Source organism: Streptomyces spororaveus (assembly GCF_016755875.1).
In the GTDB taxonomy this organism is placed as follows: domain Bacteria; phylum Actinomycetota; class Actinomycetes; order Streptomycetales; family Streptomycetaceae; genus Streptomyces; species Streptomyces spororaveus.
Genome location: NZ_BNED01000005.1, coordinates 5,274,573 through 5,499,907 on the forward strand (window position 1 = coordinate 5,274,573; position 225,335 = coordinate 5,499,907).

The window sequence follows — 225,335 nt, forward strand, 5'->3', positions numbered from 1 at the left end:
AGCGAGGCGGTGGACGGCGCGCACGGGCTCCTCGTACCGATGGCCAAGGCCCCGTACCAGGAGTACGACGAGTCCGCCGCGGCCGGACCCGGCGCCCTCTGGGCCCTGCTGACGCCGCTGCTGCTGCTCCTCGACAAGGTCGGCCTGATCACCGCCGCCCCGGACACCCTGCAACTCGTCGCCGACCGGCTCGACCGGACGGCCGAACGCTGCGGGCCCGCCATCGCCACCTACTCCAACCCGGCCAAGACCCTCGCCGCCGAGCTGGCCGACACGCTCCCCCTGATCTGGAGCGAGGGCACCGGCGCCGCCCCCGCGGGCCGCCGCTTCGCCGCGACCCTCGCCGAGCTCGCCGGCCGCCCCGCCCTGGCCGCCGTGCTTCCCGAGGCGCTGCCCGCCCACGGCGTCCTGCTCGCGGGATCCTTCGCCGCGGGTGCCGACCCCGACGACTTCTTCCGTGACCGGGTCGAAGAGCCCCAGGCCCTTCGCGCCCGCATCGTCCTGCTGCGTGACCGGCCGGCCGGTGGCCTCACCGCCGCCCCCGCCGCACGCGAGCTCGCGCACAGCCACGACACGGCGATCAGCGAGCTCGAACCGGAGGAGGGCGTCGAACTGGAGCAGCTCGCCGAACTCCTCGCCGTCACGGATTTCGCCACCGCCTACCTGGCGTTGGCTTCCGGGGGACACAGCTGAGGCACGGAAGTACCCAGCTCTATCCAGGAAGACGACGATGGACCGCCTGACGAACACGATCCGCCCCTACGCCTGGGGATCCACCACGGCCCTCCCCACGCTCCTCGGTGTCGAACCCACCGGTGAGCCCCAGGCCGAGATGTGGATGGGAGCCCACCCGGCCGCCCCCTCCCGCATCGACCGGGGAGCGGGCGAGCGGGCGCTCTCGGACGTCATCGCCGCCGATCCCGAAGGCGAGCTGGGCGCTGCCACCGTCGCCAAGTTCGGCCCCCGGCTGCCCTTCCTGTTCAAGATCCTCGCCGCCGGCGCCCCGCTCTCCCTCCAGGTCCACCCCGACCTGGACCAGGCCCGGGCGGGTTTCGCGGACGAGGAGCGCCGTGGGGTCCCGATCGACGCGGACCACCGCAACTACAAGGACCCCAACCACAAGCCCGAAATGATCTGCGCGCTCACCGCGTTCGACGGGCTGTGCGGCTTCCGGCCGCCGCTGGAGGCCGCCGACCTCCTCGCGGGCCTGGACGTGGACAGCCTCAAGCCGTACGTCGACCTGCTGCGCGCGCACCCCGAAGAGGCCGCCCTGCGCGAGATGCTGACGGCCGTACTGACCGCGGACCGCGCCGAGATGGCCCACACCGTGCACGACGTCGCCACCGCCGTCACGCGCCTCGGCGGCCGGTACGCCCCGTACGCCACGCTGGTCCACCACTTCCCGGGCGACCCGGGCGTCATCGCCGCGATGCTGCTGAACCACGTACGACTCCAGCCCGGCGAGGCGATGTTCCTCGGCGCCGGCGTCCCGCACGCCTACATCGACGGCCTCGGCGTCGAGTTGCTGGCCAACTCGGACAACGTGCTGCGCGCCGGGCTCACCCCCAAGCACGTGGACGTGCCCGAGCTGCTGAAGGTCGCGAAGTTCGAGCCGGGCGACCCCAGCCTGCTGCGGCCCGAGGGCGACGGCGAGGAGGTCTACGAGACCCCCATCGACGAGTTCCGGCTCTCCCGCTTCCTCCTCGCGCCCGGCGGCGCCTCCCGCCTGCTCCCGCACGACACCCCGCAGATCCTGCTCTGCACGGCGGGCTCTCCGCAGGCCGGCGAACTGGCCCTGAACCCGGGGGATTCGGTCTTCGTACCGGCGGGCGAAAAGGTCGAACTGTCCGGAAGCGGTACGGTCTTCCGCGCCACCGTGGTGGTCTGACGTAGCGTCCCTCCCACCGGCTGCAACAATGTGCGGCCGGTAGTCAGTGGCTAGGAAGGACACCCTGCACCCATGAGCGCGTCGGGCGGTACCAAGGCGATCGTGGCGGCACTCGCCGCCAACCTCGCCATCGCTGTAGCCAAATTCGTGGCATACCTCTTCAGCGGCTCCTCGTCGATGCTCGCGGAAAGCGTCCACTCGCTGGCCGACTCCGGGAACCAGGGGCTGCTGCTGCTCGGCGGCAAGAAGGCGCAGCGCGAGGCCACACCGCAACACCCCTTCGGGTACGGGCGCGAGCGCTACATCTACGCCTTCCTGGTCTCCATCGTGCTCTTCACCGTCGGTGGCATGTTCGCCATCTACGAGGGCTACGAGAAGATCCACGAGCCGCACCCCATCGAGGCCTGGTACTGGCCCGTGGGCGTCCTGGTCTTCGCGATCGTCGCCGAGAGCTTCTCCTTCCGGACCGCCATCAAGGAATCGAACGAGATCCGCGGCAAGCTCACGTGGACCCAGTTCATCCGGCGGGCCAAGGCCCCCGAGCTGCCCGTCGTCCTCCTGGAGGACTTCGGCGCCCTCGTCGGCCTGGTCCTGGCCCTCGGCGGTGTCGGCCTCGCCCTGCTGACGGGCGACGGGATCTGGGACGGCATCGGCACCCTGTGCATCGGTGTGCTGCTCATCCTCATCGCGATCGTCCTGGCCGCGGAGACCAAGTCGCTCCTGCTCGGTGAGGCCGCGGGCGTCGAGGACGTCGAGAAGATCAAGGCCGCGGTCGTCGACGGGGACGTCGTCACCCGCGTGATCCACATGCGCACCCTGCACCTGGGCCCGGAGGAGCTGCTGGTCGCCGCCAAGATCGCGGTCGAGGGCAACGACACCGCGACCCAGGTGGCCGACGCGATCAACGCCGCCGAAGCCCGCATCCGCGAGGCCGTCCCGATCGCCCGGGTCATCTACCTGGAGCCGGACATCTACCGCCCCGAAGCCGCCCAGTAGGCACGCGGCCGTGAACGCCCGAAGGCCCCCGCGAGCAGCTGCCCGCGGGGGCCTTCGGGCGTTCACGGGGCCCTCAGCCCCCCGGCGGCGGCACCAGCCCCGCGTACGCCGGGTGCACCGCGGCCGCCGCCGCCCGGCGGCGCAGCCGCAGCGCGACGGCGCCGAACAGCGCACCGGCGCACAGCACCGCGAGGCCGGCGAGTGCCGCGGACCGCAGGCCGACGAGCAGCGGATCGCCCTGGTCGACCAGCGCGCCGTTCACGTCCGACAGGGGCACGGTTCCGCTCTCCGAATCCTGGAACCGGAAGCGGGAGTCGGCGGAGTTGCCGCGGTTGTCGCCCAGCACGAACAGCCGGCCCTTGGGCACCGTCACACTGAACGGGCCGGGCGACCCCGCCACCGGATCGCCGTTCAGTACGTACGGCTCGTCCAGCGGCTTCCCGTTCAAGGTCAGCGTCCGGTCCCCGGGGGTGTAGGCGATGTGGTCGCCGCCCACCGCGACCACCCGTTCCACGGACTGGTGCTGCTCACCCCAGGCCGAGGCGTCGAAGAGCACCACGTCGCCGCGGTTCACCTTGACGGTCAGCAGGTTGAAGACCACCGACGAGCCCGTGGTGAGGGTCGGCCTCATGTGGTCCGACGGTATGACCTTCGTCGGCATGAAGAAGTACCCGCCCAGACCCCCGACGCAGCCCAGAAGCGCCCCCAGCACCAGCATCGCCACCGACGCCACCCCGAGTCGCCGTCCCGGTACCCGGTCCTGCTTTCCCATTCCCCGCCCCTGCTTCCGTTCGATCCGACGTGCGGCCGAACTGTACGGGCCGATCACGCCGGCCCCGCCGACGGGGTGTCACACCACGCGAGGAGCCCCGGGGCGCCCCAGGGAAAGACGCGGCCAGTTCTCCGGCTGACTGGGGCAGACTCCGCCGGTCGGTGTAGATTCGTGCCCAGTGTCAGGCGTCGCTGCTGATGGCGGGTCGGGCGGTCCCTGCGACCGGCCGAGGGGAGAGAGGACCCCCGACGGACTGTGCTCGGTGCCCCGTCCCCAGGACGGCGCACGGCCCAGCCGTACCCACCCTCTCGAACCATGAGGAGCAGCACCCATGGACTTCAAGGTCGCAGACCTCTCCCTTGCCGCGTTCGGCCGCAAGGAGATCACCCTGGCCGAGCACGAGATGCCGGGTCTGATGTCGATCCGCGCCGAGTACGCGGAGGCGCAGCCCCTCGCCGGCGCCCGCATCACCGGTTCGCTGCACATGACCGTGCAGACCGCCGTACTCATCGAGACCCTCGTCGCCCTCGGCGCCGACGTCCGCTGGGCCTCCTGCAACATCTTCTCCACCCAGGACCACGCGGCCGCCGCCATCGCGGTGGGCCCGAACGGCACCCCGGAGAACCCGCAGGGCGTTCCCGTCTTCGCCTGGAAGGGCGAGACGCTGGAGGAGTACTGGTGGTGCACGGAGCAGGCGCTGACCTGGCCGAACACCCCCACCGGCGGCCCGAACATGATCCTCGACGACGGCGGTGACGCCACCCTCCTCGTCCACAAGGGCGTCGAGTTCGAGAAGGCCGGCTCGGCCCCGGACCCGTCGACGGCCGACTCCGAGGAGTACGCCCACATCCTCACCCTGCTCAACCGCACCCTCGGCGAGTCCCCCCAGAAGTGGACCCAGCTCGCCTCCGAGATCCGCGGCGTGACGGAGGAGACCACCACCGGTGTCCACCGCCTCTACGAGATGATGTCCGAGGGCACCCTGCTGTTCCCGGCGATCAACGTGAACGACGCCGTCACCAAGTCGAAGTTCGACAACAAGTACGGCTGCCGCCACTCCCTGATCGACGGCATCAACCGCGCCACCGACGTCCTCATCGGCGGCAAGGTCGCGGTCGTCTTCGGCTACGGCGACGTCGGCAAGGGCTGCGCCGAGTCGCTGCGCGGCCAGGGCGCCCGCGTCATCGTCACCGAGATCGACCCGATCTGCGCCCTGCAGGCGGCGATGGACGGATACCAGGTCGCCACCCTCGACGACGTCGTCGAGACGGCCGACATCTTCATCACGACCACGGGCAACAAGGACATCATCATGGCCGCCGACATGGCCAAGATGAAGCACCAGGCCATCGTGGGCAACATCGGCCACTTCGACAACGAGATCGACATGGCCGGCCTGGCCAAGGTCGAGGGCATCGTCAAGGACGAGGTCAAGCCCCAGGTCCACACCTGGAAGTTCCCCGACGGCAAGGTCCTGATCGTCCTCTCCGAGGGCCGCCTGCTGAACCTCGGCAACGCGACGGGCCACCCCTCCTTCGTGATGTCGAACTCGTTCGCGGACCAGACCCTGGCCCAGATCGAGCTCTTCACCAAGCCGCAGGAGTACCCGACCGAGGTCTACGTGCTCCCGAAGCACCTCGACGAGAAGGTCGCCCGCCTCCACCTCGACGCCCTCGGCGTCAAGCTCACCACGCTCCGCCCGGAGCAGGCCGCCTACATCGGCGTCCAGGTGGAAGGCCCGTACAAGCCGGACCACTACCGCTACTGATCACTCCCTGATCACCACCTGATCAGCGGAAATCAGCAGAACGTGCAGCAGGCCCCCGGCACCCGTGCCGGGGGCCTGCCCCGTGTCCCCCTCGATCCGAAGAAGAGTGCGCACCATGCCCCGCGGCCGCTACTCGCTCCACGACCCGCACGACCACACCCCGCTCGGCGAAGAGCACTTCCACTGCGCCCCCGGGCCCTCCGGCTGGCGCTACGTCTCCCAGCTCACCGGCCCGGACGGGGACCACCGCGGTTCCGTCGACCTGGCGATCGACGAGCTCGGCCGCCCCATCCGCATGGAGATCAACGCCGCGAGCTGGCAGGTGCGCGGCGCCGCCATCGACGGCGTCACCTGGGTCCGTACCGACCCCACCGGCACCGAGGCCACCGAGGGCAACATCGCCGCCCCCGGCTTCACCGGCACCTCCCCGGCCTTCCTCGTCGCCACGGCCCGCCTGCTGCGCCCGGCCCCCGGCGCCCCCGCCACCCGCGTCCGGCTCCTGGCCCTGACGGACCCGGTCCTGGCACCCCGTACGGTCGACCAGGCGTGGGCCCTCGTCGCCCGCACGGAACACCCCACGGACAGCGGCCCGCTGCTGGTGGACGAGTACCAGGTCAGCGCCCTGGACACGGGCGAGGTCCACACGATCCACATCGCCGGGGACGTGGTGCTCTCGGCCCCCGGCATCGAACTCGAACACCTGGAGACGCCGCCCTCGGCCTTCGAGGAGCAGTGATCCCTCAGGCGGGCGGCGCGAACCCGCCGGCCCGCGGAGCCTCCACGGGTGCCACGGGTGCCACAGGTGCTACGGGTGCCACCGGCGCGGGAGCCGCGTAGGGCACCGGCGCGACGACGGGCACCGGCCCCGGTACCGGGGCGGGCGAGAACCCGTGGCCAGGGCCCACGGCGGACGGCCGGAACGCCCGGGCGGCGTCCCGCGACTGCCGCTCGTGCACCACGGCCATCAGGAACGCGGCGGCCGGCACCCCGGCCGGCGGCGGAGCCCCCGTACGCGCCACCAGATCGTCCGCGAGCCGCACCGCCATCGCGGCACCCACCTGCGGATCCAACTGGTTCATCCGCGTCAGGTACTGGCGTATCGCCAGCCACAGCCCGTCCGGCACCGCCGAAAGATCCAGCCCGGTGAACCGCCCCGCCAGCCACGGCGGCGGCGGAGGCACCGGCATCACCCGGGTCCCCGGTACCCGCTCCCGGACCACCAGCGTCCCGGCGAACACGTCACCGAGCCGCCGCCCCCGCACCGACACCAGCGAGGCGATGCACGCGATCGACCCGAAGGTCAGCATCAGCTCCACGATCCCCATGGCCCCGCGCACCAGAGCGTGCCGGAACCGGATCGGCCCGCCGTCGTCCCGTACGACCCGCAGCCCGCAGGCGAGCTTGCCGAGCGAACGCCCGTGGGACAGCGTCTCCACCGCGATCGGCACACCCACCAGGACCAGCAGGAAGCTCGCCACCGACACCGCCGCCCGGGCCGCCTCGTCCAGCGAGGCGGTGGCCATGGTCAGCCCGACGGAGATGAGCACGTATCCGGTGACGTACACGGCCAGGTCCAGGAGGATCGCCAGCCCGCGGCTCGGCAGCCGCGCGGGCCTGAGCCCCAGGACGACCGCGTCCCCCGTCACCAGATCGCTCACCACAGCACCTCTCATGTGACCTGCCCCCCGCCCCTACGTCATCCAGTCTGCCAAGCTGACCACACTAGGAATAGGCAGTGGCCAGGGGACCTGGGACAGGGGAGCGGCAACCGGATGGATCTCGACGTCTTCGTGACAGCGCACCGTGCGGAGTGGGACCGCCTGGAGCAGCTCCTGGGCCGCGGCCGAAAGCTGACCGGCGAGGAGGCCGACGAACTCGTCGCCCTCTACCAGCGCACCTCCACCCACCTCTCCCGGATCCAGTCCAGCGCCCCGGACCCGATGCTGACCGGCCGGCTGACCCAGCTGGTCGCCCGCGCCCGTGCCACGGTGACGGGCACCCGCCGGGCCGGCTGGCGCGACGCCGCCCTCTTCTTCACGGCGGGCTTCCCGGCCGCCGTCTACCGCAGCCGCCGCTGGTGGATACCCACGGCCCTGCTCTCCACGGCGCTCGGCGTGCTCATCGGCTGGTGGATCGCCACGCACCCGGAAGTCCAGGGCGCGATCGCGGCGCCCGAGGAACTGAAGGCGCTCACCCAGCCCGGCGGCGAGTACGAGACGTACTACTCCAGCCACCCCGCGGGCTCCTTCGCCGCCCAGGTGTGGACGAACAACGCCCAGGCGGCGGCGATCTGCCTGGTCCTGGGCGCGTTCCTGGGAATCCCCGTGCTCTGGATCCTCTTCCTGAACATGGCCAACCTCGGCGTCGGCCTCGGCCTGATGGCTTCCGCGGGCCGCCTCGACGTCTTCCTGGGCCTGATCCTCCCGCACGGCCTGCTCGAACTGACGGCGGTGTTCGTGGCCGCGGGCATGGGCCTGCGCCTGGGCTGGACGGTCATCGACCCCGGCCCCCGCACCCGCCGCACGGCCCTCGCGGAACAGGGCCGCACCGCGCTCGGCATGGCCATCGGCCTCGCGGTGGTCCTCTTCATCTCCGGCCTGATCGAGGGCTTCGTGACCCCGTCGGGCCTCCCCACCTGGGCCCGCATCACGATCGGCGTCGCAGCCGAGGTCGCCTTCCTCCTCTACGTCTTCATCCTGGGCGGCAGGGCCGCGCGCGCCGGCGACGTGGGCGACGTGGAGGCCGCCGACCAGACGGCGACGCTCCCGACCGCGGCCTGATGTGCGTACAAGCCTGTTGAGCTGCTAGTCTCCTCGTCGTCCCGCGAAGACCGTTGACACGGAGCGCGCGGGGAGGTAGATTCGAACGGTTGCCTCGAACTGGACAAGTTCGGCAGCGATGGTTTAAACTCTCTCTCGCCCCGATAAGGAATTGAATTCCAGCGGGGTACAGCCGACTCCTCATTCAGGAATCCGAAGCCGGGAAATCCGGTGGAGAACTTCTGATAGAGTCGGAACCGCCGGAAAGGGAAAGCGCGAAAGCGCAAATACCTGGAAAGCACCGAGGAAGTCGGACACGAAAGAGTCTGATAGAGTCGGAAACGCAAGAACAGAACGAAAGCCCGGAGGAAAGCCCGAGAGGGTGAGTACAAAGGAAGCGTCCGTTCCTTGAGAACTCAACAGCGTGCCAAAAATCAACGCCAGAAGTTGATACCCCGTCCACTTCGGTGGATGAGGTTCCTTTGAAAAAGACCTGTAAGGCTCCGGTTCGCCGGTGCACTTGCAGGCAACAACACAGCGAGGACGTTGTGGCGCGTCGGTCATATTCCGACATGATGCGCCCGCTCTAAGTGATGTGTGCACCCGATTACGGGTAAACATTCATGGAGAGTTTGATCCTGGCTCAGGACGAACGCTGGCGGCGTGCTTAACACATGCAAGTCGAACGATGAAGCCCTTCGGGGTGGATTAGTGGCGAACGGGTGAGTAACACGTGGGCAATCTGCCCTTCACTCTGGGACAAGCCCTGGAAACGGGGTCTAATACCGGATACCACTCCTGCCTGCATGGGCGGGGGTTGAAAGCTCCGGCGGTGAAGGATGAGCCCGCGGCCTATCAGCTTGTTGGTGGGGTAATGGCCCACCAAGGCGACGACGGGTAGCCGGCCTGAGAGGGCGACCGGCCACACTGGGACTGAGACACGGCCCAGACTCCTACGGGAGGCAGCAGTGGGGAATATTGCACAATGGGCGAAAGCCTGATGCAGCGACGCCGCGTGAGGGATGACGGCCTTCGGGTTGTAAACCTCTTTCAGCAGGGAAGAAGCGAAAGTGACGGTACCTGCAGAAGAAGCGCCGGCTAACTACGTGCCAGCAGCCGCGGTAATACGTAGGGCGCAAGCGTTGTCCGGAATTATTGGGCGTAAAGAGCTCGTAGGCGGCTTGTCACGTCGGATGTGAAAGCCCGAGGCTTAACCTCGGGTCTGCATTCGATACGGGCTAGCTAGAGTGTGGTAGGGGAGATCGGAATTCCTGGTGTAGCGGTGAAATGCGCAGATATCAGGAGGAACACCGGTGGCGAAGGCGGATCTCTGGGCCATTACTGACGCTGAGGAGCGAAAGCGTGGGGAGCGAACAGGATTAGATACCCTGGTAGTCCACGCCGTAAACGTTGGGAACTAGGTGTTGGCGACATTCCACGTCGTCGGTGCCGCAGCTAACGCATTAAGTTCCCCGCCTGGGGAGTACGGCCGCAAGGCTAAAACTCAAAGGAATTGACGGGGGCCCGCACAAGCGGCGGAGCATGTGGCTTAATTCGACGCAACGCGAAGAACCTTACCAAGGCTTGACATATACCGGAAAGCATTAGAGATAGTGCCCCCCTTGTGGTCGGTATACAGGTGGTGCATGGCTGTCGTCAGCTCGTGTCGTGAGATGTTGGGTTAAGTCCCGCAACGAGCGCAACCCTTGTCCTGTGTTGCCAGCATGCCCTTCGGGGTGATGGGGACTCACAGGAGACCGCCGGGGTCAACTCGGAGGAAGGTGGGGACGACGTCAAGTCATCATGCCCCTTATGTCTTGGGCTGCACACGTGCTACAATGGCCGGTACAATGAGCTGCGATACCGTGAGGTGGAGCGAATCTCAAAAAGCCGGTCTCAGTTCGGATTGGGGTCTGCAACTCGACCCCATGAAGTCGGAGTCGCTAGTAATCGCAGATCAGCATTGCTGCGGTGAATACGTTCCCGGGCCTTGTACACACCGCCCGTCACGTCACGAAAGTCGGTAACACCCGAAGCCGGTGGCCCAACCCGTAAGGGAGGGAGCTGTCGAAGGTGGGACTGGCGATTGGGACGAAGTCGTAACAAGGTAGCCGTACCGGAAGGTGCGGCTGGATCACCTCCTTTCTAAGGAGCACAGTACCGATTGCAGACAAACGTTCTGCACGGTCAGCTCATGGGTGGAACGTTGATTAGTTGGCACGGTTTCTGAAACTCTCTGTAAGTACTGCTTCGGCGTGGAACACAGTGAAGTGGACGGGATCGTGCCTGGCACGTTGTTGGGTCCTGAAGGTACGGCCGTAAGGTCATGTCTTCAGTGCCGGCCCCAGTGAACTCGCCAGCTTGTCTGGTGGGGTGATGGGTGGCTGGTCGTTGTTTGAGAACTACACAGTGGACGCGAGCATCTGTGGCCAAGTTTTTAAGGGCGCACGGTGGATGCCTTGGCACCAGGAACCGATGAAGGACGTGAGAGGCCGCGATAGGCCCCGGGGAGCTGCCAACTGAGCTTTGATCCGGGGGTGTCCGAATGGGGAAACCCGGCAGTCGTCATGGGCTGTCACCCACTGCTGAACACATAGGCAGTGTGGAGGGAACGAGGGGAAGTGAAACATCTCAGTACCCTCAGGAAGAGAAAACAACCGTGATTCCGGGAGTAGTGGCGAGCGAAACCGGATGAGGCCAAACCGTATGCGTGTGATACCCGGCAGGGGTTGCGCATGCGGGGTTGTGGGAATTCTTTTGATCGGTCTGCCGGCCGGTCGGCGAGTCAGAAACCGTTGATGTAGTCGAAGGACATGCGAAAGGTCCGGCGTAGAGGGTAAGACCCCCGTAGACGAAACATCAGCGGCTTGCTTAAGAATCTCCCAAGTAGCACGGGGCCCGAGAAATCCCGTGTGAATCTGGCGGGACCACCCGCTAAGCCTAAATATTCCCTGGTGACCGATAGCGGATAGTACCGTGAGGGAATGGTGAAAAGTACCGCGGGAGCGGAGTGAAATAGTACCTGAAACCGTGTGCCTACAAGCCGTGGGAGCGTCGCCGTTGTTCTTCGGAACAACGGTCGTGACTGCGTGCCTTTTGAAGAATGAGCCTGCGAGTTAGCGGTGTGTAGCGAGGTTAACCCGTGTGGGGAAGCCGTAGCGAAAGCGAGTCCGAATAGGGCGATTGAGTTGCACGCTCTAGACCCGAAGCGGAGTGATCTAGCCATGGGCAGGTTGAAGCGGAGGTAAGACTTCGTGGAGGACCGAACCCACCAGGGTTGAAAACCTGGGGGATGACCTGTGGTTAGGGGTGAAAGGCCAATCAAACTCCGTGATAGCTGGTTCTCCCCGAAATGCATTTAGGTGCAGCGTCGTGTGTTTCTTGCCGGAGGTAGAGCACTGGATAGGCGATGGGCCCTACCGGGTTACTGACCTTAGCCAAACTCCGAATGCCGGTAAGTGAGAGCACGGCAGTGAGACTGTGGGGGATAAGCTCCATGGTCGAGAGGGAAACAGCCCAGAGCATCGACTAAGGCCCCTAAGCGTACGCTAAGTGGGAAAGGATGTGGAGTCGCAGAGACAACCAGGAGGTTGGCTTAGAAGCAGCCACCCTTGAAAGAGTGCGTAATAGCTCACTGGTCAAGTGATTCCGCGCCGACAATGTAGCGGGGCTCAAGCGTACCGCCGAAGTCGTGTCATTGCAGCAATAGGGCCAACGCCCGCTGTGATGGGTAGGGGAGCGTCGTGTGCCGGGTGAAGCAGCAGCGGAAGCTAGTTGTGGACGGTTCACGAGTGAGAATGCAGGCATGAGTAGCGATACACACGTGAGAAACGTGTGCGCCGATTGACTAAGGGTTCCTGGGTCAAGCTGATCTGCCCAGGGTAAGTCGGGACCTAAGGCGAGGCCGACAGGCGTAGTCGATGGACAACCGGTTGATATTCCGGTACCCGCTTTGAAACGCCCAATATCGAATCAGGCGATGCTAAGTCCGTGAAGCCGTTCCGGACCCTTCGGGGAAAGGAAAGTGGTGGAGCCGACGAACCAGACTTGTAGTAGGTAAGCGATGGGGTGACGCAGGAAGGTAGTCCAGCCCGGGCGGTGGTAGTCCCGGGGTAAGGGTGTAGGCCGAGGGGTAGGCAAATCCGTCCCTCATTAAGGCTGAGACCTGATGCCGAGCCGATTGTGGTGAAGTGGATGATCCTATGCTGTCGAGAAAAGCCTCTAGCGAGTTTCATGGCGGCCCGTACCCTAAACCGACTCAGGTGGTCAGGTAGAGAATACCGAGGCGTTCGGGTGAACTATGGTTAAGGAACTCGGCAAAATGCCCCCGTAACTTCGGGAGAAGGGGGGCCATCACTGGTGATCGGACTTGCTCCGTGAGCTGGGGGTGGCCGCAGAGACCAGCGAGAAGCGACTGTTTACTAAAAACACAGGTCCGTGCGAAGCCGTAAGGCGATGTATACGGACTGACGCCTGCCCGGTGCTGGAACGTTAAGGGGACCGGTTAGTGACCTTTCGGGGTTGCGAAGCTGAGAACTTAAGCGCCAGTAAACGGCGGTGGTAACTATAACCATCCTAAGGTAGCGAAATTCCTTGTCGGGTAAGTTCCGACCTGCACGAATGGCGTAACGACTTCTCGACTGTCTCAACCATAGGCCCGGTGAAATTGCACTACGAGTAAAGATGCTCGTTTCGCGCAGCAGGACGGAAAGACCCCGGGACCTTTACTACAGTTTGATATTGGTGTTCGGTTCGGCTTGTGTAGGATAGGTGGGAGACTTTGAAGCAGCCACGCCAGTGGTTGTGGAGTCGCCGTTGAAATACCACTCTGGTCGTGCTGGATGTCTAACCTCGGTCCGTGATCCGGATCAGGGACAGTGTCTGATGGGTAGTTTAACTGGGGCGGTTGCCTCCCAAAGGGTAACGGAGGCGCCCAAAGGTTCCCTCAGCCTGGTTGGCAATCAGGTGTTGAGTGTAAGTGCACAAGGGAGCTTGACTGTGAGACCGACGGGTCGAGCAGGGACGAAAGTCGGGACTAGTGATCCGGCGGTGGCTTGTGGAAGCGCCGTCGCTCAACGGATAAAAGGTACCCCGGGGATAACAGGCTGATCTTCCCCAAGAGTCCATATCGACGGGATGGTTTGGCACCTCGATGTCGGCTCGTCGCATCCTGGGGCTGGAGTCGGTCCCAAGGGTTGGGCTGTTCGCCCATTAAAGCGGTACGCGAGCTGGGTTTAGAACGTCGTGAGACAGTTCGGTCCCTATCCGCTGTGCGCGTAGGAATATTGAGAAGGGCTGTCCCTAGTACGAGAGGACCGGGACGGACGAACCTCTGGTGTGCCAGTTGTCCTGCCAAGGGCATGGCTGGTTGGCTACGTTCGGGAGGGATAACCGCTGAAAGCATCTAAGCGGGAAGCCTGCTTCAAGATGAGTATTCCCACCTCCTTGAGAGGGTAAGGCTCCCAGTAGACGACTGGGTTGATAGGCCAGATGTGGAAGCCCGGTAACGGGTGAAGCTGACTGGTACTAATAGGCCGAGGGCTTGTCCTCAGTTGCTCGCGTCCACTGTGTTAGTTCTGAAATAACGAACAGCTGTGTCCATGCCAGCGTGTTCAAATTTCATAGTGTTTCGGTGGTCATAGCGTTAGGGAAACGCCCGGTTACATTCCGAACCCGGAAGCTAAGCCTTTCAGCGCCGATGGTACTGCAGGGGGGACCCTGTGGGAGAGTAGGACGCCGCCGAACAATCATTGTGGGAAAGCCCCGCACCTTATGGTGCGGGGCTTTTCTGCGTTTACGGCCGTGGCCGGTTCGGACGCGGCTGCGGCCGTGACCTACCAGTCGGCCGGGTAGCCCTTGAGACTGCTCGTCGCGAGCGTCCAGCGGCCGGCGGTGACGCTGTCCCCGAAAGCGTAGGGAACCGTCTTTCGGTAGCGCGTGCCGTCGGGCCCCTCAGAGGGGTCACTGTGCACGGTGACGGACTTCTTGTCCTTACGGGGATCCACGACGACGTACAGAGGGACCCCCATCCTCGGGTAGTCGTGCAACTCGTCGCGGATGTCGGTGAGGGAATTCGTGCGGGAGACGACTTCCAGCACCATCTGCACGTCACGCGAGTTGACGGCCTTCGCCGTGTCATCGGCGTCTTCCTCGACCATGATCAACAGATCGGGGATCTTGGTCAGGCCGGTCACCGGATCGCTCATGTTGGTGTCGCTGAGAGCGACGACGTCGAGTGTCTGGGCCTCGATCTGACGACGCAGCCGCATCACGTTGAGCCCGTGAGCGGCGGTGGGGCTCATCATCGTGAGGAAGATCTGACCATCGGTGGTCTGCACCTTCCACTGGTCTTCGTGGTGCTCGGCCAGCTCCGCGAGCTTTTCCGCGAAGTCGTGCATGCGCGCACCTGCTCGGGGGTGAAGTCGGCCATGTGTCCTCCTGGTGGGTGCCCGGCCAGGGTATGGAGCCGGGCACCCCTCGATGAGTCAGGCGATCAGGGACCGTGTGATTGGCTGTCCGGTCTTGTGGTTGTGCCAGATTGCTGCGGCCAGCGCGAGGACGCGTTGGGCGACGCGGACGGTGACGCCCTCAAAGGTCCGGCCGCCGTGTTGTTCCAGGTCGAGCTGGCCTTTGAGGGTGTCGTTCACCGACTCGATCAGTTGCCGCACCGATTTCACCCCGTGCCGTGTTCATGCCATCGATGTCATAATCGGACGTTGTGTGGACAACGCTTGCGCCGCTCATCGGCGTCCTGCTCGGCGGGCTCATGTCGATGCTGGCCCAACGCTCGGCAGGACGCGCCTTGGAACGCGGCGAGGCGCGCCGCAGTGTCCGTGAACGTGCCGAGGCGCGCCGCAACGAACGGCTCACGCACCTCATCGCATTTCTGTCTGCGGTGCAGGAAGCAGAACGAGTCGCGGTGGATCGGTATCACCACAACCTGGCTGACGAGCAGTGGCAGGCCCGGGCAAGTCAGGTCCTCGACAGGGTGTGGGTGACGCAGAAGACGATCCACGTACTGTGCGCGTCCGAGGTCAGCGAAGCGGCACGCAGCCTCGCGTGGGCAGTGCAGGAGGTGATCAGGAAGGGTCCCGAAGACCCGGGAGAGCCACAGGATGAGAAGGTCTGGGCGCACATCCATCCGAGCCGACAGGCATTCCTTGATCTCGTGCGCGACCAGCTGAGTTGAAGCCCCGGGGAGGGATTCGGCAGCGGCCGTGAGCGGCCCGGGACGAGCAGCACCAGCTCCGGCCTCCATGGTGCGGCGAGCGTCATCTACTTCGCCGGCTTCTCGGGGGACGCACAGCCCGCCTTGGCGCAGGCGGCATGCGTGTCCACGGGCCAGCGGCACGCCATCGAATGGCCCCTTGGCCCATCGGCAAGCTGAGCGCGATCACTCCAGCAAGCCCCACGCGACTCCGCACCGCACACCGGCCACCGTTGAGGCCCAGGTCTGCCGTCTGCGGACCGGCCGGAAGCTCGGTCCGGCCCGCATCGGCCCGATCCTGGGCCTGCCCGCCTCGACGGTGCACCGAATCCTGGTCCGCCACGGTCTGAACCGTCTGGCCTGGCTCGACCGCCCCACCGGGCAGGCCATCCGGCGCTACGAACGCGCCCGGCCGGGCGAGCTGGTCCACGTCGACATCAAGAAGCTCGGCAACATCCCCGACGGCGGCGGCTGGCGCACGGTGGGCCGCACAGCAGGCGACCGAAACCGCCAGGCCACCACCACCGAGCGCAAGAACTCCACCCCGGTGATCGGCTACAGCTTCATCCACTCCGCCGTCGACGACCACTCCCGCCTGGCCTACAGCGAGGTCCTGCCCGACGAGCGCCAGCACACCGCGATCGCCTTCTGGCAGCGGGCAAACGCGTTCTTCACCGACCACGGCATCACCGTCGAACGTCCTGACCGACAACGGCTCCTGCTACAAAGCCAAACAGTTCACCAGGGCCCTGACCGCGGCCGGCATCACCCACAAGAAGATCCGCCCCTACCGGCCGCAGACCAACGGCAAGGTCGAACGCTTCAACCGCACCCTCCTCGACGAATGGGCCTACCTGCGGCCCTACCGATCGAACGACGAGCGGACAGCAGCCCTGGCAGACTTCCTCCACACCTACAACCACCACCGCTGCCACACCGCACTCAACGGCAAGCCGCCCATCAGCCGTGTGAACAACGCTACGGGTCAATACACCTAGAGGCGGCCCGCGGCCTTCAGGGCGAGGTAGGCGTCCGCCAGGGCCGGGGCCAGGGTGTCCGGGGTGGCGTCGACCACGTGGACGCCGTGGCGGCTGAGCTGATCGGCGGTGCGGCGGCGCTGGGACTGGGTCTGGGTGCCGGCGGCGGCCTCGTAGACCGCGTCCACCGAACCCCGTGCGCTTGTCATGGCCGCGACATGCGGGTCGGCGACCGAAGCCAGCAGGACCGTGTGGCGCTGCGTGAGCCGGGGGAGTACCGGGAGCAGGCCCTCTTCGATCGGGGCCGCGTCCAGGCTCGTCAGCAGGACCACGAGGGACCGGCGCGGGGCGCTGCGGAGGACCGTGGAGACCAGGGTCCTGGCGTCCGTCTCGACCAGCTCCGGTTCCAGGGTGGCCATCGCGTTGACGAACGACGGGAGGGTGTCGGCCGCGGAGCGGCCCTGGACCTGGGCGCGGGGGCGGCGGTCGTGGGCCAGCAGGTCCACACGGTCGCCGGCGCGGGTGGCCAGCGCCGCCAGCAGCAGGGCGGCGTCCATGGCGGAGTCCAGGCGGGGGGCGTCGCCGACGCGGCCCGCCGAGGTGCGGCCGGTGTCGAGGCAGATCAGGATGTGCCGGTCGCGTTCGGGACGCCAGGTGCGGACGGCCACCTTGTTCTGGCGGGCCGTGGCGCGCCAGTCGATGGAACGCGTGTCGTCACCGGGGACGTAGTCGCGGAGGCTGTCGAACTCGGTGCCCTCACCGCGCGTCAGGAGGCTGGTGCGGCCGTCGAGTTCGCGCAGGCGGGCGAGCCGGGACGGGAGATGCTTGCGGCTTGTGAAGGGCGGCAGGACCCGGACGGTCCAGGGGGACGCCTGGGAGCGCTGGCGGGCCCACAGGCCCAGCGGACCGTAGGAGCGGATCGTGACGCGGTCGGCCTGGCGGTCGCCGCGGCGGGTGGGCAGGAGACGGGTGGTCAGCCGGCGGCGTTCGCCCGCGGGGACGACCACCTCGTGGCGGGACGCGGCGGTCTCGGTGCCCGGGAGCCAGCTGCTCGGGGGCCAGGCGTCGCGGACGCGGGCCCGCAGCTTGCGGCCGCTCGGGTTGGTGAGGGTGAGGTGGACGTCCGCCGGTTCGCCGAGGCGGACCGAGGTGTCTCCGGAGCGGGCCAGCACGAGGCCGCGTACGGGGGCCGCCAGGGCGCAGTCGAGTGCGCAGGCCAGTGCGATCGGGCCGTTGACCGCGAGCATGCCGGTCCAGCTCGGTTCGAGGAGGCCGACCGGGATGCTGCCGAGGGCCGCCAGCAGGGCGGCGCGTCCGGTGAGGGCCATCAGCGCGGGACGGGGACGTGGGAGAGGATCGCCGTGATGACGGCGTCGGCCGTGACTCCCTCCATCTCCGCTTCCGGGCGCAGTTGGACGCGGTGGCGCAGGGTGGGCAGGGCGAGGGCCTTGACGTCGTCGGGGGTGACGTAGTCGCGGCCGGTGAGCCAGGCCCAGGCGCGGGCGGTGGCCAGCAGGGCGGTCGCGCCGCGGGGGGAGACGCCGAGGGTGAGGGACGGCGATTCGCGGGTGGCCCGGCAGACGTCGACGACGTAGCCGGCGATCTCGGGGGATACGGAGACCTGGGCGACGGCCTGGCGGGCGGCTTCGAGCTGGGCCGGGCCGGCGACGGGGCGGATGCCCGCGGCGTGCAGGTCGCGGGGGTTGAAGCCGGCGGCGTGGCGGGTCAGTACCCCGATCTCGTCCTCGCGGGAGGGGAGGGGGACGGTGAGCTTGAGGAGGAAGCGGTCGAGCTGGGCTTCCGGGAGGGGGTACGTGCCCTCGTACTCGACCGGGTTCATGGTGGCGGCGACGAGGAAGGGGTCGGGCAGCTTGCGCGGAGTGCCGTCGACCGTGACCTGGCGCTCCTCCATGGCCTCCAGGAGCGAGGACTGGGTCTTGGGAGGGGTGCGGTTGATCTCGTCGGCGAGGAGGAGATTGGTGAACACCGGGCCGTCCTGGAAGGAGAACTCGGCGGTGCGGGCGTCGTAGACGAGCGAGCCGGTGACATCGCTCGGCATCAGGTCCGGGGTGAACTGGACGCGCTTGGTGTCGAGTTCGAGGGAGGCGGCCAGGGCCCGGACGAGGAGGGTCTTCGCGACGCCGGGGACGCCTTCGAGGAGGACGTGGCCGCGGCACAGGAGCGCGACGACCAGACCGGTGACGGCGGAGTCCTGACCGACCACGGCCTTGCCGATCTCGGTGCGGAGCGCTTCGAGGGAAGCGCGGGCGCTGTCCGCGGTCACTGCCGTGGACTCGGTGGCCGGGTACGTCATGACGTACGGACCTCTCTTTCGAGGGCGTCGAGGTGGTCGGCGAGCGCGACGAGTGCCGCGTCGTCGGAGGGGGTGGTGCCGAAGAGGAGGGCGGTCACGTCCCGGGGTCCGCCGGAGAGGCGGGCGGAGACGGCCGGGGCCAGTGCCGCGGGGTCGTGGGCCTGGGTGTGCGGTACGCCGACCAGGGCGGCCAGGCGTTCGCGGGTGGCGGCGCGCAGCACGGTGGCGGCGCGGTCGCGGGCGTCGGCCTTGCGGTAGAGGCGGGCGCGGCCTTCGGTGGCCTCGGAGGCGCGGATGGCGACGGGGAGCTTCTCGGTGACGAGGGGGCCCAGTCGGCGGGCGCGCCAGAGGGCGGCGAGGACGGCGGCGACGAAGAGCTGGAGCAGGGCCCAGGACCAGCCGGCCGGGACGAGGTCGAGGAGGCCCTTGTCCTCGGAGGGCGCGGTGGCGGGGTCGGAGTCCGCGAGGGACGGCAGGTACCAGACGAGGTCCGGGCGGGAGCCGAGGAGTTGGAGGGCGAGGGAGGCGTTGCCCTCGTCGGCGAGGGACTCGTTGAGGAGGATCGTCTCGGAGCCGAGGAGGACGGTGTCGCCGCCGGTCGGGCCGGTGGGCAGGACGAGGAGGGTGGGGTCGCCGCCGCTCGGGTAGCAGGCGGTGGTCCCGGTGAGGGTGGTGGTGTAGCGGAGGCCGCCGCCGGTGTCCGCGCGGCCGGCCGAGGTGGCGGCGGGCAGGGTGCAGCCCGGGTCGGGGTGGTTCGTGTCGGCGGCGCCGGCGGTGCGCACGCCGGGGGAGAGGCCGGTGAGGCTGTGGCTGCTGGGCGCGAGGAGGACGGTGCGGCCGCCGGAGAGGTCGATGGCCGAGCGGATGATGTCGCGCTGGGTGGTGCCGAGCCGGTCGGGGTCGGTGACCAGGAGGGTGGTGCGGGGGCCGGCGGCGTCGGCCGCCTCGCGGGCGGTGGTGACGACGCGGGTGGTGACGCCGCGTTCCTTCAGGAGCTCGGCGACCGCGCGGCTGCCGGAGGGGTCGGCGGAGCGGGGGTCGAGGTAGCCGTGGCGGGTACCGGAGTTGAGGGCGGCCGTGGCGATGACGCCGGCGGCGAGGACGGCCACGGCGGTGAGGGCGCGGCGGATCTGGCGGCGTCGGCGGGTGCGCGGGTCGCCGTCGGCGCGGGCGGCCCGGTCGGCGGGGCCGCCGCCGTCGCCGGGGGCGCCGGGCGCGGGCTCGGGCGCCGGCGGGGCCGAAAGGGGCGCCGGCGCGGCCGGGTCGGTCGGGCCGGTCATGCGGTGGGTCCCGTCAGCAGCGGCTTCGCGCGGTCCAGGGTGAGGTCGAGGGCGCGCAGGCGGGCGTAGGTGTCGGCGTCGGCGGTGCGGCCGCCGTAGGTGACGTCGTCGAAGGTGCGGGCGGCGGCGCGGAGGTCCGCAGCGTGGTCGGGGAGGGAGACCGCGGCTTCGGCGGCGGCCTCGTCGGCGGTGCGGCCCGGGCGCGGGTCGAGCAGGGTGCGCTCCTCCAGGGAGCGGACGACGGCGCGCATGCGCTCCTGGACGGCTTCGGTCCAGCGGCCGGCGGTGGCGTGGGCTTCGGCGGCGGTGCGGTGCTCGGCGGCGCTGCGGGGGCCGTCGGCGAAGAGGTCGCCGGCGCCGGTGGTGATCCGGCCGGGGGTGCCCAGTCGCCACCAGAGGGCGCCGACGGCGAGGACCACGAGGACGAGGATCACGAGGAGGCCGAGGCCGCCCCCGGGGGTCGCCCCGGAGGCGGCGCCGAGCAGGTCGTCGAGCCAGTCGAAGAACTTGCGCAGGGCGCGGTCGAACAGGCCCGGGTCGTTCTCGTGGTACATCGGCTTGGACAGTTCGTGCTCGGCCGCCTCCCTGGCGGGTTCGCGCGGTGTCGTCACCGGTGGTGTCCCGTCGCCGGACAGGAGCGCCGTGGCGCGGGTGATGAGGCCCCCCGTACTCATCATCTGTGCGTCAGCCTCCGGTCGTGCCGTAGTTCTCCAGGCCGGCGGCCCGGGCGAGTTCCAGGTCGAGTCCCTCGCGGCGGATGCGCTGGTCGACGTAGAGGAGGACGGTGACGCCGGACTGGAACGGCATGACGATGGTCTGCGCGATGATCAGGCCGATCGCGGGGGCGATCAGTGCGCCCCAGTTGGTCATGCCGGTGGAGTCGCCGTCCGCGAGCGCGTCGAGGCCGCCGCCGAAGGCGAAGACACCGAGGATCTGGAACGGTACGACGATCATCGCCGAGATGAAGCCGGCGATGATCGTGGTCAGGACCGTGATGCCGAAGATGCGCCACCAGGTGTCCTTGACGAGCTTCGAGGAGCGCGCGAAGGCCTTGAAGACGGTGCTCTTCTCCAGCATCAGGGCGGGCGAGGCCAGGCTGAACTTGACGCCCAGCCAGACCAGGAGCGGCAGCCAGAGGACGAAGCCGAGGACGGCGAGGCCGACGGTGTCGGTGAGGATGCCCGGCAGGACCAGTACAGCCCCGAGCAGGACGGCGCCGAGGGCCATCAGCAGGGTGAGCCCTATCAGGCGCAGCAGCTGGGGGCGGGCCTCGCGCCAGGCGTCGGAGACCGAGGAGTGCTGTCCGAGCACGGCGCGGCTGAAGACCATGGTGAGCAGCGCGGTGACCACGATGGTTCCGAGGGCCTGGATGAACTGGATCACCGCCGACGCGCCGAGGGAGCTGCCGATGGAGTCGATCAGTTCCTCGGGGCCGGCGTCCGGGTCCGCGCTGATGGCGAAGTCGTCCAGCATGATCTTCTGCACGATCACGCTGATCACCTGGACGACGGTGGCCACGACGAGGGTGATCGGCAGGACCGCGCGCCAGTGGGTGCGCATGGTGGCGATGGCGCCGTCGAGGATCTCGCCGAGGCCCAGGGGCCGCAGGGGGATCACTCCGGGCTTCGCGGCGGGGGGCTGGCCCCACTGGCCGGGGCCGCCCTGGTAGCCGTACTGGGAGCCGTACTGGCCCGCCTGCGGGGTGCCTGGCTGCTGTCCCCAGCCCGTGGTGGGCTGCGGCGGGGTCTGTGCTGTCTGCGGGGCCTCGGGCGTGGTGCCCGGGCTCGACCACTGACCGGGCGGCGGCTGCTCGGCGGACCACTTGGGGTCGCCGACGGGCTGCGCGGGCTGCGCGGGCGGTGTGGGCTGTTGCGCGCCGCCGTCGGTGCCCGGCCGCTCGTCGTCGGACGGAGAGGATCCGGGCGTAGCCCAGCCCGGAGAGTCGTTCATCGTCACTCCTTCACGTGCGCCTGCCGCGGCGGGGCGCTGGTCGCTGCCATCGTGCCACGTGGGGGGCCCGAACGGAGTAGGGGGTGGGCGGCGGATCGGGGGCGGTGGCGGGGCGGGGAGGGCCGGTTCGGGGGGATGCCGACCGGTCGGACGGTTCCGGGCGGTACTGCGGGGTCTTCGCAGCCCGTACCTTCAATAGTCGACCCGATCGGGGGCAGACTGGTGGGGCTGATCTCCACGCAGGTCCGAGGGTCGATTTCCAGCCCTTTTGGCTGTGGGACAGCTCACCGCCGGGTAACGATTAGCTAATGGGATGATGTCAACCATGAAGGGACGCGTCCTTGTCGTCGACGACGACACCGCGCTGGCCGAGATGCTCGGCATTGTGCTGCGTGGAGAAGGTTTTGAGCCGTCGTTCGTAGCGGACGGTGACAAGGCACTTGCTGCCTTCCGGGAGGCGAAGCCCGACCTGGTGCTGCTGGACCTCATGCTGCCCGGAAGGGACGGCATAGAGGTCTGCCGCCTGATCCGGGCGGAGTCCGGCGTGCCGATCGTCATGCTCACCGCGAAGAGCGACACGGTCGATGTCGTCGTGGGCCTGGAGTCCGGGGCCGACGACTACATCGTGAAGCCGTTCAAGCCGAAGGAGCTGGTGGCCCGCATCCGGGCCCGTCTGCGCCGGTCGGAGGAGCCCGCGCCCGAGCAGCTGGCCATCGGTGACCTGGTCATCGACGTGGCCGGGCACTCGGTCAAGCGGGACGGTGCCTCCATCGCGCTGACCCCGCTGGAGTTCGACCTGCTGGTCGCCCTCGCACGCAAGCCCTGGCAGGTCTTCACGCGTGAGGTGCTGCTGGAGCAGGTCTGGGGCTACCGGCACGCGGCGGACACCCGCCTGGTCAACGTGCACGTGCAGCGCCTGCGCTCCAAGGTCGAGAAGGATCCGGAGCGCCCCGAGATCGTCGTGACGGTGCGCGGTGTCGGCTACAAGGCCGGACCCAGCTGACGTGCAGTCCGGCGCTTCCGGCATGTCCGGCAGGGTCCCGGGCGGCTCCCGCCCGTGGAAGCTGCGCTTCGGCCGGCTGTTCCGGGACCGGGCGTCGAGCAGCCGGGTACTGCGGCTGTTCCTGCGCCTGGCGCGCCGGCCGCTGCTTCCGGCTGTCCGGCTGTGGCGGCGCAACATCCAGCTCCGGGTGGTCGCCGCCACCCTGCTGATCTCGCTCGCCGTGGTCCTCGCCCTGGGTTTCGTCGTCATCGCCCAGGTCAGCAAGGGTCTCCTCGAAGCCAAGGAGGAGGCGGCGCAGAGCCAGGCCGCGGGCGGGTTCGCGGTGGCGCAGGAGAAGGCCAACGCCCCGGCGACGGTGGACGGGCCCGACGCGACCGACAACAAGATCGGCCGGGACGCCAGTACCTGGATGAACTCCCTGGTCAAGCAGTTGGCCAGTGGCGGACAGACCGCGTTCGAGGTCGTCGCGCTGGGCGCCGGCACGGGCGATGAGGCGCTGCCCGGGACGCAGGGCGTCAAGGGCGCCAGGGCCTCCGGCAACGTCGATCCGACCGCCAGCGTCCCGCTGGGGCTGCGCCGGGCCGTCAACCACGCCACCGGCGCGTTCAAGACCTTCTCCGAGATCCGCTACACCAGCGGGGACGGGGCCAAGGAGCCCGAGCCGGCGCTGGTCATCGGCAAGCGGCTCTCGGACATCAACGGTGACCCGTACGACCTGTACTACCTCTTCCCGCTCACGCAGGAGGAGGAGTCCCTCAACCTGATCAAGGTCACGATCGTGACCGCGGGCCTGTTCGTCGTCGTTCTGCTCTGCGGCATCGCCTGGCTCGTCGTACGCCAGGTGGTGACGCCGGTCCGGATGGCCGCCGGGATCGCCGAGCGGCTCTCGGCCGGGCGGCTCCAGGAGCGGATGAAGGTCACCGGTGAGGACGACATCGCGCGTCTCGGCGAGGCCTTCAACAAGATGGCGCAGAACCTCCAGAACAAGATCCAGCAGCTGGAGGAGCTGTCCCGGATGCAGCGCCGCTTCGTCTCGGACGTGTCGCACGAGCTGCGCACCCCGCTGACGACGGTACGGATGGCCGCCGACGTCATCCACGACGCCCGGGTCGACTTCGACCCGATCACCGCGCGTTCCGCCGAACTGCTCGCCGGGCAGCTCGACCGGTTCGAGTCGCTCCTCGCCGACCTGCTGGAGATCAGCCGCTTCGACGCGGGGGCCGCGGCCCTGGAGGCCGAGCCCATCGACCTCCGCGACGTGGTCCGCCGGGTCATCGACGGCGCCGAGCCGCTCGCCGAGCACAAGGGCACCCGGATCCGGGTCCTGGGCGACACCCAGCCGGTCATCGCCGAGGCCGACGCCCGGCGGGTGGAGCGGGTCCTGCGCAATCTGGTCGTCAACGCCGTGGAGCACGGCGAGGGCCGCGACGTGGTGGTCCGGCTGGCGTCCGCGGGCGGGGCCGTCGCCGTCGCCGTACGGGACTACGGCGTCGGGCTCAAGCCCGGCGAGGCCACCCGTGTCTTCAACCGCTTCTGGCGGGCCGACCCGGCGCGGGCGCGCACGACCGGCGGGACCGGCCTCGGCCTGTCCATCGCCGTCGAGGACGCCCGGCTGCACGGGGGCTGGCTGCAGGCCTGGGGCGAGCCGGGCGGCGGCTCGCAGTTCCGCCTGACCCTGCCGCGCACGGCCGACGAGCCGCTGCGGGGCTCGCCCATCCCGCTGGAGCCCGAGGATTCCCGGGCCAACCGCGCCAACCGGGCCAGGGCCGCCGCCGAGGCCGCGGGCGGCGCGGCGGAGCGTACGCCCGCCGACGCCGGCGACCGTTCGCCGATACCGCCGCGCTCGCCCGTCGCCGGAGCGATGCCGGTGCCCGCCGACCCGACGGCCCTGCCGGGGAACGGGGCCCGGGTCGTGGCCCGCCCGGCCGAGCAGGCACAACAGGAGGACCGAGCCGATGGACGCTGAGCCCTTGGACGCGCGGGCGGGGCGTGCGCGGGTCCGGCTCCGGCGGCTGCGCACCGTACGGGCCTGGGCCTTCGGCACGGCCGGACTGCTGCTCGCCGGCTGCGCCTCCATGCCGGACAGCGGTGACATCCGCCCGGTGCAGGCCTCGCAGGGCGTGGACTCGCAGGTCCGGGTGTTCGGCGTACCGCCCGCGGACAAGGCCAGCCCGGCGGAGATCGTCGACGGCTTCCTGGAGGCGATGACCAGCGACGACCCGCAGCTGGAGACCGCCCGCAAGTACCTCACCGAGGCCGCCGCGAAGAGCTGGAAGCCCGGCTCCGCCGTCACGGTGCTGTCCTCCGGCCTCAACCGCGTCCCGAACAGGGGGGAGAAGGACCCCGAGGGGCCCCGCTGGAAGGTGACCGGGAAGAAGCTCGCGACCGTCGACGAGCACAGTGCGTACCAGCCGGAGACCGGGGCCGGTGACTACGAGGAGTTCCTCCAGCTGGTCCGGGACAAGGACGAGCAGTGGCGGATCTCGACCCCGCCGAGCGGGCTCGTGCTCAGCGAGTCGGACTTCCAGCGCATCTACATGCCGGTCAACAAGTACTACTTCGCGGGCGGCTCGCTCGTCGCCGACCCGGTCTACGTGCGTCAGCGCACCGATCCCGATTCGCGGATGGACCCCACCACGCAGACCGTGCAGTCGCTGCTGGCCGGGCCGTCCCGGTGGCTCGCCCCGGTCGTGGAGTCCAGCTTCCCCACCGGTACGGAACTCAGCCCGGGCACCAAGTCCCTTTCGTACGACGGGCAGAACACGCTGCGCGTGCCGCTCAACGAGAAGGCCGAGAACGTCGCGCAGCCGCAGTGCAAGAAGATGGCCACCCAACTCCTGTACACGGTCAAGGATCTGACGGGCTCCCGGCTCGACCAGGTCGAACTGGTGCGGGCGGGCGGCAAGTCGACGTCGCTGTGCTCGGTGAGCGAGGTGAACGCGGCCGCGATCGCGGGCCGCCCCAAGATCCCCGAGTTCCAGTACTTCGTCGACAACGAGCAGCGGCTGGTCCGGATGAAGCTGGACACGAGCAGCGAGGAGCAGCAGATCCGGCCCGAACCGGTGCCGGGGCCGCTGGCCACTCCTCCCGGGTTCAAGGTCAGGTCGGCGGCGGTCTCGCACGACGAGCGGCACGCGGCCGTGGTCTCGGAGGACGAGCACGCGCTGTACGTCGTACCGCTGGTCGGGGGCGGCCCGATGCCGCAGCCGCTGCCGATCGGCAGGGGCGGCAAGTCGGCGATGCTGACCGCGCCGAGCTGGGACGCTTCGGGCGACGTGTGGGTCGCCGACCGGGATCCGCAGTCGATGGGGCTGTGGCGGGTGCCGGGTGGCGCCGGGACCCCGGAGAAGGTGCAGGTGGCGGGGCTCGACGGCCGGAAGATCACCTCGCTGAAGGTGTCCGCCGACGGGGCGCGGATCGCGCTGCTGGTGGCGGAGGCCGACGGCAACAAGATCCTCTACGTGGGGCGGATCGAGCGGCCCGACGGCAAGGGTGACGTCTCGGCGGTGTCGGTGCGCGAGCTGCGCCCGGCGGCTCCGCAGATGATCGACGTGACGGCGATGAGCTGGGCACCGCGCGGCCGCCTGCTGGTGGTGGGCCGGGAGAAGGGCGGCGTGCAGCAGGCCCGCTACATGCTGGCCGACGGTTCGATGGTCGCGGCGAGCCTGCCCGGGGCCACCGGTCTGTCGGAGGTGGCGGTCGCGGCCATGGAGGACGAGGCGAAGCCGAAGCCGGTGGTCGCGTTCTCGGAGGACGGGATCGTGTGGCTGCCGCCGGGGGCGCAGTGGCGTACGGCCGCGCTGGGCGGCCGGGCCCCGGTGTACCCGGGCTGATCCGTCCCGCGGTCGCGGGTTGTCCACAGGGGTCGCGGGCCGTGGCCCGGCCCGTCAGTGTGGAGCCATGCGGGGGTGGTGGCAGGAGCTCGCCGGGCTGGTGCTGCCGGTCGACTGCGCCGGCTGCGGGGCGCTCCGGGTGCTGGTGTGCGCCGAGTGCCGGGAGGTGCTGAGCGGGGCCGGGGAGGGGCCGGTGCGGCCGTCTCCCAGCCCCGCGGGGCTGCCGGCGGTGCGGGCCGCCGCCGTCTACGAGGGGGCCGTACGGAGCCTCCTGCTGGCGCACAAGGAGCGCGGGGCGCTGCCGCTGGCCGGGGTGCTCGGCGGCGCCCTGGCGGCGGCCGTCCTGGCGGGCGCCCGTGGCGGCCCGGGCGGCGCCGGGGACGTGGTGCTGGTGCCCGTACCGTCGGCGCGGCGGCAGGTCCGGGCGCGCGGGCACGATCCGGCGCGCAGGATCGCGCTGGCGGCCGCGGGGCGGCTGCGGCGGGCCGGTGTTCCCGCGCGGGTGGCGCCCGTACTGGCGCTGCGGCGGGCGGTGGCGGACCAGGCGGGGCTGGGGGCGCGGCAGCGCCGGGAGAACCTCGCGGGGGCACTGGCGGTGCGCCGGGGCGGGTGGCGGCTCACGGCCGGGGCGGCCCGGATCGTGCTGGTGGACGACCTGATCACCACGGGGGCGACGCTGGCGGAGGCGGCGCGGGCGGTGCGCGCCGCGGGGCTGGTGACGGGCCCGGCGGCGGGCGCGGGGGCGAATCCGGGGGCGGCGCTGCGGGCGGCGGTGGTGGCCGCGCCGGCGGACTCCTTCAGGCGGATCGAACGGGCGCCACGTGTTTGAGCAACTCGGACAGAACGAAAAATCTTGTGAATAGATTTGGAACTGGCGGGGAAGGCCCATCGTTGCAGGTAGTAAGAGGGAACAGCCACCTGGATGGAAGTACATTCCGGTAGCGGGTGCCGACAACCGCCCGAGAGGGATATGTTCGGTTGTAAGGAACTCAGGAGGCTGTCTCCCGACTCCGAAGTCGGTGGGGTGTTGATCTTGCCGATGGGGGAGGAGGAGGTGAAAGTCGCCAAGTCCGAGGCTCCGGCCTTCACCGGAGTCTGGTGCGAAAGGGAGACGCTTCGCCCCGTCGGGCGGAGCTATCCGGGAACGGAGTTCTGCGTGGACATCGTCGTCAAGGGCCGCAAGACCGAGGTGCCCGAGCGGTTCCGCAAGCACGTGGCCGAGAAGCTGAATCCGGAGCGGATCCAGAAGCTCGACGCCAAGGTGATCAGCTTGGACGTCGAGGTGTCCAAGGAGCACAACCCGCGCCAGGCCGACCGTTCCGACCGCGTGGAGATCACCCTGCGTTCGCGGGGCCCGGTGATCCGGGCCGAGGCCGCCGCCGCCGACGCGTACGCGGCGCTCGACCTGGCTCAGGACAAGCTGGAGGCCCGGCTGCGCAAGCAGCACGACAAGCGTTACACCCGCCGTGGCAACGGCCGGCTCTCGGCGGCGGAGGTCGCCGACGTGGTGCCGGGCGTCGCCTCGCTGAACGGCAGCGGTCAGCCGGTGTCCGAGGAGAAGACGGACGGGGTACCGATCACCCGGATCGGATCCATCGAGGTGCAGGGCGAAGGCCCGCTCATCGTCCGCGAGAAGACCCACTCGGCCGCACCCATGTCACTCGACCAGGCCCTGTACGAGATGGAACTGGTCGGCCACGACTTCTATCTGTTCGTCGACTCCGAGACGAAGATGCCCAGTGTTGTCTACCGCCGCCATGCCTATGACTACGGCGTCATCCACGTGAACCCGGACGGTGCCTCCACCTCGGAGGAGCCGCGGGGCGGCGCCGGTGGCGCGCTCGGCGGCTGAGGCAGGGCACACCGTTTCGTCGCCCTCGCGCAGGCGCCACGGCGCCTGCGCGGGGGCACCTGCATGACGGGTGTGCGACGGGTATGCGCCAGGTGGCGCACTTGTGGCCCCCGCGCCGTGGTGCGGGCATGGAATCATGGCGTGCAGTCAACCGGCTGCGGTGTGTGTCCGGTTGGCCCAGCGACTGAGCACATGCAGGGGGAGGAACGATGGCGGACAGCTTCGGGCCGGTGCGCGGGGACGGCGACGTCGCGGGCTGCCGCGGGACGGACCCGACGCAGGAGCCCGCCCGGGAGCCCATCAGGGTGCTCGTGGTCGACGACCACGCGCTGTTCCGGCGGGGACTGGAGATCGTCCTCGCGCAGGAGGAGGACATCCAGGTCGTCGGCGAGGCCGGGGACGGGGCGGAGGCCGTGGACAAGGCGGCCGACCTGCTTCCGGACATCGTGCTGATGGACGTGCGGATGCCCCGGCGCGGCGGGATCGAGGCGTGCACCTCGATCAAGGAGGTGGCCCCCTCCGCGAAGATCATCATGCTGACGATCAGCGACGAGGAGGCGGACCTCTACGACGCGATCAAGGCGGGTGCGACCGGGTACCTGCTGAAGGAGATCTCGACGGACGAGGTGGCCACGGCGATCCGGGCGGTGGCGGACGGCCAGTCGCAGATCAGTCCGTCGATGGCGTCGAAGCTGCTCACCGAGTTCAAGTCGATGATCCAGCGGACGGACGAGCGGCGGCTGGTGCCCGCGCCGAGGCTGACGGACCGGGAACTCGAGGTCCTGAAACTGGTGGCCACCGGTATGAACAACCGTGATATCGCCAAGCAGTTGTTCATTTCCGAGAACACCGTGAAGAACCACGTCCGCAACATCCTGGAGAAGCTGCAGCTGCACTCCAGGATGGAGGCCGTGGTCTACGCGATGCGGGAAAAGATTCTCGAAATCCGCTGACCTGATCGTCCGGCGGCACCCGGCAGCACCCGGCGGCGCTCAGCGCGCGGCGAGTTCCGCCGTGACGGCCGCGGCTTCCGCGGGTGAACTCGCGCGCTCGACGCGCACCTCGTCACAGCCGACCCATTCCGCGGCCTCCCGCAGGGCCTGAGCCATCGGGCCCGCGGCCTTCGGGGAGGTCAGCGAGAGCTGCCGGGCGACCAGCGTGCGGCCCTCCCGGGCCGGGTCGACGCGGCCCTGGAGCCGGCCGCCCGCCAGCAGCGGCATCGCGAAGTACCCGTGTATCCGCTTGGGCTTGGGCACGTACGCCTCCAGGCGGTGCGTGAAGCCGAAGATCCGCTCGGTCCGGGGGCGGTCCCAGACCAGGGAGTCGAAGGGCGACAGCAGCGTCGTGCGGTGGCGGCCCCTGGGGGCCTCCGCGAGCGCCGCCGGGTCCGCCCACGCGGGCTTGGACCAGCCCTCCACCTCGACCGGGACCAGCCCGGATTCCGCGACCACCGCGTCGAACTCCTCGCCCTTGAGGCGGTGGTAGTCCGCGATGTCCGCGCGGGTGCCGACCCCGAGGGACCGGCCGGCCAGGGCGACCAGGCGGCGTACGCACTCGCGGTCGTCCAGGTCGTCGTGGAGCAGCGCGTCGGGAACGGCCCGCTCGGGGAGGTCGTAGACCCGCTTCCAGCCGCGGCGCTCGCTGCACACCACCTCGCCGGTGTCGAGCAGCCACTCCACCGCGATCTTGGTCTCGGACCACTCGAACCACTCGCCGCCGTTCTTGGCGCCGCCCAGCTCGGTGGAGGTCAGCGGGCCGTCGGCGCGGAGCCGGTCCAGCACCGCCCGCGTCGAGCGCTCCTTGTCCTGCAGGACGTGCCAGCGGTGGCCGCGCGCCCGGCGGGCCCGGCGGCGGAACGCGAAGTGCGGCCATTCCTCGATGGGCAGGATGCAGGCCGCGTGCGACCAGTACTCGAAGGCGTGCCGGTCCGACCAGTAGGCCTGCTCCACGGTGTCCCGGCCGACCGCGCCCAGGCGGGCGTAGGGGATCAGCTCGTGCGAGCGGGCCAGGACCGAGATGGTGTCCAGCTGCACGGCGCCCAGGTGGCGCAGGACCCCGCGGACCCCTCCGCGGCGGTCGGGTGCCCCGAGGAAGCCCTGCGCCCGCAGGGCGATGCGGCGGGCCTCGTCGGCGGAGAGGGACACGGTCGGCGGCGGCAGGCTGGTCATGCGCGGAAGCCTAGGCGGTGCCACTGACAGCGGACCGGTCAGGCGGCGGTCGGTGGGAGGTAGGGCATCGCCGGGGTCAGGCCCAGGTCGGAGGGGAGGAGGGCACCGATCCAGCAGTCGCGGTACGTGCCGCGCTGGATGATGCCGGCCCGCAGGAGGCCCTCGACCTGGAAGCCCGCCTTCTCGGCCACGGCGCGGGAGCCCGTGTTGCCCACCTCGGCCCGCCACTCCAGGCGCCCGATGCCGAGCTCGGTGAAGGCCCAGCGGGCGACGGCCAGGACCGCCTCGGTCATGTAGCCCCGGCCGCGGTGCTCCTTGACCGCCCAGTAGCCGACCTCGTAGCTCTCCGCGCTGTGGACGTGCAGGCCGACGGACGCGACCAGCGGGCCCGCGGCTCCCAGGCGTACGGCGAAGGGGAAGGCCGTGCCGGCGCGCCAGCCGCCGGGCGCGGTCTCGGTCACCCAGGTGTGCGCGTCCTCCTTCTTGTAGGGGGAGGGGACCAGCGTCCAGCGCTGGATGTCCGGGTCCTGTGCCGCGGCGTAGACCTCGGCCTCGTCCGCGAGGACGAAAGGCCGCAGTACCAATCGGTCCGTGCTCAGTGTCGTGGGCTCCATGAAGCGATTCTGCTGCCGGGCCGACGCCCGCGGCGAACAAATTTCGGTGATCCCTCCGGGTGGTGCGGCACCTTCGGTGTCCCCCGTACGTTCTCAATACGGGCACCCGTGCCCTCGCGGGAACGGCGGACCTCCCGACGCGGCCACGTCCTCGCTTACGATGGCCGTTGCGGTGGGGCCCACCTGCCGTGCCCGTGTACGTACAGTGCCCAGGCCCGACCGGCAAGGAGACAAACCTCGGTGTCCGTCTTCAACAAGCTCATGCGTGCAGGCGAAGGCAAGATCCTGCGCAAACTGCACCGCATCGCGGACCAGGTCAACTCCATCGAAGAGGACTTCGTCAACCTCTCCGACGCCGAGTTGCGAGCGCTCACGGACGAGTACAAGCAGCGTTTCCAGGACGGCGAGAGCCTGGACGACCTGCTGCCCGAGGCCTTCGCGACCGTACGCGAGGCGGCCAAGCGCGTCCTCGGCCAGCGGCATTACGACGTCCAGATCATGGGCGGTGCGGCGCTGCACCTCGGCTACGTGGCCGAGATGAAGACCGGTGAGGGCAAGACCCTCGTCGGCACGCTGCCCGCGTACCTGAACGCGCTGTCCGGCAAGGGCGTCCACCTGATCACGGTGAACGACTACCTCGCCGAGCGCGACTCCGAGCTGATGGGCCGGGTGCACAAGTTCCTCGGCCTGGAGGTCGGCTGCATCCTGGCGAACATGTCGCCGGCGCAGCGCCGCGAGCAGTACAGCTGCGACATCACCTACGGCACGAACAACGAGTTCGGCTTCGACTACCTGCGCGACAACATGGCGTGGTCCCAGGACGAGCTCGTCCAGCGCGGCCACAACTTCGCCGTGGTCGACGAGGTCGACTCGATCCTCGTCGACGAGGCCCGTACCCCGCTGATCATCTCCGGCCCCGCCGACCAGGCCACGAAGTGGTACGGCGACTTCGCGAAGCTGGTGACCCGCCTGACCAAGGGCGAGGCCGGCCAGCCGCTGAAGGGCATCGAGGAGACCGGCGACTACGAGGTCGACGAGAAGAAGCGCACCGTCGCCATCCACGAGTCCGGTGTCGCCAAGGTCGAGGACTGGCTCGGCATCGAGAACCTCTACGAGTCGGTGAACACCCCGCTCGTCGGTTACCTCAACAACGCGATCAAGGCCAAGGAACTCTTCAAGATCGACAAGGACTACGTCGTCATCGACGGCGAAGTCATGATCGTCGACGAGCACACCGGCCGTATCCTCGCCGGCCGCCGCTACAACGAGGGCATGCACCAGGCGATCGAGGCGAAGGAAGGGGTGGACATCAAGGACGAGAACCAGACCCTCGCCACGATCACCCTGCAGAACTTCTTCCGCCTCTACTCGAAGCTGTCGGGCATGACCGGTACGGCCATGACCGAGGCCGCCGAGTTCCACCAGATCTACAAGCTCGGTGTCGTCCCGATCCCGACGAACCGCGGCATGGTCCGCAAGGACCAGCCGGACCTGATCTACCGGACCGAGGTCGCGAAGTTCGCCGCCGTCGTCGACGACATCGCGGAGAAGCACGAGAAGGGCCAGCCGATCCTCGTCGGTACGACGTCGGTCGAGAAGTCCGAGTACCTCTCCCAGCAGCTCTCCAAGCGCGGCATCCCGCACGAGGTGCTCAACGCCAAGCAGCACGACCGTGAGGCGACGATCGTCGCCCAGGCCGGCCGCCGGGGCGCGGTCACGGTCGCCACGAACATGGCCGGCCGCGGTACCGACATCAAGCTCGGCGGCAACCCGGACGACCTCGCCGAGGCCGAGCTGCGCCAGCAGGGCCTGGACCCGGAGGAGCACATCGAGGAGTGGGCGCACGCGCTCCCCTCGGCGCTCACCCGGGCGGAGGCCGCTGTGAAGGCGGAGTTCGAGGAGGTCAAGGAGCTCGGCGGGCTGTACGTGCTGGGCACCGAGCGTCACGAGTCGCGCCGTATCGACAACCAGCTGCGCGGCCGTTCCGGCCGACAGGGCGACCCGGGCGAGTCCCGCTTCTACCTGTCGCTGGGCGACGACCTGATGCGTCTGTTCAAGGCGCAGATGGTCGAGCGCGTCATGGCGATGGCGAACGTCCCGGACGACGTTCCGATCGAGAACAAGATGGTGACGCGCGCGATCGCGTCGGCCCAGTCGCAGGTGGAGACCCAGAACTTCGAGACGCGCAAGAACGTCCTGAAGTACGACGAGGTCCTCAACAACCAGCGTGAGGTCATCTACGGCGAGCGCCGCCGCGTCCTGGAGGGCGAGGACCTGCAGGAGCAGGTGCGCCACATGATGGACGACACCATCGACGCGTACATCGCGGCCGAGACGGTCGAGGGCTTCGCCGAGGAGTGGGACCTGGAGCGCCTGTGGGGCGCCTTCCGGCAGCTCTACCCGGTGAAGGTCACCATCGACGAGCTGGAGGAGGCCGCGGGCGACCGCGCGGGCATCACCGCCGAGTTCATCGCGGAGTCCGTCAAGGACGACATCCACGAGCAGTACGAGACGCGTGAGAAGACGCTCGGCTCCGAGATCATGCGTGAGCTGGAGCGTCGCGTGGTCCTGTCGGTGCTCGACCGCAAGTGGCGTGAGCACCTGTACGAGATGGACTACCTGCAGGAGGGCATCGGCCTGCGGGCGATGGCCCAGAAGGACCCGCTGGTCGAGTACCAGCGCGAGGGCTTCGACATGTTCAACGCCATGCAGGAAGGCATCAAGGAGGAGTCCGTCGGCTACCTGTTCAACCTGGAGGTCCAGGTCGAGCAGCAGGTCGAGGAGCTTCCGGTGCAGGACGCGGCGCCGTCGCTGACGAAGGAGCCGGCGGGTGCCCGTCCGGAGATCCGGGCGAAGGGCCTGGACGCTCCGCAGCGGCCGGACCGGCTGCACTTCTCCGCCCCGACCGTGGACGGGGCGGGCGGTGTCATCGAGGGCGACTTCGAGAGTGACGCCGCCGGTGGCGAGGGCGACGGGATGACGCGGGCGGAGCGGCGCAAGGCGCAGAAGGCCGCGGGCGGGCGTCGCCGGAAGAAGTAACCCGCCGCCGTCGGCGAGCTGGAACTGTCGGCCGGGGCCGGACACCTGGGGTGTCCGGCCCCGGCCGCGTCGTGTGCGGGTGCGGCGCCGCCGCCGGGGCCCCGCCCCGGACCCCGCGCCTCGATCGCCTGCGAGGCGGAAGGACCGCCTCATGGGCGGGGGCCCCGGATTTCCACCGCTGCGCAGCGCCAGCGGAGGTCCGGGCCCTGTTCGAGGCGGAAGGCCATGGCCGTGAGGCGGTCGCCGGTGGCGATGCGGGCGAAGGCCTCGATGACTCCGGGGCCCGGGATGAAGCGGCCGCACTGGCGCACGACCGGGCGCAGGCGGTCGCGGAGGGGGTCCGAGGGGGCCAGGGTGATCAGCTGCTGGTAGGCGGGGCCGATGGTGTGGCCGAGGAGCGAGTGGACCGGGCGCAGGCCGCTGACCACCGCGAGGAGGTGTTCGGCGAACCAGTGGTGCGGGCCCAGCCGCAGGGTGGGCGGGGGTCCGGCCGCGGCCGGGCGCCGGGGGTCGCGCCGGCCCGCCGGCCGGGTCCGCGTCCGGCCGGCGGGCCGTCGGCGGCCGCCGTCGTTGCCGGTCATCGTGCCGCGCGTCGTCGTGTCCATCGCGAGCTGCCCCCCGAAAAGTCCGGGCCCGGAGCGGTACCGGGCGGTAACTTGATGGGGATCTTCTACGGCCGCCGCACACGCTCCGCAACCACGCCCGCGGCCCGCCCGGCCGCCGGCCCGCTTCACCTATCCGGGTGGGCGGCGGCCGGTCCCCGGCTCCCGGAGGCGCCACTTCGCGTACCCGGGTGGACGGGCGCGGCTCCCGGTCCGGGGCCCCGAAGGGGGACGGAGTCCCTCACCCGCCCGGCCCCGTCCGAGTCGTATCCTGAGGGCGTTTCCGACTACCGAAAGCAGCCGGCCATGCGCGTGTACGTCCCCCTGACCCTCCCCGGGCTCGCCGAGGTGCACAAGGCGGGTGAGCTGGGCCCCGCCCCGCTGCTGGCGTACGCCGTCACCCCCGGGCTCCGCGAGTGGTACGTGTCGGACGACATGGAGGAGCTGGAGTACGCGGCCCTGAACCGGGCCGCGCTCGCCTCCCTGCGGCTGGTCGCCGCGGACGCGGGTGCCCCGCGCCGCCGGGTCGTGGTCGCCCTCGACGTCGACGACAAGGCCGCCACCGCCACCTCCGGGGCCGACGAGGCCGCGCTCGGCCAGGTGACCCTCGCCGCCGCCGTACGGCTCGCCGTGGCCGCCGCCGTGCACGTGGACGCCGACGACGCCGACGAGGACGTGGCCGCCGCCACGCGGGCCCTGGAGGCCGCCGACGGCGGGGACGCGCGGGCGCAGCTCACCGTCGACGGGGCCGAGGACCACGAGCTGCTGTGGTTCGGCGTGCAGGAGATTCCGGGGCTGCTCAAGTGACCGACACGACCGCCGTGACCGCCGCGACCGCCACCACCGCCCCGAACCACATCGTCTGGGACTGGAACGGGACGCTCCTCCACGACATCGACGCCGTCATAGCCGCGACCAACGCCTCCTTCGCCGAGCTCGGCTTCGCGCCGATCACCCTGGAGACCTACCGCGACCTGTACGTCGTCCCGGTGCCGAAGTTCTACGAGCGCCTCATGGGCCGGCTGCCCACCGAGGAGGAGTGGCTCGTCATGGACGACACCTTCCACCGCCACTACTGGGCCGCCGCCCAGGACGCCGGGCTCGCCGAAGGCGCCCGCGAGCTGCTCCGTGACTGGCAGCAGGAGGGGCTCACCCAGTCCCTGCTGTCCCTCGCGCCCCATGACAAGCTCGTCCCCCTGGTCCGGTACCACGGCATCGACCAGCACTTCCTGCGTGTCGACGGCCGGATCGGCCCCTCCCACACCTCCAAGGCGGGACACCTCGTACGTCACCTGGCCGCCCTCGACGGGACGGGTGTGACGGCGGACCGTACGGTCCTCATCGGAGACGCCGTGGACGACGCCCTCGCCGCCGCCCACGTCGGAGCCCGGGCGGTTCTGTACACGGGCGGCTCGCACAGCCGCAGCAGTCTGGAATCAGCCGGAGTGCCGGTCGTGGACAGCCTGGCCGAGGCCGTCCGGACAGCTCGCGAGCTGGCCGGATAGCGACGGGACGGGCCGCTGCACGGACGGCCGGTCACGTCGCTGGCCAGAGTGTCAAAGTTCCACCCCAAGATTTGTACAGATGCAGCGAATGACGTCCTGGGGGTAGGTCGGGATAGCCTTGTACCCGTGATCAGCGCGATAGTCATCGGGGGCACTGGAGCCTCCGGCCTGCGCCCGGCGCACGACCGTGCCCGGGCCTTCGCTGATCCCCGCCCCCGGGACGTTCGGCCGATCATGGCTCATTCCCTCCCGGTCGGCTCTCTCGACGGCATAGCGTCGATCCCGAACGGACACCCCGCCTCGCGGCGCTATGTCATTCCTTCCTTCACCTACGTCACGCAATGGCGCGCGACAGGAGCCAGAGGACATGCAGACCAAGCTGGACGAAGCAAAGGCCGAGCTGCTCGCACGGGCGGCCCGGGTAGCTGAGCACAGCCCGGCCGGGGGGCTACTTCCGACTGGGGCCGAGCGGGGGGAGCGTCCGGACCAGGACACGGTTCTCTCCTACCTCCAGCGCTACTACCTGCACACGGCGCCAGAGGACCTCGCGGACCGGGACCCGGTCGATGTGTTCGGAGCCGCGCTCTCCCACTACCGGCTCGCCGAGAACCGGCCGCAGGGCACCGCGAACGTACGCGTGCACACGCCCACGGTGGAGGAGAACGGCTGGACCTCCAGCCACTCCGTCGTCGAGGTCGTCACCGACGACATGCCGTTCCTCGTGGACTCCGTGACGAACGAGCTGTCCCGCCAGGGCCGCGGCATCCACGTCGTGATCCACCCGCAGGTCGTCGTCCGCCGCGACATCACCGGCAAGCTGATCGAGATCCTCGGCCCCGACTGCGACGCCCACGGCCCCGCCACCGCGCGTCCCCACGACTCCCTCGTCGAGTCCTGGATCCACGTCGAGATGGACCGCGAGACCGACAAGGCCGATCTCAAGCAGATCACCGCCGATCTCCAGCGCGTCCTGTCCGACGTGCGCGAGTCCGTCGAGGACTGGGAGAAGATGCGCGAGGCCGCGCTGCGGATCGCGGAGGGCCTCCCGGACGAGCCCACCGCCCCCGACCTGCGCGAGTACGAGCTCGAAGAGGCCCGTGAGCTGCTGCGCTGGCTCGCCGACGACCACTTCACCTTCCTCGGCTACCGCGAGTACAACCTCGTCGACGGCGACTCCCTGTCCGCCGTGCCCGGTACCGGCCTCGGCATCCTGCGCTCCGACCCGCACCACAGCGGCAAGGAGGACGGCCACCCGGTCTCGCCGTCCTTCAACCGGCTGCCCGCCGACGCGCGCGCCAAGGCCCGCGAGCACCGCCTGCTGGTGCTGACCAAGGCCAACAGCCGCTCCACCGTGCACCGCCCCTCGTACCTCGACTACGTGGGCGTCAAGAAGTTCGACGCCGACGGCAACGTCGTCGGCGAGCGCCGCTTCCTCGGCCTGTTCTCCTCCGCCGCGTACACCGAGTCCGTACGCCGCGTCCCGGTCATCCGCCGCAAGGTCGCGGAGGTCCTCGCCGGCGCCGGCTTCGCGCCGAGCAGCCACGACGGCCGCGACCTGACGCAGATCCTGGAGACGTACCCGCGCGACGAGCTGTTCCAGACCCCGGTCGACCAGCTCCAGGCCATCGTCACCTCCGTCCTGTACCTCCAGGAACGCCGCCGGCTGCGGCTGTACCTGCGCCAGGACGAGTACGGCCGCTACTACTCGGCGCTCGTCTACCTGCCCCGCGACCGCTTCACCACCGGTGTGCGGCTGCGCCTGATGGACATCCTGCGCGAGGAGCTCGGCGGCATCAGCGTCGACTTCACCGCCTGGAACACCGAGTCGATCCTCTCCCGCATCCACTTCGTCGTCCGCGTCCCGCAGGGCACCGAGCTGCCCGCGCTGACCGACTCCGACGTCGAGCGCATCGAGGGCCGTCTCGTCGAGGCCGCCCGCTCCTGGGCCGACGGCTTCCAGGAAGCGCTGATCGCCGAGTGCGGCGAGGAGCGCGCGGCCGAGCTGCTGCGCCGCTACGGCACCTCCTTCGCCGAGGGCTACAAGGCCGACCACTCGCCGCGCGCGGCCGTCGCCGACCTGATCCACCTGGAGCGGCTCGCCGCCAGCGACCGCAAGTTCGCGCTCTCGCTCTACGAGCCCGTCGGCGCGGGCCCCGGCGAGCGCCGCTTCAAGATCTTCCGCACCGGGGACCAGGTCTCGCTCTCCGCGGTCCTGCCGGTGCTGCAGCGCCTGGGCGTCGAGGTCACCGACGAGCGCCCGTACGAGCTGCGCCGCTCCGACCGGGTCAGCGCGTGGATCTACGACTTCGGTCTGCGGATGCCCGTCACCGGCAACGGGGAGACCTACCTCGGCGACGACGCCCGCGAACGCTTCCAGGACGCCTTCGCCGCGGTCTGGCAGGGCGACGCGGAGAACGACAACTTCAACGCCCTGGTGCTCAGCGCCGGACTCACCTGGCGGCAGGCCGTCGTCCTGCGCGCGTACGCCAAGTACCTGCGCCAGGCCGGCTCCACCTTCAGCCAGGACTACATGGAGGACACCCTCCGCAACAACGTCCACACCACCCGGCTGCTGGTCTCGCTCTTCGAGGCCCGGATGGCGCCCGTGCGCCAGACCGCCGGCAGCGAGCTCGTGGACGCCATGCTGGAGGAGCTCGACGGGGCCCTGGACCAGGTCGCCTCGCTCGACGAGGACCGCATCCTGCGGGCCTTCCTCACCCTCATCAAGGCCACGCTGCGCACGAACTTCTTCCAGCTCAACGGCGTGGGCGAGCAGCACTCCTACGTGTCGATGAAGTTCGACCCGCAGGCCATCCCGGACCTGCCGGCCCCGCGTCCGGCCTTCGAGATCTGGGTGTACTCCCCGCGCGTCGAGGGCGTCCACCTGCGCTTCGGCAAGGTCGCCCGAGGCGGCCTGCGCTGGTCCGACCGCCGCGAGGACTTCCGTACGGAGATCCTCGGCCTGGTCAAGGCCCAGATGGTCAAGAACACCGTGATCGTGCCGGTCGGCGCCAAGGGCGGCTTCGTCGCGAAGAACCTCCCCGACCCGTCGGTGGACCGTGACGCCTGGCTCGCCGAGGGCATCGCCTCGTACAAGATCTTCATCTCGGCGCTGCTCGACATCACCGACAACATGGTCGCCGGCGAGGTCCTGCCCCCCAAGGGCGTGGTCCGCCACGACGAGGACGACACCTACCTCGTCGTCGCCGCCGACAAGGGCACCGCGACCTTCTCCGACATCGCCAACGGAGTGGCCGAGTCCTACGGCTTCTGGCTCGGCGACGCCTTCGCGTCGGGCGGCTCGGCCGGCTACGACCACAAGGGCATGGGCATCACCGCCCGCGGCGCGTGGGAGTCCGTCAAGCGGCACTTCCGCGAGCTGGGCCACGACACCCAGACCGAGGACTTCACCGTCGTCGGCGTCGGCGACATGTCCGGTGACGTGTTCGGCAACGGCATGCTGCTCTCCGAGCACATCCGCCTGGTGGCCGCCTTCGACCACCGGCACATCTTCATCGACCCGAACCCGGACGCGGCCACCTCCTACGCCGAGCGCCGCCGCCTGTTCGAGCTGCCGCGCTCCTCGTGGGCCGACTACGACACCTCGCTGATCTCGGCGGGCGGTGGCATCCACCCGCGTACCGCGAAGGCCGTCCCGATCACCGCGCAGGTCCGCGAGGCCCTCGGCATCGAGGCGGGCGTCACCAAGATGACCCCGGCCGACCTGATGAAGGCGATCCTGCAGTCCCCCGTGGACCTGCTGTGGAACGGCGGCATCGGTACGTACGTCAAGGCCACCGCCGAGACGCACGCGGACGTCGGCGACAAGGCCAACGACGCCATCCGCGTCAACGGCTCCGACGTGCGGGCCAAGGTCATCGGCGAGGGCGGCAACCTGGGTCTCACCCAGCTCGGCCGGATCGAGTTCGCCCGCACCGGCGCGGGCGGCGACGGCGGCAAGGTCAACACCGACGCCATCGACAACAGCGCGGGCGTGGACACCTCCGACCACGAGGTGAACATCAAGATCCTGCTCAACGCGGTCGTCACCGACGGCGACATGACCGTCAAGCAGCGCAACAAGCTGCTCGCCCAGATGACCGACGAGGTCGGCCGGCTGGTCCTGCGCAACAACTACGCGCAGAACGTCGCGCTCGCCAACGGCGCGGCCCAGGCCCCGAGCCTGCTCCACGCCCAGCAGCGCTACATGCGCCGGCTGGAGCGCGACGGCCGCCTCGACCGGGCGCTGGAGTTCCTGCCCACCGACCGGCAGATCCGCGAGCTGATGAACGGCGGCAAGGGGCTGACCCAGCCGGAGCTGGCGGTGCTGTTCGCGTACACCAAGATCACGGTGGCGGACGAGCTCATCACCACCGAGCTGCCGGACGACCCGTACCTGCGCCGTCTGCTCTTCGCGTACTTCCCGGACGCCCTGGCCGAGCGGCTCACCGAGCAGATCGACGCGCATGCGCTGCGCCGGGAGATCATCACCACCATCCTGGTCAACGACACCGTCAACACGGGTGGTTCGACCTTCCTGCACCGTCTGCGCGAGGAGAGCGGGGCCTCCACGGAGGAGATCGTCCGCGCGCAGCTCGCGGCCCGCGAGATCTTCGGCCTGGCCGATGTGTGGGACGCGGTGGAGGCGCTCGACAACAAGGTCGCCGCGGACGTCCAGACCCGGGTGCGGCTGCACTCGCGGCGCCTGGTCGAGCGCGGTACCCGCTGGCTGCTGAACAACCGGCCGCAGCCGCTCCAGATCACCGAGACCATCGGCCTCTTCCAGGAGCGCGTGGCCCAGGTCTGGGCCGAGCTGCCGAAGCTGGTGCGCGGCGCCGACCTGGAGTGGTACCAGTCGATCCTGGACGAGCTGACGGGTGAGGGCGTCCCGGAGGAACTGGCCGCCAAGGTGGCCGGCTTCTCGTCCGCCTTCCCGGCGCTGGACATCGTCGCGATCGCCGACCGCACGGGTGTGGACCCGCTGGAGGTCGCCGAGGTGTACTACGACCTCGGCGACCGCCTGGCGATCACCCAGCTGATGGACCGGATCATCGAGCTGCCGCGGTCCGACCGCTGGCAGTCGATGGCCCGTGCCTCCATCCGCGAGGACCTGTTCGCGGCCCACGCGGCGCTGACCGCGGACGTGCTGTCGGTGGGCAACGGCACGTCGACTCCCGAGGAGCGCTTCAAGGCGTGGGAGGAGAAGAACGCGGCGATCATCGGGCGGGCGCGGACGACCCTGGACGAGATCCAGGGGTCGGACGACTTCGACCTGGCGAACCTGTCGGTGGCGATGCGGACGATGCGGTCGCTGTTGCGCGTGCACAGCTGATCGGTCGGCTTCGCCGAACGGGCCGGGCCCGGGACCTTGGTGGTCCCGGGCCCGGCCCGTTCCGTTTCCGTCCTGTTCGCTGCCGGGGGCGCTGCCCCGGACCCCCGCGCCCCGAACGCCGGCGGGGCTGAATTCAGCGCCGGGTGAAGGCCTCGTAGGCGTCGCAGACCTCGGCCGAGGGGCCGTCCATGCGCAGGACACCGGCCTCCAGCCAGATCGCGCGGTCGCAGGTCTCGCGGACCGTGTTGATGCCGTGGCTGACGAGGAAGACGGTGCCCGCGTGCTCGCGGAGTTCCTCGATGCGGGCCTGGCTGCGGCGCTGGAAGGCGGCGTCGCCGGTGGCCAGGGCCTCGTCGATCATCAGGACGTCGTGGTCCTTGGCGGCGGCGATGGAGAAGCGCAGCCGGGCGCCCATGCCCGAGGAGTACGTCCGCATGGGCAGGGAGATGAAGTCGCCCTTCTCGTTGATGCCGGAGAAGTCGACGATGCCCTGGTAGCGCTCGCGGATCTGCTGCTTGGACATGCCCATCGCGAGGCCGCCGAGGACGACGTTGCGTTCGCCGGTCAGGTCGTTCATCAGGGCGGCGTTCACGCCCAGCAGGGACGGCTGGCCGTGCGAGTAGATCCGGCCGTGGGCCACCGGCTGGAGGCCGGCGATGGCGGCCAGCAGGGTGGACTTGCCCGAGCCGTTGGAGCCGATGAGGCCGATGGCCTCGCCCTTGTACGCGGTGAAGGTGACGCCCTTGACGGCGTGCACCTCCTTCATGCCCGGGGCCGGCCCGCGGGAGAAGACCCGGCTGAGCGCCGCGGTGGCGCCGCCCTTGCGGGCGCCGGATCCGTTGACCTTGTAGATGACGTGGACCCCGTCGGCGATGACGGTGGGTACCCGGGTGTCGCTCTTCGACGCGGTGTCAGCCACGGCCGTACTCCTCTTCTGCCTTCCAGAACCAGATGAAACCGCCGACGCCGGCGAGCAGGGCCCAGCCGATGGCCAGCGGCCACGCGTGGGGCGGGAGCGAGTGCGCCTGGAAGCTGTCGATCAGTGCGAAGCGCATCAGGTCGATGTAGACGGCGGCCGGGTTGAGCTTGAGCAGGGTCAGCACCCAGTGGTGCGGCAGGTGGTCCGACTGGAGCATCTGGTCGATGGACCACATGACGCCCGAGGAGTACATCCAGGTGCGCAGGACGAACGGCATCAGCTGGCTGACGTCCGGGCTCTTGCTGCCGATGCGCGCCATGACCATCGCGCAGCCGGCGGCGAACACGGCCGTCAGCAGGAGGGCCGGGACGGCCAGGAACCAGGACCAGGCGGGCCGCTGGCCGAAGGCCAGCAGCAGGATGACCAGGGCGCCCATGGTGACGAGCAGCTGCTGGAAGAGCTGGACGACGGTGGAGATGGGCAGGCTGGCGCGCGGGAAGTGCAAGGCGCGGACGAGGCCGCGGTTGCTGTGGACGGCGCGGGTGCCGGCGTTGATGGAGCTGCCGATGAAGTCCCAGACGAAGATGCCGGTGATCAGGAAGGGCACGTAGTCCGGCACGCCGTGGCTGGCCTTCATCACGATGCCGAAGATGAAGTAGTAGACGGCCGCGTTGAGCAGCGGGGTCACCAGGTGCCAGAGCTGGCCGAGCTTGGCCGTGCTGTACGTGGCCTGCATGCGGGCGGTCGCGTACGCGGTCACGAAGTGGCGCCGGTCCCAGAGCTCCGCGATGTAGCGGGGGAGCGTGGGGCGGGCGCCGCTGAGGGTGAGGCCGTGGGCGGCGGCGAGCCGCGCGAGTTCCGCGGAGGGCGCGGGTGCGGTCTTGGGTGCGGTCGCGGTGGTCACAGGGTTCGCTTTCGACGGGGCAGTACGTCACTGCCGAGGTCGGGACGGGTCCGTATCGTCGCTACGGCGAGATTAGGGCGTGGCACGTCGGAACGCAACCGTTTCGTCGTGACGGGGGCGCGGTTATGCTCTCTGCATGACCCCGGACCCCGCCGCCCCTTCCGCCCCCGCCCGCAGAGCCCCCGCCGGTGCCGCAGTCCTGCGCGCGGACGTGACCGAGGCGATCCGTGACGCGGTGGTGGAGGAACTGGCCGCGGTCGGCTTCTCGAAGATGTCCATCGAGGGCATCGCCCGGCGGGCGGGTGTTGGCAAGACCGCCGTCTACCGGCGGTGGAAGTCGAAGCTGCACCTGGTGCTGGACCTGGTGGGGGCCTTCGCGGTGGACGGCCTGCCGGTGCCCGCGACGGGCTCGCTGTACGGGGACGTACGGGCCCTGCTGGAGGTCATGTCACACGTGCTGCGGCACCCGGTGGCCTCCGCGGTGATTCCCGACCTGCTCGTGGAGGCGGCGCGCAACCCGGAGATCGCCGAGGCGGTACGCGGCGCCCTGCTCGACGGGCAGCGCCGCATGGCGGAGGGGATCGTCTCCGATGCGGTCGCCCGCGGCGAACTCACGGCGGGCATCGACCCCGCCCACGCACTCGACCTGCTGATCGGTCCGCTCTACTGGCGCCAGGTGGTCGTCCGGGACGCGGTGACGGGCAGCCACCTCGACGTCCTGGCCCACCAGGTGGTGGCGGGCCTCAAGGCCGGCTCCGGCCCGGACGCGTAGGGGGTGTCTTGCCGGTCAGGGCGGGCTCGCGCTGGCCCCCTAGGCCCCGCGCCCACCCGGCGGTGCGGCGCTACGGCCAGACGGGGGCCAGAGCCGGCGCGGGAGCCGCAGGAGCCGCGGGAGCCGGGCGGCGGTCCTCCAGGGGGACGACCGCCGGGATCGGGGCCGTCTGCCCGAGGAAGACCCGGCGCACCACCCGCTCCGCCGCGTGGCCGTCGTCGTGCGAGCAGAAACGCGCGCGGAACGCCGCCCGCAGCTGCGCGGAGCGCGAGCCCTGCCAGTGGCCCGTGCTGAAGATGTCCACCAGCTCGTCCTCGGTCCGGGCGATCGCGCCCGGCGGGCACGACCGCAGGTCGAAGTACGTGCCCCGGGCCGCCTCGTACGCCTCCCAGTCGTCCGCGTGGATCACGATCGGCCGGTCCAGCGCCGCGTAGTCGAACATCAGGGACGAGTAGTCCGTCACCAGCGCGTCCGAGGCCAGGCACAGCTCCTCCACCGAGGGGTGCGCGGAGACGTCGATCAGGCGCGGGTGCGTGTCCGGGGAGGGCGGGAGGTCCGCGTACGTGAGATGGGTGCGGGCCAGGATCGTGAAGCGCGGGCCCAGCTCCCGCAGCACCCGCTCGAAGTCCAGGTGCTCGGGCCGGCTGCGCCGGTAGTCGCGGTGCGTGGGCGCGTACAGGACGGCCGTCGAGCCCGCCGGGATGCCGAGGCGTTCGCGCAGCTCCAGCACCTCGGCCGGGCCAGCCCGGTGGAAGACGTCGTTGCGCGGGTAGCCGTACTCCAGCGTGGTGTAGGAGGACGGGACGGCCTTCTCCCACACCAGGGTGGAGTGCCGGTTCGAGGAGAGCAGGTAGTCCCACTGGTCGGCGCCGCGCAGCAGACCCGCGAAGTCCGTCGTCGGGGTGGCCGCCGGGCGGTCCTGGAGGTCGAGGCCGACGCGCTTGAGCGGGGTGCCGTGCTGGGTCTGGACGAGGATCTGGCCCGGCCGCTTGACCAGGGCGCGGTCGAAGTTGACGTTCGTGACCAGGTAGGTGGCCCTGGCCAGGGCGGTCCAGTACGCCGCCGAGCCCGGGCGCAGCGCCGTCGTCTCGCGGGGCAGGGTCGGGGCGTGCTCCGGATCGCAGATCCAGGCCGTGCGCATCCGCGGCGCGAGCTCCCGCAGCTTGGCCTCGATCGCCGCCGGGTTGCAGGCGTAGCCGCCGTGCCAGTACGCGGAGAAGACGGCGAGCTCCGGGCGGAGCGGCAGCAGCCGCTGGATCCGGTAGTGCAGCCGCAGCCGGCACTCCCGCAGGCCCCGCCACAGGGCCGAGGCGGCGCGGCCCAGCGCCAGTGCGGCCGTGCGCAGCGCGGACAGCAGCCGGTAGGTGCGCCGGGTGCCCAGCCGCATCAGGGTGTGCCGGACCCGGTCGGTCCGGGACAGGGACAGCGGCAGGGCGCCGCTGCCGCCGGGTACGGGGACGCGGTGGCGGCGCAGCAGGGCGCAGGCCCGGGCGAAGAACTCGGCCCGGGCGGCGCGCGGGAGGCGGCGCGGGTCGGCGTACAGGGTGCAGAAGTGCTCGGCCATCCGGCGGTGCAGGGCGGGGCGCCAGCGCTCCAGCTCGGGGCGGGTGGCGAGGTGGCCGAAGACCCGGTCGTACTGGTCGAAGATGTCGAGGTGGCGGCGGCTGGTGGTGGTCAGGATCGAGCCGGTGCGCCGCTGCCGGTAGTGGACGCAGACCCGGTCCAGGACGGCGACGGACTCCGCGGCCAGCAGGGCCGGGTAGGTCCAGGGGGTGTCCTCGTAGAAGCCGGGCGGGAATTCGAGGCCCTCGCGCTCCACGTACTCGCGGCGGTAGGCCTTGTTCCAGACCACCATCAGCATGCCGAGGAGAGCGGGGCGGTCGGCGAGCCGGAAGCTGGCCGGGCCCTCCTCGGAGAGCCGGTGGGAGAGGCGGTTGCGGACGAGTTCGCCCGACCAGAAGGTGCGCGCGTAGTCGTAGACCAGGACGTCGGGGGAGCCGGTGGCCTTCAGCCGGTCGGTGATGGCCTGCAGGGCGCCCGGGGCGAGGGTGTCGTCGCCGTCGAGGAAGATCAGGTAGTCGCCGCCCGCCCGCGCCAGGCCCGCGTTGCGGGCCGGGCCCAGGCCGAGGTTGTGCGCCAGGTGGACGGCCGTCACCCGGGGGTCACGTGCCGCGTACTCGTCGATGATCGACCCGCAGGCGTCCGGAGAGGCGTCGTCGACCGCGATCAGCTCCAGATCCGGGTACGACTGGGCCAGGACCGAGTCCAGACTCTCCTGGAGGTAGGCCTGGACCTTGTACGCGGGCACGATGACGCTGAACCGGGGCACGGCACATCCAGGGGTCGGCGCGGGCATTTGCCCAGGAACCCCCGGCGTGGCGATCGGGTTACGCGCTGTGTGGCATTCGGGTTACGCAGCGTCAGCGGGCCGCGCCGCACGGGGTGCGCGCCCGCGCAGGGCTACTTGATCGCCCCGGCCATCACCCCCGAGACGAACTGCCGCTGGAAGGCGAAGAACACCACGAGCGGGACCGCCATCGACAGGAACGCGCCGGGCGCGAGCACGTCGATGTTGTTCCCGAACTGCCGTACCTGCTGCTGGAGCGCGACCGTGATCGGCGGGTGGGCGGAGTCCGCGAACACCAGCGCCACCAGCATGTCGTTCCACACCCACAGGAACTGGAAGATGCCGAGCGAGGCGATCGCCGGGCCGCCGAGCGGCAGCACCACCCGTGTGAACAGACGCAGTTCACCCGCCCCGTCGAGCCGGGCCGCCTCCAGCAGCTCACGCGGGATCTCCGCGAAGAAGTTGCGCAGCAGGAACACGGCGAAGGGCAGTCCGAAGGCGGTGTGGAAGAGGACCACGCCCGCCGTGGTCTCGAACAGCCCGATGGAACCGAAGAGTTCGGAGACCGGGATCAGTGCCACCTGCACGGGCACGACGAGCAGTCCGACGACGACGAGGAACAGCCAGTCCCGGCCGGGGAACTCCAGCCAGGCGAAGGCGTATCCGGCGAGCGAGCCCAGGACCAGGACCAGCAGGGTGGCCGGCACGGCGATCGCGAACGTGTTGAGGAGCGAGCCGGTGATGGTGTCGTTCGCCAGCAGGCGCTGGTAGTTGTCGGCCGTCAGCCGTGAGGGCGCGGTCAGCACCTGCCACCAGCCGCCGCTGTTGAGGTCGGTGGGGGAGACGAAGGAGGAGAGCAGCAGCCCGAGCGTGGGCAGCAGCCAGAAGAGCGCCGCCACGACCAGGAAGACGCGCAGCGCGCCGCCGGCGAGCCGGGCGGACGCGCGCGCGGCGTACGAGGACCTGGGGTGCGCCGCAGGGGCCGGCGTCACGTCGGAACGGCTCATCGGGACCCCTCCTTGCGCAGTCGGCGGATGTTCACGAGCATCACCGGGATCACCAGCACCAGCAGCAGTACGGCGATGGCACTGCCCAGCCCCGGATCGGCGTCCGTGCCGAAGGAGGTCCGGTACAGCTGGAGCGCGAGCACGTTCGCGTCGTCCTGGACCGCGCCCGGCGCGATCACGAAGACCAGGTCGAAGATCTTCATGACGTTGATGACGAGGGTGACGAGCACGACCACCAGGACGGGCGCCAGCAGCGGGACGGTGATCCGCCGGAACACCTGCCACTCGCCGGCCCCGTCCACGCGCGCCGCCTCCAGCAGCTCCCGCGGTACGGCGGCCAGCCCCGCCCCGATCAGCACCATCGCGAAACCGGCCCACATCCATACGTACGCCCCGATGACCGCCGGGGTGACGAGCGCCGGGCCGAGCCACTGGACCCCGGAGTACGCCTCCCGGAAGTTGGCCGCGGGCAGCCGCAGCAGCGCCCCGTCCGCCTTCCCGGACAGCGTGAAGGTGCCGTCGGCTCCGGCCGTCGTCCGCTCGACGACCCGGCCGTCCTTGACCGCCTCGATCCGCATCCCGGCGAAGCCCTGCTCGGTCGGGTCGACCACGTTCACCGCCCCGCCCCCGCCCCGGGTGAAGTCCTGCCAGACCGTGCCCGTGACCTTCCCCGGCACGGCGCCGGAGCTGCCCGCGGTACGGGTTCCCTCCGGCAGCGCCTCCGGGGCCACGCCGACCAGCGGGAGCAGCACCGGAGTACCCGCGCGGACGGGGTCGCGGGTCACGAAGGCACCCCCGCCGGCGTCCGCGAGCGGCGATTCCCGGCCCGGGCGCGCCTTGGGGAAGGCCGAGGACTGCGCGAAGGTGTCGTGGACCCCGACCCAGACCGCGTTGGCGACCCCTCGGTCGGGATCGTGGTCGTAGACGAGCCGGAAGATGATGCCCGCGGCCAGCATCGAGATCGCCATCGGCATGAAGACCAGCAGCTTGAACGCCGTCCCCCAGCGCACCCGTTCGGTGAGGACCGCGAAGATCAGCCCGAGGGCGGTGGCCGTGGCCGGGGCGAGCACCACCCACAGCGCCGTGTTCTTCAGGGCGGTGCGGATCGTGTCGTCGCTCAGGATCTCCCGGTAGTTGTCACCGCCGACGAAGGTGTCGCCGGAACGGTCGAAGAGGCTGCGGTAGAGGGAGTAGCCGATCGGGTGCACGACGAGCGCACCGAGCAGCACCAGCGCCGGGAGGAGGAACGCCGCCGCGATCAGACGGCGGCGCCGGACCTCCGCCGGGACGCGTGCGGCGGCAGGGGCCGGCACGGGATCAGTTCCCGTAGGCCTTGGCCGCGTCCGCCTCCAGTTTCGCCTGGGTGCCCGCCACGTCCGACGGGTTCGCCAGGAAGTCCTGGAGCGCCTTCCACTCGCCCGCTCCCGGGGTCCCGCCGAAGGCCGCCGGGGCCTGGTCCGACATGTCGAAGCGGAAGTCGTCGCCCGCCGCGATCAGCGCCTTGGCGATGTTCCGCTGGATGTCGTTCGGATACACCGCCGGGTCGACCGCCTTGTTCGGGGAGAGGAACCCGCCCTGACGGGCGTGGATCTCCGCCGCGTCCGCCGAGGCCAGGAAGGTCAGCAGTGCCTGCGCCCCCTTCGACGGCTTCAGGGCGACCGCCACGTCGCCGCCCGAGACCACCGGAGCCTTCGCACCGACCGCCGGGAAGGGGAAGACCAGGGCGTCCTCGCCGACCTTCGCCTGCGTCTGCGCGATGTTCACCGCCACGAAGTCGCCCTCGAAGACCATCGCGGCGGCCGGCCGGTCGCCTCCGGTGAAGGTCTGCGTCACCGACTTCGGGAATTCCGTGGACAGCGCCCCGCTCGGCCCGCCCGCCAGGAAGTCCTTGCGGCCGAACAGCTCGCCGAGCGTGGTCAGCGCCTGCTTGACGCTGTCGTCCGTCCACTTGATCCGGTGCTTGGCCAGCTGGTCGTACTTCTCCGGGCCGGCCTGCGAGAGGTAGATGTTCTCGAACCAGTCGGTGAGGGTCCAGCCGTCCGCGCCCGCCACCGAGACGGCCGGGGTGCCCGAGGCGGACAGCGTGTCGGCCGCCGTGATCAGTTCCTTCCAGGTCTTCGGGGGCTTCACCCCCGCCGCCTCGAAGGCTTTCGCGTTGTACCAGATCAGCGACTTGTTGGCGGCCTTGTAGTACACGCCGTACCGGGTGTCCCCGACGGTGCCCAGCTTCTTCCAGCCGTCCGAGTAGTTCGCGTCGAGCTGGGCGGCGGCCTCCGGGCCCAGCGGCTGCGCCCACTTGTTCTCCACCGCCGCGGCCAGCGCCCCGACCTGCGGGAGCAGCGCCACGTCCGGCGGCGCACCGCCCGCGATCTTCGTGCCGAGGAAGGTGACGATCGGGTCCTGGGCCGGGACGAAGGTGACGGAGGCACCCGTCCGCTTCTCGAACTCCTTCAGGACCTTGATGAAGTTCTCCTGCTCCGGGCCCGTCCAGACCGCGGCGACCTCCAGCTTCTCGCCGGGCAGCTTCGGTAACTGCACCCGGGGTGCGGCCGTGCTGCCCTCGGGACCCTGCGGCTCCTCCGTTCCGCCGTCCCCGCACGCGCCGAGCGTGAGGGCCGCCGCGGCGGCGAGCGCCGTCCAGGTGAGTGTCGTACGGCTCGTTCCGTGCCTGCGCATGGCTCTGCCCCCGATGCCCGTGATGTGTCCCGGACCACAAGGTCTACGCCGAGCCGTGCGCCCCCGCAATACCGCGTCGCGGGGGCGCGCCGGACGTCAGGGGGCCGGGGGGAACAGCACGGGCGTCGCCGAGACCAGGCGTGAGGCCCGGTCCAGGGCGCTGGCCAGCAGTGCGAGGTCGGTGGGCCCGTTGCCCAGTTCACGGACCGGGCGGCGGGCCGGCGGATCACCCATCCGCTCCCACTCCACCGGGACCACGGTCGGCCGCTGGGTCGCCGTCCGGGGGATCCGGCCGGTGACCCGGCCCGCCTGGAACGGGACCGTCCGGCCGTCCCCGAAGCGGAGCATGCCCCGGCCCGGGCCCGGCTGGTCGGGGGCGTCGAGCTCCACGCGCAGGGTGGCCAGCCGGGCCGGCCCGGTCTCCGCCGTACGGTCCGGGTGGGCGCTGGCGGCCACCAGGTGCACGCCGAGCCGGGCGCCCTCGCGGGCCACCGCCTCCAGGGCCCGGACCACCGAGCCGGCGGCGGGGCGGCCCGTACTGCCCAGCCCCGGCGCGACCAGCGCGTCGAGGTCGTCCACGAGCACCACCAGGCGCGGCAGCGGGCTGGGCCCGGGAGGATCCGTACGGGTGGTCGCGGCCCGCAGCCGCAGCGTGCCGGTCCGCTGGGGGTCGAGGTCGCCGCGCTGCTCGCCAGGGGCGGGCCGGCGCGGCGAGACCATCCGGTCGGACACCTCGCGCTGCGCGTGCCACTCGGCGAAGGACAACTCCTCCAGCAGCTCGGAGCGGCGCTTGAGCTCCGCGCCGAGCGCCTGCGCGAACTCCCGCATGCGCAGCGGATCGGAGGCCACCAGATGGGCGCAGACGTGCGGGAGCTCGGTGCAGGGCCGCAGCCCGTCGCCGCGCTCGCCGCCGGCCCCGTCGAGGAGGAGCAGTCCGAGCCGGTCCGGCCGCGCGGCCGCGGACAGCGACGCCGCCACCGAGCGCAGCAGCTCGGTCCGCCCGCTCCCGGCGGGCCCCTCGATGAGCAGGTGCGGGCCGTCGTGGACGAGCTCGGTGCCGACGGGCCCGCGGCGTCCGCTGCCCAGCACGATCTCGGCGAGGCCGCCCACGCCCTGCCCCTGGTCGGTGGCGGCGGCCCAACGGGCCATCAGGGAGGCCGGGGTGGCCCGGGCCAGCCCCAGCTCGTCCAGCAGCCGTGCGGTGGCGGGCAGGGCGGCCGCGGTCGGCCGGTACGGCTCGGCGGAGCCGCCCTCGGCGGTGCGCAACGGTGCCAGGGCGCGGGCGAAGCGCTCGGCCCAGGCGACGGAGACGGCGTCGGCGCTGGTGGTGCCCCCGGCCGGGACCGGCCTGCCGCCGCTGATCGTGAAGGTGCGCACGGCCGTGGCCACATCCCCGCTGAGCAGCGCGACCGCGCCGCAGTCCCGGAAGGCGGGGGAGCTCGCGCAGGCGGCCTCGTACGTCTCGGCGACCGGCGAGGCGGGGGTGGCGGCCGGGGCCTCGGCGAGCACGAGCACGTGGATGCCGACGGCCGGGCCGTGCGAGGCGAGCCGGCCGGTGACGTCGCGCAGCGGGCCGGCCCCCGGATCGCCGTCGAGGACGAGGAGCGTGTACGGGCCTTCGTAGACGGCGGCGGCCCGGCGCACCTGGCTCGCATCGGCGGCGGCCCAGTGTGTGCCCAGCGGCCCCTCGTCGAGGCGCCGGGTCAGTTCACCCGTGCGGGCGACGGCCTGGTCGCGGTCGTACGCGAGGAGCAGCCGGCAGTCCTGGCCGTGCGCGGGCCGGACGTGGGGCAGCCAGCCGAGCCAGCCCCAGTCGCGCCGCCGGTCGGCGAGGCCGCGCGCCCGGTCGGCGGAGACGAGCACGATCTCCAGCCCGCCCGGCGCGTGCAGTGCCGCCAGCTGCGCGACCACCCAGCGGGCGGCCCCGGCCAGCCGGGTCCGCGGCCCGGCGAGCCCGAGGGCGCCGACGGCGGGCAGGGACACCCGGCTCCCGGCGCCGAGCCCCACGTCCAGTGCGGCGGGCTGTCCGGGCGTACGGGACCACAGGCGCTCGGTGGGGCCCATCGCGGCCAGCAGCAGCGCGGCGGGATCGTCGGGGTCGGGGGCGGCGAGCACCGGTTCCGGCGGGGCCTCGGCGGGTTCCTCGCCGCGCACCCACTTACGGGCCCAGGCGCCGAGGCCCTTCCGCCGGCCGGAGCCGGAGCCGGAGCCGGAGCCGGGGCTGGTGCCGGAGCCTGAGTCGGGGCCGGTGCCGGGGCTCGGCGCCTCGCCCTGCGGACCGGCCCCGGGGGCTGCACCGGGGGCACCGGGCGCGTCGGGGAGCCCGGGGAGCCCGGGTGCGTCCGGCACCGGCCCGGGCGCGGCCGGATCCGCCCCGGGGAGCGGGCCGGGAAGCGCGGCGGCGGCGGGCCGGGCGGAGACCGAGAGATGGCCCTGGAGGTCCGGGGTCACCGAAAGCGCGGGAGCGCCCGCGGCGGCCAGCCGCAGGGTGGACTCGCCGACCCGCAGCAGCGCCCCCGGCGGCAGGGGGACGGGCTGGGCCCCCACGGGGGAGCCGTCCAGGGTGGTGCCGTTCGTCGAGTTCAGGTCGGCCACCGCGACCCGCCCGTCGGGTATCACCGTCACCGCGCAGTGCAGCCGGGATACGTCGGGGTCGTCGAGGGGGACGTCGGCGTCGGCGGAGCGGCCCACCCGGATCTGCCCGCTGTGCAGCAGGTGCACCCCGCCCGCGTCGGGTCCGGCGACGACGTGCAGCTGGGCCGCGCCGAGGCCGTCCTCCGGCAGGACGTCCGGTACCGGCCCGTGCAGCGCCAGGACCGCGCCGTCCACGAGCGGCGGTTCGCCGAGCACCCGCCGCTGGAGGTCGAGGCGCTCGGAGCCCGCGTACAGCACGACCGTGCCCCCGGTGTCGGGCCCGCCGACGGTGGCCGCGAGCCCGGAGGCGACCGCGGCCAGCGCGGTGCCGACGGGTGCGGTGACGAGCACGTCACAGCTCGCGGGGGCGGTCGCGGTGTGGTGGCCGCTGCGCGACCCAAGGACGGTCAGCCGGATCTGCATCGCCGTCAGCGGTCCCTTCTGCGCGGTGCGCGGTGTGTGCGCCCGGCAGGGGGATCCCGTGACATGACCGCCCCGGTCGCCCCCCACCCGGCACGGACGCGTCGTCCGGTCAGGTCTGCCCGGAAGGCGGGGCTCCCGTCCCGTGCCGTCCGTACATGTGCATCCTCGCACCTGTCACGGACAACACGCCCGGCACCCGGCAACAAATGATCTTGATGTGCGGGGACCCGGGTCGGACCCCGGTCGGATCCGGACACCAAGGCCGGTAAAGACGGGGAAAATCGCCTCCGGCATACCCCGCAAACATCACCCTCCGCACATATGTGCGGCAACCAACCTCCGGGGACCGGCGTCTTCCCGGGGGACACCCCCTAGAGTGGGCCGGAAAACCAATCAGCAGATCGACCACAGCAGACGACAGCAGGGGAGCGCGAGACGTGCGGCCAGTCGGCAGCAAGTACCTGCTCGAGGAGCCGCTCGGGCGCGGCGCCACGGGCACTGTCTGGCGTGCCCGCCAGAGGGAGGCCGCCGGCGCGGAGGCGGCCGTCACGGGACAGCCCGGGGAGACCGTGGCCATCAAGGTCCTCAAGGAGGAGCTGGCCCAGGATCCCGACATCGTCATGCGCTTCCTGCGGGAGCGCTCGGTCCTGCTGCGCCTGACCCACCCCAACATCGTGCGCACCCGCGACCTCGTCGTCGAGGGCGATCTGCTGGCCCTGGTCATGGACCTGATCGACGGCCCGGACCTGCACCGGTACCTCCGCGAGAACGGCCCCTTCACGCCCGTCGCCGCGAGCCTGCTGACCGCCCAGATCGCCGACGCCCTCGCCGCCAGCCACGCCGACGGAGTGGTCCACCGCGACCTGAAGCCGGCCAACGTGCTGCTCGACGAGCGCGGCGGCCAGATGAAGCCGATGCTCACCGACTTCGGCATCGCCCGCCTCGCCGACTCCCCGGGCCTGACCCGCACCCACGAGTTCGTCGGTACCCCGGCCTACGTCGCCCCCGAGTCCGCCGAGGGCCGCCCGCAGACCTCCGCCGTCGACATCTACGGCGCCGGCATCCTCCTCTACGAGCTGCTCACCGGCCGCCCGCCGTTCGCCGGCGGCACCGCGCTCGAAGTGCTCCACCGCCACCTCAGCGAGGACCCGCAGCGGCCGCCCACCGTGCCCGAACCGCTGTGGACGGTCATCGAGCGCTGCCTGCGCAAGGAGCCGAACGAGCGGCCCAGCGCCGAGAGCCTGGCCCGCGGACTGCGCGTGGTGGCCTCCGGCATCGGCGTGCACTCCTCGGCCGAAGAGGTGGAGGCCGCGCTCGGCGTGGGCGCGCTGCTCGCGCCCGACCCCTCGCCGGCCCCGGTCCCCGAGACCCCCGGCGCCGCCGACCCCACGCAGATGCTGCCCTCGACGGGCGCGCAGGCCGGCGCGTACGACCCGAACGCCATGACCAGCGTCATGCCCCCGGTCGGTGCGGCCGACGCCACCTCGGTGCTGTCGAGCACCGCGGGCCCCGGCGCCGACCCGACCTCGGTGATGCCCCCGGTGCAGCGCCCCGACTCGCCGCACCCGTGGCAGTCGCAGATGCAGGCCGCGCGGGACCGCAACGAGCAGACGCAGATCCAGTACCTCGACCCGAACGAGGACCCGCTGCGCCGCCGTCCGCAGCGGCAGGCGCCTCCGCCGCCGCAGCACCGGCCGCAGCCGCAGCAGCAGCCGCCGCAGTACCGACAGGGCCCGCCGCCCCCGCAGCAGCAGTACCAGCAGCCTCAGCAGCCGCAGTACCGCCAGCCGCAGCAGCCGCCCCAGCAGCAGTACGCGCCTCCGCCGCCGCAGCACTACCAGCCGCAGCAGCACCAGCCTCAGCCGTACCAGCAGCAGCCTCAGCCGCAGCAGCCCCAGTACCGCCAGCCCCAGCAGCAGCCCCCGCAGGCCCCGCCGCAGCGGCCGGCCCCCCGGGAGCCGCGCGAGCCGCGCCGCCGCAGCGCCAACCCGGTGCGGATCCCCGGCCTCGGCTGCCTCAAGGGCTGCCTGGTGCTGATCCTGGTGTTCTTCGTCGCCGGCTGGCTGGTCTGGGAACTGACCCCGCTCCAGGAGTGGATCGGCACCGGCAAGGGCTGGTGGGACCAGGTCTGGACCTGGGGCAACGACGTCGTCGACTGGGTCGGCACGATCGGGGACTCCGCGGGCTCCTCGGGCTCCGGCAAGCCCTGAGGCGGACCCTCGTAGCGCCGACTCAGTGGATTTGTCGACTTCTGGGACACGATTTCGCTCGCAGAAGTGAAGGTCGCCGCGAATCCGGCCCCCTGCTGGCCTCCAATGCCCACCCGGCCGCGTAGCTTTGGTGCGTACGCCAGCCGCTGAGGGAGCAGTCGTGGCACGGAAGATCGGCAGCCGGTACACCGCGCACCAGATCCTGGGGCGCGGCAGCGCGGGCACGGTGTGGCTGGGCGAGGGGCCTGACGGGCCCGTCGCCGTCAAACTGCTGCGCGAGGACCTCGCGTCCGACCAGGAACTCGTCGGACGGTTCGTCCAGGAGCGCAGCGCGCTGCTCGGCCTGGAGCATCCGCACGTCGTCTCCGTCCGCGACCTCGTCGTGGACGGCAACGACCTCGCCCTCGTCATGGACCTCGTCCGCGGTACGGACCTGCGCACGCGCCTCGACCGCGAACGGCGGCTCGCCCCCGAGGCGGCCGTGGCGATCGTCGCGGACGTCGCCGACGCGCTGGCCGCGGCGCACGCGGCGGGGGTCGTCCACCGGGACGTCAAGCCGGAGAACGTCCTGCTCGACATGCAGGGACCGCTCGGCCCCGGCGGCTCGCACCCGGCGCTGCTGACCGACTTCGGCGTGGCCAAGCTGATCGACTCCCCCCGGCGGGCCGCCACGGGCCGGGCCTCGGCCCCGACGACCCGGATCATCGGCACCCCGGACTACCTGGCGCCCGAGATCGTCGAGGGCCTGCCCCCGCGGGCCGCGGTGGACATATATGCCCTGGCCACGGTCCTGTACGAGCTGCTGGCCGGATTCACCCCCTTCGGCGGGGGCCACCCGGGCGCGGTCCTGCGGCGGCACGTGACGGAGACCGTGGTCCCGCTGCCGGGGATCCCCGACGAGCTGTGGCAGCTCGTCGTGCAGTGTCTGGCCAAGGCCCCGGCCTCGCGGCTGCGGGCCTCGGAGCTGTCGGTCCGGCTGCGGGACCTGCTGCCGCTGCTGGCGGGGATGCCGCCGCTGGACGTGGACGAGCCGGACGACGCGGATCCGGACCCCGAGCCCTCGGAGGAACCGGTGGCCGACCCGGTCCGGCGGCGGGGCGTGGTCCCGCTGGTGCCGGGCTCGGCGACCGACTCCAACCGGGACACCCACACCTCGATGCGCGTGCCGGGGCCGGACGAGCTGGCGGGCGGGGCGCTGGGCACCGCCCGCGTACCGCGCCCCGCGGGCGGCCACCGCCCGGGCTCGGCGCGGCACCGTGCGGAGGCGGCCCGCAAGCGCCGCCTGGTTCTGTCGGTGTCGGCCCTGGCCCTGGCCGCGGCCGTCGGTCTGGGCACGTGGGTGGCCGTCTCGGGCGACGAGGCCCCGCCCCCGCAGGACAGCAAGCAGTCGGTCCCGGCGAAGCGCTAGCCGCCGGGTGCGGCGCCGCGGTCGGGGTGGCCGAATTCAGCCTCGCCGGCGTTTGAGGCGCGGGTCCGGGCGGAGCCCGGAAGGCTCCGCCCTGTGGCCCGGGACGGCTACACCGTGGCCAGTTCCGGGTGCCAGCGCCGCGCCACGGCCGGGTGGGCGCGGACCCAGCCCTTCAGTTCGTTGCGGCCGTACTCGGCGTGCAGAGGGTTCGAGTCGTCGTGCGCGACACCGGGCGCGGAGCGCAGGTACTCGCCCGGAACGGTCTCGATCACCGCGTCCAGCCGCGGGTTGTAGAAGAACGGCACCGAGTACCGCTCCACCGCGCCGGGCGGGCTGACCACCCGGTGGTCCGTCGCCGTCAGGTAGCCCTCGGTCGCGATCTCCAGCAGCTCGCCCAGGTTCACCACGAAGGCGCCCGGCATCGGCGGTACGTCCACGTAGCCGCCGTCCCGGACCACCTGGAGGCCGCCCACCGAGTCCTGCAGCAGGAGCGTCAGGAACCCGTAGTCCTTGTGGGCGCCGACCCCCTGGTCGGCGCCGGAGGGGGCCGATCCCGGGTAGCGGATCAGCTTGGTGTGCAGGTGCGGGCGGTCCGCGAAGGCCTCGTCGAAGAAGTCCGCCGGGGCGCCGATCGCCACGAGGAGCTCCTGGAGCAGGCGGTGGGCGACCGCGGCGAGCCGGGACTGCCAGTCCAGGACCACCGTACGGAGCTCCGGGAGGGCGGCGGGCCACTGGTTCGGGCCCTCCAGCCACAGGAACGCCGGGTCGTCCGGCCCCACGACCGGCGCCGGGCGCTCCGCGCCCACGTCCAGCTGGTCCCGCCAGTCGGAGGCGCCGCCGGTCAGCTCGTGGCCGATCCGGGTGTAGCCGCGGAAGTGCGGGGAGTTCAGATTGCTGACGGCGAGCCGGTCGGCTTCCGGGAGGGCGAAGAAGGCCTTGGTCAGGTCGAGGATGCGGGCGCTCTCGGCGGCGGTGACTCCGTGGCCGGTCAGGTGCAGGAAACCGGTGTCCCTGGCTGCTGCGTGCAGCTTCTTCAGGAAGTCGGCCCGCTGGGCCGGGTCGTCGGCCTGGGAGAGGTCCAGGACCGGGAGAGTGTGCGCGGACGGCATGACGGCTCCGTTTCGGATGTCACGGGGTCCTGTTCCCCAGAGGTGGTGGGGGCCGCGGGCGGGGGGATGGTCTCCGGCATGGATGGTGCCGGTGCCACGGGTGCCGCGTACAGGACCAAGTCGGATCGTGGTGGATCAGGCTTGGGTTCGGTCCGGCGGCGGACAGCTCGTCGTCGTGACACGCATGTGGTCGACATGGCGGCGCTTGACGAGGAGAACGGTCATACGGAGAGCGTACGCCCGTACGATCCCTCATCAGTACGGGTGATTCAGCCTGCCCGGACGGCGTTGTCCGGGGACCGGCTACGCTGGACCCGTGGCAGTCGTCGATGTTTCCGAAGAGCTGAAGTCCCTCTCCTCGACCATGGGGTCGATCGAGGCCGTCCTGGACCTCGACAAGCTGAGGGCAGATATCGCCGTGCTTGAGGAGCAGGCCGCCGCGCCGTCCCTGTGGGACGACCCGGAGGCCGCTCAGAAGATCACGAGCAAGCTTTCGCACCTCCAGGCGGAGGTCCGCAAGACAGAGACCCTGCGGGGGCGCATCGACGACCTCGCGGTCCTCTTCGACCTCGCCCAGGAGATGGACGACGCGGACACCCTGGCCGAGGCCGAGGCCGAGCTCGTCTCCGTCCGCAAGGCGCTGGACGAGATGGAGGTCCGGACCCTGCTCTCCGGCGAGTACGCCGAGCGCGAGGCCCTGGTCAACATCCGGGCCGAGGCCGGCGGCGTCGACGCCTCCGACTTCGCCGAGCGCCTCCAGCGCATGTACCTGCGCTGGGCGGAGCGCCACGGCTACTCGACCGAGATCTACGAGACCTCGTACGCGGAAGAGGCCGGCATCAAGTCGACCACCTTCGTCGTCAAGGCCCCGTACGCCTACGGCACCCTCTCCGTCGAGCAGGGCACCCACCGCCTCGTGCGCATCTCGCCCTTCGACAACCAGGGCCGCCGCCAGACCTCCTTCGCGGGCGTCGAGGTGCTCCCGGTCGTGGAGACCAGCGACCACGTCGAGATCGACGAGGCCGAGCTGCGCGTCGACGTCTACCGCGCCTCCGGCCCCGGCGGCCAGGGCGTCAACACCACCGACTCGGCGGTGCGCATCACGCACATCCCGACCGGCATCGTCGTCTCCTGCCAGAACGAGCGCTCGCAGATCCAGAACAAGGCCAGTGCGATGAACGTGCTCCAGGCCAAGCTGCTGGAGCGGCGCCGCCAGGAGGAGAAGGACAAGATGGACGCCCTCAAGGACGGCGGAAGCTCCTGGGGCAACCAGATGCGGTCCTACGTCCTGCACCCGTACCAGATGGTCAAGGACCTGCGGACGGAGTTCGAGGTCGGCAACCCGCAGGCGGTGCTCGACGGCGAGATCGACGGCTTCCTGGAGGCCGGAATCCGCTGGCGCAAGCAGCAGGAGCAGACCGCGTAACCGAGCGGGACGCCCACGGCACGTGGACACGCGGAAGGGCCCGGACACCTGGTGTCCGGGCCCTTCTCGCGTTGCCGCGTCGTGTGATCGGTACGTGGCGCGGGCCCACCGCTAGCCCCACGGCCGGGCGGTCAGGACACCCTCAAGGCCTCTAGGCGGTGTGCTGGGCCACCAGTGCCAGAGCTGTCACGAGGATCACCATGAGCACGATGAGCGTCACGGGATTCAGGCCGGAGAAGGGGCCCTCCTGCTGGAGGCGCTCCCGGTTCGCCCGGCACACCGGGCAGCGGCCCTGGCTGACGGGTGCGGCGCAGTTCGCGCACACGAGCCGGTCATATGTCATGCGCTCCTCCTCTCGTCCCCTCGGTCTTCTGCTGCCTATAACGGCACGGGGAACCAGACCGTTCCCCCTACCACTGTGCCAGCTTCGCCGACATTCGGCGCGGCCCGTCCGGGCAATCACGATCCCGGGCGCCCGGACCCCGGGATAAATCGGGCAAGTCCGGAGGCCGGGTCCACACCTCGCGCCCGTTCGCGTATGGTCACGCACACCTACTCCCGGCGACCGTGGTGCACCCGTGATCCGATTCGACAGTGTCTCCAAGTCCTACCCGAAGCAGAGCCGTCCCGCACTGAGGGAAGTCTCCCTCGACATCGCGAAGGGCGAGTTCGTCTTCCTGGTCGGCTCCTCCGGCTCCGGCAAGTCCACCTTCCTGCGGCTCATCCTGCGCGAGGAGCGGGCGAGCCACGGCCAGGTGCACGTCCTGGGCAAGGACCTCGCCAAGCTCTCCAACTGGAAGGTTCCGCAGATGCGGCGCCAGCTGGGGACCGTCTTCCAGGACTTCCGCCTGCTGCCCAACAAGACGGTGGCCGAGAACGTGGCCTTCGCGCAGGAGGTCATCGGCAAGCCGCGGGGCGAGATCCGCAAGGCCGTCCCGCAGGTCCTCGAACTCGTGGGTCTGGGCGGGAAGGAGGAGCGGATGCCGGGCGAGCTCTCCGGCGGTGAGCAGCAGCGCGTGGCCATCGCCCGCGCCTTCGTCAACCGCCCCGCCCTGCTGATCGCGGACGAGCCCACCGGCAACCTCGACCCGCAGACCTCGGTCGGGATCATGAAGCTGCTGGACCGGATCAACCGGACCGGCACCACGGTGATCATGGCCACCCACGACCAGCAGATCGTCGACCAGATGCGCAAGCGCGTCATCGAACTCGAACAGGGCCGACTCGTGCGCGACCAGTCGCGCGGCGTCTACGGCTACCAGCACTGAAAGGTCCCTGAGACGCAATGCGCGCCCAGTTCGTCATGTCGGAGATCGGCGTCGGTCTCCGGCGCAATCTCACCATGACCTTCGCGGTCATCATCTCCGTGGGTCTCTCCCTGGCCCTGTTCGGCGGCTCCATGCTCATGAGCGAGCAGGTGAGCAAGATGAAGGGCTTCTGGTACGACAAGGCCAACGTCTCGATCTACCTCTGCAACAAGCAGGACGCCGTGGAGGCGAGCGAGGCCGCCGCCAAGAAGGCCGACGGCTCGGCGGCGGTCTCCACGGGCGTCACCACCTGCGCCAAGGGTGCGGTGACCGAGGAGCAGAAGAAGCAGATCGAGTCCGAGCTCAAGCAGATGTCCCTGGTGAAGTCCGTCGCCTACGAGTCGGCGGACGAGGCGTACAAGCACTACCAGGAGCGGTTCGGCAACACGGCACTCGCCTCCTCCATCACCCCGGACCAGATGCAGGAGTCCTTCCGGGTCAAGCTGAAGGACCCGGAGAAGTACAAGGTCGTCACCTCCGCCTTCGTCGGCCGTGACGGCATCCACACCGTCGACGACCAGCGCCAGGCCATCGACGATCTCTTCCGGATCCTCAACTACCTCAACATGGCGGCGCTCGGCATCATGCTGATCATGCTGATCGTGGCGCTGCTGCTGATCGTCAACACCGTGCGCGTCTCCGCCTTCAGCCGGAGGCGTGAGACGGGGATCATGCGGCTGGTGGGCGCCTCCAGCTTCTACATCCAGGTCCCGTTCATCATGGAGGCGGCCGTCGCCGGCCTCATCGGTGCGCTCTTCGCCTGCGGCATGCTGGCCTCCGGCCAGTACTTCGTGATCGACCACGGCGTCGGCCTGCGGGACAAGATCCAGCTCATCGACTTCATGGGCTGGGGATCGGTGCTGGCCAAGCTCCCGTACGTGCTCTTCATCGGCCTCCTGATGCCCTCCCTGGCCGCCTTCATCGCCCTGCGCAAGTACCTGAAGGTGTGACAAGCGCCCCGTGAGCGGTACGGCCAACCACCCGTACCGCCGCGGGGCTTGTCCTAGACTCGGCGCCATGCTGGGCTTGCCGAGTATTCCCGCCTTGTGTCTCCGGCCCCGCGACCTGCGTCGCGGGCCCGTTCTGACGATGGCCTTCCTCACCGCCGTCGGCGTCGGTGCGTACACCGGCTGCTGGGACCGCGAGGAGGGCGCCGCGGCCGCCGCGGCGCTGTCGGGAGCCCCCGCGCCCGAGGCCCCGCACGAGTCGGGCACCGCCGACCGCGAGGCGGTCGCCCGCGCCGTCGCCGAGGCCGTCGCCGAGGGGAAGTCCGGGAAGAAGGCGGCCCAGGAGGTCGTCAGCCGCAGCGGCGACCGCTGGGGCACCGTCTACGACCAGGGTGAGTACGCCGCCTTCGCCGAGGGCCTCGACGGCCGCTGGACGGGCGTCGGAGTGTGGGCCGGGCGGGCCCCCGACGGCGTCATCAAGGTCGACCGGGTCCAGCCCGGCAGCCCCGCGGCCCGGGTCGGACTGCGCGCAGGGGACCGGCTGCTGAGCGTCGACGGGCACGCCGTGACCGGCCTCGCGGTGACCGACGTGGTCGCCCTGCTGCGCGGCGACGCCGGCACCCCCGTCGTACTGAACCTGAGCCGGGACGGCGCCGACCTCACCGAGACCGTCCGCCGCGAGCAGCTGCGTACCGAGCCGGTGACCGTACGGCAGCGCCCGGACGGGGTCACGGTCATCAAGGTCGCCTCCTTCACCCGTGGTTCCGGCGAGCGCGTCAAGGCCGCCGTCCGCGCGGCCCCGACCGGCGAGGGGGTCGTGCTCGACCTGCGCGGCAATCCGGGCGGCCTGGTCACCGAGGCGGTCACCGCCGCCTCCGCGTTCCTCGACGGCGGGCTCGTGGCCACCTACGACGTACGGGGCGACCAGCGGGTCCTGTACGCGGCCAAGGGCGGGGACACCACCCGGCCGCTGGTGGCACTGGTCGACGGCGGCACGATGAGCGCGGCCGAACTGGTGACGGGCGCCTTGCAGGACCGGGGCCGGGCGGTGGCGGTGGGCAGCCGGACCTTCGGCAAGGGCTCGGTGCAGATGCCGACCGAACTCCCGGACGGCTCGGTGGCCGAGCTGACGGTGGGCACGTACCGCACACCGGCGGGCCGGAGCCTGGACGGCGACGGCATCACCCCGGACGTGGCGGCGGGCGAGGCGGTCGAGGAGCGGGCCGTCACGGTATTGGGTGGCCTCGGGGTGGGTCCGTAGTGCGAAAATGACCGCACTATGGCTAAGGAAAAAGGGCGCAAGCTGATCGCCCAGAACAAGAAGGCGCGGCACGACTACGCGATCCTCGACACCTACGAGTGCGGTCTCGTGCTCACGGGCACCGAGGTCAAGTCCATGCGCCAGGGCCGGGCCTCGCTGGTGGACGGCTTCGTGTCGGTGGAGAGCGGGGAGGCCTGGCTCTACAACGTGCACGTGCCGGAGTACAGCCAGGGCACCTGGACCAACCACAGCGCCCGGCGCAAGCGCAAGCTCCTCATGCACCGCGAGGAGATCGACAAGCTGGAGCGCAAGGCGGACGAGGCGGGTCACACGATCGTGCCCCTCTCGCTGTACTTCAAGGACGGCCGCGCGAAGGTCGAGATCGCGCTGGCGAAGGGCAAGAAGGAGTACGACAAGCGGCAGACCATGCGGGAGAAGCAGGACACCCGCGAGACGAACCGGACGATCTCGGCCATCCGTCGCAAGCAGCGCGGCACGGTTTAATCACCTGGCACGCGGTGGTCCACTTCGCGTACCATGGCGTCAGCACCGCCCCCCGGGGTGGAGCACTTTGTTAAAAAAACATGGGGATGATCGGTTTCGACAGCGGATGTCGATGCAGGGGAAGCGAGCCGAGGAAGCGGCAATGATCTCGCTAACCACATGTCGCAAACAATAATCGCCAACTCCAAGAGCGATAACTCCCGCTTCACCCTCGCTGCCTAATAACAGTGAGCTGAAGCCTCTGTGAGGAGCGTCAGCCCGGAAGTGGTCCCGGTCCGGATCCTGGCGTCAATGAGGGATCTAAACCTCTAGCCCCGGTCACGGGGGTTGGAGGGAAATCAAACAGTGACTGAGCCCGTCGGAGACTTGTCCGTGTGATCTCCGGGGCCGAGAAAAGCGCAGCGGACTGCGCTCGGAGAAGCCCTGCTTCTGCACCGTTGGACGCGGGTTCGATTCCCGCCATCTCCACTCATCCCATGTGGGCACAGGCCCCGCGGCCTCAAGGCTGCGGGGCCTTTGTCATGCCGGCTGCCGTATCACCTGGTACGCGTGACGGTCGCGAGAGCCGCGAGGGCCGCTGCCGCCGGGAGGGCGTAGGACGCCGACGGGCCCAGGTGGTCGACCAGGGTGCCGGCCGTGGCCGCGCCCAGGGAGATGCCCGCGAAGATGGCGGTGACCGCGAGGGTCATGCCCTCGTTGAGGCGGCCCTCCGGGGTGAGCGCGTGGACGCGGGACATCGCCGTCACCATCGTCGGGGCCGTGGCCATGCCCGCCAGCAGCAGGGCGAAGGCCAGGGGGAGCAGGGAGCCCGTGGCCGCCGCGAGCCAGGGCAGCGTCATCGCGCCGGCCATGGCGGCCAGGCAGGTGCGCAGGCCGAGCGGGCGCATCGTGCCGTAGAGCAGGCCGGCCGCACAGGATCCCGCCGCCTGGAGGGCCAGCACCGGGCCGGAGGCGGCGCCCAGGCCCAGGGCGCCGAGGTGGGCGATCGAGGCGATCTCCATCGAGCCGAAGACCACTCCCGTGGCGAAGAAGAGGGGCAGCAGCGGGCTCAGCGCCCGCAGCGGCGAGCCGCGCCGGGGACCGGCCGTCACCGGGGGCTGGGTGGCGCGGCAGGAGGTGAACACCAGCATGCCGGTGAGCAGCAGGGCGGCCGCGGTGAGCGTGCCGGCCTCGGGGAGGACGATCGAGCACAGGAAGGCCGCCAGGACCGGGCCGAGCATGTAGCAGAGCTCGTCGGCGGCCTGCTCGAAGGACATCGCGGTGTGGTGCGCGGCCGGGGAGTCGCCCAGCAGGTGCGTCCAGCGGGCGCGGGACATCCCGCCGATGTTGGGGGTCGTCGCGGTCGCGGCGTACGAGGCGAAGAGGGTCCAGGCGGGGGCGCCGGTACGGACGCAGACGACCAGGGACAGCGAGCCGAGGACCGCGATCAGGGTGGCCGGGACGGCGACCCTGGCCTGGCCGTGCCGGTCGACCAGCCGGGCGGTCCACGGCGCCACCAGCGCGGTGGCGGCCAGACCGGTCGCCGTGACCGCGCCGGCGAGGGCGTACGAGCCGCGCTGCCCGGCGATCATCATGACCGCGCTGACCCCGAACATGCCCATGGGGAGACGGGCGATGAGGTTTCCGGCGGTGAAGCCGCGGGTGCCGGGCCGTGCGAACAGGCGCCGGTAGGGGGCCAGCGGGCCGCGAGGGGCCCGGGGAGCGCGGGCGGGGGCGGGCGGGGCGGCCAGGACGAGGGTGGTGCCGGTGACGGTCATGAGGGGCATGACCACCACCCTCGGCCCGGACCGGGCGAACCGTCCAACACCTGTTCGGAGGTCATTCACGCCGATCTGTTGTTAGTCTCCGGGGGTGATGCCCCGTGATGTGGATCCCCGGCTGCTGCGCGGGTTCGTCGCCGTGGCCGAGGAGCTGCACTTCACCCGGGCCGCCGCCCGGCTGTACGTCGCCCAGCAGGCGCTGAGCCGGGACGTACGGCGACTCGAAGAGGCCCTCGGCACCACGCTGTTCGTCCGTACCACCCGTGCCGTCGAGCCCACCCCCGACGGGGAGCGGCTGCTGCCGCTCGCCCGGCGGGTGCTGGCCGCGCACGAGGCGGTCGCCGCCGCCTTCGCCGCGCCCCGGCCGCTCCTCGTCGACCTGAACACCGACGGGCCGAGCACCGCGCGCACCGTGCTGGAGCGGGCCCGGGAGCTGGCCCCGGACTGCGAGCTGATGGCCCGCTGGGAGAGCGGGCTGACCCACGCCGCCGCCGAGGTCGTCGCCGGACGCCTCGACGTCTCCTTCGGGTACGCCGACGGGCTGGACCCGGTGTGGCGCTCGCGCATCGCGCACCGGCCCGTCCGGTACGAGCCGCTCGCCGTGCTGCTGCCCGAGGGGCACCCGCTGGCCGGGCTGTCGCCCGTACCGCTGGACGCGCTCGCCGGGGAGACCGTGTACGCGGGCGCCGGGAACCCGCGCACCCTGGAGTGGACCGGACTCGCCCGCGAACTCTTCGCCGGGCGGGGCATCCGGATGGCGCCGCCCGCACCGGTGGCCATCGGCAAGGACGAGTTCCGCCGGGTCATGGCCAAGACCGGCCATCCGGTGCTGGTGACCGTCGACTTCGTCGACATGCCCGGGTCCGTGAAACGGCCGCTGGCCGACCCCGTACCGCTGTCCCCGCTGTCCATGGTGTGGCGGAAGGGCTTCAGCCACCCCGGGCTCGAAGCCCTGCACCGGGCGGTGGCCGACCTCGGTGCCGCACGCGGCTGGCTCGACGTGCCCCCGGCGAGCTGGCGCCCGGCCGCGCTCACAGGCGCCCCCGGCGGCGGGTGAGAGCAAGGTTTCCCGGCGGTCATCCGGCGGGGACCAGGGCGGAAACGCGCCGTTCCTACGGTCGTTCCACGGACGCGAGAGAGCTGTGGAGGCGTGTGATGACCGGTACGACCGCACCGCGCAAGGGGGGCCGCTGGATCGAGCGGTGGGACCCCGAGGACGAGACCTTCTGGAAGGAGACCGGCGAGCGGACCGCCCGCCGCAACCTCGTCTACTCCGTGTTCTCCGAACACATCGGGTTCTCCATCTGGTCGCTCTGGTCCGTGATGGTCCTCTTCATGGGCCCCGCGTACGGGATCGACCCCGCCGGGAAGTTCTTCCTGATCGCGACCGCGACCTGCGTGGGCGGCCTCGTACGGGTGCCGTACACCTTCGCCGTCGCCCGCTTCGGCGGCCGGAACTGGACCGTCTTCAGCGCCGTGCTGCTGCTCGTGCCGACGGTCGCCGCGATCGTCGTGATGGAGCCCGGGACCTCCTACGGGACCTTCCTGGTCGTCGCCGCCCTCACCGGCGTCGGCGGAGGCAACTTCGCCTCCTCCATGACCAACATCAACGCCTTCTTCCCGCTCCGCAAGAAGGGCTGGGCGCTCGGCCTGAACGCCGGCGGCGGCAACATCGGCGTACCCGTGGTGCAGCTGGCCGGGCTCCTGGTCATCGCGACCGCCGGGGCCGCACACCCCCGGTACCTGCTGGCCGCCTACATCCCGCTGATCGTGACCGCGGCCGTCCTGGCGGCCGTACGGATGGACAACCTGGCGCCCGTGCGCAACGACACCGGCGCGGTCCGCGAGGCCCTCCGGGACGCGCACACCTGGATCATGGCCTTCCTCTACGTCGGCACGTTCGGGTCCTTCATCGGATACAGCTTCGCCTTCGGCCTCGTGCTCCAGACCCAGTTCGGCCGCACCCCGCTCCAGGCCGCCTCGCTGACCTTCATGGGACCGCTGCTCGGATCGCTGATCCGGCCGGTGGGCGGGGCCCTGGCCGACCGGTTCGGCGGGGCGCGCATCACGCTGGGGACGTTCGTGGCGATGGCGGCGGCCACTTCGGTGGTGGTGTTCGCCTCGCAGCGGTCCTCGCTGCCGGTCTTCCTCGTCGGGTTCGTGGCCCTGTTCGTGCTGAGCGGCCTCGGCAACGGATCGACGTACAAGATGATCCCGGGCATCTTCCAGGCGAAGGCACTGGCGCGCGGCATGAGCGGCGAGAGCGCGGCCGCGTACGGACGGCGGCTCTCCGGCGCCTCCATGGGACTCATCGGGGCGGTCGGCGCGCTCGGCGGACTCGGCATCAACCTCGTCTTCCGGGAGGCGTTCCGCACCTCCGGCTCCGGAACGACGGCCTTCGTCACCTTCCTCGGCTTCTACGCCCTGTGCTGCGCGGTCACCTGGGCGGTATACCTTCGCCGCCCGGTGGCCCCGGTGATCCACACAGTCGGCGTCGAGACGAAACCGCAGCTCACGTCGGTGTAACCGGGGCGAAATACGGGTGAACCGAGTCCGACACGACGTGTGGGCAGACTCGGTTCACCCGTACCGCCCCCCATGCGTCTCTAGGCAGGTCACGATGGACACGAACGCCGGCCCGCTCGCGGGCTTCACCGTCGGGGTCACGGCCGCCCGGCGCGCGGACGAACTGATCGCGCTGCTGCGCCGCCGCGGGGCGGCGGTCCTGCACGCGCCCGCCCTGCGGATCGTGCCGCTCGCCGACGACAGCGAGCTGCTGGCCGCGACGAAGGAACTGATCGGCTGCGCACCGGACGTGGTCGTGGCCACCACCGCCATCGGCTTCCGGGGCTGGATCGAGGCGGCCGACGGGTGGGGAGTCGGCGAGCAGCTGCTGGAACGGCTGCGGGCCGCCGAACTCCTGGCGCGCGGGCCGAAGGTGAAGGGCGCCATCCGGGCCGCCGGGCTCGTGGAGACCTGGTCCCCGGACTCCGAATCGCTCGCCGAGGTACTGCAGCGGCTGCTGGCGGACGGGGTCGACGGCCGGCGGATCGCGCTCCAGCTGCACGGGGAGCCCCTGCCCGGCTTCGTCGAGGCGCTGCGGGCCGGCGGGGCCGAGGTGGTGGTGGTCCCGGTGTACCGGTGGATGGCGCCGGAGGACATCGCGCCGCTGGACCGGCTGCTGGACGCGATCGTCGGCGGCGCGGTGGACGCCGTCAGCTTCACCTCGGCGCCGGCGGCGGCCTCGCTGCTGTCGCGGGCCGAGGAACGGGGGCTGCGGGAGGCCGTCCTGGACGCGCTGCGCGGCAGGCTGCTGGCCGCGTGCGTCGGGCCGGTGACCGCGCTGCCGCTGCAGGCGCACGGGGTGGACACGGTGCAGCCGGAACGGTTCCGGCTGGGACCGCTGGTGCAGTTGCTCTGCAAGGAGCTGCCGGCCCGGGCGCGGGTGCTGCCGGTGGCCGGGCACCGGGTGGAGATCCGGGGCCACGCGGTCCTGGTGGACGACGCGCTGCGGCCCGTACCGCCCGCCGGGATGGCCCTGCTGCGGGCGCTGGCGCGGCGGCCGGGCTGGGTGGTGCCCCGCGCGGAACTGCTGCGGGCGCTGCCGGGCGCGGGGCGGGACGAGCACGCCGTGGAGACGGCGATGGCCCGCCTCCGGGTGGCCCTCGGGGCCCCGAACCTGATCCAGACGGTGGTCAAGCGGGGATACCGGCTCTCGCTGGACGCGGGCGGCGAGGCCAAGTACGGGGAGGTCCCGGCGGACGCGGTGACGGCCAGGGGTGTCCTCGGCTAGCGTGCCGGGATGATCATTGACGGGGTGGAGATGAGAGGCGTCGAGCTCGGCGACGCCGCCGGGCTGGCCGAGGCGTTCGCCCGGAACCGGGCGTTCATGGCGCCCTTCGAGCCGGTCCGGCCGGACGCCTTCTACACGGAGGACGGCCAGCGGGAACGGATCGAGGGCGTCCTCGTGGAACGGGACGCGGGGCGGCTCGTGCCGTACGTGTTCGTCGAGACGGCCACCGGGGCGCCCGTCGGCGCGATCAATCTCGGCTCGATCGCGTACGGGCCGCTGTGCAGCGGCGGCATCGGGTACTGGGTCGACCGGGCCTGGCACGGCAAGGGCCTGGCCACGGCGGCCGTGGCGGAGGTCTGCCGGGTAGCCCGCGACGAGCTGGGCCTGCACCGGGTGGAGGCGAGCACGCTGGTCGACAACCTGGCGTCGCAGCGGGTGCTGGCCAAGGCGGGCTTCGAACCGTTCGGCCTCGCGCCGCGCTACCTCCACATCGACGGCGCCTGGCGCGACCACCGCCTCTTCCAGCGCCTCCTCCACGACCGGCCTCCGGCCGGCTAGCCGTTCCGCTGCCGCCGGGGCCGGATCGTGTAGCCGGATTCGCCGGCGAGGACTGGGTGGGGCTTCGCGCGAGCGGGACGGTGGACCCACCGGTTCGGGGGCTTCCGCTGTGACCCGCCGGGCGGCAATCTGGTACGGCACCCCCACGACGGGAGGCTGACGGCATGCGGTTCGATACCGGGCGGGTCTGTCTGGACCTGGTGGCCACCTTCACCCCCCACGAGGGCATCCCGGACGGTGACGAGCTGCGGCTGTGGCTCGCCGGCGCCGGCCTGGTACCCGACCGGACACCGCTCGCCCGGGTCGGGCCCGACTGGGCGGCGGCCTTCCGCTCCCTGCGCGCCGACGTGGAAACGCTCGTACGGGCGGAGCTCGTCGGCACCGACCCCGACGAGAACGCCCTCGCCCGGGTCAACGCGCTGGCCGCCGGACCACCCCCGGGGCTGTGCGCCGTACGGGACCAGGAAGGACACCTCGTACGGGAGTTGTGCGGCGGCGTGGAGTGCGGCGCACTGCTCGCGGCCGTCGCCCGGGACACCGTGGAGCTGCTGACCGACCCCGGCGACCGGGCCCTGCTGCGGGCCTGCGCGGGTGACGGCTGCACCCGCGTCTACCTGGACACCTCCCGCGGCCACCGGCGCCGCTGGTGCTCCAGCGAGCGCTGCGGGAACCGGGAGCGCGTGGCCCGGCACCGCCGCCGGGCCCTCGCGGCCGGGGCGGGGTAGGGGTGCCGGTGGGAGACGTACCACCCTGCGAGACCGGTTCCGGAACGGGCGTGCGGACAGGGGGCCGGTTCGCGTACGGTTGACGGTCGCCCATGCACGTCAGAAGGGGGCCTTGGTGGCCGCGCAGAATGCCGCTGTCGACAGCACGGCGGATTCCGTCCGCGATCGGGAGATCGCGGTCGAGCAGACGCATCTCGACCAGGTGTACCGACGCCTTGAGGAGAAGATCCACGAGGCCGAGTTCCTCATGAACGACGCCGCCAAGCGCGGCCAGGTGGGTACGCCCGGCGCGCTCGCCGAGCGCGACGCGCAGGTCTTCCGGGCCGGTATCCACCTGAACCGGCTGAACAACGAGTTCGAGGACTTCCTCTTCGGCCGCATCGACCTGGTGCTCGGCAAGGACGGGGAGCGCGGCGCCGACGGCGCGTACACCTCCGTCGAGCCCGCCGACGACGCGATCCGCGAGGACCTCACCGCCGACATCGCCGAGACACTGCACATCGGCCGCATCGGAGTCCTGGACTCCGACTACGCGCCGCTCGTCATCGACTGGCGCGCGCCGGCCGCCGCGCCGTTCTACCGCTCCACGCCCAAGGAGCCCGGCCGGGTCGTGCGCCGCCGCGTCATCCGCTCCAAGGGCCGCAAGGTGCTGGGCGTCGAGGACGACCTGATGCGCCCCGAGGTCACCGCCTTCCTCGACGGCCGGGAACTGCCCGCCATCGGCGACGGCGCGCTGATGGCCGCCCTCGGCCGGGCCCGCACGCACTCCATGCGCGACATCGTCTCCTCGATCCAGGCCGAGCAGGACCTGGTCATCCGGGCCCCCGCCGCCTCCGTCGCCGAGGTCGCGGGCGGCCCCGGTACCGGAAAGACCGCCGTCGCCCTGCACCGCGCCGCCTACCTGCTCTACCAGGACCGGCGCCGCTACTCCGGCGGCATCCTGATCGTCTCGCCGACCCCGCTGCTCGTCGCGTACACCGAGGGCGTGCTGCCCTCGCTCGGCGAGGAGGGCCAGGTGGCCATCCGGGCGCTGGGCTCGCTCGTCGACGGCGCCGAGGCCACCACCTACGACTCCCCGGCCGTGGCCCGCATCAAGGGCTCCTCCCGGATGCTCAAGGTGCTCCGCAAGGCCGTACGCGGCGCGCTGGAGCTCGGCGGCGCCCCCGACCGGCTGCGCGTGGTGGCCTTCGGCCGCCGCCAGGAGCTGGAGGCCGACGAGCTGAACCGGATCCGGCAGAACGTGCTCGGCGGCACCGCCCCGGTCAACCTGCTGCGCCCGCGCGCCCGCAAGCTGCTGCTCGACGCCCTCTACGCGAAGTCCGGCGGCGCCGGCCGGCACAGCGACCCGGAGCTGGCCGCCGAACTGCGCTCCGCCTTCGACGAGGACATCTCCACCGAGGACGCCTTCATCGGCTTCCTGAACGCCTGGTGGCCCGAGCTGACCCCGCGCACGGTGCTCGCCGCGCTCGCCGACGAGCGCCACCTCGGCCGCTGGTCGCGCCGGGACCTCAACCCGCGCGAGAGCCGCCAGCTGGCCCGCTCGCTGCGCCGGGTGGGCCCCGACGGCAAGGGTCCCCTGTCGGTGCACGACGTGGCGCTCCTCGACGAGCTCCAGCAGCTGCTCGGCGCCCCGGCGCGGCCGAAGCGCAGACGGGAGATGGACCCGCTCGACCAGCTCAGCGGGCTGGAGGAGCTGATGCCGACCCGCGAGGAGACCCAGTGGGAGCGGGCCGAGCGGCTCGCGGCGGAGCGCACCGAGTACGCGCACGTCATCGTCGACGAGGCCCAGGACCTGACCCCCATGCAGTGGCGGATGGTGGGCCGCCGGGGCCGGCACGGCACCTGGACGGTGGTCGGCGACCCGGCGCAGTCCTCCTGGACGGACCCGGAGGAGGCGGCCGCGGCCCGGGACGAGGCCCTGGGCTCCCGGCCGCGGCGGCGCTTCACGCTCACGGTGAACTACCGCAACCCGGCCGAGGTCGCCGAGGTGGCCTCCCGCGTGCTGCGTCTGGCGATGCCCGGCATGGAGCCGCCGTCGGCGGTGCGCTCCACGGGCCTGGAGCCCCGTTTCACGGCCGCCGGCGGCGATCTCGCCGCCGCGGTCCGGGAGGAGACCCGGCTGCTGCTGGAGCAGGTGGACGGCACGGTCGGCGTGGTCGTGGCGATGGACCGGCGCGCGGAGGCCGCGGGGTGGCTCGCGGACCTCGGCGAGCGGGCGGTGGCGCTGGGCAGCCTGGAGGCCAAGGGCCTGGAGTACGACGCCACGGTGGTCGTCTCCCCGGCGGAGATCGCGGACGAGTCCCCGGCGGGTCTGCGGGTGCTGTACGTGGCGCTGACGCGTGCGACGCAGCAGCTGACGGTCGTCTCGGCCGAGCGGGACAAGCCGGACGCGGACGGGGTGGCGGAGCTGCTCCTGCCGTAGGGGCTGCCGGTGGACCGGCCGCCCGGGGCCGGGTACGTCCGGATGGGCGGCGGCCGGGAGCGTGGTGCTCCGATACGTACGCGAGCAGGGGGATCACATTCGGCGATCCTTTGTTAGCCTGGGTACGGCACCGACTCGATCCAAGCCCCCGGGCCCAACCTTCGTCGCTCAGAGCGACCACTTGCCGCGAGGCGAGCATGGCGGGTCGGTGTCGTCAGCGTATGAATCACCAGGTCCGCGTCCCCCACCAGTGGGGGGCGCGGACCTGTTTCGTATGACCCCACCATTCCGAACGCTCCTGGTATCTCGTATGGTGGAAGAGTCTTTCCGAATTTTGTAGCTGGTTACCTTGTACTGGCTGGTAGGTGGGACGATCGGACAACAGGTCCTGCCGCACCTGCTGTGCAGCGGGGCTCTGTGTGTTACAGCGAACCAGGGACAGAAGAGGAACACGGCCATGGCAACGGCGCCCAGCGTCTCGTATTCGATGACGGTCCGTCTGGAAGTGCCCGCGAGCGGAACCGCGGTCTCCCAGCTCACCACCGCCGTGGAGTCCTCCGGCGGATCGGTCACCGGCCTCGACGTGACCGCATCCGGCCACGAGAAGCTCCGGATCGACGTGACCATCGCCGCGACCTCCACCGCGCACGCGGACGAGATCGTCGAGAAGCTGCGCGGCATCGAGGGCGTCAGCCTCGGCAAGGTCTCCGACCGCACCTTCCTGATGCACCTCGGCGGCAAGATCGAGATGGCGTCCAAGCACCCCATCCGCAACCGTGACGACCTCTCCATGATCTACACCCCGGGCGTGGCCCGCGTGTGCATGGCGATCGCCGAGAACCCCGAGGACGCGCGCCGCCTCACCATCAAGCGCAACACCGTCGCAGTCGTGACGGACGGCTCCGCCGTGCTGGGCCTGGGCAACATCGGCCCGATGGCCGCCATGCCGGTCATGGAGGGCAAGGCGGCCCTCTTCAAGCGCTTCGCCGACATCGACGCCTGGCCGATCTGCCTGGACACCCAGGACCCCGACGAGATCGTGGCCGCCGTGAAGGCCATCGCCCCCGGCTTCGCGGGCATCAACCTGGAGGACATCTCCGCGCCGCGCTGCTTCGAGATCGAGGCCCGGCTGCGCGAGGCCCTCGACATCCCCGTCTTCCACGACGACCAGCACGGCACCGCGATCGTCGTGCTCGCGGCGCTCACCAACGCACTGCGCGTGGTGGGCAAGGCAGTTGGCGACGTCAAGGTCGTCATGTCGGGTGCCGGCGCGGCCGGTACGGCCATCCTCAAGCTGCTCCTCGCCGCGGGCGTCAAGAACGCGGTGAGCGCCGACATCCACGGCGTCGTGCACGCGGACCGCCCCGACCTGGTCGACGCGGCCGCGGACTCCCCGCTGCGCTGGATCGCCGACAACACCAACCCCGAGGGCTACACGGGCACGCTGAAGGAAGCCGTGGTCGGCGCCGACGTGTTCATCGGCGTCTCGGCCCCGAACGTGCTCTCCGGCGAGGACGTCGCCGCGATGGCGGAAGGCGCGATCGTGTTCGCGCTCGCGAACCCGGACCCGGAGGTCGACCCGGCCGTCGCCCGCCAGACCGCCGCCGTCGTGGCCACCGGGCGCTCCGACTTCCCGAACCAGATCAACAACGTGCTGGTCTTCCCGGGTGTCTTCCGCGGTCTGCTGGACGCTCAGTCCCGCACCGTGAACACGGAGATGATGCTGGCCGCCGCGAGCGCGCTGGCGGACGTCGTGGGCGAGGACGAGCTGAACGCGAACTACATCATCCCGTCGGTGTTCAACGACAAGGTCGCGGGCGCGGTCGCGGGCGCCGTCCGCAAGGCCGCCGCGGGGGCCTGAGCCCCGCTGTGACGGCCCTCACGGCGCTCCGATCCCGGCGCGTCGCGGGATGCGGGCCCGACGGGCCGCCTCTAGGGTTGCGGGGATGCCCGCGAGGTCCGCGGTCCGCAGCGGCGTGTGAGCGACGGCGTGGACGGAGCGTCACCGCGGCGTGACTGTGGCGCTTTTCGTGTGACCCCGACGGGTGCCGGATTGGCTTTCCCGCCGCTGGTGGGGGCAGGATGCGTAACCGGGCGAGAGGGTCTGACGTTCAGACCCGGGTCCGGGGACTGTCCTAGGGCCCTGGCAGCATCGGCTTCGATCTCACGCCTCTAAGGCAAGTTGAACACGGGAGTACAACATGAACCGCAGTGAGCTGGTGGCCGCTCTGTCCGAGCGCGCCGAGGTGACCCGCAAGGACGCCGACGCCGTTCTGGCCGCGCTCGCCGAGACCGTCGGCGAGATTGTCGCCAAGGGCGACGAGAAGGTCACCATCCCCGGCTTCCTGACCTTCGAGCGCACCCACCGTGCCGCTCGCACCGCGCGCAACCCGCAGACCGGCGACCCCATCCAGATCCCGGCCGGCTACAGCGTGAAGGTCTCCGCGGGCTCCAAGCTCAAGGAAGCCGCCAAGGGCAAGTAAGTCCTGCCCCGGCGCCGAAGGCCGCGCAGGCCTTTGGAACGGCAGTAGTACGCAGAACGACGATGGGCGGTCACCCCCGGGCGGGGTGGCCGCCCTTCGGTCTGTCCGGGGCCGGACGGGCCGGGGCCGCACCCGAGCCGCCCCGCGGGCCTGGCAGGCCCTGTGAGGGCCCGTCAGGGGCCTGGCGGGGCCCACGTATGCCCGCGGCATGTCCCGCCGGACCGCCGGCGGCTCCGTACGGGCCTCACGGGATCCGTGCGGCCGCCGTACGGGCCTTCGGGCCCGGCCGCGGCGGGCCCGGGGTACGCGGAAGCCCCCCGGCCCTGTGGGGGACCGGGGGGCTTCCGCGTACGCGAGCCGCCGCGACGTGCGCGCGGCGGGGCTCAGACGAGCTCGCCGCCCGGCAGCTCGACCTTCGCGCCGAGTTCCACGAGCTTCTCCATGAAGTTCTCGTAGCCGCGGTTGATCAGGTCGATGCCGTGGACCCGCGAGGTGCCCTCGGCGGCCAGGGCCGCGATCAGGTACGAGAATCCGCCGCGCAGGTCGGGGATGACCAGGTCGGCGCCCTGCAGCTTGGTGGGGCCGGAGACGACCGCCGAGTGCAGGAAGTTGCGCTGGCCGAAGCGGCAGGCGCTGCCGCCCAGGCACTCGCGGTACAGCTGGATGTGAGCACCCATCTGGTTGAGCGCCGAGGTGAAGCCGAGCCGGGACTCGTAGACCGTCTCGTGGACGATCGACAGGCCGGAGGCCTGCGTCAGGGCCACGACGAGCGGCTGCTGCCAGTCGGTCTGGAAGCCGGGGTGCACGTCCGTCTCCAGCGCGATGGCCTTCAGCGGGCCGCCCGGGTGCCAGAAGCGGATGCCGTCGTCGTCGATCTCGAACGCCCCGCCGACGCGGCGGAAGGTGTTCAGGAAGGTCATCATCGAGCGCTGCTGGGCACCGCGCACGTAGATGTTGCCGCCGGTGGCGAGCGCCGCGGAAGCCCAGGAGGCGGCTTCCAGGCGGTCCGGGAGGGCCTTGTGGTTGTAACCGCCGAGGCGGTCGACGCCCGTGATCCGGATCGTCCGGTCGGTGTCGACGGAGATGATCGCGCCCATCTTCTGCAGGACGCAGATGAGGTCCTCGATCTCCGGCTCCACCGCGGCGTTGCTGAGCTCGGTGACGCCCTCGGCCAGGACGGCCGTCAGCAGCACCTGCTCGGTCGAGCCGACCGACGGGTAGGGGAGGCGGATCTTGCAGCCGCGCAGGCGCTGCGGGGCTTCCAGGTACTGGCCGCCCTCGCGCTTCTCGATGGTCGCGCCGAACTGGCGGAGCACGTCGAAGTGGAAGTCGATCGGCCGGCCGCCGATGTCGCAGCCGCCCAGGCCCGGGATGAAGGCGTGGCCGAGCCGGTGCAGCAGGGGGCCGCAGAACAGGATCGGGATGCGCGAGGAGCCCGCGTGGGCGTCGATGTCGGCGACGTTCGCGCTCTCGACGTGGGTGGGGTCGAGCACGAGCTCGCCCGGCTCCTCGCCGGGACGGACCGTCACCCCGTGCAGCTGGAGCAGCCCGCGGACGACGCGCACGTCACGGATGTCGGGAACGTTGCGCAGCCGGCTGGGTTCGCTGCCGAGCAGAGCGGCGACCATGGCCTTGGGCACGAGGTTCTTCGCACCACGGACACGGATCTCGCCCTCGAGCGGGGTACCGCCGTGGACAAGCAGTACATCGTCACTGATGCCGGTCATGAATCTCGCGTTCCGGAGAGGGGTGGGCAGGGGGCCAGGGAAAAGGGTAAGGGCCATCACCCCCTTGTTCGTAAGGCCGACGTGGCCGTAGGACTGTCATGAATTCGGCACAACACCCTCCGTATCCACCACATGGCGGAGTGTTGCGTTCCGCCTACTCCGTCCGTGCGCGCTCCTCGCTGCTGCCGTGCGCCCTGAGCTGCGATCGATCCGATCTTCCCGCCCGCTCCCCGGAATCGGCCGATGTGCGGGATCATGGCGGCATGACCGAGGTGTCCTCCCTCACAGGGCGGCTGCTCGTGGCCACCCCCGCCCTCGCGGACCCGAACTTCGACCGCGCGGTCGTGCTGCTGCTCGACCACGACGAGCAGGGCTCCCTCGGCGTGGTCCTGAACAGGCCGACCCCCGTGGGCGTCGGCGACGTCCTGCTGCCCTGGGCGCCCCTGGCCGGCTCCCCCGGGGTGGTCTTCCAGGGCGGGCCGGTGGCCATGGACTCGGCCCTGGGCCTGGCGGTGATCCCGGGCGAGGAGGGTCCGCTCGGCTGGCGCCGCGTGCACGGGGCGATCGGGCTGGTCGACCTGGAGATGCCGCCGGAGCTGCTGGCGGCGGCCCTGGGCGGCCTGCGGATCTTCGCGGGCTACTCCGGCTGGGGCCCGGGCCAGCTGGAGACGGAGCTCGGCGAGGGTGCCTGGTACGTGGTGGAGTCGGAGCCCGGGGACGTGTCCTTCCCGGACCCGGAGCGGCTGTGGCGGGCGGTGCTGCGCCGCCAGCGGAGCGAGCTCGCGATGGTCGCCACCTATCCGGACGACCCGTCGCTCAACTGACGGGCGCGGGGTTAAGTACCCTGGGTTCCATGAGCACTCTTGAGCCCGAGCGCGGGACTGGCACGGGGACCCTCGTAGAGCCGACGCCGCAGGTGTCGCACGGTGACGGCGACCACGAGCGCTTCGCCCACTACGTCCAGAAGGACAAGATCATGGCGAGCGCGCTCGACGGGACCCCCGTCGTCGCGCTCTGCGGCAAGGTCTGGGTACCGGGCCGGGACCCGAAGAAGTACCCGGTCTGCCCCATGTGCAAGGAGATCTACGAGTCCATGGGCCCCGGCGGGGACAAGGACAAGGGCGGCAAGGACCAGTAGTCCGGCCTCCGGCCCCTCCTTCTTCCGCGGGACCGAGACCCCCGGCGCGCCACCGCGCGTCCGGGGGTCTTTGCCGTGCCCGCACGGCGCGTTAGGGTCTGCGCGACGAGCGCCCTGCGGAACGAGCGTTGCGCAGGACGCAACAGGCGCACGCAGTCGTGAAGGGCTCACGCATGGACCTGATCCCCGCACCCCGGATCGCACTTCCCGACGAGGCCGGGCGCCGCTTCCCGTTCGGGCCGCAGCCGGTCCTGGACGCCGGTCCGGGAACCGGCACGGCAGCGCGCTGGCTGCGGCGCGAGCTGGGGGCCGCCACCGGCTGGGAGCTGCCCGCCGCCGCGGCCGGCGTCACCGCCGAGCTGCGGCTGCGCCTCGACCCGGACGGCGCGTGGGACCGCGGGCCGGAGTCGTACCGCATCGACATCGGCCCGGACGGGGCGGAGCTGACGGGCGCCTCGCCGGCCGGACTGTTCTGGGGCGCCCAGACGCTGCGTCAGCTGCTCGGACCCGACGCGTACCGCAGGGCGCCGCTGCCCGGCCGCACGTGGAGCCTGCCGTACGCCTCGGTCGTGGACGGCCCGCGGTTCGGCTGGCGCGGGATGATGCTGGACGTGGCCCGGCACTTCATGCCCAAGGACGGAGTGCTGCGCTACATCGACCTGCTCGCCGCGCACAAGCTCAACGTGCTGCACCTGCACCTGACCGACGACCAGGGCTGGCGGATCGAGATCAAGCGCCACCCGCGGCTGACCGAGGTCGGCGGGTGGCGCCCGCGAAGCCGGTGGGGCCACCGGGCCTCGCCGCTGTGGAACGAGACCCCGCACGGCGGCTTCTACACCCAGGACGACATCCGCGAGATCGTCGCGTACGCCGCCGAGCGGCACGTCCGGGTGGTCCCGGAGATCGACGTGCCGGGGCATTCGCAGGCCGCGATCGCCGCGTACCCGGAGCTGGGCAACACCGACGTCGTCGACACCGCGGCGCTCGGCGTGTGGGACGACTGGGGGATCACCGAGAACGTGCTCGCGCCCACCGAGGCGGTGCTGCGGTTCTACGAGGGGGTCTTCGAGGAGGTGCTGGAGCTGTTCCCGGCCGAGGTCTCACCCTTCGTGCACGTGGGCGGGGACGAATGCCCCAAGGCGCAGTGGAAGGCCTCCGCGGCCGCGCAGGAGCGCATCCGCGAGCTGGGCGTGGACGGGGAGGATGGGCTGCAGTCCTGGTTCGTCCGGCACTTCGACGGCTGGCTCACGGCGCGCGGGCGGCGGCTGATCGGCTGGGACGAGATCCTGGAGGGCGGCCTCGCGGAGGGCGCCGCCGTGTCCTCCTGGCGCGGCTGCGCGGGCGGGATCGCCGCCGCCGAGGCCGGGCACGACGTGGTCATGTGCCCCGAGCAGCAGGTGTACCTGGACCACCGGCAGGCGGGCGGCGCCGACGAGCCGATGCCCATCGGGTACGTGCGCACGCTGGAGGACGTCTACCGCTTCGAGCCGGTGCCGCCGAAGCTGTCGCCGGAGGCCGCCGCCCGGGTGCTGGGCGCGCAGGCCAACGTGTGGACCGAGGTGATGGAGAACCAGGACCGGGTCGACTACCAGGTCTTCCCGCGGCTGGTGGCCTTCGCCGAGGTGGTGTGGTCGTGGCAGCCCGAGCCCGGGGAGCGCGACTTCGCCGGGTTCGAGGGGCGGATGGCCGCGCACTACGCGCGGTTGGCCGCTCAGGGGGTCGATTACCGGCCGCCGGGCGGGCCGTTGCCGCGGCAGCGGCGGCCCGGTGTGCTCGGACGCCCGATCGAGGGCGCGCCCCCGAACGTGTGACACGTGGAGGACGGCGCCGACCCGAACCGAAAGGGAACGGGAGCGGAACTCTGCCTCAATTTCCCCCGATACGGGGAAAACCGGGCAATCGGGGAGGAGGGTCGCCGAAGGCGGTGCGACAGGGCCGTACGGCCCGTACGGGGCACCGCGCCCGGGGCCGGACGCAGGGGGCGGACCCTCGCGCCGGGCGGGCCGGAAGATGTGCCAGAGTTGCCACGTCCCGGCGGTGAGCACGTACCGTACGGCGGAACAGGCGTGAGCGCCGGAACCGGGACATCGGGAAGGGGCAGCTGGGTTGACCACGCACGCACCGCACGCACTGGATTCACCTCAGGGGCCGCACGGCCCGCAGGCGGCGCAGTCCGTGACGCTGCCGGCCTCGCTCGACGAGGCCGTGGCGGCGCTCACCGCCATGCCCGCCGCCGTGCCGGTCGCCGGCGGCACCGACCTCATGGCCGCCGTCAACGCCGGGCTGCTGCGGCCCGCCGCGCTGGTGGGCCTGGGCCGGATCAACGAGATCCGCGGCTGGCAGTACCAGGACGGCCACGCGCTGCTCGGTGCGGGCCTCACGCACGCCCGGATGGGACGGCCGGATTTCGCCGCTCTGATCCCCGCGCTGGCGGCCGCGGCCCGCGCCGCCGGGCCCCCGCAGATCCGCAACGCCGGCACCCTCGGCGGCAACATCGCCACCGCCGCGCCGACGGGTGACGCACTGCCCGTGCTGGCCGCGCTGGAGGCCGTACTCGTCATCGTCGGCCCGGTCGGGCAGCGGGAGATCCCGGTGTCGTACCTGCTGGCCGGGCGGGACATGCTGCGGCCCGGCGAGCTGATCGGCTTCGTACGGGTGCCGCTGCTGCACGCGCCGCAGGTGTTCCTCAAGGCCACCGGCCGTACCGGGCCGGGGCGCGCCGTGGCGTCGGTGGGGCTCGTCCTCGACCCGGCGCGCCGGGGCGTGCGCTGCGCGATCGGCGCGGTCGCCCCGATGCCGCTGCGGCCGCTGGAGGCCGAGCAGTGGGTGGCCTCGCTGATCGACTGGGACGGCGGGCGGACCCTGGCCCCCGAGGCGCTGGAGGCCTTCGGTGAGTACGTCGCGGCCGCGTGCGTGCCCGACCAGGGCGAGCCGGTGGCGCCCGGAGTACTGCATCTGCGGCGGACGGTGGCCGTGCTGGCGCGCAGGGCCCTGGGGAGGGCACTGACCTCATGAGCGAGAACGAGAACGAGAACGTGACCCAGGGGAACGGCACGGCGGGCTGGGGCTGGGAACCGGTCCCGCAGGGCGGCGAGTACGACTCGGACGCCACGGCCTTCGTGAAACTGCCGCAGGACATGCTGGACGCGCTCGGCACCGGGGAGCCGCTCGCGGCGCCCGGGCACGGCTACGTGCCGCCGCCGATGATCGTGCCGCTCGGCTCGGCCAGTACGGATCCGGCGGCCACGGGGACGTGGACGATGCCGGTGCAGTGGCCGGAGGCGGGCGCGGGCTCGGCGCAGGCCGATCCGGCGGGCGCGGGTGCCGAGGGTGCGGGTTCCGCCGGTGCGGGCCAGGGCCAGGGCTCCGGGTCCGTGGGCGGGCCGATCCCGGCGTCGATCCCGATCCCGGCGTCGGTCGCGGCGGCGTTCGCCGAGACGGAGCCGGAGCAGCCGGTGACCGACCCGAGTGAGACCGCCGAGTGGCGCTTCCCGGAGGCGGCGCACGAGCCCGAGCAGGCCGGCCCGGCGACCGGACAGTGGGCCGTGCCCGAGTTCGGGGAATTCCCCGAGCAGCCGAACGACTACCGGCCGGGCGCTCTGGACGCCGACTGGAGCCAGGCCCCGGCGACGCTGCCGGGCGGCGCCCCGGCGCCGTGGGCGTACCTGACGCAGCAGCCGGCCGCGGACCCGAACGCGGACGCGGGTGCGGGTGCGGGTGCCGGTGTGCTCCCCGGTACGGACGAGGCCGCCGCCGCTTCGGCCGCCGCCGCCGCGACCGCGCATGCCGCCGGGCGGCTGCTCGGCGGGCCCGGCGTGGGCGCCGCGGGGCGGGGGCCGCGGGTACTGGGCGGACCCGGGGTGGGCACCGCCCTGCCCGAGGGCGAGCCGGTGCACCAGGCCCCGCACGACATCGACGCCGCGCACGGCCCGGCGGGGGAGCAGGCCGAGGGTGCCAGGGCCGCCGACCACGCGGGCCGGGGCGAGTACGCCGGGCACGCGGGGCACGCGGTCCAGGGCGAGTACGCCGCGCAGGGCGAGTACGCCGGGCAGGGCGAGTACGCCGGGTATGCGGAGCAGGGCGGCACGGACGGCCGCGGCTTCACCGCCGCCTCCCTCGACGCCCGGGCCGCCGCCGAGCGGCAGCCGGCGGCTCCCGCCGGCCTGGACCTCTTCGGCGGGGTGCGCGCCCAGGCGCCGGCTGCCGGGCCCGCGCAGCCGGACGGTACCGACGGCCACGGCTTCACCGCGTTCGGCCACGCTCCGGAGCCCGGCCCCCAGGCCGCGCAGGACGCCGCGCACGAGGCCGCGCAGGAGGCCGCGCACGAGGCGGAGGCCGTCGCTCCGGCGCCCGGCCCCGCGAGCGGGGACGGGCCGGCCGAGCAGGAGCCCCCGGCCGACCGGACGCCGGACGCGGACACCGCCGACAGCGCCGGTGCTCTCCCGGACCAGGGCACCGCCGAAGGTCTCCCGGCCGAGGTGGCGGCGTACGAGGAAGAAGCGACCGCCGGGGCCGTCGCCCATCACGAGCACCCGTCGGCCTCCTACGTCCTGCGCGTCAACGGCGCCGACCGGCCGGTCACCGGCGCCTGGATCGGCGAGTCCCTCCTGTACGTGCTGCGCGAGCGCCTCGGCCTCGCCGGCGCCAAGGACGGCTGCTCGCAGGGCGAGTGCGGCGCCTGCGCCGTGCAGGTCGACGGCCGGCTCGTCGCCTCCTGCCTGGTACCGGCCGCGACGGCCGCCGGCAGCGAGGTCCGCACCGTCGAGGGTCTCGCGACCGGCGGGGAACTCTCGGACGTGCAGCAAGCGTTGTGCAGGTCGGGTGCGGTGCAGTGCGGGTTCTGCGTACCCGGCATGGCCATGACCATCCACGACCTGCTGGAGGGCAATCACGCCCCCAGCGAGCTGGAGACCCGTCAGGCCCTCTGCGGCAACCTCTGCCGCTGCTCCGGCTACTCCGGGGTCGTCGACGCCGTGCGCGAGGTCGTGGCCGAGCGCGAGGCGGCGGCCGCGGAGCCCGCGGCCCCGAACGCGGGCACGGGCGGTCCGGGCGGTCCCGGCGGTCCGGGCCAGGGACCGGAGCCGCGCATCCCGCACCAGGCAGCGCCCGGCGAGGGCGGCATCCACCACGGAGGCACGGCGTGAGCGGGCAGGACGCGGCGACGGCGACGACAACGGTCGGCACCACGGTGACGGCCATGGCCGCCACGGGTTCCGAGGCCTCCGAACAGCGGGCCCCGCACGGAATCGGGGCCTCCGTCCCGGCCGCGGACGCCCGGGCCAAGACCGAGGGCACCTTCCCCTACGCCGCCGACCTGTGGGCCGAGGGCCTCCTGTGGGCCGCCGTGCTGCGCTCGCCGCACGCCCACGCCCGGATCCTGTCCATCGACACGACGGCCGCCGCCGAGATGCCCGGCGTCCGCGCCGTCGTCACCCACGCCGACGTGCCCGGCGCCACCACGCACGGCCGCCGGATCGCCGACCGGCCGGTGTTCGCGCACGACGTCGTACGCCACCACGGCGAGCCCATCGCCGCCGTCGCCGCCGACCACCCCGACACCGCTCGGCTCGCCGCCGCCGCGATCGCGGTCGAGTACGAGCTCCTCGACCCGGTCACCGACCCCGAGCAGTCCTTCGGCGCCCCCGCCCTGCACCCCGACGGCAACCTGATCCGGCACATCCCGCTCCGCTACGGCGACCCGGAGGCCACGGGCGAGGTGGTGGTGGAGGGCCTGTACCGGATCGGCCGCCAGGACCCCGCCCCCATCGGCGCCGAGGCCGGACTGGCCGTACCGCGGCCCGACGGCGGCGTGGAGCTCTACACCGCGTCCACCGACCCGCACACCGACCGCGACCTGGCCGCCGCCTGCTTCGGGCTGGACCCGGACCGCGTACGCGTCGTCGTCACCGGGGTGCCGGGCGCGACGGCCGACCGCGAGGACGCCGCCTTCCAGCTCCCGCTCGGCCTGCTCGCCCTGCGGACGGGCTGCCCGGTCAAACTGGCCGCCACCCGCGAGGAGTCCTTCCTCGGCCACACCCACCGGCACCCGACCCTGCTGCGCTACCGCCACCACGCGGACGCGGAGGGCCGGCTGGTCAAGGTCGAGGCCCAGATCCTCATGGACGCCGGCGCCTACGCCGATTCCTCCTCCGAGTCCCTGGCGGCGGCGGTGGCCTTCGCCTGCGGCCCGTACGTCGTCCCGCACGCCTTCGTCGAGGGCTGGGCGGTACGCACCAACAACCCGCCGTCGGGCCACGTCCGCGGCGAGGGCGCCATGCAGGTGTGCGCCGCGTACGAGGGCCAGATGGACAAGCTGGCCGCGGCCCTCGGCATCGACGGCGCGGAACTGCGCATGCGCAACGTCCTGGCGACGGGCGACCTCCTCCCGACCGGCCAGACGGTCACCTGCCCGGCCCCGGTGGCCGAACTGCTGCGCGCGGTCCGCGACTTCGAGCTCCCCGCCCTCCCGAAGGACGCCCCCGAGGACGAGTGGCTGCTGCCGGGCGGCCCGGAGGGTGCGGGCGAGCCGGGCGCGGTACGGCGAGGCGTCGGCTACGGCGTCGGCATGGTCCACATGCTCGGCGCCGAGGGCGCCGACGAGGTCTCCACCGCCACGGTGAAGGTCGTAGGCGGCGCGGCCACGGTCATCTGCGCGGCCGTCGACACCGGCCAGGGCTTCGCCACGCTGGCCCGCCAGATCGTCCAGGAGGTACTGGGCGTCGACGAGGTCGCGATGGCCCCGGTCGACACCGACCAGCCGCCGGCCGGCCCATCGGCGCACGGCCGCCACACGTGGGTGTCGGGCGGCGCGGTGGAGCGGGCGGCCAAGATGGTCCGTACGCAGCTCCTCCAGCCGATGGCCCACAAGCTGGGCATGTCGACGGAGCTCCTGCAGATCCAGGACGGGCGCATCACGTCGTACGACGGCGCGTTCTCGATGTCGGTGGCGGAGGCGATGGCGGGCAAGGAGCTGTGGGCGACGGCCCAGTGCCGCCCCCACCCGACGGAACCCCTCGACGCGGACGGCCAGGGCGACGCCTTCGTGGGCCTCGCCTTCTGCGCGATCCGCGCGGTGGTGGACGTGGACATCGAACTGGGCTCGGTACGGGTCGTGGAACTCGCGGTCGCCCAGGACGTGGGCCGCATCCTGAACCCCCGTCAGCTGGAAGCCCGTATCGAGGCGGGCGTCACCCAGGGCGTGGGCGCGGCCCTGACGGAGAACCTCCGCTCGGTCGCCGGCCTGATCCGCCACCCGGACCTGACGGGCTACGCCCTGCCGACGGCACTGGACGCCCCGGCGGTCCGCATCGTCAAACTGGTCGAAGAGCGCGACGTGGTGGCCCCGTTCGGAGCGAAGGCGGCGAGCGCGGTCCCCGTGGTGACGACCCCGGCGGCGGTGGCCTCGGCGGTCCGCGCGGCCACGGGCCGCCCGGTGAACCGGCTCCCGATCAGGCCGTCCGCAGCGGTGGGTTCGCCCAACTCGTGACCGTGTGACCCGCATTGCACGTGCAACCCCGGACTTGGGCCTGTCGGTGCCGGTCGCTAGAGTGATCGGCACAAGTGTCCATGTACGCATGGACACGGGTGCGAACGGGGACGGGGCGCGGCGGAGACGCCGCGACCACGGGGAGACGGGGAGACGGGGAGGCCAACGTGGCAGAGGACAACGGGGCGGGCCAGGTGGCAGCAGCCCTCACGCTGGGGCTGGCGGGTCCGATGGGCGCGATCGCGGGCGCGGCCTACGGTGCGACCAGTGCGGCGCTGCGGGTCGAGTTCGACTCGATGAGCGAGTACAAGCGCATGGTGGACGGCCTGTTGGACGACCTCACCGGCTCCGACGCGGACCACAAGAAGTTGGCGGACGGCAAGCTGCCGGCCAGCAAGCTCGGTAAGGGCTTCGCGGAGGTCGACGCGCTGTTCAAGTCGTACGACACGGTCGTCACGCAGCTGCAGAACCTCTCGAAGGGGCTGGCGGGGCAGATCGAGGCCCTGGGCATCGCGGTCCTGTCGGCGGGCAAGGGCTACGACGGCGTGGACGAGGAGACCAAGCGGCGCATGGCGGCCATCGCCAGGGAGGCGAAGGCGCATTACGTGGCGGAGCGTGACCCGTGGCCGGAGGAGAAGCGCCGCCTAGAGGCAGCCAACCAGCCGCCGACGTCCACGACTCCGACTCCGTCGCCCAGCACGGCGGGAGGTAGCTACTCATGACCGATTTTGAAAGCTTCACGCACCAGCAGATGCGCGACATGATCGCTTCCCTGGACCCCACCTCGGTCCAGGCGCGGTCCGACCAGCTGAAGAAGGCCGCCGAGGACATCAAGAAGATCGGCGAGGCGCTCAAGAACCACGTTGTGACCGGCTGGGAGGGCCAAGGAGCCGACGCCTTCCAGGAGTGGGTGGGCCGCGCCGGCAACGCGACGCTGCGTCTGAGCGAGTACAGCGCCAAGGGCGGCGAGGCGATGGGCTGGGTCATCCAGACGATGACCGAGGCCACGAAGATGACCGCGGTCGACGCGACCGCGACGAAGAACCTCGCGTCGGCCCTTGAGCACCACAACGACCCGGACTCGGCGACGGTCCGCGCCGAGGCGCAGACAACGCTGGACGCGGACCGCCGCGAGGCCATCCGCCTGATGACCAACCTGGCGCAGTCGTACCAGCAGTCGTCGACGGAGATGGACAAGGCCCCGATCCCGACGTTCCCGGAGCCGCCGCCGGTGTTTGTGCCTCAGGGGTACAACCCGTACGAGGACGTTCAGCGGGACGGTGGCACTGCTGGCTCTACTGACCGCCGGAGTGGGGTTGACGCCTCCTCTCCGTCAACGAGCCGCAGCAGCTCTGGCGAACCGGGTTATGTGCCCGGGCACATGCCGCAGCCGGATGACACGCCGTCTGTGACACCGGGGTCCGTTCCGGTGCCGGTGACCCCTGACCGTGACGTAGACGTGGACCTCGACACGGTTGGCACGCTGCCTCCGAACCAGACACTGCCGCCAGTGACGACCACCCCCGGCCCGCTGCCCACGGGTCCCGTCACTCCCACTCCCGGGCCCGTACTTCCGCCCATGGGCTTCCCGCCGGTCGGCGGTGTGAAGCCGCCCGGCCTGACTGGTCCGGGTATCGGCCCGTACCCGGGTCTGAGCGGTCCCGGTATGCCTCCTCCCGGCGGCAAGGTCCTCGGCACGCCGGGATTGCCCCCGCGTGACAGCGGCATCATGGGCGGTCGGCCTGTGACGTCGACGGGCCCCAGCTCGGGTATCCCGCGTGGCACGGTCATTGGTGAAGGCGCCCAGGCGGGCCGCCCCATGGGCGGCGGAGGAATGGGCCACGGTGGCGGCGGCGCCCACGGCAGCCAGGGCGGCTTCGCGGCAGGTCGTCGACTGGCGTCGGAGCCGGGCGGTGTCGTCGGAGGCCGTCAGACCGGTGCGGTCGGTCGTACGGTTGCGGGTGGTCAGCCGTTCACCCAGGGCGGTTCGGGCCTCGTCCGCAACGGCGCGGGTGGCGCGGGTGCGGGCGCCATGGGGCATGCGGGTGCACGCCCGCAGACCCCGGGTAAGCGGCAGGACGAGCAGGGGGGCGAACGCCCCGACTACCTGGCCGAGGACGAAGAGACCTGGCAGGGCAGCCGTCGCGTTGTTCCGCCTGTGATCGACTGAGTAGAACGGACGTTGCACGGGATGCGCATGCGTAAGGCGACCTCGGCCCTGGTGGGCCTTCTGCTGGCCGGGGTCGCTGCGACCCCGGCCCACGCGGATACGGTTCGGTCCAAGCAGTGGCATCTCGATGTCATGAAGGCAGACGAGATCTGGAAGGTCAGCACGGGTAAGGGAGTTACCGTTGCGGTGATCGACAGCGGTGTCGACCGCATCCCGGAACTGGAAGGGCAAGTCCTGCCCGGAGCCGTGTTTCCCGTCGGTGATGCCGAGGGTGACAAGAACAACGACTACTTCGGTCATGGCACTGGAATGGCCGCCGTTATCGCAGGTACTGGTAAGCACCCCAGCGGTGATGGCGGTTACGGGCTTGCCCCCGGTGTCAAGATTCTTCCGATCCGGGTACCCGACAGTCTGGAAGAGGCCTCGACTCCATCCTGGGTCGCCGCTATTCGGTACGCGGCTGACTCGGATGCCAAGGTCATCAACATCTCCCAGGGCCGGCCTGGCAAGCCGGAAGACGATCGCGAGCGGGCCGCCGCAGTGAAGTACGCCCTCTCCAAGGGCAAGTTGGTATTCGCTGCCGCAGGCAACGACGGAAACACGATCAATGAGATCAACTATCCCGCCGCGACGCCGGGAGTGGTTGGGGTTGGCGCCGCGGACGTCAACGGCAAGCCGATCAGTGAGTCGCAGCACGGTCCGCAGATTGACCTTGCGGCACCAGGCGACAAGATCGTCACCGCGTGCAAGGGGAAGACTGGAATCTGTACTGGTACCGGAACGAGCTCGGCCAGTGCCCTCGCCTCGGCCTCCGCCGCGCTCCTCTGGTCCGCCCACCCCGACTGGACCAACAACCAGGTCCTGCGCGTGCTCCTGAACACCGCGGGCAAGCCCACCGACGGCGTCGAGCGTAACGATTACGTCGGCTACGGCATCGTCCGGCCCAGGGTCGCGTTGCAGACGCCCGGTGACCCCGGCCCGGCCGACGTGTACCCGCTGCCCGATCTCGCGGCGGCGGATGCGGCGGCCAAGAAGCCCTCCGCATCCGCCGACGGCAAGGCTCCCGACGCCGCCGCGTCCAAGCCCGCCGCACAGGCCGAGGACAAGAAGAGCGGCAGTGTGCTTCCCTGGATCGCCCTTGGTCTGGGAGCCTGCGTGCTGATCGGTGGAGCCGTGACCGTGGTCGTCGTACGACGTAACCGCTGACCCGGGCCGATCTGACCCTGCAACCAGCCTTCGGGAGTTCACGCGATGTCGTTCGACGAGGAATGGTCGGCGGCTCGCGCCACGGCCGCCGCCGGTGTCACCATGCGCCTCAACCAGGTGCCCGCCGATCCCGGCGGTGGTGGCGGTGGCGGTGACCTTGAGCTCAATCAGGACCACATCGGTGCGATCGGCTCCGAGGCGTACAAGCTGCACACGCGCCTGCAGACCGACGGCAAGCACGCCGACACCGCCACCGCCGAGGCCGCCGGGGCCCTCACCAAGGAGGGCTTCGCGAGCGGGGCGGCGCTGCTCAAGGTCAACAGCGCCTGGGAGAGCCAGGTGAAGACCCTCGTGGCCGCCTGCGCCAACATCTCCAACGGGCTGAACTACTCGCTCGCCTCCCACGCCAAGGACGAGCAGCAGCTCCAGGCGGACTTCACCGCATCCGCGATAGACAAACTCCTCAAGTAGGCGCCTTCATGCTGACGTACGAGAACGTGATGAACGCGCCCCTGGGCAAGCTCCAGACGGCCGTCACCGACTGGACGGCGATGGCCGGCAAGCTGGACGAGATGGCCGAGGCCGCTCGCAACGGCATGAAGGCGAAGTCCGACAAGGCCGAGTGGAGCGGGGTCACCGCAGGCGTGGCGCGCGGGTTCGTCGACAAGACGGCCAAGGAGTTCGAGGACGCGGCCAAGGCCGCCAAGGGCATGCACCAGGTCCTCGCCGACGCGCACGCGACCTTCAAGGCCGCCCAGGACGAGCTGAAGAAGCTCGCCGCGGAGGCCCCGGCGGCCGGCTTCCGGGTCGATGCCGACGGGCGGGTCACGGCCATTCCGCTGCCCACCGAGGGTGAGCGGAACGCGGCCCGGCACGACCCCGACTACCAGCAGACCGTGAACACGGCCCGCAACGCGTGGCAGACCCGGATCAACCGGGCCGTCGAGGACGCCCAGGACGCCGACGACTCCCTGGTCCGGGTCCTCCGGGCGAACGTCGCGGACGAACACGACTTCAGCGGACCGAAGTTCACCACCCTCGATGCCGAACAGGCGGCCCGCGCCGCCGACCTGATGAAGAAGGTCACCGGCGAGGGCGGCACGGCACGCAACGTCGAGGCGCTGCGCGAGCTGGAGGAACTGCTCGACGACAACCGCACGGACCCCGAGTTCTCCACGGGCTTCTACCGGACGATCGGCGCCGAAGGCACCTTGGAGATGTACTCCCGGATGTCCCTCGACGCGACGGGCCTGGGGCCGGCCGGCAAGGACCGGGCGCTGATGGTCGCGAACATCCAGAGCGACATGGGCGCGATGCTCGGCCTCGCGACGCACAAGGACGTTCCGAACCACCTCGACGCCGCCTGGACGACCCAGCTGATGAAGGCGGGCCGCAAGGAGATGGCCGTGTACGGCGGCGTGCAGCAGATCTACGGCTACCAGGCCCTGGGCGCGCTGCTGCGCGAGGGGAAGTACGACACGGAGTTCCTGACCTCGGTCGGCCGTGACATGGTCGCCATGGACCGCAAGGACCCGCGGGCCTGGGAGTTCCACACCCCGTACGGGCTGGACTCGGTCCTCAGCCAGGGCCAGGACGGCCGTGGCTTCTACCCGCTGACCGGCCTGATGGAGGCGCTGGGCAACAACCCGGACGCCGCGACGGCCTTCTTCGGCGAGCCGGTCCGCGAGGACAGCGACAAGGACGGCATCGTCACGAAGAACGACAAGCCGGTCTCGGGGCAGCATGGCAAGGACCAGGGCATGGTCGACTACATGCTCGACAAGAAGCCGTACATGGACAGCTTCGACATCAGCCGGACCGGGGCCCTCCATCCGGCGCAGGACGCGCTCGGCGGGGCGCTGGAGGCGGCGGTCTCGGGGCGCGCGGCCGGTGACGAGGACGCGAAGCCCGTGGCGCACACCGAGCAGATGACGGCAGTCATGGAGCGGGTGGTCGAGAAGATCGGTGAGGATCCGGACCTCGTCGTGACCAAGCCGGGCGAGGACGAGAAGGCCCCCCTGGCGGGCCTGTCGGGCCATCTCGGGAACATGTCGGCCGAGTACATGCCGGACCTGCAGGCCTCCGCGGAGAACGGCGGTGGGCAGATCAAGGTCAGCGGCGACATGGCCGAGTTCAACAAGTCGAACATGGCGCGTTTCCTGGGGGCGGTCGGCCAGGATCCGGAGGCGTACGGGGCGATCACCAACGCCAACCAGGCGTTCACCGCCGTCCTGGTGAACGACGTCATCGCGCACCGCGGCGACACGGGGCATCTCGACACGGCCATCGAGAACGCCGTCCACCCCGGAGGCCAGATCGCCGGGATGCTCACGGAGGCCCGCGCCGAGAACATGCACGCCGAGACCGCCCACAGCAACGAGGAGTACGTCAAGGGGGTGGAGGACGGCGCCAAGTGGATCAATCGGGGCATCACCGCGGCGGGCGGAAAGTACCTGGAGATGGTGCCGCTGGCGGGCGATGTGATCGAGTGGGTCCAGGAGGACGTGACCGAGCACTTCGTCGAGGGCGCCAAGAAGGAGGGCGAGGAGAAGACCGACAAGACGGAGCAGGACGTCTCGGAGATGTACTCTGCCGCGCAGACCCAGTCGAGCAAGGCGGCGGCGGACGCCGTCCGCAACGCCGCGGCGGGTTCGGGCATGTCGGCCACGGACATCGACGTCCTGGCCGGTGCGGCTTCGAAGGAGACCGCGAACGCCCACTCGGTGGGCCGGGACCAGGTGGCGTCCGCAGCAGGGAAGTCGTAGGCGGCAACGCCCTGCGGGCGGCGGTTCCGCGCAGGCCGGGCGGTGTGGCAGCAGAAGTACCGGAGACAGGGGCGGGGCATGGGACAGCCGGGCATACGGACGGCACGGACGGCACGGATCGGCGGGTTCGCGATGTGCCTCGCGCTGGCCGCCGCCGGGTGCTCCTCCCCGGATTCCGGGCCGAAGAAGACGGCCCCGGAGTCGGCCACGACGTCGGTCACCGTCGAAGTGGCGGACGCCTGTCCCGGGCTGCTGTCGGCGGCGGGTGCCGAGGCGCTCAAGCGGGTGCTCCAGTCCTCCGCCGTCATGCGGGACGAGGCGCAGGCCGTCGGCGTGGCGGCGACGGGCAAGGCCCTGGAGGCGGCGTACAAGGCGGGCCCGAAGGTGCGTGAGGCAGCCGTCCCTTCCTGCACCGTGACCGGGCAGGTCGGCGGAGGGGACCGGATGGGCGAGATCCGTCTGACCGCGGACAGCGGGAAGGCGGGTCCGCCGCGCCCCGATCAGGTCGGGGTGCGCGTACTGCCGGGCGAGAAGGAGGCCGGGGTGTCGTTCGACTGCGTGAGCACCCGGGTCGGCTCCACCGCCGACGTGCCCCTGCGGATCACGGGCGTCTTCGCGAACCGCTGGCAGAAACTCGAAAGCGATTCGGGCCTGGTGGACGAGTACTTGGTGGTCGCCCACTCCGCCGCACTGGCGGTGTCCCGTGAACTGGGATGCGCGAACAACGGTGGACTGCCGGCAGCAGCCGGCGAACTGGACCGGTAGGCCCTCGCGCGGGTCGGTCCGGCGTACGTCGCTTCGCAAGAGCCAAATGCGGGTTCGTTCACCCCAGTTCAGTCCCGCACGCCCGTCCGGCTTCGGACCCGCCGAAGCTGTGAGCGGGGACTCATGGCGGTAGTCGACCACCACCATGGCCGCGCGGCGTCAGCGCAGGGTGCACACCACCGGAATGCGCCCATTTGCGGAAATTGCTAGCTTGGAATAGAGAGCGCAGGCCCAGCCATCCAGAGCCTGCCCGACGGGTCGTGTCACCGACCCGGCACCCGAACGGCGCGCCATGACGCGCCGCCCACATGGGTGCGGATCAAGCTGACCAGCGCCCCGATCGAGGCAATCCGTGAAAGGGGAACCACATGCGCATTCGACGAATCCTCGCCGCCGTCATCGCCACGGCAGCCCTCGCCGGACTCGGCCTCACAGGCGCCGCCGCAGCCACCGCCGCCACCACGCAGACGCAGGGCGCCTCGTCCTACGTCACACCTTCCGAGTGCAAGCAGGGCGGCGGAACGCCCGCGATCAATGACGCGGGCAACTTCTGCAAGGGCGGTACGCACGACGGAGAGCAGGTCGACTGACCACTGCCCCTCTCCCGCGCAGGGACCGTACCTGTGCCGACCCGCTGAGCCGCCGGGCATCGGCCGAGGCGGCAACGGAGACGGACGGCCGGAAGGGCGGCACCCCTCGGGGGTGCCGCCCTTCCGGCCCGCCTGGGCGGGCGTTCAGAAGCCGTGACCGGAATCGAACCGGCGTAACTCGCTTTGCAGGCGAGTCCCTCAACCACTCGGGCACACGGCTGTGGGGTGGTGATGTGCATGACCGTACGGGGGTCTGTGGGGGTGGGGAAGGGGATCGCGGACCGTGCAACGCGACTGCCATGCCGCGTTCACAGACCGGGGGACCTAGGTCCGCGGGACCAGAACGGGATCCGTCGAATTGACAGGGTCACTCCGGGGCTACGCACCTTACTCTGGGGCGATGAGCGCCCTTGAACCCCGCGTGCCCCAGAGAACCGCACCGGCCCCGCCCCCGCCTCAGGGCGGGGTTCTCGGGCCCGCGTACCGGACGCTCAGCATCGGGATCATCTCCGTCGTCTTCCTCATCGCCTTCGAGGCCACCGCAGTCGGCACGGCCATGCCCGTCGCCGCCCGCGAGCTGGAGGGGATCGGGCTCTACGCCTTCGCCTTCTCCGCCTACTTCACCACCAGCCTCTTCGGCATGGTCCTGTCCGGCCAGTGGGCCGACCGGCAGGGGCCGCTGCGGCCGCTGGCCGTCGGCATCGCCTCCTTCGCCTCCGGGCTCGTGATCTCCGGGACCGCCGGGGCCATGTGGGTGTTCGTGCTCGGCCGCGCCGTGCAGGGCTTCGGCGGCGGGCTGGTCATCGTCGCCCTCTACGTCGTCGTCAGCCGGGCGTACGAGGAGCGGCTGCGGCCCGCGATCATGGCGGCCTTCGCCGCGAGCTGGGTGGTCCCCTCGATCGTCGGGCCGCTGGCTTCCGGGACGGTCACCGAGCACCTCGGCTGGCGGTGGGTCTTCCTCGGGATACCGGCTCTGGTCGTCGTCCCGCTGATGGTGGCCCTGCCCGCGATACGGCGGACCGCGTCCGGGCCCGTCGACCCCGACGCCCCGGCCGTGGCCTTCGACCGGCGGCGGATCCGGCTGGCCTTCGGCATCTCGGTGGGCGCGGGCCTGCTCCAGTACGCCGCCCAGGACCTGCGGTGGCTCTCGCTCGTGCCGGGCATCGCCGGCGCCGCCCTGCTCGTGCCCGCCGTGCTCGGGCTGCTGCCGCGCGGGACCTACCGGGCGCGCCGCGGGCTGCCGTCCGTGGTGCTGCTGCGCGGGGTCGCCGCCGGGTCGTTCATCGCGGCGGAGAGCTTCGTACCGCTGATGCTGGTCACCCAGCGCGGGCTGAGCCCGACGATGGCCGGGTTCTCGCTCGCGCTGGGCGGAGTGACCTGGGCGGGTGGTTCGTGGGTGCAGTCCAAGAGCCGGGTGGCCCCGTACCGGGAACGGCTGATGGTGTGCGGGATGGTGCTGGTGGCGCTGGCCATCGCCGCGGCGCCCGCCGTGCTGATCGAGTCCGTACCGGTGTGGACGCTGGCACTGGCCTGGGCGGTCGGCTGCCTGGGCATGGGCCTGGTGATCGGCTCCACGAGCGTGCTGCTGCTCCAGCTGTCGGCGCCGGAGGAGGCGGGGGCCAATTCCGCCGCCCTGCAGATCTCGGACGCGCTGGCGAACGTGGTGCTGCTGGCCTTCGGAGGCGCCGCGTTCGCCGCGCTCGGGGGCGGTGCGGTGGGGGCCGCGCACACCGTGACCGCGGGCGCGTCGGCCTCGCACCCGGCCGCGTTCGCCGCGGTGTTCCTGCCGATGTCCTGCGTGGCGCTGGTGGGGGCGTGGGTCACGACCCGGCTGGATCCCGCCAAGGCGTGACCGCCCGAGCCGTGGCCCGCCAAGGCGTGACCGCCCGAGCCGTGGCCCGCAAGGCGTGACCGCGCGGGCCTGCCGCCGGGCCCCGCGGAATTCCGCTGCGGCGCGGCCCGCGGCCGTTCTACCGTTGCGGCCATGAACGAGCTGATCATCAGACTGTCCGATGCCGAGCGCGAGGAATGCGCCGACCTCGCCGACGCGACGGGCCGGTCGCCCGAGGAGCTCGCGCTCGACGCCGTACGGGCACTGCTGAAGGCCGAGCGGGACCGGGTCGGGGCCCAGGCGCTGCGGCTCGCGCAGCGGCACGCCCCCCTGCTGAAGCGGCTCGGCGCATGAGCGCCGCCACCGCCCCGGTGCGCCACCTCACGCTCGCCGAGGTCCTCGACCTGGCCCGGCACGCCTGCATGGCCCAGGACCAGCCCGTCGAACTGCGCGCCCCCGGGCTGCTGGAGTCGGCCGTGCACCGGCCCCGGGCGAGGATGTTCGGGACCCCGGCGTACGAGGATCCGTACGAGCAGGCCGCCGCACTGCTCCACGGCATCGCGGCGAACCACCCGCTGGTCGACGGCAACAAGCGCACCGCCTGGCTCGCCGCGGCGACCTTCCTCGCCGTGAACGGGGCCGATCCGGGCGACGTCGACCAGGAGGCGGCCTACGGGCTGGTCGTCGACGTGGCCGCCGGTCACGAGAGCGACATCGCGCGAATCGCCGCGCGGCTTCGGGCGCTGCTCGCCCCGCCGATGTGACGCTCACCGCACCCGCCGAGGTCACGGGCCTGTCCCTCCGCGAGGGGCGGGTCCGGGCCGGTAGGGTGGCCCGGTTGTCCTACGTACGACTGCCTGCCACCCGTACCAGATACGCCGAGAGCACGAACCGGAGACCGTGACTACTACCGCCTCCCACCACCTCTCACCCGCCTTCCCCGGCCGTGCCCCCTGGGGTACCGCCAACAAGCTGCGTGCCTGGCAGCAGGGGGCGCTCGACCGCTACATCCAGAACCAGCCGCGGGACTTCCTCGCGGTCGCCACGCCCGGCGCCGGCAAGACGACCTTCGCGCTCACCCTCGCCTCCTGGCTGCTGCACCACCACGTCGTGCAGCAGGTGACCGTCGTCGCGCCGACCGAACACCTGAAGAAGCAGTGGGCGGAGGCGGCGGCCCGGATAGGCATCCGGCTCGACCCCGAGTACTCCGCCGGACCGCTCAGCAAGGACTACCACGGGGTCGCCGTCACCTACGCCGGTGTCGGCGTGCGCCCGATGCTGCACCGCAACCGCTGCGAGCAGCGCAAGACCCTCGTCATCCTCGACGAGATCCACCACGCCGGTGACTCGAAGTCCTGGGGCGAGGCCTGCCTGGAGGCCTTCGACCCGGCGACCCGGCGCCTGGCCCTGACCGGCACGCCCTTCCGGTCCGACACGAACCCGATCCCCTTCGTCACGTACGAGGAGGGGAACGACGGCATCCGGCGGTCCTCCGCCGACTACACCTACGGTTACGGCAACGCGCTCGGCGACGGCGTGGTCCGTCCGGTCATCTTCCTCTCCTACAGCGGCAACATGCGCTGGCGGACCAAGGCCGGTGACGAGATCGCCGCCCGGCTCGGCGAGCCGATGACCAAGGACGCCATCTCCCAGGCCTGGCGCACGGCGCTGGACCCGCGCGGAGACTGGATGCCGAACGTGCTGCGCGCCGCCGACCAGCGGCTGACGGAGGTCAGGAAGGGCATCCCGGACGCCGGCGGCCTCGTCATCGCCTCCGACCAGGACTCGGCGCGCGCCTACGCCAAGCTGCTGCGGGAGATCACCGGCAGCAAGGCGACCGTGGTGCTCTCCGACGACACCGGGGCGTCGAAGCGGATCGACGAGTTCAGCGAGGACGGCAGCCGCTGGATGGTCGCGGTCCGCATGGTGTCCGAGGGCGTCGACGTGCCGCGCCTCGCGGTGGGCGTCTACGCCACCACCATCTCGACGCCGCTGTTCTTCGCGCAGGCCGTCGGCCGGTTCGTGCGATCGCGCAGGCGCGGCGAGACCGCGTCCGTGTTCCTGCCGACCATCCCCTATCTCCTCGGCTTCGCCAACGAGATGGAGGTCGAGCGCGACCACGTCCTCGACAAGCCGAAGAAGCAGGGCGAGGAGGATCCGTACGCCGAGTCCGAGAAGGAGATGGACGAGGCGAACAAGCAGGAGGACGAGGACACCGGCGAGGACGAGCAGATGTCCTTCGAGGCGCTGGAGTCCGACGCGGTCTTCGACCGGGTCCTCTACGACGGCGCCGAGTTCGGTATGCAGGCGCACCCGGGCAGCGAGGAGGAGCAGGACTACCTCGGCATCCCCGGGCTGCTGGAGCCGGACCAGGTGCAGATGCTGCTGCAGAAGCGGCAGTCGCGGCAGATCGCGCACAGCCGGCGCAAGCCGGACGCGGAGGCGGACCTGCTGGAGCTGCCGGCCGACCGGCGGCCCGTGGTCTCGCACAAGGAGCTGCTGGAGCTGCGCAAGTCGCTGAACACGATGGTGGGCGCCTACGTCCACCAGAGCGGGAAGCCGCACGGGGTGATCCACACGGAGCTGCGCCGGGTGTGCGGCGGCCCGCCGAGTGCGGAGGCGACCGCGGGGCAGTTGCGCGAGCGGATCAAGAAGGTGCAGGAGTGGGCCACCCGGATGCGGTGAGTTCATCCGGAGCGGGGGACGGGGTCCGTGCGGAGGTTCGCACGGACCCCGTCCGGCGTGACGCGGCGGGGTGGGGAGCCGATCACCGTCGTTTTGAACATGCTCGGAGCAATGCGGCGGTAAAGGCCTCCTGTGGCAATCGGGGTCACGAATTGACACCGAGGCCGATCAGGAAACGGCATAAACAGGTAGCACGCGCCCGGATTCTGGACGAGCCCTTCCGCTGAGCGAACCTGCTCGCTACTGTCCCCGCATCAAACGCACCGTGGCAGCGCCGCCGCGGGAGCGCAGCCGGTGCAATGGCCGCTACCGGCGGCCTCTCCGTGCGTCGCCGCGGGACCGGCGACGTGCCGCCCCGAGAGTCACCGCCGCTCACCGAAAGAGGGCGAGGCGTCGTGACCGCGGAAACCTCCCAGACTCTCGACAGAGGGCTCAGAGTCCTCAAATTGCTCGCCGACACCGACCACGGTCTGACCGTCACCGAGCTCTCCAACCGCCTCGGTGTGAACCGCACCGTGGTCTACCGGCTCCTCGCCACCCTCGAACAGCACGCCCTGGTCCGCCGTGACCTCGGCGGCCGGGCCCGGGTCGGTCTCGGAGTGCTGCGGCTGGGCCGGCAGGTCCATCCGCTCGTACGCGAGGCCGCCCTGCCCGCGCTGCGGTCCCTCGCCGAGGACATAGGCGCCACCGCGCACCTGACCCTCGTCGACGGTACCGAGGCGCTCGCTGTCGCCGTCGTGGAGCCGACCTGGACGGACTACCACGTGGCCTACCGGGCCGGCTTCCGCCACCCGCTGGACCGCGGGGCCGCCGGGCGGGCCATCCTGGCGGCCCGCCAGGGCTCCTTGATCGAGCCGGGGTACACGCTGACCCACGGAGAGCTGGAAGCGGGCGCCAGCGGCGCCGCCGCGCCGCTCGTGGGCATCACCGGGCTGGAAGGCAGCGTCGGCGTCGTCATGCTGGCGGACGCCGTGCCGGAGCGGGTCGGGCCGCGGGTGGTCGACGCGGCGCGGGAAGTGGCCGACGCCCTTCGCTAGCCGCGGGCTCGGCGGATCGCGGATGCCGGGTGCGGCGCCGTTGCCGGGGGTGCTGCCCCCGGACCCCCGCGCCTCAAACGGCGGCGGGGCTGAACGAGCGCCTCGGACGCCGGTGGGGGTGAGGGGGCGGATAGATTGGGCGGGTGCTTTCACGCCTCACACGTCTGCCCCGTCCCGCCGCCCTGGCCGTCTGCGCCGTGCCCGTGCTCGGGCTGTTCGCCGCCGCGGCCTTCGCGCCGCTGCCCTTCGTGGTCGCCATTCCCGGGCTCACGGCCGACGTACTGGGCTCCGACCAGGGCAAGCCGGTCATCACCGTGACCGGCGCCCCGGTCCGGGACACCAAGGGCGAGCTGCGCATGACCACCATCCGGGCCACCGGTCCGTCCTCGACCATGAAGCTGCACGAGCTCATCGGTCACTGGTTCAAGACCGATCAGGCGGTCATGCCCAGAGAAGCCGTCTACTCCACGGGCGGAAGCGACGAGGAGATCGAGAAGCACAACCTGGAGGAAATGGCCAAGTCGCAGTCGGCCGCCACCGACGCGGCCCTCGGCTTTCTCCACAAGGACCCCAAGGACGTGAAGGTCGACCTCAACCTCGCCGACGTCGGCGGCCCGAGCGCCGGACTCCTCTTCTCCCTCGGCATCGTCGACAAGCTCGACGGTGACGGCAGCGGCGGCGATCTCACCGGCGGCCGCAGCGTCGCCGGTACGGGCACCATCACCGCCGACGGCACGGTCGGCGCGGTCGGCGGGGTGGCCCTGAAGACCCAGGCCGCGCGGCGCGACGGGGCGAGCGTGTTCCTCGTACCGAAGGCCGAGTGCGCGGACGCCCTGTCGGAACTCCCCGAGGGACTGCGGCTGGTCCCCGTCACCTCGCTGACGGATGCGGTGAACTCTCTTCGCGCGCTGAACCGGGGTGAGCAGGCTCCGTCCTGCTGACGCCGGCGGCCGGCGGCCCGTCCAGTCCGCGCCAGGCCGGGAAGACCATCGGGGAGAGGGTCGTGAGCAGGTACGTGCCTCCGAACAGCAGCAGCGCGGTGGTGACCCCGAACCCGTCGACCAGCAGGCCCGCCGCGAGCCCGCCCATCGGCATGGTCAGCTCGCAGCCAGCCGTGGCCACGCCCGAGACACGGCTGCGCAGCGCCTCCGGCACCTGCTCGTACATGACCGTCGTCAGGATCGGGTTGAGCATGCCCGCGCCCAGTCCGGCCAGGGCCATCGTCACCGCGAGCGGCAGGGTCGTGTCGGTGAGGGCGGCCACCACGTACCGGGTCGCCCCGGAGAGCAGGAAGGCGGCCGTGAACACCGCGCGGCGCGGGAAGCGCTCGCCCCACATGCCGTAGAGCAGGGCGCCCAGCAGGGCGAAGCCGCCGAACAGGGAGATCATCAGGCCGATCGCGGTGGCGCCGCCGAGGTCCTCCCGGCCGTGCACCGGCAGCAGGACCGAGGACCAGCCCTGGTCCAGCCCGTTGGTCATCATGACCATCACCGTGACGCCCAGCAGCAGCCGGGTGCGGGTCATGAAGGCCCAGCCTTCGGCGAGTTCGGCGCGGTAGGCCCCGAAGGACACCTTGCCGGCGGTGCGCTGGGGTTCGGCGGCCGGCACCCCGCGCAGGAACAGGGTGACCAGCAGCGCCGACGCCCCGAAGGTCGCCGCGTCCAGCAGCAGCACCGTTTCGGCACCGAACACCGCGATGAGCAGTCCGGCCCCCGCGGCCCCGATCATCCGGGCGCCGCGTGAGACCGCGTCGTAGAGGCCGGCGGCCCGGGTGATGGTGGTGCCGGCGTGCTCGGCGAGGTTCGGCAGGAGCACGGCGCGGGCGGTCAGGCCCGGGGTGTGCACGAGGCCGCCGACGGCCATCAGCGCACACAGCATCCAGAACTCCAGCACGCCGGCGTAGTGCAGCAGCGGGATCGCGCCGACCGACAGGCCGCTGATCAGGTCGGAGGCGACGGAGACCCTGCGGCGGCCGATCCGGTCGATGACCGGTCCGCCGACCAGGGCGGCCACGATGACGGGCAGGGTGGCGCAGAAGGCGACGACCCCGGCCCGGCCGGCGCTGCCCGTGGTCTGGAGCACGAACCACGGAACGCCGATGAGGGTGAGTGAACTCCCGGCTATGGAAATGGTGTTGGCGGCCAGTACGCCGACCAGCGGGCGCTTGTCCGTACGGCGCTCCGCACGCGGCGGTCCGTCGGGGATTAAGGCGTGCACGGCAGGACTCCTAGGACGAACGGGGGGGACAGGGGAGTGGGGCTACTCCGACGCCTCGCGCGGGAAGGCGTGCGTGTGGAAGCGGACCGCCTTCGTGCCCTCCGAGGCGGGCAGGTCCCGATAGCTGTTGATCAGGTCGTGCATCTTGTGGATCAGTTCGAGGCTCTGCTCGGCGGTCAGGTGCAGGGTGAAGTCGCTCATGTCCGCGCCGCGCCGCCATTCCCGGGGCCAGTTGTGGGCGTTGCCGAGCCAGGTGCTCAGCTCCTGCGTGTGGATCGTCGCGATCTCGTGCAGGAACAGGTCGGCCGCGCCGCGCACGGCCGGGTCCTCGTCGAGGGTCAGCTTCTCGTCGAAGGCCGTGCCGTCGTACACGGCCCGCCACCAGCGCTCGCGGCCCTTGCCGTGTCCGGGCGCGTCCTCGACGAACCCGTGCACCGCGAGCTGGCGCAGGTGGTAGCTGGTGGCCCCGCTCGACTCCCCGAGCCGGTCCGCGAGCCGGGAGGCGGTGGCGGGGCCGTCGTGGCGCAGGGCGGCCAGCAGGCGGATGCGCAGCGGGTGGGCGAGTCCGCGCAGCGAACGGGCGTCGAGCGTACGGACGTTGGGCTCTGCGGGCGTCTCGGGCATGACTCGACGATAGAGTTGCAAAGATCTCTGTGCAAGGGTTTCTTTGCAACGTCTTCTTTGGATGTCCCGCCGGGGCCTCGGGCCGGGAGCCCGGCCTCAGGGGCGGGTGTCGTCCTCCGCCGCCTGCTCCACCAGCGGGATGATCCGCAGCGGTACGGGGTTCTCCATCACGATCGCCGTCGAGGCCCGCACGATCCCCTCGAAGCCGACGACGCGGTCGATCACCCGCTGCAGGTCGGCGTTGGAGCGGGCCACCAGCCGGCACAGCATGTCCCCGTGCCCGGTGGTGGTGTGCAGCTCCAGTACCTCGGGCACCCCGTTCAGGTGCGCCCGTACGTCCGCCCCCTGCCCCTGCTTGATCTCCAGCGTCGCGAACGCGGTCACCGGATACCCGAGGGCCGTCGGGTCGACCTGCGGGCCGAACCCGCGGATGACCCCGTTCGACTGGAGCCGGTCCAGGCGCGCCTGGACGGTCCCGCGGGCCACGCCGAGCCGGCGCGAGGCCTCCAGGACCCCGATCCGCGGCTCGCGGGCGAGCAGGACGATGAGCCGGCCGTCGAGTTCGTCGATGCCCATGGATGCCTCCGGGTGCCCACGCGTGCCCGCGGGTGGTCATAGTGCACAGATGTTTCAAACAGCCTGCGGTCATCCTGGGCAGTTTGTACAGTCAAACTGGAAACTATTGCGCAGCTTGTGGAACGGCGGGACTCTGCGCTCATGACTGAGTCTCTGGCGAACCTCGAAACCACCCCGCACACGGCGCGTGAGGCAGACCCCTTCCCGGTGAAGGGTATGGACGCTGTCGTCTTCGCCGTCGGCAATGCCAAGCAGGCCGCGCACTACTACTCGACCGCCTTCGGCATGAAGCTCGTGGCCTACTCCGGACCGGAGACCGGCTCGCGCGAGACGGCCAGCTACGTCCTGACCAACGGCTCCGCGCGCTTCGTGCTGACCTCGGTCATCAAGGCGACGACCGACCACGGCCGCTTCCTCGCCGAGCACGTCACCGAGCACGGCGACGGCGTGATCGACCTCGCCATCGAGGTCCCGGACGTCCGCGCGGCGTACAAGTACGCCGTCGAGCAGGGCGCCCGCGGACTGGACGAGCCGTACGAGGTCAAGGACGAGAACGGCACGGTCGTGCTGGCCGCGATCGCCACCTACGGCCAGACCCGCCACACGCTGGTCGAGCGCGGCGACTACACCGGCCCGTACCTGCCCGGCTACGAGGCCGTCGACCCGATGGTCGAGCCCCCGGCCAAGCGCACCTTCCAGGCGATCGACCACTGCGTCGGCAACGTCGAGCTCGGCCGGATGAACGAGTGGGTCGCGTTCTACAACAAGGTCATGGGCTTCACGAACATGAAGGAGTTCGTGGGCGACGACATCGCGACCGAGTACTCGGCGCTGATGTCCAAGGTCGTCGCGGACGGCACCAAGAAGGTCAAGTTCCCGATCAACGAGCCGGCGATCGCGAAGAAGAAGTCGCAGATCGACGAGTACCTGGAGTTCTACAACGGCCCCGGTGTCCAGCACATCGCGCTGGCCTCGAACGACATCGTCTCGACGGTCCGCTCGATGCGCGCGGCGGGCGTCCAGTTCCTGTCCGTCCCGGACACCTACTACGACACCCTCGGCGAGTGGGTCGGCGACACCCGGGTGCCGATCGACGAGCTGCGCGAGCTGAAGATCCTGGCCGACCGCGACGAGGACGGCTACCTGCTGCAGATCTTCACGAAGCCGGTGCAGGACCGCCCGACCGTCTTCTTCGAGATCATCGAGCGCCACGGCTCGATGGGCTTCGGCAAGGGCAACTTCAAGGCCCTGTTCGAGGCGATCGAGCGCGAGCAGGACAAGCGCGGCAACCTCTAGCCTCCGGCTCGGCCCGCGGCTTTCGACGCGCTGCCCGCACCGCTTAAGGTGCACCGCGCAGCGGGTCTGCACGACACGGCCCGAGGGGGGCCCGGCGCCGCACCCGTTCCCGGGTGCGGCGCCTTCGTGTTCTCCGGGGTTCCGCCCCGTACCGCCGTCAGCGCCCCGTCGGCTTCGGGGACGGCGTCGGCGTCGGCTTCGCCGGCTTCGGGAACTCCGGTTCCACCCACGGCGCGGTCGGCCGGATGTTCTCCGGGCCTCCCGGCGCCGGCTGGGCGATCGACGCCAGGGCCTCCTTCGCCAGCGGCCCGCGCAGCGGCGAGAAGTGCGGGTTCGTCCGCATGGCCTCCTGGAGGTGCCGGCGGGCCGCCTCCTCGTCGCCGAGGCCCTGTTCGATCATCGCCCGGTGGTAGGCGAAGTCGGCGCTGCGCAGCCCCGGTTCCGTGGCCTTCTTCGCGTACTCCAACGCCGCCGCGTCCTCGCCCGCCTGGTGCAGCGCCCACCCCAAAGCGTCCGCGACCTGCACGCTCTTGTGCCGCGACCACTCCTGCGACAGGCGCCGTACCGCCGCCGCCGCGTCGCCGTGGTCCGCCTCGTACAGGCCGAGGACCACCGCGTCGTCGACCCCGTTCCTGCTGTCCCGGGCCGTCATCGTGGCCAGCGCGTCGTACTGGGCGCGCGCCTCCTGCCCCCGCCCCAGCGAGTCCAGCAGCTCGCCGAGCTCCCGCGCCAGCTGCGGCACCGCGGACCGGCCCAGCGCCATCCGGTAGTCCCGTACCGCCTCGCCGCCGCGACCCAGCGCGGCCAGCGCGCGGGCCCGCCCGCCGAGGGCCTCCGCCTGCGCCGGATCCGTGCGCAGCGCGCCCTCGTACTGCCGCAGCGCCTCGCCCGCGTCGCCCCGCTCCCAGGACAGCTCCCCGAGCCGGAACAGCGCGTACGCCTTCTCCGCCGGGGTCTTCGCCGCGCCCGCCGCGTGCTCCATCGCCACCACCGCGTCCTCGCGCCAGCCACGGTCCCGGTAGACCTGCGAGGCCCTGACGTACGCGGCCAGGCCCGGCCGCATGTCCAGCAGCAGCTCCATCGCCTTCTGCGCGCCCTTGTAGTCGCCGAGCCCGGTGTACGCGTCCACCAGCACCGGGTACGCCGTCCACCGCTTGGGCGCCTGCGCCCGGACGAGCTCACCCCACTTGCGGGCGGTCCCGAAGTCCCGCCGGGCGTTGGCCAGCGCGCCCATGCCCGTCATCGCGTCGAAGTTGCCCTTCTCGGCGGGGCGTACCTCCAGCGAGCGTTTCAGGGCCTTCTCCGCCTTCGGGAACCAGCCGGAATCGGCCGTCCGCCGTGCGTGTTCGAGGTACGCGGAGCCGAGCACGGCCCACGACGCGTCATCGTCCGGATGCGCCGCGAGCCACTTCTCCCGGTCCGCCACCAGCGCCGTCAGGTCCACCGCCGCCGCAGGCGCGCCCATGCCCACCGCCGACGCCGCACGCTCGCCCGGCTCCGGCGGCCGGGCGTCGTCAGCGGTCCTGGCGGGCCGGATCAGCAGGGCCCCGGCGATCAGGACCACGGCGACCGCGGCCGCCACGAGCGTCTTGCGGCCGGTGAAGGTCACGGGCGGCGCCGGCGTCTGCGATTCCTCGTCGATACGGTCCATGGGGTCACTGTGCGTCAATATGAAGAGCTCGCCGAGGTGTCCGAAGTGGAGCGCGGTCGTGTTCACACCGATGGCCCCGGCTGCCACGCTGGTCCCATGGATGACGATCTCTTCGCACGTCTGCGGGCCGGCCTGCTCGAAGGGCTCCCCGCCGAGGCCCTGCTCACCGATCCCCAGGTGACCACCTCCTACGCCACCGACATGGCCAGCTTCTGCGCCGCCGGCACCCCGGCCGCCGTCGTCCTGCCCCGGACCGTGGAACAGGTCCAGCACGTCCTGCGCACCGCCACCGCCCTACGGATCCCCGTGGTCCCGCAGGGGGCCCGCACGGGCCTGTCCGGCGGCGCCAACGCCTCCGACGGCTGCATCGTGCTCTCGCTCGTCAAGATGGACCGGATCCTGGAGATCAGCGCCGTCGACCGGATCGCCGTGGTCGAACCCGGCGTGGTCAACGCCGTCCTCTCACGGGCGGTCGCCGAACAGGGCCTGTACTACCCGCCCGATCCCTCCAGCTGGGAGCAGTGCACCATCGGCGGCAACATCGGCACCGCCTCGGGCGGCCTGTGCTGCGTCAAGTACGGGGTCACCGCCGAGTACGTGCTCGGCCTCGACGTCGTCCTGGCCGACGGACGGCTGCTGCGCACGGGCCGGCGTACCGCCAAGGGCGTGGCGGGCTATGACCTCACCCGGCTCTTCGTGGGCTCCGAGGGCAGCCTGGGCGTGGTCGTCCAGGCCGTCCTCGCCCTGCGGCCCGCGCCGCCCCGCCAGCTGGCGCTGGCCGCCGAGTTCCCCTCGGTCGCGGCCGCCTGCGAGGCCGTCTGCGCCGTCATGGAGGCGGGCCTGACCCCCTCGCTGCTGGAACTGATGGACCGCACGACCGTCCGGGCCGTCAACGCCCTCGGGAAGATGGGGCTGCCCGAGGCCACGGAGGCCCTCCTGCTGGCCGCCTTCGACACCCCGCACGCCCCCGAGGACCTCGCGGCCGTGGGCGGGCTGTGCACGGCCGCCGGGGCCACCGCCGTCGTGCCCGCCGAGGACGAGGCGGAGTCCGAACTGCTGCTCCAGGCGCGGCGGATGTCCTTCCCCGCGCTGGAGGCGCTGCGGCCCGCGACGATGATCGACGACGTGTGCGTACCGCGCTCGCGGCTCGGCGAGATGCTGGACGGCACGGCCGCCATCGCCCGCGCCCAGGACCTGCTCATCGGCGTCTGCGCGCACGCCGGGGACGGCAACACCCACCCGATCGTCTGCTTCGATCCCGCGGACGAGGACGAGACGCGGCGGGCCCGCGAGTCCTTCGGCGAGATCATGGCGCTCGGCCTCTCCCTGGGCGGGACCATCACCGGCGAACACGGGGTCGGTGTGCTGAAGAAGGAGTGGCTGGCCCGCGAACTCGGGCCGGTGGGCCTGGAGATGCAGCGGGCCGTCAAGCAGGCCTTCGACCCGCTCGGGCTGCTCAATCCGGGCAAGCTCTTCTGACGCCTCCCGGCGCGGCCCGCCCGGCGTGCGGTCGTGCCGAGTGCCGCTGCCCGGCGTGCGGTCGCCCGGCATCACAGGTCCCCGTCCGCCGACTCGTCCGACGGCCACGGGTCGCGCAGCCACAGGTCGTCGGCCGGGGTCGGGGTCAGCAGCTCGGCCAGCGCGTCGTCCAGGCCGAGGCGCTCGGTCTCGGTGCCGGGCGGAACCACGCGCAGGGTGCGCTCCAGCCAGGCCGACACGGAGCTCGCGGGGGCCTCCAGGAGGGCGTCGCCGTCGGGGGAGGTGAGCGCCATGCAGAGCACGGCCTTGTTGTCGACCTTCGTGGGCCAGACCCGGACGTCGCCGTGGCCGCAGGGGCGGAACACCCCCTCGACCAGCAGCTCACGGGCGAACGTCCAGTTCACGGGGGTGTTCGAGCCGGTGTGGAAGGTGATGTGGACGGCGTACGGGTCGTGCGTCAGGTAGAGGAGCCGTGCGGGGACGGGGATGCTGCGCTCGGGGGACAGGACCAGCTTCAGTTCCAGCTCGCGCTCGATGACGGGGTGGTGCATGACGGCCTCACTTCGGTTCGGTGCGCGGGGCCGGACGGGGCCCCACACCCGGAGAGAGCGGCAGTGTGCCCGGGTATGACGCGACTTCGGGCAGCGAACCGGAGATTGGCTTGTTTCTTTCGGCTGACCGAAAAGCATCGCGCAGGGTGACGTTCGCTCGTTTGCTTGGATTCTCCCGTTACCGGACCTGTCGGGGGGCGGTTCTTGGCTATGGTCCTCCCTTGCACAAGCCTCAAGCCACGATCGGAGTTGGGGACATGACGGCCTCCCCTGGTGACGGCGAGCACGCGGCCCGCGAGGGCTACTACCCGGATCCGTCCATCCCGGGGTACATCCGCTACTGGAACGGAGCGGCCTGGGTTCCGGGTACGAGCCGCCCTGCCCCGCAGTCGGCGCCCGCCGCGCAGGCCGCGCCCGCGCCCGCTCCCGTCGCCGCACCAGCCGCACCCGCCGCACCAGCCGCACCAGCCGCACCCGCCGTCCTCGGCGGGCACGCGCTGCGCGCGCAGGAGACGGGGCTGGTGTTCCTCGACGAGACCTCCATGACCGAGGCGCTGCCGGAGCCCGTTCCCGCCCCCGCCCCCGCCCCCGCCCCCGCACCCGCCCCGGCCCCCGCCCCGGCCGCCGTCGCCGAGGCGTTCGCCGAGCCCGTGGTGTGGCAGGCCGATCCCGTGCACCAGGCCGGCTTCGGCGGGCCCCGCGACCACCGGGTGTCCTGGGGCAGCACGCCAGATCCGGAACCCGCCGCGCATGCCGCTCCACAGTCCGTACGACGGCCTGAGCCCCAGCCCCAGCCCGAGCCCGAGCCCGTACCGGAACCGTCCCCGCGGTCGGCGGGCATCTCCCTGGCCCGTACCGCGGCCGCCGCGGCGGCGCCGGCCGCGGCCCCCTCGAGACTCCCCGGGCAGGCCTCCGCGGGGATCCTGTCAGTGCGGTCCCCGGCCGCCCAGACACCGGCTCCCGCCGCCGCTCCTGCCCCGGCCCCGGCGTGGCCCGACGCCCCCGGAGCCGGCCGCTCCGGGCTCACCTCCTCCTGGCCCGAGGCGGTCGCCGCCGCGCCGGCTCCCGCACCCGCGCCCGCGCGCCCCGCGCCGGCTCCCACCCCGGCGCACGAGCCCGCCCCCGCGCCGTCCCGGCCGCGTGCCGCCGCCCCCGCCGTGCCCGAGGCCCCGGCCGCCGACCGGCCCGAGGTGTGGGCGCCCCGCCCCGCCGGAGTGCGCCCGAGGATCACGCCGCTGCCCGAGGCGGCCGCCCCGGCGGAACCCCAGCCGCAGCCGCAGGGCCGGGAGCCCCGCGGGCCCGGGGAGGCCCGCCCGGGCGGCTCCGGCTCCCGCCCCGCGGGGGCCCGTACGCCCCGCGAGGTGTTCGAGCGCATGGCCGAGCGGGCCGTGCGCCCCGCCGGGCTGCCGCGCCGGGCCGTGGCCCGCGCCCTGGACTCCCTCGTCCACGCCGCCGTCGCGGTGGCCGTGGCCGTGCCCCTCCTCCCCGGCGCCACCGCCCACGTCGAGGCCAAGGTCGACGCCGCACGGGCGAGCGGGCGCACCACCACCGTCTGGCTCCTCGACGAGACCATCGCCGGCCGGCTGGGCCTGGTCCTCGGCGCCGTCCTCCTCTTCGGGATCCTCTACGAGGTGCTGCCCACCGCCCGCTGGGGCCGCACCCCCGGGAAGAAGCTGCTGGGCGTGCGGGTCCTGGCCACCGCCACCCTGTGTCCGCCCACCTTCGGCGCGGCCCTGAGCCGCTGGCTGGTGTACGCCTTCCTCGGCCTCCCGGGCAGCCTCTGGTGCCTTGTGGACCGCCCGCGCCGCCAGGCCTGGCACGACAAGGCGGCCCGCACGTACGTGGCCCGCTGAGCGCGTTCCGAGGGCCCCGACCCGGGCCCGGGCCCGCCCCTCCCCCCGAATGGACGCTGTCCCGTTGCGAGGGTGCCGGAGCCGGGTTCGACTCGGGCCATGAGCACCGACCAGCCGCCGGGCCAGCCGCCCGAGGACGACCCGTTCCTCAAGAAGCCCCAGGAACCGACGCCTCCGTCGGGCGGTTCGCCGTACGGCTCGCCGCCTCCCGGCAGCGGGGGTCCCCCGCCCCCGCCCGGAGGCCCGCCCGGAGGCGGGGGATACCCGCCTCCGCCGCCCCCGTACGGAGGCGGCGGCGGGGACCCGTACGGCGGGAGCGGCGGCTACGGCATGCCCGACCCGCTCGCCGGGATGCCCCCGCTCGCCGACTTCGGCAAGCGGCTCCTCGCGCGCATCATCGACATCGTGATCGTCGCCATCCCGCTGGCCCTCATCCAGCTGGCCTTCGGCACGGGCCGCTACCGGTTCGACACCAACCAGGGCGAGGACATCGGCGAGGTCTTCAGCAAGTCCTACAGCGGCAGCGGCCTGATCATGACCTTGATCTCGATCGTCGCGTACGTCGGTTACGACTGGTGGTTCACCAGGAAGAGCGGCCAGACCGTCGGCAAGAAGGCGATGAGCCTGCGCGTCGCGATGCTCAACGACGGCAGCGTGCCGAACTCCAACGCCTCGCTGACGCGCGCCGCCGTGCTCTGGCTGCCGACCCTGATCTGCTGCGCCTGCCTGTGGCCGCTCGCGCTGATCGTCTCCATCCTGGTCGACAAGCCCTACAAGCAGGGCCTGCACGACAAGGTCGGCAAGACCGTGGTGGTCCAAGCCATGCGCTGAGCCGTGCGGGCACGACCGAGACATGACGCATCGCCACGCGGGCGGCCGTCCCTCCGGGGAGGCCGCCCGCGTGGCGTGCGGCGTCAACGCTCAGTGGTGTACGGGGTGTTCGGCCGTCGCGGTCCGGGGCTCGGGCACCCGGGAGGCCTCTGTCGCGCCCTCCCGGGCCGCGGGGGACCCGGCGGACCGGGAGGCGCCCGTACGCGCCGCGTGGCGGCCACGGCGCCGCGGGATGGGTACGGTGAGCGCGACGAGCAGACCCAGGGCGAGCGCGGCGGCGGAGATGACCGCGACGCCGATCCCGGTGCTCGTCTGCGAGAGCAACAGCATGGCGATCGTCGACACGACGACCGTGGCGGACCCGTACGCGAGCTGTGCGGCAGTCGGACGCGGCATGGCGATATCCGTCCTCGGTGAGGGGAGGGGAGTCGGCTCAACCAGTTCGCGCGTCAAGTGACTCTATGACGGGAGATGCCCGAGTCCGACCGCCGGTAAGCGTGACCTAACACACGGTGCCGGAGCACGGGGGGCGCACGGGTTCATTTTCCGGGCGACAGCAGGGGGAGAAAGGGGGACGGGACGGACCACCGAGGGGGTCGGGAAGCGCCCTTCGCCCCGTATGGCTGCGGAACGTCCGGATACCGGAACTCCCTGACCGCATAGTGCAGTTGTAAGGGTCAAGTCAAGGTCTGTCTTTTCTTGCTTCCCTCCGGTCAAATGTCGTCACTTGAGACGCGCGCCGCGCGGAACCCCCCGCTCCTATGGAGAAGTTCCGACCAACGTTGCGGCCGCGGGAGGGGAACGACATCAAGTGACCAGCAATTCCGCCAGACGGCGTGCGATACGCGCTGCCGCTGTCACCGTGACCATGGCCGCTTGTGCGACAAGCGCCACCTTCTTCACCGTCACCGCGGCTCAGGCAGAGGGGAAGGCTCCGGCCGCCCCGGCGGCCGACCGGCAGGACCCGACCGCGCCCGCCAAGGTCGTCGAGCACGACCTCAAGGGCCCGTTCAGCGACCAGCAGGCCAAGCAGCGCGCTGCCGCCCTGGACCAGGTCCTGTCCGGTAAGAAGGGCGTCGAGCAGCGTGGCGCCTCCAAGGTCGTCAAGCTCGACGACAAGAAGTACGTCGAGCTCGGCCGGGAGAAGACCGACAAGATCTTCACGATCCTCGTCGAGTTCGGCGACCAGGTCGACAACACGACCATGTTCGACCCGGACGGCCCGGGCCCCAAGCCCGAGGTCCCCAAGTACGGCGGTACCCCCGGTCCGCTGCACAACACGATCGCCCAGCCGGACCGTGCCAAGGACAACAGCACCGCCTGGCGCAAGGACTTCAGCCGTCAGTACTTCCAGGACCTGTACTTCGCCACGGGTCAGGGCAAGGACTCCCTGAAGACCTACTACGAGAAGACCTCCTCGGGCCGTTACTCGGTCGAGGGTGAGGTCGCCGACTGGGTCAAGGTCCCGTACAACGAGGGCCGTTACGGCTCCAACTACTGCGGCCAGACCAACTGCTCCAACGTGTGGGACACCGTCAAGGACGGCGTCACCGCATGGTCGGAGGCCCAGAAGAAGGCCGGCAAGACCGACGCGCAGATCAAGGCGCAGCTGTCCCAGTACGACCAGTGGGACCGCTACGACTTCGACGGCGACGGCAACTTCAACGAGCCCGACGGCTACATCGACCACTTCCAGATCGTCCACGCGGGCGAGGACGAGTCGGCCGGTGGCGGCGTTCAGGGCACGACCGCGCTGTGGGCGCACCGCTGGTACGCCTACGGCACCGCGGCGGGCAAGACCGGCCCGGACAACAACAAGGCCGGCGGTACCCAGATCGGCAACACCGGCATCTGGGTCGGCGACTACACCATGCAGCCCGAGAACGGCGGCCTCGGTGTCTTCGCGCACGAGTACGGTCACGACCTCGGTCTGCCGGACCTCTACGACACCACCGGTGGCGGCGAGAACAGCGTCGGCTTCTGGTCCCTCATGTCGGCCGGTTCCTGGCTCGGCAAGGGCAAGGACTCCATCGGCGACCTCCCGGGCGACATGAACGCCTGGGACAAGCTCCAGCTGGGCTGGCTGAACTACGACACGGCCAAGGCCGCGACGAAGTCCACCCACAAGCTGGGTGTGGCGGAGTTCAACACCAAGGACAAGCAGGCGCTCGTCGTCGAGCTGCCGAAGAAGCAGGTCAAGACCGAGGTCGTCAAGCCGGCCGAGGGCTCCACCCAGTGGTGGAGCAACATGGGTGACGACCTCAAGAACACCCTGACCCGCTCGGTCGACCTGACCGGCAAGAAGTCCGCCGCCCTGTCCCTCAAGGGCTGGTGGGACATCGAGGCCGACTACGACTACCTCTACACCGAGGTGTCCACGGACGGCGGCGCCACCTGGACCGCGCTCGCCGGCACCGCCGACGGCACGGCCATCCCGGCCGACGCCTCCGGCAGCCCGTCGCTCACCGGTGTCTCGGGTGCCTGGAAGAACCTGAACTTCCCGCTCGACGCCTACGCGGGCAAGAAGGTCGACCTCCGCTTCCGCTACCAGACGGACGGCGGCGCGGGCGGCAAGGGCTTCACGGCCGATGCCATCTCCCTGACCGCGGACGGCTCCGCGCTGTTCACCGACGGCGCCGAGAACGGCGACAACGGCTGGACCGGCAAGGGCTTCTCGCGGATCGGCGGCGACTTCTCCAAGGAGTACGCGCAGCGCTACATCGCCGAGAACCGCCGCTACGTCTCGTACGACTCCACCCTCAAGGTGGGCCCGTACAACTTCGGCTTCGGCAACACCAAGCCGGACTGGGTCGAGCACTACCCGTACCAGGACGGTCTGCTCATCTGGCAGTGGGACACCAGCCAGAAGGACAACAACACCAGCGTCCACCCGGGCCAGGGTCTGATCCTGCCGATCGACGCCAACGCCAAGCCCATGAAGTGGGCGGACGGCACGCTGCTCCGCAACAAGATCCAGCCGTACGACGCCACCTTCAGCGCGTACTCGACGGATGCGTTCACGATTCACAAGAACGGTGAGTCGCTGTTCCTGAAGCCGAAGCCCGCGAACCTGGTCTTCGACGACCACAAGGGCAAGTACTACTACGACGAGAACCCGACCGGATCGGTGAAGGTCACTGACACCAACACCAAGATCAAGATCCTGAAGGAGACCTACGACGGTGAGGTCATGACCGTCGAGGTCGGCCCCTCCTCGAAGTAACTCGGTAAAACCGCAGGTCAAAGCATGATCGGCCGTCGCCCTCTAGCGGGCGGCGGCCGTTCGCGTTTAGATGCCCGGTACGAGTTTCTTATTGACGGGGGAGATGACAGCGATGCCAGGCGGCGGTTTCGTGAGATTGCCGGGCGGCAGTGTGGTGGTGGCGCTCACACTGCCGAGGCCGTCCGGAGAAGGTGGAAATGTCCGCGTGCTGGTGCACGCCGCGAACCGGGCCCGCGCCCTGACCAGGCTGCGGAACCTCGGAATGCGGGCGGTCTACCTGCGGGGCAACGCGCACCCGCCGACGCCGGACGAGGTGACGGCCGTCCTGCACCATCCGGACGGCCTGCTGTGGCGCGGCGCCCCGGACCGGGCGCAGGAGCTCTGGCACCCCATCCGGGCCCTCCTGGGCACCTAGGGGGCGCCTAGGCGGGAGTCTGGTCGGCCTGACCGCCGACGAGCTTCACACCGGCCGTGCGGAGCTCGTCCAGGGCCCGTGCGGTGGTGTGCGGGGCCACGGCGGCGGTCAGGTCCAGCAGGACGCGGGTGCCGAAGCCGGCCCGGGCGGCGTCGAGGGCGGTGGCCTTCACGCAGTGGTCGGTGGCGATCCCGACCACGTCCACCTCGGTGACCTGCCGGTCCCGCAGCCACTGGCCGAGGGTGGTCCCGTTCTCGTCCGCGCCCTCGAACCCGCTGTACGCGGCCTCGTACGCACCCTTGTCGAAGACGGCCGAGACCGCTCCCGAGGCCACGGCGGGGGCGAAGTTCGGGTGGAAGCCCACGCCCTCGGTCCCGGCGACGCAGTGGACGGGCCAGGAGGTCTCGTAGTCCGGCTCGGCCGGCGGGTGCGCGAAGTGCGACCCGGGGTCGACGTGGTGGTCGCGGGTGGCGACGACGTGCCGGTACCCGGCCGTGGCCTGCCCGATCAGCTCGGTGACGGCGGCGGCGACGTCGGCTCCGCCGGTGACCGCGAGGCTGCCGCCCTCGCAGAAGTCGTTCTGTACGTCGACGACGATCAGTGCGCGGTGCATTTCGCGTGCCCTTCGGCTTGATGGTGTGCTGCGGCGGGCCCTGCGGGGGGCTCTTCCCCCACCCCGCCCCTTCCCGAAACTGGGGCGGAGCCCCGGCAGCGGACCCGCGGGGTCAGACGTACTCCGTCGGGATCACGGCCTCGCCGCGCGAGAGCTGCGTCGCGGACAGCGGCAGGCTCGCGCGGGCGGCGCGGTGGCGGTCCCGCGCGGCCTCCAGCGGCTCGCGGGCGATCACCTCGCCGGCCTTGACCAGCTGGGTCAGGAGCTGGTGGTCGGCCAGGGCGGCGGGGACGGGTCCCACGCCGATCACCTCCGCCTCCGCGACCCCGTCCGCGTCGGGGCGGCGCGCCGCCCACTTGCGGCCGCCGATGGAGGTCTTGCCGCCCGAGGACTTCTTCGCCACCGGGGCCAGCGCCGCCTTGGGGTCGGCCGAGGTGGCCCTCGCGACCAGCTTGTAGACCATCGAGCACGTCGGGTGCCCGCTGCCGGTCACCAGCTGGGTGCCCACGCCGTACGCGTCCACCGGGGCCGCCGCCAGCGAGGCGATGGCGTACTCGTCGAGGTCCGAGGTGACCACGATCTTCGTCGAGGTCGCGCCCAGCTCGTCGAGCTGCTGCCGTACCCGGTGGGCCACCAGCAGCAGGTCACCGGAGTCGATCCGGACCGCTCCCAGCTCCGGTCCGGCGATCTCCACCGCCGTACGGACCGCCTCGGCCACGTCGTAGGTGTCCACCAGCAGGGTGGTGCCCCGCCCCAGCGAGTCCACCTGCGCGGTGAAGGCGTCCCGCTCGCTGTCGTGGACCAGGGTGAAGGCGTGCGCGCTCGTGCCGACCGTGGGGATGCCGTACCGGAATCCGGCCGCCAGGTCCGAGGTCGAGGTGAAGCCGCCCACGTACGCGGCCCGGGAGGCGGCGACGGCCGCCAGCTCGTGCGTACGCCGGGCGCCCATCTCGATCAGCGGGCGTCCGCCCGCCGCCGAGGACATCCGGGAGGCGGCCGCGGCGATCGCCGAGTCGTGGTTCAGGATCGACAGGATCACGGTCTCCAGCAGCACGCACTCGGCGAAGCTGCCTTCCACCCGCAGGACGGGGGAGCCGGGGAAGTAGACCTCCCCCTCCTGGTAGCCCCAGATGTCGCCGGAGAAGCGGTACGAGGCCAGCCAGTCCAGCGTCCGCATGTCGACGACGGCCCGCTCGCGCAGGAATTCCAGCACCGCGCCGTCGAAGCGGAAGTTCTCCACCGCGTCCAGCACCCGGCCGGTTCCGGCGATCACCCCGTAGCGGCGCCCCTCGGGCAGCCGCCGGGTGAACACCTCGAAGACCGAGCGTCGGTCGGCGGTGCCGTTGGCCAGGGCGGCCTGCAGCATCGTGAGCTCGTAATGATCCGTGAAGAGCGCTGTCGACGGCACGTCCACCGGCAGGCCCAGGTCCGCAGGGTTCATGGCTGGGATGCTAGCGCACATTTCGTCAAACTGACGAGATGTAGGTGTCGATCGTGCGCCCGGGCCGTCGGGAGGAGCGGGAACCCTCCGCGGTGCGGGCCGCGGTCCGCACCGCGGTCGTGGCCGCGCGGCCACTGTTTGGGCGGCGGCGCGGTCGAGATGGCAGCATGGGACGAGTGAGTGTTGCTCCTGTTGAGATCGAACGCACCGAATCCGCCGAAGAGACCTTTGCGGTCCCCGAACCCGACGTCCCCTGGGTGACCCTGGTGCACAACGACCCGGTCAACCTCATGAGCTACGTGGCGTACGTGTTCCAGGCGTACTTCGGCTACTCGAAGGACGTGGCACACAAGTTGATGCTCGACGTCCACCACAAGGGGCGGGCGGTCGTCTCGAGCGGCACCCGCGAAGAAATGGAGCGCGACGTGCAGGCCATGCACGGCTACGGCCTGTGGGCGACCCTCTCCCAGGACCGCAACTGATGGGCGGCACCTTCGAGTCCCTGAAGGGCGGCGGCGCCGCCATCGCGCTCGACGAGATCGAGATCTCGATCCTGCGCTCCCTGTCCGTCCAGTTGCTGGAGCTGATCGGGCCCGGCGAGCCGGAGCCCGCGGAGGACGCCGACCCGCTCGCCGCACTGTTCGCCGAGGGTCCCTCGGAGCCCCCGTCCGACCCGGCGCTGGCCCGGCTCTTCCCCGACGCGTACGGGGACCCCGACGGGGCCGGTGACGAGGGCGTGGACCCCGAGGAGACCGCGGCCCGCTCGTCGGAGTTCCGCCGCTTCACCGAGAACGACCTGCGCGCCCGCAAGCGCGAGGACGCGCTGGCGGTCGTACGCAGCCTGGACGGACTCGCGCCGGCCGGTGACGGGGCGGCGGTGCTGGAGCTGTCCGGCGAGCTGCCGCTGCGCTGGCTCGGCGCGCTCAACGACCTGCGCCTGACCATCGCGGCCCGCCTCGACATCACCGAGGACGACGAGAGCGCGATGCTGTTCCGGCTGCCGGACGAGGACCCGCGCAAGCCGATGGTGATGGCCTACCTCTGGCTCGGCGGTCTCCAGGAAACCTTGATCGAAACCCTCTGAGAATCCTCAAGAGGGAACACTGTTCGCTCAGCGGACGCTCAAATCCGGATAACGATCAGATCACCGCCATGCGGTGATCTGATCCATTTACATGGCTTTGGGGTGAATTTTTGATGCCCCGCGCCACATTTCTCCCCCTCCGGCAGCCGTAAGCACGTGATAAATCTTCACGACCGCCGCAGGGACGCCACCCATGTCTCCCGGCCCGCTTGAACCGGCAGACCGCCGGGTGCAACTCCATCCGTATCCGGGGGGATCGAGGACCCGATCCGCAGCCAACGAAGGCGCGGGTCGGCGTGGAGAAAGGCGCACCAAACATGACCTCTGTGCAGGTCGAGCAGCACGACAAGACGCCCGGCGAGGGCGGACAGGGCGAGGGCGGCGAGGGTTACCACCGCACGCTCGGCGCCCGTCAGATCCAGATGATCGCGATCGGCGGAGCCATCGGCACCGGCCTCTTCCTGGGCGCGGGCAAGGCGATCTCCAAGGCCGGGCCCAGCCTGATCCTGGCCTACGCCATCGCCGGCCTGGTCATCTTCTTCATCATGCGGGCCCTGGGCGAGCTGCTCATGTACCGGCCCGTCTCCGGTTCCTTCTCGGACTACGCCCGCGAGTTCCTGGGCCCGTTCTGGGGATACGTCACCGGCTGGACGTACTGGCTGTTCTGGGTGGTCACCGGCATCACCGAGGTCACCGCGGCCGCGCAGTACATGTCGTACTGGACCCACGACAGCTTCCCGCAGTGGGCCTACGCGCTGATCTTCACGGTCATCCTCTACGCCGCCAACCTGATCTCCGTGAAGCTCTTCGGTGAGCTGGAGTTCTGGTTCTCCATGGTCAAGGTCACCGCCATCGTCGGCATGATCCTGATCTGCGCCGGCATCCTCACCATCGGCTTCTCCGACGCGGCCGACACCGCCACCGTCTCCAACCTGTGGAACGACGGCGGCTTCTTCCCCAAGGGCATCGGCGGCACGCTGATGACCCTGCAGATCGTGATGTTCGCCTTCCTCGCGGTGGAGCTGGTCGGCGTCACCGCCGGCGAGTCCAAGGACCCCGAGAAGACCCTTCCCAAGGCCATCAACACCGTGCCGTGGCGCATCGCCGTCTTCTACGTCGGCGCGCTGATCATGATCCTGTCGGTCGTCCCGTGGACGCACTTCCAGCCCGGTGTCTCGCCCTTCGTCGCCGCCTTCGAGCGCATGGGCCTCGGCATCGGCGCCGCGATCGTCAACTTCGTCGTGCTGACCGCCGCGCTGTCCTCCTGCAACTCGGGCATGTACTCCACCGGCCGCATGCTGCGCGACCTCGCCATCAACGGCCAGGGCCCGAAGGTCTTCACCAAGCTCACCAAGAGCGGCACCCCGCTCGTCGGCACCACCTTCTCCGCCGCGCTGATGCTGGTGGGCGTCTGGATCAACTACGTCGCCCCGGGCAAGGCCTTCGACTACGTCGTCTCCTTCGCCACCATCTCCGGCATGTGGGCCTGGATCATGATCCTGGTCTGCCAGATCCGCTACCGGGCCAAGGCCGACCGCGGCGAGCTGCCGCAGTCCGCGTTCCGCGCCCCCGGCGCCCCGTACACGAGCTGGTTCGCGCTGCTCTTCATCGGCATGGTCATCGTGATGATGGGCGCCGACAAGGACTCCCGCGTCTCGCTGTACTGCGCCCCGCTGTGGGGCCTGATCCTGGGCGTCTCCTACCTGGTCATGAAGTCCCGCGACCCGCGCGGCGTGGCCTTCACCAAGGCCTCGTAGCACCCCGGGACCGCCGTTCCCGGCCGCCCGCCGCGGCCGGGAACCGCGCCCCCACGGACCTTGTGTCCACCATGCGGGCCCCCGCGTACCACTCCTCGGTACGCGGGGGCCCGTCTGCTTATCCTGTCGCTCATGCTGACCATCACCCAGGACCTGCACGACCGGATCGTCGAGCACGCCCGCCGGGACCACCCCGACGAGGCGTGCGGTGTCGTGGCCGGCCCGGCGGGCACCGACCGCCCCGAGCGCTTCGTCCCGATGCTCAACGCGGCCCGCTCGCCCACGTTCTACGAGTTCGACTCAAAGGATCTGCTGAAGCTCTACCGCGATCTGGACGACCGCGACGAGGAGCCGGTGATCGTCTACCACTCGCACACCGCGACCGAGGCGTACCCCTCGCGCACGGACGTCACCTACGCCAACGAGCCCGGCGCGCACTACGTGCTCGTCTCGACGGCGGACGAGGACGGCCTCGGAGAGTTCCAGTTCCGCTCGTACCGGATCGTCGACGGCGTGATCACCGAGGAAGAAGTACGGGTCGTCGACGCCTACTGATCAGTATGTGAGCAGCAGACGTCCACGATGCGGAATCACACTCCAAACGGGGGACCGGGAATCGTTAACATGACCGCATGGTTTCCCACGACGTGAGCATCGAGACGCCCGGCAGGCTGCTGCTCGTGGCGCGGCTGCACGTCGACCTGTGCCGTCTCGCCAGCGCCATCTGTCCCGCGCTCTGAGCACCGGAGCCCCTCCGCGCGAGGGGCCGACGAACCGCGCGCCGCACTCCTCTCACGCCAGCCACGCTTCCCACGCTTTCCACGCCTCACGCTTCCGACGCACTTCCCGACGACTGGAGACAGCCATGGCCATCGAGGTCCGCATCCCCACCATCCTCCGCACCTACACCGAAGGCGAGAAGGCCGTCTCCGGTGAGGGCGCGACCCTCGCCGACCTCTTCGCCGACCTGGAGACCCGTCACAAGGGCATCGAGGAGCGCATCGTCGACGGCGGCCAGCTGCGCCGCTTCGTCAACGTCTACCTCAACGACGAGGACGTCCGCTTCCTCGACGGCATCTCCACCGCCCTCAAGGACGGCGACAGCGTCACCATCCTCCCGGCCGTGGCCGGCGGATCGAAGTAATGCGCTACGACTCCCCGCTGGCCGCGGTCGGCAACACGCCGCTGGTCCGGCTGCCCCGGCTGTCGCCCTCGGACGACGTCCGCATCTGGGCCAAGCTGGAGGACCGCAACCCGACCGGATCGATCAAGGACCGCCCCGCGCTCCACATGGTCGAGCAGGCCGAGAAGGACGGCCGGCTGTACCCCGGCTGCACCATCCTGGAGCCGACCTCGGGCAACACCGGCATCTCACTGGCGATGGCGGCCAAGCTCAAGGGCTACCGCATCGTGTGCGTGATGCCGGAGAACACCAGCCAGGAGCGGCGTGACCTGCTGGCCATGTGGGGAGCCGAGATCATCTCGTCGCCGGCCGCCGGCGGCTCGAACACCGCCGTCCGGGTGGCCAAGGAACTGGCCGCGGAGCACCCGGACTGGGTCATGCTCTACCAGTACGGCAACCCGGACAACGCGGGCGCGCACTACGCCACCACCGGCCCGGAGATCCTCGCGGACCTCCCCTCCATCACCCACTTCGTGGCGGGCCTCGGCACGACCGGCACCCTCATGGGCGTCGGCCGCTACCTGCGCGAGAACGTGGCCGGGATCAAGATCGTCGCGGCCGAGCCGCGCTACGACGACCTGGTCTACGGGCTGCGCAACCTGGACGAGGGCTTCGTCCCGGAGCTCTACGACGCGTCCGTGCTCACCACGCGCTTCTCGGTGGGCTCGGCGGACGCGGTGACCCGCACCCGGGAGCTCCTCCAGCAGGAGGGCATCTTCGCGGGCGTCTCCACGGGAGCCGCCCTGCACGCGGCGATCGGCGTCGGCCGCAAGGCGGTGGCCGCGGGCGAATCGGCGGACATCGTCTTCGTGGTGGCCGACGGCGGCTGGAAGTACCTGTCGACGGGCGTCTACACGGCCGCGACCACCGAGGAAGCCATCGAGGTCCTCCAGGGCCAGCTCTGGGCGTAGCCCCTGCGGGGGCGCAGCCGCCGGACCCCCGGGCCTCAAACGCCGGCGAGGCTGAAGATCAGCCCCGCCGGCGTTTGAGGCGCGGGGTCCGGGGCGGAGCCCCGTGCAGCGGCACCGCACCGCACCGCTAGTCGGCGAGTCGCTCCGCGAGGATCGCCGCGTGGCTGGACGCCGGGTCCTTGACCGCGGTCAGGAGGGTGAGCGGGCCCGCCCCGGCCAGCGACCGGAGCCGCGCCAGCTCCGCCACCGCCCCCGGCTCCGCCAGCTCCGCCTCGTACCGCTCCCGGAACTCCTCCGCCGACCCCCCGTCGTGGAACCACTTCCGCAGCTCCGTCGACGGCGTCACCGCCTTCGGCCACTCGTCCACCCCGGCCACCGCCTTCGCCAGGCCCCGCGGCCAGAGCCGGTCCACGAGGACCCGCACCCCGTCCGCCGCCGGCTCCGGCGGGTCGTACACCCGCCGCAGGCGGATCACCGGCTCCCGCGTCACCTCGCGCCTCCCAGACCCTTGATCTCGTCCCACACCGCAGGGTCCAGCATCCCCATCCGGGTCCGGAACTCCCACAGCGACACCTCCGCGGGCCGGTCCGCCTCCAGGAAGCTCGCCCGGCCCTGCGCCCCGACCGTCCCCGGGGGCAGCGGGATCACCCCGGCCCGCCGGTCGTCGTACTTCCCGGTGATCCACGCGACCCGCGCCCGGCGGCCCCGTACCGACCCCACCGCGAGGACCAGGCACGTACGGCCGTCGGCCAGGCACCACAACTCGCCCGCCCGCGGCTGCGGCGGCGGACCGGTCCCGTGCGCGGGCGGCGTCCGCCGGGGCATCCCGGAACGGCCCCCGGCGACCAGCACCAGCAGTGCCACGGCCACCACCGCGGCCACCGCGGGCCACCAGGACGTGTCCATGCTTCGACCGTAGCCGTGCGGGAACGCCCCGGCATGGCAACGCCCGTGCCCACCGTCGCTCCCCCGGGTGACAGCGCAGGTGATTCCCCCCACAACGGCCTGCCGCGGAGGAGCGACCGGACCTTTCGCGCCTTACGCTCGACGCACGCACGGCCCGCATTCCGTCCACGGACCGTCCTCGGAGGTTCACGCTCCATGAAGCTCACCGTCGTCGGCTGTTCGGGGTCGTTCCCGTCCGCGGAATCGGCCTGTTCGAGCTACCTCGTCGAGGCCGACGGCTTCGCGCTGCTCCTCGACATGGGCAACGGCGCCCTCGGCGAGCTGCAGCGCCACATCGGCCTCTACGACCTCGACGCGATCTTCCTGAGCCACCTGCACGCCGACCACTGCATCGACATGTGCGCGTACTTCGTCGCCCGCTACTACCGGCACGAGGGCGGCCGCTGCGGCACCATCCCCGTCTACGGGCCCGAGGGCACCGAGCGCCGCCTGACCACCGCCTACGACGACGTCCCCGACGAGCGCTCGATGAGCGAGGTCTTCGACTTCCGCACGCTGAAGTCCGGGACCTTCGAGATCGGCCCGTTCCAGGTGCGCACCGAGCGGGTCTCCCACCCGGTCGAGGCGTACGGCATCCGCATCGAGCACGGTGGCCGCTCGCTCACCTACTCCGGCGACACCGGCACCTGCCCCGAGCTGGGCCTGCTCGCCGACGGCAGCGACCTCTTCCTGTGCGAGTCCTCCTTCACGCACGGCAAGGAGGACATCCCGGGCCTGCACCTGAACGGCCACGAGGCCGGCGAGTACGCGCACGGCGGCGGCGTGGGCCGGCTCGTCCTCACCCACATCCCGCCGTGGACCGACCCCGAGCAGAACCTGGCCGATGCCCGCGCGGTCTACGGCGGCCCGGTGGACCTGGCGTACGCGGGCGCGGTCTACGAGATCTGACGCACCGCGCACCGCGTCCGACCTACCGCGTCCGACGTACCGCGACACGCCGAAGCCCCCGCCCTCCCTTCCGGGAGAGCGGGGGCTTCGACACAGGGGCGAGCGGGCCTACTTGGCCTCCGCCTTCAGCAGCTCGGCGAGCTCCTCGTCGGACTCGCGGCCCGGCGTGGGCAGGTTGAACTTGGTGATCGCGAAGCGGAAGACGACGTAGTAGACCGCGGCGAAGCAGAGGCCGACCAGGGCCAGGCCGAACGGGTTCGTCGCCTTGCCGAGGTTCAGCAGGTAGTCGATCGCGCCGGCGGAGAAGCCGAATCCGTCCTTCATGCCGAGGGCCCAGGTCAGCGCCATGGACACACCGGTCAGGACCGCGTGGACCGCGTACAGGACCGGAGCGATGAACATGAAGGTGAACTCGATCGGCTCGGTCACACCGGTGACGAACGAGGTGAGCGCGAGGGAGAACATCATGCCGCCGACGACCTTGCGGCGCTCGGGGCGGGCGCAGTGGACGATCGCGAGGCAGGCCGCCGGGAGGGCGAACATCATGATCGGGAAGAAGCCGGTCATGAACTGGCCGGCGGTCGGGTCGCCTTCGAGGAAGCGGGAGATGTCGCCGCTCTTGCCCTGGTACTCGCCGGCCTGGAACCACGGGAAGGAGTTGAGCAGGTGGTGCATGCCGACCGGGATCAGAGCACGGTTGGCGACACCGAAGATGCCCGCGCCGACCGCACCGGAGCCGACCAGCCACTCACCCAGGTTGTGCAGACCGGTGCCGAGCACCGGCCAGACCAGACCGAAGGCGATACCGATGACCAGGCCGGCGAAGGCCGAGAGGATCGGGACGAGGCGGCGGCCGCCGAAGAAGCCCGCCCACTCGGGCAGCTTGGTCCGGTAGAACTTCTGGTACAGGAGGGCGACCACGATGCCCATGACGACACCGCCGAGCACCTTGGCGTCCACGGGCGCGTCGATCATGACGACCTTGCCGTCGACGGCCTTGGCCACCTTGGGAAGGTTGGAGTCGGTGAACGTGGCCAGAACGCTCTTGAAGACCAGGTAACCGGTGACGGCGGCGAGGGCGGTGGAGCCGTCCGACTTCTTGGCGAAGCCGATCGCGATGCCGACGGCGAACAGCAGCGCCATGTTGTCGAGGATCGCGCCACCGCCGGCGGACATGTAGCCGGCGATCTTGTTGATGAACTCCGGCATCGAAGCCGAGCCCAGCATGTCCTTGTCGCCCAGACGCACCAGGAGCGCGGCGGCAGGCAGCACGGCAACGGGGAGCATGAGGCTCCGGCCGATGCGCTGCATGACGGCCATCACGCCGGCGCCCTTCTTCTTTTCCGCCGAGGGGGCGGTAGCCGTGGTCACAACTTCCTCCAGTGGGCAAGGCGACGCCAGGGGGAAACGGGGGACGGCGACGTCTCGGATTTGGGGGTACGCGGGCTCAGACAGGCCCGCGTGGTCTACACCAATCGTGGTGTAGACCAGTTGTAACACGGTGAGGGTTAGATAAGGAACCTTCGATTTCCTGTGGCCTGGATCACACTCCCGGAGGGATGCCGAAGGGCCTCCGGATCGTGATCCGGAGGCCCTTGACGGACCGTACGGTAACCCTGCGGGGACCGGGCGGGCCTGGCCTGGCTGGCTGGCTGGCTGGCCGGGCTCAGGCCTTGGTGGTCTCCGACTCCATCGCCGCGATCTCCTCGTCCGACTCCCGCCCCGGAGTCGCGAGGTCGAACTTCGTGATCGCGAAACGGAACACCACGTAGTAGACGAGCGCGAAGCACAGCCCGATCGGAATGATCAGCCAGGGTTTCGTCGCCAGGTTCCAGTTGATGAGGTAGTCGATCAGGCCCGCCGAGAAACTGAAGCCGTCGTGGACGCCCAGGCCCCACGTCACCGCCATCGACACGCCCGTCAGCACCGCGTGCACCACGTACAGCACGGGGGCGACGAAGAGGAACGAGTACTCCAGCGGCTCGGTGATCCCCGTGACGAACGAGGTCAGAGCCACCGACAGCATCAGGCCGCCGACCTCCTTGCGCCGCCGCGGCTTCGCGCAGTGCGTGATCGCCAGCGCCGCCGCCGGCAGCGCGAACATCATGATCGGGAAGAAGCCGGACAGGAACAGGCCCGCGTTCGGATCGCCGTGCAGGAACATGTTGATGTCGCCGTGGTACGTCTTCCCGTCCGCCGCCGTGTACGACCCGAACTGGAACCACATCGGCACGTTCAGGAACTGGTGCAGTCCGATCACCAGCAGCGCGCGGTTCGCGACACCGAAGATGCCCGCACCCCAGGCGCCCAGCCCGCGCAGCCAGTCCGAGAAACTCTCCAGCGCGTCCCCGACCGGCGGCCAGACCCACAGGCAGAGCGCGGCGAAGGCGATCGCGACGAACGACATGATGATCGGGACCAGCCGCCGGCCGTTGAAGAAGCCGAGCCAGTCCACCAGCTTCACCCGGTGGTACCGCTGCCAGAACCAGGCCGCCAGCAGGCCCATGACGATGCCGCCGAAGACCCCCGGATTCTGGTACGTGTAGGCCACGAAGGTGTCGTTCGGCCCCAGGCAGCCGCCCCCGATGTCCTTGGTCCCCACCGGGCAGGCCTTCTGGAACGAGTGCAGCACCCCCCGGTACACGAGGAAGCCCGCCGTGGCCGCGAGAGCGGTCGAACCGTCGGCCTTCTTCGCCATGCCGATGGCGACACCGATGCAGAAGAGGAGGGGGAGGCCGAGATCGGGGTCGAGCAGCGCCCCGCCCGCGCCCGCCATCACCTTGGCGACGTCCGTCCACTGCAGGCCGTCCGCGCCGAAGACGTCCGGCTGACCCAGCCGCAACAGGATGCCTGCCGCGGGCAGTACGGCGATCGGGAGCTGCAGACTCCGGCCCATCTTCTGCAATCCCTGGAACGCGCTGTGCCGCCAATTCGGTTGCGGCACTGCGGTGGCGCTGCTCGCGCTCATCGACGTCCTCCCTGACCGGCCCGTTTTTGGCTGCGGCAACACGTACGGCACACTGGTGTAGACCAGTTGTGGGTAGGTTGCTGCTGATCGTCATCATTCGGCAGGGGTCGGTCACGCGCTCGCGTAGATGGGCCAACCGTGCGTTACCGTGACAAAGCGGACCGTGCAGGTGGTAGCCGTGTACCGGCCGCCGAGACTCGTTCTTCGAAACACTCAGGGAGACACACATGGCCACCAAGGCTGAGAAGATCGTCGCCGGGCTCGGCGGCATCGAGAACATCGAAGAGGTCGAGGGCTGCATCACCCGCCTGCGCACCGAGGTCATCGACCCCAGCAAGGTCGACGAAGCCGCACTCAAGGCCGCCGGCGCCCACGGCGTCGTCAAGATGGGCACCGCGATCCAGGTCGTCATCGGCACCGACGCCGACCCGATCGCCGCCGACATCGAAGACATGATGTGACCCGGACCCACTGAACAGGTCCCAGCGGACCCCGTCCCGGAAGCCCCGGACGGGGTCTTCGCATACGGGCACACGGCACACGGCACACGGGCGCACGGGCACAGGGCGCAGCGGCACGGGCCCGCGCGGGCAGCGACTAGGCTCGGAGCCATGTCTCGCATCGACGGCCGTACGCCCGAACAGCTCCGCCCGGTCACCATCGAACGCGGATGGAGCAAGCACGCCGAGGGCTCCGTCCTCGTCTCCTTCGGAGACACCAAAGTCTTCTGCACCGCCTCCTTCACCGAAGGCGTCCCGCGCTGGCGCAAGGGCAGCGGCGAAGGCTGGGTCACCTCCGAGTACTCGATGCTGCCCCGCTCCACCAACACCCGCGGCGACCGCGAATCCGTCCGCGGCAAGATCGGCGGCCGCACCCACGAGATCTCCCGCCTGATCGGCCGCTCCCTGCGCGCCGTCATCGACTACAAGGCCCTCGGCGAGAACACCATCGTCCTGGACTGCGACGTCCTCCAGGCCGACGGCGGCACCCGCACCGCCGCCATCACCGGCGCCTACGTCGCCCTCGCCGACGCCGTCGCCTGGGGCCAGAAGAAGAAGTTCGTCAAGGCCGGCCGCAAGCCCCTCACCGGCACCGTCGCCGCCGTCAGCGTCGGCATCGTCGACGGCGTCCCGCTCCTCGACCTCTGCTACGAGGAAGACGTACGCGCCGAGACCGACATGAACGTGGTCTGCACCGGCGACGGCCGCTTCGTCGAGGTCCAGGGCACCGCCGAGGGCGAGCCCTTCGACCGCAAGGAACTGAACGCCCTCCTCGACCTCGCCGCCGGCGGCTGCGCCGACCTGGAAGCCATCCAGCGCAACGCGCTCGAACTCTAGACGGCAACCGCGGCGCGCGCTTTCGCGTCTGTTCCGGTACGGGCGCACGGGGTCACAGCCGTGCGCCCGTCCAGTACAGTCCAGCACCCGTCGACGAACCGAAGTCCCACTGGGGGAGAAGCGCATGAAGCTCCGCATAGCGGCCGTGGCCGTGGCAGCCGTACTGACCGTCCCGGCCCTCACGTCCTGCGACGCGATCTCCACCGCGATGGACTGCGCCAACACGGCCGTGGCCATCACGGACGGCGCCAACGACCTCCAGCAGGCCGTCTCCCAGGCGGGCAACAGCCCCCAGGACGCCCAGAACGCGCTCAACCAGATCGAGTCGAACCTCAAGAAGATCGGCGACCAGACGGACAACGCCGACCTCGGCAAGGCCATCGACTCGATGAACACCGCCGTCAAGAACGTCCGCACCTCGATCGAGAGCGGCAACACCGCCCCGGACATCCAGCCGGTCGCGGACGCGGCAAGCGAGCTCTCCAAGGTCTGCACCCCGGGATAATGAGGGCATGACCTCGACGCCCAGCCGCCTCATCCTGGCCACCCGCAACGCGGGCAAAGTCTCCGAACTCCGCGCGATCCTGTCCGACGCCGGCCTGCCGCACGAGCTGGTCGGCGCGGACGCGTACCCGGAGATCCCGGACGTCAAGGAGACCGGCGTCACCTTCGCCGAGAACGCCCTCCTCAAGGCCCACGCCCTGGCCCGCGCCACCGGCCTGCCGGCGGTCGCCGACGACTCCGGCCTCTGCGTGGACGTCCTGCACGGCGCCCCCGGCATCTTCTCGGCCCGCTGGGCCGGGACGCACGGCGACGACAAGGCCAACCTGGACCTGCTGCTGGCCCAGCTCGGCGACATCGCCGACGAGAACCGCGGGGCCCACTTCGCGTGCGCGGCGGCCCTGGCCCTGCCGGACGGCACCGAACGCGTCGTCGAGGGCCGCCTCCTGGGCACCCTGCGCCACACCCCGTCCGGCACGGGCGGCTTCGGCTACGACCCGATCCTCCAGCCGCAGGGCGACACCCGCACGTGCGCGGAGCTGACGGCGGCGGAGAAGAACGCCATCTCCCACCGAGGCCAGGCCTTCCGCGCCCTGGTCCCCTTCGTCCGAGCCCTCCTGGGCTGACGCCGCTCGATCCGGCGGGCCGTCGCCGGGACGCGGCAACGTCGAAGGCCCCGTACGCGACAACTGCGTACGGGGCCTTCGACGTGAGTGTGCGGTTGGGGGGACTCGAACCCCCACGGGTTTTACCCCACTTGGACCTAAACCAAGCGTGACTGCCAATTCCACCACAACCGCGAAATATGACCCAATTCAGACATTGCGCCCTACTGGGTCGCTCTCAGTCTACGGGCGACCGGGGCTGGAGTCAGCCCGGGGAGGGCGCTTCCGGCACCACGTGTCCGTCAGGGTGTGGCAGTTGGGGCAGAGGTACCTGAGGTTCTCGCGTCGGCTGTCGAGCCAGTCGCCGTTGACGTGATCGATCTGAAGGGTGATCGGCCGCCCCCGCCATTCGCCGGGGTTCCCGCAGTCGGCGCAGGCGTAGGGGACCCCGACTTCCTGCAGGGCCTGATGCAGTCGGGAGCGTTTGGGTCGCGGGGACCCTTCCGGACGCAGGGTGAGTACGGAAGGTGCGATGGGCTCGACCGTCGCCGCCGGACGCCGGCTCCACGGGCGGCGCGTGAAATGACGGACGTCCAGTCCGAGTTGTGCCACCTTGCGTCGCAGTCGGCGGTGGTTCACGTCGTTGACCTCGATGCCGAGTGCACGCATGAGGTCCGCATAACTCGTAGCGCCCGGAACGGCCGCACGCAATGCGGCCTCGGGGATGAGCAGGCGCGAGTTCCGGAAGTGAGCGGTGCTGATGCCCTGCTTTTTCAGCGCTCTCGCGAGTGCGGCACGCGACCGGCCGTCGTCGATCATGCCCAGCGTGCGCGCCGTACCCCTGATGCTGTCGGAGGAGGCGGCGGCGTCCCTGAGCTCCTCCCCTGTGAAGGGCAACTCGACGCGATCACGCTTCGCGCCCTTGAAGTGGCTGGTGTCGATGCCTGCCGCGCTCATGCGGCGAACGATGTGCGAGAGGGTGCCGGTCGCCGGTCGGGCGCCGAGTTTCAGTGCTACCTCGTGGACGGTCGAGGAGGAGGCTGCGGCCGAGGCGAGGGCCTCGTCCGTGTAGGTGTGCCGGAAGCCCCGGCGTGAGAAGTGGTCGGTGTCGATCCCGTGGAGCTTCACCTTCGCCTGGAGCGCCCGGTGCTGTCCGCCACTGGCCCTCAGCCCGAGCCGCCTCATCAGATCGGCCCAGTTCTTCGATTCTGCAACGGCCGCGGCCAGTGCCTCCCGCTCGTACGCGTCGTTCATTTTCGCCCCCGTGTGTTCGGCCGCATGTGCGGCACTCGTACGGAACAACGGGTCCGGGACGCGGACGGTTACGGGGGGTTACGTCCGGTGAACGGAACGGCCCGCACCGGGGGTGCGGGCCGTTCCGTGGGGCGGGGGGTCAGAGGCCCAGGTCCTTGATGATCTTCGCTACGTGGCCCGTCGCCTTGACGTTGTAGAAGGCGTGCTCGACCTTGCCCTCCTCGTCGACGACCACCGTGGAGCGGATGACCCCGGTGACCGTCTTGCCGTACAGCTTCTTCTCGCCGTACGCGCCGTACGCCGTCAGCGTCTCCTTCTCCGGGTCGCTGACCAGGGTGACCTTCAGGTCCTCCTGCTCGCGGAACTTCGCCAGCTTCTCCGGCTTGTCCGGGGACACGCCGATGACGTCGTAGCCGTGTCCCGTCAGGAAGGACAGGTTGTCCGTGAAGTCGCAGGCCTGCTTCGTGCAGCCCGGGGTCAGCGCGGACGGGTAGAAGTAGACGATCACCTTGCGGCCCTTGTGGTCGGCGAGCGAGACCTCGTTGCCGTCCGCATCGGGCAGGGTGAAGGCGGGGGCGGTGTCGCCCGGCTGGAGTCGCTCGCTCATCGTGACACTCTCCTCGGGAGGGGATCGGTATGCCATGAGACTAAGCTGACAGACTGTTCATGGCGGACTACGCCCCACAGGACCACGACGACGGAGGCAGCGCGGTGCCGGAAGCCAGGACCCCCGCACAGATCGAGGCGGACATCGTCCGCCGCCGTGAGCAGCTCGCCGAGACGCTCGACGAGATCGGCGTGCGCATGCACCCGAAGACGATCATCGGGGACGCGAAGGCACGGGTCGCCTCGACCGTCGACCAGACCGCCGGGCGGGCCTTCGCCACGGTGAACCGGATCGTGACGGACCTGAAGGACGGGCTGCGTCACGACGACGGGGCTCCGCGCATCGACCGGATCGTGCCCGTCGCGCTGGTCGCGGTGAGTCTGGTCGGGCTGCTCGTGGTGTCGGCGCGCCGCAAGCGCGGATGACCCTGAGCGGCACGGGGCGGCAGCGGGCAGGTAGGTTCGGGGCGTGAGCGAGAACACCACCCACGACAAGCTGCCCATTCGCATGCTGCACGACCGCGTGCTCGTGAAGTCCGATCTGCCGGAGGGCGAGCGGCGCTCGGGCGGCGGCATCCTGATTCCCGCGACGGCCGCGGTGGGCAAGCGGCTGGCCTGGGCGGAGGTGGTCGCGGTCGGGCAGAACGTCCGGACGGTCGAGCCCGGTGACCGGGTGCTGTACGACCCCGAGGACCGTGCCGAGGTCGAGGTGCGGGGGGCGACGTACGTGCTGATGCGCGAGCGGGACCTGCACGCGGTGGCCGCGGAGCGGCTGGAGGGGTCGGAGGACTCCACCGGGCTGTACCTGTAGGGGGCCGCGGGAGAGGAAAGGGCTGGTGGCGCAGGTCACCGGCCCTTTTTGCCGTCTTTTGCTACGGTGGGGGAGAACCCCGACGAGACGCGCCGTACCGGGTACGACAAGACGACGCACCCCGTATCGCTCGTTGTCTCGGAGGTGCCGTCATGGCATGGGTTCTTCTTCTCGTGGCCGGTCTGCTCGAAGTCGGCTGGTCGATCGGCATGAAGTTCACGGACGGTTTCACCCGGCTGTGGCCCAGTGTGTTCACGGGTGCCGGGATCGTCGCGAGCATGGTGCTGCTGTCGTACGCCGCGAAGACCCTGCCCATCGGTACGGCGTACGGGGTGTGGGTGGGCATCGGCGCGGCCGGCGCGGCGGTGCTCGGTATGGCGGTGCTGGGTGAGCCCGTCACCGCCGCCCGGATCTTCTTCATCTGTCTGCTGCTGGTCGCCGTGGTGGGGCTGAAGGCGACCTCCGGTCACTGATCCGCGCTATTCGAGGAACGCCGACGGCGGTCGCAGGCCTTCGGCCGGGCCGCCGTCGCTGCCCTGTGCGCTGCCCTGGGCGGTGCCTTGCGCGCTGCCCTGGGTGGCGCCCTGGGTGCCCTGGGTGGTGCCGCCCTGGTCGCCGCCCTGGGTGGTGCCGCCGTTGTCCTGGCCGCCGTTGCCTTGACCGCCGTTGTCCTGGCCGCCGTTGTTCTGGCCCCCGTTGTCCTGGCCGCCTTGGTTCTGGCCGCCGTTGTTCTGTCCGCCCTGGTTGCGGCCGCCCGTCGGGTTCGACGGCGAGGGCCGGGTCGGGCGCTCGGAGGTGCTGGGCGAGGGTTCGCCGGTGGTTTCCTGCGGCGGGTTCGATTCCTGGCCGGTCGGTGGTGGGGGCTGTGCGGCGCCGGGCTGGAGTTCCAGGTCGAAGTCGACGGGGTCGGTGCCCTCCAGGGCGGTCTTCGTGTACGCGGCCCAGATCCGGGCGGGGTAGCCGCCGCCGCCGATGCGGGCCTCGCCGAGGGCGCCGTAGAGGGATTGCAGGGTTCCGGTGTCGGGGTCCTGGCCCATCATCGAGATCACGGTGACGAGGTCCGGGGTGTAGGCCGCGAACCAGGCCGAGCGGTCCAGTTCGCCGGTGCCGGTCTTGCCCGCGGCCGGGTGGCCGGCGGCGAGGGCGGCCGTACCGGTGCCGTTGTCCACGACGCTGACGAGCATGGACGTGGTGGTGTCGGCGGCTTCGCGGCTGATGGCCTGGGTGGGGGTGCGCTGGGGGAGGCCGATGGTGTCGCCGCCCTTGGTGATCTTCTCCAGGAAGGTGTAGGGGGTGCGGCGGCCGTGGTCGGCGAGGGTGGCGTAGGCCTGGGTCATGTCCAGGACGCTGGCCTGCAGGGTGCCGAGGGCCATGGCCGGGCCGGGGACGAAGTTGGGGGTGTTCTCGGGGATGCCGAGGTCGATGGCGGTCTTCTTGACCTTGCCGGTGCCGACGTCGACCGCCATCTGCGCGTACACGGCATTGACGGAGAGGTCGGTGGCGGTGTTGACGGTGATGTTGCCGTAGGAGACCTGTCCCTCGTTCTCGGGGGCGAAGCGGATGCGGCCGCCGACGACCGGGCGCCGGTTGTCGCCGTTGTAGATCGTGTTCGGGGTGATCCGGCGGCCGTCCTGGGTGCGGGAGTCGTTCTCGACGGCGGCGGCGAAGACGAAGGGCTTGAAGGTGGAGGCGACCTGGTAGTCGTGGCGGGTCGCGTTGTTGACGTACTGCTTGGTGTAGTCGATGCCGCCGTACATGGCGAGGACCTTGCCGGTGGCCGGGTCGATGGAGACCCCGCCGGCCCGGACCAGCCGGTCCGCCTTGCGCGTCTCGGGTTCGAGCTTGCTGACCATCTGGTCGTCGACCGCTTCGACGAGGGCGCCCTGGCGGCGTCTGTCGATGGTGGTGGTGATGCGGTAGCCGCCTTCGGCGAGGGTCTTGTCGTCGAGGATCTTGTTGTCGACGATGTAGTCCTTGATCGCTTCGACGAGGTAGCCGCGCTGGCCGGACAGGCCGGCGGCCGCGCGGACCTTGCCCGGTTCGGGGAACTGGGTGGTGGCGCGTTCGGCTGCGGGAAGCCATTGCTTCTTGACCATGCCGTCGAGCACGTAGTTCCAGCGGGCGAGGGCGCGGGGGCGGCTCTGGGGGTGGGAGACGACGTCGAAGGCGCTGGGGGAGTTGAGGAGGGTGGCGAGGTAGGCGCCCTCGGCGGTGGTGAGTTTGTTGACGTCTTTGCCGTAGTAGGCCTGGGCGGCGGCCTGGATGCCGTAGGCGTTGCGGCCGAAGTAGCTGGTGTTCAGGTAACCCTCAAGGATGTAGTTCTTCGACTTCTCGCGACCGAGTTTGATCGCGATGAAGAACTCTTTGATCTTCCGTTTGATCGTTTGTTCCTGGCCCAAGTAGTAGTTCTTGACGTACTGCTGGGTGATGGTCGAACCGGACTGGGTGCCCTTGCCGGTCGCGGTGTTCCAGGCGGCCCGGAGCATCGCCTTGGGGTCCACCGCCCGTTCGGAGTAGAAGTCCCGGTCCTCGGCGGCCAGTACGGCCTCCTGCACGGTCCGCGGGATCTGCGACAGCGGCACGTTGACGCGGTTGACCTCGCCGTCGCGGGCGATCTGGGAGCCGTCGGAGTAGAGGTAGACGTTGGACTGCGCGGTGGCGGCGGAGTTGGCCGGCGGGATGTCGACCAGCAGGTAGCCGGCCACGAGGGCCCCGCCGATCAGCAGGGCGAGGAGCAGGACGGTGCCCAGGACCATGCGCCAGGTGGGGACGGCGCGGCGCCAGCCGGTCCTCCTGCGCCGGGCCTTCTTCCCGGCCCCCTTCCCCGGCCGGCCCTGGTGCGATGCCTCGTCGGGTGTCGCCGCCCGCGGCTGCGGTACGTCGGGCGGGGTGTCGGGGTCGCGAGGGGTCCAGCCCGGGGGTGGTGACTGGTCGCTCATCTCCAGGACTCCTCGACGCCGTTCAAAATATCCACTTCTGTACCTCATGGTGTCTACCCGATGGCCGCTGATTCCGCTCCGGACGGGCATAAATCGGTCGCGTGGCTCGCCCCTCCGCACTAAGCTCGCGCGCTTTGGCCGACGTAGGAACGACGTGGGAAACGGAGGGATACGGTGCTTCGGACAGTGCGTCTCCACCTGGCCGTCGCGGCCGGCGGATTCAGGCGCTACGCCACCTACGGGACGGCGACGGCGGCCGGGGTGTTCACCAACACCGTGTTCGGGTTCATCGTCGCGTACACGTACATCGCGCTGTGGGACGAGCGCCCCGGACTCGGCGGCTACGACCAGGCGCAGGCGCTGACCTTCGTCTGGGTGAGCCAATCGCTGCTGGCCGCCGCCGCGCTGATCGGCGGCGGCTTCCAGGAGGAGCTCCAGGAGCGGATCCGGACGGGCGACATCGCCGTCGACCTCTACCGGCCCGCGGACCTCCAGCTGTGGTGGCTCGCAGCCGATCTGGGCCGGGCGGCCTTCCAGTTGCTGGGCCGCGGCGTGGTGCCGCTGGTGGCGGGCGCGCTGGCGTTCCCGCTGGCGCTGCCCTCGGATCCGCTGCGCTGGCTGCTGTTCCTGGTGTCCGTCCTGCTCGCGCTGGTGGTCAGCTTCGCGCTGCGCTACATGGTGGGGCTGGTGGCCTTCTGGCTGATGGACGGGGCGGGGGTCAACATCATGGCCACCCTCGCCTCGGTCTTCTTCTCCGGGATGCTGCTGCCGCTGACCGTCTTCCCGGGCGGCTTCGGCGAGTTCGTCCGCGTCCTGCCGTGGGCGGCGATGCTGCAGGTTCCGATGGACGTCCTGCTGGGCAAGCACGCGGGGGCCGGAGGCGCGGCCGAGGCGCTGGGCTTCCAGGCCGGGTGGGCGCTCGTACTGCTGGGCACGGGGCGGCTGTTGCAGTCGGCCGCGACGCGGAAGGTGGTGGTCCAGGGTGGCTGAGGCGGAAGCGGCGGCCCTGTCGCCGGGTGCGCGGGCCGGCGGGTTCGCGGTGGACGCCGGGCCCGCGCCGGAGCGGGGCCGGCCGCGGCGCGGCGGTCCGGTCCGGGAGGGGCTGCGCGGCTACCGGCTGATCGTGGCGATGTGGATCCGGTCCACGATGACCTACCGGACGTCCTTCGCCCTGACGACCGTCGGGCAGGCGGCGATCACCCTGCTGGACTTCGTCGCGATCTTCATCATGTTCTCGCACGTCGACGTGCTCGGCGGCTTCACGCTGCCCGAGATCGCCCTGCTGTACGGATCCTGCTCGGCCTCCCTGGGCCTGGCGGACCTGCTGCTGGGGAACACCGACCGGGTCGGCGCCCGGATCCGCGACGGCTCGCTCGACACGATGCTGGTACGGCCCGTCCCGGTGCTCGCGCAGGTCGCGGCGGACCGGTTCGCGCTGCGCCGGCTGGGCCGGATCGGGCAGGGGCTCGGGGTGATGGGCTGGGCGCTCTGGACCCTGGACGTGGACTGGACGGCCGGGAAGGTGCTGCTGGTCCCCGTGATGGTGATCGCCGGGGCGGCGATCTTCGGGGCGGTGATGGTCACCGGCGCGGCCTTCCAGTTCGTGACCGGGGACGCGGCGGAGGTGCAGAACTCCTTCACCTACGGCGGCTGCACGATGCTCCAGTACCCGCCGACGGTCTTCGCGAAGGACCTGCTGCGCGGGGTGACCTTCATCGTCCCGCTGGCCTTCGTCAACTGGCTGCCCGCCCTGCACGTGCTGGGGCGGCCCGATCCGCTGGGGCTGCCCGGGTGGGTCGCGTACCTGAGCCCGCTGGTGGCCTTCGTGGTGTTCCTGCCCGCGTCGCTGGCGTGGCGCGCGGGAGTCCGTTCGTACCGAAGCACGGGGAGCTAGAGCTGTGGCGGATGCGCTGATCTCGTTGGACGGGGTCGAGAAGGTCTTTGACGTACGGCGCCGCGTGAGCCTGATACGCCGGGAGAAACACCAGGTCAGGGCGGTGGACGGGATCAGCTTCGAGGTCGCCCGCGGCGAGATGGTCGGCTACATCGGGCCCAACGGTGCCGGGAAGTCCACCACGATCAAGATGCTGACCGGCATCCTGACGCCGACCGGCGGCCGGCTGCGGGTCGCGGGGATCGACCCGGCGCGGGAGCGGATGCGGCTCGCGCACCGGATCGGGGTGGTGTTCGGGCAGCGCACCACGCTGTGGTGGGACCTGCCGCTGAAGGACTCGTACGGGCTGATGCGGCGGCTGTACCGGGTGCCGCGGGCGCGGTTCGAGGAGAACCTGGAGCGCTGCGTGGACCGTCTCGACCTGGCCGAGCTGCTGGACGTACCGGTACGCCAGTTGTCGCTCGGGCAGCGGATGCGCGGGGACATCGCGGCGGCGCTGCTGCACGATCCGGAGGTGTTGTACCTCGACGAGCCGACGATCGGGCTGGACGTGGTGAGCAAGGCGAAGGTACGGGGCTTCCTGCGGCAGCTGAACGCGGAACTCGGTACGACCGTGCTCCTCACGACGCACGACCTCCAGGACATCGAGCAGCTGTGCGAGAGGGTGATGGTGATCGACCACGGGCGGCTGATGTACGACGGGCCGCTGGGCGGGCTGCACACGGCGGGAGCGGCCGGCGAGAGCGAGCGGACGCTGGTGGTGGACCTGGAGCGGGAGCTCGGGCCGATCAGTGTGGCGGGGGCGCGGGTGGTGAAGGTGGAGGGACCGCGGCAGTGGCTGGCGTTCCCGGCGGGGGCGTCGGCGGCACCGCTGGTGGCGGCGGTGGCGGCGGACTATCCGCTGGTGGACCTGTCGGTGCGGGAGCCGGACATCGAGGACGTGATCGCGCGGATGTACGCGGGGCGGGGCTGACGCTTCGCGGGTGCGCCCGGATCAGGGAAAAGCCGGGGGCGATCCGGAGGCGATCTCAGGGGCCGAGCCATACAACTCCCCGACAACCGTGCATAGTCTGGTCCGCATGAGTGACGAGCGGCCGGAGAAGCCGTTGCCGGAGCTGAGGGCGTCGGACGCCGACCGGGACCGGGTGGTGGAGCGTCTGCGGGACGCCGTCGCCGAGGGCCGGCTCGACATGGAAGAGTTCGAGGAGCGGCTGGACGCGGCGTACAAGTCGCGGACCTACGCGGAACTGGAACCGCTGACGCGGGACCTGCCGGCGCCGGCGGACGGCGGGCCGGTGGCCCGGCCGACGGCGGCCGCGGAGCCCTGGACGGGCCGGATCGGCGGGGCGGGCGGCTCGGGGACGGCCGTCGCGGTGATGTCGGGCTTCCAGCGCAAGGGCCGGTGGACGGTGCCGGCGCGGTTCGACGCGGTGGCGTTCTGGGGCGGCGGGGAGCTGGACCTGCGGGAGGCGGACTTCGCGCAGCGCGAGGTGGTGATCAACTGCGTCGCCGTCATGGGCGGCATCGAGATCACGGTGCCGCCGGGGGTGGAGCTCGACGTACGGGGCTTCGGTTTCATGGGCGCGTTCGACCAGCGCGACAGCCCGGGCCGGTCGGAACCGGGCGCGCCGAGGGTGGTGGTGACGGGCTTCGCCTTCTGGGGCGGCGTGGAGGTCAAGGTCAAACAACGCAAACCCCCGCGGGGCGGCCCGTCCCTCCGCAAAGAGCTGTAGCCCCGGCTCCGTCCGGGGGTGGTGTGGGGTGGTGCCCCGCCGGAGTGTCTCCTCGGCTCGCGCCTGCGGCCGTGTGGTGCTGTGTCGGCCTGGGTTGCGCGCTCGTCCTGCGGGGACACTCCGCCGTGTCCCCACCCCACGGAAGTGCTTCGACAGTGCCCCGAAGCCGGGCCCGACGCAGGGGGAGCGGGGACGGGCAGGGGTGTCCCCGCAGGACGAGCGCGCAACCACCCCGAACGGGCCGGCCCCGCCGCAGGCGCGAGCCGAGGAGACACCCCTGCCCGGCCCCGCGGACCAACCCGCACCACGCCAGGACCCCGCCCCGCCCGGGGGCACCGTCGCGGCCCCCACCACGCCCCGCCGGGGGCAGCGGCGCGGCCCGGACCGCTACCCGCCGCGGGAGCGGAAGGGCGTGGCGGGAACTCCCCCGGCCTCCCAGGAGTCGGATGCTATGCAGACAAACCCGGCGCCCGGGGGAAGGCAGGATCACGTGGAGAACCGCAAAACCGCCGGAGGCAACGGCAACGCCCCGCCCGCCCGCGCAGCAGCGGGCATGTTCGTGTTCAGCGCCGCCGACGAGGAGCGCCGCCGCGGGGTCCGGCGGATGAAGGCCACCGCCACCGGCCTGCTGCTCCTGGTGGCGCTGATCTACGTACTCGCCAAGTACGCCCAGCACGCCTGGGGCGCCGGCGGCTGGGCCGCGTTCGTCGCCGCCGCGGCCGAGGCAGGCATGGTCGGCGCGCTCGCGGACTGGTTCGCCGTGACCGCCCTCTTCCGGCACCCGCTCGGCCTGCCCATCCCGCACACCGCGATCATCCCGACCAAGAAGGACCAGCTCGGCGTCACCCTCGGCGAGTTCGTCGGCGAGAACTTCCTCTCGTCCGACGTGGTCCGGGCCCGCCTCCACGCCCTCGGCATCGGCGGCCGCCTCGGCTCCTGGCTGGCCGAGCCCGAACACGCGGACCGGGTCACCGCCGAGCTGGCCGCCGCCCTGCGCGGCGCGCTCACCGTGCTGCGCGACTCCGACGTCCAGGCCGTCGTCGGCGAGGCCATCACCCGGCGCGCCGAGACCGCCGAGATCGCTCCGGGCATCGGCAAGACCCTGGAGCGGGTCGTCGAGGACGGCGGCCACCGCCGGGCCGTCGACCTCATCTGCGCCAAGGCCCATGACTGGCTGGTCACGCACGGGGCCTCGATCACGGACGCGGTCCAGGGCGGCGCCCCCGGCTGGACCCCGAGGTTCGTGGACCGCAAGGTGGGCGAGCGCGTCTACAAGGAGCTGCTCCGCTTCGTCACGGAGATGCGGGACATGCCCGAGCATCCGGCGCGCGGGGCGGTGGACCGTTTCCTGACGGACTTCGCGGCCGATCTCCAGTCGGACACGGAGACCCGCGCGAAGGTGGAGCGGCTCAAGTCCGAGATCCTGGCACGCGACGAGGTCCAGGACGTCATCGCCTCCGCATGGTCGGCGATCCGGTCGATGATCATCTCGGCGGCGGAGGACGAGCAGAGCGAGCTGCGCCTGAGGGTCCGCGCCTCGCTGATCTCCCTCGGTGCGCGCCTGGCCACCGACGGCCGCCTGCAGGCGAAGGTGGAGGGCTGGATCGAGGGCGCGGTCGTCTACGTGGTCACCACCTACCGGACCGAGATCACCTCGCTGATCACGGACACGGTGGCGGCCTGGGACGCCGAGCACACCTCCCGCAAGATCGAGGCCCACATCGGCCGTGACCTGCAGTTCATCCGTATCAACGGCACGGTGGTCGGCGCCCTGGCGGGCCTGTTGATCTATACGGTGTCCCGCGCCTTCGGGGCGTAGGGCGGCGGGAGCGGCAGCTCCAGCTGGGCGTGGCCGCGGGCGGTGACCTCCGCGGGTGCGGGGCGGGCGGCGCCCAGTACCAGGAGCGCGCGTAAGGCGGCGATCACGTCGGCCGCTCTGTCGCGCAGGATTCCGGGTGTCGTACTGGCCACCAGGACGCCCCGGGATTCCAGGCGCAGCCGCCGGTGGACGGTGGCCTGCCAGGCGTCGCGCGTGTAGTGGTACTCCGCGGAGTCGATCTCCAGGGCCACGCCCTCCTCGGGCCAGTACGCGTCCGGGCTGGCGAGGAAGGCCCCGTCCGGGCCGTGGAGGCGGGCGTTCCAGAGCGGGGCCGGGAGGTCGGTCGCCGCCAGGGTGTCGCGGGCGCGGCCCTCGGCGATCGAGCGGACCCCGGCGACCAGCTCGGCGGCCGCGACCCGTACGGCGGGGCGGCCGCGGACCCGGGCCGCGCGTAGTTCGGCGTGCAGGTCGTGCGGGTGGCACCAGCCGCCCTGGACGACGTTGGCCAGTACGGAGCGCACCAGGTCGGGGTCGTCCGTACGGGCCGCGAAGTCGGCGGCGGCCCGGATCGGGCGGGTGCTGGGGACGCCGGAGACGTGGATGGTGGCGGGCCAGCGCGAGGTCGGGCAGGGCCGGACCCGGCCCGTGGCGACGGGCGAGCGCGGGGCGCGGACGAGGACGTCGAGCGGTTCGGGCGGGGCGTCGCGGATGCCGAGGAGCGCGAGCGCGCTGCCGCCGGTGAGCGCGGCGGTGGATCCGGACAGCGGGTCGGCCGTGGGGTGGGCGGCGTACAGGACGGCGGACAGCGCCTGCTGCCGGGTGTCCGGCGGGCCGGTCTGCAGGAGGTACACCCGGGGCAGGAGCCGCTGCCAGGGTCCTCCGCGGCGGCTGCGGCCGCTGATGGTGGCGGCCGGGATCCCGGCCTGCCTGAGCTGGTGGTAGGTGGCCAGGTTCTGCTGCCGCTGCGCGATACGGGTGATCATGCCCGGGGTATGCCCGGTGGGGTGCGGGCGATGCTCAGGCCGAGGGGTGGTTCGGGGCGAGGAAGACGACGACGCCGTTCTGCGTGCCGGGCAGGGGGGCGACCTCGTGCCAGCCGAGGCGCCGGTAGGTGGCGACGGTGTCGGTGGCCACCCGTGCGGTCAGCAGCCAGGCGCGGTCGTCGGGGGCGTCGGCGGTGATCTCGGCGAGCAGGGCGCGCCCGGTGCCGGTCCCGCGCGCGTGCGGGCGTACGGCGAGCTCGTCGATCTCCAGGGCGCCGATGAGGAGTTCCCGTACGCGCGGCCGGCCGAGCTGCGCGGAGACCTGTCCGTAGCCGCGGTCGCGGGGGAACGCCTTGGGGGTGATCCAGGCGGTGGCGAAGCCGTCGATGCCGGCGGCCGACTGCGCGAAGGCGGTACGGAAACCGGCGCGGCGGCTGTCGGCCTGGAGCCGGAGGGCGAACTGGCGAATGGTTTCTTCGTCCTCGTTCCACGGTGGGGCGGAGAACACCTCGCTGTAGGCGTCGGCCAGTTCGTCCGACAGGTCCAGCACGGCCGGTCCATAACAGATCACGTTTGCAGCTCCTTGGGCCGGCTTGGGCGGCTTGGGTCGTATCGCCCCTATCGAAGAGCGAATCTACGCCGGGTACGTTCCCCGGAAGGGAGGTCCGCAGATCCGGAGGGTGTGCGACAAATCCGACTTCCGTACGGGGTTCCGGTCCGCCCGTATCGCCGCCCCCGGCGCGGCGTTGAACCCGGTGTGCCCACCTCTCTCCTCCACAAAGCCCTGGTCGGCCTCGCCGCGTGCGCGGTGGCGTTCTTCCTCACCCTGGGCGTCATCGCGGTACTGCCCCGCGCCGTCCAGGACACCGTCCCGCCCGGCGTCCTCGGCGGGGGCGTCGTGGTCCTGGGCGTGACGACCGCGCGCCGCTTCACGCGGCGCGCGCGTTAGCCTCGTAGCGACGTCACGTTCGAACGACTGGAGGCCCCTCGATGGCGCAGATCCCCACCTCGGCGATAGCGGCGGCCGGCCTGGTCGGCGGCTACGCCACGGCCCGCTGGACCGGCGTACGCCCGCTGGGCGGCGTGGTCCTGGCGGCCGCGGGCAGCGTCGCGGCCCGCGAATGGCACCGCCGCACGACCCCGACGACCACGGCCCTCCTCGGCGCGGCGTACGTCGCCGCGTTCGCGGGATCACACCCCCTGGCGAAGAAGATCGGCCCCTGGCCGGCGGTCTTCACGGCGGCGGCCGCGGTAGCCACGGCGGCCTACGCGGCGGCGGACCGGGCCTGAGCAGCCCCTTGGCCCTGCCGAAGCTCGAGGTCCGGCCTCGCCGTACATCCGAGCTGGCCTCTCCACCCGTGGCATGGTGAACGGCGGGACCGGTCAACGTTCCCTGCCGACTCCTACCTCCCGCCGATGGCCGGCAGGCCAGCCGTGGCCCCGCGTCCGGAGCTACTTGGATGCGGCTGACAGCAGAAAGCCGACATCCTGGTGCCTGCCGGCAGCTTGAAGAGTGGCGGTGATGTTCAGTACGGCTTGCCTGTCGGCACGCTCGCTGACGCCGGCGAGTACAGATTCCGCGGCCTCGTGCAACCCGACCTCCCTGCATGAGGTCACCGCTTCGATAATCTGACGCGCGCTCAGCGTCTTACCGGCTCGCCACAGAAGGAAGCCAGCGTCCCGGTGCCTGCCTTCAGCAAGGAAGCGAGTCACTGTTTCGAGCTCCGTCCATGCTGCTCTTGAAAGTACCCTGCGCTGCCGGTCCCCCTCTGCAGGGGGGACCGGCAGCGTATTTTCTGGCGGGACGGCGTGCGCTGTGGAGCGGGAGTGATCCTTCGAACGGGTGGTGAGGAGATGGGTGCGGGAGCGTAACCGGTGAGTAGCGCGAGGCGGTGCCAGCTTGGAAGCCGGCGGATCACCGTCAGATCCACCGGGGGGCTGCACGCTGGCAGAGTGTGGCAGGCAGTCGCAGTGCTGAATCCGGGCGCGGCGCCGTAGCTCCAGCAGCTCCCCAAGCGTGCAGGGCAGTTCCGTACCCTGCTCTGAGGCATCGGCCTGCACGGCGGTGAAGAAGGCGCCGAGCAGCGATTCCTCCGGTATCCGGCCACCGTTGAGGTGGTTGGAGAGGCTGGAAGCCACGAGGAATGCTTGAGCAGCGATCTCAGCCTGCGTCCGGTTCGTGCACTCGCGCAGCCTGCGAAGCATGTCTACGAGCCTCCGGTGGTCTTCGGGCAGGTCAGGAAGTTCCTTCCACCTGGTCTTGCGCGGCACCGTCTCTCCATTCATGCCGGGCTTCTTCATAGACCGAAGTCTTGCTGCAACCACAGCTGTTGGCGAAGCGCGGGGCGTTTCCTCTGGCCTCGATACCGGACTGACGCTGGCTTCTGGGCCTGCGCGTCGGCAAGAGTTGAGCCAGCCGCTGGAGCTGCCGGTGGAGGTATCGGTCCCCGGACCCTGCTGAGCAGCTCCTGTATGACCGGATTTAGGAGACAGTCGATGGGTCTTCCGTCATGGACGGATCAGAAGCTCGGCACCATGAAGCGCGCGGCGCTGTGGCTCGTCGCTGTGGTGGGGGAAGGGAATGTCTTCACCAAGGAGGACGTGAAGGCCGCGTTTCCCGGAGTCAGCCAGGCCGACCGCCGGGTGCGTGATCTGCGTGACTTCGGATGGAGGATCGACACCCATCGCGAGGACGTCACCCTGGGGCAGCACGAACAGCGTTTCGTGGCCCAGGGGGAACCGGTCTGGGAGCCCGGCAAGGGGACGAAGCCGGGGAGCTCGATTACGGACACCCAGCGCCGCGAGGTGCTCGCCCGGGACGGACACCACTGCCGGTCGTGCGGAATTACGCCCGGTGAGACGTTCGCGGGTACCTACGAGTCGGCTCAGCTCGATATTGCGCGGCGTCCCGTGCTGCTGCCCGATGGAAGCAGCACGGTGGAACTCGTAGCCGAATGCAACCGTTGCCGGGTCGGTGGCCGGGGCCTGACTGCCGACTTGAAGTCCGTCCTCAACCGGCTGGGCCGGCTCGGAGCTTTGGAACGCAAAACGATTTCCGACTGGCTCGCGGCCGACACCCGCGAGTTCGCGGAGGTGGAGCGGCTGTGGGCAGACATCCGGACCTTGCCGGCTGATGCCCGGGACAGGGTCCGCGAAGTCCTGGCGCTGCCGTCGGCGTAACGCCGGACAGGCGGCCGGGGGTCGTGCATGACCCCCGGCCGCGCCCATTGCACACCCACGCACTTGTACTGGAGGCAACACACCGTGAGCATGGACTTTGGCCGGCCGCCCCGTGCCGCTGAGAACCAGGAACTGGTTGAGAAGCGGCTCCAGGAGGCTGCCGCTGGCCAGGGGCTTCAGGAGACTCTGACCATTGAGTGGCGGACCAAGCCGATGGTCGTCCAGGTCATCGACATGCCCATCGACCAGGTGTACTTCAACCCTTCGACGCACCGGATCCGAGCGCAGCGCAGCTTCGACCCTGACCGCGACGAGCTGCTCACGGCTGACGCATGGAGTGAGGAGAGCCAGGACTACCTCCGCCACCTGCTGCAGGCACTGCCTTCGAACCCTGGTAAGCGCGACGGTGACTTCGACGACCTGAAATCCAGCCTCAAAGAGTACCGTCAGAACGAGCCGGGTCTGATCACTCGGGACGGGATCCTCGTCAACGGCAACACCCGCGTGGCAGCCCTCCGTGAACTCGGCGTGCTCAGTGTCCGCGTGGGCGTATTGCCTGAGACCTGCACGTGGTCCGACATCAACTCGGTGGAACTCTCGCTGCAGCTTCGTCATGACACCCGTCGGCCGTACTCCTATATCAACCGGCTCCTCACGATTGAAGAGCAGGTCGGCAACGGCAGGCCGCTCGCGGACATTGCGAGGGAATTCCGGATCAGGCCCGAAACGGCTAAGCAGGACCAGTGGGTACTGACTACGCTGAAAGACTTGGTGAACCGTTCCCGTACGGGGGCGGTTCAGCTCAAGCTGATGGACTTTGAGGATCATCAGGAGAAGCTGCGTGAGCTGCACCGGGCCTTTACCAAGGAGTCCAAGCTGAACCCGGGGCAGGCTGACTTGCTCAAGGAGAACAAGCTCGCTCTGATCGTCCTTGAGTTCTCCAAGACGGACGTCCGGCTCGCCGACGTGGACTTCAGGGCGCGCTACCTGCACCGTCACCTTCCGGAACAGCTGAAGCAGACTCCGGCAGCACCCACTGCGCGCGTCATCCCGGGCCTGAACCGGAGTGTGGGAGCCGAGAGCCCTCAGGTGGCTGCTGCCAAGGCGTTCACCAACGTGCTGCTGCAAGCCAAAGCCGTAGAGAGGGCTCCCGGGGCAGTGCCCCGCGAGCAGGCAGATGAAGCTGCCGCGATCTGGAGGCAGGCGAAGGAAGCGGTTGAGGAGGCACTGGTGCCGGCGGGCAAGGATGCCCGGGTGCGCAAGCGCAAGCAGGCAGCCCCGGATCGGCTGCACGACGCTATCCAGGACATTGACCAGTGCGTTACGGACCTGGCGCTGGCTCGCGCCTCGCGCAGTCTGGACGAGGAGAGTCTCGACGAGGCGGTACTGGCCTTGAAGTCGAGCCTGCTCAAGCTGGCACGGGAGGCCTCGCGCAGCGTTGAGGAACCCGGTGACGGTGTGGCGTGGCTGCTTGCCACGATGCGGCAGGAGGCGGAGTGAGCGAGGCGACAGAACCGTCGCTCCGGCTCGGCTTCGATGTATCCCGCACCAAGGCCGTGCTTCAGGCAGCTGCGCCGTACGGCATGGATCTGACCCATCTGGCAGCAGGTTTCCCCGAAGGCGTGCGGCTCGGGCAGCTGATGGTTGAAGTTCCGCTTGATGGCTTCCTGACCGGCCTCAACGTCTTGTCGGACTGGCCCGCCGCGGAGTCCGTTCACTGGGACGGTGATCTTCTTGCGCTGGTCAATGATGTGCTTGATGACGCGGACCAGGCGGAGAACTACCTGGTCCGGGGGGCGGCGGAGTCTGATGTTCCAGGCGATGAGTCCGTCATGGCGGCTCTGGGCCCGGACTGGCAAGCCGATCTGACACCTTTTCAAGTCAGGGACATCGGCCGCCTGCTGTCCATGCGCCATGGTGCGAACTTCAGCGTTCCTGGTGCCGGAAAGACCAGGGTTGGCCTGGCTGTCTACGCGGCGATGAAGGAGCGCGGGCTGGCCCGGCGCCTCTTGGTCGTGAGCCCCAAGTCCGCATACGAGTCGTGGTTGTCGGAGAGCCAGGAGTGCTTCGGTTCGCCCCCGGCCATCCGAATCATGGGCGGGCCGCCGGATCCGCACGCGGAGATCCTGGTGGTTAATTACGAGAGGCTGGACCGTTCGCTTGCCGGGCTCGCTGGATGGCTGCGTGCGGCGCCCTCGATGGTCATCCTGGATGAGGCACACAGGATGAAGCTCGGAGCACAGGGGACGTACGGCAGCGCCTGTATGGCGCTGGGTCCGCTCAGCCGCCGCCGCCTGATCCTCACAGGCACGCCGGCTCCGAACGGAGCGCGTGATCTGGAGAACTTGCTGTCGTTCGTCTGGCCCGGCCATGGGCGCCGCGTCGTCACTCAGGCTGTGGCGGGCGGCGACCTTGCGCACGCCAGTTCGGTTCTGCGGCCGCTTTTCACTCGCACGACTAAGAGCGAACTGGGGCTGCCACCCTTCCAGCCGGTAATCCGCACGGTAGAGCTGGATGGTCTTCACCGGGAGATCTACGACGCACTAGTGGGGCGCTTCACTGCCCGGGCTGAAGCGTCAAGAGATGACTTCGATGCTCTCGGCAAGGCAATGCTGCGGCTTCTGATGGCTGCGACGAGTCCTGCCCTGCTGGTGGAAGGCAGCAGCAGATACGAGCCTCTCAACTTCCAGGTGCCACCCCTGGAGGCGGCGGAGGACGAGTCGCTGTTCACGCTGCTGCAAAAGCTTCCCCAGCATGAAATGCCGCCGAAGTATCAGGCCGTGCGGGACATCGTTTCCCGGAATGCGGCAGCGGGGCGCAAGACTCTGCTGTGGTCGACCTTTGTCCGGAACATCACGAGTCTTGAGCGGCTGCTCAGCGTCTACCAGCCTGCCGTCGTCCACGGGGGGACACCGGATCGTGAGGAACAGATCAGGCGCTTCCGGCAAGATCCTGACTGCTGCGTCCTGATTTCTAACCCGGCCACTCTGGGAGAAGGCATCAGCCTCCACCGTGAATGTCACGACGCCGTCTACGTGGACCGCGACTTCATGGCGGGGCGCTTCCTGCAGAGCCTCGACCGGATCCACCGGCTGGGGCTGGCATCCGGCACTGAGACGCGTGTCACGGTGCTCGCCTCCGCCGGGACCATCGATGAGGTGGTGACACTCCGCCTGGCCGAGAAGCTTGAGTTCATGGGCGCCATCCTCGACGACCCCGCCGTGCGGCAGCTGGGCGATCTGCAGGAGGAGCGGCCTGTGGCAGCAGGTATGGACGAGGCCGATATGCGGGCGCTGCTGCGCCACATTGGGGCTGCCAGGGTGTGACGAGGGCATCGTGTGGGAGCCCTGGGCTGGGAGGCCAGTGCGTCAGCATGGGCCGAAGTGCCGCCGGTGTCGGTGGCAGGTGCGACACTTGCCTGTCTGCATCTGCCACACCAGGAGGACTCGATGGGAGCCGGCGATCACACGCTGACCTCGATTGAGATTTGCGCGGGAGCCGGGGGGCAGGCCATCGGCCTCCACCAGGCGGGTTTCAGTCACCTTGCGCTCGTCGAGATCGACCAGCACGCAGCGGCGACGCTGCGCCGCAACGTCGAGGATCGTGACGACTGGCAATTCGAGCGAGATTATTGCGACGTCATTCAAGATGACGTGAATGACTTCAAACCCATGATTAACCTTAAGAAGCCGCTCAAGTACTTTGAGCGGCCCTTGCGGCGTGGCGAGCTCAGCCTCCTGGCTGGCGGTGTTCCTTGCCCTCCTTTCTCTCATGCTGGCAAGCAGCTGGGCAAGGATGACGAGCGTGACCTGTTCCCGCGAATGCTTGACCTCGTGGATGAAGTTCTGCCGCATGCGGTCATGATTGAAAATGTTCGCGGAATCAAGGACGACAAGTTCGAGGAATATCGGACTTGGGTGGAGGCCCGCCTGCAAGGCGGTGATGCGGTTGATCCCCAGACCGGCGTTGCGAAGTATTACGAGGGTGCCGGTTACAGGGTGTGTGGATGGCGGGTCCTGGAAGCGAGTAAGTTCGGCGTTCCGCAGCTGCGCCCGCGCGCAATTCTCGTGGCAATTCATAAGGATGTCCTCGGTGGCCAGGAATTTCAGTGGCCTGCCCCGCAAGAGGAGATCCGGACTGTCCGTTATGCCCTCGACAAGACGATGGCAGCCAGGTACGAGCCCTTCCTGAAGCAGGGCGGGGAGAGTGAACGCATGGCCACGGCGGCGCTCGAGCGCTGGCGGGGCAAGAGCGACGGCATCGCGCCTACCCTCGTCGGCGGTTCGAAGAAGCACGGGGGCGCGGATCTGGGGCCCAGCCGCGCCAAAGCGGCGTGGAGGAACCTGGGCGTTGATGCTCTGGGCGTCGCTAACTCGCCTGAGGAATGCCGCAAGAAGCAGAGCGAAGACCGTGATCTGTTCCGGCCCGACGGCCCGATGCTCACCGTTCAGCAAGCCGCGATCATTCAGGGCTTCCCGCCGGAGTGGGACTTCGAAGGAGACCCTGAGCGGGAGAAGACTCCGGGCAAGACGGCTCAGTACCGGCAGGTCGGGAATGCCTTCCCGCCACCCGTGGCACAGGCGGTAGGCGAGGCGATCGCGAAGGTTCTGCGTGTAGCCGGCCCGATGACCATCGGCGAGCCGGAAGGCTGCGTTTAGCCTTCCGCGGTCCGGGGGTGGCTACGCCGCTCCCGGACCGCGGAAGCGATCCCCTCAGCGCATGCGGCGGGCTCCTCGTGTTCCCAGAAACGGAGCACGAGCCAGCCGGCTTCTTCGAGTCTCTGGTCCGTGTCGCGGTCCCGGGCTATGTTCCCCGCGACCTTTCCTGACCAGTAGCCCGGGTTTGTCTTCGGAGATACGTAGTGCTCCGGACAGCCGTGCCAGTAGCAGCCGTCGATGAAGACCGCTACCCGCGCGGGCCGGAAGATCATGTCGGCTGTCCTGCGAAGATCAGGAAGAGGCCGGGCAGCGATCCGGTACCGCAGCCCCTTGGCGTGCACGAGGTGCCGAATGGCCTTTTCCGGTTTGGTGTCGCGGCTCCGGATGGCCTGCATGTTGCGCCGGCGCGCGGCAGTGGAAGCCCAGGAACCCTCCGGAGGCTGCCAGGGCGTTTCATCCTGCACTTTCGTGCTCTCCATCTGTCCTCAGGGCTACCCAGTCCTCTGGACCCAGCGTAATCGCGTGGGCAGCAGCGGTGTCCCGCTGCTCGGGGAACTTGCCGCACAGGAGGGTGAGACCCTCCTTGGCCAGCCTGTTTCTGACGCCGCGGGCTCTTCGCAGCGGATCGTGCCGTCCGGCGCCCACTGTTGAGATCACACTGCGGGGGATGATGTGACCCGCGAGGTACTGGAACATCAGCGTGAGGCGCTCCTCCTGCCCGGGCTTCTCGGCCACGACGCGGTTCGTCTGCTCCGGTGTGAGCAGCGTCAGAGGATTGACGGGCAGAGGCGTCCAGTCGTAGAGCGGAACGCTCCACTTGTCCCAGGCCTGCACCGCGAGGCCCCGCTTGCCATCCCGGTTCCCTTTGCCTCGGTAGAGCCAAGACTTGTGTGTACGGACCAGCCAGGAACGATGCCTGTTGCGGCCAAGCTGTATCTGGGTGCAGATGCAGAGGTGGCAGTGCGCCTCTGAGGGAATGGCCCAGTTCGCTCCGACGGTCGCCTTGATATCAACGGGGACGCCAGCTATCAGGGTGTCGAGCGGTGCAGCTTTCGGGAGGCTGAAGGAACGCAGGACCTCGTACTCCAGTTTCGCGCCCACGGATGCCCTCTCTCCAGGGTGCACCTCGCGGGACTGGAGGTCGTAGCGGCCTGTTCTGGCACCGTCGAGCACGTAGTCGATCGCGTTCGCGATGGCCCCTGTGTACAGCCCGGCGACATCGTGCGGGGTCAGCCAGCTGAGGACGTCCTGCAGCTTGGAGTCCTCGGCTGGCGCATGCAGGATGTGCTCACCCGTGTTGGTGCCCGTGCAGAGCTCCCCCGGCTCCTGGAGGGCGAGGCGGCCCCGGCTCATCTGCCGCCGGTGGTGCCGGCGTCCGCGTGGCATTCCGAGTACGGCTTGCCCGAGGTGCACCAGCAGGGGGCCGTGGGGGTCGGGGGCCAGGGGACGGCCTTGCCGCGCGCTGCCAGGGTCGTGGCGTATTCGGCCAGGAGGGACGGGGAGGCCGGGGAGGTCTTCTCCGACGCGGCGAAGGCCTCGTACGAGGGGACGCTCGCCGTGACGATGCCCAGGTTCGTCGTGCCCGAGGCGGCCAGGGCGCGGAGGGAGGTTTCGATGTCCCTCAAGTGGGCCTCGTGCGAGGGGTACTCGGAGGCGAGGGTCGGGTAGCTGGTCAGCAGCTCCGACAGTTCGCGCTGCGGCCAGTGCAGGATCGCCACCGGGAAGGGGCGGGAGAGGGCCGCGCGGCGGTCGCCCAGTTCGGCGCGCAGGCGGGCGATCTCGGCGCGCAGTTCGGCGGGGTCGTCGGAGCCCAGCGCCCAGATGCGCTTCGGGTCGTGGAGCTCGTCGAGGGGGATCGGGCCGATGTGGCGGGTGTCGGCGACCATGTCCCAGTCGTCGTGCGGGCGTCCGAGGAGGCGGCGTACGCGGTGGCGGCCCGTGAGGAGGGCGGTGGTGGCCGGGGTCAGCGGGTCGTCCTCCGCGATGAGGAGGGTGGCCGCCTCGGTGAAGCAGTCGTGCGAGGCCTCCAGCTCGTCGTGGGCCTCCAGGGCTTCCGCGATGACCTCCCACGGCGCGGGTTCCTTGGGCGAGGCGGCACGGATGCCCGAGATGAGGGCGCGGGCCTCCGCCTCGTGGCCGTACTCCCAGAGGTTCGCCGCCTGGAGGGCCTTGATCAGGTGGGGGTCGGACGGGGAGGAGGAGAGGAGTTGGTCGTAGAGGGCACTCGCCCGGTCGCGTGCGTCGGCCAGTTCGAGGTGGGCCGCGGCCTGGAGGAGCAAGGGCTCCTGGTCCTCGGGCTCGTCGTACCCGTCGCGCAGGGCGTCGACAAGCGGGCCGTCCTCGACAAGGGGTACGCCGGGCAGTACCCGGGGACCGCCGGGCCCGGGGCGCAGGGGAACTTCGCGCTGGCCGGGCACCGGAACACGCACGGCGAGCCGTTCCGGTACATCAACCGGCTGCGGGCGGGCGACGAGCTGATCGTCGACGTGCGCGGGCACCGGTACACGTACGTGGTCGGGAAGATCCTCGGCGAGACCACCGAGCGGGACACCGGGGTGATCGCGCCCGTGCCGCGCAGCGTGGTGAAGCCGGACCAGGGGTACAGCGAGCCCGGGGCGTACATCACGCTCACCACCTGCACGCCGGAGTACACCTCGAAGTACCGGCTGGTGGTCTGGGGGACCCTACTCAAGTCTTCCTGACCTCGATACTTACGGCCGATGGATCTGCCGGTGGGCCCGGTTACCATCGATGTCGTACGGGAGTTCGTGCGCGGGAGTGGAGAGGGGGAGGTCCGTATGGCTCGGCAACGACGCGAAGGCGGCCTGCTGTCCCTCGCCCTGTACGCGGGGACCTCGCGGGTCCTTGCCCTGCTGCTCCCGGTCGTGCTGCTCGGCGGAATCCTCGGGCTGTTCGCCGGGGAGGGCGGGCTGGGCGCCGTGGTGGTCGCCCTCGCGGCCACCGTCGCCGTGGGCACCGCGGCCCTCGCCGCTGCCGCGCGGCTCGTACGGCCCGTGCCGCCGCACCGAATACGCACCGCGATCCGTGATCGCGAGCAGCGCACGGCTTTCCTGCCGCAGCGTGATCCCGATGCCTCGGGCCGGTCGCGGCCCAGGGCGCCCGGCCGTCTCGTCCCGACGGCCGCGTAGGGGCGCGCAGTACTTCTCGTTCCCGCCTTCTGCTGACTGATTCACTGTCGTCGCCCCTCGCGGGTCGTCACGCCGAAATGCACCTCTTTCGACGTTCGACGAGACCCTTCGGAGGGCCCGCGTGTCCGTTTTCACCCACCTTGTTGCTGAGCTGGGCCGGCTGCTGGAGCCGGTACTGGCGCAATCCGCGACCGCTGCCGCGATCGTGCTGTTCACCGTGCTCGTACGGCTCGCGCTGCACCCGCTGAGCCGGGCCGCCTTCCGCGGTGCGACCCCGGTGGCCGGCTGTCTGCCCATGCTGCTCCAGCTGCCGGTGTTCTTCCTCATGTACAAGACGTTCTCGTCGGGGGGAGAGCTGCTGAGCCATCGGCTCTTCGCCGCGCCGCTGGGGGCCCGGTGGACCGAGGCGCTGGGTGAGGGCGGCCCGTTCGGGGCGCAGGGGCTGGTGTTCCTCGGGCTGTTCGGGGCGATCGCGGTGGTCGCCGCGTGGAGCGCGGTGCGGGGGCGCCGGACGGCCGCCTCGGTCGCCGCGGCCGCTGCCGCCGCCGCAGCCACTGCGCCCAAGAAGGCCGCTGCCGCCAAGAAGCCCGGGACCGGCGGCGGGGCCAAGGCCGTCCCCAAGGCCGGGGCCGGGGTCATGGGCGAGGTGAGTGCCGAGCAGCAGGAGGTCATGCGCAAGCTGGGCGGCGTACTGCCCCTGCTGTCGTTCGGGACGCTGATCACTGCCGCCGTGGTGCCGCTGGCCGCCGGGCTCTACCTGCTGACCACCACCGCGTGGTCGGTGGCGGAGCGGGCCTGGCTCCAGCACCGCAAGGAGCGGGCGGAGCAGTCTGAACCGGCGGAGCAGGCGGCGGGTGGAGGCGTGCGTTCCAGCCTGTGAACAGGGTCTTGCGGATTGGGTGGACATCTTGGAGGATCGACCAAATCCTCCGATGGCCGCAACCCATCGGCCGGCCCTGGGCACGCCCCGGGGCCGACCACCCACGACCACGGGAGAATGCCCATGAAGCTGCTGCGTGTCGGACCCGTAGGGTCGGAGCGCCCCGCGCTGCTCGACCGGGACGGGACCCTGCGCGACCTGTCCGGCCTGATCACGGATGTGGACGGTGGCCTGCTCGCCGACGACTCCGTGCTGACCCGGGTACGGGACGCGGCCGCGTCCGGTGAGCTTCCGGTCCTGAGCCCCGAAGGCCTGCGCATCGGCGCCCCGGTCGGCCGCATCGGCAAGGTCGTGGGCATCGGCCTGAACTACTTCGGCCACGCCGCCGAGATCGGCGCGGAGCCGCCGGCCGAGCCGATCCTGTTCCTGAAGGCCCCGGACACCGTGGTCGGCCCGGACGACACCGTGCTGATCCCGCGCGGCAGCGTGAAGACCGACTGGGAAGCCGAGCTCGGCGTCGTCATCGGCAGCACCGCCCGCTACCTGGACTCGGCCGTGCAGGGGCTCGCACACGTCGGCGGATACGTGCTGGTCAACGACGTCTCGGAGCGCGAGTTCCAGATCGAGCGCGGCGGCACCTGGGACAAGGGGAAGAACTGCGAGACCTTCACCCCGGTCGGCCCCTGGCTGCTCACCGCCGACGAGGTCCCGAACCCGCAGGTCCTGGACGTGAAGCTGTGGGTCAACGGTGAGCTCAAGCAGGACGGCAACACCTCGGACCAGATCTTCCCGGTCGGCGAGGTCGTCCGGTACCTGAGCCACTTCATGACCCTGTACCCGGGCGATGTCATCGTCACCGGTACGCCCGGTGGCGTCGCCATGGGGCAGCCGGAGCCGAAGCCCTACCTGCGGGCCGGTGACGTCGTCGAGGTGGAGATCGAGGGTCTCGGCCGTCAGCGCCAGGAGTTCAAGGGCGCGTAGCCGCCTCGACTCGAACGTGTACGCCGCGCACGCGGCGCGCGTGTACGCAGGGGCGGGGCCGCCATCGGCGGCCCCGCCTCTCACGTGCGTGCGCGGCTCCGGTACGCGCCGACGTTCAGCGCTCTGAACGGCCGGGGAGCTCCACGACCACGCCCTCCTCGGACGACCGGCGGGCCGCCTCCAGTACGTCGAGGCACTGCGCGGCCTCCTGCGCCGTCACGGGCGCGGGCCCGCCCGTGCGCAGCGCGGCCGCCACCGCCGCGTAGTACGCCGGGTAGTCGCCCTGCTCGGTGGGGACCGGGATCCCGCCGCCGGTCAGCGGGGACTCGCCGGAGCCCAGCCGCCCCCACAGGTGCGGGGGCTCCTCGCCCCAGGGCAGGTCCCCGCCCGGCCGCAGTCCGTCGCGCAGGGCGCCCTCCTGCGGGTCGAGGCCGTACTTCACGTAGCCGGCCCGGGAGCCCAGGACGCGCAGCCGAGGTCCGAGCTGGGCGGTGGTCGCGCTGACGTAGAGGTGGGAGCGGACCCCGTTCGCGTGGGTGAGGGCGATGAAGGTGTCGTCGTCGGTCTCGGCGCCCGGGCGGCGCACGTCGGTCTCCGCGTAGACGCGTACGGCCGGGCCGAACAGCACCAGCGCCTGGTCCACGACGTGACTGCCGAGGTCGTACAGCAGACCGCCGATCTCCTCCGGGGCGCCCGACTCGCGCCAGCCGCCCTTCAGCTGCGGGCGCCAGCGCTCGAAACGGGATTCGAAGCGCTGGACCTCGCCGAGCTCGCCGTCGGCGATGAGCCGGCGCAGGGTGAGGAAGTCGTTGTCCCAGCGGCGGTTCTGGAAGACGGAGAGGAAGGTTCCGCTGCGGTCCGCGAGGGCGGCCAGCGCGCGGGCCTCGGCCGCGGTGGCGGCGAGCGGCTTGTCCACGACCACCGGGATCCCGGCTTCGAGGGCGGTGGTGGCGAGCGGCACGTGCGTCCGGTTGGGGGAGGCGATCACGACCAGGTCGAGGTCCCGGTCCCACAGCTCGTCGGCGGTGGCGGCGATGTGCACGTCGGGGAACTCCGCGCGGGCCTGGGCCTGCCGGGCCGGGTCGGAGGTGACGACGGTGTCGAGGGTGAGCCCGTCCGTGGCGGACACGAGGGGGGCGTGGAAAACGGAACCGGCGAGTCCGTAGCCGATGAGGCCGACGCGGAGGGGGGTGGTGGGGGCGGAGGTGCTCATGGGAACCACTTTGGCGACAGTGTTGTCAAAGTGCAAGGAGGGTGGACAATGGGCGAGTGAACAGGGGTAGCGGGGAGAGTCGCGGCGGGGTGAACCTGCCTGCGCTGCGCGGGTACAACGAGGCGCTGCTGCTGGACCTGCTGCGCGGCGCCGGACCGGCGGGCCTGGGCCGCACCGAACTCGCGGCCCGTACGGGGCTCACCCCGCAGGCCGTCAGCAAGATCACGGCCCGGCTCGGCGCGGACGGGCTGGTCGCGGAGGCCGGCCGCGCGGCGTCCACCGGCGGCAAGCCGCGCACCCTGCTCCGGCTGGTGCCGGACGTGCGCCACGCCGTCGGAGTGCACCTGGACCGCGACGAGATCCTTGCGGTACGGGTGGACCTGGCGGGCCGCGTCGTCGCCGAGAGCGGGGGCCCGCTGGACTTCGGGGCCGGTCCGGAGGCGGCGGTGGAGGCGGTGGTACGGGCGGTCGCGCGGGTCGCGGACCCGGCCGGGCTGCCGCTGCTGGGCGTCGGGGTGGCCGCACCGGGGCCGCTCGACCACCGGGCCGGGGCGATGGGGCGGGTGACGGGGTTCCCGAGCTGGAAGGGCTTCCCGCTGCGGGGGGTGCTGGAGGGACGGCTGGGCCTGCCGGTGGTGCTGGACAAGGACACGAACGCCGGTGCGGCCGCGGCTGCCGGGGCGTGGCTCCGGGCCGCGTGGCCGGAGGCGGATGCGGAGGCCGGTGCGGGCGTGGATGCGGGTGCCTACGCGGGTGCGGCCGTGGGTGCGGATGCCGTGCGGGGCGTGGCTGTCGGGCCGGACGTGGACGCGTACATCGGCGGCGGGCCGCGCACCTGCGTCTACCTGCACGTCGGGACCGGGCTGGGCGCGGGGTTGTGGCTGGGCAACGGGGTCTACCGGGGTGCCCGCTCGGCGGCGGGGGAGTTCGGCCACCAGGTGCTGCTGCTGGACGGGCCGCCGTGCCGGTGCGGGGCGCGCGGCTGCGTGGAGGTGCTGTGCCTGGGGGCGGTGGCCCGAGGCGATCTGTCCGAGGCGGCACGGATCCTGGGCGAGGGTGCGGCCAACCTGGTCGCGCTGCTGGATGTGGACCGGGTGCTGCTGGGCGGGCGTGTGGTGACGGCGGCGCCGGAGGTCTTCGTGGCCGGGGTCGGCGCCGTTCTCGCGGCCCGCGCGCTGGATCCGGCCCGGCCGGTGGTCGCCCTGGCAGGGGCGGGTGTGGCGGAGGGGGCGGCGGAGCTGGCGCTGGCGCCGTTGTTCGGGCGCGAGGGGTGAGGGGTGCCGTGCCGTGCCCTGCCCTGCCGTGCCCTGCCGTGCCCTGCCGTGCCGTTGCCCGGGCTCTGCCCGGGCCCGCGCCTCGATCGCCGGCGGGGTGGGGGCGGGGGATTTGACCTCATCCACCATCCGGGCGTAAACCAGAACAACTCAGGCGTGGCTCCCGGTGAGGGGTCGCGCGGGGGTGGCAGGGTGCGGGCAGGGCCGGGGTGATTGTCACCTCGTCCGATCATCGTCCCGTCCGGCGAGCAGCGAAGGTCTTCCATGCGACTACGCAAAGCCCTTGCCCTCACCGCCGTCCTCTCCGGCGCCCTGGTCGCCGCCACCGCACCCACCGCCGGAGCCGACATCGGCGCGGGCGGCGGACGTCCCGCACCGGCACTGCCCTCGCGCGCGCAGGCCACCTGCGGCGACGGGAAGAGCACCGCCTTCCCGATCGGGGCGCGGATCCGTGGCGGTCCGGCCGTGTACCGCACCGGTGCCGGGCTGCAGACCTGGTACCTGGACCTGACCAACACCACCAACTCCGAGTGCACGGCCATCCACCCGATCGTCGTCTTCACGGACAAGGCCCACACCCTGCGCCCCGCGCACCTGCGCATGGAGTTCGACGCCCCGGGCGGCACCTTCCCGGTCAGCCTGGAGCACAGCGACCGCGACGAGATCATCGCCGTCTTCGACGGCGGCGACGCCTTCCCCGGGTTCACCGTCGGCCCCGGCGGTTCCCTGACCGTCAAGGTGGGCCTCTCCTTCGCTCCGGACGCGCCCGTCGGCGAGGTCGTCGCCGATGCCGCCCTCGTCCAGCGCAAGGGGGACGACGGCGACTGGATCGGCGAGGCGGGCGGGTACCGGTTCTCGGTCGAGGGGCCGGCGGATCCCGTCGAGGCGGGCTCCCTCGCCCATACGGGACCGCGTGAATGGGCCTACGGCACAGGCGCCGTGGCCGCGCTCGCCGCCGGTGGAGGCCTGCTGCTGGGTGCCCGTCGGCTGCGCCGTTCCGCACGCTGAACCGCCCGTCGCGGAGCCCGCAGACGCCCGCCCCGGCGTCCGCCGACTGACCGCCCCGCCTCCGCTCACCGTCCGTCCCGGCGCCCGCGGACCGCCCGCGCGGTGACCGGCTGCCGCCCCGCATAGAGTCCCACCGTGGAAGAACAGACCCAGCGGCACCGCCCCGGCTCACCCGTGCGTTCCGGCATTCCCGAACACGGCCGCATCCCCAAGTACTACGCCGTCAAGGCCCGGATCGCCGAGCTCCTCGACGAGCTCGGCGAGGGTGGCACGCTGCCCACCGAGCGCGATCTCGCCGAGCGGTACGAGGTGTCCCGCGAGACCGTCCGCCAGGCTCTGCGCGAGCTGCTCCTGGAGGGCCGGCTGCGCCGCTCCGGCCGCGGGACCGTCGTCGCCGGCCCCAAGCTGGAGCAGCCGCTCTCCCTCGCCAGCTACACCGAAGGCGTGCGCCGCCAGGGCCGTCGCCCGGGCCGTCATCTCATCGGCCTGGAGCAGTTCCCCTGCCCGCCCGACCTTGCGCCCGGTATCGGCGCCGAGCCCGGCGAGCCCGTCTGGCACCTGGAGCGGGTCCTGCTGGCCGACGACGAGCGCGTCGGCCTGGAGAGTACGTACATCCGCGTGGCCCGGGCCCCCCGCCTGGACGGCGACTTCCCGCCGGACTCCTCCTTCTACGGATACCTCCGCGACAGCCTCGGCATCTCCTTCGGCGAGGCCGACGAGAAGCTGGAGACGGTCCTGGCGACCCCGCGCGAAGCCCTGTTGATCGGCACGCCGCCCGCGCTCCCCATGCTGCTCATCCACCGTTTCTCGCGCGACCAGGACGGCCGGCCGCTGGAGCGCGTGCGTTCGCTCTACCGTGGTGACCGGTTCAGCTTCACGACCCGCCTGCGGGCCGAGTAGCCACACAGCAAAGCACTCGTAATAAACGAAATGGGGCAAAGTGAAGTCACAAAAAGATAACGGGTCTAGTCCAAGTGTCGAGGGTTGTTCACCGGCGAGTCGCCGGACCGACCTTCCCGGGTCACGGACCCGACCCACCGTTGGTGGCGTGAGAGTCATAGTCGTCGGAGGCGGCGTGGTCGGCACCATGCACGCCTGGCAAGCAGTCGAACGCGGCCACGAGGTCGTCCAGATCGAGCGAGAAGCGGAGGCCCGCGGCGCGTCCCTGCGCAACTTCGGCCAGATCTGGGTCAGCGGACGAGCCGGGGGAGAGGAGCTCGACACCGCCCTGCGGGCCCGCGAGCTCTGGGAGCGCATCGGCGCCGAGGTGCCCGGCCTGGGCTTTCGCGCCAACGGCTCCCTCACCCCCGTCCGCACCCCACGCGAACTCGCGGTCGCCGAGGCGGCCCTGGCCCGCCCGGACGCCGCCGCCCGCGGCTACAAGCTGCTCACCGCGGCCGAGGCGCGGGAGATCAACCCGGCCCTGCGCGGCGCGTTCGAGGCCGCCCTGTGGTGCGAGCGGGACGCGGCCGTCGAGCCGCGCACCGCGCAGCTCCACCTGCGCGAGGCCCTGCGGGCCCGGGCGGACGGCCGCTACACCTTCCTCCCCGGCCGGGAGGTCCGCGAGGTGACCGGTCCCGGCGCCGTCCGCGACGACCACGGTGACGTCCACCGCGCCGACACGGTGGTCCTGGCCACCGGGGCCTGGCTGTCCGGACTCGTCCGCGAACTCGCCCCCGACCTGCCCGTACGCCGCGTCCGCCTGCAGATGATGCAGACCGACCCGCTCGGCGAGCCGCTGACCACCTCGGTCGCCGACGCCGACAGCTTCCGCTACTACCCCGCCTACAAGTCCCCCGCGCTCGACACCCTCAACGCCGAGCAGGAGCAGGTGCCGGTCGCCGCCGAGCACAAGATGCAGCTGCTGATGGTCCAGCGCCAGGACGGCGGACTGACCATCGGCGACACCCACGAGTACGAGCACCCCTTCGCCTTCGACACCCTCGAAGACCCCTACGAGCACGTCGCCGCCGTGGCCGAGTCCTTCCTCGGCCGCCCGCTGCCGAAGATCCGCCGCCGCTGGGCAGGCGTGTACGCGCAATGCGCCGACACCACCCGCGTCGTCCACCGCCAGCAGGTGGCCGACGGCGTCTGGCTGGTGACCGGACCCGGCGGACGCGGCATGACCTGCTCGCCCGCCATAGCCGAGACCACCGCGAACGAACTGGGCTGGTAAGTCAGATGAGCGACATCACCCCCGAAACCGACGTCACCCGACGCAAGTTGGTCGTCCTCGACATGGCCGGAACCACCGTCGCCGACGGCGGCCTCGTCGAGCGCGCCTTCGAGCAGGCCGCCGAGCGCCTCGGCGTCGAACCCGGCACCCCCGACCACGCCGAGAAGCTCCGGTACGTCCTCGACACCATGGGCGAGTCCAAGATCTCGGTCTTCCGCCACCTCTTCGGTACGGAGGAGCTCGCCCAGCGCGCCAACTCCGCCTTCGAGGCGGCCTACGGCGCACTCGTCGACGGCGGCCTCGTCACCCCGCTCCCCGGAGCCCGCGCCGCGATCGAGCAGCTCCGCGCCGACGGCCGTACCGTCGTCCTGACCACCGGCTTCGCCCGCGTCACCCAGGACGCCATCCTCGACGCCCTCGGCTGGCAGGACCTCGCCGACCTCACCCTCTGCCCCGCGGACGCGGGCGGCCGCGGCCGCCCCTACCCGGACATGGTGCTGACCGCGTTCCTGCGGACCGGCGCCGTGGCCGACGTACGCGACGTCGTGGTCGCGGGCGACACCGCCTACGACATGATGAGCGGCCGCCGCGCCGGCGCGGGCATCGTCGCGGGCGTCCTCACCGGCGCCCACGACCGCGCGGCGCTCACCGGGAACGGCGCCACCCACGTCCTGGACTCCGTAGCCGGACTCCCGGCCCTCCTCGTGGAGTCGTCGTGAGCGGTATCCGTTTCGACGGGGTCAGCGTCGCCTACGGCGGCAACACCGTCCTGGACCGCCTCGACCTCACCGTCGAGCCGGGCGAGGTGATGGCCCTGCTCGGCCCCTCCGGTTCGGGCAAGACCACGGCCCTGCGCGCCGTCGCCGGTTTCGTACGGCCCGTCGCGGGGCGGGTGCTGATCGGCGGCCGGGACGTCACCGCGCTCCCGCCGCACAAGCGCGGCATCGGCATGGTCGTCCAGCAGTACGCGCTCTTCCCGCACATGCGGGTCGAGGACAACGTCGCCTTCGGCCTCAAGGCGCAGAAGGCCGGGAAGGCCGGGATCCCGGGGCGGGTCGCCGAGGCGCTGGAGATGACCGGCATGGCGGCCTACGCACGGCGCTACCCGCGCGAGCTCTCCGGCGGCCAGCAGCAGCGCGTGGCCATCGCCCGCGCGCTGGCGATCCGCCCCGGGGTGCTCCTGCTCGACGAGCCGCTGTCCGCACTCGACGCGCAGCTGCGCTCCGGGATGCTCACCGAGCTGGCCCGGCTGCACCGCGAGCTGCCCGACGTGTCGATTCTGTACGTCACCCACGACCAGGTGGAGGCGCTCACGCTGGCCGACCGCATCGCCGTCATGGACAAGGCCCGGCTGCAGGACTGCGGGACCCCGCAGGAGCTGTACCGGGCGCCGCGCACCGAGTTCACGGCGTCGTTCGTCGGCAACGCGAATCTGCTGCCGGTGACGGTGGCCGAGCACGGCGCGGTCTTCGAGGGCCGGACGCTGACGCTCGATCGCGGGCGCGCGGCGCCGGGCTCCACGGCCACGCTGTGCGTACGGCCGCACGTGTTCGGCCTCGGCGCCGGCCCCGGTCACGATGCCGGCCCCAACGCGCTGAGCGGCACCCTCGCCGAGGTCCAGTGGCGCGGCTCGACGCACCGGCTGTACGTGGACGTAGGCGGCCACCGGGTGAAGGCGGACCTTCCCGAGCTGCGGGAGACGCCCGCGCTGGGGGACCGGGTCACGCTGCACTTCGAGCCGCGGGATGCGGTGCTGTTGGGGGCGGGGGTGTCCCGTGCCTGACGCCCCGCCGCAGGCCCGTGCCGTCCCGGCCCGACCCCGGGGCTCCGGCCCGGACCCCGCGCCTCGAACGCCGGCGGGGCTGGCGCGGCCGGCGGGGCCGGCGGGGCCAAGGGAGCCGAGGGGCAAGGTGCCGCGGGGGGTGTGGGCTGTGCCGCCCGTTGCCGTGCTCGGGGTGGTGTTCCTGTATCCGCTCGCGCTCGTCGTCCAGCAGTCGCTCAGCCCCGACAGCGGCGGCGGGGCCTTCGACACCTACTCCGCCGTCTTCGCCTCGCAGAGCTTCCGCGAAGCTCTCGGGACCACCGTCTGGCTGGCCGTCGGTGCCACCGCCGGCTGCCTCGTACTCGGCTTCGCGCTCGCACTGGTCATCGCCTTCGTGCCCTTCCCCGGGGCCCGCGCCGTCGCCAAGTTCATCGACGTCTTCCTCTCCTTCCCCTCCTTCCTCATCACCCTCGCCCTCCTCTTCGTCTACGGAACGGTCGGCATGGCCAACGGCCTCGTCACCGACCTCACCGGCGCCGCCGAGGGACCCTTCCACTTCCTCACCACCCCGTGGGGCGTCCTGCTCGCGGAGATCACGTACTTCACGCCCTTCGTGATGCGCCCGCTGCTCGCCGCCTTCTCCCAGCTGGACACCGCCCAGCTGGAGGTCGCCGCCGGCCTCGGAGCCCGGCCCGCCCGGATCGTCCGGCAGGTGATCCTGCCCGAGGCCCTCCCGGCCCTCGCCGCGGGCGGCAGCCTCGTCCTGGTCATGTGCCTGAACGAGTTCGGGATCGTCCTGTTCACCGGCGCCAAGGACGTCACGACCCTCCCGATGCTCATCTACGGCAAGGCCATCCTCGAATCCGACTACTCGGCCGCCTGCGTGGTCGCCGTCGTCAACATCGCTATATCCGTCGGCCTGTTCGGCCTCTACCGGGTGGTGGGCAAGCGTGCTGGTGCATAGCAAGAGCGGCCGCTGGGCCGCCTGGGCCCTCTTCGGCCTCCTCTTCCTGCCACTGTTCGCCCTGCCCCTGCTCGTCGTGGTCGCGGCCTCCTTCGCCACCCACTGGTCCGGGGCCTTCCCCTCCGGTCCGACCACCGGGAACTACGCGGCCGCCGTGCGCGGCGAGTCCCTCCAGGCCCTGACCACCAGCCTGGTCACCGCCCTCGCCGCCAGCCTCCTCGCGCTCGCCGTCGGCACCTGGGCCGCGCTCGCCGCGGCCACGCTGAGGAAGCGCGGCAAACGGATCATCGACGCGCTGTTCGTGCTGCCCGTCGCCGTGCCGTCCGTGGTCGTCGGCCTCGCCGTGCTCGTCGCCTTCAGCCGGCCGCCGGTCCTGCTCAACGGCACCAGCTCGATCGTCATCCTGGCGCACACGATCCTTGTCACGGCGTTCGCCCACCAGTCGGTCTCGGCGGCGATCGTACGGCTCGACCCCGCGTACGAGCAGGCGGCCGCCTCCCTGGGCGCCCGTCCCGCGTACGTGCTGTGGCGGGTCAGGCTCCCCCTCCTGCTGCCGTCCCTCACGGCCGCGGCCGGCCTCTGCTTCGCCCTGTCCATGGGCGAGTTGAGTGCCACGATGATGCTCTACCCGCCGGACTGGATGCCCCTGCCCGTCCGCGTCTTCACCGCCACCGACCGCGGTTCGCTCTTCGGCGGATCCGCCGTCGCCGTGGTCCTGATGGCCACCACCCTGCTGGTCCTCCTGGCCGTCTCCCGCGTCCGTACCAAGGCCTCGTACCGCTGAACGCGCCGACCGCCGACCCCCTCTACCGCGCACCGCCTCATTTCCCCGCTGACTCCCTTTCCCTGTAAGGAAGTTCCATGACCGCGAAGAGACTCCCGCGCACCGCCACCGCCGTCACCGGCGCCCTCGCCCTCGCCTCCTCCCTCACCGCCTGCGGCGGGGACTCCGCCGCCGACTCCGAGGGCGGCGGGAAGGTCGTCACCGTCTACAGTGCCGACGGCCTCAAGAGCGAGAAGGGCGACGGCTGGTACGACAAGGTGTTCGCCGACTTCACGAAGAAGACCGGCATCGAGGTCAAGTACGTCGAGGGCGGCTCGGGCGAGATGGTGCAGCGCGCCGTCCGCGAGAGGACCAACACCCAGGCGGACGTACTGATCACCCTGCCGCCCTTCATCCAGCAGGCCGACGGGAAGGGCCTGCTGCAGTCCTACCGGCCGCAGGGCTCCGACAAGGTCAACGGCGCGGACAAGGCCGCCGACGGCAAGTGGACCTCGGTCGTCAAGAACTACTTCGGATTCGTCTACAACAAGAAGGAGCTCGCCGAGGCCCCCAAGACCTGGGAGGAGCTGCTGGAGGCCAAGTACAAGGGCAAACTGCAGTACTCCACCCCGGGTGTCGCGGGCGACGGTACGGCCGTGCTCATCAAGTCGATGCACGACTTCGGCGGCAAGGAGCCGGCGATGGAGTACCTGAAGAAGCTCCAGGCCAACAACGTCGGCCCGTCCTCCTCCACCAGCAAGCTCGCGCCCAAGACCGACAAGGGCGAGCTGCTCGTGGCCAACGGCGACGTCCAGATGAACTTCGCGCAGTCCAAGTCCATGCCGAACCTGGGCATCTGGTTCCCGGCGAAGGAGGGCGGCCGGCCCACCAGCTTCGCGCTGCCGTACGCGGCCGGTCTGGTCGACAAGGCCCCGCACACCGAGAACGGCAGGAAGCTCCTCGACTTCCTCCTCAGCGAGGAGGCCCAGCAGCAGGTCAGCGGGGTCGGCGGCGGCTTCCCGGCGCGCACCGACGTCAAGCCGACCGACGCCAACGCCGTCGAACTCACCAAGCTCATGACGGGCGTGGAGATCTTCGAGCCGGACTGGGCCGACATCGACAAGAACCTCACCGGCTACGTCGACGCGTGGAAGTCGGCGACCGGCAGCTGACCGGTCACTTCCCGGCCACCCCCGACCGGCAGAGTGACCCTTGCATAACGGGTCTGGACCGAAGACCGCACCTTCGGTCCGGCCCCGCCTCTCGCCCCCGCTCCCTTCCCCGCTCCTTTCCCCGCACCTTTCCCCGCTCACTTGCTCCCAGGAGGAGTACGTGTCCCCTGTCCTGCCCGGACGTCGCGCCCTCGCCGCGACCGCCGTCACCTCCGCCCTGATCGCCGCCACCGCCGCAGCCGCGCCCGCCGGCGCCGCTCCCGCCGCCGCGGCGGCCAACACCGACAAGGTCCTCGTCATCGGGATCGACGGCGCCGTCCTGGACCGCGTCAAGGCCGCCGCCGCGCCCCACCTGAACGGCCTGATGGCCCAGGGGCTGACCGCCCGCAGCACCCTCTACGCCGGCCCGATGGCCGCCACCTCCTCGGGCCCCGGCTGGTCCACCATCGCCACCGGGGTCTGGCCCGACAAGCACGGCGTGAAGGACAACTCCTTCACCGGCAAGAACTACACCGCCCACCCGGACTTCCTGACCCGCATCGAGAACGCCAGGCCGGCGCTCAACACGTACGCGGCCGCCGACTGGGAGCCCGTCACCTCCACCGACCAGAACGGCCCGATCTTCTCCTCGAAGGTCGACAGGCGCCTCTCCCTCAAGGGCGACCGCGACGGCTACCGCACCGAGGACCCGAAGATCGCCGCGGCCGCCGCCGCCGAACTGCAGGGCCAGAACCCGGACGCCGCCTTCGTCTACCTCGGCGAGATCGACGCGGCCGGCCACGCCTACGGCGCCGCCAGCCAGCAGTACCTCGACACCGTCGCCCGCGTCGACACCCTGGTCGGCCAGCTCCTGACCGCCGTCAAGAACCGCCCGACGTACGCCCAGGAGAACTGGAAGATCCTGGTCACCACCGACCACGGCCACACCGACTCCGGCGGCCACGGCGGCTCGACCATCCAGGAGCGCGGCACCTTCGTCATCGCCAAGGGCGCGGGCATCCCGGCCGGCTCCGTACGCGCCGACGTGCGGCTGACCGACGTCGCGGCCACCGCGCTCGCCCAGGTCGGCGTGAGCGGCTCCGGCCTCGACGGCGTCCCGCTGAACGCCCCGGACGACGACCCGTTCGACACGCTGCGCCCGAACCTCCTGGCCCGGGTGGACGAGACGGGCATCCCGGCCGCGGTGAAGGGCTTCACGCACACCCCGCCCGCCGGCTGGTCCGTCGACAACTCCAGGATGGGCGCGGGCGGTGTCACCGAGTGGGCCGGCTGGGCGTTCGCGACCGACGAGTTCTGGAGCCAGTCGCAGCGCGACCAGTGGCGCGAGCTGAACGTCCGCTCCCGTGACGTCTTCGCCGTCGCCGACTCCGACGAGTGGGACGACAAGAGCCACACCGGCACCTTCGACTCCACCCTCGTCACCCCCAAGTGGACGGTCGCGGGCGGCAGTACGCGCACCCTGACCTTCCAGACCCACTACCGCCACGAGGCCGGTCAGACCGCCCAGGTCCTGGTCTCCTACAGCGGCGCCGCCCCGACCGTGGTGAAGACCTACACCGCCGACGCGGTCGCCAAGGCCGAGTCCCTCGCCCTCCAGGTTCCGGCCGGCGCCACCGACGTCCAGGTCCGTTTCCGCTACAGCGGCGACAACAACTGGTTCTGGACCGTCGACAACGTCCGCCTGGGCTGACCCTTCCCCGTGGTCCGGGTCCGGGCTGTGGACGCCCAGGACGTCCACGGCCCGGCCCCGATAGGGTGGTAGAGACCAGAGGTCGCAGGTCACCGAGAGCGGAGAACAGTCCAGTGGCAGAGCGCAAGCCGATCGAATCCTGGCTCACCGACATGGACGGGGTCCTCATCCACGAGGGCACCCCGATCCCCGGCGCCGATGCCTTCATCAAGCGGCTGCGCGAGTCCGGCAAGCCCTTCCTGGTGCTGACCAACAACTCGATCTACACCCCCCGCGACCTCCAGGCCCGGCTGCACCGGATGGGCCTCGACGTCCCCGTCGAGAACATCTGGACCTCGGCGCTGGCCACCGCGAAGTTCCTCGACGACCAGCGCCCCGGCGGCACGGCGTACGTCATCGGCGAGGCCGGCCTGACCACGGCCCTCCACGACATCGGCTACATCCTGACCGACCACGAGCCCGACTACGTCGTCCTGGGCGAGACCCGGACGTACAGCTTCGAGGCGATGACCAAGGCGGTCCGCCTGATCAACGCGGGCGCGCGCTTCATCTGCACCAACCCCGACGAGACCGGCCCCTCCACCGAGGGCCCGCTCCCGGCCACCGGCGCCGTCGCCGCGCTGATCACCAAGGCCACCGGCAAGAAGCCGTACTTCGCCGGGAAGCCGAACCCGCTGATGATGCGTACCGGCCTGAACGCCATCGGCGCGCACTCCGAGACCAGCGCGATGATCGGCGACCGGATGGACACCGACGTGCTGGCCGGTCTGGAGGCGGGCATGCAGACCTTCCTCGTCCTCACCGGCCTGACCACCGAGCAGGACACGGAGAAGTTCCCGTTCCGCCCCACCAGGACGGTCGCCTCGATCGCGGACCTGGTCGACCTCGTCTGACGCCGCCCACCGGCGTACGGCCGGACGGGCGTACCGCGTTTGGGGCGTACGGCTGACACGTACGGCGCCGCTCCGGATGCGCGGCGGCGCGCCGCGCGTGAATCTCCTTGTCGAGGAGGTTCACCATGCGCAGTGTTCCGATCGCTGTCCGCGCCACCGCGATGGCCGTCGCCCTGGCGGCATTCTCGGTGGTGACCGCGCCGATCGCCCTCGCGGGCGAGGAGGACCGCGGTGACCGCGGCGACCGCGGCGACCGCGGCAGCGTCACGGTCGACCCGAATCCGGCTCACCCCGGAGCGCAGGTCAAGCTGCGCGTCCAGGGCTGTGACGGCAACCGCGGAGCGGCCAAGTCCGCCGCCTTCGTGTCGGACGTCGACCTCTACGGCCGGGACGGCGGCCGCAGCCCGCTCTACGGCGACGCGATGATCAGCTCGCACGCCTCGCCCGGCTGGCACTCCGTCCGGGTGATGTGCGACGGCCACGAGAAGGTCAGCGGCTCCGTCCAGATCTCCGAGTACCGCCCGTCCCACCACGCCACGCCCGTCTGGCCGGTCCACGCGGGCGGCGGCGGCATGTCCGCCGAGCTCGCGGCGCAGTCGGCCAAGAAGGCCCATGGCACCGGCGGTCCGGGACTGCCGCACACGGTGATCGGCGCCGTCCTCGCCGCGGTCGCCACCCTGGCCGTCGCGGGCCGGGCGCTGGCCCTGCGCCGCCGCCGCAGCGGTGAGTGAGGCCGGTGAAGGCCGGTGAGTGAGGACAAGGGCTCCGCCGGCGGCCGGCTGCTGACCTTCACCGCCTGGGCGGTGCTGGTGCTCGGCCTGTGGCTGTGGGGCCGCCAGCTCACCGTGGCGCCGGCCCCGCCCGCCGGTCAGGCCGGCGGGTCGGTGGGTCCGGGGCTGCCGGCCGCGCACGCCCCGCTTGCCGCGGCCCCGCCCCAGCGCGTCGACGTGCCCTCCATAGGCATCCAGGCTCCGGTGATATCCCGGGACCTGGACAAGGACGGGGCCATCGAGCCGCCCCCGTACGACCAGCCGGGCACGGTGGGCTGGTGGGGCCGGGGAGCCCAGCCGGGAACGGCCGGGACGGCGCTGATGGTGGGGCACGTGGACACCCGGTCCAAGCCGGCGGTGTTCTACGGCCTGAGCACGGCGCAGCCGGGCGACAAGGTACGGGTGGTGCGGACGGACGGTTCGGTCGCCGAGTTCACGGTCGAGGACGTACGGGTCTACGAGCGCGCGGCCTTCGACGCGCACAAGGCCTACGGCCAGCGGGTGCGGGGCCGCGCGGAGCTGCGGCTCGTGACCTGTGGGGGCTCCTACGACAAGGCGGCCAAGGAGTACACGGCGAACGTGGTGGTCTCCGCCTACCTGACGGGCGTGGGAGCCCGCCCGGGCGCGCCCGGTACCGCCGCCTGAGCGGAGAACGAAGAAGCCCCCCGCAGCTTTCGCTGCGAGGGGCTTCCTCCGTCTGTGCGCCGCCAGGGACTCGAACCCCGGACCCGCTGATTAAGAGTCAGCTGCTCTAACCAACTGAGCTAGCGGCGCTTGCTGACAGGGAAAACTCTACCCCACCTCCAGGGGTGCCCGTGACCAGCCACGCCCGCCTTGTCCGATTAACCCATGTTTGACGGGTTTATCGTGCACGATATGTCTGCGCGTGCCGCATCTGATGCTTTATCAGGTGCGGCTCCGGTCGACCAGTGGACCAGTGGACGAGTGGACGAGCAGGGGAGTGGACGGAACCGCATGACGATGCAGCCTCCGACGCATGTGCAGATGCCGATGCCCGGTTTCGAGGAGTACGAGCCCGCGGGCGACTGCGTGTGCCGGGGCTGCGCCCAGCGCCGCCGCGCCCTCGCCCGCGCGCGGGCCATACCGCTCCGGGACGGGGGGCACCCGGCCGTACGCGGCGCCCGCCGGGCGCTGGTGCTGGCCACCGCCGCGGGAGTGGTCCTGGGCGGCGGCAGTGCGACCGCGGTGGCCGTGGCCACCCCTGTCCCGGGGCCGGGGCCGGCGGCCCTGGACGACCCGAGCTCCCCGCAGGGTGCCCGGACCCCGCTGCACGGCCCGAAGGGCGGGCCGGTGGGCAAGCCCGGCGCTCCCGCCAAGCCCGGCGCGGTACGGCGGATCGACCGCGCGACGATCATCAACCGGGCGAAGCTGTGGCTGGACGCGGAGGTCCCGTACAGCATGTCCGAGTACTGGACGGACGGGTACCGGCAGGACTGCTCGGGCTACGTCTCCATGGTCTGGAACCTCGGCTCGAACGAATGGACCGGCAGCCTCGACAAGTTCGCCACCAAGATCACCAAGGATGAGCTGCTGCCGGGGGACATGCTCCTCTTCCACAACCCGGCGGACCCCAACAACGGCTCGCACGTGGTCATCTTCGGCGGCTGGGTCGACTCGACGCACACGCACTACGTCGCCTACGAGCAGACGCGCCCGAACACGCGGAAGCTGGCCACGCCCTACGGGTACTGGAGCAACGCGACGAAGTACGTCCCGTACCGGTTCAACGGGGTGCCCGCCGGCATCCTGCCGGAAGCCCCGGACGCCCAGCCGCCGGCGGGCTCCAAGCCGGGGGACGCGACGGTCTTCCCCGGCGCGGACAAGTTCGGCCCCGGCGCCACCAACGACCATGTGGCCCAGCTCGGCCGGATGCTGATCGAGCGCGGCGCGTACCGGTTCTACCCCAAGGGGGTGGCCGACCGGACGTGGAGCGACCACGACAAGCTCGCCACCGCCGCCTTCCAGCGCGCGCAGGGCTGGACGGGCGCGGACGCCGACGGCATTCCGGGCGCGCACACCTGGAAGCTGCTCGTCGAGAAGCAGGGCAAGAACATCCCGCCGACGGTCGCTGCCGCGCCGGGACCGGGCGGCGTACGGGCCTACCCGGGCGCCGCGGTGTTCCGCGCGGGCCCGTCGCACGAGGCCATCAGGGCCCTCGGCCGTCAGCTGGTGAAGAAGGGCTTCGGCAAGTACTACACATCCGGTCCGGGCCTGCGCTGGAGCGAGGCCGACCGCCGCAACGTCGAGGCCTTCCAGCGCGCGCAGGGCTGGACCGGGGCCTCGGCCAACGGCTACCCGGGCCCGGAAACCTGGCGCCGGCTGTTCGCATGACGGAGGTAACGATGTTCCCCACGCGCACCACTTCGACGACGGGCACCCTCCGCGTGCCGCCGGCGGCCGCTCCGGCGGCGGTCCGGGCGGACCCCACACCCGCGCCCGCCTCCGCCCCGGCGCCGGAGCCCGCTTCCGCACCCGCGCCCCGTTCCGTGGGGGCCGCGCAGCCGGTGCCGACGCCCGCCCCTGCCCCGGCCCCCGTCCCCGCGCCGGATCCGATGCCCGTGCCCGTCCCGGAGCCCGCTTCCGCGCCTCATTCCGAGTGGGCCGCGCAGCCGGTGCCCGCGCCCGCACTGGAGCCGGTGCACGCGGCCGTGGCCGTCGCGGTGCCGCGCGAGGCCGTCCCGCCGGGCCCGCCGCCGGCCCTGGTGGGCAGCCCGGCCGCGGCGGAGCACGCCGTCGCCGCCGAGACCTCGTTCGGCTGGGCCGCGGCGCCGCCCGCCCGCCCGGCGCCCGAGCCGCCGCACGGCTGGGAGGTGCCGGCGGCCCGGGCCCACCCGTACGACGAGGGGGACCAGGGCGCCACCGACCCGGCGGCCGCCGTGAGCCTGGACATCCCGCACCCGCAGGACGCGGAGCCCCCCGCCGGGGTGGCCACCCTGCGCCTGCGGACCGCCGGGGCCGGGGCCGAGGCCGAAGCGGTGGCCGAGCCCGAGCCCGCTCCCGTGGACGCGGCGCCGCCGCCGCACTTCGGCATCCCCGAGCCCGAACCGATGGCCGCCTTCGAGCCCGAGCCCGAGCCCGAGCCCGAATCAGGGCCCGAGCCCGCGGCACCGCACTCCGGTATCCCCGGGCCCGGACCGGTCGAGATCGTCGCCCAGGCGGTGGCCCGCGGCCTGGACGAGGGCGCCGCCGCGCCGGACCTGCCGCGCCCCGGAGCCGCCCAGCGGGGCGCGTCGGTCACGCAGGTGCCGGTGCACCTCCCGTTCCGCGGTACGCAGCAGCTTCCGGCGGCCCCCGCCCCCGCCCCGGCCCCCGCATCCGCGGCCACCGCGCCCGCATCCGCGGCCACCGCGCCCGCCGCCCGTGCCCCGCGCCCCGCCCCCGGCCGCCGGGTCCCGCGCGGCGACGACCGGCTCCGGGAGCACCGCGGCCCGGTGCTGCCCGGCTGGGTCGGCGTGGCCGTCGGCGGGATCGCCCTCGCCGGCTGCGTGGCCGTGCTCTGGCGGGCCGGGGTCGTCCCCGCCCCCTTCGTGGCGGCTTTCGGCGCGGCCCCCCGCGCCTACCACGGCCTGCGCGCCACCCACTGGCCGCCGCTCGCCTTCCTCGGCATCGTCGCCCTCGTGTCGCTCGGCGGACTCGGCCGGTCCCGCACCGGCCACGCCTGGGTGCTCACCCTCTTCGGCCGCTACCGCGGCACGGTCCGGCGTACCGGCCTGACCTGGGTGAGTCCCCTGCTCCTGCGCCGCCGGATCGACGTACGCTTGCGGCACTGGCGCAGCGACCCGATGCCCGCCGTGGACTCGGGCGGCCTCGCCCTCCAGGTCGTGGTCCAGGTCGTCTGGCAGGTCAGGGACACCGCACGCGCCACCCTCGCCGTCGAGGACCACACGGAGTACCTCGCCGAGCAGGTCGAATCGGCGATGGCCCGCGTGCTGTCGCAGCTGCCCGCCGACGCCTTCCACGAGGACGCCCCGACCCTGCGCGACGCCGAGGCGGTCGGTGACGCGCTGACCCGGATGCTGGCGGCCGAGACCGAGGCGGTCGGGATCGAGGTGTTCTCGGCCCAGCCGACGCGGATCGAGTACGCGGCCGAGGTGGCCGAGGCCATGCGCCGCCGCAGGGTCGCGGCGATCGACGCCAAGCACCGGGACACCGTGCTGACCTCGGTCGTGGACGCCGTGGACGACACCGTCCACCGGCTGACCTCCCGTGGGCTGGTCGAGCTCGACGACTACGAGCGCAAGGCGCTGGTGAAGGACCTCACGGTCGCCTTCTACACGGGCCGCGCCGAGTAGGGGGTCCGGCGGGGCCGGGAGCGCGGGAGCGCGGGAGAACGGGTGGCCGGAAGGTAACGGACCACCCGTTTTCCCATTGGTATGGACATGGCCAACTCTCGTCAATAATCTGGGACTTGGTCTAGACCTAATCCCCACACGCGCGCGCTCTCACCGAACTCCCCCCACGTTCAAGGAGCATCATGCGTCCCATCCGCATGCCCGGAATCCCCAGGCGGGCCGGCGTCGCCGCGCTCGGCCTCGGCCTCGTCGCCGGGATCACCCTCGTCAGCGCCCCCACCGCCAGCAGCCACGGCTACACCGACACCCCGATCAGCCGCCAGAAGCTCTGCGCCAACCGGACCGTCTCCGACTGCGGCGCGATCCAGTGGGAACCGCAGAGCGTCGAGGGCTTCAAGGGGTTCCCGGCGGCCGGTCCCGCCGACGGCAAGATATGTTCCGGCGGGCTCTCCCAGTTCTCCGAGCTCGACAACCCGCGCGGCGGCACCTGGCCCACCACCAAGGTGACCAGCGGGCAGAGCTACTCCTTCCGGTGGCAGTTCACCGCCAACCACTCCACCACCGACTTCAAGTACTACGTCACCAAGGACGGCTGGACCGGCACCAAGGCCCTCACCCGCGCCGACCTCGAACCCCAGCCCTTCCTCGCCGTCGCCTACAACGGCGCCCGCCCCGCCATGACCACCGTCCACCAGGGCGCCATGCCGAGCGGGAAGACCGGCCGGCACCTGATCCTGGCCGTCTGGACCGTCAACGACACCCCGATGGCCTTCTACGCCTGCTCCGACGTTCAATTCTGACGATACGTCAGCTACCCTCCGGCGGCATGCGGACGACGACTGCACCCGAAACCGTCGCGGATCTCATAGCGCGCCAATGGGGCGAGCACCGGCCCGGGCTGATGTACGAGGACGACGCCGAACGGCACGTCCTCACCCGTCACCGGACCGCCCAGGAGGCCGCCGCGCGCGCCGCGCTCCTCGTCGACCTCATGCCCCCGGGGGCCGAGCCGCACCTCGGGGTCCTGCTCGACAACACGCCCGAGTTCCCGTTCTGGCTCGGCGCGGCGGCCCTCGCCGGGGCCGCCGTCGCCGGGATCAACCCCACCCGGCGCGGCCCCGAGCTGGCCCGCGACATCCTGCACACCGACTGCCGGATCCTGGTCACCGAGCGCGCCCACCTGCCGCTGCTGCGCGGCCTCGACCTGCCCGGCGTACGCATCCTGGTCACCGGCACCGAGGAGTACGAGGCCCTGCTCGCCCCCTACGCGGCCGCCAAGCCCGGCGAGGCCGCACTGCGGACCCCCGGCCCGGATTCCCGCCTCCTCCTCTACTTCACCTCCGGCTCCACCGGCGCCCCCAAGGCCGCCATCTGCAGCCAGGGCCGCCTCGCGGCCGCCGGAGCCGCGCTGGCCCGCCAGTTCACCGTCACCCCGGACGACGTCCACTACATCTGCATGCCGCTCTTCCACGGCAACGCCGTCATCGCCGACTGGCTGCCGGCGCTCGTCGGAGGGGCCCCGGTGGCGCTGCGCCGCCGCTTCTCGGCCTCCGCGTTCCTGGACGACGTACGGGCCTACGGGGCCACGTACTTCACCTACGTCGGGCGGGCGATCCAGTACCTCCTGGCCACCGAACCCCGCCCCGACGACCGCTCCCACCCCCTGCGGCTCGGCTTCGGCACCGAGGCCGGGGCGGTGGACGCGGCCCGCTTCGCCGAGCGCTTCGGCGTCCGGCTGGTGGAGGGCTACGGAGCCACCGAGGGCGGCGCCTCCGTCCAGCGCACCCCGGACACCCCGCCGGGCGCCCTGGGCCGGGCGGGCGCGGGCGACGACCTGGCGGTGATCGACCCGGCCACCGGCGCGGAATGCCCGCCCGCCGTCCTCGACCCCGACGGGCGCCTGCTCAACGGATCGGCGGCGATCGGCGAACTGGTCAACCGGGGCCGGAGCCTCTTCGAGGGCTACTGGCGCAACCCCGGCGCGGAGGCCGACCGCACCCGCGACGGCTGGTACTGGACGGGGGACCTCTTCTTCCGCGACGAGGCGGGCTACCTCTACTTCGCGGGCCGCACCGACGACCGGCTGCGCGTCGACAGCGAGAACCTCGCCGCGGCGGTGATCGAGAACATCCTGGCCCGCTGGGAGGGCGCGGCGGCGGTCGCCGTCTACGCCGTCCCGGACGAGGTGGCGGGAGACCAGGTCATGGCGGCCCTCGCCCTCCGGGAGGGCGCGGCCTTCGACCCGGCCGCCTTCGCGGCCTTCCTCTCCCTCCAGCAGGACCTCGGCACGAAGATGGCCCCGCGCTACGTCCGCGTCGTCACGGCCATGCCGACCACGGCGACGAACAAGATCCACCGGGTCTCCCTCCGCCGCGAGGGCTTCCACTGCGACGACCCGGTCTGGCACCGCACCCCGGCCGGGTGCTACCGCCCCCTGGACGAAGCCGCCCTGGCCGCCCTCCTCGCGACCTACGAGGCCCAGGGCCGCTCCGGCCTGCTGCGACGTCCGGGGACACCCCCCGCCCGGAACGACCGGCCGGGCGCCGGGGACGCCGGGGACGCCGAGGCCGCGAGCGGGACGTGACCCCGTCGGGGCTCAGTCGCCCGCCCGCACCACCGGGATCCACAGCTCCGCGTCCGCGTGCGTGCCGTCCTGCGACACCCGCGTGCGCGAGAGCGACGGACCCGGGCGGCTCCGGTACGGGTTCGACGGGAACCACTGCGTGTACACGTCCCGCCACAGGTACTGGACCGCCAGCGGGAACTCACCCGAGGACTCGAACACCGCCCACGTCCCCGGCGCGACGTCGAGGCTCTCCGAAGCCCCCGGCACGTCCTCGTCGCTCGTCACCCCGTGGAAGTAGTCGAGTTCGGTGCCTTCGGCGTCCTGCGCGGAGTGGTTGCCGACCACGGCCAGGACACCGCCCGGCTCCCCGGACGCGCATGCCTCCCACCGCTCCAGCGTCTCCCTGCCGATGCTTTTGACGAACTCCACGATGGCCGGGTTCATCCCCTCGTAGACCAGCGGGACCCGTGTCCCCCTGCCCACGAGCCTGAAACCGTCCTTCTCCACCACCCGGTAGCGCATGCTGCTTCTCCCTTCGACGATCAACCGGAAGGACATCCGGGGCTGGGAGTGCAGCGCCGCACCCGTCCGCCGCGCCTCGCCGGGGCCGACCCCGTGCATGGCGCGAAAAGCCCGCGCGAACGCCTCGCCCGAGCCGTACCCGTACCGCACCGCGACATCGAGCAGCGTCCGCCGCCCGGCGAGCACCTCGGCCCCCGCGAGCGTCAGCCGCCGTCGGCGGACGTACTCGGAGAGCGGGATGCCCGCCAGTGCGGAGAACATCCGCCGGAAGTGGTACTCCGACGTCATGGCGATACGCGCCAGCTCAGCGGTGTCGACGGGCTCGTCGAGGTGCTCCTCGATGTGGTCCATGGCCTGATTCAGCCGCTCCAGCACGTGTGGCCGTCCTTCCCTTGCCGATCTCCACGCTAGGGAGGTTCCACTGTGCCGGACCCGACTTCCTGTGCCCGGTGCGGTCGGGTCGCCCCGCACGTCCCCGCACGTCCCCGCGGGGCCGCGCGCCGCGCGGGGGTAGGCCGGCGCCGCCCTCGGCCGCGCCCTGCCCGCTCCCCGCGAGCGGCTCTCCGCGTACCTCCGCGGGCCATGGTTTTGAGCACCCCTGAGGACCGGGTAGTATTTTCTCTGTCAGCAGGCGCCGCTAGCTCAGTTGGTTAGAGCAGCTGACTCTTAATCAGCGGGTCCGGGGTTCGAGTCCCTGGCGGCGCACCTGTCCTTCGGGCGGTTTCCGGTCTCACCGGCAACCGCCCGAAGTGTTTTCCGGGCCCGTCGGCGTCACTGGCGTCACCGGCGCCGTCCGCTCTCCCACCTCACAGCGTGAGCGACAGCAGCAGCGGCGCGGCCTTCCGGTTCAGGGTGTCCGCAGCGGCCCGAAGCCGGTGCGCGTGCTCGACCGGCATCGACAGGGCCAGGCAGCCCACCGAGGCCCCGGCTGTGATCGGCACCGCCGCGCAGACCGTGCCCACGGCGTATTCCTGCAGGTCCAGCATGGGTACGGTGGCGGGCTGGGCGTCCAGCTTCGAGAACAGGATCCGCTCGTTCACGATCGTCTTCGACGTGAGCCGGGCGATCTTGTGCCGGGACAGGTGGTCACGCCGCCCGTTCAGGTCGAGCTGCGTCAGCAGACACTTGCCGACCGCACTGGCGTGCGCGGCGGAGCGGAAGTCGACCCACTCGTGCACCTTCGGGGTGCGGGGACTGTCCGCGAACTGTGTGATCCTGACCTCGCCGTCCACGTACCGGCTGATGTACACGGCCGCGCCGACCGAGTCGCGCAGCCGGTCCAGGGTCTCCTGGAGCTTGTCGGTCAGCGCCTGCTGCCGGTCGATGCCGGAGCCGAGCAGGACGAGGGAATCCCCTATGGCGTAGGCGCCGTCGGACACCTGCAGGACATATCCCTCCCGGCGCAGCATGAGCAGCATCGGAGCGAGATGGGCTGCGGGCAGGCCGGTCTCACGCGCGATCTGCACGTCCGTCACACCACCGGTGTGACGCGCGATCGTTTCGAGTACGCGCAGTGCGTACTGCACCGAGTGGAACGGCGCGGTCGGCTCGGGCTTCAGCGCCACGGTTTCCCCCTAGCAGGTTGTTACCGCTTGCCCTACCACGATAGCCATCAAGAGGCGCATGTGGAGCGCCTGTTGGAGAGATTGCTGGCTCAATCATGACTGTCTGCCTGGATCTACTCCACTGGCATATGCCAGTGGCATGCGCGCCACCCCGATCCACCGGGAATGCGCGGCGGCCGCCCACGGTTCGAAGTCTTCGTACGGTGTCGCACTGATGTCGTACGCACGGGAGAACGAAACGGGAGCGACGATGAGTGACGCAGGGGACGACGTACAGGGCGGCGCGAGCGGGGGCGGCGGGGCGAACCGGAACGTGAACGGGATCCGCGCCACCGCCCGGGGCCGGGCGACCGTACCGCTCTCCGTCCTGGACCTCGTCACGGTCGGTGCCGGCAGCACCGCCCACGCCTCCCTCCGTACGAGCGTCGAGATCGCCCGCCTCGCCGAGTCCCGCGGCTACCACCGCCACTGGGTCGCCGAGCACCACTCCATGCCCGGCGTCGCCAGCTCCTCGCCCGCCGTGATCCTGGCGCACCTCGCCGCGCACACCTCCCGCATCCGGCTCGGTTCCGGCGGGGTCATGCTGCCCAACCACGCCCCGCTCGCCGTCGCCGAGCAGTTCGGCACCCTGGAGGCGCTCGCCCCGGGCCGGATCGACCTCGGACTCGGCCGCGCCCCGGGCACCGACGGCCGCACCGCCGCGGCGCTGCGCGGACCCGGGCGCCTCGACGAGGCCGCGGACGAGTTCCCCCGAAGGCTCGCGGAGCTCACCCGCTTCCTCGACGACGACTTCCCCGACGGGCATCCGTACGCCCGCGTGCACGCCGTACCGGGCCCGGTCCAGGGCCCCACCGGCCGGCCGCCGCTGTGGCTGCTCGGCTCCTCCGGCTTCAGCGCCCGCCTCGCGGGCGAACTCGGCCTGCCCTTCGCCTACGCCCACCACTTCTCGGCGGCGGGCACCCTGCCCGCGCTCGACCTCTACCGCCGGAGCTTCCGCCCCTCGGCCGTCCTCGACGCCCCCTACGCCGTCATCGGCGTCTCGGCGCTCGCCGCCGACACCGAGGCGCAGGCCCGCGCCCAGGTGCTGACGGGGGCGCTGTCGATGCTGCGCCTGCGCACCGGACGGCCCGGCCTGATCCCGACACCGGAGGAAGCGGCGGCGTACGACTTCGCCCCGCAGGAGCGGGAGTTCGTGGACGGCTGGCTCGCGAACGTCGTCCACGGCACGTCCGACGAGGTCCGCACCGGGCTGGACGATCTGGCGAAGCTGACGGGCGCGGACGAGCTGATGCTCACCGCCAACGCCCACAGCGGGGCGGCCCGGTTGCGCTCCTACGAGCTCGTCGCGGATGCGTACGGCATGCCGGTGGAGGCGCCCCCCGCCGATTGACGGTGTGCGAACGGCGTTTGGCTGGTTTGTTGCCGAAACCTTGCGCGGAGCTGCCTGAAGGCAGCCTTAAACCGCTCGTCACCCGGGGTGGCGAGCGGTTTCTGGTGTGCGCTCAAGTCTCTGACTTGGGGAAATAGCGCGGGAGTGGTCTAGTCCTTCTTTGGTCCGAACCATTGACGCGGGGGTGGAGTGATCGCTATCACTTCTCTCACCCGAACCGCTTGATCTCCCCTCCCACCCCCACGGAGACAGCTCATGCACATCCGTAAACCTCTCATCGCTGCCGCCGCCACGGCCGCGCTGGCCGCCGGAGCGCTGGCCTCCTTCGCGGGACTCGGCACCGCCCAGGCCGCCGACGCCTCGGCCGGCGCCGCGGCGGGCGGCGTCCGTATCGCCTACTACGACCAGTGGAGCGTGTACGGCAACGCCTTCTACCCCAAGCACCTCGACACGCGTGGCATAGCGGGCAAGCTGGACGTCATCAACTACTCGTTCGGCAACATCCACCCCACCAACCTCACCTGTTTCGAGGCGAACAAGGCGGCGGGCGACGACAACAACCCCAACGCCGGGGACGGCGCGGGCGACTCGTACGCCGACTACCAGAAGTCCTTCAGCGCCGCGGACAGCGTCAGCGGGGTCGCCGACAAGTGGGACCAGCCGATCGTCGGCGTCTTCAACCAGTTCAAGCAGCTGAAGGCCAAGTACCCCCACCTGAAGATCAACATCTCGCTGGGCGGCTGGACCTACTCCAAGTACTTCAGCGACGCGGCGAAGACCGACGCCTCCCGCAAGAAGCTCGTCTCCTCCTGCATCGACCAGTACATCAAGGGCAACCTCCCGGTCGAGGGCGGTTACGGCGGCCAGGGCGTCGCGGCCGGCATCTTCGACGGCATCGACATCGACTGGGAGTACCCGGGCTCGTCCGGCGGCCACCTCGGCAACCACTACGCCCCCGAGGACAAGCAGAACTTCACGCTCCTGCTCAAGGAGTTCCGCGAGCAGCTCGACGCCTACGGCCAGGCCAACGGCGGCAAGAAGTACATGCTGACCTCGGCGCTCCCGGCCGGCCAGGACAAGATCAAGTACATCGAGACGGACAAGATCGGCGCGTACCTCGACTACGCGAACATCATGACGTACGACATGCACGGCGCCTGGGACAGTGACGGCCCGACGTACCACCAGTCCCCGCTGTACTCCCCGGCGGGCGACCCGACCGACCCGATCGCGCCGGGCACCCAGAAGTACAGCATCGACAACGCGATCGACTCCTGGATCGACGGCAACCCGGCCTACGGCATCACCGGCGGCTTCCCCGCCAACAAGCTGACGCTGGGCTACGAGTTCTACTACCGCGGCTGGAAGGGCGTCCCCGCCGGGGCGAACAACGGCCTCGCCCAGTCCGCGACCGGCGCCTCCGGTGCCCGGCCCACCAGCCAGCAGGCCGGTATCGCCAACTACAAGGAGCTCGGCGGCCTCGTCGACAACGCCGCGACCAGCTTCTGGGACGACCAGGCCAAGGCCTCGTACTTCTACAAGGACGGCGAGTTCTTCACCGGCCTCAACCAGAAGTCCATCCAGGCCCGGGTCGACTACGGCAAGCAGCGCGGCCTGGCCGGCGCGATGATGTACTCCCTGCTCGGCCTGGACAACAACACCACGCTGCTGAACCAGATCTCGGACGCCCTCGGCGGCACCACCGTCCCGCCGACCACCCCGCCGACGACGCCTCCGACCACTCCGCCCACGACCCCGCCCACCACGCCCCCGACCACCCCGCCGACCACGGGCTGCGGCTCGACCCCGGCGTACGTCGCGGGCACGGTCTACACCGGTGGCAACGAGGTCTCCCACAACGGCCGCAAGTACAAGGCCCAGTGGTGGACGCAGAACGAGACGCCGGGCACCACGGGTGAGTGGGGTGTCTGGAAGGACCTCGGCGCCTGCTGATCTCCCCCCACCCCGCGCCGAGCGACACCTCCGCCCCGCCCCCTCGCCCGGGGCGGGGCGGAGGCGTTTCACCCGGGCGCAACCCGCCCTTCGGCCTCGTGGCGGTGCACCTGCCCGATGACGCCGTGCAGCAGGGTGCGTGCGCGGGCGATCTCGCCGGTGGGGATGCCGGCGGTCAGCACGCGGCGACCGTCCGCCCCGAGGCCGGCGGCTTTCCCCACCTCGCCGAGGCCCTCCGCGCGGACCTGTACCTACTACGGAGCCGACGGCGACAGCTACGTCGAGGCCTACCCGGCGGTCGAGGTCCGGATCTGACGATTCCGACCCCGGAGCGTAGGGGAGTCGTTACGCTCGGCCGCAGGCCGAATCCGGCCCCGACCCGCGTTTGCATGGGGGTGACCGTCCCTTGGTCCAGGCCCGCGACATCGATCCCAGCGCCTCGCCGCTGGACTACTACAGCTACGAGCTGCGCCGGCTGAGGGAAGAAGCGGGCCTGAAACAGGCACAGCTCGGCGCGATCATCTTCTGCACGGGCTCCCTGATCGGCATGATCGAGAACGGCAAGCGGGTCCCGACGCGCGACTTCTCGGAACGGGTGGACGCGGCCCTCGGCACGGACGGGCACTTCTCCCGCCTGGTGGGCCTGGTCCTGCGGAGCGTGCTCCCCACGTGGTTCCAGGCTTTCGCCGAGATGGAGGCCCGGGCGACGTTCATTTCCACGTTCCAGGCGCAGGTGGTCTACGGGCTACTGCAGACGGAGGCGTATGCGAAGGCTCTGGTGAGCGTGGAGTTTCCCGACCGCGCTGACGAGATCGCGGCGGCCCGAATGGAGCGTCAGCGCATCCTGATGCGTGAGGAGCCACCGGTGCTGCTGGTGGTGCTGGATGAGGCGCTGCTGCACCGAAACGTCGGCGGCCGTGAGGTCATGCGCAACCAGCTGGCCCACCTCTTGAGCTTTGCCGACAGGCCGTGGGTGCAGATTCAGGTGATGCCCTTCTCCGTCGGTGAACACACCGGCATGACGGGATCGTTCACCCTCCTTCGCTTCGATGGCGATCCCGACCTCTTCTACACGGAGAGCTATGACTCAGGGCATATGACGGCCAACGCGAAAGTGATCAAGGAGCGCTCCGTCGGATACGCTCGCTTGCAAGCCGATGCCCTTTCGCCAGCGGCCTCGGCCCTTCTGATCGCGCGCGTAATGGAGGAACGGTATGGGCACCAATCTGAACCTGACGGCCGTGCCGTGGCGTAAGTCGTCGTACAGCAGCACCAACGGCGGCGAGTGCGTCGAGTGCGCCCCGCTCGGCACCGCCGCCTGGCGCAAGGCCTCGTACAGCAGCACCAACGGCGGCGACTGCGTCGAGGTGGCCGCACAGCCCTGCCTGGTCGCCGTCCGCGACTCCAAGAACCCCGAAGGCCCCGCCTTCACCGTCGCCCCCGAGGCATTCACCGCCTTCGTCCGCAGCCTCTGACCGTACGCCGGAGCGGCAGCCCCCTCGGCGGGGGCTGCCGTAGGCGGTCCGCCCCGGCCGGGCAGTGGCCGGGGGCGGACCGCGGTCTCAGGGGTCAGACCTGGAACTGGCCGACCGTGATGAAGTAGCGGAGCTCCTCCGGGGTGCCGTCCACGACCTTCTGGGCCGCCGCGTACAGGGCGGCGCTGATGCCGGGGCGGGCCATGATCACGCCCACGGCGACGCGGTCGTCTTCGGCCTGGGCCAGACGCAGGCCGGTCTTCAGGAAGGCGGTCCGGTCGGCCGGGGTGCCGTCCATGGCCTTGTTGGCCTCGCGCTTGACGGCCTTGCCGGTGGCCGGGTTGGCGAACACGATCTTGGCGATGGCGACGCGGTTGTCCTCGTCCTGGGCGATCGCCAGACCGGTCTTCAGGAAGGCGGCGCGGTCTGCGGCGGTGCCGGTGAAGGCCTTGATGGCTTCGCGCTTGACGGCCTTGCCCGAGGCCGGGTCGCCGTAGATCGTGGCGATGGCGACGCGGTTGTCCTCGTCCTGCGCGATCGCCAGGCCCGTCTTCAGGAAGGTGCGCACGTCCTCGATGGTCCCGTCGAGGGCCTTGTTGGCTTCCCGGATGACGGCCTTGCCCGGCTTGGCGGCCAGGATCCGGCCGACGGCGACGCGCAGGTCGTGGTCCGACATGGTGTCGTACGGCGACTCCCCGGCGGTGACCGCGGCGACCTTGGCAGGGGCGGCGGCCGAGCCGGCGGCCAGGGCCGGCGTGGCGAGGAGCAGGGCCGGGGCCAGGGCGCCGACGGTCAGGGCGAGTGCGGTACGGGTGAGCTTCATGATGGTTTCCCCCATAGATCAAAGAAGTTGGTCAAGGGCCTTCGCCCCCGAATGCGGCCGGCGTACGAAGCCGGCGCCTGTCAGGCTCAGACCTGGAACTGGCCGACCGTGATGAAGTACCGGAGCTCCTCCGGGGTGCCTTCGATCGCCTTCACGGCCGCCGCGCGCAGGGCGTCGCTGAGGCCAGGGCGGGCGAGGATGCGGAAGGCTTCGACGCGGTCGTCCTCGGCCTGGGCCAGGCGCAGGCCGGTCTTGAGGAACGCGGTCCGGTCGGCCGGGGTGCCGTCGAGGGCCTTGTTGGCTTCGCGGGTCACGCCCTTGCCGGGCTTGCCGCCCAGGATGCGGAGGATGGCGACCATGTTGTCCTCGTCCTGGGCCTTCGCCAGGCCGGTCTTGAGGAACGCGATGCGGTCGGCCGGGGTGCCGTCGAGGGCCTTGTTGGCTTCGCGGGTCACGCCCTTGCCGGGCTTGCCGCCCAGGATGCGGAGGATGGCGACCATGTTGTCCTCGTCCTGAGCCTTCGCCAGGCCGGTCTTCAGGAAGGTGCGTACGTCCTCGGTGGTGCCGGCGAGGGCCTTGTGGGCCGCACTGGTGACGCCCTTGCCCGGCTTGCCGGCCAGGATGCGGTTGACCTCGGCGCGCAGTTCGGCGTCCGACATGGTGTCGTACGGCGACTCCCCGGCGGTGATCGCCGTGGCCTTGGCGGGCGCCGCCGCGGCCTGGCCGGCGGCGAGGGCCGGGGTGGCGAGGAGCAGGGCCGGAGCGAGTGCGCCGATGGCCAGGGCGAGTGCGGGACGGGTGAGTTTCATGGTGCTTTCCCCCACGGATCAAGGAACTTGGTCAAGAACCTTTGGCCCGAAGATCGTTACAAGGGGGATATGGCTTGTCCAACGCTGATAGGGGCCCTAGATGGCCCGAAAGCGGCGAAGTGGAACGGTTAGCGGGGGTGTTCCGCGCCCGGTCTGGTGCCGATCATCTCGGCGATCCGCTCCGGGGCCACCGCCCGCGAGTAGAGCCAGCCCTGACCCGTGTCGCAGCCCACCCGCCGCAGCCGTGCGGCCTGCCCGGCGGTCTCCACGCACTCCGCGGTCACCGTCAGGCCGAGCCGGTGCGCGAGCTGGACCAGGGCTTCCACGATGGTCTCGTCGGCCGGGTTGGGGTGCGTGCCCTCCTCGTAGCGGAATCCACGGACGAAGGAACCGTCCAGTTTCAGAACTGATACAGGCAGCCTGCTGAGGTAGGCGAGGTTCGAGTAGCCGGTGCCGAAATCGTCGATCGCGATCCGTACGCCCATGTCGCTGAGGGCCTGAAGTGCCTGGAGGGGACGGCCTGCCGAGCCCATCACCGCCGATTCCGTCAGCTCCAGCTGGAGCAGCTGCGGGGCGAGGCCCGTCTCGGCGAGGATCTCCGCGACGTCGCCCACCAGATCCGAGTCCCACACCTGGCGGACGGCGACGTTCACCGACACGAAGACGGGGGAGTCGCTGGGCTGCTCGATCTGCCAGCGGCGGGCCTGCCGGCAGGCGGTCCGCAGGACCCACTGCCCCAACTGGACGATGGACCCGTCCTCTTCGGCGATCCCGATGAACCGATTCGGCGTGAGTGTGCCGAATTGCGGGTGGTTCCAGCGCACCAGGGCCTCGACCCCGCGCACCGTGCCGCTCTCCAGGTCCACCAGCGGCTGGTACTCCAGCTCGAACTCCCCCCGCTCCACGGCCGGCCGGAGGGTGGAGGAGAGGGCCTGGCGGGTCATCCGGTGCGCGTTGCGCTCCGGGTCGAACAGCGTCCAGCGGGCCTTGCCGTCCGCCTTGGCCCAGTACAGGGTCGTGTCGGCGGCCTGCATCAGCCCGGTCGCCGAGGTGCCGGCCGCCGCGCGCTCCACGACCCCGATCGAGGCGGAGACCGACAGCCGCTGCCCGGCCAGGTCGAAGGGTTCCTGTACGGCGGAGAGCACGCTCCGCGCCAGGTCGGCGAGTTGTTCGGTGCCGGTGGAGTCCTCGACCAGGAGGGCGAACTCGTCGCCGCCGAGGCGTGCGACCAGATGTCCGCCAGTGCGCCCGTAGCCGGACTGGTCGGCGCACTGCGTCAGGCGGGCGGCGACAGCGGTCAGCAGCCGGTCGCCGACCCGGTGGCCGAGGGTGTCGTTGACGGCCTTGAACCCGTCGAGGTCCAGGTAGCACAGCCCGATCCGGCCGGTGCCGCCCCCGTGTTCGTACGAGGAGGCCTCCAGGGCGGCGGAGAGCCGCTCGAAGAACAGCGCACGGTTGGGCAGGCGTGTGACCGGGTCGTGCATCTGGAGGTGGCGCAGCCGGGCCTGGAGGTCGCGGCGGTCGCTGATGTCGGCCACCGACAGCAGGACGTCCCCGGTGCCGGGGACGGGTCCGAGGGTGACCTCGGTCCAGAGGGAGTGCCCGTCGGGGTGTTTGAGGCGGCGGGTGCAGCGCAGCCGTGCCTGCCGGCCGCGGAGCACCTCCTGGTAGGCGGCCCAGGTACGGGCCTCCGCGGCCAGGTCCACCAGGTCGGCGGCGGACCGGTGGACGAGCGTGTGGGGTTCGCTGCCGAGCAGCCCGGCGAAGGCCTGGTTGGCGGCGACCACGTAGCCCTCGCGGTCGACGACGGCCATGGCGAGGTGGGCCGCGTTGAAGGCGGCCCGGTAGTCGCGCAGGTCGGAGTCGGCGCGGTACGGCGACCCCGGCGTGGCCTGGGTGGCCGAAGTCGACGGCACTGCCGGCACTGCCGGGTGACGCTCCGTAATGGCCGATCGGATGCTGTCGGCCGCCGAACCGGTTCCTTCTGAGGTTCCGCTCACCGTTGGCTCCCGCAGTGTTCGTGAGTGTCCGCGCAGGAAAGTGTGCCGATCATAGAGGCTGGCGGACGGCCCTATCCAGCGGCGCCACCGGTTGAGACGGTTCAGTTCGCTGTGATGACGGCTCGTCGGCGTCAGGTCGGGCGATCGTTTCTGCGCGGCTCTGAACGTGCGGAGGCTTCCGCTGATCTCAGGTGATCGGTCGTGACGTTCTGTAGGCAGAGGCGTGAAGTTCGAGGGTCACCGACTTGCCGTATTAGTCACTCATGTGGGGCAGCGGAACTGGGCATTAGTAAGACAATCGCCTCAAGGTGGATGAACAGGTACGAATCCACCACCGGAGGTCGATGTGGCGCGACAGCAGACACCCGGGGGAGTGGAACGCTCCCGCGTCCGAAGTACCGCCGCGGCGCTCACCTCCCTGACGGCGCTCGCCGCCATGTCGCTCGTCGCCGGTCCCGCGGTGGCCGACTCCGGGGCCGGACCCTGCGCGCTCACCCGCACCTCGGCGCACCACTCCCTCGGCCTGGACACCTGGAACGGCGCCTACCCCAAGCCGGAACGCACGCTCAACGCCGTCATGGTCTTCCTCTCCTTCCCCGACCACCGCAGCGCCCTGACGACCGGGGAGATCGTCGGCGACTACTTCCCCGCCACCAGCGACTTCTTCGAGCAGGCCTCGTACGGGCGGTTCCGGCTGGTCCCGCACCCGCAGAAGCAGTGGATGCAGATGCCCAAGCCGTCCACCGCGTACGGCATAAAGCGCGACTGGGCCGCCTCGGACCGGGCGTCCTACCTGCGGGACGCGGTCGCCACCGCCGACGCCCAGGTGGACTTCCGCAAGTACGACGTCGTCTACTTCGTCGCCGACCCGGACGCGCCCGGAGTGGACTCCGATGCCACGAAGGTCGTCAACTTCGAGCACCCGATCGTCGCGGACGGCACGGAACTGCGGCGGATCGTCACCGTCTTCGAGCGCCACCCGCCGGACCGGAACGTCCTCGCCCACGAGACCGGGCACGTCTTCGACCTGCCCGACCTCTACCACCGGCCCACGGACGGCAAGGGGGACTGGGACACCTACGTCGGGGACTGGGACGTCATGGGCAGCCAGTTCGGCATGGCCCCGGACCTTTTCGCCTGGCACAAATGGAAGCTGGGCTGGCTGGACGCCTCCCAGGTGGACTGCGTGCAGTCGGGCTCCTCGATGCACACCCTGCAGCCGCTGGCCCAGGCGCCGCCGAGCGGCGGTACGGGCGGCACCCGGCTCGCGGTGATCCGTACGGGCCGCGGCAGCGCCATCGCCGTCGAGGCGCGGGGCTCGGCCGGCAATGACGGGGACACCTGCACGGAGGGCGTCCTGGTCTACCGGGTGCGCAACGAGGCCTCGTCGGGCGGCGGCCCGATCGAGGTCCTGGACGCGCACCCGTCGACGGAGGCGTGCTGGGACCGCTCGGTGTACCCGCCGCTGGCGGACGCGCCGATGGAGGTGGGCGAGACGTACACCGTGCCGGGAGAGCGGATCACCATCGAGGTGGCGGACCGCACCCGGTCCGGCGCGTACACGGTGAAGATCACGACATGACCGCGAGGCGCTCCGCGGGGCGCCCCCGGACAACGAAGAAGGCCCCCACTCGCGTGGGGGCCTTCTTCTGTCTGTGCGCCGCCAGGGACTCGAACCCCGGACCCGCTGATTAAGAGTCAGCTGCTCTAACCAACTGAGCTAGCGGCGCTTGTCTGACGTGGAAGACATTAGCAGGAGGATCCGCGGAACGAAAAATCGATATCCCCAGGTCCGGTCGGTGCGGGGCTGCGGGCCGCCCGTGCGAAGGCCCAGAGCAGGGCCTCGGGCCCGGGAAGCCAGGGCTCGCGCGCGTCGGGGGCCACGAGCCACCGGGACGGCCCGGGCGTGGCGGCCAGCGGCGGCACGGTGACGGCGTCGCCGCGGCCGTGGCACAGCGGCGCCGGGGCGGTCCGGGAGCCCCCCCACTCCTCCCACGCCAGCAGGGCGGGCAGTCGGTGGGCGGTGCCGGGTGCGGCGAAGAGCAGCATCCGGCCGCGGTGCACGGCGACCGGCCCGGAGCCGGGGCCCTCGGCCCAGAGCAGGTCCAGGACGCGGCGCCCGAGGACGAGCGGGACGTTGACGACGTCGAAGGGATCCCCGCAGGGCAGGGTGGCGGGCAGCCCGGGCCGCGCCTCCCACACCGCGAGGGTGCGCCGGGGCTGGGCGGCCGCGGAGGCGAGCCAGGCGGCTCCCTGCGGGGTGACGTGGGTGGCGGGCGCGGTGCGAGAGCGTTCGCCGCGCGCGTGGAGGGCGGTGCAGCCGGGAGCCGTCGTCAGCGTCGTCATATGCCACTGTCTACCCGCCGTAGCGAAGTAGTATCCCGGAGTTACCGGAAACCGGGACAGCGGAGCTGCCGTCGGAGTATGGTGCGCCGCGACCCGGACCCCTGGGGAGTGTCGTGCCGATCGGGCCGGGCTCGCGGGGTCCGGCCCGATCGGCAAGAGGCCCCCTACGGCGTGCCCGCGCCGCGCTGGAGGGTCTCGCCGAATTCGATCATCTTGAGGGCGTAGTCCTCGGTCCACTCCGCCTGCTCGGCGATCAGCGCCGGCGACAGCCGGTCGAACCGGCGGGGATCCGCCAGCTGGGCCGCCGCCAGGGCCTGGAACTCCACCGCCCGCTCCTGCGCGGCCCGGAAGGCCAGCGTCAGTTCGGTCGCACGGGTCAGCAGCTCCCGCGGGTCCTCGATCGACTCCAGGTCGAAGAAGTGTTCCGGGTCCGCCACGGACTCCGAGGGCTCGAAGAGCAGAGGCGCCGGCCGCAGCCGCCGCTCGGTCCGCTCGGGCTCTGCCATACGTGTCCTCCTGCTGCGCGTGCGACGTGATTCCGGGCCACCGTCCATTGTCCAACGCCACGCAAGACCCCTGCGCGACGGGCTGGAACACCCGTACGGCCGATGGGGCGCCCGAGCAGGCGGGTGGACTCGGGGGACGGGGGAGTCGTACAGGCGGTCGGCCGGGCGGTGGTCGGCGGTCACCCCGGAACCCACGTGCCCGTCGTCGGCGCGCTCCCGCGCCGACGACGGCGCGCGGGTCACACCGTGGCGGCCTCGGCGGCGCGCTTCTCCGCCAGTTCGGCGACGTCGTCCAGGACGCGGGCGAGCTCGCCCGCGAGCGCCTCCGGGGCCTGGAAGCCCTCGGGGCCGAGCAGCTTGGGGATGCCCGGGACCGCGACGGAGTGCTCGGCGGGCAGCATGCCCAGGCGGGTGAGGATCGGCAGCAGCATCTCTGCGGCCGGGACGCCGCCGGTGGGGCCGGCGCTGTAGCTGACGATGCCGACCGGCTTGCCCTTCCACTCGTTGTAGAGGAAGTCGATGGCGTTCTTGAAGGGGGCGGTGAAGCCGCCGTTGTACATCGGCAGGACGAAGAGGAAGGCGTCGGCCGAGTCGACCAGGGCGCTCCAGTCGCGGGTGTGCTGATGCGCGTAGTTGCCGGTGGAGGCGTATTCGGGCTCGTCGAGGAAGGGCAGGGCGATCTCGGCGAGGTCGACGGAGGTGACGTCGAAGTCGCCCCGCTCGCGGGCCTGCTCGGTGACCCAGGCGGCGAGGGGGCGACCGGAGGAGGTGGGGCGGGTGGCGGCGGAGACGACGTGCAGGCGGGTCATGGTGAAGACTCCCCGTTCGGTGCAATTGTTGATGTGTCACCTAATAAAACCGAGGATCTGGCTGACATGTCAACCAGATAAGTGATGTGTCACCGACCTGGCTAGAGTGGCGGACATGACCCCCGCACCGGAGCCAGGGCCCCGCTGGCTCACCGAGTCCGAACAGGACGCCTGGTATGCGTGGCGGCGGATGTTCCCGCTGGTCAACGCGGAGATCGCGCGCGACCTCACACAGGACAGCGGGCTCTCCGAGGCGGACTACGACGTCCTGTCGGTGCTCGGCTCCACGGACGGCCACCGCATGCGCGTCAGCGCACTCGCCGAGCTGATGCGCTGGTCCCGCAGCCGGCTGTCCCATCAGCTCACCCGCATGGAGCAGCGCGGCGCCGTCCGCCGCGAGGGGGTGGCCACCGACGGCAGGGGCGCGGAGGTGGTCCTCACTGACGCGGGCGTCGCCGTGATCACGGAGGCGGCCCCGCTCCACGTGGAGTCCGTGCGCCGCCACCTGATCGACGCGCTGACGCCGGAACAGCTGCGCACCCTGGCCGAGGTCGGCGAGGTGCTCCGCGAACGGCTGGGCGCCCGGCGCAAGGCCTGAACCGGCCGGTCGGCCGCCCCTGGTGCGCCCGCGGGTCTCAGACGGTGAATCCGGAGATCCGTACGTGCGCGACGCCTCCGTCCTCGTAGTCGAGCTCGACGTGCACCCCGTCCGCGAGCCGGTGGCCGTCCTCGTCCTTGAACGGCGTGGGGCCGTGCAGTTGCGGCTGCCCGCACGCGTCGGCGCTGGAGCAGTCCTCCGAGATCTTCGTGTCGGGGTAGGAGGCGCGCAGCCAGGCCGCCACCTCCTGGCGGGGCGCGCGGAAGTCCAGCTCGTACGAGGCGCTCATCCACTGGCCCGTGGTGCAGTTCCGGTCGCGCGTCCCCGCGGGCAGTTCGGCGGCGCGGGCGAAATGGGCCGCCTTGTCGCAGGGCACGCCCAAGTCGCCTGTGAAAGCGGCCCACCACAGGGACGCCCACCAGCCTCCGGCGGCCACTACCGCCGTCGCGCCGGTGATCGTGAGCCACATGGTGAGGCGCTTGCGTCGTACGGGCATGGCTGAAGAACTCCCTGGTCGCGTCTACTTGAACATGTTCAAGGATGCGATCGGGGGGTTCCTGGTTCCACATCCGCCCGAAGATCACAGTGCCTGAAGACCACGGTGAAAGAGCGGCCGGGCCGCGCGCACCTCCCCTACGGCCGCCAGGACACCCGGTGCTCCGCCAGATGGGCCAGCACCGAATGGTTCGCCTCCCAGCCGTCCGGGAATTTGACCGTCACGCCCAGCTGGACCGGCTCCGTCGAGGGATGGTCGTCCAGCAACTCCGCTATGCCCGCCCGGGCCACCACCACGCACGCGTGCCGGTGCCGGGACGCCAGCACGCACAGCCGGCCCGTCTCCAGGTGGAAGGCCGTCGCGTCCGGGCGGCCCGACAGCGGATGCAGCACCACCGTCAGGTCGTACTCGCGGCCCTGGAGCCGGTTCGCGGTGTCCACCGTGACCCCCGTGACACCGAGTGAGGCCAGCGCCGCGCGGACCGCGGCCGCCTGGTCACGGTGGGCCGTACCGACCGCGATCCGCTCCGCCGTCAGCGGAGCCGGATCCGGGGACTGCTCGTCGGAGGTCACCGCCCCGCGGTCCAGGGCCCGGCGGACCACCAGGGCCACCGCCCGCACCGCCTCCGGATCCGTGCGCGGGGTGTGCCGCGCGGGCAGCTCCAGCAGGCCCCAGCCCGCCTCGGCCGCCTCGTCCAGCACCCGGTCCGGGCCCGACCCGTCCGAGGCGACCCCGTACGACAGCCGCCGCTCGCCCGGACCCGTACCGCTGCGGAACTGCGTGTACGGGTAGAAGGCACGGGACACCAGCGGCGCCGCCGTCGCCGGGAGCCGCCACGACACCGGCAGCCGGTGCTGCGGCAGTTGCGGATTGTGCGCGAGCAAGGTGCTCACCGCCGAGGCGGAAGGATCGTAGGACAGGCCCGCCCACTGCTCCGCGCCGACCACGCTGAACGGGTCCAACTGCCCCGGGTCACCCACGAACAGCGCCCGCTCGAACAGCCCGGCCACCGCCAGCAGCGCGTCCGAACGCATCTGGTACGCCTCGTCGACGATGGCGTGCTGCCAGGGCTCGACATCCTTGACGAAAGCCCACTTGGCCGCCGTGGCAATGGTGATCGGCAGCTCCAGCAGGTCCTTCGGCTTGGCCGAGAGGGTGACCGAGGGCAGCTCGCGCAGCGCCGGATCGAAGGCGTCCCCGTCACTGCTGTGCAGCCGGCCGACCTTCAGCTCCGGGTCCTTGTCGGCGAGGCGCAGCACCAGGTCGTCGACCTGCGCGTTCGTCTGCGCCACCACCATCAGCCGGCGGCCGGCCGCGGCCAGCTCGCGGGCCGCGCGGACCACCAGCGTGGACTTCCCGGCCCCGGGAGGGGAATCGACGACCACGCCCCGCTCGGATCCGTGCAGGGTGTCGGCCAGGATCGCGGCGGTCGCCCGGGCGGCCGCCGCACCCGGGTCGAAGGGAGCGGTCGTGGTCACAGCAGGTCCTCGTCGGTCACGGAATCGGGCAGGGGAACAGCGCCCGCCGACCCGGGCGGACCGCCGTGCGTCCACGGGGTCTGCTCGGGCTCCGGGAGTTTCGGGCCGCCGCGCGCGTCGTGCTCGAAGAGCGTCCAGCAGAGCCGGTCGCCCTTCTCCGGCACGGACCCCGGCTCGGGATCCCGGCCGCGGCCCATCTTGTCGAGGAGCCGCAGCACCACCTGCCCGTCCCCGTCGTAGCGGACGAACTGCGCGCTCTGCGGGCGCCCGTCCAGCGAGCGGAACACCTTCCCGCCGCCCCCGCCCCCCTCGTCGGCGAGCTGCGGCCGGTCCTCCGTCACCACCGTCACCAGCGGGCGCGGACTCGGACGCTTCGACTCCGTCCACTCCATCACCACCTCGGTGACCTCACCGACGAAGGCCTCGCCCCCGAGCCGCCGCCCCGCCATCACCAGAGGGTCGTCCAGCGCCTCCTGGGCGTCGAGCCGCACCTGTTCGGTCTCCCGCGTGGCCAGCTTCTGGGCCGCCGTCACCGCGTCGTCGCGCCGCGGCTGCGGCGGCTCGCCCGCCCGCACACGGTCCCGGTGGCCCGTGTACGACCAGCGGTCGCGCGTCCAGCGTTCCTCCACGCGCTCACCCGGCGGCAGGGCCCGCAGCAGATCGACCGCCTCCCAGGTCTTCCACCAGGTCCCCGACAACTGGGACTCGACCAGCCGGTGCACCTCCCGCTCCGCCGCCCGGACGTGGCGGTCGTCGTCCCCGGGACCGGCCGCCAGGACCGTGCGCGCGGCGTCGTAGCGGGCGATGGCCGGAGCCAGCAGCTTGTTGTCGAAGGCCGGGTCGGTGGCCGGACCCGCGGGCGGGCACAGCAGCTGGCCGTCCCCGTCCCGGCTCAGCTCGGCCCGGTGCGCCTCCTCGGCACCCGACCGGCCCTCGGGCGGGTCGATCCAGCCCAGGAGCGCACCCAGGTGCTGGTCCTCCAGACTGCTCTGACCGGTGGCCCAGTGCCGCGACAGCAGATCGGTGGCCGACAGCAGCATCGAGGAGCCGGGCACCCGAGAACGCTCGGCGAGGTGGGTGAACCAGCGCCCGAGCATCGGCACCTGCGACGGCGCCGGATACGGATTGTCCGGATCCTCCTCGGCGGTGCGCCGGAAACGCATCGAGCGCCCCAGCAGCCGTACGTACTCGATGCCCGCCCGGCTCGGCACGATCAGCTGCGGCGCGTCCACGCACAGCTCGGTCTCGACCTTGACCCGCTTGCCCGTCTCCGGGTCGGTCTCGCTGCGCTCGGCCGGCTCCACCGCGTCCGCGTACGCCTCGATGTGGGCCAGCACCTGCACGGCCAGCTCCGCGAGGAAGGCCCAGCGCCGGTCGCGGTCGCGGGGCTGGGGTATCACGAACACCCGCGGCGCGTGCCGGTCGGTACCGACCATGGCGCCGAGCGGAGCGCCCGCCTCACCGGCGGTGGTCAGCGGCACGAACACCATCGGGTGCTCGCTCAGGTGGCGGTGCCGCACGGTCGCGAGCGGCTGGGCGCGGCCCGCGCGTACGGCCTCCAGCCGGGCCAGGGTACTCAGCAGGGGCATGCGGGGGTCTCCGGGGCGGGGTGCGGCGGACGGACGGTGGCCAGTTCCAGGGCCTCGGCGCGCAGCCGGGCGGCGCGGTGCAGCGCGGCGGCGGTCGGATCCTCGGAGCAGCCCGCCCCGGCGGCCGCCGCGAGGGCGGACCCGACGGTGGTCAGCGCGCCCAGCTCGCCCCGGACCGACCGGCCCAGCGCCGTGACCTGGTCGGCGGCGCGGGCCCGGTCGCGGCAGTGGAAGGCGAGCTCGCAGGCGGCCAGGCACTCGGGGGCGTAGGCGGCGTCGACCGCGGACACCGCCCGGGCGAGCTCCTCGGGGGTCCGGGTCGCCAGGTCGAAGCTGAGGCCCTCGGGCAGGGCGGCGGCCAGTTCCTCCACACGGGTCAGCCGGTCCAGCTGGCGGCGGGTCACCGAACGCTCGCGGCGGACATCGACGGGAGAGGCGGCCGGCAGGTTGGAGAAGTCCTTGGGGCAGACCAGCAGCACGGTGTGCCCGACCTCGGCGCCGGGCAGTTTTTCGGCGGTCTTCTCCAGGGCCAGCACATAGACGGCGGCCTGGCGGGCCGCGGCACCCACCTTCGCGGCGTCCGCGGCCCCGTCGATCATCGGGAACGACTTGATCTCCACGACCGTCCACCGGCCGTCGGGGTGCACGACGACGGCGTCGGGCTCCAGATAGGCGGGCGAGCCGGCCACCTCCAGGGCGAGCATCGGATGGTCCAGCAGCGTCCAGGCGCCGGAGTCCCGGCCGGCGGCGGTCGCCTCGCGCAGGGCGAGCGCGGTCCGGGCGGCGCGGCCCTCGGGCCCGGCGGCGGTCAGATCGGGAACGCGGGCGCCGGGCCCCGGCGGCTCGGCGGCGGGCGCGAGGTGCGCGTGGACGAGCCGCAGCAGCTCGGCGCCGCCGTCGCCCTTGACCTTGGCCTCGAAGGAGTTCCCGCGGACTATCGCGAACTGCGACTGCCCGAAGGAGGCGGGGGCGCCCAGCGCCGTGGCGAGGGCGGTCTTGTCCACGCCGGCGCCGTCGAGCAGGGCGCGTCTGCCGCAGCCGGGATTGGCGGCGAGAGCCGCCAGGGCCCGGGCGTCGAGCGGACGGGGCGGCACGGCGGGGCCGCGCAGACCGGCGAGCCGCTGCCGCAGAGTCGTCGGCTGCGCGGGGCTGGCGGGCGGGTAGGAGCTCACCCGCGGAAGTGTCCCATCCGCCACTGACAATCGTGGACTTAGTGCGAAAACCGGTGGTGGGGGCGGGGGCACGGGCCGCGGGCCGCGGGAGCCCCGCATCGCCCCTGTGATGGATGATGGTGGACGGACTCGACTCGACCGGGAGAATTCACATGGCCCCCCGCATCCTGCTGGCCCGACACGGCCAGACGGCGTGGTCCCAGCTCGGCAAGCACACCGGACGCACGGACGTGCCGATGCTGGAGGAGGGCAGGCAGAGCGCGAAGCTGCTCGGCGAGCGGCTGGCCCGTGACCCGTGGCGGGGCCTGCCGGGCGTCGAGGTCCGCACCAGCCCGCTGGTGCGCGCGAGCGAGAGCTGCGACCTGGCGGGCTTCGGCGCCCGGGCCGAGCCGTGGGACGCGCTGATGGAATGGGACTACGGCGACTACGAGGGCATGACCCCGGCCGAGATCCAGGCCGTCCGGCCGGGCTGGCTGATCTGGCGCGACGGCGTTCCGGGCGGCGAGACCGTCGCCGACGTCGCGGCCCGCGCGGACGAGGTGGTCGCGTGGGCCCGCGCGGCGGAGCGCGACGTCCTGGTCTTCGCGCACGGGCACATCCTGCGGACGCTGGCCGCGCGCTGGCTGGGCTTCGAGGCCTCCTTCGGCGCGCGGATCCGGCTGGAGCCGACCTCCCTCTCGGTCCTGGGCTGGGCCTACGGCGCACCCGCGCTGGAACGCTGGAACGACACGGGCCACCTGTCGTAGGTGTGCGGGTCGTCCCGGCCCGGGGTTGCCGTGCCCGTGCGGGGTGCTCGGCGGTGTGCGGGTCGTCCCGGCCGGGGGTGCGCCTCAAGCGCCGGCGAGGCCGTGCCCCTGCGGGGTGCTCGGCGGTGTGCGGCTCGGGCTGTCCCGGCCCGGGGTGCGCCTCAATCGCCGGCGAGGCTGAGTGGTGCGGGCCTGTCGGTCTGGGGCGGGGCGGGGTGCCGCGCCGGGATGTCTCCTCGGCTCGCGCCTGCGGGCATGTCTCGGCTGTGCGGGGTGGTTGCGCGCTCGTCCTGCGGGGACACCCCGCCACGTCCCCCCACCCCACCGCGGCATCCGTCGAAGCCCTGCCGTGGGGCGGGGACACGCAGGAGGGTCCCCGCAGGACGAGCGCGCAACCCAGGCCGAGCCACAGAACCACGGCCGCAGGCGCGAGCCGAGGAGACCCTCGTGCGGGGCCCCGCCCCACACCACCCAGCCCCGCCGGCGCTTGAGGCGCACCCCGTGGCACGGGAAGGCCGTACCGCGCACCGCCGAGCAACCCCGCAGGGGCACGGCCGAGGAGACCCTCGTGCGGGGCCCCGCCCCACGCCACCCAGCCGCGCCGGCGTTTGAGGCGCACCCCGCGGCACGGGAAGGCCGCACCCCACACCACCGAGCACCCCGCGGCGCGGGAAGGCCGCACCCCACACCACCGAGCACCCCGCGGCACGGGAAGGCCGCACCACACACCACCGAGCGGACCGCAGGTCACACGGCCGGGGACCTGCGGGTCAGGAATGCGGCTACCCGGGGGGAGCGCTGGTGGGGGATGAGGGTGTGGGCCGTTGCCGACAGCATCGAGCGGACCCGCGTCGACTGGACCTCCGCCAGGAGGTCCAGCACCCGGCCGCCCGCCCACGCGGCCTCGTCGGGGGCGCCCGCGCGGGCCAGGTCGCCGGCCAGCTCGGCGGTGTACAGGGCCACGTTCCGGGCGAAGTGCGGGTCCTGGAGGTCGGCGGCGCGGCGGGCGTGCCGGGCCGCGCGGGCGTGTTCGCCGAGCGCCGACCAGCAGCGCGCCTCCAGCGACTCCAGTTCCGCCTGCCCGAAGAAGGACATCCACTCGGGGTCGGCGTCCGACTCGCCCCGGGAGAACTCCGTGTGCGCGCGGGCCAGCGCCTCCTCGCACGCCTTGCGGTCGGCCAGCCCCGCCCAGCCGCCCGCTTCCCGCAGCGCGAGCAGGGACAGCAGTCGCGGGGAACCGAGGGACCGGGCGGCGCGGCGGCCCGCCTGGGCGGCCCGTACCGCCTCGCGGGAGCGGCCGCAGTCCCGGGCCAGGAAGGCCATGTTGCTGAAGGCGTGCGCCTCCAGGCCCGGGTCCCGCGCGACCCGGGCCGTCGCGAGGGCTTCCGCGTAGTGCGAGCGGGCGTCGTCGAAGCGGCCCGAGTCGTGGGCCAGCCAGCCGACCGAGACGGCCAGTTCGCCGGCGCCCGAGTGCAACCGGTCCTCGGTGGACTGCCGGGTGGCGCCGGCGTCGAGCAGTGCGTAGGCGGTGCGCAGGGGTTCGGCGGCCCGCCGGTAGAGGGCGTCGGCGCCGTGCCGGTCGTCCAGCAGGCGGATCTGGCGTACCGCGTCCTCGACGGCGGCGGCCTCGGACTCGCCGGCGCGGGAGGGGAGCCGGCGGGTGTCGCCGAGCAGGGTGAGGCTGAGCGTCGCGGCCGCCACGGTCGCGGAGCCGCCCGCCATGAACGCGCGACGCAGCACGTCGCTCTCCTTGGAGCTGGAAGGGGTTCGGGGAACGCGCTGGGCCGCGCGGCCGCGGACGCTCTCGCGGGGTGAGAAGCCCAGATCGGCCAGTGCGCGGCCGGGGAACATGTGGAGGAAGACCCGCTCGTAGGCGTAGTTGGGGCAGCGGATCTCGCCGGACTCGACCCGGCCGATGTAGCGCGCGTCGCAGGAAACCGTTTCTCCGATTTCCTTCGCGGCCCGGCGCACCAGGGCCGCGAACTCGGCCGGGGAGTGCTGCCCGCGCAGCCGCCGGAACGTGGAGTTGGGTGAGTGGGGGGACGCCGCCATGGACGTGACCTCTCTGGCAGGAACGCAGTGCCGGTGCTGTGACTGGGGGTCCGGCGCGCATGAACGTACCGCCAGCGAGGGGGTGTTCATGCGATGTTTGGCTACAAAACGGATATCTCACCCGCGATCCGCCATGAACTGCCATCCTTTGCGGCGTCTTGGCACCGCACCCGTTGACGTTTCCGTGCGTTGAACCCATGCGGATACGGATCGAGGAGGGGTTCCCTTGGTGGAGGCCGGCATGGAGAGCACTGGAACGAACACCGCGTCCGAGCAGCCCGGCGCGGCCCCGGACCTGGACCTGGTGACCGTTCCCACCCGGCAGGGGCTGGAGGCGGTGGACATCATCCGCCGTGCCGCCAGCAAGGCCGGTGGGGTCGGACCCGTCCTGCACGACGGATCCGGTGACACCCTCGGCTTCCTCGTGCCGTCCGGCACCGCCGACGCGTGGGACCTGCCGGGCAGCGCGTGTACGCAGACCAACGGGCGCGGCATGCGCTTCGGCGACGCCGCCGCCTCCCCCACCGCGGGCGCCACCGGCTGGCTGCTCCCGCCGGAGGCCGTCGGGCCGGTCACCGACCCGGACGTGCTGCGCGCGGCGCTCGGCGAGGCGGCCCGGCTGATCGAGGCCGCGGACAACTGCCGCTGACCGGTCCTGGGGCTGCCGGCCGCCACCGCCCCGCACAATGGGGTGGTGGCAGGCAAGGACAGGAACAAGGGCAAGCAGCGCGGCCGCGGCGGCGCCGAGGCGGTCGTCGGGCAGGTGGACGGCGGCCGGGCGGAGCTGGAGCCGGACCGGGAGCGGTCCGGGGCCTGGACCCTGCTGATCGACGGCGCCCCGCAGTCGCATGTGGACCTGGACGATCCCGGGTACCTGGACTTCGCGTACCAGCGGCGGATCGGCCACCTGATCGACCTCGTCGCGCCCGCCCGGCAGCCCCTGAACGTGGTGCACCTGGGCGGCGGCGCCTTCACCCTCGCCCGCTACACCGCCGCGTCCCGCCCCCGCTCCACCCAGCAGGTCGTGGAGATCGACGCCGCCCTGGTGGCCTTCGTACGGGAACACCTGCCGCTGGACCCGCAGGCGCGGGTCCGGGTGCGGGCCGTGGACGCGCGGGCGGGCCTGGCGAAGGTCCCGGACGGCTGGGCGGACCTGGTGATCGCGGACGTGTTCAGCGGCGCGCGCACCCCGGCGCACCTGACGAGCACCGAGTTCCTGGACGACGTACGCCGTGCCCTGGCGCCCACCGGGTGGTACGTGGCCAATCTGGCGGACGGTCCGCCGCTGACCCATCTGCGGAGCCAGATCGCGACGGCCGCGTCCCGGTTCACGGAGCTGGCGCTGGCCGCGGATCCGGTGGTGTGGCGGGGGAAACGGTTCGGCAACGCCGTCCTGGTGGCGGCCGACCGTGAGCTGCCCGTAGCGGAGTTCACCCGCCGGGTCGCGAGCGACCCGCACCCGGGCCGGGTCGAGCACGGCCGGGCCCTGGCCGACTTCGCGGGCGGCGCGACCCCGGTCGTGGACGCCTCCGCGGTGGCCTCGCCGCAGCCGCCGCCCTCGGTCTTCCGCTAGACGGTCGTCCGCCGCCTCAGGGGTCGACGATCTCGACGAGCGGCGGGTGGTCGTGCCAGGTGCAGAAGACCGAGACCTCGCGGCCGTCCTTGGTGAAGGTGACCCGGATCCAGAAGTCCGTCTTCCACACCTGCATCCGCCAATCGGTCGCCGGCGTCGCCGAGACCAGCTCGGCCGAAGAGGCGCCCAGGGAGAAGACGACCCGGCCGCCGGACACGGGATAGGCCTGCACCTTCCCCGCGTCCTGGACTTCCGTCCGCTGGTTCGGGCCGGGGGTGGCCAACGGCTTCGGGGACTTCTCCGGGGAGGCCCCGGCGGACGGCGACGCGTCCGGGGCGGGCGAACCGGAAGGCGACGGGGACACGGATGCCGAGGGGGAGGGGGACGGCTGCGCGCTGTGCGTCGACGAGGACAGCGGCTGGCCGGCCAGGGGTACCGCGAGCGGTGGATCGTAGGCCGTTCCCGACATGACGGTGTGCACGCCCCACCACGACAGCGTCACCGCCGCGCCGGTCGCCAGCATCCAGGCCATCGCATGAAGAAGTCCTCGTCGCATCAGGGCACATACTGCACCACCCGCCACAAGAGTGGCCCGACACCCCGCCGGGTCGTCCGGATGGACTACCGTGCGGGCCATGGCAAGTGTGCTCGTGGTCGAGGACGACCAGTTCGTACGTTCCGCCCTCATCCGGCACCTGACCGAGGCCTCGCACACCGTGCGGAGCGTCGGCACGGCCCTGGAGGCCCTGCGCGAAGTCGCGCACCACCGCTTCGACGTGGTCATCCTCGACCTCGGACTGCCCGACCTGGACGGGTCCGAGGCGCTCAAGATGCTGCGCGGCATCACCGACGTACCCGTGATCATCGCCACCGCGCGCGACGACGAGGCGGAGATCGTCCGGCTGCTCAACGACGGCGCCGACGACTACCTGACCAAACCTTTCTCCGTGGAGCACCTCTCCGCCCGGATGGCAGCCGTCCTGCGCCGCGCCCGGGCCGCCGCCGGGGCCGAACCGCCCTCGCGCGTCCTGCGCGTCGGCGGGCTCGCGATCGACCCGCTGCGCCGCCAGGCCGAGCTGGACGGGGCCGTACTGGACCTCACCCGGCGGGAGTTCGACCTGCTGGCCTTCCTCGCCGGGCGGCCCGGAGTGGTCGTGGCCCGGCGCGAACTGCTCGCCGAGGTCTGGCAGCAGTCGTACGGGGACGACCAGACCATCGACGTCCACCTCTCCTGGCTGCGCCGCAAACTCGGCGAGACCGCCGCCCGGCCGCGCTACCTGCACACGCTCCGCGGGGTCGGGGTCAAGCTGGAGCCGCCCCGGTGAGCGCGCGATGAGATGGGCGCTCGTCAAGGTGTGCCTCGCGGTCACGGCCATGGTGGTCGTGGCCTTCGCCGTACCGCTCGGCCTCGTCGTCCAGGAGATGGCCAGCGACCGGGCCTTCTCCAACGCCGAGCGGCAGGCCGCCAGCATCGGACCGACCCTGTCCATCACCACCGACCCCGTGCAGCTGCGCAAGGCGGTCGAGTCCACCCAGATGGGCGCCGCCCGGCGGATGGCCGTCCACGTGCCCGCGATCGGTGACAGCCCGCCGGTGGACATCGGCCGGGGCCGCGCCGGGGAGCGCGCCGTCGCCGAGACCCGGCGGATGGGGCGTGCCACGACGGCCAAGGTGTCCGGCGGCGGCTCGGCGCTGCTCCAGCCGACCGCGCTCGGGTCCGGGGACATCGCGGTGGTGGAGATCTTCGTACCGGAGAGCGAGGTCAGCAACGGCGTCGCCACGGCGTGGCTGGTGCTCGCGGGCGTCGGGCTGGCCCTGATCGTCGGCTCGGTCGGGGTCGCCGACCGGCTCGGTGCCAGGCTGGTCCGGCCGGCCGAACGGCTCGCGGACGCGGCGCACCAGCTCGGCGAGGGCCGGCTCGGCGCCCGCGTGCCCGAGGACGGGCCGAAGGAACTGCGCTCGGCGGCGGCCGCGTTCAACGCGATGGCGGACCAGGTCGTCGAACTCCTCGCCAACGAGCGGGAGCTGGCCGCCGACCTCTCGCACCGGCTGCGGACGCCGCTGACGGTACTGCGGCTCAACACGGCCTCGCTCGGCGACGGCCCGGCCGCCGAACAGACCCGGGCCGCCGTGGAACAGCTGGAGCGCGAGGTCGACACGATCATCCGTACCGCCCGGGAGCAGCGTCCGGCCACCGGCCCGGGGGCCGGGGCGGGTGCGGGCTGCGACGCCTCCGAGGTGATCCGCGACCGGATGGGCTTCTGGTCGGCGCTCGCGGAGGACGAGGGCCGCGAGGTGCGGCTCGCGGGTGTGGACCGTACGGTACGGATCCCCGTGGCGCGGCCCGAACTCGCCGCCGCCCTCGACGCCATGCTCGGCAACGTCTTCCGGCACACCCCCGAGGGCACCCCCTTCTCGGTGGACGTCCACGACGCGGGCGACGCCGTCATCGTGCTCGTCTCGGACGCGGGGCCCGGCATCGACGACCCGGACGCGGCCCTGCGCCGCGGCAACGACGGCGGCCGTGACGGGTCGACCGGCCTCGGCCTGGACATCGTGCGGCGGGTCGCCGAGTCGACCGGCGGCGACGTACGGCTGGGGCGCTCGGTCCTCGGCGGGACCGAGGTCCGGGTGTGGATCGGCCTGGACGGCCGGACCCTCGGCGGCCCCGGCGCCGGGCGCGCCGGGCGCGGCCGACGCGGCAACCGACGTAACCGGGGGCGCGCCTCGCAGGAGTGATGTCGCCGTCTCGGTACGGTCCGCGGCATGGACACCCTGATCTTCGGCGGGCTCCTCGCCACGCTGATCGCCCTGTACCGGGGCGCGTCCCGCACGGTCGTGCTCGGCGCGTGGTGGGCGGTGCTGGTCGCCGTCACCCTGCTGACCGCGCACCACCTCACCAGCGGCCTCGCCCTGAATCTGAGCTACTGACCGTGGCCGCGACGATGCACACCCTCGTGCCGGACGCCCCGCCGGAGAGCGGCCTGCTGGGCCGGGTCCAGTACTGGTTCGCCTGCTTCTTCGCCCTCGGCTGGACGGGAGTCGTCTGCGCCGGGCTCTACCACCAGCTCGGACCGGGGGAGCACCCGTGCCCGCTGTGCGTCGCGCAGCGGATGTTCATGCTGCTGGCGGCCCTGGGCGCGGCGTACATCATCCGCTCGGCGCTGATCAGCGGCACCGTGACGCCCCGGGTCTACATGACGGGCTGGGGCCTGTCCCTGGTCGCGGCGATCGGGGGCTCCTTCACGTCCTGGCGGCAGACCATGCTGCAGGTCATGCCGGGCGACAAGGGGTACGGGAGCGAGGTGCTCGGACTGCACCTGTACCACTGGGCGTGGATCCTCTTCCAGCTCTCGGTGGTCGCGATCGGCGTCGCCCTGGCCTTCGCCCACGCGACGGCCGACCGTGCCGTCCCGGCGGTCCGCCCGGGGGCGCTGCGCACGGCGGGCATGTGCGCGCTGTGGTTCCTGGGGGCGGTCATCGCCGTGAGCATGCTCGCGGTCTTCCTGGAGGAGGGCTTCCACTGGTTCCTTCCGGAGCATCCGAAGCAGTACCGGTTCTTCTACGATGTCGGGATCATGGGCTGACCCGGCCCGGGCGGCCCGGCCTCCGTTCTACGAATGGATCTCCGCAATGCGCTACGCAGTCCTCGGCACCGGGATCGTCGGCCGTACCGTGGCCGCCCGGCTCGACGGCCTCGGCCACCAGGTCGTCATCGGTACCAGGGATCCGGAAGCCACCGTCGGCCGCGACGAGTACGCGCAGTGGCACCAGGACCACCCCGGGATCGGGCTGGCCTCCTTCGCGCAGGCCGCGCGGGACGGCGAGATCCTGGTCAACGCGACCGGCGGGCAGGCCAGCATCGCCGCCCTGACGGAGGCGGACGCCGCCCACCTCGACGGCAAGGTCCTCGTCGACATCGCGAACCCGCTGGACTTCTCGGGGGGCTTCCCGCCGGTCCTGGACCCGGTCAACGACGACAGCCTGGCCGAGCTGATCCAGCGGACCTTCCCGCGGCTGCGGGTGGTCAAGACGCTGAACACGATGAACTGCCAGATCATGGTGGATCCGGCGCGGGTCCCCGGCGAGCACCACGTCTTCCTCTCGGGTGAGGACGCGGACGCCAAGAAGGCCGTGCGGGAACTGCTCCACAGCTTCGGCTGGCCGGAGGCGAGCGTCCTCGACCTCGGGGGCATCGAGACGGCCCGGGGCACGGAGATGCTGCTGCCCGTGTGGCTCCGCCTGATGGGTGCGCTCGGCCACGCGGACTTCAACTTCCACATCCAGGGCGCCTGACGGGCCGGATTCCCGACGGCCCGGAGCTCCGGGGCCGGACCCTCCCCGGACGGGGGCGCACATGTTGCCGCGCCCCCGACCCCGGCCCAGGGTGGGCCTGACGGAAGGAGCCACGCATGAGAGTCATGCTCAGGGCGCACATGGACACGGCCGCCACCAACGAGGGCATCAAGACCGGCGCGCTGCCCCAGGCGATCAAGACCCTGATGGACAAGGTGAAGCCGGAGGCCGCCTACTTCGGCCTGCACGAGGGCGTGCGCTCCTGCTGGATCGTCTTCGACCTGCAGGACAGCGCGCAGATGCCGCCGCTGATGGAGGACCTGTTCCTGCAGTTCAACGCCGAGATCGACGTCGCTCCGGTGATGAACGCCGAGGACCTGGCGAGGGGCCTGGCGGCGATGGGGAGGTAGGGGCCGTCCGGCCGTGATCCGCCGGCCACTCCCCGGGCCGCCTCACTGGATGCTGAAGCCGTGCGGGTGGGAGGGGTCCCGGGGGCAGGCGAAGACGTTGAGTCTGCCGTGGTTGCCGACGACGACCCCGGTCGGGTTCCGCGGCCCGTCCTCGAGCGGGATCCAGCTGCGGGTGTCCGCGTGCCATTCGTTCGTCGCGACGGTCAGCAGCAGTTCCGTCGGGCATCCGCAGGCGTCGCAGTCCATGGTCCCGGGCCCGGTGAGGTTCCAGGCCGGGTGTCCGCCGGCCTTCCAGCCCGGGGCGACGGACAGGTCGCTCTGGTAGGTCGGCAGCCAGGCTCCGTCCCCGTCCCCGTCCTCGTCCGCGGCCTCCTCCTGGGCCTCCTCCTGGGCCTCCTCCCACTCCTCGACCGCCGCCCCCAGCTCCCCGTCGAGCAGCTCGATGTACGGGTACTCGGTGACCCGCTCCGGGTGCAGCAGGCACGGCTCGGGCAGGTACCCGTCGAAGCCGACGGCTCCGGGTGCCGGCCGCTCCGCCGTCGGTTCGCGGACCTCCGCCGCCCGGCGCCAGCGCAGGTGCACGTACATGCCGTACCCGGTCGGCCCGTGGGCGTCGAAGGGGCACCAGAACACCTGGAGCAGATCGCAGCCGTCCGGACCGGCGGGCAGGTCCGGCACGTCCCGGGCGTGCAGTTGGGCCAGGGCGAGCAACGGCAGCGGTCCCGGCCCGGGGGCGCGCCGGTGCGGGGTCGTGCACACCGGCCACGGTTCGCCGACGGGCCACAGCAGAGGTCCGCCCACATGGCTGTCGTGCGGCCCGGGTGTGCCCGGGCGCGGGTGCAGCCGGGTCGCGGTGCGGCGGTGGGCGGCGAGGTCCGGGAAGAGGGACTCCACGTCCAGGGGGCGCGGGGGTGTGGTGCGGGTGCGGCCCGGTCCGTCAGCTGTGTGCATCGTCGTCTCCGGTGGCGGGGCCCTCAGCCGAGGGAGTCGATCCAGCGTTCCAGGCGGCGGGCCTCGGTGGTCATGAGGCCGGGGTCGCGGAACGTGTTGGTGAGCAGTGAGATGCCCTGGTAGGAGGCGATCAGGGCGACGGCCAGCTCGCGGGCGTCGGCCCGGCCCATCGTGCGGAACTGCTGCTCGGCCCAGTCGAGCAGGGTCTGCATGACGGCGGCGACCGACCGGTCGAGTCCGTCGGCGCGCTTGTCGAGTTCCGAGGCGAGGGTGCCGGTGGGGCAGCCGAACCGGGCGGTGAGCTCGCGCTGTTCGACCCAGCCGGCCAGCAGGGCCTTCAACCGCTCCTCGGGGGTGGGGAGTTCGTCGAGTGCGGCGATCATCCCCCCGAGCGTCCGGGCGTGTGCGTCGATCGCGGCCTCGACGAGCTCGTCCTTGGTCTTGAAGTAGTAGTAGACGTTGCCCACCGGGACCTCGGCCGCCTGGGCGATGTCCGCGAGCGTGGTCTGGGCGACGCCCTGGGCGTGGAGAACCTCGGCCGCGGCGGCCGCCAGCCGCTCCCGCTTGCCGGACGCCCGCCGGCTCTTCTTTGAGTCAGTCACCTGACTGACTCTAGACGAGTGATCGGGAACGGGCTATGGTCCTGAGTAAGTCAGCCGACTAACTCACAAGGGGGATCATCGTGATCGTAGTGACGGGTGCGACGGGGAACGTGGGACGGGAACTCGTACGGATCCTCGCCGACGACGGCGAGCGCGTCACCGCCGTCTCCCGGCGGGCGGGAGACATGCCCGAGGGGGTCCGCCACCAGCAGGGCGACCTCGCCGAACCGCAGGGTCTCGGCCCCGCGTTCGAAGGGGCCGGGGCGCTGTTCCTGCTCGTCGCCGGCGAGGACCCGCAGGGCATCCTGGAGCGGGCCGCGGCCGCCGGGATCCGCCGGGTCGTGCTGCTCTCGTCCCAGGGCGTCGGAACCCGCCCCGAGGTGTACGCCCACCCCGCGCGGTTCGAGGACGCCGTCCGCCGCAGCGGCCTGGAGTGGACGGTCCTGCGTTCCGGCGGCCTCGACTCCAACGCCTACGCCTGGGCCGAGACCATCCGTACGACGCGCACCGCCGCCGCGCCCTTCGGCGACGTCGGGCTCCCGACCGTCGACCCGGCGGACGTCGCCGAGGTCGCGGCCGCGGTCCTGCGCGAGCCGGGCCACGCGGGCCGGACGTACGAGCTCACCGGGCCCGCCCCGGTCACCCCGAGGGAGCGGGCCGAGGCGATCGGCGCGGCCCTGGGCGAGCCCGTGCGCTTCGTCGAGCAGACGCGGGAGGAGGCCCGCGCCCGGATGCTGACCTTCATGCCCGAGCCGGTCGTGGAGGGCACCCTCGGGATCCTCGGCGAACCCCTGCCCGCCGAACTGGAGCCGAGCCACGACGTGCGGCAGATCCTCGGCCGGGCTCCCCGCCCGTTCGCGGACTGGGCGGCCCGCTCGGCCGCGGCTTTCCGCTAGGCCGGCTAGAGCACCTCGTCCCCGTAGGTGTGGAAGCTTCCCTTCCGGGCCAGGCGGGCGTACCAGTGGGCGCTGGAGCGGGGGGTGCGGGCCTGGGTCTCGTAGTCGACCTGCACGATGCCGAAGCGCTTGCTGTACCCGTAGGACCACTCGAAGTTGTCCAGCAGGGACCAGAGGAAGTACCCCTCCACCGGGGCGCCGTCCGCCAGGGCGCGGTGGACGGACGACAGGTGGGCCTCCAGGTAGCCGATGCGCTGCGGGTCGTGCAGGTCCGGGGCGTACGCCGCGCCGTTCTCGGTCACCAGCAGCGGCAGTCCGGGGGCCTCGCGGGTGAAGCGCATCAGCAGGTCGTACAGGCCGGTGGGGTCGATCGACCAGCCCATGTCGGTGCGGTCGCCCGGCGGTTGGTGGAAGGCGACCGACTCCGCCGCGGGCCAGGGCGAGTGCTCCGTGGCCCCGTGCCCGTCGGCGCGCGGGCCGTTCCCGTCGGGGGCGGCCGAGACCACCGCCGGGGTGTAGTAGTTCACCCCGAGGAAGTCCAGCGGCTGGTGGATCAGCGCCTCGTCGCCGGGGCGGACGAAGGACCAGTCCGTCACCGCGGCGGTGTCCGCGAGCAGGTCCTGCGGGTAGGCCCCGTGCAGCAGCGGGCCCGTGAAGACCCGGTTGGCCAGCGCGTCGATCCGGCGGGCCGCGTCCAGGTCGGCCGCCGAGCCGGTCAGCGGCCGTACCGCGCTGGGGTTGAGCGCGATACCGGCCCTGGTCCCGGCGGGCAGCGCCGCCGCGGCCAGCCCGTGGGCCAGGTTGAGGTGGTGGGCGGCGCGCAGCGAGTCGGCGGGGGAGGTGCGGCCCGGGGCGTGGACCCCCGAGGCGTAGCCGAGGAAGGCGCTGCACCAGGGCTCGTTGAGGGTGGTCCAGAGCTCCACCCGGTCGGCCAGCGCCGCCGTGACCTGCTCGGCGTACCGGGCGAAGGCGTAGGCCGTCTCCCGCTCGGGCCAGCCGCCCGCGCTCTCCAGCTCCTGCGGCAGGTCCCAGTGGTACAGGGTCACGCAGGGCCGGATCCCGTACGAGAGCAGCTCGTCGACCAGCGCGTCGTAGAAGCCGATCCCGCCGGCGAGGACCCGCGGCCAGGACACCGAGAACCGGTAGGCGCCGAGCCCGAGCGAGGCCATCAGCCGGACGTCCTCGCGCCACAGCCGGTGGTGGTCGACGGCCACGTCACCCGTGTCGCCGCCGTGGACCTTGCCCGGCGTACGGCAGAAGGTGTCCCAGATGGACGGTCCGCGCAGGGAGGCGGCGCCCTCGATCTGGAACGCCGCCGTGGCCGTTCCCCACAGGAACCTGTCGGGGAAGCGCAGCTCCCGCCCACCGGTGTCCGTGCTCACGTCCGTACTCACGTCCGTGTTCGTGTTCGTCGGGAGTTGGGTCATCCCTTCACCGCTCCTTGCATGATGCCGCCGACGATCTGCCGGCCGAAGACGAGGAACACCAGCAGCAGCGGGAGCGTGCCCAGCAGCGCACCCGCCATGATCACCGACTGGTCGGGGATGTAGCCCCGGCCCAGCCCGGTCAGGGCCACCTGCACCGTCGGGCTGCCGTTCTGGGTCAGCGCGACGATCGGCCAGAAGAAGTCGTTCCAGGCCATGACGAAGGTCAGCATCCCCAGCACGGCCATCGCGGGCCGGGCGGCGGGGAACACCACGTGCCACAGGACCCGCAGAGAACTCGCCCCGTCCGTCCGCGCCGCCTCCACCAGCTCCATCGGCAGCGCGTGCGCCAGGTACTGGCGCATGAAGAACACCCCGAAGGCGCCCACCAGGGTCGGCAGGATCACCGCCTGGAGCCGGTCGGTCCACGACAGCTTCGCGATCAGCATGTAGAGCGGCACCACACTCAGCTGCGGCGGGATCAGCATCGTCCCGATCACCAGTGCCAGCAGCGGCCGGCTGCCGCGGAAGCGGAGTTTGGCGAAGGCGAAGCCGGCGAGCGTGGAGAAGAACACGGTGCCCGCGGCGACCGTGCCCGCCACGATCACCGTGTTCAGCAGGGCCGTCCCCATGTTGGCGTCGGTCCACGCCACCTGGAGGTTGTGCCCCAGATTCCCGCCGAACCAGAACGGCGGCGGGGTCTGGGCCAGCCGCGTACTGGTCCGGGAGGCCGCGATCGCCGTCCAGAGGAGCGGGAAGAGGGAGCCGGCCGTGAACAGGGCGAGCACCACGTACGTGAGCCGGCCCGCGCGCAGTGACCTCATCGGGAGTCCTTCCGTCCGCGCAGCAGCCGCGCCGCGCCGGCGATCAGCAGCAGGATCAGGAACATCGCCCACGCGATCGCCGAGGCCCGCCCGAGGTGCAGGTTCACCCAGCCCTGCTCGTACAGGTACAGCCCGAGCGTCTGGAACTGGTGGTCCGAGCCGCCCGTCGCGGCCGCCCCGCCGTTGAAGAGCAGCGGCTCGCCGAACAGCTGGGTGGCCCCGATCGTCGACACCACGCAGGTGAAGAAGATCGTCGGCCGCAGCGAGGGCACCGTGACGTGGAGGAACTGCTGGAAGCGCGAGGCTCCGTCCAGCGCGGCGGACTCGTACAGCTCGCCCGGTACGGCCTGCATGGCCGCCAGGTAGATCAGCGCGTTGTAGCCGGTCCACCGCCAGATCACGATGGTGGAGACCGCGAACTGGGAGGCGAAGGTGCCGTTCTGCCAGTCGACGGCCTCGAAGCCCACCGCCGACAGCGCCCAGTTGACCATTCCGTAGTCCCGGCCGAAGAGCAGCACGAAGACGAGCGTGGCCGCCGCCACCGACGTCGCGTACGGGGTGAGCACCGCGACCCGGAAGAAGGCCGAGCCCCGCAGCCGGTAGTTGAGCAGGTGGGCCAGGCCCAGCGCGATCGCCAGCTGCGGCACCGTGGACAGCAGCCCGATGGTCACCGTGTTGCGGAGCGCGTTCCAGAAGAACTCGTCGTCCCACAGCCGGGTGAAGTTCCGCAGCCCCACCCACGTCATGCTGTCGGGATCGGTCAGCTCCACCTGGTGCAGCGCCGCCCAGCCCGTGTAGAGCAGCGGGAACAGCCCGAAGGCGGCGAAGAAGAGGAAGAAGGGCGCCACGAAGGCGTACGGGCTGAAGCGCAGGTCCCAGCGGTAGCGGCGCGAGCGCCACACCTGGGCGCGCCCGCCCCGCCCGCTCCGGCCGCCCCCCTCCGCCGCCGGCCGCTCGGGGCCGACGGCGGAGGGGGACAGGACAACCGTCTCGTCCGTCACCGCTGCCTCACTGGTCCAGGGCGTTGTCGATCGCCTTCACCGCGGCCTCCCAGCCCTCCTGCGGGCTGCGGCCCTTCTGGTCGACCTGGAGCATCCCGATGTCCGCCAGGTTCTGCGCGATCACCAGGTCCTTCGGTCCGACCGCCGCCACCGGCACGCCCTCGGCCGCCTTCGAGAAGATCTCCCCGATCGGGGCGCCGCCGAAGTACGCGTGCTGCGCGCCCGACACCGCCGGAAGCTTGTACGCGGCGCTCGCGCTCGGGAAACTGCCCCGCTTCTCGAAGAGCTTCGCCTGCTGCGCGGGGGCCGTCAGCCAGGCCGCCAGCCGGGCCGCCTCCTCGGCGTGCTTGCCCGCCTTCGGGACCACCAGGAAGGAGCCGCCCCAGTTGCTGGGCTTCGGCGCCTGCGCCACGTCCCACTTGTCCTTGCCCGCGGAACCCGCCTTGTCCTGGATGTAGCCGAGCATCCAGGCCGGGCAGGAGACGGTGGCGAAGGAGCCGTTCGAGAAGCCCTGGTCCCAGGTCGGGGTGAACTGCTGGAGCTTGGCGCTCAGCCCGTCGGTGGCGAAGGAGGCCGCGAGGTCGAAGGCCCCGCGCACCGCCGGGTTGGTCTTGTAGACGACCTTGCCCTGGTCGTCGTAGAAGCGCTGGGCGCTGCTCCCGGTCACCGCCGCCATCACGCCCGACGCCGAGTCCACGAAGGCCTTCCCCTCGCCGGCCTTGGCCTTGTACGTCCGGCCGGCCTCCAGGTACTTGTTCCAGTCACCCGCCCACAGGGCCCCGACCGCCGCCCGGTCGGAGGGCAGCCCGGCCGCCTCGAAGAGGTCCTTGCGGTAGCAGATGCCCTGCGGGCCTATGTCGGTGCCGAGGCCGACCGTGGCCCCGCCCTTGGCGGCGGGCGCCGTGCCCTGCGCCCACTTCCAGGGCAGGTACGCGGCCTTGTCCACACCGGGGGCCTTGCCCAGGTCCACCAGCTTGTCGGCCTGGGTGGCGGTGATCTCGGCGATGTTGTTGACCTCGACGGCCTGGATGTCGGCGAGCCCGCTGCCCGTGCCCAGGTGGGTGAGGAGCTGGGGGTAGTAGTTCTCGTTGCGCTCGATGGAGGTCTGCTCGATGCGGATCCCGGGGTTCTGCGCCATGTACTCGTCGTAGAGCCCGGCCTCCTGGAGTCCGAAGGCCCCGAAGACCCCGACGGTGAGGGTGGTCTGTGCGGCGCCGCCGGACTTGCCGGTGGCGGGGGCGCCCTGGTCGGGGCTTTCGTCGGGGTCCTGCGCACACCCCGCGAGCAGCAGGGCCGTGGTTCCGACCGCGGCGACGGTCGTGAGGAGGGTTCTCCGGACTCGGACTCGGGCTCGGGCTCGCATGTGCTTCCTCCCAGAAGGGCGAAACGTGCCGGGTGTCGTGTGACACAGTGTGGGAGCGCTCCCACAGTCGTCAAGGGGTAGATTCACAACCGGGAGGAAGCCATGAACGGGCACGGGCGCAGTGGGGGACGACCGACCCTGGAGGAGGTCGCGGCGCGCGCCGGAGTCGGGCGCGGCACGGTCTCCCGGGTGATCAACGGATCCTCCAAGGTCAGCGAGCACACCAGGGTCGCCGTCGAGGCGGCCGTGGCCGAGCTCGGGTACGTACCGAACCGCGCCGCGCGCGCCCTCGCCGCCAACCGGACCGACGCCATCGCCCTCGTGATCCCCGAGCCCGAGGCCCGCTTCTTCGCCGAGCCCTACTTCTCCGAAGTGGTCCGCGGGGTCGGTGCCGAGCTCGCCGACACCGAGGTCCAGCTCGTCCTCACCCTGGCGGGCAGCGACCGCGAGCGCCGCCGCCTCGCCCAGTACCTGTCCGGGCACCGCGTCGACGGGGTGCTGCTCGTCTCCGTCCACGCCGGGGACCCGCTGCCGGAGCTGCTGGCCGAGCTCGGCATCCCGACGGTGATCAGCGGCCGCCGTTCCGCCGCCGAGACCCTTCCCTGCGTGGACTCCGACAACCTGGCGGGTGCGGCCGAGGCCGTGCGCCACCTCCTCGACCGGGGCCGGGGCACGATCGCCACGATCACCGGCCCGCTGGACGTGTACGGGGCCCAGTGCCGCCTCGACGGCTACCGGCAGGCCCTGGCCGCCGCGGGGCACCCCGTCGACGAGCTGCTGATCGCGGTCGGCGACTTCACCGAGGAGGGCGGCCGGCGGGCCATGCGGGAACTGCTGGAGCGCCGCCCCGCGCTCGACGCCGTCTTCGCCGCCTCGGACGTCATGGCGGCGGGCGCCCGGCGGGAGCTGCGCGCGGCCGGCCTGCGGATCCCGCGGGACGTGGCGCTGGTGGGTTTCGACGACTCGGTGGTGGCCCGGCACATGGACCCGCCGCTGACCAGCGTCCGGCAGCCGATCGAGGAGATGGGCCGGACCATGACGCGGATGCTGCTGGGGAGAATAGCGGGGGAGGCGGGCGAGGCGGCCGCCGTCCTGCCGAACCGGCTGGTGGTCCGGGAGTCGTCCTGACGGGCCCGGCCCCGGCCGGGCGGACGGCCTGGTCGGCAGAAAGCCCGGTCATGCAGAAGGCCCCGGTCCGCTCTCGCGAACCGGGGCCTTCCCGCAGGGTGAGTGACGGGACTTGAACCCGCGGCCACCTGGACCACAACCAGGTGCTCTACCAACTGAGCTACACCCACCATGTCCGGTCGGAAAACCGACCGGCCGAAGAAAAGGGTACAGGGTCCGGGAGGGTGCTCGCTCCCCCCTTTCCCGGCCGCCCCTCTCCGGAGGGCCCGGCCGGAGCTACGCGCCCGGCACGACGTGCTTGGCGGCGATGCCGCGGGCCGTGTCCGAGTCCGGCCCGGGCTGCGGTACGAAGACCGCCTCCCGGTAGTAGCGCAGCTCGGTGATCGAGTCCTTGATGTCCGCCAGCGCCCGGTGGTTGCCGTTCTTCGGCGGGCTGTTGAAGTACGCCCTCGGGTACCAGCGGCGCGCCAGCTCCTTGACCGAGGACACGTCCACGATCCGGTAGTGCAGGTAGCTCTCCAGCGCGGCCATGTCGCGCAGCAGGAAGCCGCGGTCGGTGCCCACCGAGTTTCCGCAGAGCGGCGCCTTGCGGGGTTCCTTCACGTGCTCCCGCACGTAGGCCAGGACCTGCGCCTCGGCATCCGCGAGGGTGGTCCCGCCGGCCAGCTCGTCGAGCAGGCCGGAGGCGGTGTGCATCTCGCGCACCACGTCGGGCATGGTTTCCAGTGCGGCGTCCGGCGGGCGGATCACGATGTCCACGCCTTCGCCGAGCACGTTGAGCTCCGAGTCGGTGACCAGTGCGGCCACCTCGATAAGTGCGTCGTCCGTCAACGAGAGCCCGGTCATCTCGCAGTCGATCCACACCATGCGATCGTTCATGTGTCCCACCTTATGCGGTCCCCCGTGGCGCGGACCGCATATGCGGAAGGTCCCCCATCGGCGGTGACCGCTGGGGGACCTTCGTGCGTCGTACTCAGTGTGCGGTCAGGCGTGTTCCCGCATGACCCGGCCCGGGGCGTACAGCTCCGTGACCGTGGGACCCGCCGCGGCCAGGGCCGCCGCCGCCCGGTGGGGCTGCGGGGTGCGCTGGTGCGGAACCGGACCCGCGTTGATCTCGGCCACCTGTGCCACGTCGGCCTGCGGCCGGCGCGCCCGGTAGGCGGAGCGGTAGGCGGCGGGGGAGGACCCCAGCTGCCGCCGGAAGTGGCCGCGCAGGGCGACCGGGGAACGGAACCCGCAGCGTCCGGCGACCTCGTCGACCGAGTAGTCGGAGGTTTCCAGGAGCCGCTGTGCCTGGAGCACCCGCTGGGTGATCAGCCACTGGAGCGGGGCGCTGCCGGTGAGCGAGCGGAACCGCCGGTCGAAGGTGCGCCGGCTCATGTAGGCGCGGGCGGCCAGCGTCTCCACGTCGAACTGCTCGTGGAGGTGTTCCAGGGCCCAGGCGACGACCTCGGCCAGCGGGTCGGCGCCGATCTCCTCCGGCAGCGACCGGTCGAGATAGCGTTCCTGGCCGCCGGTGCGGCGCGGCGGTACGACGAGCCTGCGGGCCAGGGCCCCGGCCGCCTCGCTGCCGTGGTCCGTGCGCACGATGTGCAGGCACAGGTCGATTCCGGCCGCCGTGCCGGCGGACGTGAGCACGTCGCCGTCGTCGACGAAGAGTTCGCGCGGATCGACATGGACGGACGGGTACCGCTTGGCCAGCGTCGGCGCGTACATCCAGTGCGTCGTCGCGGGCCGGCCGTCCAGCAGACCGGCGGCGGCGAGCACGAAGGCCCCCGTGCACAGTCCGACGATCCGGGCCCCCTCCTCGTGCGCCAGACGCAGTGCGTCGAGCGCCTCCGGCGGCGGCGGTGAAGTGATGGAGCGCCAGGCGGGAACGACGACCGTGCCTGCCCGGGCGATCGCCTCCAACCCGTACGGCGCGGTCAGTTCGAGTCCGCCGGTGGTCCTGAGCGGACCGTCCTCTCCGGCGCACACGAGCAGTCGATAGCGTGGAACTCCCGCGTCCTGCCGGTCAATGCCGAACACGGAAAGTGGAATGGAGCTCTCGAAGATCGGTCCGCCGCTGAAGAGCAGCACCGCGACGATCTCCCTGCGGCGACGCCCCGCGAGCTTCCGGCCGGCGTCGTTGACGACGGTGATGGAATCCTGGCTCATGGCGCTAAGCCCCCCTTGGGTGTCGCGACTCCTTGGTCTGGTCGCACCTGCACGTTTCCCCTCGGCCTTGCACGTGGATCCCCCGCCGTAAATACATGATCGAATCTACTGCGTCCCGTGGTGTCGGCGTGACAAGTTCAGCACGCAGCGCTATGTCGACTTCTCAACTTGGCGAAAAGCATTCGATCAGTAAGCGTTCCACTCCGCTACCCGAACGGGAAGCGCGGTGCCCGGCCATGGCCAGTACCGGTAGGGCCAGAACGTCCCCCGGGGTCTGTCGTCGCTGGTGGTGAGGGGGACGGGGGGACATTCCGGCAAGGAGGGCATCCTGCCGGGAAGTTGGCTGAAAACATGCCTGTGTGGGTGTGCGAATGAGTCAGTCCTGCGGGGCTGCCGGGCCGGAGCCCCGGCAGCCGCGGCGGTTCCCGGTCGCGCCGCGCGAGTGCCGGCCGCGGTGGGCGGGCGGAAGGGACTCCTCCACCAGCACGCGGGCCGCGGCCCGCTGGTTCCTCTCCGAGTGGCGCAGCAGGACCCGGCACGCGGCCGTCACGGCGAGCAGGCCGAGGGTCGCGACGGCGGCCCCGCCGTAGGAGGTTCCGTAGACGACCAGGACCACGGGGACGAGCAGGCAGCTGAAGGCCGCCCAGCGCACGACGTCACCCGCGGGGTCGTCATGGGGGTGTCCGGCGGAACGCCCGGACGGGTGAAGGCCCGAGCGGGCGGGCGGGGTGAAGTGCGCGGCGGGGTCGGCGTTCTGGAGGGACCGGACGGACTGCTTCGGCTGAGCTGGCTGGACGGGGTGAACCGGATGACCGGGCACGGCGTACTCCCTGCGGGCTCTTACCTGTTGGTCGGACGCATGTCCCAACGCCCGGCGGCGGGGCTCGGTCACTGCGCGCACGGGTGTTGATGGCCGGACTCGTCACTGGCTGTAGGGGACAGTGGTCATTGCCAAGGCGCGCTCGCTCCGGCATGCTCCCTGGGACGCTCTCCAAGGGCGGCATGCCCTGTGCAGGACAGGAGTGTCGCCGTACCCTGGTGGGTATGGGCTTGGGAAGATGCTTCCCGGACAGAGCTCCGTCACACTGCGTCGCCGATTTCGCCCCTGTTGCTTCCTCCAAGGACCTCTTCGCCGAGACACCCATGGCCGGTCACGAATTCTCCGAACCCGCGGACCGCAAGCGCAAACGCGTCGTCGACCCCTCGTCGGCCGCCGATCTGCGCGCGGTGGAACAGACACGCGTGCACTGCGATCCGGCCTTCCGGCACGGAGTCGTTGTGGGATTCGACGGATCCACCTCCAGCGAGCGCGCGCTCGCCTATGCGATCGGCATGGCCCGCCGCTCCGGATCCGGTCTGATCATCGTCCATGTCGCCAACCGGCTGCCCACCACGGTGTGGGCCGGCTGCGAGCCGCCCGTCTTCGTCGACGTGCCGGACCACCGCACCGAGGTGCTCGGGCTGGAGCTCGCCTGCGCGGACTATCTGGCCGAAGTGCCGTGGATCCTGGTCGAGCGCGGTGGTGACATCTGCCATGAGCTGGAGGAGGTCGGCCGGGAGTATTCGGCCGACGCCATCGTGGTCGGCTCCACCCACGGGATCGTGGGCCGGATCTTCGGATCGGTGGCCGGCCGGCTGGCCAAGCGCGCACAGCGACCGGTGGTCGTCATTCCCTGACCGCCCCTCCCTGGGGGAAGGGGGCCTTGGCTCACGCGCCCTCGTACGAACGGCCGGTCCGATCGCTCGCCGTTGTCAGTTCGTGACCGCTTGTTAAGGCGCTTGTGCGGTTGTGCCCCTGTGTAAAGGGTAGATAAGTGCTGCTGGGACGCAGCAAACAACTGCAGATCGAAGGGAGCCCGCCGTGGACAATGGTGTCTCTGCGGGAAGCACGGCCTCGACTTCGACCCTCGGGAACATCGCCCTGGGTCTCACCCTTCTCGCATTCGGTATCGGCCACACCGGTGTCATCGACGGCGTGTCCGCTGCCAGTTCCGTGTCGCTCGCGATGTACGTCGGCGGCGCGGCCCTCTTCCTCCTCGGTCTCCTTGAGTACCGCGGCGGCGACGGGTTCAACGGCACCGCGTTCGCGGGCCTCGGCGTCTTCTGGTTCACCTGGGCCAAGGGCGCGGGCGGTTCGGTCTCCGACGAGGCCGCCGGAACGTTTCTTGTCCTGTTCGCGATGCTCGCGCTGACCCTCACGGTCGCCGCCGCGAGCGGTCTGTTCAGCCAGGGCGTCTACGCCCTGCTGACCCTGTCGCTGCTCCTGCTGGCGATAGGCGCGTTCGTGGACAACGGCATGCTCGCCAAGGCGGGCGGCTGGGTCGCCGCCGTCTCCGGGCTGCTGGCCTGGTACGGCGCCACCGCGGCACTGGCGCACTGGCCGATGGCCTTCGGCAAGGCCGGGCGCGGCGCGGTCGCCGCGGGCTGACCGGCGCGGAAACCGGGCCGGGCACCACGGCAGAGAACCCCCGTGCGCACGCGCGCGGGGGTTCCTCGCTGTGGGGGCGGCGGCTACTCGACGGTGACCGACTTCGCCAGGTTGCGCGGCTTGTCGATGTCCCGGCCCATGGCCAGGGCCGTGTGGTACGCCAGCAGCTGGAGCGGGATGCCCATCAGGATCGGGTCCAGCTCGTCCTCGTTCTTCGGGACCACGATGGTGTGGTCCGCCTTCTCCTGCTCGCGGTGGGCGACCGCCAGGATCCGGCCGCTGCGGGCCTTGATCTCCTCCAGCGCCGCGCGGTTCTTCTCCAGCAGGTCGTCGTCCGGGACGATCGCGACCGTCGGCAGGGACGGCTCGATCAGGGCCAGCGGGCCGTGCTTGAGCTCGGAGGCCGGGTAGGCCTCGGCGTGGATGTAGGAGATCTCCTTCAGCTTGAGGGAGGCCTCCAGCGCCACCGGGTAGCCGCGCACCCGGCCGATGAACATCATCGACTTGGCCTCGGCGAACTCGCTCGCCAGCTTCTTGATGTCCTCTTCGCCGTCGAGGATCTCCTGGATCTGCGCGGGCAGCTTGCGCAGGCCCTCGATGATCCGCTTGCCGTCGGTGACCGAGAGGTCCCGGATGCGGCCCAGGTGCACGGCGAGCAGGGCGAAGGCCACGACCGTGTTGGTGAAGCACTTGGTGGAGACGACGCAGACCTCGGGGCCGGCGTGCACGTACACGCCGCCGTCGGCCTCGCGGGCGATGGCGGAGCCGACCACGTTGACCACGCCGAGGACGCGGGCGCCCTTGCGCTTGAGCTCCTGCACGGCCGCGAGCACGTCGTAGGTCTCACCGGACTGGGAGACCGCGATGTACAGGGTGTCGGGGTCCACGACCGGGTTGCGGTAGCGGAACTCGGAGGCCGGCTCGGCGTCCGCGGGGATACGGGCCATGCCCTCGATGAGGCCGGCGCCGATGAGGCCCGCGTGGTAGGAGGTGCCGCAGCCCAGGATCTTGACCCGGCGGATGCCGCGCGCCTCGCGCGGGTCCAGGTTCAGGCCGCCCAGGTGGACGGTGTTGAAGCGGTCGTCGATCCGGCCGCGCAGCACGCGGTCGACCGCGTCGGGCTGCTCGGAGATCTCCTTGTGCATGTAGGTGTCGTGACCGCCCATGTCGTACGAGGCGGCCTCCCACTCCACGGTCTCCGGGGTGGCGGTGGTCGTCGTACCGGAGGTCGTGTAGGTGCGGAAGTCGTCGGCCTTGATGGTGGCCATCTCGCCGTCGCCGAGGGTGACGACCTGGCGGGTGTGGGCGACCAGCGCGGCGACGTCCGAGGCGACGAACATCTCCTTCTCGCCGATGCCCAGCACCACGGGGGAGCCGTTGCGGGCGACGACGATGCGGTCGGCGAAGTCGGCGTGCATGACGGCGATGCCGTAGGTGCCGTCGATGACCTTGAGCGCCTCGCGGACCTTCTCCTCCAGGGAGTCGGCCTCGGAGCGGGCGATCAGGTGGACGATGACCTCGGTGTCGGTCTCCGAGACGAATTCGACGCCTTCGGCTTCGAGCTTGGCGCGCAGCTCGGAGCAGTTGTCGACGATGCCGTTGTGGACGACGGCGACCTTGTTCTCGGGGTCCAGGTGCGGGTGCGAGTTGAGGTCGCTCGGGGCGCCGTGCGTGGCCCAGCGGGTGTGGGCGATGCCGGTGGTGCCGGCGAAGCGCTTGGGGACGCGGGACTCCAGCTCGCGGACGCGGCCCTTGGCCTTGACGACCTTCAGGGCGGGAGCCTTCGGGGTGTTGACCACGATGCCCGCGGAGTCGTATCCGCGGTACTCCAGCCGCTGCAGGCCTTCCAGCAGCAGCGGTGCCACGTCACGCTTGCCGATGTAACCGACGATTCCACACATACGGTTCTGCCCCTCCTGAAGTTCGGTTCTGTACTCGTCCGTGGCCGCGTGCGGCGGCCGCCGGCTCAGCCGTAGACGATGCGGCGCAACTGCCGGAGCGAGAGCTCCGGCGGCGCCACGGCGCGGTGCGGCAGCTCGGCCGCGATCCGCTCGAAGATCTCCGCGTTCACCGCTCCGCCGGACTGCAGTTCCCGGTGGCGGCGGCGGACGAACTCCTCGGTCGTCTCGTCGAAGTAGGCGAGCACGTCCAGTACCACCCGGGCTGCCTCACCGCGCTGCAGCGCGGTGCTGCGCACCAGGTGGTCGACGAGGTCGTCATGCGACGGGCGGCGATCGAGCACTCGTAGATATTGGCGGCTCGCGGCGTCGAACGCAAAGTTCCTGCCCGATATCGGGCAGGAATGCTCTGGTCTGGACCAGTGAAGCGCTCGGTTCGCCCGTCCCGTGACCTCCTTCGGATGATTTCCGCCGGTCCCGGATTCACCCGCCGGACGGGACGGCCCGCTTGGCCTATACCTGTGCGCATGAGAGTCCTGCGACGCACGCTCGGCGCCCTCCTCGCCCTCGCCACGGCCCCGGCCCTGGTGACGGCCTGCACCTCCGCCCACGGTGACGACGCCCGGCCCGGGGACGACCCGCCGGTGGCCCTCGCCCCCTTCGAACGGCTGCTGCCCGCGCCCGTCTCCGCCCGCGCCGAGGGCCCCGGCTACTCCTTCGGCGCGGGCACGGTCGTCCGCACCGGCCGGGGCCCGGACGAGGAGGTCCGCCGGGTGGGCGAGCTCCTCGCCGAGCAGCTGCGCGGCCCCAGCGGGCTGCCGCTGCCGGTGGTCGACGGCGCGCAGGGGGACGGGATCCGGCTCAGGATCGACGAGGGGGCGCAGGGGGTGGGCGACGAGGGGTACCGGCTGGAGTCCGGCCCGACCGGGGTCACCCTCACCGCGCGGACCCCGGCCGGGCTCTTCCACGCGGGGCAGACGCTGCGCCAGCTGGTACCGGTGGCGGGCCCGGGCACGGTGCCGGGCGGGACGGTCACCGACCGGCCGCGCTTCGCGTACCGCGGGGCCATGGTCGACATCGCGCGCCACCACTTCTCGGTGGAGCAGGTCAAGAAATACGTGGACCAGCTCGCCCAGTACAAGGTCAACACCCTGCACCTGCACCTGACCGACGACCAGGGGTGGCGCCTCGCGATCGACTCCTGGCCGCGGCTGGCGGAGTACGGGGGCGGCAGCGAGGTCGGGGGCGGCCCCGGCGGCCACTGGACGAAGGACGAGTACCGGGACCTGGTGGCCTACGCGGGGCAGCGGTACGTGGACGTGGTCCCCGAGATCGACATGCCGGGGCACGTGAACGCGGCGCTCGCCTCCTACGCCGAGCTGAACTGCGACGGGAAGGCCCCGGAGCGGTACACCGGCGTCAAGGTGGGCTTCAGCTCGCTGTGCGTGGGCAAGGAGCGGACGTACGAGTTCATCGACGAGGTCCTCGGCGAGCTGGCGGAGCTGACCCCCGGCCGCTACCTGCACATCGGCGGCGACGAGGCGCACGCGACGCCCGCGGCGGACTACGCGGCCTTCATGGACCGGGCCCAGGCCGTGGTGGGCCGGTACGGCAAGACGGTGGTGGCCTGGCACCAGCTGGCGGCGGCCCGCCCGGCCCGGGGCGCGGTGCTCCAGTACTGGGGCCACGACAAGACCGCGGCCGCGGACAAGGCGGCCGTGGCGGCGGCGGCCCGGGCGGGGCACCCGCTGATCCTGTCGCCGGCGGACCGGCTGTACCTGGACATGAAGTACGACCCGGCCACGAAGCCGGGCCTGGCCTGGGCGGGGTACGTCCCGGTGCGGCGCGCCTACTCCTGGGACCCGGGCGCGTACCTGGCCGGGGTCCCGGAGTCGGCGGTGCTGGGCGTGGAGGCCCCGCTGTGGACGGAGACCGTCGCGACGCGCGGCGACTGGGAGCTGATGGCCTTCCCGCGGGTACTGGGCCTGGCCGAACTGGGCTGGTCGCCGGCGGCCGCGCTCGACTGGACCTCCTACAGCCGCCGCCTGGCCGCGCAGGCGCCCCGGCTGGACGCGCAGGGCATCGCCTTCTTCCGGGCGCCGGACGTTCCCTGGCAGTGACCGCTGGCGGACGGGGTCAGGACCAGCAGGAGGTCTCGGCCCCGTCGGCCTCCGAGCCCACCGTTATCTCGAATCCGGCCCCCGTGGCGAACTCCGCGGCGGCCCCGGGACCGTAGAACTCGGTGAGGAGGCGGACGGGCGGGAAGGAGAGGGTGAACACCTTGGCCTGCCCGTCCCCGCCCTTCGTGAAGCACGATCCGAACCTCCCCTGATCGGGCGTCCGTTCGGGCTCGAACCGCCAGCCGTCGGCCTCGGCGGCCTTGCGGTAGTGGTCGAGGACCTCCTGGCGGGTGCCGGGGTACACGTAGGTGCGCCCGGCGGACAGCCAGGCGTCACCGCTGTCGTCCGCGCACTCGGAGTAGACGCCGTCGAAGGTGCGGGGGGCGCTCGCGCCGGGCGGCGGCGAGGAGAGCAGCGGCAGCGACTCCAGCTCCTTCATCCGCGCCCCGGTCCCCTCGCAGGTCTTGAACGGGGACAGGAAGGAGCAGCCGGACAGCCCACCGGCCACGATCGCGGCCGACAGGAGCAGGGCGGCCGCACGGCCGGGGCGGATCCGGATCGGCATACGGGCTCCCAGACGGACTCGGGCCGCGCACTCCGGCCACCGGAGCGGACACACGAAGGCGTGACCGCGAAGAGGGCCATTGTGCTTCGCGGTCACGCCGTCGAGGTTCCGGGGTGGGGAGAGGGAGGCACCGAGGGACCGTATCGATGCCTCCCCCGCCCCGTGTGTCACCGCCGGGCGAAGGCCGCGACGGGGTTCTGGAGGCTGCCGATCAGCTGGAGGGCCGCCGCCGGGTCGGCGAGGTCGACCATCTGCCTGTTGTTGCGCAGCTGGAGGCGGTTCAGGCAGGACAGCTGGAACTCCTGCGCGAACAGGTCGTACCGCGCGAAGCGCTCCGCGAGCTGCGGCATCGACTCCTGGTACTCGTGGCCGCAGTCCGCGACCGCCCGCCAGAAGGTGTCCTCGTCGCAGATGCCCTCGTCCGCGAGGATCGCGCCGAGGAAGCGGAAGAAGCAGTCGAAGACGTCCGTGAAGATCGACAGGAGCTTCATGTCCTCGGGGATGTCCGCCCGGACCCGCTCGACCGCGGGCGGCAGCACCGCGTCCGCGTCCATGATGACGATCTCCTCGGCGATGTCCTTGAAGATCGCCCGCTTCACCAGGCCGCCCTCGATGACGAGGATGGTGTTCTCGCCGTGCGGCATGTAGGCGAGGTCGTACTGGTAGAAGCAGTGCAGCAGCGGCACCAGGTAGGCGCGCAGGTAGTGGCGCAGCCACTCGGCCGGGGTCAGGCCCGACTCCGCGATCAGCGCGCCGGCGAAGGACTTGCCCTCGGCGTCCACGTGCAGGAGCGAGGCCATCGTGGCGAGGCGCTCGTCGCCCTCGATCCGGTTGACGGGGGACTCGCGCCACAGCGCGGCCAGCATCTTGCGGTACGGGGAGTACCGGTCGGTGGCGCGCTCGTACTGGCGGTGGTGGTAGCCGATCGCCGCGCGCTCGCGGATGATCGAGAAGTCCACCGACTTCAGGACCTCGTCGCCCTCGATCAGCTGGTGCAGCCAGTCGTTGATCGCCGGGGTGGCTTCCATGTACGCGGCCGACAGACCTCGCATGAAGCCCATGTTCAGGACCGAGATGGCGGTCTTGACGTAGTGCTTGCGCGGCGCGCTCCGGTTGAAGAACGTACGGATCGACTGCTGCGCGAGGTACGCGTCCGGGCCCTCGCCCAGCAGCACCAGGCGGCGGTTCGCGATCTCGGCGGCGAAGGTGACCGTGGTCTTGTTCCACCACTGCCAGGGGTGCACGGGGAAGAGGTGGAAGTCGGCCAGGTCCAGGCCCAGCGCGGTCATCCGCTCCGCGAAGACGGCGATGGTCTCGTCGCCCAGCTCCTCGCGCATGAAGGAGTCGTGGTCCAGGCCCGCGCCCGCCGTGAAGGTGGAGACGTCCTTGCGGGCGGCCACCCACACCAGGTGGACGGGGCTGGCGGTCTCCGGGGCGTACGAGAGGTACTCGTGCACGCCGAAGCCGAGCCGGCCGTTGTTCGCGACGAAGCAGGGGTGGCCCTCGGTCATGCCCGTCTCGATGTCCTGGAAGGAGGACTTCGCGAGGACGTCGGAGGAGACCTGCGGCTTCGTGTACTTGTAGCCCGTGCCGGCCAGGGTGGAGGAGATCTCCTCCAGGTAGACGGGCAGCACCTCGGGACTCAGGCCCAGGGCCTCGCGCAGCTCGATGTGGAAGTCGAGGGCGTCCAGCTCCAGCTCGGCGCCGTCACGGTGGCGGGTGATGGAGGCCTCGTCGACCGACCAGTGGTCGAGGGCGTGCAGGACCGCCTTGAAGCGGTACTCCACGGTCGAGTCGTCGCTGAGGACCGAGTAGAGGCCGCCGCCCAGCGGCTTCGGGGTCAGCAGGCGCTCGTGGGAGAACTCGGCGAGGCCCTTGCGGACCAGGGCGCGGTTGGCGCGGGCCCACAGCTCGGGGGAGAGGTGGGCGACGGCGTCGGCGAGGCTCATATGGAGACCCCCTGGGCGGCCGTGGCGGCCTCGAACTGCGCGCGGGTGCAGAAGCTCAGCAGGGCTTCCTTCTCCGGCTTGGTGACCTGGCGCTCCGGCACGAAGCCGACGGCCTCGTTCAGTGCGTGCACGGCGGTGTTGGCGACGTCCGGCTCGACGACGACGCGCTCGGTGGCCGGGTCGGCGAAGATCGCGGACATCACCGTGGTGATGACGGCGCGGGTGAAGCCGTGCAGTGGGGTGTCGCTGGGGGCGACGAGGAAGTGCATGCCGACGTCGCCGGGCTGGGCTTCGTAGAGGCCGACCAGCTCCAGCTCGGACGGGTCGTAGGTCTCCATGAGGAAGGCGGGGCGGCCCTCGTGCAGGCCGATGAAGGCCTGGTGGTGCTCGTGGGCGGCGATCCTCATGTACTCGCGCTCGACGTCCGGCAGGGACGCGTCCTGCATCATCCAGAACGACGCCTTCGGGTGGGTGACCCAGCCGTGGAGCAGCTCCGCGTCGGCGAAGGGGTCCAGGGGGCGCACGGAGAAGGAGCCGAGTTCCGTGTCGACGCGGGAGAAGAGGAGTTCGGTGGTGCTCATCAGAGGGTGCCTTCCGGGGCGGCGAACTGCTGGAACGCGATGGACTTCTCGACCTTGTAGTGCTCGCGGCCGAGCAGCTCACCGACGATGTACGCGTTCCGGTACGCCGCCATGCCCAGGTCGGGCGAGGTGAGGGAGTGGTTGTGGGTGGTGCCGTTCTGCAGGTAGACCCCGCGGCCCGTGGTGTCGATGCTGTAGTTGCGGGCGGCGTCGAGCCGGCCGTGCCCGTCGAAGTTCAGGCGGTCCCGCACCGGGTTCAGGAACTCCGGGAAGGTGTACTTGTAGCCGGTGGCCAGGACCAGGCCCTCGGAGGTGAGGGAGAAGTCCCGCTCCTGCTCCTCCTGGCGCAGTCCCAGCGTGTACGTGCCCGTGGTGGTGTCGTACGCGGTGCTGTTCAGGGAGGTGTTGGTCAGCAGGGTGGTCGGGACCTGGCCCGGCATGCTGATCTTCTTCTGGTAGAGCAGGTCGAAGATGGCGTTGATCAGGTCGCCGTCGATGCCCTTGAAGAGGTTCTTCTGCTGGGTCTCCAGCCGGTAGCGGGTGTCCTCGGGGAGCGCGTGGAAGTAGTCCACGTACTCGGGGGAGGTCATCTCCAGCGTGAGCTTGGTGTACTCCAGCGGGAAGAAGCGCGGGGAGCGGGTCACCCAGTTGAGCTGGTAGCCGTGGACGTCGATCTCGGCGAGGAGGTCGTAGTAGATCTCGGCCGCGCTCTGGCCGGAGCCGATGAGGGTGATCGACTTCTTCTTCTGCAGCTCCGCCTTGTTCTGCATGTAGGCGGAGTTGTGCGTGAAGTCGCCGCCGAGGCCCTCGCAGGACTGCGGGACGTGCGGCGGGGTGCCGGTGCCCAGGACCAGGCGGGGGGCCCGGTGGGTCTCGCCCTTGTCGGTGTGGACCTCGTACAGGCCGGCCCGCTCGTCGTAGGTGACCTCGGTGACCGAGGTGGACCACCGGACGTTGTCGAGGCGGTCGGCGGCCCAGCGGCAGTAGTCGTTGTACTCGGCCCGCAGCGGGTAGAAGTTCTCCCGGATGTAGAAGGAGTACAGCCGGTCCTTGTCCTTCAGGTAGTTCAGGAAGGAGAAGGGCGAGGTCGGGTCGGCGAGCGTGACCAGGTCCGACATGAAGGGCGTCTGCAGGTGGGCGCCGTCCAGGAACATCCCGGCGTGCCACTCGAAGTGCGGCTTCGACTCGATGAAGAGACCGTCGATCTCGTCGAGCGGGGCGGTCAGGCAGGCGAGTCCGAGGTTGAACGGACCGACGCCGATGCCGATGAAGTCGTGGGTCTCAGCGGTGGAGGGCAAGGGATTCTCCCAGGAACTGCTCGGCATGTGCGGCGAGAAGGTCGAGGACGGCCGCGATGTCGGCCGTCGTGGTCTGCGGGTTGAGGAGGGTGAACTTCAGGTACTGCTTCCCGTCCACCTTGGTGCCGGCGACGACGGCCTCACCGGAGGCGAACAGGGCCTTGCGGGCGTGCAGGTTGGCCTCGTCGACCAGGTCGGTACGGACCTCGCCCTCGGGGACGTAGCGGAAGACGAGGGTGGAGATCTGCGGCTTGACGACGACCTCGAAGCGCGGGTCGGCGTCGATGACGTCCCAGCCGGCCGCGGCCAGGTCGATGACCTCGTCGAAGAGCGAGCCGACACCGTCGGCGCCCATGACGCGCAGGGTCACCCAGAGCTTGAGCGCGTCGAACCGGCGCGTGGTCTGGATGGACTTGTCGACCTGGTTGGGGATGCGCTCCTCGGCCATGCGGCGCGGGTTGAGGTAGTCCGCGTGGTACGTGGCGTGCTTGAGGGTGTCGCGGTCGCGCACCAGCATGGCGCTGGAGCTGACCGGCTGGAAGAACGACTTGTGGTAGTCGACCGTGACCGAGTCGGCGCGCTCGATGCCGTCGAGGAGGTGGCGGCGGGTCGGGGACGCCAGCAGTCCGCAGCCGTAGGCGGCGTCCACGTGCATCCACGCGTGGTGCTCGTCGGCCAGGCGGGCGATCTCGGGGAGCGGGTCGATGGACCCGAAGTCGGTGGTGCCGGCGGTGGCGACGACGGCCATCGGGAAGAGGCCCTCGGAGGCGCACTCCTCCAGTTCCAGGGCGAGCACCGCGGTGTCCATCCGGCGGTTGCGGTCGACCGGGACGCAGATGACGGCCTCGTAGCCGAGCCCGAGCATGGCGGCCGACTTCTGGACGCTGAAGTGGCTGGCCTCGGAGGTGAAGATGCGCAGCTTCGGGAGGAGTTCGGCCTTGGTGAGCTCGCGTCCCTCGTCGAGCGCCTTCTTCATGACGAGGCGGCAGGCCTCGTCGCGGGCGAGGAGCAGCGCGTGGAAGTTCGACTGGCTGCCGCCGGAGGTGAAGATGCCGTCCGCGGCGGGGCCGAGGCCGATGCGCTCGGTGGTCCAGTCGATGAGGCGGCGCTCGATGAGCGTGCCGCCGATGGACTGGTCCCAGGTGTCGAGGGAGGAGTTGACGGCCGAGAGGATCGCCTCGCCGAGCACGGCGGGGATGACGACCGGGCAGTTGAGGTGGCCGAGGTAGCGCGGGTGGTGGAAGTACACCGCGTCGCGCAGGTAGACGTCCTCCAGCTCGTCCAGGACGGCGGCCGCGTCCGCGAGCGGCTTGTCCAGGTCGATCCCGTTGATGACCGGGGCGAGTTCGTCGACGGATATACCGGTGTGGGGCCGCTGCGTGCTCGCGAGTTTCGCGGCGACGCGGTCGACGCCCTCGGTGACGGAGCGCCGGTAGAGGTCCGCGGTCGTCTCGTTCAGCAGATGCGAGCGCATCAACTTTCCTCCGGGCAGGGGGTGGAGAGGGGGGGTGGGGTGGGGTGTGCGTGAATTAGGTTAGCCTAACCTTAGTAATTCGCCAAACGCAGATGGGCCCTGGCTGAAAAGCCAGGGCCCATCTCAAATGCGGTGTGAAATCCGGGAGTTGACTAGAGCTCGGAGGCCGGGTCCTCGCTCGGGGCCTTGCCGGCGTACGCCTCGGCGAGGAGCTGTTCCTCGCTCGCGCCGAGGCGCCAGTAGCCGGTGAAGCGGACGGCGCGACGGTCGACGGAACGTTCCTGCACGAAATGGCGGCGCACCGCGCGGATCGTGCCCGCCTCGCCCGCCAGCCAGGCGTACGGGGCTTCGGCCGCTGCGGGTCCGGCCGAGCGCAGCACGCTCAGCACCTGCTCCGTCCGCTCCCGGCCGTGGCTCTCGCGCACGATCCAGGTGATGTCGGCGTCGGCGGGCGCCCGGAGGTCGAGCCGGTCGTCCTCGTGCGGGACCTCGAACCAGGCCCTGACCCGGGTCCCGGCGGGGAGCCGGTCCAGAATCGCGGCCGCGGCCGGCAGGGCGGTCTCGTCCGCGTACATCCAGATCGCGTCGGCGCCGGCCGGCGGCTGGAAGCGTACGGACTTGTTCTCCGCGACGGCCGGTCCGATCGCCATGATCCGGTGGCCGGCCACCGCCCGCCCCGCCCAGCGGGAGGCCGGGCTGCCGTCCCCGTGGAGGACGAAGTCGATGTCGACCTCGTCCGCTCCCTCGGGCGTACGGCGCTGCTCGCGCACCGTGTAGGAGCGCATCACCGGCC

The 225,335-nt window shown here is 71.4% G+C and carries 201 protein-coding genes, 6 tRNA genes, 3 rRNA genes, 1 other RNA gene, 4 pseudogenes and 1 riboswitch (2 of these 216 cut by a window edge); of the genes and pseudogenes, 132 read left to right on the forward strand and 83 right to left on the reverse strand.

Features of this window, described 5'->3' with window-relative positions; all coding sequences use genetic code 11:
- The 3 genes from Sspor_RS26225 to Sspor_RS26235 all read left to right on the forward strand — a co-directional run.
- Positions 1-693 carry the 3' portion of an SIS domain-containing protein gene (locus Sspor_RS26225; RefSeq protein ID WP_202201319.1) on the forward strand. It extends 441 nt beyond the left edge of the window, so only the last 693 of its 1,134 coding nucleotides appear in the window; its start codon lies beyond the left edge, outside the window; its stop codon occupies positions 691-693.
- Between the two features lie 37 nt (positions 694-730).
- Positions 731-1,888, forward strand: coding sequence for a mannose-6-phosphate isomerase, class I (manA, locus tag Sspor_RS26230; RefSeq protein ID WP_202201320.1), 1,158 nt, complete (start codon positions 731-733; stop codon positions 1,886-1,888).
- A gap of 72 nt (positions 1,889-1,960) precedes the next feature.
- A complete protein-coding gene (locus tag Sspor_RS26235) occupies positions 1,961-2,884 on the forward strand; it encodes a cation diffusion facilitator family transporter (RefSeq protein ID WP_202201321.1) in 924 nt (307 codons plus the stop codon).
- A 73-nt stretch (positions 2,885-2,957) separates the two neighbouring features.
- Here Sspor_RS26235 and lepB read toward each other — a convergent pair whose 3' ends face one another.
- Entirely contained in the window at positions 2,958-3,656 is a 699-nt protein-coding gene (gene lepB, locus Sspor_RS26240) for a signal peptidase I (RefSeq protein WP_202201322.1), read from the reverse strand.
- A gap of 331 nt (positions 3,657-3,987) precedes the next feature.
- Between lepB and ahcY the strand changes: the two genes are divergently transcribed.
- Positions 3,988-5,424, forward strand: a complete 1,437-nt coding sequence (ahcY, locus tag Sspor_RS26245; protein WP_202201323.1) for an adenosylhomocysteinase — start codon at positions 3,988-3,990, stop codon at positions 5,422-5,424.
- 115 nt (positions 5,425-5,539) lie between these two features.
- Positions 5,540-6,160: a hypothetical protein gene (locus tag Sspor_RS26250; protein ID WP_202201324.1), complete on the forward strand. Its 621-nt coding sequence runs from the start codon at positions 5,540-5,542 to the stop codon at positions 6,158-6,160.
- A gap of 4 nt (positions 6,161-6,164) precedes the next feature.
- Here Sspor_RS26250 and Sspor_RS26255 read toward each other — a convergent pair whose 3' ends face one another.
- Positions 6,165-7,082, reverse strand: coding sequence for an RDD family protein (locus tag Sspor_RS26255; protein ID WP_202201325.1), 918 nt, complete (start codon positions 7,080-7,082; stop codon positions 6,165-6,167).
- 114 nt (positions 7,083-7,196) lie between these two features.
- On the opposite strand from Sspor_RS26255, the gene Sspor_RS26260 reads away from it, so the two are divergent.
- Positions 7,197-8,204 carry a stage II sporulation protein M gene (locus Sspor_RS26260; protein ID WP_202201326.1) on the forward strand — a complete coding sequence of 336 codons (1,008 nt, stop codon included), beginning with the start codon at positions 7,197-7,199 and terminating at the stop codon, positions 8,202-8,204.
- Positions 8,205-8,384: 180 nt separating this feature from the next.
- Here the strand turns inward: Sspor_RS26260 and Sspor_RS26265 are convergent, their stop codons facing one another.
- Positions 8,385-8,747 carry a hypothetical protein gene (locus Sspor_RS26265; protein WP_202201327.1) on the reverse strand — a complete coding sequence of 121 codons (363 nt, stop codon included), beginning with the start codon at positions 8,745-8,747 and terminating at the stop codon, positions 8,385-8,387.
- A gap of 56 nt (positions 8,748-8,803) precedes the next feature.
- Between Sspor_RS26265 and Sspor_RS26270 the strand changes: the two genes are divergently transcribed.
- The 3 genes from Sspor_RS26270 (at position 8,804) to rrf (ending at position 13,928) form a co-directional block, all read left to right on the forward strand.
- Positions 8,804-10,328 (forward strand): 16S ribosomal RNA (locus Sspor_RS26270).
- A 282-nt stretch (positions 10,329-10,610) separates the two neighbouring features.
- Positions 10,611-13,733: ribosomal RNA gene (locus tag Sspor_RS26275) — 23S ribosomal RNA — on the forward strand.
- A gap of 78 nt (positions 13,734-13,811) precedes the next feature.
- Positions 13,812-13,928 (forward strand): 5S ribosomal RNA (gene rrf / locus Sspor_RS26280).
- Together the 16S, 23S and 5S rRNA genes form the textbook arrangement of a ribosomal RNA operon.
- Before the next feature lie 89 nt (positions 13,929-14,017).
- Here the strand turns inward: rrf and Sspor_RS26285 are convergent.
- Together Sspor_RS26285 and Sspor_RS26290 are read right to left on the reverse strand one after the other, a co-directional pair.
- Positions 14,018-14,581: a Uma2 family endonuclease gene (locus Sspor_RS26285; RefSeq protein ID WP_202201328.1), complete on the reverse strand. Its 564-nt coding sequence runs from the start codon at positions 14,579-14,581 to the stop codon at positions 14,018-14,020.
- Between the two features lie 87 nt (positions 14,582-14,668).
- Positions 14,669-14,851: pseudogene (locus Sspor_RS26290) on the reverse strand (IS982 family transposase); the annotation flags it as partial.
- 50 nt (positions 14,852-14,901) lie between these two features.
- On the opposite strand from Sspor_RS26290, the gene Sspor_RS26295 reads away from it, so the two are divergent.
- The 3 genes and pseudogenes from Sspor_RS26295 (at position 14,902) to Sspor_RS41800 (ending at position 16,388) form a co-directional block, all read left to right on the forward strand.
- Complete coding sequence (locus tag Sspor_RS26295) at positions 14,902-15,372, forward strand: hypothetical protein (RefSeq protein WP_202201329.1); 471 nt, start codon at positions 14,902-14,904, stop codon at positions 15,370-15,372.
- Between the two features lie 668 nt (positions 15,373-16,040).
- Positions 16,041-16,181 (forward strand): annotated as a pseudogene (locus Sspor_RS41795) (hypothetical protein); the annotation flags it as partial.
- Positions 16,170-16,388, forward strand: a complete 219-nt coding sequence (locus Sspor_RS41800; RefSeq protein ID WP_506005371.1) for an integrase core domain-containing protein — start codon at positions 16,170-16,172, stop codon at positions 16,386-16,388. The pseudogene Sspor_RS41795 and the gene Sspor_RS41800, both read left to right, overlap by 12 nt.
- Here the strand turns inward: Sspor_RS41800 and Sspor_RS26305 are convergent.
- From Sspor_RS26305 to Sspor_RS26325, 5 genes are read right to left on the reverse strand one after another with little or no spacing between them, the layout of a single operon-like run.
- Complete coding sequence (locus Sspor_RS26305) at positions 16,385-17,695, reverse strand: DUF58 domain-containing protein (protein ID WP_202201330.1); 1,311 nt, start codon at positions 17,693-17,695, stop codon at positions 16,385-16,387. The genes Sspor_RS41800 and Sspor_RS26305 overlap by 4 nt on opposite strands.
- Positions 17,695-18,681: an AAA family ATPase gene (locus tag Sspor_RS26310; RefSeq protein ID WP_202201331.1), complete on the reverse strand. Its 987-nt coding sequence runs from the start codon at positions 18,679-18,681 to the stop codon at positions 17,695-17,697. Before Sspor_RS26310 ends, Sspor_RS26305 begins: the two co-directional genes overlap by 1 nt.
- Positions 18,678-19,961, reverse strand: a complete 1,284-nt coding sequence (locus tag Sspor_RS26315) for a DUF4350 domain-containing protein (RefSeq protein ID WP_202201332.1) — start codon at positions 19,959-19,961, stop codon at positions 18,678-18,680. Before Sspor_RS26315 ends, Sspor_RS26310 begins: the two co-directional genes overlap by 4 nt.
- A complete protein-coding gene (locus Sspor_RS26320; RefSeq protein ID WP_202201333.1) occupies positions 19,958-20,638 on the reverse strand; it encodes a DUF4129 domain-containing protein in 681 nt (226 codons plus the stop codon). Before Sspor_RS26320 ends, Sspor_RS26315 begins: the two co-directional genes overlap by 4 nt.
- Positions 20,639-20,645: 7 nt before the next feature.
- Positions 20,646-21,911, reverse strand: a complete 1,266-nt coding sequence (locus Sspor_RS26325) for a glycerophosphoryl diester phosphodiesterase membrane domain-containing protein (protein ID WP_202201334.1) — start codon at positions 21,909-21,911, stop codon at positions 20,646-20,648.
- A 313-nt stretch (positions 21,912-22,224) separates the two neighbouring features.
- Here Sspor_RS26325 and mtrA point away from each other — a divergent pair, with 313 nt between their 5' ends.
- From mtrA to Sspor_RS26355, 6 genes are all read left to right on the forward strand, one after another.
- Positions 22,225-22,914, forward strand: coding sequence for a two-component system response regulator MtrA (gene mtrA, locus Sspor_RS26330; protein ID WP_189747360.1), 690 nt, complete (start codon positions 22,225-22,227; stop codon positions 22,912-22,914).
- 22 nt (positions 22,915-22,936) lie between these two features.
- Positions 22,937-24,880 carry an MtrAB system histidine kinase MtrB gene (gene mtrB, locus Sspor_RS26335; RefSeq protein ID WP_202201335.1) on the forward strand — a complete coding sequence of 648 codons (1,944 nt, stop codon included), beginning with the start codon at positions 22,937-22,939 and terminating at the stop codon, positions 24,878-24,880.
- A complete protein-coding gene (locus Sspor_RS26340; RefSeq protein ID WP_202201336.1) occupies positions 24,870-26,747 on the forward strand; it encodes an LpqB family beta-propeller domain-containing protein in 1,878 nt (625 codons plus the stop codon). The genes mtrB and Sspor_RS26340 overlap by 11 nt, the downstream gene beginning before the upstream one ends.
- 67 nt (positions 26,748-26,814) lie before the next feature.
- Positions 26,815-27,576 (forward strand): ComF family protein, encoded by a 762-nt coding sequence (locus Sspor_RS26345; protein WP_202201337.1) that lies wholly within the window; start codon positions 26,815-26,817, stop codon positions 27,574-27,576.
- A gap of 327 nt (positions 27,577-27,903) precedes the next feature.
- Entirely contained in the window at positions 27,904-28,599 is a 696-nt protein-coding gene (gene hpf / locus Sspor_RS26350) for a ribosome hibernation-promoting factor, HPF/YfiA family (RefSeq protein ID WP_252310561.1), read from the forward strand.
- 209 nt (positions 28,600-28,808) lie between these two features.
- Positions 28,809-29,552 carry a response regulator gene (locus Sspor_RS26355; protein ID WP_202201339.1) on the forward strand — a complete coding sequence of 248 codons (744 nt, stop codon included), beginning with the start codon at positions 28,809-28,811 and terminating at the stop codon, positions 29,550-29,552.
- Between the two features lie 39 nt (positions 29,553-29,591).
- Here the strand turns inward: Sspor_RS26355 and Sspor_RS26360 are convergent, their stop codons facing one another.
- Both Sspor_RS26360 and Sspor_RS26365 read right to left on the reverse strand, forming a co-directional pair.
- Positions 29,592-30,767, reverse strand: a complete 1,176-nt coding sequence (locus tag Sspor_RS26360) for a winged helix-turn-helix domain-containing protein (RefSeq protein ID WP_202201340.1) — start codon at positions 30,765-30,767, stop codon at positions 29,592-29,594.
- Between the two features lie 38 nt (positions 30,768-30,805).
- Positions 30,806-31,381 carry a GNAT family N-acetyltransferase gene (locus Sspor_RS26365; protein WP_202201341.1) on the reverse strand — a complete coding sequence of 192 codons (576 nt, stop codon included), beginning with the start codon at positions 31,379-31,381 and terminating at the stop codon, positions 30,806-30,808.
- A 240-nt stretch (positions 31,382-31,621) separates the two neighbouring features.
- Here Sspor_RS26365 and secA point away from each other — a divergent pair, with 240 nt between their 5' ends.
- A complete protein-coding gene (gene secA / locus Sspor_RS26370) occupies positions 31,622-34,420 on the forward strand; it encodes a preprotein translocase subunit SecA (RefSeq protein ID WP_202201342.1) in 2,799 nt (932 codons plus the stop codon).
- A 149-nt stretch (positions 34,421-34,569) separates the two neighbouring features.
- On the opposite strand, the gene Sspor_RS26375 is transcribed toward secA, so the two are convergent.
- On the reverse strand, positions 34,570-35,025 hold the full coding sequence (locus tag Sspor_RS26375) for an Rv3235 family protein (RefSeq protein WP_373318827.1): 456 nt from the start codon (positions 35,023-35,025) through the stop codon (positions 34,570-34,572).
- Positions 35,026-35,328: 303 nt separating this feature from the next.
- Here Sspor_RS26375 and Sspor_RS26380 point away from each other — a divergent pair, with 303 nt between their 5' ends.
- The 3 genes from Sspor_RS26380 to Sspor_RS26390 all read left to right on the forward strand — a co-directional run bounded on the left by Sspor_RS26380 (position 35,329) and on the right by Sspor_RS26390 (position 41,859).
- Entirely contained in the window at positions 35,329-35,829 is a 501-nt protein-coding gene (locus Sspor_RS26380; RefSeq protein WP_202201343.1) for a DUF6912 family protein, read from the forward strand.
- Positions 35,826-36,527 carry an HAD family hydrolase gene (locus Sspor_RS26385; protein ID WP_237404034.1) on the forward strand — a complete coding sequence of 234 codons (702 nt, stop codon included), beginning with the start codon at positions 35,826-35,828 and terminating at the stop codon, positions 36,525-36,527. Before Sspor_RS26380 ends, Sspor_RS26385 begins: the two co-directional genes overlap by 4 nt.
- Before the next feature lie 367 nt (positions 36,528-36,894).
- Positions 36,895-41,859: an NAD-glutamate dehydrogenase gene (locus Sspor_RS26390; RefSeq protein ID WP_202201344.1), complete on the forward strand. Its 4,965-nt coding sequence runs from the start codon at positions 36,895-36,897 to the stop codon at positions 41,857-41,859.
- 133 nt (positions 41,860-41,992) lie between these two features.
- On the opposite strand, the gene Sspor_RS26395 is transcribed toward Sspor_RS26390, so the two are convergent.
- Together Sspor_RS26395 and Sspor_RS26400 are read right to left on the reverse strand one after the other, a co-directional pair.
- On the reverse strand, positions 41,993-42,778 hold the full coding sequence (locus Sspor_RS26395) for an ABC transporter ATP-binding protein (protein WP_202201345.1): 786 nt from the start codon (positions 42,776-42,778) through the stop codon (positions 41,993-41,995).
- Positions 42,771-43,682: an ABC transporter permease gene (locus tag Sspor_RS26400; protein ID WP_202201346.1), complete on the reverse strand. Its 912-nt coding sequence runs from the start codon at positions 43,680-43,682 to the stop codon at positions 42,771-42,773. The genes Sspor_RS26395 and Sspor_RS26400 overlap by 8 nt, the downstream gene beginning before the upstream one ends.
- 136 nt (positions 43,683-43,818) lie before the next feature.
- On the opposite strand from Sspor_RS26400, the gene Sspor_RS26405 reads away from it, so the two are divergent.
- Entirely contained in the window at positions 43,819-44,454 is a 636-nt protein-coding gene (locus tag Sspor_RS26405; RefSeq protein ID WP_202201347.1) for a TetR/AcrR family transcriptional regulator, read from the forward strand.
- A gap of 70 nt (positions 44,455-44,524) precedes the next feature.
- Here Sspor_RS26405 and Sspor_RS26410 read toward each other — a convergent pair whose 3' ends face one another.
- From Sspor_RS26410 to Sspor_RS26430, 5 genes are all read right to left on the reverse strand, one after another.
- On the reverse strand, positions 44,525-46,783 hold the full coding sequence (locus Sspor_RS26410) for a bifunctional glycosyltransferase/CDP-glycerol:glycerophosphate glycerophosphotransferase (RefSeq protein ID WP_202201348.1): 2,259 nt from the start codon (positions 46,781-46,783) through the stop codon (positions 44,525-44,527).
- A gap of 131 nt (positions 46,784-46,914) precedes the next feature.
- A complete protein-coding gene (locus tag Sspor_RS26415) occupies positions 46,915-47,808 on the reverse strand; it encodes a carbohydrate ABC transporter permease (protein WP_202201349.1) in 894 nt (297 codons plus the stop codon).
- Positions 47,805-49,121, reverse strand: a complete 1,317-nt coding sequence (locus tag Sspor_RS26420) for a carbohydrate ABC transporter permease (RefSeq protein WP_202201350.1) — start codon at positions 49,119-49,121, stop codon at positions 47,805-47,807. The genes Sspor_RS26415 and Sspor_RS26420 overlap by 4 nt, the downstream gene beginning before the upstream one ends.
- Positions 49,122-49,125: 4 nt before the next feature.
- Positions 49,126-50,484, reverse strand: coding sequence for an ABC transporter substrate-binding protein (locus tag Sspor_RS26425; protein WP_202201351.1), 1,359 nt, complete (start codon positions 50,482-50,484; stop codon positions 49,126-49,128).
- Positions 50,485-50,580: 96 nt separating this feature from the next.
- Positions 50,581-53,541 (reverse strand): FHA domain-containing protein, encoded by a 2,961-nt coding sequence (locus tag Sspor_RS26430; protein WP_202201352.1) that lies wholly within the window; start codon positions 53,539-53,541, stop codon positions 50,581-50,583.
- Between the two features lie 437 nt (positions 53,542-53,978).
- Between Sspor_RS26430 and Sspor_RS26435 the strand changes: the two genes are divergently transcribed.
- Together Sspor_RS26435 and Sspor_RS26440 are read left to right on the forward strand one after the other, a co-directional pair.
- A complete protein-coding gene (locus Sspor_RS26435) occupies positions 53,979-55,751 on the forward strand; it encodes a serine/threonine-protein kinase (RefSeq protein WP_202201353.1) in 1,773 nt (590 codons plus the stop codon).
- 160 nt (positions 55,752-55,911) lie between these two features.
- Complete coding sequence (locus Sspor_RS26440; protein WP_202201354.1) at positions 55,912-57,159, forward strand: serine/threonine-protein kinase; 1,248 nt, start codon at positions 55,912-55,914, stop codon at positions 57,157-57,159.
- 107 nt (positions 57,160-57,266) lie between these two features.
- On the opposite strand, the gene Sspor_RS26445 is transcribed toward Sspor_RS26440, so the two are convergent.
- Positions 57,267-58,268, reverse strand: coding sequence for an isopenicillin N synthase family dioxygenase (locus Sspor_RS26445; RefSeq protein ID WP_202201355.1), 1,002 nt, complete (start codon positions 58,266-58,268; stop codon positions 57,267-57,269).
- Positions 58,269-58,584: 316 nt separating this feature from the next.
- On the opposite strand from Sspor_RS26445, the gene prfB reads away from it, so the two are divergent.
- Positions 58,585-59,694, forward strand: a complete 1,110-nt coding sequence (prfB, locus tag Sspor_RS26450; protein ID WP_202201356.1) for a peptide chain release factor 2 — start codon at positions 58,585-58,587, stop codon at positions 59,692-59,694.
- Between the two features lie 151 nt (positions 59,695-59,845).
- Here the strand turns inward: prfB and Sspor_RS26455 are convergent, their stop codons facing one another.
- A complete protein-coding gene (locus tag Sspor_RS26455) occupies positions 59,846-60,037 on the reverse strand; it encodes a hypothetical protein (protein WP_202201357.1) in 192 nt (63 codons plus the stop codon).
- A 235-nt stretch (positions 60,038-60,272) separates the two neighbouring features.
- Here Sspor_RS26455 and ftsE point away from each other — a divergent pair, with 235 nt between their 5' ends.
- The 5 genes from ftsE to ssrA all read left to right on the forward strand — a co-directional run bounded on the left by ftsE (position 60,273) and on the right by ssrA (position 64,184).
- On the forward strand, positions 60,273-60,962 hold the full coding sequence (gene ftsE, locus Sspor_RS26460; RefSeq protein ID WP_030011324.1) for a cell division ATP-binding protein FtsE: 690 nt from the start codon (positions 60,273-60,275) through the stop codon (positions 60,960-60,962).
- 17 nt (positions 60,963-60,979) lie between these two features.
- Positions 60,980-61,951, forward strand: coding sequence for a permease-like cell division protein FtsX (ftsX, locus tag Sspor_RS26465; RefSeq protein WP_202201358.1), 972 nt, complete (start codon positions 60,980-60,982; stop codon positions 61,949-61,951).
- Between the two features lie 139 nt (positions 61,952-62,090).
- A complete protein-coding gene (locus Sspor_RS26470) occupies positions 62,091-63,209 on the forward strand; it encodes a S41 family peptidase (protein ID WP_237404035.1) in 1,119 nt (372 codons plus the stop codon).
- An 18-nt stretch (positions 63,210-63,227) separates the two neighbouring features.
- Positions 63,228-63,713, forward strand: a complete 486-nt coding sequence (gene smpB, locus Sspor_RS26475; RefSeq protein ID WP_030724210.1) for an SsrA-binding protein SmpB — start codon at positions 63,228-63,230, stop codon at positions 63,711-63,713.
- Between the two features lie 82 nt (positions 63,714-63,795).
- Positions 63,796-64,184, forward strand: a transfer-messenger RNA (tmRNA) gene (gene ssrA, locus Sspor_RS26480).
- Positions 64,185-64,249: 65 nt separating this feature from the next.
- On the opposite strand, the gene Sspor_RS26485 is transcribed toward ssrA, so the two are convergent.
- Complete coding sequence (locus Sspor_RS26485) at positions 64,250-65,470, reverse strand: MFS transporter (RefSeq protein ID WP_237404379.1); 1,221 nt, start codon at positions 65,468-65,470, stop codon at positions 64,250-64,252.
- A 97-nt stretch (positions 65,471-65,567) separates the two neighbouring features.
- On the opposite strand from Sspor_RS26485, the gene Sspor_RS26490 reads away from it, so the two are divergent.
- The 8 genes from Sspor_RS26490 to Sspor_RS26525 all read left to right on the forward strand — a co-directional run bounded on the left by Sspor_RS26490 (position 65,568) and on the right by Sspor_RS26525 (position 75,454).
- Positions 65,568-66,530, forward strand: a complete 963-nt coding sequence (locus tag Sspor_RS26490; RefSeq protein WP_202201360.1) for a LysR family transcriptional regulator — start codon at positions 65,568-65,570, stop codon at positions 66,528-66,530.
- A 98-nt stretch (positions 66,531-66,628) separates the two neighbouring features.
- The gene (locus Sspor_RS26495; RefSeq protein ID WP_202201361.1) at positions 66,629-67,999 is read left to right on the forward strand and encodes a nitrate/nitrite transporter; all 1,371 of its coding nucleotides are present in this window, start codon (positions 66,629-66,631) and stop codon (positions 67,997-67,999) included.
- A gap of 94 nt (positions 68,000-68,093) precedes the next feature.
- Complete coding sequence (locus tag Sspor_RS26500) at positions 68,094-69,266, forward strand: uroporphyrinogen-III synthase (RefSeq protein WP_202201362.1); 1,173 nt, start codon at positions 68,094-68,096, stop codon at positions 69,264-69,266.
- 9 nt (positions 69,267-69,275) lie between these two features.
- Positions 69,276-69,824, forward strand: coding sequence for a GNAT family N-acetyltransferase (locus Sspor_RS26505; protein ID WP_202201363.1), 549 nt, complete (start codon positions 69,276-69,278; stop codon positions 69,822-69,824).
- A gap of 164 nt (positions 69,825-69,988) precedes the next feature.
- The gene (locus Sspor_RS26510; RefSeq protein ID WP_202201364.1) at positions 69,989-70,549 is read left to right on the forward strand and encodes a CGNR zinc finger domain-containing protein; all 561 of its coding nucleotides are present in this window, start codon (positions 69,989-69,991) and stop codon (positions 70,547-70,549) included.
- 115 nt (positions 70,550-70,664) lie between these two features.
- Positions 70,665-72,971, forward strand: a complete 2,307-nt coding sequence (locus tag Sspor_RS26515; RefSeq protein ID WP_202201365.1) for a HelD family protein — start codon at positions 70,665-70,667, stop codon at positions 72,969-72,971.
- 457 nt (positions 72,972-73,428) lie between these two features.
- Positions 73,429-74,832, forward strand: coding sequence for an NAD-dependent malic enzyme (locus Sspor_RS26520; protein WP_030769711.1), 1,404 nt, complete (start codon positions 73,429-73,431; stop codon positions 74,830-74,832).
- A 340-nt stretch (positions 74,833-75,172) separates the two neighbouring features.
- The gene (locus Sspor_RS26525; protein ID WP_007264399.1) at positions 75,173-75,454 is read left to right on the forward strand and encodes an HU family DNA-binding protein; all 282 of its coding nucleotides are present in this window, start codon (positions 75,173-75,175) and stop codon (positions 75,452-75,454) included.
- Positions 75,455-75,837: 383 nt separating this feature from the next.
- Here Sspor_RS26525 and murA read toward each other — a convergent pair whose 3' ends face one another.
- Positions 75,838-77,181 (reverse strand): UDP-N-acetylglucosamine 1-carboxyvinyltransferase, encoded by a 1,344-nt coding sequence (gene murA, locus Sspor_RS26530; protein ID WP_202201366.1) that lies wholly within the window; start codon positions 77,179-77,181, stop codon positions 75,838-75,840.
- A gap of 263 nt (positions 77,182-77,444) precedes the next feature.
- On the opposite strand from murA, the gene Sspor_RS26535 reads away from it, so the two are divergent.
- The 13 genes from Sspor_RS26535 (at position 77,445) to Sspor_RS26595 (ending at position 93,301) form a co-directional block, all read left to right on the forward strand.
- The gene (locus Sspor_RS26535) at positions 77,445-78,005 is read left to right on the forward strand and encodes a YqgE/AlgH family protein (RefSeq protein ID WP_202201367.1); all 561 of its coding nucleotides are present in this window, start codon (positions 77,445-77,447) and stop codon (positions 78,003-78,005) included.
- A gap of 29 nt (positions 78,006-78,034) precedes the next feature.
- Positions 78,035-78,319, forward strand: coding sequence for a DUF3039 domain-containing protein (locus Sspor_RS26540; protein WP_063754862.1), 285 nt, complete (start codon positions 78,035-78,037; stop codon positions 78,317-78,319).
- A gap of 173 nt (positions 78,320-78,492) precedes the next feature.
- Entirely contained in the window at positions 78,493-80,130 is a 1,638-nt protein-coding gene (locus tag Sspor_RS26545) for a beta-N-acetylhexosaminidase (protein ID WP_202201368.1), read from the forward strand.
- Positions 80,131-80,449: 319 nt separating this feature from the next.
- Positions 80,450-81,334 carry an FAD binding domain-containing protein gene (locus Sspor_RS26550; protein WP_202203877.1) on the forward strand — a complete coding sequence of 295 codons (885 nt, stop codon included), beginning with the start codon at positions 80,450-80,452 and terminating at the stop codon, positions 81,332-81,334.
- Positions 81,331-83,463 (forward strand): 2Fe-2S iron-sulfur cluster-binding protein, encoded by a 2,133-nt coding sequence (locus Sspor_RS40730; RefSeq protein ID WP_272934850.1) that lies wholly within the window; start codon positions 81,331-81,333, stop codon positions 83,461-83,463. Before Sspor_RS26550 ends, Sspor_RS40730 begins: the two co-directional genes overlap by 4 nt.
- A gap of 53 nt (positions 83,464-83,516) precedes the next feature.
- Positions 83,517-85,805, forward strand: a complete 2,289-nt coding sequence (locus Sspor_RS26560; protein WP_202203878.1) for a xanthine dehydrogenase family protein molybdopterin-binding subunit — start codon at positions 83,517-83,519, stop codon at positions 85,803-85,805.
- Between the two features lie 167 nt (positions 85,806-85,972).
- Positions 85,973-86,527, forward strand: a complete 555-nt coding sequence (locus Sspor_RS26565) for a DUF2563 family protein (protein WP_237404036.1) — start codon at positions 85,973-85,975, stop codon at positions 86,525-86,527.
- On the forward strand, positions 86,524-87,975 hold the full coding sequence (locus tag Sspor_RS41160) for a WXG100 family type VII secretion target (RefSeq protein ID WP_202201369.1): 1,452 nt from the start codon (positions 86,524-86,526) through the stop codon (positions 87,973-87,975). Before Sspor_RS26565 ends, Sspor_RS41160 begins: the two co-directional genes overlap by 4 nt.
- A 21-nt stretch (positions 87,976-87,996) precedes the next feature.
- The gene (gene mycP, locus Sspor_RS26575) at positions 87,997-89,181 is read left to right on the forward strand and encodes a type VII secretion-associated serine protease mycosin (RefSeq protein WP_202201370.1); all 1,185 of its coding nucleotides are present in this window, start codon (positions 87,997-87,999) and stop codon (positions 89,179-89,181) included.
- Positions 89,182-89,226: 45 nt separating this feature from the next.
- Positions 89,227-89,652 (forward strand): hypothetical protein, encoded by a 426-nt coding sequence (locus tag Sspor_RS26580; protein WP_202201371.1) that lies wholly within the window; start codon positions 89,227-89,229, stop codon positions 89,650-89,652.
- 8 nt (positions 89,653-89,660) lie between these two features.
- Positions 89,661-91,946 carry a hypothetical protein gene (locus Sspor_RS26585; RefSeq protein WP_202201372.1) on the forward strand — a complete coding sequence of 762 codons (2,286 nt, stop codon included), beginning with the start codon at positions 89,661-89,663 and terminating at the stop codon, positions 91,944-91,946.
- Between the two features lie 78 nt (positions 91,947-92,024).
- The gene (locus tag Sspor_RS26590) at positions 92,025-92,711 is read left to right on the forward strand and encodes a hypothetical protein (RefSeq protein ID WP_202201373.1); all 687 of its coding nucleotides are present in this window, start codon (positions 92,025-92,027) and stop codon (positions 92,709-92,711) included.
- A gap of 368 nt (positions 92,712-93,079) precedes the next feature.
- Positions 93,080-93,301 (forward strand): hypothetical protein, encoded by a 222-nt coding sequence (locus Sspor_RS26595; RefSeq protein ID WP_202201374.1) that lies wholly within the window; start codon positions 93,080-93,082, stop codon positions 93,299-93,301.
- Positions 93,302-93,449: 148 nt separating this feature from the next.
- Here Sspor_RS26595 and Sspor_RS26600 read toward each other — a convergent pair.
- Positions 93,450-93,521: transfer RNA gene (locus Sspor_RS26600), tRNA-Cys, on the reverse strand.
- Positions 93,522-93,701: 180 nt separating this feature from the next.
- On the opposite strand from Sspor_RS26600, the gene Sspor_RS26605 reads away from it, so the two are divergent.
- The 6 genes from Sspor_RS26605 (at position 93,702) to Sspor_RS26630 (ending at position 99,795) form a co-directional block, all read left to right on the forward strand.
- Positions 93,702-95,153: an MFS transporter gene (locus tag Sspor_RS26605; RefSeq protein ID WP_202201375.1), complete on the forward strand. Its 1,452-nt coding sequence runs from the start codon at positions 93,702-93,704 to the stop codon at positions 95,151-95,153.
- Between the two features lie 132 nt (positions 95,154-95,285).
- A complete protein-coding gene (locus tag Sspor_RS26610) occupies positions 95,286-95,486 on the forward strand; it encodes a hypothetical protein (protein ID WP_202201376.1) in 201 nt (66 codons plus the stop codon).
- A complete protein-coding gene (locus tag Sspor_RS26615; protein WP_202201377.1) occupies positions 95,483-95,896 on the forward strand; it encodes a type II toxin-antitoxin system death-on-curing family toxin in 414 nt (137 codons plus the stop codon). Before Sspor_RS26610 ends, Sspor_RS26615 begins: the two co-directional genes overlap by 4 nt.
- A 136-nt stretch (positions 95,897-96,032) precedes the next feature.
- Entirely contained in the window at positions 96,033-97,817 is a 1,785-nt protein-coding gene (locus tag Sspor_RS26620; RefSeq protein WP_052874215.1) for a DEAD/DEAH box helicase, read from the forward strand.
- 395 nt (positions 97,818-98,212) lie between these two features.
- Positions 98,213-98,854 carry an IclR family transcriptional regulator gene (locus Sspor_RS26625; RefSeq protein WP_007264382.1) on the forward strand — a complete coding sequence of 214 codons (642 nt, stop codon included), beginning with the start codon at positions 98,213-98,215 and terminating at the stop codon, positions 98,852-98,854.
- A gap of 143 nt (positions 98,855-98,997) precedes the next feature.
- On the forward strand, positions 98,998-99,795 hold the full coding sequence (locus Sspor_RS26630) for a S16 family serine protease (RefSeq protein WP_202201378.1): 798 nt from the start codon (positions 98,998-99,000) through the stop codon (positions 99,793-99,795).
- Here the strand turns inward: Sspor_RS26630 and Sspor_RS26635 are convergent.
- The 3 genes from Sspor_RS26635 to Sspor_RS26645 form a co-directional block, all read right to left on the reverse strand.
- Entirely contained in the window at positions 99,725-101,071 is a 1,347-nt protein-coding gene (locus tag Sspor_RS26635; protein ID WP_373318828.1) for an MFS transporter, read from the reverse strand. The two genes, Sspor_RS26630 and Sspor_RS26635, sit on opposite strands and share 71 nt — an antisense overlap.
- A 42-nt stretch (positions 101,072-101,113) precedes the next feature.
- On the reverse strand, positions 101,114-101,695 hold the full coding sequence (locus tag Sspor_RS26640) for an ArsR/SmtB family transcription factor (RefSeq protein ID WP_202201379.1): 582 nt from the start codon (positions 101,693-101,695) through the stop codon (positions 101,114-101,116).
- 96 nt (positions 101,696-101,791) lie between these two features.
- The gene (locus Sspor_RS26645) at positions 101,792-102,271 is read right to left on the reverse strand and encodes an Lrp/AsnC family transcriptional regulator (RefSeq protein ID WP_202201380.1); all 480 of its coding nucleotides are present in this window, start codon (positions 102,269-102,271) and stop codon (positions 101,792-101,794) included.
- A 141-nt stretch (positions 102,272-102,412) separates the two neighbouring features.
- Here Sspor_RS26645 and hppD point away from each other — a divergent pair, with 141 nt between their 5' ends.
- Positions 102,413-103,567 carry a 4-hydroxyphenylpyruvate dioxygenase gene (gene hppD, locus Sspor_RS26650; RefSeq protein ID WP_202201381.1) on the forward strand — a complete coding sequence of 385 codons (1,155 nt, stop codon included), beginning with the start codon at positions 102,413-102,415 and terminating at the stop codon, positions 103,565-103,567.
- A gap of 157 nt (positions 103,568-103,724) precedes the next feature.
- On the opposite strand, the gene Sspor_RS26655 is transcribed toward hppD, so the two are convergent.
- Entirely contained in the window at positions 103,725-105,218 is a 1,494-nt protein-coding gene (locus tag Sspor_RS26655) for a tetratricopeptide repeat protein (protein ID WP_237404037.1), read from the reverse strand.
- Between the two features lie 96 nt (positions 105,219-105,314).
- On the opposite strand from Sspor_RS26655, the gene Sspor_RS26660 reads away from it, so the two are divergent.
- Positions 105,315-106,697 carry an FAD-binding oxidoreductase gene (locus Sspor_RS26660; protein ID WP_202201382.1) on the forward strand — a complete coding sequence of 461 codons (1,383 nt, stop codon included), beginning with the start codon at positions 105,315-105,317 and terminating at the stop codon, positions 106,695-106,697.
- A 71-nt stretch (positions 106,698-106,768) separates the two neighbouring features.
- On the opposite strand, the gene Sspor_RS26665 is transcribed toward Sspor_RS26660, so the two are convergent.
- Positions 106,769-107,248 (reverse strand): SsgA family sporulation/cell division regulator, encoded by a 480-nt coding sequence (locus tag Sspor_RS26665; RefSeq protein ID WP_202201383.1) that lies wholly within the window; start codon positions 107,246-107,248, stop codon positions 106,769-106,771.
- Positions 107,249-107,505: 257 nt separating this feature from the next.
- On the opposite strand from Sspor_RS26665, the gene Sspor_RS41165 reads away from it, so the two are divergent.
- Both Sspor_RS41165 and Sspor_RS26675 read left to right on the forward strand, forming a co-directional pair.
- Positions 107,506-109,101, forward strand: a complete 1,596-nt coding sequence (locus tag Sspor_RS41165) for an RDD family protein (RefSeq protein ID WP_202201384.1) — start codon at positions 107,506-107,508, stop codon at positions 109,099-109,101.
- A 99-nt stretch (positions 109,102-109,200) separates the two neighbouring features.
- Positions 109,201-109,932, forward strand: a complete 732-nt coding sequence (locus tag Sspor_RS26675; RefSeq protein WP_202201385.1) for an RDD family protein — start codon at positions 109,201-109,203, stop codon at positions 109,930-109,932.
- Between the two features lie 90 nt (positions 109,933-110,022).
- Here the strand turns inward: Sspor_RS26675 and Sspor_RS26680 are convergent, their stop codons facing one another.
- On the reverse strand, positions 110,023-110,328 hold the full coding sequence (locus Sspor_RS26680) for a hypothetical protein (RefSeq protein ID WP_202201386.1): 306 nt from the start codon (positions 110,326-110,328) through the stop codon (positions 110,023-110,025).
- A gap of 472 nt (positions 110,329-110,800) precedes the next feature.
- Here Sspor_RS26680 and Sspor_RS26685 point away from each other — a divergent pair, with 472 nt between their 5' ends.
- A complete protein-coding gene (locus Sspor_RS26685) occupies positions 110,801-113,155 on the forward strand; it encodes an immune inhibitor A domain-containing protein (protein ID WP_202203882.1) in 2,355 nt (784 codons plus the stop codon).
- A gap of 112 nt (positions 113,156-113,267) precedes the next feature.
- Positions 113,268-113,570: a hypothetical protein gene (locus Sspor_RS26690; protein WP_033226620.1), complete on the forward strand. Its 303-nt coding sequence runs from the start codon at positions 113,268-113,270 to the stop codon at positions 113,568-113,570.
- A gap of 7 nt (positions 113,571-113,577) precedes the next feature.
- On the opposite strand, the gene Sspor_RS26695 is transcribed toward Sspor_RS26690, so the two are convergent.
- Both Sspor_RS26695 and Sspor_RS26700 read right to left on the reverse strand, forming a co-directional pair.
- The gene (locus Sspor_RS26695; protein ID WP_202201387.1) at positions 113,578-114,183 is read right to left on the reverse strand and encodes a nicotinamidase; all 606 of its coding nucleotides are present in this window, start codon (positions 114,181-114,183) and stop codon (positions 113,578-113,580) included.
- Between the two features lie 112 nt (positions 114,184-114,295).
- Positions 114,296-115,624 carry a nicotinate phosphoribosyltransferase gene (locus tag Sspor_RS26700; protein WP_202201388.1) on the reverse strand — a complete coding sequence of 443 codons (1,329 nt, stop codon included), beginning with the start codon at positions 115,622-115,624 and terminating at the stop codon, positions 114,296-114,298.
- Between the two features lie 167 nt (positions 115,625-115,791).
- Here Sspor_RS26700 and clpS point away from each other — a divergent pair, with 167 nt between their 5' ends.
- The 7 genes from clpS (at position 115,792) to Sspor_RS26730 (ending at position 120,559) form a co-directional block, all read left to right on the forward strand.
- A complete protein-coding gene (clpS, locus tag Sspor_RS26705) occupies positions 115,792-116,106 on the forward strand; it encodes an ATP-dependent Clp protease adapter ClpS (RefSeq protein WP_030010601.1) in 315 nt (104 codons plus the stop codon).
- The gene (locus tag Sspor_RS26710) at positions 116,106-116,708 is read left to right on the forward strand and encodes a DUF2017 domain-containing protein (RefSeq protein ID WP_202201389.1); all 603 of its coding nucleotides are present in this window, start codon (positions 116,106-116,108) and stop codon (positions 116,706-116,708) included. Before clpS ends, Sspor_RS26710 begins: the two co-directional genes overlap by 1 nt.
- A 317-nt stretch (positions 116,709-117,025) precedes the next feature.
- A complete protein-coding gene (locus Sspor_RS26715; RefSeq protein WP_202201390.1) occupies positions 117,026-118,465 on the forward strand; it encodes an amino acid permease in 1,440 nt (479 codons plus the stop codon).
- A gap of 132 nt (positions 118,466-118,597) precedes the next feature.
- Positions 118,598-119,020 carry a M67 family metallopeptidase gene (locus tag Sspor_RS26720; RefSeq protein ID WP_202201391.1) on the forward strand — a complete coding sequence of 141 codons (423 nt, stop codon included), beginning with the start codon at positions 118,598-118,600 and terminating at the stop codon, positions 119,018-119,020.
- 77 nt (positions 119,021-119,097) lie between these two features.
- On the forward strand, positions 119,098-119,205 hold the full coding sequence (locus tag Sspor_RS41610) for a putative leader peptide (RefSeq protein WP_314252769.1): 108 nt from the start codon (positions 119,098-119,100) through the stop codon (positions 119,203-119,205).
- Between the two features lie 125 nt (positions 119,206-119,330).
- Complete coding sequence (locus tag Sspor_RS26725; protein ID WP_030010597.1) at positions 119,331-119,609, forward strand: MoaD/ThiS family protein; 279 nt, start codon at positions 119,331-119,333, stop codon at positions 119,607-119,609.
- Complete coding sequence (locus Sspor_RS26730) at positions 119,609-120,559, forward strand: PLP-dependent cysteine synthase family protein (protein ID WP_202201392.1); 951 nt, start codon at positions 119,609-119,611, stop codon at positions 120,557-120,559. Before Sspor_RS26725 ends, Sspor_RS26730 begins: the two co-directional genes overlap by 1 nt.
- A 127-nt stretch (positions 120,560-120,686) precedes the next feature.
- Here Sspor_RS26730 and Sspor_RS26735 read toward each other — a convergent pair whose 3' ends face one another.
- Together Sspor_RS26735 and Sspor_RS26740 are read right to left on the reverse strand one after the other, a co-directional pair.
- Entirely contained in the window at positions 120,687-121,049 is a 363-nt protein-coding gene (locus Sspor_RS26735; RefSeq protein WP_237404038.1) for a DUF488 domain-containing protein, read from the reverse strand.
- Positions 121,046-121,465 (reverse strand): hypothetical protein, encoded by a 420-nt coding sequence (locus Sspor_RS26740; RefSeq protein ID WP_202201393.1) that lies wholly within the window; start codon positions 121,463-121,465, stop codon positions 121,046-121,048. Before Sspor_RS26740 ends, Sspor_RS26735 begins: the two co-directional genes overlap by 4 nt.
- A gap of 195 nt (positions 121,466-121,660) precedes the next feature.
- On the opposite strand from Sspor_RS26740, the gene Sspor_RS26745 reads away from it, so the two are divergent.
- Entirely contained in the window at positions 121,661-122,413 is a 753-nt protein-coding gene (locus Sspor_RS26745; protein WP_202201394.1) for an MBL fold metallo-hydrolase, read from the forward strand.
- Positions 122,414-122,521: 108 nt separating this feature from the next.
- Here Sspor_RS26745 and Sspor_RS26750 read toward each other — a convergent pair whose 3' ends face one another.
- Both Sspor_RS26750 and Sspor_RS26755 read right to left on the reverse strand, forming a co-directional pair.
- Positions 122,522-123,733, reverse strand: a complete 1,212-nt coding sequence (locus Sspor_RS26750; protein WP_202203884.1) for a PTS transporter subunit EIIC — start codon at positions 123,731-123,733, stop codon at positions 122,522-122,524.
- A 346-nt stretch (positions 123,734-124,079) separates the two neighbouring features.
- Complete coding sequence (locus Sspor_RS26755; RefSeq protein WP_202201395.1) at positions 124,080-125,381, reverse strand: PTS transporter subunit EIIC; 1,302 nt, start codon at positions 125,379-125,381, stop codon at positions 124,080-124,082.
- Between the two features lie 218 nt (positions 125,382-125,599).
- On the opposite strand from Sspor_RS26755, the pseudogene Sspor_RS26760 reads away from it, so the two are divergent.
- The 4 genes and pseudogenes from Sspor_RS26760 to rdgB form a co-directional block, all read left to right on the forward strand.
- Positions 125,600-125,842, forward strand: a pseudogene (locus tag Sspor_RS26760) (PTS sugar transporter subunit IIB); the annotation flags it as partial.
- A gap of 150 nt (positions 125,843-125,992) precedes the next feature.
- Positions 125,993-126,718 carry a ribonuclease PH gene (rph, locus tag Sspor_RS26765; RefSeq protein WP_150257604.1) on the forward strand — a complete coding sequence of 242 codons (726 nt, stop codon included), beginning with the start codon at positions 125,993-125,995 and terminating at the stop codon, positions 126,716-126,718.
- A gap of 124 nt (positions 126,719-126,842) precedes the next feature.
- The gene (locus tag Sspor_RS26770; protein ID WP_202201396.1) at positions 126,843-127,223 is read left to right on the forward strand and encodes a hypothetical protein; all 381 of its coding nucleotides are present in this window, start codon (positions 126,843-126,845) and stop codon (positions 127,221-127,223) included.
- Between the two features lie 7 nt (positions 127,224-127,230).
- A complete protein-coding gene (gene rdgB / locus Sspor_RS26775; protein ID WP_030724334.1) occupies positions 127,231-127,845 on the forward strand; it encodes an RdgB/HAM1 family non-canonical purine NTP pyrophosphatase in 615 nt (204 codons plus the stop codon).
- Positions 127,846-127,935: 90 nt separating this feature from the next.
- Here rdgB and Sspor_RS26780 read toward each other — a convergent pair.
- The 3 genes from Sspor_RS26780 to bcp all read right to left on the reverse strand — a co-directional run bounded on the left by Sspor_RS26780 (position 127,936) and on the right by bcp (position 129,685).
- Positions 127,936-128,019, reverse strand: a tRNA-Leu gene (locus Sspor_RS26780).
- A gap of 48 nt (positions 128,020-128,067) precedes the next feature.
- Complete coding sequence (locus tag Sspor_RS26785) at positions 128,068-129,078, reverse strand: HNH endonuclease signature motif containing protein (RefSeq protein WP_202201397.1); 1,011 nt, start codon at positions 129,076-129,078, stop codon at positions 128,068-128,070.
- Between the two features lie 139 nt (positions 129,079-129,217).
- Positions 129,218-129,685 (reverse strand): thioredoxin-dependent thiol peroxidase, encoded by a 468-nt coding sequence (gene bcp, locus Sspor_RS26790; RefSeq protein ID WP_202201398.1) that lies wholly within the window; start codon positions 129,683-129,685, stop codon positions 129,218-129,220.
- Positions 129,686-129,789: 104 nt separating this feature from the next.
- Here bcp and Sspor_RS26795 point away from each other — a divergent pair, with 104 nt between their 5' ends.
- The 3 genes from Sspor_RS26795 (at position 129,790) to Sspor_RS26805 (ending at position 130,968) form a co-directional block, all read left to right on the forward strand.
- Positions 129,790-130,110: a DUF3618 domain-containing protein gene (locus Sspor_RS26795; protein ID WP_202203885.1), complete on the forward strand. Its 321-nt coding sequence runs from the start codon at positions 129,790-129,792 to the stop codon at positions 130,108-130,110.
- A gap of 43 nt (positions 130,111-130,153) precedes the next feature.
- Complete coding sequence (locus tag Sspor_RS26800) at positions 130,154-130,495, forward strand: GroES family chaperonin (RefSeq protein ID WP_030009035.1); 342 nt, start codon at positions 130,154-130,156, stop codon at positions 130,493-130,495.
- A 50-nt stretch (positions 130,496-130,545) separates the two neighbouring features.
- A riboswitch (guanidine-III (ykkC-III) riboswitch) is annotated at positions 130,546-130,616 on the forward strand.
- 31 nt (positions 130,617-130,647) lie between these two features.
- Complete coding sequence (locus Sspor_RS26805) at positions 130,648-130,968, forward strand: DMT family transporter (protein ID WP_030009036.1); 321 nt, start codon at positions 130,648-130,650, stop codon at positions 130,966-130,968.
- A gap of 6 nt (positions 130,969-130,974) precedes the next feature.
- On the opposite strand, the gene Sspor_RS26810 is transcribed toward Sspor_RS26805, so the two are convergent.
- Positions 130,975-133,434 (reverse strand): transglycosylase domain-containing protein, encoded by a 2,460-nt coding sequence (locus Sspor_RS26810; protein WP_202201399.1) that lies wholly within the window; start codon positions 133,432-133,434, stop codon positions 130,975-130,977.
- 186 nt (positions 133,435-133,620) lie between these two features.
- Between Sspor_RS26810 and Sspor_RS26815 the strand changes: the two genes are divergently transcribed.
- The 5 genes from Sspor_RS26815 to Sspor_RS26835 all read left to right on the forward strand — a co-directional run bounded on the left by Sspor_RS26815 (position 133,621) and on the right by Sspor_RS26835 (position 138,880).
- Positions 133,621-134,424 (forward strand): ABC transporter permease, encoded by an 804-nt coding sequence (locus Sspor_RS26815; protein ID WP_202203886.1) that lies wholly within the window; start codon positions 133,621-133,623, stop codon positions 134,422-134,424.
- On the forward strand, positions 134,417-135,328 hold the full coding sequence (locus Sspor_RS26820) for an ABC transporter permease (protein ID WP_372499663.1): 912 nt from the start codon (positions 134,417-134,419) through the stop codon (positions 135,326-135,328). Before Sspor_RS26815 ends, Sspor_RS26820 begins: the two co-directional genes overlap by 8 nt.
- A 4-nt stretch (positions 135,329-135,332) precedes the next feature.
- Complete coding sequence (locus Sspor_RS26825) at positions 135,333-136,301, forward strand: ABC transporter ATP-binding protein (RefSeq protein ID WP_202201400.1); 969 nt, start codon at positions 135,333-135,335, stop codon at positions 136,299-136,301.
- A gap of 106 nt (positions 136,302-136,407) precedes the next feature.
- On the forward strand, positions 136,408-137,061 hold the full coding sequence (locus tag Sspor_RS26830) for a DUF1707 SHOCT-like domain-containing protein (RefSeq protein ID WP_202201401.1): 654 nt from the start codon (positions 136,408-136,410) through the stop codon (positions 137,059-137,061).
- 553 nt (positions 137,062-137,614) lie between these two features.
- Positions 137,615-138,880 carry a DUF445 domain-containing protein gene (locus Sspor_RS26835; protein WP_237404383.1) on the forward strand — a complete coding sequence of 422 codons (1,266 nt, stop codon included), beginning with the start codon at positions 137,615-137,617 and terminating at the stop codon, positions 138,878-138,880.
- Here Sspor_RS26835 and Sspor_RS26840 read toward each other — a convergent pair.
- Both Sspor_RS26840 and Sspor_RS26845 read right to left on the reverse strand, forming a co-directional pair.
- Positions 138,850-139,863 carry a hypothetical protein gene (locus tag Sspor_RS26840; protein WP_202201403.1) on the reverse strand — a complete coding sequence of 338 codons (1,014 nt, stop codon included), beginning with the start codon at positions 139,861-139,863 and terminating at the stop codon, positions 138,850-138,852. The two genes, Sspor_RS26835 and Sspor_RS26840, sit on opposite strands and share 31 nt — an antisense overlap.
- 34 nt (positions 139,864-139,897) lie before the next feature.
- The gene (locus tag Sspor_RS26845) at positions 139,898-140,434 is read right to left on the reverse strand and encodes a GNAT family N-acetyltransferase (RefSeq protein WP_237404040.1); all 537 of its coding nucleotides are present in this window, start codon (positions 140,432-140,434) and stop codon (positions 139,898-139,900) included.
- A 186-nt stretch (positions 140,435-140,620) separates the two neighbouring features.
- Between Sspor_RS26845 and Sspor_RS26850 the strand changes: the two genes are divergently transcribed.
- Both Sspor_RS26850 and Sspor_RS26855 read left to right on the forward strand, forming a co-directional pair.
- Positions 140,621-140,812, forward strand: a complete 192-nt coding sequence (locus Sspor_RS26850) for a hypothetical protein (RefSeq protein ID WP_202201404.1) — start codon at positions 140,621-140,623, stop codon at positions 140,810-140,812.
- Between the two features lie 41 nt (positions 140,813-140,853).
- Positions 140,854-141,153, forward strand: a complete 300-nt coding sequence (locus tag Sspor_RS26855) for a hypothetical protein (RefSeq protein ID WP_202201405.1) — start codon at positions 140,854-140,856, stop codon at positions 141,151-141,153.
- A gap of 162 nt (positions 141,154-141,315) precedes the next feature.
- Here Sspor_RS26855 and Sspor_RS26860 read toward each other — a convergent pair whose 3' ends face one another.
- Positions 141,316-142,164, reverse strand: coding sequence for a hypothetical protein (locus Sspor_RS26860; RefSeq protein ID WP_202201406.1), 849 nt, complete (start codon positions 142,162-142,164; stop codon positions 141,316-141,318).
- A gap of 195 nt (positions 142,165-142,359) precedes the next feature.
- Here Sspor_RS26860 and Sspor_RS26865 point away from each other — a divergent pair, with 195 nt between their 5' ends.
- The 4 genes from Sspor_RS26865 to Sspor_RS26880 all read left to right on the forward strand — a co-directional run bounded on the left by Sspor_RS26865 (position 142,360) and on the right by Sspor_RS26880 (position 147,701).
- Positions 142,360-143,043, forward strand: coding sequence for a KpnI family restriction enzyme N-terminal domain-containing protein (locus tag Sspor_RS26865; RefSeq protein WP_202201407.1), 684 nt, complete (start codon positions 142,360-142,362; stop codon positions 143,041-143,043).
- Between the two features lie 84 nt (positions 143,044-143,127).
- Positions 143,128-144,543, forward strand: a complete 1,416-nt coding sequence (locus Sspor_RS26870; protein ID WP_202201408.1) for a ParB N-terminal domain-containing protein — start codon at positions 143,128-143,130, stop codon at positions 144,541-144,543.
- Positions 144,540-146,369, forward strand: coding sequence for a DEAD/DEAH box helicase (locus tag Sspor_RS26875; protein WP_237404041.1), 1,830 nt, complete (start codon positions 144,540-144,542; stop codon positions 146,367-146,369). Before Sspor_RS26870 ends, Sspor_RS26875 begins: the two co-directional genes overlap by 4 nt.
- A gap of 123 nt (positions 146,370-146,492) precedes the next feature.
- Positions 146,493-147,701 carry a DNA cytosine methyltransferase gene (locus tag Sspor_RS26880; protein WP_202201409.1) on the forward strand — a complete coding sequence of 403 codons (1,209 nt, stop codon included), beginning with the start codon at positions 146,493-146,495 and terminating at the stop codon, positions 147,699-147,701.
- On the opposite strand, the gene Sspor_RS26885 is transcribed toward Sspor_RS26880, so the two are convergent.
- Genes Sspor_RS26885 through Sspor_RS26895 form a run of 3 tightly spaced genes read right to left on the reverse strand, consistent with a single transcriptional unit; the run spans position 147,698 to position 150,019 of the window.
- Positions 147,698-148,180: a very short patch repair endonuclease gene (locus Sspor_RS26885; protein WP_202201410.1), complete on the reverse strand. Its 483-nt coding sequence runs from the start codon at positions 148,178-148,180 to the stop codon at positions 147,698-147,700. The genes Sspor_RS26880 and Sspor_RS26885 overlap by 4 nt on opposite strands.
- Entirely contained in the window at positions 148,155-149,054 is a 900-nt protein-coding gene (locus Sspor_RS26890) for a NaeI family type II restriction endonuclease (protein WP_202201411.1), read from the reverse strand. The genes Sspor_RS26885 and Sspor_RS26890 overlap by 26 nt, the downstream gene beginning before the upstream one ends.
- Positions 149,051-150,019 carry a DUF8829 domain-containing protein gene (locus tag Sspor_RS26895; protein WP_373318909.1) on the reverse strand — a complete coding sequence of 323 codons (969 nt, stop codon included), beginning with the start codon at positions 150,017-150,019 and terminating at the stop codon, positions 149,051-149,053. Before Sspor_RS26895 ends, Sspor_RS26890 begins: the two co-directional genes overlap by 4 nt.
- Here Sspor_RS26895 and Sspor_RS26900 point away from each other — a divergent pair.
- The 4 genes from Sspor_RS26900 to Sspor_RS26915 all read left to right on the forward strand — a co-directional run bounded on the left by Sspor_RS26900 (position 149,957) and on the right by Sspor_RS26915 (position 152,711).
- Entirely contained in the window at positions 149,957-150,403 is a 447-nt protein-coding gene (locus tag Sspor_RS26900) for a sortase domain-containing protein (protein ID WP_373318832.1), read from the forward strand. The genes Sspor_RS26895 and Sspor_RS26900 overlap by 63 nt on opposite strands.
- A 96-nt stretch (positions 150,404-150,499) precedes the next feature.
- Positions 150,500-150,850, forward strand: coding sequence for a DUF6412 domain-containing protein (locus Sspor_RS26905; protein ID WP_202204146.1), 351 nt, complete (start codon positions 150,500-150,502; stop codon positions 150,848-150,850).
- 121 nt (positions 150,851-150,971) lie between these two features.
- The gene (locus Sspor_RS26910) at positions 150,972-151,730 is read left to right on the forward strand and encodes a YidC/Oxa1 family membrane protein insertase (protein ID WP_202201413.1); all 759 of its coding nucleotides are present in this window, start codon (positions 150,972-150,974) and stop codon (positions 151,728-151,730) included.
- Positions 151,731-151,853: 123 nt separating this feature from the next.
- A complete protein-coding gene (locus Sspor_RS26915) occupies positions 151,854-152,711 on the forward strand; it encodes a fumarylacetoacetate hydrolase family protein (protein ID WP_202201414.1) in 858 nt (285 codons plus the stop codon).
- 115 nt (positions 152,712-152,826) lie between these two features.
- Here Sspor_RS26915 and Sspor_RS26920 read toward each other — a convergent pair whose 3' ends face one another.
- Positions 152,827-153,924, reverse strand: a complete 1,098-nt coding sequence (locus Sspor_RS26920) for a Gfo/Idh/MocA family oxidoreductase (protein ID WP_202201415.1) — start codon at positions 153,922-153,924, stop codon at positions 152,827-152,829.
- Positions 153,925-154,013: 89 nt separating this feature from the next.
- Here Sspor_RS26920 and Sspor_RS26925 point away from each other — a divergent pair, with 89 nt between their 5' ends.
- From Sspor_RS26925 to Sspor_RS26985, 13 genes are all read left to right on the forward strand, one after another.
- The gene (locus tag Sspor_RS26925) at positions 154,014-155,198 is read left to right on the forward strand and encodes an ROK family transcriptional regulator (RefSeq protein ID WP_202201416.1); all 1,185 of its coding nucleotides are present in this window, start codon (positions 154,014-154,016) and stop codon (positions 155,196-155,198) included.
- Between the two features lie 264 nt (positions 155,199-155,462).
- Entirely contained in the window at positions 155,463-156,206 is a 744-nt protein-coding gene (locus tag Sspor_RS26930) for a hypothetical protein (RefSeq protein ID WP_202201417.1), read from the forward strand.
- Positions 156,207-156,341: 135 nt separating this feature from the next.
- Positions 156,342-157,106: a GntR family transcriptional regulator gene (locus Sspor_RS26935; protein ID WP_202201418.1), complete on the forward strand. Its 765-nt coding sequence runs from the start codon at positions 156,342-156,344 to the stop codon at positions 157,104-157,106.
- A 148-nt stretch (positions 157,107-157,254) separates the two neighbouring features.
- Positions 157,255-158,382 carry a TIGR03364 family FAD-dependent oxidoreductase gene (locus tag Sspor_RS26940; RefSeq protein ID WP_202201419.1) on the forward strand — a complete coding sequence of 376 codons (1,128 nt, stop codon included), beginning with the start codon at positions 157,255-157,257 and terminating at the stop codon, positions 158,380-158,382.
- Between the two features lie 5 nt (positions 158,383-158,387).
- On the forward strand, positions 158,388-159,101 hold the full coding sequence (locus tag Sspor_RS26945) for a phosphonatase-like hydrolase (RefSeq protein ID WP_202201420.1): 714 nt from the start codon (positions 158,388-158,390) through the stop codon (positions 159,099-159,101).
- Complete coding sequence (locus Sspor_RS26950) at positions 159,098-160,165, forward strand: ABC transporter ATP-binding protein (RefSeq protein ID WP_202201421.1); 1,068 nt, start codon at positions 159,098-159,100, stop codon at positions 160,163-160,165. The genes Sspor_RS26945 and Sspor_RS26950 overlap by 4 nt, the downstream gene beginning before the upstream one ends.
- Positions 160,128-161,108: a 2-aminoethylphosphonate ABC transporter permease subunit gene (locus Sspor_RS26955; protein ID WP_202201422.1), complete on the forward strand. Its 981-nt coding sequence runs from the start codon at positions 160,128-160,130 to the stop codon at positions 161,106-161,108. The genes Sspor_RS26950 and Sspor_RS26955 overlap by 38 nt, the downstream gene beginning before the upstream one ends.
- Positions 161,095-161,892 carry an ABC transporter permease gene (locus tag Sspor_RS26960; protein ID WP_202201423.1) on the forward strand — a complete coding sequence of 266 codons (798 nt, stop codon included), beginning with the start codon at positions 161,095-161,097 and terminating at the stop codon, positions 161,890-161,892. Before Sspor_RS26955 ends, Sspor_RS26960 begins: the two co-directional genes overlap by 14 nt.
- Positions 161,893-161,969: 77 nt before the next feature.
- Positions 161,970-163,043 (forward strand): 2-aminoethylphosphonate ABC transporter substrate-binding protein, encoded by a 1,074-nt coding sequence (locus Sspor_RS26965; RefSeq protein WP_202201424.1) that lies wholly within the window; start codon positions 161,970-161,972, stop codon positions 163,041-163,043.
- Between the two features lie 160 nt (positions 163,044-163,203).
- A complete protein-coding gene (locus Sspor_RS26970) occupies positions 163,204-164,733 on the forward strand; it encodes an alkaline phosphatase family protein (protein ID WP_266817610.1) in 1,530 nt (509 codons plus the stop codon).
- 113 nt (positions 164,734-164,846) lie between these two features.
- The gene (locus tag Sspor_RS26975; protein ID WP_202201425.1) at positions 164,847-165,626 is read left to right on the forward strand and encodes an HAD-IIA family hydrolase; all 780 of its coding nucleotides are present in this window, start codon (positions 164,847-164,849) and stop codon (positions 165,624-165,626) included.
- A 125-nt stretch (positions 165,627-165,751) separates the two neighbouring features.
- Positions 165,752-166,357, forward strand: coding sequence for a hypothetical protein (locus tag Sspor_RS26980; RefSeq protein ID WP_237404043.1), 606 nt, complete (start codon positions 165,752-165,754; stop codon positions 166,355-166,357).
- Positions 166,358-166,372: 15 nt separating this feature from the next.
- Positions 166,373-167,041: a class F sortase gene (locus tag Sspor_RS26985; RefSeq protein WP_202201426.1), complete on the forward strand. Its 669-nt coding sequence runs from the start codon at positions 166,373-166,375 to the stop codon at positions 167,039-167,041.
- Positions 167,042-167,096: 55 nt separating this feature from the next.
- On the opposite strand, the gene Sspor_RS26990 is transcribed toward Sspor_RS26985, so the two are convergent.
- Positions 167,097-167,170 (reverse strand) — tRNA-Lys (locus Sspor_RS26990).
- A gap of 231 nt (positions 167,171-167,401) precedes the next feature.
- Here Sspor_RS26990 and Sspor_RS26995 point away from each other — a divergent pair.
- The 4 genes from Sspor_RS26995 (at position 167,402) to Sspor_RS27010 (ending at position 173,293) form a co-directional block, all read left to right on the forward strand.
- Positions 167,402-168,748, forward strand: coding sequence for a peptidoglycan-binding protein (locus tag Sspor_RS26995; RefSeq protein ID WP_202203892.1), 1,347 nt, complete (start codon positions 167,402-167,404; stop codon positions 168,746-168,748).
- 11 nt (positions 168,749-168,759) lie between these two features.
- Positions 168,760-170,709 (forward strand): SPFH domain-containing protein, encoded by a 1,950-nt coding sequence (locus Sspor_RS41170; RefSeq protein WP_272934851.1) that lies wholly within the window; start codon positions 168,760-168,762, stop codon positions 170,707-170,709.
- 206 nt (positions 170,710-170,915) lie between these two features.
- A complete protein-coding gene (locus tag Sspor_RS27005; protein WP_465270538.1) occupies positions 170,916-171,509 on the forward strand; it encodes a lytic polysaccharide monooxygenase auxiliary activity family 9 protein in 594 nt (197 codons plus the stop codon).
- Positions 171,510-171,535: 26 nt separating this feature from the next.
- The gene (locus tag Sspor_RS27010; RefSeq protein ID WP_202201428.1) at positions 171,536-173,293 is read left to right on the forward strand and encodes an AMP-binding protein; all 1,758 of its coding nucleotides are present in this window, start codon (positions 171,536-171,538) and stop codon (positions 173,291-173,293) included.
- Between the two features lie 12 nt (positions 173,294-173,305).
- On the opposite strand, the gene Sspor_RS27015 is transcribed toward Sspor_RS27010, so the two are convergent.
- Positions 173,306-174,172: a helix-turn-helix domain-containing protein gene (locus Sspor_RS27015; protein WP_202201429.1), complete on the reverse strand. Its 867-nt coding sequence runs from the start codon at positions 174,170-174,172 to the stop codon at positions 173,306-173,308.
- 256 nt (positions 174,173-174,428) lie between these two features.
- On the opposite strand from Sspor_RS27015, the gene Sspor_RS27020 reads away from it, so the two are divergent.
- Positions 174,429-174,502 (forward strand) — tRNA-Lys (locus Sspor_RS27020).
- A 101-nt stretch (positions 174,503-174,603) separates the two neighbouring features.
- Here the strand turns inward: Sspor_RS27020 and Sspor_RS27025 are convergent.
- A complete protein-coding gene (locus tag Sspor_RS27025) occupies positions 174,604-175,362 on the reverse strand; it encodes an IclR family transcriptional regulator (RefSeq protein ID WP_030012142.1) in 759 nt (252 codons plus the stop codon).
- 250 nt (positions 175,363-175,612) lie between these two features.
- Between Sspor_RS27025 and Sspor_RS27030 the strand changes: the two genes are divergently transcribed.
- Positions 175,613-176,752: an LLM class flavin-dependent oxidoreductase gene (locus Sspor_RS27030; protein ID WP_202201430.1), complete on the forward strand. Its 1,140-nt coding sequence runs from the start codon at positions 175,613-175,615 to the stop codon at positions 176,750-176,752.
- 255 nt (positions 176,753-177,007) lie between these two features.
- Entirely contained in the window at positions 177,008-178,705 is a 1,698-nt protein-coding gene (locus Sspor_RS27035; protein WP_202201431.1) for a glycosyl hydrolase family 18 protein, read from the forward strand.
- Positions 178,706-178,773: 68 nt separating this feature from the next.
- Here the strand turns inward: Sspor_RS27035 and Sspor_RS27040 are convergent, their stop codons facing one another.
- Complete coding sequence (locus tag Sspor_RS27040; RefSeq protein ID WP_202201432.1) at positions 178,774-178,926, reverse strand: hypothetical protein; 153 nt, start codon at positions 178,924-178,926, stop codon at positions 178,774-178,776.
- A gap of 185 nt (positions 178,927-179,111) precedes the next feature.
- On the opposite strand from Sspor_RS27040, the gene Sspor_RS27045 reads away from it, so the two are divergent.
- Both Sspor_RS27045 and Sspor_RS27050 read left to right on the forward strand, forming a co-directional pair.
- Positions 179,112-179,960, forward strand: a complete 849-nt coding sequence (locus Sspor_RS27045; protein ID WP_202201433.1) for a helix-turn-helix domain-containing protein — start codon at positions 179,112-179,114, stop codon at positions 179,958-179,960.
- A complete protein-coding gene (locus Sspor_RS27050; protein ID WP_202201434.1) occupies positions 179,920-180,180 on the forward strand; it encodes a DUF397 domain-containing protein in 261 nt (86 codons plus the stop codon). The genes Sspor_RS27045 and Sspor_RS27050 overlap by 41 nt, the downstream gene beginning before the upstream one ends.
- A 94-nt stretch (positions 180,181-180,274) precedes the next feature.
- Here the strand turns inward: Sspor_RS27050 and Sspor_RS27055 are convergent, their stop codons facing one another.
- The 3 genes from Sspor_RS27055 to Sspor_RS27065 all read right to left on the reverse strand — a co-directional run bounded on the left by Sspor_RS27055 (position 180,275) and on the right by Sspor_RS27065 (position 183,812).
- Positions 180,275-181,003: an ALF repeat-containing protein gene (locus Sspor_RS27055; RefSeq protein WP_202201435.1), complete on the reverse strand. Its 729-nt coding sequence runs from the start codon at positions 181,001-181,003 to the stop codon at positions 180,275-180,277.
- Between the two features lie 86 nt (positions 181,004-181,089).
- Positions 181,090-181,812 carry an ALF repeat-containing protein gene (locus Sspor_RS27060; protein ID WP_202201436.1) on the reverse strand — a complete coding sequence of 241 codons (723 nt, stop codon included), beginning with the start codon at positions 181,810-181,812 and terminating at the stop codon, positions 181,090-181,092.
- A gap of 128 nt (positions 181,813-181,940) precedes the next feature.
- Positions 181,941-183,812: a putative bifunctional diguanylate cyclase/phosphodiesterase gene (locus Sspor_RS27065; protein ID WP_202201437.1), complete on the reverse strand. Its 1,872-nt coding sequence runs from the start codon at positions 183,810-183,812 to the stop codon at positions 181,941-181,943.
- 346 nt (positions 183,813-184,158) lie between these two features.
- On the opposite strand from Sspor_RS27065, the gene Sspor_RS27070 reads away from it, so the two are divergent.
- A complete protein-coding gene (locus Sspor_RS27070; protein WP_202201438.1) occupies positions 184,159-185,394 on the forward strand; it encodes a M6 family metalloprotease domain-containing protein in 1,236 nt (411 codons plus the stop codon).
- 74 nt (positions 185,395-185,468) lie between these two features.
- Here Sspor_RS27070 and Sspor_RS27075 read toward each other — a convergent pair.
- The 4 genes and pseudogenes from Sspor_RS27075 to Sspor_RS27090 all read right to left on the reverse strand — a co-directional run bounded on the left by Sspor_RS27075 (position 185,469) and on the right by Sspor_RS27090 (position 187,473).
- A tRNA-Lys gene (locus Sspor_RS27075) sits at positions 185,469-185,542 on the reverse strand.
- Positions 185,504-186,158: pseudogene (locus Sspor_RS27080) on the reverse strand (bifunctional DNA primase/polymerase). The gene Sspor_RS27075 and the pseudogene Sspor_RS27080 overlap by 39 nt, the downstream one beginning before the upstream one ends.
- 164 nt (positions 186,159-186,322) lie before the next feature.
- Positions 186,323-186,664: a DUF8844 domain-containing protein gene (locus Sspor_RS27085; RefSeq protein ID WP_202201439.1), complete on the reverse strand. Its 342-nt coding sequence runs from the start codon at positions 186,662-186,664 to the stop codon at positions 186,323-186,325.
- Between the two features lie 239 nt (positions 186,665-186,903).
- Positions 186,904-187,473 carry an NADPH-dependent FMN reductase gene (locus tag Sspor_RS27090; protein WP_202201440.1) on the reverse strand — a complete coding sequence of 190 codons (570 nt, stop codon included), beginning with the start codon at positions 187,471-187,473 and terminating at the stop codon, positions 186,904-186,906.
- 115 nt (positions 187,474-187,588) lie between these two features.
- On the opposite strand from Sspor_RS27090, the gene Sspor_RS27095 reads away from it, so the two are divergent.
- Entirely contained in the window at positions 187,589-188,071 is a 483-nt protein-coding gene (locus Sspor_RS27095) for a MarR family winged helix-turn-helix transcriptional regulator (protein ID WP_202201441.1), read from the forward strand.
- 37 nt (positions 188,072-188,108) lie between these two features.
- Here Sspor_RS27095 and Sspor_RS27100 read toward each other — a convergent pair whose 3' ends face one another.
- The 4 genes from Sspor_RS27100 to Sspor_RS27115 form a co-directional block, all read right to left on the reverse strand.
- Entirely contained in the window at positions 188,109-188,567 is a 459-nt protein-coding gene (locus Sspor_RS27100) for a hypothetical protein (protein WP_202201442.1), read from the reverse strand.
- Positions 188,568-188,704: 137 nt separating this feature from the next.
- Complete coding sequence (locus Sspor_RS27105; protein WP_202201443.1) at positions 188,705-190,045, reverse strand: AAA domain-containing protein; 1,341 nt, start codon at positions 190,043-190,045, stop codon at positions 188,705-188,707.
- Positions 190,042-191,634 carry a hypothetical protein gene (locus tag Sspor_RS27110; RefSeq protein ID WP_202201444.1) on the reverse strand — a complete coding sequence of 531 codons (1,593 nt, stop codon included), beginning with the start codon at positions 191,632-191,634 and terminating at the stop codon, positions 190,042-190,044. Before Sspor_RS27110 ends, Sspor_RS27105 begins: the two co-directional genes overlap by 4 nt.
- Positions 191,622-192,806 (reverse strand): hypothetical protein, encoded by a 1,185-nt coding sequence (locus tag Sspor_RS27115; RefSeq protein WP_202201445.1) that lies wholly within the window; start codon positions 192,804-192,806, stop codon positions 191,622-191,624. The genes Sspor_RS27110 and Sspor_RS27115 overlap by 13 nt, the downstream gene beginning before the upstream one ends.
- Positions 192,807-192,958: 152 nt before the next feature.
- On the opposite strand from Sspor_RS27115, the gene Sspor_RS27120 reads away from it, so the two are divergent.
- Entirely contained in the window at positions 192,959-193,552 is a 594-nt protein-coding gene (locus Sspor_RS27120; RefSeq protein ID WP_202201446.1) for a histidine phosphatase family protein, read from the forward strand.
- Between the two features lie 747 nt (positions 193,553-194,299).
- Here the strand turns inward: Sspor_RS27120 and Sspor_RS27125 are convergent.
- Positions 194,300-195,604 (reverse strand): NsdA family TPR-like regulatory protein, encoded by a 1,305-nt coding sequence (locus tag Sspor_RS27125; protein WP_202201447.1) that lies wholly within the window; start codon positions 195,602-195,604, stop codon positions 194,300-194,302.
- Between the two features lie 241 nt (positions 195,605-195,845).
- On the opposite strand from Sspor_RS27125, the gene Sspor_RS27130 reads away from it, so the two are divergent.
- Both Sspor_RS27130 and Sspor_RS27135 read left to right on the forward strand, forming a co-directional pair.
- On the forward strand, positions 195,846-196,253 hold the full coding sequence (locus Sspor_RS27130) for a hypothetical protein (protein WP_202201448.1): 408 nt from the start codon (positions 195,846-195,848) through the stop codon (positions 196,251-196,253).
- 45 nt (positions 196,254-196,298) lie between these two features.
- Positions 196,299-197,177: a spermidine synthase gene (locus tag Sspor_RS27135; protein ID WP_202201449.1), complete on the forward strand. Its 879-nt coding sequence runs from the start codon at positions 196,299-196,301 to the stop codon at positions 197,175-197,177.
- A gap of 16 nt (positions 197,178-197,193) precedes the next feature.
- On the opposite strand, the gene Sspor_RS27140 is transcribed toward Sspor_RS27135, so the two are convergent.
- Entirely contained in the window at positions 197,194-197,733 is a 540-nt protein-coding gene (locus Sspor_RS27140) for a hypothetical protein (protein ID WP_202201450.1), read from the reverse strand.
- Positions 197,734-197,812: 79 nt separating this feature from the next.
- Between Sspor_RS27140 and Sspor_RS27145 the strand changes: the two genes are divergently transcribed.
- The 6 genes from Sspor_RS27145 (at position 197,813) to Sspor_RS27170 (ending at position 201,883) form a co-directional block, all read left to right on the forward strand.
- Positions 197,813-198,502, forward strand: a complete 690-nt coding sequence (locus tag Sspor_RS27145) for a response regulator transcription factor (RefSeq protein ID WP_202201451.1) — start codon at positions 197,813-197,815, stop codon at positions 198,500-198,502.
- A 7-nt stretch (positions 198,503-198,509) separates the two neighbouring features.
- Complete coding sequence (locus Sspor_RS27150; protein WP_202201452.1) at positions 198,510-199,916, forward strand: sensor histidine kinase; 1,407 nt, start codon at positions 198,510-198,512, stop codon at positions 199,914-199,916.
- A 27-nt stretch (positions 199,917-199,943) separates the two neighbouring features.
- A complete protein-coding gene (locus tag Sspor_RS27155) occupies positions 199,944-200,108 on the forward strand; it encodes a DUF5993 family protein (protein WP_202201453.1) in 165 nt (54 codons plus the stop codon).
- A gap of 2 nt (positions 200,109-200,110) precedes the next feature.
- A complete protein-coding gene (locus Sspor_RS27160; RefSeq protein ID WP_237404044.1) occupies positions 200,111-200,764 on the forward strand; it encodes a disulfide bond formation protein B in 654 nt (217 codons plus the stop codon).
- Positions 200,765-200,810: 46 nt separating this feature from the next.
- Positions 200,811-201,473, forward strand: a complete 663-nt coding sequence (locus Sspor_RS27165) for an NADPH-dependent F420 reductase (protein WP_202201454.1) — start codon at positions 200,811-200,813, stop codon at positions 201,471-201,473.
- A 116-nt stretch (positions 201,474-201,589) separates the two neighbouring features.
- Positions 201,590-201,883: a hypothetical protein gene (locus tag Sspor_RS27170; protein ID WP_202201455.1), complete on the forward strand. Its 294-nt coding sequence runs from the start codon at positions 201,590-201,592 to the stop codon at positions 201,881-201,883.
- A 42-nt stretch (positions 201,884-201,925) separates the two neighbouring features.
- Here the strand turns inward: Sspor_RS27170 and Sspor_RS27175 are convergent, their stop codons facing one another.
- Together Sspor_RS27175 and Sspor_RS27180 are read right to left on the reverse strand one after the other, a co-directional pair.
- A complete protein-coding gene (locus Sspor_RS27175) occupies positions 201,926-202,834 on the reverse strand; it encodes a hypothetical protein (RefSeq protein ID WP_202201456.1) in 909 nt (302 codons plus the stop codon).
- Between the two features lie 23 nt (positions 202,835-202,857).
- A complete protein-coding gene (locus tag Sspor_RS27180; protein ID WP_202201457.1) occupies positions 202,858-203,436 on the reverse strand; it encodes a TetR/AcrR family transcriptional regulator in 579 nt (192 codons plus the stop codon).
- Between the two features lie 80 nt (positions 203,437-203,516).
- Here Sspor_RS27180 and Sspor_RS27185 point away from each other — a divergent pair, with 80 nt between their 5' ends.
- Positions 203,517-204,332, forward strand: a complete 816-nt coding sequence (locus Sspor_RS27185; RefSeq protein WP_202201458.1) for an SDR family oxidoreductase — start codon at positions 203,517-203,519, stop codon at positions 204,330-204,332.
- A gap of 5 nt (positions 204,333-204,337) precedes the next feature.
- Here the strand turns inward: Sspor_RS27185 and Sspor_RS27190 are convergent, their stop codons facing one another.
- From Sspor_RS27190 to Sspor_RS27205, 4 genes are read right to left on the reverse strand one after another with little or no spacing between them, the layout of a single operon-like run.
- The gene (locus tag Sspor_RS27190; protein WP_202201459.1) at positions 204,338-205,759 is read right to left on the reverse strand and encodes a GH1 family beta-glucosidase; all 1,422 of its coding nucleotides are present in this window, start codon (positions 205,757-205,759) and stop codon (positions 204,338-204,340) included.
- Positions 205,756-206,580, reverse strand: coding sequence for a carbohydrate ABC transporter permease (locus tag Sspor_RS27195; protein ID WP_202201460.1), 825 nt, complete (start codon positions 206,578-206,580; stop codon positions 205,756-205,758). The genes Sspor_RS27190 and Sspor_RS27195 overlap by 4 nt, the downstream gene beginning before the upstream one ends.
- Entirely contained in the window at positions 206,577-207,581 is a 1,005-nt protein-coding gene (locus tag Sspor_RS27200; RefSeq protein WP_202201461.1) for a carbohydrate ABC transporter permease, read from the reverse strand. Before Sspor_RS27200 ends, Sspor_RS27195 begins: the two co-directional genes overlap by 4 nt.
- Positions 207,582-207,588: 7 nt before the next feature.
- On the reverse strand, positions 207,589-208,944 hold the full coding sequence (locus Sspor_RS27205; protein WP_202201462.1) for an ABC transporter substrate-binding protein: 1,356 nt from the start codon (positions 208,942-208,944) through the stop codon (positions 207,589-207,591).
- Between the two features lie 102 nt (positions 208,945-209,046).
- Between Sspor_RS27205 and Sspor_RS27210 the strand changes: the two genes are divergently transcribed.
- Positions 209,047-210,072 carry a LacI family DNA-binding transcriptional regulator gene (locus Sspor_RS27210; RefSeq protein WP_202201463.1) on the forward strand — a complete coding sequence of 342 codons (1,026 nt, stop codon included), beginning with the start codon at positions 209,047-209,049 and terminating at the stop codon, positions 210,070-210,072.
- 97 nt (positions 210,073-210,169) lie between these two features.
- On the opposite strand, the gene Sspor_RS27215 is transcribed toward Sspor_RS27210, so the two are convergent.
- The 4 genes from Sspor_RS27215 to Sspor_RS41345 form a co-directional block, all read right to left on the reverse strand.
- Positions 210,170-210,242 (reverse strand) — tRNA-His (locus Sspor_RS27215).
- A gap of 106 nt (positions 210,243-210,348) precedes the next feature.
- Complete coding sequence (orn, locus tag Sspor_RS27220) at positions 210,349-210,951, reverse strand: oligoribonuclease (protein WP_202201464.1); 603 nt, start codon at positions 210,949-210,951, stop codon at positions 210,349-210,351.
- A gap of 105 nt (positions 210,952-211,056) precedes the next feature.
- Positions 211,057-212,229 (reverse strand): helix-turn-helix domain-containing protein, encoded by a 1,173-nt coding sequence (locus tag Sspor_RS27225; protein ID WP_202201465.1) that lies wholly within the window; start codon positions 212,227-212,229, stop codon positions 211,057-211,059.
- A 376-nt stretch (positions 212,230-212,605) separates the two neighbouring features.
- Positions 212,606-213,049: a hypothetical protein gene (locus Sspor_RS41345; RefSeq protein ID WP_202201466.1), complete on the reverse strand. Its 444-nt coding sequence runs from the start codon at positions 213,047-213,049 to the stop codon at positions 212,606-212,608.
- Between the two features lie 323 nt (positions 213,050-213,372).
- Between Sspor_RS41345 and Sspor_RS27235 the strand changes: the two genes are divergently transcribed.
- Together Sspor_RS27235 and Sspor_RS27240 are read left to right on the forward strand one after the other, a co-directional pair.
- A complete protein-coding gene (locus Sspor_RS27235; RefSeq protein ID WP_150261838.1) occupies positions 213,373-213,906 on the forward strand; it encodes a universal stress protein in 534 nt (177 codons plus the stop codon).
- 184 nt (positions 213,907-214,090) lie between these two features.
- Entirely contained in the window at positions 214,091-214,657 is a 567-nt protein-coding gene (locus tag Sspor_RS27240; protein WP_202201467.1) for an acetate uptake transporter, read from the forward strand.
- Positions 214,658-214,740: 83 nt separating this feature from the next.
- Here the strand turns inward: Sspor_RS27240 and glmS are convergent, their stop codons facing one another.
- Positions 214,741-216,558 carry a glutamine--fructose-6-phosphate transaminase (isomerizing) gene (gene glmS / locus Sspor_RS27245; RefSeq protein ID WP_202201468.1) on the reverse strand — a complete coding sequence of 606 codons (1,818 nt, stop codon included), beginning with the start codon at positions 216,556-216,558 and terminating at the stop codon, positions 214,741-214,743.
- A 65-nt stretch (positions 216,559-216,623) separates the two neighbouring features.
- Positions 216,624-216,899, reverse strand: coding sequence for a hypothetical protein (locus Sspor_RS27250; RefSeq protein ID WP_030008735.1), 276 nt, complete (start codon positions 216,897-216,899; stop codon positions 216,624-216,626).
- 183 nt (positions 216,900-217,082) lie between these two features.
- On the opposite strand from Sspor_RS27250, the gene Sspor_RS27255 reads away from it, so the two are divergent.
- Positions 217,083-218,675: a beta-N-acetylhexosaminidase gene (locus Sspor_RS27255; protein WP_202201469.1), complete on the forward strand. Its 1,593-nt coding sequence runs from the start codon at positions 217,083-217,085 to the stop codon at positions 218,673-218,675.
- 16 nt (positions 218,676-218,691) lie between these two features.
- Here the strand turns inward: Sspor_RS27255 and Sspor_RS27260 are convergent, their stop codons facing one another.
- The 6 genes from Sspor_RS27260 to Sspor_RS27285 all read right to left on the reverse strand — a co-directional run.
- The gene (locus tag Sspor_RS27260) at positions 218,692-219,240 is read right to left on the reverse strand and encodes a hypothetical protein (protein ID WP_202201470.1); all 549 of its coding nucleotides are present in this window, start codon (positions 219,238-219,240) and stop codon (positions 218,692-218,694) included.
- A 167-nt stretch (positions 219,241-219,407) separates the two neighbouring features.
- Complete coding sequence (locus Sspor_RS27265; RefSeq protein ID WP_202201471.1) at positions 219,408-221,189, reverse strand: IucA/IucC family protein; 1,782 nt, start codon at positions 221,187-221,189, stop codon at positions 219,408-219,410.
- The gene (locus Sspor_RS27270) at positions 221,186-221,770 is read right to left on the reverse strand and encodes a GNAT family N-acetyltransferase (protein ID WP_202201472.1); all 585 of its coding nucleotides are present in this window, start codon (positions 221,768-221,770) and stop codon (positions 221,186-221,188) included. Before Sspor_RS27270 ends, Sspor_RS27265 begins: the two co-directional genes overlap by 4 nt.
- On the reverse strand, positions 221,770-223,068 hold the full coding sequence (locus Sspor_RS27275) for a lysine N(6)-hydroxylase/L-ornithine N(5)-oxygenase family protein (protein ID WP_237404045.1): 1,299 nt from the start codon (positions 223,066-223,068) through the stop codon (positions 221,770-221,772). The genes Sspor_RS27270 and Sspor_RS27275 overlap by 1 nt, the downstream gene beginning before the upstream one ends.
- A complete protein-coding gene (locus Sspor_RS27280) occupies positions 223,052-224,542 on the reverse strand; it encodes a pyridoxal phosphate-dependent decarboxylase family protein (RefSeq protein WP_202201474.1) in 1,491 nt (496 codons plus the stop codon). The genes Sspor_RS27275 and Sspor_RS27280 overlap by 17 nt, the downstream gene beginning before the upstream one ends.
- A gap of 152 nt (positions 224,543-224,694) precedes the next feature.
- Positions 224,695-225,335: the 3' portion of a siderophore-interacting protein gene (locus tag Sspor_RS27285; protein WP_202201475.1), read on the reverse strand. It continues 259 nt past the right edge of the window; the window shows 641 of its 900 coding nt (coding positions 260-900); the start codon falls outside the window, past its right edge; the stop codon is at positions 224,695-224,697.

Excerpts from the sequence above, each read along its gene's own strand:
- Sspor_RS27060 (WP_202201436.1), bottom strand. The coding sequence starts at position 181,812 with ATGAAACTCACCCGTCCCGCACTCGCCCTGGCCATCGGCGCACTCGCT.
- Sspor_RS26835 (WP_237404383.1), top strand. The coding sequence starts at position 137,615 with ATGTTCGTGTTCAGCGCCGCCGACGAGGAGCGCCGCCGCGGGGTCCGG.
- Sspor_RS26325 (WP_202201334.1), bottom strand. The coding sequence starts at position 21,911 with ATGAACGACTCTCCGGGCTGGGCTACGCCCGGATCCTCTCCGTCCGAC.
- Sspor_RS26890 (WP_202201411.1), bottom strand. The coding sequence starts at position 149,054 with ATGAGCCGGGGCCGCCTCGCCCTCCAGGAGCCGGGGGAGCTCTGCACG.
- Sspor_RS26455 (WP_202201357.1), bottom strand. The coding sequence starts at position 60,037 with ATGACATATGACCGGCTCGTGTGCGCGAACTGCGCCGCACCCGTCAGC.
- Sspor_RS26660 (WP_202201382.1), top strand. The coding sequence starts at position 105,315 with ATGGATGACGATCTCTTCGCACGTCTGCGGGCCGGCCTGCTCGAAGGG.
- mtrA (WP_189747360.1), top strand. The coding sequence starts at position 22,225 with ATGATGTCAACCATGAAGGGACGCGTCCTTGTCGTCGACGACGACACC.
- orn (WP_202201464.1), bottom strand. The coding sequence starts at position 210,951 with ATGAACGATCGCATGGTGTGGATCGACTGCGAGATGACCGGGCTCTCG.
- Sspor_RS26740 (WP_202201393.1), bottom strand. The coding sequence starts at position 121,465 with ATGGACACGTCCTGGTGGCCCGCGGTGGCCGCGGTGGTGGCCGTGGCA.
- Sspor_RS26605 (WP_202201375.1), top strand. The coding sequence starts at position 93,702 with ATGAGCGCCCTTGAACCCCGCGTGCCCCAGAGAACCGCACCGGCCCCG.
- Sspor_RS26665 (WP_202201383.1), bottom strand. The coding sequence starts at position 107,248 with ATGCACCACCCCGTCATCGAGCGCGAGCTGGAACTGAAGCTGGTCCTG.
- Sspor_RS27270 (WP_202201472.1), bottom strand. The coding sequence starts at position 221,770 with ATGAGCACCACCGAACTCCTCTTCTCCCGCGTCGACACGGAACTCGGC.
- murA (WP_202201366.1), bottom strand. The coding sequence starts at position 77,181 with ATGACCGGCATCAGTGACGATGTACTGCTTGTCCACGGCGGTACCCCG.
- Sspor_RS27195 (WP_202201460.1), bottom strand. The coding sequence starts at position 206,580 with ATGAGGTCACTGCGCGCGGGCCGGCTCACGTACGTGGTGCTCGCCCTG.
- Sspor_RS27085 (WP_202201439.1), bottom strand. The coding sequence starts at position 186,664 with ATGGCAGAGCCCGAGCGGACCGAGCGGCGGCTGCGGCCGGCGCCTCTG.
- Sspor_RS27100 (WP_202201442.1), bottom strand. The coding sequence starts at position 188,567 with ATGCCCGTACGACGCAAGCGCCTCACCATGTGGCTCACGATCACCGGC.
- Sspor_RS26360 (WP_202201340.1), bottom strand. The coding sequence starts at position 30,767 with ATGACCAGCCTGCCGCCGCCGACCGTGTCCCTCTCCGCCGACGAGGCC.
- Sspor_RS26585 (WP_202201372.1), top strand. The coding sequence starts at position 89,661 with ATGCTGACGTACGAGAACGTGATGAACGCGCCCCTGGGCAAGCTCCAG.
- Sspor_RS27150 (WP_202201452.1), top strand. The coding sequence starts at position 198,510 with ATGAGATGGGCGCTCGTCAAGGTGTGCCTCGCGGTCACGGCCATGGTG.
- Sspor_RS26470 (WP_237404035.1), top strand. The coding sequence starts at position 62,091 with ATGGCCTTCCTCACCGCCGTCGGCGTCGGTGCGTACACCGGCTGCTGG.
- Sspor_RS26425 (WP_202201351.1), bottom strand. The coding sequence starts at position 50,484 with ATGCGCAGGCACGGAACGAGCCGTACGACACTCACCTGGACGGCGCTC.
- Sspor_RS26545 (WP_202201368.1), top strand. The coding sequence starts at position 78,493 with ATGGACCTGATCCCCGCACCCCGGATCGCACTTCCCGACGAGGCCGGG.
- Sspor_RS27280 (WP_202201474.1), bottom strand. The coding sequence starts at position 224,542 with ATGCGCTCGCATCTGCTGAACGAGACGACCGCGGACCTCTACCGGCGC.
- Sspor_RS27265 (WP_202201471.1), bottom strand. The coding sequence starts at position 221,189 with ATGAGCCTCGCCGACGCCGTCGCCCACCTCTCCCCCGAGCTGTGGGCC.
- Sspor_RS26980 (WP_237404043.1), top strand. The coding sequence starts at position 165,752 with ATGCGCAGTGTTCCGATCGCTGTCCGCGCCACCGCGATGGCCGTCGCC.
- lepB (WP_202201322.1), bottom strand. The coding sequence starts at position 3,656 with ATGGGAAAGCAGGACCGGGTACCGGGACGGCGACTCGGGGTGGCGTCG.
- Sspor_RS26680 (WP_202201386.1), bottom strand. The coding sequence starts at position 110,328 with ATGCCGCGTCCGACTGCCGCACAGCTCGCGTACGGGTCCGCCACGGTC.
- Sspor_RS27130 (WP_202201448.1), top strand. The coding sequence starts at position 195,846 with ATGGAGAGCACTGGAACGAACACCGCGTCCGAGCAGCCCGGCGCGGCC.
- Sspor_RS26995 (WP_202203892.1), top strand. The coding sequence starts at position 167,402 with ATGCCGATGCCCGGTTTCGAGGAGTACGAGCCCGCGGGCGACTGCGTG.
- Sspor_RS27165 (WP_202201454.1), top strand. The coding sequence starts at position 200,811 with ATGCGCTACGCAGTCCTCGGCACCGGGATCGTCGGCCGTACCGTGGCC.
- Sspor_RS26860 (WP_202201406.1), bottom strand. The coding sequence starts at position 142,164 with ATGAAGAAGCCCGGCATGAATGGAGAGACGGTGCCGCGCAAGACCAGG.
- Sspor_RS26955 (WP_202201422.1), top strand. The coding sequence starts at position 160,128 with ATGCGGTGCTGTTGGGGGCGGGGGTGTCCCGTGCCTGACGCCCCGCCG.
- Sspor_RS26580 (WP_202201371.1), top strand. The coding sequence starts at position 89,227 with ATGTCGTTCGACGAGGAATGGTCGGCGGCTCGCGCCACGGCCGCCGCC.
- Sspor_RS26645 (WP_202201380.1), bottom strand. The coding sequence starts at position 102,271 with ATGGGCATCGACGAACTCGACGGCCGGCTCATCGTCCTGCTCGCCCGC.
- rdgB (WP_030724334.1), top strand. The coding sequence starts at position 127,231 with ATGACCTCGACGCCCAGCCGCCTCATCCTGGCCACCCGCAACGCGGGC.
- Sspor_RS26365 (WP_202201341.1), bottom strand. The coding sequence starts at position 31,381 with ATGGAGCCCACGACACTGAGCACGGACCGATTGGTACTGCGGCCTTTC.
- Sspor_RS26785 (WP_202201397.1), bottom strand. The coding sequence starts at position 129,078 with ATGAACGACGCGTACGAGCGGGAGGCACTGGCCGCGGCCGTTGCAGAA.
- Sspor_RS27205 (WP_202201462.1), bottom strand. The coding sequence starts at position 208,944 with ATGCGAGCCCGAGCCCGAGTCCGAGTCCGGAGAACCCTCCTCACGACC.
- Sspor_RS26315 (WP_202201332.1), bottom strand. The coding sequence starts at position 19,961 with ATGACCGGCCCGACCGACCCGGCCGCGCCGGCGCCCCTTTCGGCCCCG.
- Sspor_RS26770 (WP_202201396.1), top strand. The coding sequence starts at position 126,843 with ATGAAGCTCCGCATAGCGGCCGTGGCCGTGGCAGCCGTACTGACCGTC.
- Sspor_RS26615 (WP_202201377.1), top strand. The coding sequence starts at position 95,483 with ATGAGCGCCGCCACCGCCCCGGTGCGCCACCTCACGCTCGCCGAGGTC.
- Sspor_RS26500 (WP_202201362.1), top strand. The coding sequence starts at position 68,094 with ATGGACACGAACGCCGGCCCGCTCGCGGGCTTCACCGTCGGGGTCACG.
- Sspor_RS27120 (WP_202201446.1), top strand. The coding sequence starts at position 192,959 with ATGGCCCCCCGCATCCTGCTGGCCCGACACGGCCAGACGGCGTGGTCC.
- Sspor_RS26655 (WP_237404037.1), bottom strand. The coding sequence starts at position 105,218 with ATGGACCGTATCGACGAGGAATCGCAGACGCCGGCGCCGCCCGTGACC.
- Sspor_RS26880 (WP_202201409.1), top strand. The coding sequence starts at position 146,493 with ATGGGAGCCGGCGATCACACGCTGACCTCGATTGAGATTTGCGCGGGA.
- Sspor_RS41170 (WP_272934851.1), top strand. The coding sequence starts at position 168,760 with ATGTTCCCCACGCGCACCACTTCGACGACGGGCACCCTCCGCGTGCCG.
- Sspor_RS26310 (WP_202201331.1), bottom strand. The coding sequence starts at position 18,681 with ATGACGTACCCGGCCACCGAGTCCACGGCAGTGACCGCGGACAGCGCC.
- Sspor_RS26695 (WP_202201387.1), bottom strand. The coding sequence starts at position 114,183 with ATGCACCGCGCACTGATCGTCGTCGACGTACAGAACGACTTCTGCGAG.
- Sspor_RS27055 (WP_202201435.1), bottom strand. The coding sequence starts at position 181,003 with ATGAAGCTCACCCGTACCGCACTCGCCCTGACCGTCGGCGCCCTGGCC.
- Sspor_RS26260 (WP_202201326.1), top strand. The coding sequence starts at position 7,197 with ATGGATCTCGACGTCTTCGTGACAGCGCACCGTGCGGAGTGGGACCGC.
- mtrB (WP_202201335.1), top strand. The coding sequence starts at position 22,937 with ATGTCCGGCAGGGTCCCGGGCGGCTCCCGCCCGTGGAAGCTGCGCTTC.
- Sspor_RS26495 (WP_202201361.1), top strand. The coding sequence starts at position 66,629 with ATGACCGGTACGACCGCACCGCGCAAGGGGGGCCGCTGGATCGAGCGG.
- Sspor_RS26355 (WP_202201339.1), top strand. The coding sequence starts at position 28,809 with ATGGCGGACAGCTTCGGGCCGGTGCGCGGGGACGGCGACGTCGCGGGC.
- Sspor_RS27210 (WP_202201463.1), top strand. The coding sequence starts at position 209,047 with ATGAACGGGCACGGGCGCAGTGGGGGACGACCGACCCTGGAGGAGGTC.
- Sspor_RS26305 (WP_202201330.1), bottom strand. The coding sequence starts at position 17,695 with ATGGCCCTCACCGGACGCGCCGCCCTGCTGGCGGCCCTCGGCAGCATC.
- Sspor_RS26560 (WP_202203878.1), top strand. The coding sequence starts at position 83,517 with ATGGCCGCCACGGGTTCCGAGGCCTCCGAACAGCGGGCCCCGCACGGA.
- Sspor_RS26250 (WP_202201324.1), top strand. The coding sequence starts at position 5,540 with ATGCCCCGCGGCCGCTACTCGCTCCACGACCCGCACGACCACACCCCG.
- Sspor_RS26595 (WP_202201374.1), top strand. The coding sequence starts at position 93,080 with ATGCGCATTCGACGAATCCTCGCCGCCGTCATCGCCACGGCAGCCCTC.
- Sspor_RS26535 (WP_202201367.1), top strand. The coding sequence starts at position 77,445 with ATGACCGAGGTGTCCTCCCTCACAGGGCGGCTGCTCGTGGCCACCCCC.
- Sspor_RS26340 (WP_202201336.1), top strand. The coding sequence starts at position 24,870 with ATGGACGCTGAGCCCTTGGACGCGCGGGCGGGGCGTGCGCGGGTCCGG.
- Sspor_RS26905 (WP_202204146.1), top strand. The coding sequence starts at position 150,500 with ATGGCTCGGCAACGACGCGAAGGCGGCCTGCTGTCCCTCGCCCTGTAC.
- Sspor_RS27090 (WP_202201440.1), bottom strand. The coding sequence starts at position 187,473 with ATGACCCGCCTGCACGTCGTCTCCGCCGCCACCCGCCCCACCTCCTCC.
- rph (WP_150257604.1), top strand. The coding sequence starts at position 125,993 with ATGTCTCGCATCGACGGCCGTACGCCCGAACAGCTCCGCCCGGTCACC.
- Sspor_RS26920 (WP_202201415.1), bottom strand. The coding sequence starts at position 153,924 with ATGAGCACCTCCGCCCCCACCACCCCCCTCCGCGTCGGCCTCATCGGC.
- hppD (WP_202201381.1), top strand. The coding sequence starts at position 102,413 with ATGACTGAGTCTCTGGCGAACCTCGAAACCACCCCGCACACGGCGCGT.
- Sspor_RS26405 (WP_202201347.1), top strand. The coding sequence starts at position 43,819 with ATGACCCCGGACCCCGCCGCCCCTTCCGCCCCCGCCCGCAGAGCCCCC.
- Sspor_RS27235 (WP_150261838.1), top strand. The coding sequence starts at position 213,373 with ATGGCCGGTCACGAATTCTCCGAACCCGCGGACCGCAAGCGCAAACGC.
- Sspor_RS41165 (WP_202201384.1), top strand. The coding sequence starts at position 107,506 with ATGACGGCCTCCCCTGGTGACGGCGAGCACGCGGCCCGCGAGGGCTAC.
- Sspor_RS26445 (WP_202201355.1), bottom strand. The coding sequence starts at position 58,268 with ATGCCGTCCGCGCACACTCTCCCGGTCCTGGACCTCTCCCAGGCCGAC.
- Sspor_RS27110 (WP_202201444.1), bottom strand. The coding sequence starts at position 191,634 with ATGCCCCTGCTGAGTACCCTGGCCCGGCTGGAGGCCGTACGCGCGGGC.
- Sspor_RS26945 (WP_202201420.1), top strand. The coding sequence starts at position 158,388 with ATGAGCGACATCACCCCCGAAACCGACGTCACCCGACGCAAGTTGGTC.
- Sspor_RS40730 (WP_272934850.1), top strand. The coding sequence starts at position 81,331 with ATGAGCGAGAACGAGAACGAGAACGTGACCCAGGGGAACGGCACGGCG.
- bcp (WP_202201398.1), bottom strand. The coding sequence starts at position 129,685 with ATGAGCGAGCGACTCCAGCCGGGCGACACCGCCCCCGCCTTCACCCTG.
- Sspor_RS26710 (WP_202201389.1), top strand. The coding sequence starts at position 116,106 with ATGGGCGGCACCTTCGAGTCCCTGAAGGGCGGCGGCGCCGCCATCGCG.
- clpS (WP_030010601.1), top strand. The coding sequence starts at position 115,792 with ATGGGACGAGTGAGTGTTGCTCCTGTTGAGATCGAACGCACCGAATCC.
- Sspor_RS26840 (WP_202201403.1), bottom strand. The coding sequence starts at position 139,863 with ATGATCACCCGTATCGCGCAGCGGCAGCAGAACCTGGCCACCTACCAC.
- glmS (WP_202201468.1), bottom strand. The coding sequence starts at position 216,558 with ATGTGTGGAATCGTCGGTTACATCGGCAAGCGTGACGTGGCACCGCTG.
- Sspor_RS26755 (WP_202201395.1), bottom strand. The coding sequence starts at position 125,381 with ATGAGCGCGAGCAGCGCCACCGCAGTGCCGCAACCGAATTGGCGGCAC.
- Sspor_RS26610 (WP_202201376.1), top strand. The coding sequence starts at position 95,286 with ATGAACGAGCTGATCATCAGACTGTCCGATGCCGAGCGCGAGGAATGC.
- Sspor_RS26235 (WP_202201321.1), top strand. The coding sequence starts at position 1,961 with ATGAGCGCGTCGGGCGGTACCAAGGCGATCGTGGCGGCACTCGCCGCC.
- Sspor_RS26865 (WP_202201407.1), top strand. The coding sequence starts at position 142,360 with ATGGGTCTTCCGTCATGGACGGATCAGAAGCTCGGCACCATGAAGCGC.
- Sspor_RS27140 (WP_202201450.1), bottom strand. The coding sequence starts at position 197,733 with ATGCGACGAGGACTTCTTCATGCGATGGCCTGGATGCTGGCGACCGGC.
- Sspor_RS26810 (WP_202201399.1), bottom strand. The coding sequence starts at position 133,434 with ATGAGCGACCAGTCACCACCCCCGGGCTGGACCCCTCGCGACCCCGAC.
- Sspor_RS26490 (WP_202201360.1), top strand. The coding sequence starts at position 65,568 with ATGCCCCGTGATGTGGATCCCCGGCTGCTGCGCGGGTTCGTCGCCGTG.
- Sspor_RS26930 (WP_202201417.1), top strand. The coding sequence starts at position 155,463 with ATGCGACTACGCAAAGCCCTTGCCCTCACCGCCGTCCTCTCCGGCGCC.
- ftsX (WP_202201358.1), top strand. The coding sequence starts at position 60,980 with ATGCGCGCCCAGTTCGTCATGTCGGAGATCGGCGTCGGTCTCCGGCGC.
- Sspor_RS26675 (WP_202201385.1), top strand. The coding sequence starts at position 109,201 with ATGAGCACCGACCAGCCGCCGGGCCAGCCGCCCGAGGACGACCCGTTC.
- Sspor_RS26345 (WP_202201337.1), top strand. The coding sequence starts at position 26,815 with ATGCGGGGGTGGTGGCAGGAGCTCGCCGGGCTGGTGCTGCCGGTCGAC.
- Sspor_RS27050 (WP_202201434.1), top strand. The coding sequence starts at position 179,920 with ATGGGCACCAATCTGAACCTGACGGCCGTGCCGTGGCGTAAGTCGTCG.
- Sspor_RS27260 (WP_202201470.1), bottom strand. The coding sequence starts at position 219,240 with ATGCCGATCCGGATCCGCCCCGGCCGTGCGGCCGCCCTGCTCCTGTCG.
- Sspor_RS26715 (WP_202201390.1), top strand. The coding sequence starts at position 117,026 with ATGACCTCTGTGCAGGTCGAGCAGCACGACAAGACGCCCGGCGAGGGC.
- Sspor_RS26485 (WP_237404379.1), bottom strand. The coding sequence starts at position 65,470 with ATGACCGTCACCGGCACCACCCTCGTCCTGGCCGCCCCGCCCGCCCCC.
- Sspor_RS26685 (WP_202203882.1), top strand. The coding sequence starts at position 110,801 with ATGGCCGCTTGTGCGACAAGCGCCACCTTCTTCACCGTCACCGCGGCT.
- Sspor_RS27095 (WP_202201441.1), top strand. The coding sequence starts at position 187,589 with ATGACCCCCGCACCGGAGCCAGGGCCCCGCTGGCTCACCGAGTCCGAA.
- Sspor_RS27175 (WP_202201456.1), bottom strand. The coding sequence starts at position 202,834 with ATGCACACAGCTGACGGACCGGGCCGCACCCGCACCACACCCCCGCGC.
- Sspor_RS27225 (WP_202201465.1), bottom strand. The coding sequence starts at position 212,229 with ATGAGCCAGGATTCCATCACCGTCGTCAACGACGCCGGCCGGAAGCTC.
- Sspor_RS26415 (WP_202201349.1), bottom strand. The coding sequence starts at position 47,808 with ATGAGCCGTTCCGACGTGACGCCGGCCCCTGCGGCGCACCCCAGGTCC.
- Sspor_RS27155 (WP_202201453.1), top strand. The coding sequence starts at position 199,944 with ATGGACACCCTGATCTTCGGCGGGCTCCTCGCCACGCTGATCGCCCTG.
- Sspor_RS26690 (WP_033226620.1), top strand. The coding sequence starts at position 113,268 with ATGCCAGGCGGCGGTTTCGTGAGATTGCCGGGCGGCAGTGTGGTGGTG.
- Sspor_RS26750 (WP_202203884.1), bottom strand. The coding sequence starts at position 123,733 with ATGGCCGTCATGCAGCGCATCGGCCGGAGCCTCATGCTCCCCGTTGCC.
- Sspor_RS27030 (WP_202201430.1), top strand. The coding sequence starts at position 175,613 with ATGAGTGACGCAGGGGACGACGTACAGGGCGGCGCGAGCGGGGGCGGC.
- Sspor_RS26375 (WP_373318827.1), bottom strand. The coding sequence starts at position 35,025 with ATGGACACGACGACGCGCGGCACGATGACCGGCAACGACGGCGGCCGC.
- Sspor_RS27145 (WP_202201451.1), top strand. The coding sequence starts at position 197,813 with ATGGCAAGTGTGCTCGTGGTCGAGGACGACCAGTTCGTACGTTCCGCC.
- Sspor_RS26745 (WP_202201394.1), top strand. The coding sequence starts at position 121,661 with ATGAAGCTCACCGTCGTCGGCTGTTCGGGGTCGTTCCCGTCCGCGGAA.
- Sspor_RS26540 (WP_063754862.1), top strand. The coding sequence starts at position 78,035 with ATGAGCACTCTTGAGCCCGAGCGCGGGACTGGCACGGGGACCCTCGTA.
- Sspor_RS26525 (WP_007264399.1), top strand. The coding sequence starts at position 75,173 with ATGAACCGCAGTGAGCTGGTGGCCGCTCTGTCCGAGCGCGCCGAGGTG.
- Sspor_RS26805 (WP_030009036.1), top strand. The coding sequence starts at position 130,648 with ATGGCATGGGTTCTTCTTCTCGTGGCCGGTCTGCTCGAAGTCGGCTGG.
- Sspor_RS26285 (WP_202201328.1), bottom strand. The coding sequence starts at position 14,581 with ATGCACGACTTCGCGGAAAAGCTCGCGGAGCTGGCCGAGCACCACGAA.
- Sspor_RS26640 (WP_202201379.1), bottom strand. The coding sequence starts at position 101,695 with ATGCCCGAGACGCCCGCAGAGCCCAACGTCCGTACGCTCGACGCCCGT.
- Sspor_RS26390 (WP_202201344.1), top strand. The coding sequence starts at position 36,895 with ATGCAGACCAAGCTGGACGAAGCAAAGGCCGAGCTGCTCGCACGGGCG.
- Sspor_RS26855 (WP_202201405.1), top strand. The coding sequence starts at position 140,854 with ATGGCGCAGATCCCCACCTCGGCGATAGCGGCGGCCGGCCTGGTCGGC.
- Sspor_RS26885 (WP_202201410.1), bottom strand. The coding sequence starts at position 148,180 with ATGGAGAGCACGAAAGTGCAGGATGAAACGCCCTGGCAGCCTCCGGAG.
- Sspor_RS26700 (WP_202201388.1), bottom strand. The coding sequence starts at position 115,624 with ATGAACCCTGCGGACCTGGGCCTGCCGGTGGACGTGCCGTCGACAGCG.
- smpB (WP_030724210.1), top strand. The coding sequence starts at position 63,228 with ATGGCTAAGGAAAAAGGGCGCAAGCTGATCGCCCAGAACAAGAAGGCG.
- Sspor_RS26830 (WP_202201401.1), top strand. The coding sequence starts at position 136,408 with ATGAGTGACGAGCGGCCGGAGAAGCCGTTGCCGGAGCTGAGGGCGTCG.
- Sspor_RS26430 (WP_202201352.1), bottom strand. The coding sequence starts at position 53,541 with ATGCAGATCCGGCTGACCGTCCTTGGGTCGCGCAGCGGCCACCACACC.
- Sspor_RS26510 (WP_202201364.1), top strand. The coding sequence starts at position 69,989 with ATGCGGTTCGATACCGGGCGGGTCTGTCTGGACCTGGTGGCCACCTTC.
- Sspor_RS27190 (WP_202201459.1), bottom strand. The coding sequence starts at position 205,759 with ATGACCCAACTCCCGACGAACACGAACACGGACGTGAGTACGGACGTG.
- mycP (WP_202201370.1), top strand. The coding sequence starts at position 87,997 with ATGCGCATGCGTAAGGCGACCTCGGCCCTGGTGGGCCTTCTGCTGGCC.
- Sspor_RS26965 (WP_202201424.1), top strand. The coding sequence starts at position 161,970 with ATGACCGCGAAGAGACTCCCGCGCACCGCCACCGCCGTCACCGGCGCC.
- Sspor_RS27125 (WP_202201447.1), bottom strand. The coding sequence starts at position 195,604 with ATGGCGGCGTCCCCCCACTCACCCAACTCCACGTTCCGGCGGCTGCGC.
- Sspor_RS26725 (WP_030010597.1), top strand. The coding sequence starts at position 119,331 with ATGGCCATCGAGGTCCGCATCCCCACCATCCTCCGCACCTACACCGAA.
- Sspor_RS26720 (WP_202201391.1), top strand. The coding sequence starts at position 118,598 with ATGCTGACCATCACCCAGGACCTGCACGACCGGATCGTCGAGCACGCC.
- Sspor_RS27170 (WP_202201455.1), top strand. The coding sequence starts at position 201,590 with ATGAGAGTCATGCTCAGGGCGCACATGGACACGGCCGCCACCAACGAG.
- Sspor_RS26915 (WP_202201414.1), top strand. The coding sequence starts at position 151,854 with ATGAAGCTGCTGCGTGTCGGACCCGTAGGGTCGGAGCGCCCCGCGCTG.
- Sspor_RS27035 (WP_202201431.1), top strand. The coding sequence starts at position 177,008 with ATGCACATCCGTAAACCTCTCATCGCTGCCGCCGCCACGGCCGCGCTG.
- Sspor_RS41160 (WP_202201369.1), top strand. The coding sequence starts at position 86,524 with ATGACCGATTTTGAAAGCTTCACGCACCAGCAGATGCGCGACATGATC.
- Sspor_RS41610 (WP_314252769.1), top strand. The coding sequence starts at position 119,098 with ATGGTTTCCCACGACGTGAGCATCGAGACGCCCGGCAGGCTGCTGCTC.
- Sspor_RS27255 (WP_202201469.1), top strand. The coding sequence starts at position 217,083 with ATGAGAGTCCTGCGACGCACGCTCGGCGCCCTCCTCGCCCTCGCCACG.
- Sspor_RS26590 (WP_202201373.1), top strand. The coding sequence starts at position 92,025 with ATGGGACAGCCGGGCATACGGACGGCACGGACGGCACGGATCGGCGGG.
- Sspor_RS26265 (WP_202201327.1), bottom strand. The coding sequence starts at position 8,747 with ATGACCGACGCGCCACAACGTCCTCGCTGTGTTGTTGCCTGCAAGTGC.
- Sspor_RS26320 (WP_202201333.1), bottom strand. The coding sequence starts at position 20,638 with ATGATGAGTACGGGGGGCCTCATCACCCGCGCCACGGCGCTCCTGTCC.
- Sspor_RS26730 (WP_202201392.1), top strand. The coding sequence starts at position 119,609 with ATGCGCTACGACTCCCCGCTGGCCGCGGTCGGCAACACGCCGCTGGTC.
- Sspor_RS26380 (WP_202201343.1), top strand. The coding sequence starts at position 35,329 with ATGCGCGTGTACGTCCCCCTGACCCTCCCCGGGCTCGCCGAGGTGCAC.
- Sspor_RS26520 (WP_030769711.1), top strand. The coding sequence starts at position 73,429 with ATGGCAACGGCGCCCAGCGTCTCGTATTCGATGACGGTCCGTCTGGAA.
- Sspor_RS27010 (WP_202201428.1), top strand. The coding sequence starts at position 171,536 with ATGCGGACGACGACTGCACCCGAAACCGTCGCGGATCTCATAGCGCGC.
- Sspor_RS26505 (WP_202201363.1), top strand. The coding sequence starts at position 69,276 with ATGATCATTGACGGGGTGGAGATGAGAGGCGTCGAGCTCGGCGACGCC.
- manA (WP_202201320.1), top strand. The coding sequence starts at position 731 with ATGGACCGCCTGACGAACACGATCCGCCCCTACGCCTGGGGATCCACC.
- ahcY (WP_202201323.1), top strand. The coding sequence starts at position 3,988 with ATGGACTTCAAGGTCGCAGACCTCTCCCTTGCCGCGTTCGGCCGCAAG.